The sequence below is a fragment of the Haladaptatus sp. SPP-AMP-3 genome (genome assembly GCF_049568665.1).
Classification (GTDB): domain Archaea; phylum Halobacteriota; class Halobacteria; order Halobacteriales; family Haladaptataceae; genus Haladaptatus; species Haladaptatus paucihalophilus.
In genome coordinates, this window is the sequence record NZ_CP145897.1 from 2,718,742 (window position 1) to 2,943,386 (window position 224,645).

228 protein-coding genes, 2 tRNA genes and 2 pseudogenes (2 of these 232 only partly in view) are annotated in these 224,645 nt (G+C 62.7%); 116 read left to right on the forward strand and 116 right to left on the reverse strand.

The annotated features are described in order from the left end of the window. Positions 1-311 carry the 3' portion of an uL15m family ribosomal protein gene (locus V5735_RS14890; RefSeq protein ID WP_069452842.1) on the forward strand. Its footprint begins 178 nt before the window's first position, so 311 of the gene's 489 nt are visible here — the last part of the coding sequence; its start codon lies off the left edge, out of view; the stop codon is at positions 309-311. Positions 312-546: 235 nt separating this feature from the next. Beyond that, positions 547-2,016 carry a preprotein translocase subunit SecY gene (gene secY / locus V5735_RS14895; RefSeq protein ID WP_423744220.1) on the forward strand — a complete coding sequence of 490 codons (1,470 nt, stop codon included), beginning with the start codon at positions 547-549 and terminating at the stop codon, positions 2,014-2,016. 309 nt (positions 2,017-2,325) lie between these two features. On the opposite strand, the gene V5735_RS14900 is transcribed toward secY, so the two are convergent. Both V5735_RS14900 and V5735_RS14905 read right to left on the reverse strand, forming a co-directional pair. Then, positions 2,326-2,469: a hypothetical protein gene (locus V5735_RS14900; RefSeq protein WP_423744221.1), complete on the reverse strand. Its 144-nt coding sequence runs from the start codon at positions 2,467-2,469 to the stop codon at positions 2,326-2,328. Positions 2,470-2,537: 68 nt separating this feature from the next. Beyond that, positions 2,538-3,224 carry a hypothetical protein gene (locus tag V5735_RS14905; protein WP_423744222.1) on the reverse strand — a complete coding sequence of 229 codons (687 nt, stop codon included), beginning with the start codon at positions 3,222-3,224 and terminating at the stop codon, positions 2,538-2,540. Positions 3,225-3,382: 158 nt separating this feature from the next. Here V5735_RS14905 and V5735_RS14910 point away from each other — a divergent pair, with 158 nt between their 5' ends. Continuing rightward, on the forward strand, positions 3,383-6,160 hold the full coding sequence (locus tag V5735_RS14910; RefSeq protein ID WP_423744223.1) for an HsdM family class I SAM-dependent methyltransferase: 2,778 nt from the start codon (positions 3,383-3,385) through the stop codon (positions 6,158-6,160). Between the two features lie 54 nt (positions 6,161-6,214). After that, positions 6,215-7,210 carry an AI-2E family transporter gene (locus V5735_RS14915; RefSeq protein WP_423744224.1) on the forward strand — a complete coding sequence of 332 codons (996 nt, stop codon included), beginning with the start codon at positions 6,215-6,217 and terminating at the stop codon, positions 7,208-7,210. A gap of 70 nt (positions 7,211-7,280) precedes the next feature. Here the strand turns inward: V5735_RS14915 and V5735_RS14920 are convergent, their stop codons facing one another. After that, positions 7,281-8,345: a right-handed parallel beta-helix repeat-containing protein gene (locus V5735_RS14920; protein ID WP_423744225.1), complete on the reverse strand. Its 1,065-nt coding sequence runs from the start codon at positions 8,343-8,345 to the stop codon at positions 7,281-7,283. 135 nt (positions 8,346-8,480) lie between these two features. After that, positions 8,481-9,185 carry a 5-formyltetrahydrofolate cyclo-ligase gene (locus V5735_RS14925; protein WP_423744226.1) on the reverse strand — a complete coding sequence of 235 codons (705 nt, stop codon included), beginning with the start codon at positions 9,183-9,185 and terminating at the stop codon, positions 8,481-8,483. A gap of 305 nt (positions 9,186-9,490) precedes the next feature. Between V5735_RS14925 and V5735_RS14930 the strand changes: the two genes are divergently transcribed. After that, positions 9,491-10,588 (forward strand): MBL fold metallo-hydrolase, encoded by a 1,098-nt coding sequence (locus V5735_RS14930; protein ID WP_423744227.1) that lies wholly within the window; start codon positions 9,491-9,493, stop codon positions 10,586-10,588. A gap of 68 nt (positions 10,589-10,656) precedes the next feature. On the opposite strand, the gene V5735_RS14935 is transcribed toward V5735_RS14930, so the two are convergent. From V5735_RS14935 to V5735_RS14950, 4 genes are all read right to left on the reverse strand, one after another. After that, entirely contained in the window at positions 10,657-11,463 is an 807-nt protein-coding gene (locus tag V5735_RS14935; protein ID WP_423744228.1) for a DsbA family protein, read from the reverse strand. Between the two features lie 217 nt (positions 11,464-11,680). Then, the gene (locus V5735_RS14940) at positions 11,681-12,457 is read right to left on the reverse strand and encodes a DsbA family protein (protein ID WP_423744229.1); all 777 of its coding nucleotides are present in this window, start codon (positions 12,455-12,457) and stop codon (positions 11,681-11,683) included. A gap of 111 nt (positions 12,458-12,568) precedes the next feature. Continuing rightward, positions 12,569-13,105: a hypothetical protein gene (locus V5735_RS14945; RefSeq protein ID WP_423744230.1), complete on the reverse strand. Its 537-nt coding sequence runs from the start codon at positions 13,103-13,105 to the stop codon at positions 12,569-12,571. Beyond that, on the reverse strand, positions 13,102-13,650 hold the full coding sequence (locus V5735_RS14950; RefSeq protein WP_423744231.1) for a DsbA family protein: 549 nt from the start codon (positions 13,648-13,650) through the stop codon (positions 13,102-13,104). Before V5735_RS14950 ends, V5735_RS14945 begins: the two co-directional genes overlap by 4 nt. A gap of 355 nt (positions 13,651-14,005) precedes the next feature. Between V5735_RS14950 and V5735_RS14955 the strand changes: the two genes are divergently transcribed. Together V5735_RS14955 and V5735_RS14960 are read left to right on the forward strand one after the other, a co-directional pair. Beyond that, on the forward strand, positions 14,006-14,356 hold the full coding sequence (locus tag V5735_RS14955; protein ID WP_423744232.1) for an ArsR/SmtB family transcription factor: 351 nt from the start codon (positions 14,006-14,008) through the stop codon (positions 14,354-14,356). A 35-nt stretch (positions 14,357-14,391) separates the two neighbouring features. After that, entirely contained in the window at positions 14,392-14,619 is a 228-nt protein-coding gene (locus V5735_RS14960) for a DUF7521 family protein (protein ID WP_423744233.1), read from the forward strand. Between the two features lie 65 nt (positions 14,620-14,684). On the opposite strand, the gene V5735_RS14965 is transcribed toward V5735_RS14960, so the two are convergent. Beyond that, positions 14,685-15,365, reverse strand: a complete 681-nt coding sequence (locus V5735_RS14965; RefSeq protein ID WP_423744234.1) for an integral membrane transporter — start codon at positions 15,363-15,365, stop codon at positions 14,685-14,687. 481 nt (positions 15,366-15,846) lie between these two features. Between V5735_RS14965 and V5735_RS14970 the strand changes: the two genes are divergently transcribed. Further along, positions 15,847-16,284, forward strand: coding sequence for a hypothetical protein (locus V5735_RS14970; protein ID WP_423744235.1), 438 nt, complete (start codon positions 15,847-15,849; stop codon positions 16,282-16,284). Between the two features lie 1,125 nt (positions 16,285-17,409). On the opposite strand, the gene V5735_RS14975 is transcribed toward V5735_RS14970, so the two are convergent. Next, positions 17,410-18,378, reverse strand: a complete 969-nt coding sequence (locus V5735_RS14975; protein WP_423744236.1) for a succinylglutamate desuccinylase/aspartoacylase family protein — start codon at positions 18,376-18,378, stop codon at positions 17,410-17,412. Between the two features lie 164 nt (positions 18,379-18,542). On the opposite strand from V5735_RS14975, the gene V5735_RS14980 reads away from it, so the two are divergent. From V5735_RS14980 to V5735_RS14990, 3 genes are all read left to right on the forward strand, one after another. Continuing rightward, positions 18,543-18,956, forward strand: a complete 414-nt coding sequence (locus V5735_RS14980) for a hypothetical protein (protein WP_423744237.1) — start codon at positions 18,543-18,545, stop codon at positions 18,954-18,956. Between the two features lie 121 nt (positions 18,957-19,077). Then, entirely contained in the window at positions 19,078-19,284 is a 207-nt protein-coding gene (locus V5735_RS14985; protein ID WP_423744238.1) for a hypothetical protein, read from the forward strand. 156 nt (positions 19,285-19,440) lie between these two features. Further along, on the forward strand, positions 19,441-21,855 hold the full coding sequence (locus tag V5735_RS14990; RefSeq protein WP_423744239.1) for an amino acid permease: 2,415 nt from the start codon (positions 19,441-19,443) through the stop codon (positions 21,853-21,855). A gap of 21 nt (positions 21,856-21,876) precedes the next feature. On the opposite strand, the gene V5735_RS14995 is transcribed toward V5735_RS14990, so the two are convergent. After that, complete coding sequence (locus V5735_RS14995; protein ID WP_423744240.1) at positions 21,877-22,905, reverse strand: DHH family phosphoesterase; 1,029 nt, start codon at positions 22,903-22,905, stop codon at positions 21,877-21,879. 287 nt (positions 22,906-23,192) lie between these two features. Here V5735_RS14995 and trkA point away from each other — a divergent pair, with 287 nt between their 5' ends. Continuing rightward, entirely contained in the window at positions 23,193-24,533 is a 1,341-nt protein-coding gene (gene trkA / locus V5735_RS15000) for a Trk system potassium transporter TrkA (RefSeq protein ID WP_423744241.1), read from the forward strand. Further along, positions 24,530-26,128 (forward strand): TrkH family potassium uptake protein, encoded by a 1,599-nt coding sequence (locus tag V5735_RS15005; RefSeq protein ID WP_423744242.1) that lies wholly within the window; start codon positions 24,530-24,532, stop codon positions 26,126-26,128. Before trkA ends, V5735_RS15005 begins: the two co-directional genes overlap by 4 nt. Before the next feature lie 34 nt (positions 26,129-26,162). Here V5735_RS15005 and V5735_RS15010 read toward each other — a convergent pair whose 3' ends face one another. From V5735_RS15010 to V5735_RS15020, 3 genes are all read right to left on the reverse strand, one after another. After that, a complete protein-coding gene (locus V5735_RS15010; RefSeq protein WP_423744243.1) occupies positions 26,163-28,388 on the reverse strand; it encodes an amino acid permease in 2,226 nt (741 codons plus the stop codon). Continuing rightward, complete coding sequence (locus V5735_RS15015) at positions 28,388-28,822, reverse strand: universal stress protein (RefSeq protein ID WP_423744244.1); 435 nt, start codon at positions 28,820-28,822, stop codon at positions 28,388-28,390. The genes V5735_RS15010 and V5735_RS15015 overlap by 1 nt, the downstream gene beginning before the upstream one ends. Before the next feature lie 158 nt (positions 28,823-28,980). Continuing rightward, the gene (locus V5735_RS15020; RefSeq protein ID WP_423744245.1) at positions 28,981-29,436 is read right to left on the reverse strand and encodes a hypothetical protein; all 456 of its coding nucleotides are present in this window, start codon (positions 29,434-29,436) and stop codon (positions 28,981-28,983) included. 86 nt (positions 29,437-29,522) lie between these two features. On the opposite strand from V5735_RS15020, the gene V5735_RS15025 reads away from it, so the two are divergent. Then, positions 29,523-30,140 (forward strand): adenylate kinase, encoded by a 618-nt coding sequence (locus tag V5735_RS15025; RefSeq protein ID WP_423744246.1) that lies wholly within the window; start codon positions 29,523-29,525, stop codon positions 30,138-30,140. A 6-nt stretch (positions 30,141-30,146) separates the two neighbouring features. Here the strand turns inward: V5735_RS15025 and V5735_RS15030 are convergent, their stop codons facing one another. Further along, positions 30,147-30,491 carry an SHOCT domain-containing protein gene (locus tag V5735_RS15030; RefSeq protein ID WP_423744247.1) on the reverse strand — a complete coding sequence of 115 codons (345 nt, stop codon included), beginning with the start codon at positions 30,489-30,491 and terminating at the stop codon, positions 30,147-30,149. A 149-nt stretch (positions 30,492-30,640) separates the two neighbouring features. On the opposite strand from V5735_RS15030, the gene V5735_RS15035 reads away from it, so the two are divergent. The 6 genes from V5735_RS15035 to V5735_RS15060 all read left to right on the forward strand — a co-directional run bounded on the left by V5735_RS15035 (position 30,641) and on the right by V5735_RS15060 (position 35,625). Next, positions 30,641-31,555, forward strand: a complete 915-nt coding sequence (locus V5735_RS15035) for a DUF106 domain-containing protein (RefSeq protein WP_423744248.1) — start codon at positions 30,641-30,643, stop codon at positions 31,553-31,555. A gap of 39 nt (positions 31,556-31,594) precedes the next feature. Then, on the forward strand, positions 31,595-32,173 hold the full coding sequence (gene cmk / locus V5735_RS15040; protein WP_423744249.1) for a (d)CMP kinase: 579 nt from the start codon (positions 31,595-31,597) through the stop codon (positions 32,171-32,173). Next, positions 32,173-33,045 (forward strand): RNA-guided pseudouridylation complex pseudouridine synthase subunit Cbf5, encoded by an 873-nt coding sequence (locus V5735_RS15045; protein ID WP_423744250.1) that lies wholly within the window; start codon positions 32,173-32,175, stop codon positions 33,043-33,045. Before cmk ends, V5735_RS15045 begins: the two co-directional genes overlap by 1 nt. Before the next feature lie 69 nt (positions 33,046-33,114). Next, positions 33,115-34,173 carry a succinylglutamate desuccinylase/aspartoacylase family protein gene (locus V5735_RS15050; protein ID WP_423744251.1) on the forward strand — a complete coding sequence of 353 codons (1,059 nt, stop codon included), beginning with the start codon at positions 33,115-33,117 and terminating at the stop codon, positions 34,171-34,173. Positions 34,174-34,217: 44 nt separating this feature from the next. Beyond that, a tRNA-Pro gene (locus tag V5735_RS15055) sits at positions 34,218-34,288 on the forward strand. 272 nt (positions 34,289-34,560) lie between these two features. Next, positions 34,561-35,625: a 3-keto-5-aminohexanoate cleavage protein gene (locus tag V5735_RS15060; RefSeq protein WP_423744252.1), complete on the forward strand. Its 1,065-nt coding sequence runs from the start codon at positions 34,561-34,563 to the stop codon at positions 35,623-35,625. Between the two features lie 13 nt (positions 35,626-35,638). On the opposite strand, the gene V5735_RS15065 is transcribed toward V5735_RS15060, so the two are convergent. After that, positions 35,639-36,190 (reverse strand): hypothetical protein, encoded by a 552-nt coding sequence (locus V5735_RS15065; protein WP_423744253.1) that lies wholly within the window; start codon positions 36,188-36,190, stop codon positions 35,639-35,641. Positions 36,191-36,277: 87 nt separating this feature from the next. After that, entirely contained in the window at positions 36,278-36,802 is a 525-nt protein-coding gene (locus tag V5735_RS15070; RefSeq protein WP_423744254.1) for a hypothetical protein, read from the reverse strand. 195 nt (positions 36,803-36,997) lie between these two features. On the opposite strand from V5735_RS15070, the gene V5735_RS15075 reads away from it, so the two are divergent. The 6 genes from V5735_RS15075 to V5735_RS15100 all read left to right on the forward strand — a co-directional run bounded on the left by V5735_RS15075 (position 36,998) and on the right by V5735_RS15100 (position 42,072). Continuing rightward, positions 36,998-37,729, forward strand: a complete 732-nt coding sequence (locus V5735_RS15075) for a hypothetical protein (RefSeq protein ID WP_423744255.1) — start codon at positions 36,998-37,000, stop codon at positions 37,727-37,729. Between the two features lie 58 nt (positions 37,730-37,787). Continuing rightward, positions 37,788-38,744 (forward strand): glycosyltransferase, encoded by a 957-nt coding sequence (locus V5735_RS15080; RefSeq protein WP_423744256.1) that lies wholly within the window; start codon positions 37,788-37,790, stop codon positions 38,742-38,744. An 81-nt stretch (positions 38,745-38,825) separates the two neighbouring features. Further along, positions 38,826-39,803, forward strand: a complete 978-nt coding sequence (locus V5735_RS15085; protein ID WP_423744257.1) for a beta-ribofuranosylaminobenzene 5'-phosphate synthase family protein — start codon at positions 38,826-38,828, stop codon at positions 39,801-39,803. Positions 39,804-39,814: 11 nt separating this feature from the next. Then, on the forward strand, positions 39,815-40,651 hold the full coding sequence (locus V5735_RS15090) for an RAD55 family ATPase (RefSeq protein ID WP_423744258.1): 837 nt from the start codon (positions 39,815-39,817) through the stop codon (positions 40,649-40,651). A 114-nt stretch (positions 40,652-40,765) separates the two neighbouring features. Further along, positions 40,766-41,674, forward strand: coding sequence for a hypothetical protein (locus V5735_RS15095; RefSeq protein WP_423744259.1), 909 nt, complete (start codon positions 40,766-40,768; stop codon positions 41,672-41,674). Beyond that, the gene (locus V5735_RS15100) at positions 41,671-42,072 is read left to right on the forward strand and encodes a hypothetical protein (RefSeq protein ID WP_423744260.1); all 402 of its coding nucleotides are present in this window, start codon (positions 41,671-41,673) and stop codon (positions 42,070-42,072) included. Before V5735_RS15095 ends, V5735_RS15100 begins: the two co-directional genes overlap by 4 nt. 12 nt (positions 42,073-42,084) lie before the next feature. Here V5735_RS15100 and V5735_RS15105 read toward each other — a convergent pair whose 3' ends face one another. Beyond that, on the reverse strand, positions 42,085-42,540 hold the full coding sequence (locus V5735_RS15105) for a hypothetical protein (RefSeq protein WP_423744261.1): 456 nt from the start codon (positions 42,538-42,540) through the stop codon (positions 42,085-42,087). An 84-nt stretch (positions 42,541-42,624) separates the two neighbouring features. Between V5735_RS15105 and V5735_RS15110 the strand changes: the two genes are divergently transcribed. Both V5735_RS15110 and ppc read left to right on the forward strand, forming a co-directional pair. Further along, positions 42,625-42,954 carry a transcription factor S gene (locus V5735_RS15110; RefSeq protein WP_423744262.1) on the forward strand — a complete coding sequence of 110 codons (330 nt, stop codon included), beginning with the start codon at positions 42,625-42,627 and terminating at the stop codon, positions 42,952-42,954. Positions 42,955-43,027: 73 nt separating this feature from the next. Beyond that, complete coding sequence (gene ppc, locus V5735_RS15115) at positions 43,028-45,703, forward strand: phosphoenolpyruvate carboxylase (RefSeq protein WP_423744263.1); 2,676 nt, start codon at positions 43,028-43,030, stop codon at positions 45,701-45,703. A 47-nt stretch (positions 45,704-45,750) separates the two neighbouring features. Here the strand turns inward: ppc and V5735_RS15120 are convergent, their stop codons facing one another. Continuing rightward, entirely contained in the window at positions 45,751-47,319 is a 1,569-nt protein-coding gene (locus tag V5735_RS15120; protein ID WP_423744264.1) for a globin-coupled sensor protein, read from the reverse strand. Positions 47,320-47,403: 84 nt separating this feature from the next. On the opposite strand from V5735_RS15120, the gene V5735_RS15125 reads away from it, so the two are divergent. Both V5735_RS15125 and V5735_RS15130 read left to right on the forward strand, forming a co-directional pair. After that, positions 47,404-47,586 (forward strand): hypothetical protein, encoded by a 183-nt coding sequence (locus tag V5735_RS15125; protein WP_423744265.1) that lies wholly within the window; start codon positions 47,404-47,406, stop codon positions 47,584-47,586. Between the two features lie 47 nt (positions 47,587-47,633). Then, the gene (locus tag V5735_RS15130; RefSeq protein ID WP_423744266.1) at positions 47,634-48,143 is read left to right on the forward strand and encodes a hypothetical protein; all 510 of its coding nucleotides are present in this window, start codon (positions 47,634-47,636) and stop codon (positions 48,141-48,143) included. A 28-nt stretch (positions 48,144-48,171) separates the two neighbouring features. Here V5735_RS15130 and V5735_RS15135 read toward each other — a convergent pair whose 3' ends face one another. Together V5735_RS15135 and V5735_RS15140 are read right to left on the reverse strand one after the other, a co-directional pair. Beyond that, positions 48,172-48,360, reverse strand: coding sequence for a hypothetical protein (locus V5735_RS15135; RefSeq protein WP_423744267.1), 189 nt, complete (start codon positions 48,358-48,360; stop codon positions 48,172-48,174). An 82-nt stretch (positions 48,361-48,442) separates the two neighbouring features. After that, a complete protein-coding gene (locus tag V5735_RS15140; protein WP_423744268.1) occupies positions 48,443-49,276 on the reverse strand; it encodes a ZIP family metal transporter in 834 nt (277 codons plus the stop codon). 94 nt (positions 49,277-49,370) lie between these two features. Between V5735_RS15140 and V5735_RS15145 the strand changes: the two genes are divergently transcribed. Then, positions 49,371-49,616, forward strand: a complete 246-nt coding sequence (locus V5735_RS15145) for a hypothetical protein (protein ID WP_423744269.1) — start codon at positions 49,371-49,373, stop codon at positions 49,614-49,616. Continuing rightward, a complete protein-coding gene (locus tag V5735_RS15150) occupies positions 49,613-50,296 on the forward strand; it encodes a YqjF family protein (protein WP_423744270.1) in 684 nt (227 codons plus the stop codon). Before V5735_RS15145 ends, V5735_RS15150 begins: the two co-directional genes overlap by 4 nt. 1 nt (position 50,297) lies before the next feature. Here the strand turns inward: V5735_RS15150 and V5735_RS15155 are convergent, their stop codons facing one another. After that, positions 50,298-50,990, reverse strand: a complete 693-nt coding sequence (locus tag V5735_RS15155; protein WP_423744271.1) for an SDR family NAD(P)-dependent oxidoreductase — start codon at positions 50,988-50,990, stop codon at positions 50,298-50,300. A gap of 89 nt (positions 50,991-51,079) precedes the next feature. Between V5735_RS15155 and V5735_RS15160 the strand changes: the two genes are divergently transcribed. After that, complete coding sequence (locus V5735_RS15160) at positions 51,080-51,550, forward strand: metal-dependent hydrolase (RefSeq protein ID WP_423744272.1); 471 nt, start codon at positions 51,080-51,082, stop codon at positions 51,548-51,550. On the opposite strand, the gene V5735_RS15165 is transcribed toward V5735_RS15160, so the two are convergent. The 3 genes from V5735_RS15165 to V5735_RS15175 all read right to left on the reverse strand — a co-directional run bounded on the left by V5735_RS15165 (position 51,547) and on the right by V5735_RS15175 (position 53,145). After that, the gene (locus V5735_RS15165) at positions 51,547-51,939 is read right to left on the reverse strand and encodes a DUF7344 domain-containing protein (RefSeq protein ID WP_423744273.1); all 393 of its coding nucleotides are present in this window, start codon (positions 51,937-51,939) and stop codon (positions 51,547-51,549) included. The two genes, V5735_RS15160 and V5735_RS15165, sit on opposite strands and share 4 nt — an antisense overlap. Before the next feature lie 76 nt (positions 51,940-52,015). Further along, entirely contained in the window at positions 52,016-52,933 is a 918-nt protein-coding gene (locus tag V5735_RS15170; RefSeq protein WP_423744274.1) for an alpha/beta hydrolase, read from the reverse strand. 38 nt (positions 52,934-52,971) lie between these two features. Beyond that, positions 52,972-53,145, reverse strand: coding sequence for a hypothetical protein (locus V5735_RS15175; protein ID WP_018128785.1), 174 nt, complete (start codon positions 53,143-53,145; stop codon positions 52,972-52,974). Between the two features lie 197 nt (positions 53,146-53,342). On the opposite strand from V5735_RS15175, the gene V5735_RS15180 reads away from it, so the two are divergent. Both V5735_RS15180 and V5735_RS15185 read left to right on the forward strand, forming a co-directional pair. Continuing rightward, entirely contained in the window at positions 53,343-54,086 is a 744-nt protein-coding gene (locus V5735_RS15180) for an ABC transporter ATP-binding protein (RefSeq protein WP_423744275.1), read from the forward strand. Beyond that, the gene (locus tag V5735_RS15185) at positions 54,083-55,330 is read left to right on the forward strand and encodes an ABC transporter permease (RefSeq protein ID WP_423744276.1); all 1,248 of its coding nucleotides are present in this window, start codon (positions 54,083-54,085) and stop codon (positions 55,328-55,330) included. The genes V5735_RS15180 and V5735_RS15185 overlap by 4 nt, the downstream gene beginning before the upstream one ends. A gap of 9 nt (positions 55,331-55,339) precedes the next feature. On the opposite strand, the gene V5735_RS15190 is transcribed toward V5735_RS15185, so the two are convergent. Continuing rightward, positions 55,340-55,939 carry a TetR family transcriptional regulator C-terminal domain-containing protein gene (locus tag V5735_RS15190; protein ID WP_423744277.1) on the reverse strand — a complete coding sequence of 200 codons (600 nt, stop codon included), beginning with the start codon at positions 55,937-55,939 and terminating at the stop codon, positions 55,340-55,342. Between the two features lie 163 nt (positions 55,940-56,102). On the opposite strand from V5735_RS15190, the gene V5735_RS15195 reads away from it, so the two are divergent. The 3 genes from V5735_RS15195 to V5735_RS15205 all read left to right on the forward strand — a co-directional run bounded on the left by V5735_RS15195 (position 56,103) and on the right by V5735_RS15205 (position 58,694). Further along, positions 56,103-56,711 (forward strand): TetR/AcrR family transcriptional regulator, encoded by a 609-nt coding sequence (locus V5735_RS15195; protein WP_423744278.1) that lies wholly within the window; start codon positions 56,103-56,105, stop codon positions 56,709-56,711. Continuing rightward, on the forward strand, positions 56,708-58,183 hold the full coding sequence (locus V5735_RS15200) for an MATE family efflux transporter (protein WP_423744279.1): 1,476 nt from the start codon (positions 56,708-56,710) through the stop codon (positions 58,181-58,183). The genes V5735_RS15195 and V5735_RS15200 overlap by 4 nt, the downstream gene beginning before the upstream one ends. A 76-nt stretch (positions 58,184-58,259) precedes the next feature. Then, positions 58,260-58,694: a universal stress protein gene (locus V5735_RS15205; RefSeq protein ID WP_423744280.1), complete on the forward strand. Its 435-nt coding sequence runs from the start codon at positions 58,260-58,262 to the stop codon at positions 58,692-58,694. A gap of 93 nt (positions 58,695-58,787) precedes the next feature. On the opposite strand, the gene V5735_RS15210 is transcribed toward V5735_RS15205, so the two are convergent. Together V5735_RS15210 and V5735_RS15215 are read right to left on the reverse strand one after the other, a co-directional pair. Beyond that, the gene (locus V5735_RS15210; protein WP_423744281.1) at positions 58,788-59,417 is read right to left on the reverse strand and encodes a TetR/AcrR family transcriptional regulator; all 630 of its coding nucleotides are present in this window, start codon (positions 59,415-59,417) and stop codon (positions 58,788-58,790) included. Beyond that, positions 59,414-59,536: a hypothetical protein gene (locus V5735_RS15215; RefSeq protein ID WP_423744282.1), complete on the reverse strand. Its 123-nt coding sequence runs from the start codon at positions 59,534-59,536 to the stop codon at positions 59,414-59,416. Before V5735_RS15215 ends, V5735_RS15210 begins: the two co-directional genes overlap by 4 nt. 248 nt (positions 59,537-59,784) lie before the next feature. Here V5735_RS15215 and V5735_RS15220 point away from each other — a divergent pair, with 248 nt between their 5' ends. Continuing rightward, complete coding sequence (locus V5735_RS15220; protein WP_423744283.1) at positions 59,785-61,365, forward strand: MDR family MFS transporter; 1,581 nt, start codon at positions 59,785-59,787, stop codon at positions 61,363-61,365. A 168-nt stretch (positions 61,366-61,533) separates the two neighbouring features. Here the strand turns inward: V5735_RS15220 and V5735_RS15225 are convergent. Further along, positions 61,534-62,373, reverse strand: a pseudogene (locus V5735_RS15225) (ABC transporter permease). A gap of 124 nt (positions 62,374-62,497) precedes the next feature. After that, positions 62,498-63,091: a DUF6663 family protein gene (locus tag V5735_RS15230; RefSeq protein WP_423744284.1), complete on the reverse strand. Its 594-nt coding sequence runs from the start codon at positions 63,089-63,091 to the stop codon at positions 62,498-62,500. A 113-nt stretch (positions 63,092-63,204) separates the two neighbouring features. Between V5735_RS15230 and V5735_RS15235 the strand changes: the two genes are divergently transcribed. The 3 genes from V5735_RS15235 (at position 63,205) to V5735_RS15245 (ending at position 64,422) form a co-directional block, all read left to right on the forward strand. After that, complete coding sequence (locus tag V5735_RS15235) at positions 63,205-63,627, forward strand: pyridoxamine 5'-phosphate oxidase family protein (RefSeq protein WP_007977967.1); 423 nt, start codon at positions 63,205-63,207, stop codon at positions 63,625-63,627. A gap of 115 nt (positions 63,628-63,742) precedes the next feature. After that, positions 63,743-64,054 (forward strand): nucleoside triphosphate pyrophosphohydrolase, encoded by a 312-nt coding sequence (locus V5735_RS15240; protein WP_423744285.1) that lies wholly within the window; start codon positions 63,743-63,745, stop codon positions 64,052-64,054. A gap of 56 nt (positions 64,055-64,110) precedes the next feature. Beyond that, the gene (locus tag V5735_RS15245) at positions 64,111-64,422 is read left to right on the forward strand and encodes a hypothetical protein (protein WP_423744286.1); all 312 of its coding nucleotides are present in this window, start codon (positions 64,111-64,113) and stop codon (positions 64,420-64,422) included. A 3-nt stretch (positions 64,423-64,425) separates the two neighbouring features. On the opposite strand, the gene V5735_RS15250 is transcribed toward V5735_RS15245, so the two are convergent. After that, positions 64,426-65,343, reverse strand: coding sequence for a sulfite exporter TauE/SafE family protein (locus V5735_RS15250; protein ID WP_423744287.1), 918 nt, complete (start codon positions 65,341-65,343; stop codon positions 64,426-64,428). A gap of 224 nt (positions 65,344-65,567) precedes the next feature. Then, positions 65,568-65,870, reverse strand: a complete 303-nt coding sequence (locus tag V5735_RS15255) for a hypothetical protein (RefSeq protein ID WP_018128781.1) — start codon at positions 65,868-65,870, stop codon at positions 65,568-65,570. 30 nt (positions 65,871-65,900) lie between these two features. Between V5735_RS15255 and V5735_RS15260 the strand changes: the two genes are divergently transcribed. Then, positions 65,901-66,551, forward strand: coding sequence for an HAD family hydrolase (locus tag V5735_RS15260; protein ID WP_423744288.1), 651 nt, complete (start codon positions 65,901-65,903; stop codon positions 66,549-66,551). A 38-nt stretch (positions 66,552-66,589) separates the two neighbouring features. Here V5735_RS15260 and V5735_RS15265 read toward each other — a convergent pair whose 3' ends face one another. The 4 genes from V5735_RS15265 to V5735_RS15280 form a co-directional block, all read right to left on the reverse strand. Then, entirely contained in the window at positions 66,590-67,429 is an 840-nt protein-coding gene (locus V5735_RS15265) for a fructosamine kinase family protein (protein WP_423744289.1), read from the reverse strand. A 77-nt stretch (positions 67,430-67,506) separates the two neighbouring features. Beyond that, the gene (locus V5735_RS15270; protein ID WP_423744290.1) at positions 67,507-67,827 is read right to left on the reverse strand and encodes a hypothetical protein; all 321 of its coding nucleotides are present in this window, start codon (positions 67,825-67,827) and stop codon (positions 67,507-67,509) included. Then, the gene (locus V5735_RS15275; protein WP_423744291.1) at positions 67,824-68,492 is read right to left on the reverse strand and encodes a signal peptidase I; all 669 of its coding nucleotides are present in this window, start codon (positions 68,490-68,492) and stop codon (positions 67,824-67,826) included. The genes V5735_RS15270 and V5735_RS15275 overlap by 4 nt, the downstream gene beginning before the upstream one ends. Then, a complete protein-coding gene (locus tag V5735_RS15280) occupies positions 68,489-69,079 on the reverse strand; it encodes a DUF7344 domain-containing protein (RefSeq protein WP_423744292.1) in 591 nt (196 codons plus the stop codon). Before V5735_RS15280 ends, V5735_RS15275 begins: the two co-directional genes overlap by 4 nt. 431 nt (positions 69,080-69,510) lie before the next feature. On the opposite strand from V5735_RS15280, the gene V5735_RS15285 reads away from it, so the two are divergent. After that, positions 69,511-70,458, forward strand: coding sequence for a SipW-dependent-type signal peptide-containing protein (locus V5735_RS15285; RefSeq protein ID WP_423744293.1), 948 nt, complete (start codon positions 69,511-69,513; stop codon positions 70,456-70,458). 123 nt (positions 70,459-70,581) lie between these two features. After that, positions 70,582-70,800: a hypothetical protein gene (locus V5735_RS15290; protein ID WP_423746036.1), complete on the forward strand. Its 219-nt coding sequence runs from the start codon at positions 70,582-70,584 to the stop codon at positions 70,798-70,800. A gap of 20 nt (positions 70,801-70,820) precedes the next feature. On the opposite strand, the gene V5735_RS15295 is transcribed toward V5735_RS15290, so the two are convergent. Further along, the gene (locus tag V5735_RS15295; protein ID WP_423744294.1) at positions 70,821-72,329 is read right to left on the reverse strand and encodes a phosphoenolpyruvate carboxykinase (ATP); all 1,509 of its coding nucleotides are present in this window, start codon (positions 72,327-72,329) and stop codon (positions 70,821-70,823) included. A gap of 256 nt (positions 72,330-72,585) precedes the next feature. Here V5735_RS15295 and eif1A point away from each other — a divergent pair, with 256 nt between their 5' ends. Both eif1A and V5735_RS15305 read left to right on the forward strand, forming a co-directional pair. Beyond that, the gene (gene eif1A / locus V5735_RS15300) at positions 72,586-72,870 is read left to right on the forward strand and encodes a translation initiation factor eIF-1A (protein ID WP_007977950.1); all 285 of its coding nucleotides are present in this window, start codon (positions 72,586-72,588) and stop codon (positions 72,868-72,870) included. Positions 72,871-73,049: 179 nt separating this feature from the next. Beyond that, on the forward strand, positions 73,050-73,418 hold the full coding sequence (locus V5735_RS15305) for a rhodanese-like domain-containing protein (protein WP_423744295.1): 369 nt from the start codon (positions 73,050-73,052) through the stop codon (positions 73,416-73,418). A gap of 136 nt (positions 73,419-73,554) precedes the next feature. On the opposite strand, the gene V5735_RS15310 is transcribed toward V5735_RS15305, so the two are convergent. From V5735_RS15310 to V5735_RS15325, 4 genes are all read right to left on the reverse strand, one after another. Beyond that, positions 73,555-73,749 carry a cold-shock protein gene (locus V5735_RS15310; RefSeq protein ID WP_069450332.1) on the reverse strand — a complete coding sequence of 65 codons (195 nt, stop codon included), beginning with the start codon at positions 73,747-73,749 and terminating at the stop codon, positions 73,555-73,557. A gap of 229 nt (positions 73,750-73,978) precedes the next feature. Then, the gene (locus V5735_RS15315; RefSeq protein WP_423744296.1) at positions 73,979-80,128 is read right to left on the reverse strand and encodes a PGF-pre-PGF domain-containing protein; all 6,150 of its coding nucleotides are present in this window, start codon (positions 80,126-80,128) and stop codon (positions 73,979-73,981) included. 480 nt (positions 80,129-80,608) lie between these two features. Then, positions 80,609-81,451: a potassium channel family protein gene (locus V5735_RS15320; protein WP_423744297.1), complete on the reverse strand. Its 843-nt coding sequence runs from the start codon at positions 81,449-81,451 to the stop codon at positions 80,609-80,611. Between the two features lie 459 nt (positions 81,452-81,910). After that, complete coding sequence (locus V5735_RS15325; RefSeq protein ID WP_423744298.1) at positions 81,911-82,696, reverse strand: helix-turn-helix transcriptional regulator; 786 nt, start codon at positions 82,694-82,696, stop codon at positions 81,911-81,913. Positions 82,697-82,866: 170 nt separating this feature from the next. Here V5735_RS15325 and V5735_RS15330 point away from each other — a divergent pair, with 170 nt between their 5' ends. Then, entirely contained in the window at positions 82,867-84,507 is a 1,641-nt protein-coding gene (locus V5735_RS15330) for an NAD(P)/FAD-dependent oxidoreductase (protein WP_423744299.1), read from the forward strand. Between the two features lie 66 nt (positions 84,508-84,573). Here the strand turns inward: V5735_RS15330 and V5735_RS15335 are convergent, their stop codons facing one another. Next, entirely contained in the window at positions 84,574-84,933 is a 360-nt protein-coding gene (locus V5735_RS15335; protein WP_423744300.1) for a hypothetical protein, read from the reverse strand. A 341-nt stretch (positions 84,934-85,274) separates the two neighbouring features. Between V5735_RS15335 and V5735_RS15340 the strand changes: the two genes are divergently transcribed. Together V5735_RS15340 and V5735_RS15345 are read left to right on the forward strand one after the other, a co-directional pair. Beyond that, positions 85,275-85,595, forward strand: coding sequence for a hypothetical protein (locus tag V5735_RS15340; RefSeq protein WP_423744301.1), 321 nt, complete (start codon positions 85,275-85,277; stop codon positions 85,593-85,595). Between the two features lie 78 nt (positions 85,596-85,673). After that, positions 85,674-86,063: a pyridoxamine 5'-phosphate oxidase family protein gene (locus V5735_RS15345; protein WP_423744302.1), complete on the forward strand. Its 390-nt coding sequence runs from the start codon at positions 85,674-85,676 to the stop codon at positions 86,061-86,063. A gap of 12 nt (positions 86,064-86,075) precedes the next feature. On the opposite strand, the gene V5735_RS15350 is transcribed toward V5735_RS15345, so the two are convergent. From V5735_RS15350 to V5735_RS15365, 4 genes are all read right to left on the reverse strand, one after another. Continuing rightward, positions 86,076-87,104, reverse strand: coding sequence for a deoxyhypusine synthase (locus V5735_RS15350; RefSeq protein ID WP_423744303.1), 1,029 nt, complete (start codon positions 87,102-87,104; stop codon positions 86,076-86,078). A gap of 385 nt (positions 87,105-87,489) precedes the next feature. Beyond that, positions 87,490-88,260, reverse strand: a complete 771-nt coding sequence (locus V5735_RS15355) for a Nif3-like dinuclear metal center hexameric protein (protein ID WP_423744304.1) — start codon at positions 88,258-88,260, stop codon at positions 87,490-87,492. A 335-nt stretch (positions 88,261-88,595) separates the two neighbouring features. Next, on the reverse strand, positions 88,596-89,405 hold the full coding sequence (gene speB / locus V5735_RS15360) for an agmatinase (RefSeq protein ID WP_423744305.1): 810 nt from the start codon (positions 89,403-89,405) through the stop codon (positions 88,596-88,598). After that, the gene (locus V5735_RS15365) at positions 89,406-89,786 is read right to left on the reverse strand and encodes a translation initiation factor IF-5A (protein ID WP_007977927.1); all 381 of its coding nucleotides are present in this window, start codon (positions 89,784-89,786) and stop codon (positions 89,406-89,408) included. 456 nt (positions 89,787-90,242) lie between these two features. On the opposite strand from V5735_RS15365, the gene V5735_RS15370 reads away from it, so the two are divergent. Both V5735_RS15370 and V5735_RS15375 read left to right on the forward strand, forming a co-directional pair. Continuing rightward, entirely contained in the window at positions 90,243-90,872 is a 630-nt protein-coding gene (locus V5735_RS15370; protein ID WP_423744306.1) for an RNA ligase partner protein, read from the forward strand. Positions 90,873-90,982: 110 nt separating this feature from the next. Continuing rightward, a complete protein-coding gene (locus V5735_RS15375) occupies positions 90,983-91,450 on the forward strand; it encodes a DUF5518 domain-containing protein (protein WP_423744307.1) in 468 nt (155 codons plus the stop codon). Between the two features lie 153 nt (positions 91,451-91,603). On the opposite strand, the gene V5735_RS15380 is transcribed toward V5735_RS15375, so the two are convergent. The 5 genes from V5735_RS15380 to V5735_RS15400 form a co-directional block, all read right to left on the reverse strand. After that, positions 91,604-92,674 (reverse strand): aminotransferase class I/II-fold pyridoxal phosphate-dependent enzyme, encoded by a 1,071-nt coding sequence (locus V5735_RS15380; protein WP_423744308.1) that lies wholly within the window; start codon positions 92,672-92,674, stop codon positions 91,604-91,606. Positions 92,675-92,740: 66 nt separating this feature from the next. Next, positions 92,741-93,115: a hypothetical protein gene (locus V5735_RS15385; RefSeq protein ID WP_423744309.1), complete on the reverse strand. Its 375-nt coding sequence runs from the start codon at positions 93,113-93,115 to the stop codon at positions 92,741-92,743. A gap of 100 nt (positions 93,116-93,215) precedes the next feature. Then, on the reverse strand, positions 93,216-94,886 hold the full coding sequence (locus V5735_RS15390) for an ABC1 kinase family protein (RefSeq protein ID WP_423744310.1): 1,671 nt from the start codon (positions 94,884-94,886) through the stop codon (positions 93,216-93,218). Between the two features lie 6 nt (positions 94,887-94,892). Then, positions 94,893-95,249, reverse strand: coding sequence for an Hsp20/alpha crystallin family protein (locus tag V5735_RS15395; protein WP_007977916.1), 357 nt, complete (start codon positions 95,247-95,249; stop codon positions 94,893-94,895). A gap of 52 nt (positions 95,250-95,301) precedes the next feature. Next, complete coding sequence (locus V5735_RS15400; RefSeq protein WP_423744311.1) at positions 95,302-96,075, reverse strand: GIDE domain-containing protein; 774 nt, start codon at positions 96,073-96,075, stop codon at positions 95,302-95,304. 73 nt (positions 96,076-96,148) lie between these two features. On the opposite strand from V5735_RS15400, the gene glp reads away from it, so the two are divergent. After that, positions 96,149-97,423: a gephyrin-like molybdotransferase Glp gene (glp, locus tag V5735_RS15405; RefSeq protein ID WP_423744312.1), complete on the forward strand. Its 1,275-nt coding sequence runs from the start codon at positions 96,149-96,151 to the stop codon at positions 97,421-97,423. Between the two features lie 55 nt (positions 97,424-97,478). Further along, the gene (locus V5735_RS15410; protein WP_423744313.1) at positions 97,479-99,431 is read left to right on the forward strand and encodes a molybdopterin biosynthesis protein; all 1,953 of its coding nucleotides are present in this window, start codon (positions 97,479-97,481) and stop codon (positions 99,429-99,431) included. Here V5735_RS15410 and V5735_RS15415 read toward each other — a convergent pair. The 6 genes from V5735_RS15415 to V5735_RS15440 form a co-directional block, all read right to left on the reverse strand. After that, entirely contained in the window at positions 99,390-100,052 is a 663-nt protein-coding gene (locus V5735_RS15415; protein WP_423744314.1) for an HAD family hydrolase, read from the reverse strand. The genes V5735_RS15410 and V5735_RS15415 overlap by 42 nt on opposite strands. A gap of 91 nt (positions 100,053-100,143) precedes the next feature. Next, the gene (locus tag V5735_RS15420) at positions 100,144-101,457 is read right to left on the reverse strand and encodes an ABC transporter ATP-binding protein (RefSeq protein ID WP_423744315.1); all 1,314 of its coding nucleotides are present in this window, start codon (positions 101,455-101,457) and stop codon (positions 100,144-100,146) included. Further along, positions 101,454-102,641 carry an ABC transporter ATP-binding protein gene (locus V5735_RS15425; protein ID WP_423744316.1) on the reverse strand — a complete coding sequence of 396 codons (1,188 nt, stop codon included), beginning with the start codon at positions 102,639-102,641 and terminating at the stop codon, positions 101,454-101,456. The genes V5735_RS15420 and V5735_RS15425 overlap by 4 nt, the downstream gene beginning before the upstream one ends. Next, positions 102,638-103,654, reverse strand: a complete 1,017-nt coding sequence (locus V5735_RS15430) for an ABC transporter permease (RefSeq protein WP_423744317.1) — start codon at positions 103,652-103,654, stop codon at positions 102,638-102,640. Before V5735_RS15430 ends, V5735_RS15425 begins: the two co-directional genes overlap by 4 nt. Next, the gene (locus V5735_RS15435; protein ID WP_423744318.1) at positions 103,651-104,637 is read right to left on the reverse strand and encodes an ABC transporter permease; all 987 of its coding nucleotides are present in this window, start codon (positions 104,635-104,637) and stop codon (positions 103,651-103,653) included. Before V5735_RS15435 ends, V5735_RS15430 begins: the two co-directional genes overlap by 4 nt. Positions 104,638-104,667: 30 nt before the next feature. Then, complete coding sequence (locus V5735_RS15440; RefSeq protein ID WP_423744319.1) at positions 104,668-106,284, reverse strand: ABC transporter substrate-binding protein; 1,617 nt, start codon at positions 106,282-106,284, stop codon at positions 104,668-104,670. Between the two features lie 130 nt (positions 106,285-106,414). Between V5735_RS15440 and V5735_RS15445 the strand changes: the two genes are divergently transcribed. The 3 genes from V5735_RS15445 (at position 106,415) to V5735_RS15455 (ending at position 108,551) form a co-directional block, all read left to right on the forward strand. Then, positions 106,415-107,050 (forward strand): reverse transcriptase-like protein, encoded by a 636-nt coding sequence (locus V5735_RS15445; protein ID WP_423744320.1) that lies wholly within the window; start codon positions 106,415-106,417, stop codon positions 107,048-107,050. 187 nt (positions 107,051-107,237) lie between these two features. After that, positions 107,238-108,002: a DUF3592 domain-containing protein gene (locus V5735_RS15450; protein WP_423744321.1), complete on the forward strand. Its 765-nt coding sequence runs from the start codon at positions 107,238-107,240 to the stop codon at positions 108,000-108,002. Between the two features lie 135 nt (positions 108,003-108,137). Next, a complete protein-coding gene (locus tag V5735_RS15455; protein ID WP_007977894.1) occupies positions 108,138-108,551 on the forward strand; it encodes a hypothetical protein in 414 nt (137 codons plus the stop codon). Positions 108,552-108,903: 352 nt separating this feature from the next. Here the strand turns inward: V5735_RS15455 and V5735_RS15460 are convergent, their stop codons facing one another. Together V5735_RS15460 and V5735_RS15465 are read right to left on the reverse strand one after the other, a co-directional pair. Continuing rightward, complete coding sequence (locus V5735_RS15460) at positions 108,904-111,159, reverse strand: NADP-dependent malic enzyme (protein ID WP_264781002.1); 2,256 nt, start codon at positions 111,157-111,159, stop codon at positions 108,904-108,906. A 72-nt stretch (positions 111,160-111,231) separates the two neighbouring features. After that, a complete protein-coding gene (locus V5735_RS15465; protein WP_423744322.1) occupies positions 111,232-112,311 on the reverse strand; it encodes a M24 family metallopeptidase in 1,080 nt (359 codons plus the stop codon). A gap of 398 nt (positions 112,312-112,709) precedes the next feature. Here V5735_RS15465 and V5735_RS15470 point away from each other — a divergent pair, with 398 nt between their 5' ends. The 6 genes from V5735_RS15470 to V5735_RS15495 all read left to right on the forward strand — a co-directional run bounded on the left by V5735_RS15470 (position 112,710) and on the right by V5735_RS15495 (position 118,126). Then, entirely contained in the window at positions 112,710-113,189 is a 480-nt protein-coding gene (locus V5735_RS15470; protein WP_423744323.1) for a COX15/CtaA family protein, read from the forward strand. 160 nt (positions 113,190-113,349) lie between these two features. Beyond that, positions 113,350-114,177: a transporter substrate-binding domain-containing protein gene (locus tag V5735_RS15475; protein WP_423744324.1), complete on the forward strand. Its 828-nt coding sequence runs from the start codon at positions 113,350-113,352 to the stop codon at positions 114,175-114,177. An 18-nt stretch (positions 114,178-114,195) separates the two neighbouring features. Then, complete coding sequence (locus V5735_RS15480; RefSeq protein ID WP_423744325.1) at positions 114,196-115,026, forward strand: amino acid ABC transporter permease; 831 nt, start codon at positions 114,196-114,198, stop codon at positions 115,024-115,026. Next, complete coding sequence (locus tag V5735_RS15485; RefSeq protein ID WP_423746037.1) at positions 115,023-115,766, forward strand: amino acid ABC transporter ATP-binding protein; 744 nt, start codon at positions 115,023-115,025, stop codon at positions 115,764-115,766. Before V5735_RS15480 ends, V5735_RS15485 begins: the two co-directional genes overlap by 4 nt. 78 nt (positions 115,767-115,844) lie before the next feature. Next, positions 115,845-117,512 (forward strand): Na+/H+ antiporter NhaC family protein, encoded by a 1,668-nt coding sequence (locus tag V5735_RS15490; RefSeq protein WP_423744326.1) that lies wholly within the window; start codon positions 115,845-115,847, stop codon positions 117,510-117,512. Between the two features lie 65 nt (positions 117,513-117,577). Continuing rightward, positions 117,578-118,126: a GNAT family N-acetyltransferase gene (locus tag V5735_RS15495; protein ID WP_423744327.1), complete on the forward strand. Its 549-nt coding sequence runs from the start codon at positions 117,578-117,580 to the stop codon at positions 118,124-118,126. Positions 118,127-118,142: 16 nt separating this feature from the next. On the opposite strand, the gene V5735_RS15500 is transcribed toward V5735_RS15495, so the two are convergent. From V5735_RS15500 to V5735_RS15515, 4 genes are all read right to left on the reverse strand, one after another. Next, on the reverse strand, positions 118,143-118,850 hold the full coding sequence (locus V5735_RS15500) for a hypothetical protein (protein WP_423744328.1): 708 nt from the start codon (positions 118,848-118,850) through the stop codon (positions 118,143-118,145). Positions 118,851-118,909: 59 nt separating this feature from the next. Then, complete coding sequence (locus V5735_RS15505) at positions 118,910-120,376, reverse strand: replication factor C large subunit (RefSeq protein ID WP_423744329.1); 1,467 nt, start codon at positions 120,374-120,376, stop codon at positions 118,910-118,912. Positions 120,377-120,470: 94 nt separating this feature from the next. After that, positions 120,471-121,346 (reverse strand): DNA-methyltransferase, encoded by an 876-nt coding sequence (locus V5735_RS15510; RefSeq protein WP_423744330.1) that lies wholly within the window; start codon positions 121,344-121,346, stop codon positions 120,471-120,473. Between the two features lie 56 nt (positions 121,347-121,402). After that, the gene (locus V5735_RS15515; protein WP_423744331.1) at positions 121,403-122,290 is read right to left on the reverse strand and encodes a PhzF family phenazine biosynthesis protein; all 888 of its coding nucleotides are present in this window, start codon (positions 122,288-122,290) and stop codon (positions 121,403-121,405) included. A gap of 126 nt (positions 122,291-122,416) precedes the next feature. On the opposite strand from V5735_RS15515, the gene V5735_RS15520 reads away from it, so the two are divergent. Then, on the forward strand, positions 122,417-122,866 hold the full coding sequence (locus V5735_RS15520) for a pyridoxamine 5'-phosphate oxidase family protein (RefSeq protein ID WP_423744332.1): 450 nt from the start codon (positions 122,417-122,419) through the stop codon (positions 122,864-122,866). Between the two features lie 213 nt (positions 122,867-123,079). Here V5735_RS15520 and V5735_RS15525 read toward each other — a convergent pair whose 3' ends face one another. Further along, on the reverse strand, positions 123,080-123,310 hold the full coding sequence (locus tag V5735_RS15525) for a HalOD1 output domain-containing protein (RefSeq protein ID WP_423744333.1): 231 nt from the start codon (positions 123,308-123,310) through the stop codon (positions 123,080-123,082). 133 nt (positions 123,311-123,443) lie between these two features. Next, positions 123,444-124,175, reverse strand: a complete 732-nt coding sequence (locus V5735_RS15530; protein WP_423744334.1) for a bacterio-opsin activator domain-containing protein — start codon at positions 124,173-124,175, stop codon at positions 123,444-123,446. Between the two features lie 187 nt (positions 124,176-124,362). Between V5735_RS15530 and V5735_RS15535 the strand changes: the two genes are divergently transcribed. From V5735_RS15535 to V5735_RS15550, 4 genes are all read left to right on the forward strand, one after another. Continuing rightward, positions 124,363-124,968, forward strand: a complete 606-nt coding sequence (locus V5735_RS15535; protein WP_423744335.1) for a GNAT family N-acetyltransferase — start codon at positions 124,363-124,365, stop codon at positions 124,966-124,968. After that, the gene (locus tag V5735_RS15540) at positions 124,935-125,564 is read left to right on the forward strand and encodes a GNAT family N-acetyltransferase (RefSeq protein ID WP_423744336.1); all 630 of its coding nucleotides are present in this window, start codon (positions 124,935-124,937) and stop codon (positions 125,562-125,564) included. The genes V5735_RS15535 and V5735_RS15540 overlap by 34 nt, the downstream gene beginning before the upstream one ends. Continuing rightward, on the forward strand, positions 125,561-125,788 hold the full coding sequence (locus V5735_RS15545) for a DUF7385 family protein (RefSeq protein ID WP_423744337.1): 228 nt from the start codon (positions 125,561-125,563) through the stop codon (positions 125,786-125,788). Before V5735_RS15540 ends, V5735_RS15545 begins: the two co-directional genes overlap by 4 nt. Positions 125,789-125,853: 65 nt before the next feature. After that, positions 125,854-126,408 carry a GNAT family N-acetyltransferase gene (locus V5735_RS15550; RefSeq protein ID WP_423744338.1) on the forward strand — a complete coding sequence of 185 codons (555 nt, stop codon included), beginning with the start codon at positions 125,854-125,856 and terminating at the stop codon, positions 126,406-126,408. 19 nt (positions 126,409-126,427) lie between these two features. Here the strand turns inward: V5735_RS15550 and V5735_RS15555 are convergent, their stop codons facing one another. Continuing rightward, positions 126,428-126,913 carry an N-acetyltransferase family protein gene (locus tag V5735_RS15555; RefSeq protein WP_423744339.1) on the reverse strand — a complete coding sequence of 162 codons (486 nt, stop codon included), beginning with the start codon at positions 126,911-126,913 and terminating at the stop codon, positions 126,428-126,430. A gap of 24 nt (positions 126,914-126,937) precedes the next feature. Next, positions 126,938-127,549, reverse strand: a complete 612-nt coding sequence (locus tag V5735_RS15560) for a metal-dependent hydrolase (RefSeq protein WP_423744340.1) — start codon at positions 127,547-127,549, stop codon at positions 126,938-126,940. Positions 127,550-127,828: 279 nt separating this feature from the next. Here V5735_RS15560 and V5735_RS15565 point away from each other — a divergent pair, with 279 nt between their 5' ends. From V5735_RS15565 to V5735_RS15580, 4 genes are all read left to right on the forward strand, one after another. Then, complete coding sequence (locus V5735_RS15565; protein ID WP_007977852.1) at positions 127,829-128,536, forward strand: helix-turn-helix domain-containing protein; 708 nt, start codon at positions 127,829-127,831, stop codon at positions 128,534-128,536. A gap of 141 nt (positions 128,537-128,677) precedes the next feature. Next, a complete protein-coding gene (locus V5735_RS15570; RefSeq protein WP_423744341.1) occupies positions 128,678-128,947 on the forward strand; it encodes a hypothetical protein in 270 nt (89 codons plus the stop codon). 48 nt (positions 128,948-128,995) lie between these two features. After that, the gene (locus V5735_RS15575; RefSeq protein ID WP_423744342.1) at positions 128,996-129,613 is read left to right on the forward strand and encodes a proteasome subunit beta; all 618 of its coding nucleotides are present in this window, start codon (positions 128,996-128,998) and stop codon (positions 129,611-129,613) included. After that, on the forward strand, positions 129,610-130,410 hold the full coding sequence (locus V5735_RS15580) for an archaeal proteasome endopeptidase complex subunit alpha (RefSeq protein WP_423744343.1): 801 nt from the start codon (positions 129,610-129,612) through the stop codon (positions 130,408-130,410). The genes V5735_RS15575 and V5735_RS15580 overlap by 4 nt, the downstream gene beginning before the upstream one ends. Positions 130,411-130,468: 58 nt before the next feature. On the opposite strand, the gene V5735_RS15585 is transcribed toward V5735_RS15580, so the two are convergent. From V5735_RS15585 to V5735_RS15610, 6 genes are all read right to left on the reverse strand, one after another. Beyond that, complete coding sequence (locus V5735_RS15585; protein ID WP_423744344.1) at positions 130,469-131,620, reverse strand: DUF7351 domain-containing protein; 1,152 nt, start codon at positions 131,618-131,620, stop codon at positions 130,469-130,471. 173 nt (positions 131,621-131,793) lie between these two features. Beyond that, on the reverse strand, positions 131,794-133,131 hold the full coding sequence (gene hmgB, locus V5735_RS15590; protein WP_423744345.1) for a hydroxymethylglutaryl-CoA synthase: 1,338 nt from the start codon (positions 133,129-133,131) through the stop codon (positions 131,794-131,796). Positions 133,132-133,202: 71 nt separating this feature from the next. After that, positions 133,203-135,692, reverse strand: coding sequence for a hypothetical protein (locus V5735_RS15595; RefSeq protein WP_423744346.1), 2,490 nt, complete (start codon positions 135,690-135,692; stop codon positions 133,203-133,205). A 44-nt stretch (positions 135,693-135,736) separates the two neighbouring features. Continuing rightward, entirely contained in the window at positions 135,737-136,318 is a 582-nt protein-coding gene (locus tag V5735_RS15600; protein WP_423744347.1) for a DUF2150 family protein, read from the reverse strand. A 207-nt stretch (positions 136,319-136,525) separates the two neighbouring features. Then, positions 136,526-137,374, reverse strand: a complete 849-nt coding sequence (locus V5735_RS15605; RefSeq protein ID WP_423744348.1) for a TatD family hydrolase — start codon at positions 137,372-137,374, stop codon at positions 136,526-136,528. A gap of 58 nt (positions 137,375-137,432) precedes the next feature. After that, positions 137,433-137,912, reverse strand: a complete 480-nt coding sequence (locus V5735_RS15610; RefSeq protein WP_423744349.1) for an NYN domain-containing protein — start codon at positions 137,910-137,912, stop codon at positions 137,433-137,435. Positions 137,913-138,126: 214 nt separating this feature from the next. Here V5735_RS15610 and V5735_RS15615 point away from each other — a divergent pair, with 214 nt between their 5' ends. Then, a complete protein-coding gene (locus V5735_RS15615) occupies positions 138,127-139,704 on the forward strand; it encodes a S8 family peptidase (RefSeq protein ID WP_423744350.1) in 1,578 nt (525 codons plus the stop codon). Between the two features lie 145 nt (positions 139,705-139,849). Further along, entirely contained in the window at positions 139,850-141,541 is a 1,692-nt protein-coding gene (locus tag V5735_RS15620; protein ID WP_423744351.1) for a Na+/H+ antiporter, read from the forward strand. 33 nt (positions 141,542-141,574) lie between these two features. On the opposite strand, the gene V5735_RS15625 is transcribed toward V5735_RS15620, so the two are convergent. Continuing rightward, positions 141,575-142,330 (reverse strand): plastocyanin/azurin family copper-binding protein, encoded by a 756-nt coding sequence (locus V5735_RS15625; protein ID WP_423744352.1) that lies wholly within the window; start codon positions 142,328-142,330, stop codon positions 141,575-141,577. A gap of 186 nt (positions 142,331-142,516) precedes the next feature. Here V5735_RS15625 and V5735_RS15630 point away from each other — a divergent pair, with 186 nt between their 5' ends. Beyond that, positions 142,517-142,711 (forward strand): hypothetical protein, encoded by a 195-nt coding sequence (locus V5735_RS15630; RefSeq protein WP_423744353.1) that lies wholly within the window; start codon positions 142,517-142,519, stop codon positions 142,709-142,711. Here the strand turns inward: V5735_RS15630 and V5735_RS15635 are convergent. Next, positions 142,687-143,130 carry a hypothetical protein gene (locus tag V5735_RS15635; RefSeq protein ID WP_423744354.1) on the reverse strand — a complete coding sequence of 148 codons (444 nt, stop codon included), beginning with the start codon at positions 143,128-143,130 and terminating at the stop codon, positions 142,687-142,689. The genes V5735_RS15630 and V5735_RS15635 overlap by 25 nt on opposite strands. Positions 143,131-143,203: 73 nt before the next feature. Here V5735_RS15635 and V5735_RS15640 point away from each other — a divergent pair, with 73 nt between their 5' ends. The 7 genes from V5735_RS15640 to V5735_RS15670 all read left to right on the forward strand — a co-directional run bounded on the left by V5735_RS15640 (position 143,204) and on the right by V5735_RS15670 (position 149,372). Further along, positions 143,204-143,371 (forward strand): hypothetical protein, encoded by a 168-nt coding sequence (locus V5735_RS15640; protein ID WP_423744355.1) that lies wholly within the window; start codon positions 143,204-143,206, stop codon positions 143,369-143,371. 88 nt (positions 143,372-143,459) lie between these two features. Continuing rightward, positions 143,460-144,557 carry a glycine cleavage system aminomethyltransferase GcvT gene (gcvT, locus tag V5735_RS15645; RefSeq protein ID WP_423744356.1) on the forward strand — a complete coding sequence of 366 codons (1,098 nt, stop codon included), beginning with the start codon at positions 143,460-143,462 and terminating at the stop codon, positions 144,555-144,557. Further along, on the forward strand, positions 144,554-144,937 hold the full coding sequence (gene gcvH / locus V5735_RS15650; protein ID WP_423744357.1) for a glycine cleavage system protein GcvH: 384 nt from the start codon (positions 144,554-144,556) through the stop codon (positions 144,935-144,937). The genes gcvT and gcvH overlap by 4 nt, the downstream gene beginning before the upstream one ends. 281 nt (positions 144,938-145,218) lie before the next feature. Continuing rightward, positions 145,219-146,607 carry an aminomethyl-transferring glycine dehydrogenase subunit GcvPA gene (gene gcvPA, locus V5735_RS15655; RefSeq protein WP_423744358.1) on the forward strand — a complete coding sequence of 463 codons (1,389 nt, stop codon included), beginning with the start codon at positions 145,219-145,221 and terminating at the stop codon, positions 146,605-146,607. Further along, on the forward strand, positions 146,607-148,028 hold the full coding sequence (gene gcvPB / locus V5735_RS15660; protein ID WP_423744359.1) for an aminomethyl-transferring glycine dehydrogenase subunit GcvPB: 1,422 nt from the start codon (positions 146,607-146,609) through the stop codon (positions 148,026-148,028). Before gcvPA ends, gcvPB begins: the two co-directional genes overlap by 1 nt. Before the next feature lie 86 nt (positions 148,029-148,114). After that, positions 148,115-148,588 (forward strand): hypothetical protein, encoded by a 474-nt coding sequence (locus V5735_RS15665; protein ID WP_423744360.1) that lies wholly within the window; start codon positions 148,115-148,117, stop codon positions 148,586-148,588. A 76-nt stretch (positions 148,589-148,664) separates the two neighbouring features. Then, positions 148,665-149,372 carry a class I SAM-dependent methyltransferase gene (locus V5735_RS15670; RefSeq protein WP_423744361.1) on the forward strand — a complete coding sequence of 236 codons (708 nt, stop codon included), beginning with the start codon at positions 148,665-148,667 and terminating at the stop codon, positions 149,370-149,372. A gap of 316 nt (positions 149,373-149,688) precedes the next feature. On the opposite strand, the gene V5735_RS15675 is transcribed toward V5735_RS15670, so the two are convergent. Beyond that, positions 149,689-149,856, reverse strand: coding sequence for a hypothetical protein (locus V5735_RS15675; RefSeq protein WP_007977818.1), 168 nt, complete (start codon positions 149,854-149,856; stop codon positions 149,689-149,691). Between the two features lie 48 nt (positions 149,857-149,904). Then, entirely contained in the window at positions 149,905-150,909 is a 1,005-nt protein-coding gene (locus V5735_RS15680; protein ID WP_423744362.1) for a DHH family phosphoesterase, read from the reverse strand. 158 nt (positions 150,910-151,067) lie between these two features. Here V5735_RS15680 and V5735_RS15685 point away from each other — a divergent pair. Then, positions 151,068-151,658, forward strand: a pseudogene (locus V5735_RS15685) (cytochrome P450); the annotation flags it as partial. Between the two features lie 117 nt (positions 151,659-151,775). Here V5735_RS15685 and V5735_RS15690 read toward each other — a convergent pair. Next, complete coding sequence (locus V5735_RS15690; protein WP_423744363.1) at positions 151,776-152,543, reverse strand: helix-turn-helix transcriptional regulator; 768 nt, start codon at positions 152,541-152,543, stop codon at positions 151,776-151,778. A gap of 553 nt (positions 152,544-153,096) precedes the next feature. Between V5735_RS15690 and V5735_RS15695 the strand changes: the two genes are divergently transcribed. Continuing rightward, positions 153,097-157,548: a PKD domain-containing protein gene (locus V5735_RS15695; protein ID WP_423744364.1), complete on the forward strand. Its 4,452-nt coding sequence runs from the start codon at positions 153,097-153,099 to the stop codon at positions 157,546-157,548. A gap of 36 nt (positions 157,549-157,584) precedes the next feature. Here the strand turns inward: V5735_RS15695 and V5735_RS15700 are convergent, their stop codons facing one another. Continuing rightward, positions 157,585-158,814, reverse strand: coding sequence for a Cdc6/Cdc18 family protein (locus V5735_RS15700; RefSeq protein ID WP_423744365.1), 1,230 nt, complete (start codon positions 158,812-158,814; stop codon positions 157,585-157,587). Positions 158,815-159,782: 968 nt separating this feature from the next. Beyond that, positions 159,783-160,268 carry a pyridoxamine 5'-phosphate oxidase family protein gene (locus V5735_RS15705; protein ID WP_264780971.1) on the reverse strand — a complete coding sequence of 162 codons (486 nt, stop codon included), beginning with the start codon at positions 160,266-160,268 and terminating at the stop codon, positions 159,783-159,785. A gap of 149 nt (positions 160,269-160,417) precedes the next feature. On the opposite strand from V5735_RS15705, the gene V5735_RS15710 reads away from it, so the two are divergent. Both V5735_RS15710 and V5735_RS15715 read left to right on the forward strand, forming a co-directional pair. Further along, positions 160,418-160,660, forward strand: coding sequence for a glutaredoxin family protein (locus V5735_RS15710; RefSeq protein ID WP_423744366.1), 243 nt, complete (start codon positions 160,418-160,420; stop codon positions 160,658-160,660). Then, positions 160,657-161,190: a cob(I)yrinic acid a,c-diamide adenosyltransferase gene (locus V5735_RS15715; protein ID WP_423744367.1), complete on the forward strand. Its 534-nt coding sequence runs from the start codon at positions 160,657-160,659 to the stop codon at positions 161,188-161,190. Before V5735_RS15710 ends, V5735_RS15715 begins: the two co-directional genes overlap by 4 nt. Before the next feature lie 173 nt (positions 161,191-161,363). Here V5735_RS15715 and V5735_RS15720 read toward each other — a convergent pair whose 3' ends face one another. Beyond that, entirely contained in the window at positions 161,364-162,506 is a 1,143-nt protein-coding gene (locus V5735_RS15720; RefSeq protein ID WP_423744368.1) for an acyl-CoA dehydrogenase family protein, read from the reverse strand. A gap of 402 nt (positions 162,507-162,908) precedes the next feature. Here V5735_RS15720 and V5735_RS15725 point away from each other — a divergent pair, with 402 nt between their 5' ends. From V5735_RS15725 to V5735_RS15740, 4 genes are all read left to right on the forward strand, one after another. After that, positions 162,909-163,736 (forward strand): RIO1 family regulatory kinase/ATPase, encoded by an 828-nt coding sequence (locus V5735_RS15725; protein WP_423744369.1) that lies wholly within the window; start codon positions 162,909-162,911, stop codon positions 163,734-163,736. Between the two features lie 45 nt (positions 163,737-163,781). Continuing rightward, on the forward strand, positions 163,782-164,285 hold the full coding sequence (locus V5735_RS15730; RefSeq protein ID WP_423744370.1) for a cupin domain-containing protein: 504 nt from the start codon (positions 163,782-163,784) through the stop codon (positions 164,283-164,285). Between the two features lie 229 nt (positions 164,286-164,514). Further along, positions 164,515-166,053, forward strand: coding sequence for an aldehyde dehydrogenase family protein (locus tag V5735_RS15735; RefSeq protein ID WP_423744371.1), 1,539 nt, complete (start codon positions 164,515-164,517; stop codon positions 166,051-166,053). A 518-nt stretch (positions 166,054-166,571) separates the two neighbouring features. Further along, entirely contained in the window at positions 166,572-167,072 is a 501-nt protein-coding gene (locus tag V5735_RS15740) for a ferritin-like domain-containing protein (protein ID WP_423744372.1), read from the forward strand. A 94-nt stretch (positions 167,073-167,166) separates the two neighbouring features. On the opposite strand, the gene V5735_RS15745 is transcribed toward V5735_RS15740, so the two are convergent. From V5735_RS15745 to V5735_RS15780, 8 genes are all read right to left on the reverse strand, one after another. Continuing rightward, complete coding sequence (locus V5735_RS15745; protein ID WP_423744373.1) at positions 167,167-168,828, reverse strand: tRNA uridine(34) 5-carboxymethylaminomethyl modification radical SAM/GNAT enzyme Elp3; 1,662 nt, start codon at positions 168,826-168,828, stop codon at positions 167,167-167,169. A gap of 141 nt (positions 168,829-168,969) precedes the next feature. Next, entirely contained in the window at positions 168,970-171,066 is a 2,097-nt protein-coding gene (locus V5735_RS15750) for a DHH family phosphoesterase (RefSeq protein WP_423744374.1), read from the reverse strand. A 270-nt stretch (positions 171,067-171,336) separates the two neighbouring features. Continuing rightward, positions 171,337-171,531: a hypothetical protein gene (locus V5735_RS15755; RefSeq protein WP_423744375.1), complete on the reverse strand. Its 195-nt coding sequence runs from the start codon at positions 171,529-171,531 to the stop codon at positions 171,337-171,339. Between the two features lie 66 nt (positions 171,532-171,597). Continuing rightward, a complete protein-coding gene (locus V5735_RS15760) occupies positions 171,598-171,834 on the reverse strand; it encodes a hypothetical protein (protein WP_069451760.1) in 237 nt (78 codons plus the stop codon). A 115-nt stretch (positions 171,835-171,949) separates the two neighbouring features. Further along, the gene (locus V5735_RS15765; protein ID WP_007977786.1) at positions 171,950-172,213 is read right to left on the reverse strand and encodes a hypothetical protein; all 264 of its coding nucleotides are present in this window, start codon (positions 172,211-172,213) and stop codon (positions 171,950-171,952) included. Between the two features lie 27 nt (positions 172,214-172,240). Further along, positions 172,241-172,852: a YIP1 family protein gene (locus tag V5735_RS15770; RefSeq protein WP_423744376.1), complete on the reverse strand. Its 612-nt coding sequence runs from the start codon at positions 172,850-172,852 to the stop codon at positions 172,241-172,243. 8 nt (positions 172,853-172,860) lie between these two features. Further along, positions 172,861-173,448, reverse strand: coding sequence for a thymidine kinase (locus tag V5735_RS15775; protein ID WP_423744377.1), 588 nt, complete (start codon positions 173,446-173,448; stop codon positions 172,861-172,863). 41 nt (positions 173,449-173,489) lie between these two features. Then, entirely contained in the window at positions 173,490-174,071 is a 582-nt protein-coding gene (locus V5735_RS15780; RefSeq protein WP_423744378.1) for an NADPH-dependent FMN reductase, read from the reverse strand. Positions 174,072-174,137: 66 nt separating this feature from the next. Here V5735_RS15780 and V5735_RS15785 point away from each other — a divergent pair, with 66 nt between their 5' ends. Continuing rightward, a complete protein-coding gene (locus tag V5735_RS15785) occupies positions 174,138-174,935 on the forward strand; it encodes a hypothetical protein (protein ID WP_423744379.1) in 798 nt (265 codons plus the stop codon). Here the strand turns inward: V5735_RS15785 and V5735_RS15790 are convergent. Beyond that, positions 174,925-175,830, reverse strand: coding sequence for an A/G-specific adenine glycosylase (locus tag V5735_RS15790; RefSeq protein ID WP_423744380.1), 906 nt, complete (start codon positions 175,828-175,830; stop codon positions 174,925-174,927). The genes V5735_RS15785 and V5735_RS15790 overlap by 11 nt on opposite strands. Before the next feature lie 149 nt (positions 175,831-175,979). Here V5735_RS15790 and V5735_RS15795 point away from each other — a divergent pair, with 149 nt between their 5' ends. Both V5735_RS15795 and V5735_RS15800 read left to right on the forward strand, forming a co-directional pair. Next, positions 175,980-176,255, forward strand: a complete 276-nt coding sequence (locus V5735_RS15795; RefSeq protein ID WP_007977771.1) for a hypothetical protein — start codon at positions 175,980-175,982, stop codon at positions 176,253-176,255. Between the two features lie 39 nt (positions 176,256-176,294). Next, on the forward strand, positions 176,295-176,618 hold the full coding sequence (locus V5735_RS15800) for a hypothetical protein (protein ID WP_007977769.1): 324 nt from the start codon (positions 176,295-176,297) through the stop codon (positions 176,616-176,618). On the opposite strand, the gene V5735_RS15805 is transcribed toward V5735_RS15800, so the two are convergent. From V5735_RS15805 to V5735_RS15820, 4 genes are all read right to left on the reverse strand, one after another. After that, positions 176,615-176,968: a DUF7344 domain-containing protein gene (locus V5735_RS15805; RefSeq protein ID WP_423744381.1), complete on the reverse strand. Its 354-nt coding sequence runs from the start codon at positions 176,966-176,968 to the stop codon at positions 176,615-176,617. The two genes, V5735_RS15800 and V5735_RS15805, sit on opposite strands and share 4 nt — an antisense overlap. Positions 176,969-177,038: 70 nt before the next feature. Next, on the reverse strand, positions 177,039-177,689 hold the full coding sequence (locus V5735_RS15810; protein WP_423744382.1) for a helix-turn-helix domain-containing protein: 651 nt from the start codon (positions 177,687-177,689) through the stop codon (positions 177,039-177,041). A gap of 30 nt (positions 177,690-177,719) precedes the next feature. Continuing rightward, a complete protein-coding gene (locus tag V5735_RS15815) occupies positions 177,720-179,051 on the reverse strand; it encodes an aminotransferase class III-fold pyridoxal phosphate-dependent enzyme (RefSeq protein WP_423744383.1) in 1,332 nt (443 codons plus the stop codon). Between the two features lie 46 nt (positions 179,052-179,097). Further along, a complete protein-coding gene (locus tag V5735_RS15820; protein ID WP_423744384.1) occupies positions 179,098-180,369 on the reverse strand; it encodes an MgtC/SapB family protein in 1,272 nt (423 codons plus the stop codon). A gap of 93 nt (positions 180,370-180,462) precedes the next feature. Between V5735_RS15820 and V5735_RS15825 the strand changes: the two genes are divergently transcribed. Further along, positions 180,463-181,707 carry an AI-2E family transporter gene (locus V5735_RS15825; protein ID WP_423744385.1) on the forward strand — a complete coding sequence of 415 codons (1,245 nt, stop codon included), beginning with the start codon at positions 180,463-180,465 and terminating at the stop codon, positions 181,705-181,707. Between the two features lie 11 nt (positions 181,708-181,718). On the opposite strand, the gene V5735_RS15830 is transcribed toward V5735_RS15825, so the two are convergent. Continuing rightward, on the reverse strand, positions 181,719-181,991 hold the full coding sequence (locus V5735_RS15830) for a PadR family transcriptional regulator (RefSeq protein WP_423744386.1): 273 nt from the start codon (positions 181,989-181,991) through the stop codon (positions 181,719-181,721). A gap of 96 nt (positions 181,992-182,087) precedes the next feature. On the opposite strand from V5735_RS15830, the gene V5735_RS15835 reads away from it, so the two are divergent. Beyond that, positions 182,088-182,366 (forward strand): amphi-Trp domain-containing protein, encoded by a 279-nt coding sequence (locus tag V5735_RS15835; protein WP_423744387.1) that lies wholly within the window; start codon positions 182,088-182,090, stop codon positions 182,364-182,366. 174 nt (positions 182,367-182,540) lie between these two features. After that, a complete protein-coding gene (locus V5735_RS15840) occupies positions 182,541-184,832 on the forward strand; it encodes a glycoside hydrolase family 3 N-terminal domain-containing protein (protein ID WP_423744388.1) in 2,292 nt (763 codons plus the stop codon). 312 nt (positions 184,833-185,144) lie between these two features. Here the strand turns inward: V5735_RS15840 and V5735_RS15845 are convergent, their stop codons facing one another. The 3 genes from V5735_RS15845 to V5735_RS15855 form a co-directional block, all read right to left on the reverse strand. Continuing rightward, entirely contained in the window at positions 185,145-185,291 is a 147-nt protein-coding gene (locus V5735_RS15845) for a hypothetical protein (RefSeq protein WP_171970517.1), read from the reverse strand. A gap of 86 nt (positions 185,292-185,377) precedes the next feature. Continuing rightward, complete coding sequence (locus V5735_RS15850) at positions 185,378-186,361, reverse strand: DUF1028 domain-containing protein (RefSeq protein WP_423744389.1); 984 nt, start codon at positions 186,359-186,361, stop codon at positions 185,378-185,380. 48 nt (positions 186,362-186,409) lie between these two features. Then, positions 186,410-186,826: a DUF7528 family protein gene (locus V5735_RS15855; protein WP_423744390.1), complete on the reverse strand. Its 417-nt coding sequence runs from the start codon at positions 186,824-186,826 to the stop codon at positions 186,410-186,412. 289 nt (positions 186,827-187,115) lie between these two features. On the opposite strand from V5735_RS15855, the gene V5735_RS15860 reads away from it, so the two are divergent. Beyond that, positions 187,116-187,832: a DUF7117 family protein gene (locus V5735_RS15860; RefSeq protein WP_423744391.1), complete on the forward strand. Its 717-nt coding sequence runs from the start codon at positions 187,116-187,118 to the stop codon at positions 187,830-187,832. Positions 187,833-187,853: 21 nt separating this feature from the next. Here V5735_RS15860 and V5735_RS15865 read toward each other — a convergent pair whose 3' ends face one another. The 4 genes from V5735_RS15865 to glyA form a co-directional block, all read right to left on the reverse strand. Next, positions 187,854-188,747, reverse strand: a complete 894-nt coding sequence (locus tag V5735_RS15865) for a bifunctional methylenetetrahydrofolate dehydrogenase/methenyltetrahydrofolate cyclohydrolase (RefSeq protein ID WP_423744392.1) — start codon at positions 188,745-188,747, stop codon at positions 187,854-187,856. 98 nt (positions 188,748-188,845) lie between these two features. Further along, entirely contained in the window at positions 188,846-189,304 is a 459-nt protein-coding gene (locus tag V5735_RS15870) for a hypothetical protein (protein WP_423744393.1), read from the reverse strand. A gap of 5 nt (positions 189,305-189,309) precedes the next feature. Then, positions 189,310-189,480 (reverse strand): hypothetical protein, encoded by a 171-nt coding sequence (locus V5735_RS15875; protein WP_423744394.1) that lies wholly within the window; start codon positions 189,478-189,480, stop codon positions 189,310-189,312. A 63-nt stretch (positions 189,481-189,543) separates the two neighbouring features. Beyond that, complete coding sequence (gene glyA, locus V5735_RS15880) at positions 189,544-190,791, reverse strand: serine hydroxymethyltransferase (RefSeq protein ID WP_423744395.1); 1,248 nt, start codon at positions 190,789-190,791, stop codon at positions 189,544-189,546. A 106-nt stretch (positions 190,792-190,897) separates the two neighbouring features. Between glyA and V5735_RS15885 the strand changes: the two genes are divergently transcribed. The 4 genes from V5735_RS15885 (at position 190,898) to V5735_RS15900 (ending at position 196,460) form a co-directional block, all read left to right on the forward strand. Beyond that, entirely contained in the window at positions 190,898-193,003 is a 2,106-nt protein-coding gene (locus V5735_RS15885) for a hypothetical protein (RefSeq protein ID WP_423744396.1), read from the forward strand. A 472-nt stretch (positions 193,004-193,475) separates the two neighbouring features. Continuing rightward, on the forward strand, positions 193,476-194,300 hold the full coding sequence (gene tbsP / locus V5735_RS15890) for a transcriptional regulator TbsP (protein ID WP_423744397.1): 825 nt from the start codon (positions 193,476-193,478) through the stop codon (positions 194,298-194,300). A gap of 81 nt (positions 194,301-194,381) precedes the next feature. Then, positions 194,382-196,109, forward strand: coding sequence for a YcaO-like family protein (locus tag V5735_RS15895; RefSeq protein ID WP_423744398.1), 1,728 nt, complete (start codon positions 194,382-194,384; stop codon positions 196,107-196,109). Between the two features lie 189 nt (positions 196,110-196,298). After that, complete coding sequence (locus V5735_RS15900) at positions 196,299-196,460, forward strand: DUF7479 domain-containing protein (protein WP_007977747.1); 162 nt, start codon at positions 196,299-196,301, stop codon at positions 196,458-196,460. On the opposite strand, the gene V5735_RS15905 is transcribed toward V5735_RS15900, so the two are convergent. The 3 genes from V5735_RS15905 to V5735_RS15915 all read right to left on the reverse strand — a co-directional run bounded on the left by V5735_RS15905 (position 196,457) and on the right by V5735_RS15915 (position 198,994). Continuing rightward, on the reverse strand, positions 196,457-197,590 hold the full coding sequence (locus V5735_RS15905) for a DUF63 family protein (RefSeq protein ID WP_423744399.1): 1,134 nt from the start codon (positions 197,588-197,590) through the stop codon (positions 196,457-196,459). The genes V5735_RS15900 and V5735_RS15905 overlap by 4 nt on opposite strands. Positions 197,591-197,633: 43 nt before the next feature. Continuing rightward, entirely contained in the window at positions 197,634-198,101 is a 468-nt protein-coding gene (locus V5735_RS15910) for an Lrp/AsnC family transcriptional regulator (protein WP_007977744.1), read from the reverse strand. A gap of 86 nt (positions 198,102-198,187) precedes the next feature. Beyond that, a complete protein-coding gene (locus V5735_RS15915) occupies positions 198,188-198,994 on the reverse strand; it encodes an inositol monophosphatase family protein (RefSeq protein WP_423744400.1) in 807 nt (268 codons plus the stop codon). Positions 198,995-199,082: 88 nt separating this feature from the next. On the opposite strand from V5735_RS15915, the gene V5735_RS15920 reads away from it, so the two are divergent. From V5735_RS15920 to V5735_RS15930, 3 genes are all read left to right on the forward strand, one after another. Then, positions 199,083-199,167: transfer RNA gene (locus tag V5735_RS15920), tRNA-Leu, on the forward strand. Positions 199,168-199,476: 309 nt separating this feature from the next. After that, positions 199,477-200,745: a histidinol dehydrogenase gene (gene hisD, locus V5735_RS15925; protein WP_423744401.1), complete on the forward strand. Its 1,269-nt coding sequence runs from the start codon at positions 199,477-199,479 to the stop codon at positions 200,743-200,745. 141 nt (positions 200,746-200,886) lie between these two features. After that, entirely contained in the window at positions 200,887-201,738 is an 852-nt protein-coding gene (locus tag V5735_RS15930) for a formate/nitrite transporter family protein (RefSeq protein ID WP_423744402.1), read from the forward strand. Between the two features lie 9 nt (positions 201,739-201,747). On the opposite strand, the gene V5735_RS15935 is transcribed toward V5735_RS15930, so the two are convergent. Beyond that, the gene (locus tag V5735_RS15935; RefSeq protein WP_423744403.1) at positions 201,748-202,920 is read right to left on the reverse strand and encodes an ABC transporter substrate-binding protein; all 1,173 of its coding nucleotides are present in this window, start codon (positions 202,918-202,920) and stop codon (positions 201,748-201,750) included. Positions 202,921-203,080: 160 nt separating this feature from the next. Here V5735_RS15935 and V5735_RS15940 point away from each other — a divergent pair, with 160 nt between their 5' ends. Further along, a complete protein-coding gene (locus V5735_RS15940) occupies positions 203,081-204,121 on the forward strand; it encodes a DUF4352 domain-containing protein (RefSeq protein ID WP_423744404.1) in 1,041 nt (346 codons plus the stop codon). A gap of 51 nt (positions 204,122-204,172) precedes the next feature. On the opposite strand, the gene V5735_RS15945 is transcribed toward V5735_RS15940, so the two are convergent. Continuing rightward, the gene (locus V5735_RS15945) at positions 204,173-205,357 is read right to left on the reverse strand and encodes a pyridoxal-phosphate-dependent aminotransferase family protein (RefSeq protein ID WP_423744405.1); all 1,185 of its coding nucleotides are present in this window, start codon (positions 205,355-205,357) and stop codon (positions 204,173-204,175) included. Between the two features lie 193 nt (positions 205,358-205,550). Between V5735_RS15945 and V5735_RS15950 the strand changes: the two genes are divergently transcribed. From V5735_RS15950 to V5735_RS15975, 6 genes are all read left to right on the forward strand, one after another. Then, positions 205,551-206,192 (forward strand): four-helix bundle copper-binding protein, encoded by a 642-nt coding sequence (locus V5735_RS15950; protein WP_423744406.1) that lies wholly within the window; start codon positions 205,551-205,553, stop codon positions 206,190-206,192. 174 nt (positions 206,193-206,366) lie between these two features. After that, positions 206,367-206,924, forward strand: a complete 558-nt coding sequence (locus V5735_RS15955; RefSeq protein WP_423744407.1) for a hypothetical protein — start codon at positions 206,367-206,369, stop codon at positions 206,922-206,924. Positions 206,925-207,040: 116 nt separating this feature from the next. Further along, positions 207,041-208,000, forward strand: coding sequence for a metal-dependent hydrolase (locus tag V5735_RS15960; RefSeq protein WP_423744408.1), 960 nt, complete (start codon positions 207,041-207,043; stop codon positions 207,998-208,000). Positions 208,001-208,106: 106 nt separating this feature from the next. Beyond that, the gene (locus V5735_RS15965; protein ID WP_423744409.1) at positions 208,107-208,718 is read left to right on the forward strand and encodes a hypothetical protein; all 612 of its coding nucleotides are present in this window, start codon (positions 208,107-208,109) and stop codon (positions 208,716-208,718) included. Further along, positions 208,715-209,362: a hypothetical protein gene (locus V5735_RS15970; protein ID WP_423744410.1), complete on the forward strand. Its 648-nt coding sequence runs from the start codon at positions 208,715-208,717 to the stop codon at positions 209,360-209,362. Before V5735_RS15965 ends, V5735_RS15970 begins: the two co-directional genes overlap by 4 nt. Before the next feature lie 99 nt (positions 209,363-209,461). Beyond that, the gene (locus V5735_RS15975) at positions 209,462-209,662 is read left to right on the forward strand and encodes a dodecin (RefSeq protein WP_007977727.1); all 201 of its coding nucleotides are present in this window, start codon (positions 209,462-209,464) and stop codon (positions 209,660-209,662) included. A 66-nt stretch (positions 209,663-209,728) separates the two neighbouring features. Here the strand turns inward: V5735_RS15975 and V5735_RS15980 are convergent, their stop codons facing one another. The 4 genes from V5735_RS15980 to V5735_RS15995 all read right to left on the reverse strand — a co-directional run bounded on the left by V5735_RS15980 (position 209,729) and on the right by V5735_RS15995 (position 213,927). After that, positions 209,729-210,097 (reverse strand): HesB/IscA family protein, encoded by a 369-nt coding sequence (locus V5735_RS15980; protein ID WP_007977725.1) that lies wholly within the window; start codon positions 210,095-210,097, stop codon positions 209,729-209,731. Positions 210,098-210,181: 84 nt separating this feature from the next. Continuing rightward, positions 210,182-211,645, reverse strand: coding sequence for a PHB depolymerase family esterase (locus tag V5735_RS15985; RefSeq protein WP_423744411.1), 1,464 nt, complete (start codon positions 211,643-211,645; stop codon positions 210,182-210,184). Continuing rightward, entirely contained in the window at positions 211,642-212,634 is a 993-nt protein-coding gene (locus tag V5735_RS15990; protein WP_423744412.1) for an alpha/beta hydrolase family esterase, read from the reverse strand. The genes V5735_RS15985 and V5735_RS15990 overlap by 4 nt, the downstream gene beginning before the upstream one ends. Positions 212,635-212,715: 81 nt before the next feature. Further along, complete coding sequence (locus V5735_RS15995) at positions 212,716-213,927, reverse strand: glycoside hydrolase family 18 protein (protein WP_423744413.1); 1,212 nt, start codon at positions 213,925-213,927, stop codon at positions 212,716-212,718. 206 nt (positions 213,928-214,133) lie between these two features. Here V5735_RS15995 and V5735_RS16000 point away from each other — a divergent pair, with 206 nt between their 5' ends. Then, complete coding sequence (locus V5735_RS16000) at positions 214,134-215,699, forward strand: lipopolysaccharide biosynthesis protein (protein ID WP_423746038.1); 1,566 nt, start codon at positions 214,134-214,136, stop codon at positions 215,697-215,699. Positions 215,700-216,964: 1,265 nt separating this feature from the next. On the opposite strand, the gene V5735_RS16005 is transcribed toward V5735_RS16000, so the two are convergent. Continuing rightward, positions 216,965-218,332: an NAD(P)/FAD-dependent oxidoreductase gene (locus tag V5735_RS16005; RefSeq protein WP_423744414.1), complete on the reverse strand. Its 1,368-nt coding sequence runs from the start codon at positions 218,330-218,332 to the stop codon at positions 216,965-216,967. A gap of 108 nt (positions 218,333-218,440) precedes the next feature. On the opposite strand from V5735_RS16005, the gene V5735_RS16010 reads away from it, so the two are divergent. The 3 genes from V5735_RS16010 (at position 218,441) to V5735_RS16020 (ending at position 219,989) form a co-directional block, all read left to right on the forward strand. Further along, on the forward strand, positions 218,441-219,220 hold the full coding sequence (locus V5735_RS16010; RefSeq protein WP_423744415.1) for an enoyl-CoA hydratase/isomerase family protein: 780 nt from the start codon (positions 218,441-218,443) through the stop codon (positions 219,218-219,220). 147 nt (positions 219,221-219,367) lie between these two features. After that, entirely contained in the window at positions 219,368-219,556 is a 189-nt protein-coding gene (locus tag V5735_RS16015) for a hypothetical protein (protein WP_423744416.1), read from the forward strand. A 136-nt stretch (positions 219,557-219,692) separates the two neighbouring features. After that, positions 219,693-219,989: a hypothetical protein gene (locus V5735_RS16020; RefSeq protein WP_423744417.1), complete on the forward strand. Its 297-nt coding sequence runs from the start codon at positions 219,693-219,695 to the stop codon at positions 219,987-219,989. A 364-nt stretch (positions 219,990-220,353) separates the two neighbouring features. Here V5735_RS16020 and V5735_RS16025 read toward each other — a convergent pair whose 3' ends face one another. Both V5735_RS16025 and msrB read right to left on the reverse strand, forming a co-directional pair. After that, positions 220,354-221,217, reverse strand: a complete 864-nt coding sequence (locus tag V5735_RS16025) for an MBL fold metallo-hydrolase (RefSeq protein ID WP_423744418.1) — start codon at positions 221,215-221,217, stop codon at positions 220,354-220,356. A 67-nt stretch (positions 221,218-221,284) separates the two neighbouring features. Next, complete coding sequence (gene msrB, locus V5735_RS16030; protein ID WP_007977705.1) at positions 221,285-221,686, reverse strand: peptide-methionine (R)-S-oxide reductase MsrB; 402 nt, start codon at positions 221,684-221,686, stop codon at positions 221,285-221,287. 97 nt (positions 221,687-221,783) lie between these two features. Between msrB and V5735_RS16035 the strand changes: the two genes are divergently transcribed. Next, positions 221,784-221,936, forward strand: coding sequence for an HVO_A0556 family zinc finger protein (locus tag V5735_RS16035; RefSeq protein WP_423744419.1), 153 nt, complete (start codon positions 221,784-221,786; stop codon positions 221,934-221,936). A gap of 88 nt (positions 221,937-222,024) precedes the next feature. Here V5735_RS16035 and V5735_RS16040 read toward each other — a convergent pair whose 3' ends face one another. Further along, the gene (locus V5735_RS16040) at positions 222,025-223,050 is read right to left on the reverse strand and encodes a D-2-hydroxyacid dehydrogenase (RefSeq protein WP_423744420.1); all 1,026 of its coding nucleotides are present in this window, start codon (positions 223,048-223,050) and stop codon (positions 222,025-222,027) included. Positions 223,051-223,158: 108 nt separating this feature from the next. Continuing rightward, positions 223,159-224,645, reverse strand: partial view of an SLC13 family permease gene (locus V5735_RS16045; protein ID WP_423744421.1) — the 3' portion only. The gene runs 304 nt beyond the window's last position; 1,487 of the gene's 1,791 nt are visible here — the last part of the coding sequence; its start codon lies beyond the right edge, outside the window — the gene reads right to left on this strand; it ends in the stop codon at positions 223,159-223,161.

Below are 224,645 nucleotides of genomic sequence, written 5' to 3' on the forward strand. Positions count from 1 at the left end.
AGACGGTGCTCACCGTGTCCGTGCAGAAACTCGACGAAGACGCCGCACTCTACGCGGCGGAGGGAGTCGCCGAGGAGACCGACGACGGCTACCAGCTCGACGCACGCGATGTCGTCGACGACGGCTGGGACGTCGACGCCGTGAAGGTGCTCGGCGACGGGCAGGTTCGCAACAGCCTCGACGTCACCGCGGACGCCTTCTCGGCGAGCGCGGTCGAACTCATCGAGGAAGCCGGCGGCGACGCCGTGCTGAGCGAACGAGCCGAAGAAGAGGAGTTCGGCGGCAGCGACGACGAAGACGACGCGGAATAATTCCGTTCGTCGGTCGTATTTTTTGCGACGTCGTTTCGGTCAGTGGCGACTCCGTGCGGTGTCTCGTTCGGGCATCGTCGGTGTGGACGACATGTCGAGCCACGCCGCTGACACGCCGACGAGCGAAAACGTGAGACCGGATTCTGTAGGCGTCTCCGTACTTTATGGTATCCATCTTCGTCGGTGACGCGAGTCGAAGGAGATACATGTAGGGAGCTTCGAATTGATGTTGAACATGGGTTGGAAAGAGACTGCTGAACCAGTCCTCACAAGAATGCCCGCCGTCCAGCGCCCGGAGGGACATATTCCCTTCAAGCGCAAGCTAATGTGGACGGGGGGCGTGTTGCTGCTGTATTTCTTCCTGACGAACGTCTACCTGTACGGAGCGGACCAAAGTGCTGATATCTTCGGCAACTTCCGGTCGCTCCTCGCCGGTGGACAGGGAACCGTCCTACACCTCGGTATCGGACCGATAGTCACTGCGAGCATCGTCTTGCAGTTGCTCGGCGGTGCCGACCTGTTGGGACTGGACACCAGCGACCCCCGCGACCAGGTGCTCTATCAGGGCCTCCAGAAGCTGCTGGTCGTCGTGATGATCTGTCTCACCGGTCTCCCGATGGTCTTCGTCGGCGGCTTCCTCCCGGCCAACGAAGCCGTCGCACAGAACCTCGGTATCGGTACGTTCGGCGTCCAGTGGCTCATCTTCGCCCAGATCTTCGTCGGCGCGATCCTCGTCCTGTTCATGGACGAAATCGTCAGCAAGTGGGGCGTCGGGAGCGGTATCGGGCTGTTCATCGTCGCCGGTGTCAGCCAGCGCCTCATCGGGGGTCTCATCTCGCCGCAGGGCATCGGCTCTTCCGTCGGTGTCATTCCGCAGTGGATCAGCATCATCACCGGAAGCGCACAAAACGTCCCGTCCCTGCTCACGTCGGGCGGGATTCAGTACATGCTGTTCGGCGGCGGCCAACTGCTTGCCCTCGCCACGACGGTGCTCATCTTCGTCATCGTCGTGTACGCCGAAAGCGTGCGGGTCGAGATTCCGCTGAGTCACGCACGAGTGAAAGGTGCCCGCGGTCGCTTCCCCGTGAAGCTCATCTACGCGAGCGTCCTGCCGATGATTCTCGTCCGCGCCCTCCAGGCGAACATCCAGTTCCTCGGGCGCATCCTGAACAGGCAGCTCGGGGGTCTACCGGCGTGGCTCGGTTCGTACAACCAGTACGGCAGTCCCACCGGTGGATTGTTCTACTACTTCGCGCCCATCCATAGTCCGAACGATTGGATGTGGTGGGCGGGCGGTGCGGGCGGGCACGCGGCGTGGGAGGTCCTGCTCCGCGTCGCCATCGACCTCGGCTTCATGGTTGTCGGCGGGGCCATCTTCGCCATCTTCTGGGTGGAGACGGCCGACATGGGTCCCGAAGCGACCGCGAAGCAGATTCAGAACTCCGGGATGCAGATTCCCGGTTTCCGCCAGAACACCGGCGTCATCGAGAAGGTGATGGAGCGCTACATCCCGCAAGTCACCGTCCTCGGCGGCGCGCTGGTCGGCCTGCTGGCCGTCATGGCGAACATGCTCGGCACCATCGGTGGCACCTCCGGGACGTCGCTGCTGCTCGCCGTCTCCATCACGTACAAGCTGTACGAGGAGATAGCGGAGGAGCAGCTGATGGAGATGCATCCGATGATGCGCGAGATGTTCGGCGGATAGAACGAACCTCCTTCTCAGCGTATTGTGTAACCGTGACGCGGTGTTTTACGTCGCGTCGGCAATTGGGCGAGCGAATGCGAATCGCTCGACGCCACTGACCCGTAGAACGGTCACATTCTTGCGGAACGTCTCCCGAGGTTTCGGTTCGTCTCCGCGGAGTCATCCGTTCCCTCGGTTCGCGTCACTCGTTTCCGCTCCGCTTTCGTCTTCGGGTTGTGGAAACGGGCGGGAAGCGTCGTCTCTCCGATTTGGGTGCGGAGACACTGCTCCCGGTACATCGATACCTGTTTCGAACGTCGGAGGACGAGATTAGCGGCGAAGACGTCGAATGAAACGGGAGAGCGACGGTGCAACCCACTCTCTGACGGTGTTCGACTGGACGTCGGCATCCTTCGTGTTCGCCTCGGTAGTCGTCACCTCGGCCGTCGAAGTCGATTGTTGAGTGGCTGCCATTACGATTGGTTACCTCTGCCACCATTATAAAGCTTTCAATCGGTCAGCCATTCGGGACGAACGCCGCGTCAGTCGTTCGCTCCGTTGGCTGCACGATCTCGAACGTGGTCGTAGACGACGTACGTGATGGCGACCATCACGCCCCCCATCAGTAGATGGTCCATCGTATCGAGGGTCGATATCTGGTTCGCTAAGACGGAGCCGACGACGAAATAGAGGAGGCTGAAAAATATGCACATCTTACAGTTGAACAGTCGCGTGTGGTCCAACTCGATTTCGTTGTCGTTGTTCCGAACCCACCCGGGAACTTTCTTGTTTATTTCACGCTTCGCGTCCTCTACGGACGTCTCTTCGCTAATCTCGTTTCTGAGGTACTCGGCGCTCGGACCGCTCGCGATACTCGTTCGGTGGTACGCGAGAACCGCATAGAGAAATGCGGCCGCCAGGAACGCGAGACAGAGAACCGTGTACTCGTTTACGAAGAGGCCGAGCTTTAGCCCGCTATTCGATGGTTTTGCGCTGATCCGCGCGACGACGAGGATCGCACCCGAGTAGAGCGTGAAGATGACGCCGAGTAATCGGATGAGATTGGCCGCTTTCTCGTTCTGTTGTTGGCTCTCCCGTTTGCGGCGTCCGAGGATATTCATGTTCTCGGTATAGACGAACTCGACGAGCGTCTCTTCGTCGGCGTCGCGTGCCCCCCTCGAATCGGGTGAGTCAGTGGTCGGTGCCGTTTCAACGGATTCTTCCGCCATCCTTCGTTCGAGAATCAGAGTGAATCATAAAAAAGAAGTCGGATTTGTGTCTCGATACTCGATTTCCGATTCCGTAGTCTCGTTTTCTCGGAGGTAGGACCCCCACCGGTGTTGGAAATCGCGGAACCTTCTTCATTCGTGGCCGAAATGCATGAAACATGGATTCGGAAGCCGCGTTTCGCGCACGTCTTCGCGCCGCGATAGCGGACGTCGTCTCGTCGCACGAAACGCGGTTCGAAACGCCGTGTGGGGAATTGGCCGACGGCGGACTCCTCGTTCCCGCTGCGGAACGCGACGGTATCGTCCTCGAAACCACCGCGGCGGACGTGGACCCGCATTCACCGACCGCCATCCGGCGCGGAAAGCGGCGCGCTCGGGAACACGGCACGTCCGCGTTCGTGACTGCCAACGAAACCGACGCGTTCCTGTTCTGCGGTGCCGAAACCGACGCTGACACCCCCGTTGCGAACTTCGACCGACGGTGGTACGACTTGCGGTCCTCGACGCTTGCGGAGTTCGGCGAGCGGGTCCTCGACGACGCGGTTGCGCTACGGGACGGCGACGAGTCGCCGACGCGATACGAGGAGTTCGTCGTCGGTCGGCTCCGGAGTTTTCACGCCAGTCTCTGCCCGCGGTACGAGTCGTCCGTCCGCGACGCGTTCGCGGAGGACGAGCGATTCCGCGATTCGTTGGTCTCGTGGGCGCGCGAGAACGGTTATCCGGTCGCGGAGCCGGACGTGGTGCGGACGATTCGTATCGCCGCTCGACTGTCCGCGTATCTGATGATGGCTCGAGTCGTGTTCGCCGAACGCTACCGGGAGAGCGATGCGGACGAAACGAGAGCAATCGGCGCGCTTCTCGCGGGACGAACAAACGTCGGACTGGACGGTACCGAACTCTTCGACGCGGTTCCGACCGACGCGGGGACGAAAGAGCGGGTGCGTGCGTTCGCGGACAGCATCGAGCGGGAACCGCTTTCGGAGGTCGATATCGACATCGCCGGGCGGGTGTACGAGCGACTCATCCCGGACGACGAACGGACGCGACTCGGCCAGTTCTACACGCCGGACGAAATCGGCCGCCTGCTCTCCCGGTGGGCCATTCGCTCCCCCGGCGACCGCGTTCTCGACCCGGCGAGCGGTACCGGGTCGCTCACCGTCCACGCCTACGACCGGTTGGACGAGTTGGGGGCGCGTTCGCACCGAGAACCGCTCGAACGTTTGACCGCGGTAGACGTGGACGGTTTCTCGCTCCGACTGTTGGCGTTGACCCTCGCGTTCCGGGACGGTCACGACCCGGCGGACGGTCCCTTCGCCGACGACCGTTTCGCGTACCACCGCGATTTCTTCGACCTCGACCCGGATACCGTCGGGAGATTCGACGCGACGGTTGCAAACCCGCCCTACGTTCGACAGGAGTGCCTCGCCGCTGACCGCGGGCACTTCCGCGAACACCTCACGGCCTTGGGTCCGGGGTCGGACGGCATCTACGCCGACGGCGAGAAGGAAATCGACGGGCGAAGCGACCTGTACTGTTACTTCCTGACACACGCCACGAGTTTCCTCCGAGAGGGCGCTCGACTGGCGTGGGTGGTCCCGACGAAATGGATGGTTGCGGATTACGGTCCCTCGCTGCAGCGGTTCCTCTACGACCACTACAAGGTCGAAGCCGTGGTCGGCTTTCGAAACCGGTTGTTCGACGACGCGCTCGTCGATACGGTGTTGTTGCTGTTGGAGCGGACGGACGACGAAGCGGTACGACGGGCGACGGAAACCAACTTCGTCCGCATCAACGAGCGGATGGACTCGGACGACATCCTCGACGTCATCGACCGAACGTACGACTTCGAGGACGGCGATCACCTGACGGTTCGGGGGGAGTCGAGCCATCGGGTGGTCGCCGTGCGCCAGTCGCACCTGTCGGACCACCTCGGCGAGAAACTCCACCGGTACATCACCGCACCAGCGCTTCACACCGCCGTCGTGGAACACGACGCGACCGTCCCGCTGTCCGAGGTCGCAACGATAACGCGCGGGAAGAAGACCGGTGCGAACCCGATTTTCGTCCTCGATGCGGACGACGTTCGGTCCCGAGAGGTCGAGGAGCGGTTTCTCCGCCCGGCTATCAAGAGCGTGCGGGAGATAGACGGCTACGAATACACGACGGACGACGCGGAGAAATGGATGCTCGACGTGGCCGACTACGCGGAGCGTGTCCTGTCGGACGCCGACGTCGCGGACGTGGGTGTTAACGGGAACACGGATTCGGACACCGACGCGGCCGACCGCGCGGCCTTCGTCACGTCGGCGCTCGATCGGGACGGTTACAGCGGCGTTTCGTCGTACCTCCGGTGGGCGGAAACGCACCCGTCTCGGACGAACGCGTCGCTCGCCAACAACGACCCGTGGTTCGACATGGGCTCGCTGGATTCGAAAACCGCGCCCATCGTCTGCCCGCAAGCGATGGATACGCGTCGGTTTTTCGCCCGTACCGACGGAGAGGTCGTCGCCAGCAACCGGTTTCTGCTCGTCCGGCCGCAGACCGTCGATTCGACGCTCCTACTCGGTCTGCTGAACGCCAGCCTCACGAAAATCGTCGTTGAGAGCCACGGCAGGGTCACCGGCGGCGGCGCGGTCAATCTCTCCAGTTCCGACCTTCGAACCCTGCGCGTCGTGGACCCGTCGTCACTGACGGACGAACAGCGGACGACGGTTCGGGACGGGTTCGAATCGTTGGTCGCGGGCGACGGAGACGGGCAAAACGCCATCGACGGCGCGGTTATCGACGCCCTTGACCTCGACCTCACTGTGGATGAACTGCAGGAGGTCGCCCGGACGCTGAAGCGAATCCGCCGGACGAAGGGACGCGAGGTCGAATCGCCCGTTCGGAAACTGGACGCGCTGGAGGACCACATCGAGATCGGTCTGGGAGAGTGACTGCTTTCGGATTCGGTCGTGCTGATTTATACGCCTCGGGTTCCATTTTCCGACATGAATCGGCAACGCGGGTTTCTACTGTTTCTCATCGCCGTTTTCGGCGTCCTCGCAACCCTCATCGTTAAGCCGTTTCTTCAGTACGTGTTGGCCGCGATTCTGTTGGGATACATCCTGCATCCGGTCCAAACGCGATTCGAATCTCGCATCAGCACCCGGGTTTCCGCGCTCTCGCTCATCAGCCTCACCACGCTCGTCGTCATCGTTCCGGTCGGAGCCATCGTAGTTATCGCGGCGCAACAGGCATTCACGCTCGTCAGGGGCATCGTCCAAGGGGATCCACAGCTCGCCGAATTGATCGCCCTCGTCGAACGGTATACTGGCGTCACAATCCACGGACGCACGTTACAGGAACTGCTACCCGCGGGGAGTTCCTCGCGGCTGATCGAAAACGCGCTCGGCATTTTCGGCGGCCTCTCGAACGCGCTCATCGGCCTCACGGTGATGGTGTTCATCCTCTACTACCTCCTCACGGACGGCGAGGAGTTCGTCGCGTGGATTCGCCGCTGTACGCCCCTTCCCGACGACGTGCAGGACGAACTCTACTCCGAGATGGACCGGGTGATGTGGGGCGTGTTGGTCGGAAACCTCCTCGTCGGCATCGTACAAGGGATTCTGACCGGCATCGGCTTCGTCATCGCTGGCGTTCCGGGCGTCGTGTTCTGGACCGTCGTGACGACGGTGCTCTCGTTGCTCCCGCTCATCGGTGCCTCCGTCGTCTGGCTTCCCGCCTCGCTCTACCTCTTCCTCGTCGACCGCCCGATTGCGGCGGCGTTTCTGTTCGTCTACGGTACCCTCGTCGTCAGCCTCTCGGACAACTACCTCCGCCCGCTGGTCAGCGGACACGAGGCGAAACTCAACCCCGGCATCCTCGTCGTCGGCATCTTCGGCGGCGTCTACGTGTTCGGCTTCATGGGGCTGTTCTTCGGTCCCGTCGTCCTCGGCATTCTCCGGTCGCTCCTCACCGTCTTCGCCCGCGAGTACGCCGAATAGTGCGAAAACACAATCTCGCCGTCACGCCTCACCGCTCCGCCACCGGTTTCATCTCGTGTATCGCGCATACTCACGCCTCCCCCACCGAGTTGTTCGAGCGGACGTTCCCCGACGAGGATTTCGAGACGACGATTCCCCGTCTGTTTTCCGCTCCGCGATTGCCGACGACGCGGTTGTCGTCGCTCGAAATGAGGAGGATGCCCGTGTCGCTGCTGTCCGTGACGCGGTTGCGGAGAACCGCGTTGCGGTCGCTCGCCCGCAACCGAACCCCGACCGAGTTGTTCACGGCGTCGTTCGCTTCGACCGTGTTGTTCTCCGCGCCGTCCGCGAGGTACACGCCGTAAAACCGGTTCGAGACGCGGTTCTCCCGGATTCGATTGTCGCTGGCCGCGGACAGCCAGAGCCCGGAGATGTGGTTTCCGCTCGCCACGCTGTCGCGGACGACGTTTCCGTTCGCGCCCAGCAGGGCGACGCCGAATTCGTTACCGCGTGCCTCCGTTCCGACGACGGTCGTTCCCGTTGCTTCGACGAGTTGCACGCCGACCAACGCGTTCTCGCTCGCGGTCGTGTTCCGGAGCGTATTGTTCGAACTGCTCCCGACGAGGAAGACGCCAGCGACCGCGTTCGAGCGGGCGACGTTGTTCACCGCTCTGCTATCGCGGAGCGACACGAGGGACAACCCGACCCGGTTGCGCGCCGTCGTCGTGTTCGCGGCGACGGCGCGGCGCGTGCCCGCGAATCGAACCCCGTCGTCCCAATCGGTCGCTTCCACGTTCCGTACCGTCACGTTCGACCCGCCCTCCACGCGGACGCCGGTGGTACCGAAATCCCCGAGTCCATCGACGAGATTGCCCCGCCCGTCGAGGGTTACGTCGCTCGCCGTGATGCGAAGGCACGTATCGACCGTCGCGTTCCGAACGTCCTCGGTGAGGACGTACCGACCGGACGACGAAATCGTCCGACAGGAGTCGATTTCGGTTCCGTTCGCCGGTTGGGACTGTCCCGCCGCAACACCGATGGTCGGGTCGTGGAGGGACATCGAGAGCGGCCCGCCGACCGCCGAAACGACGAGCAATCCGACGACCACCACGGCCGCGAGCGAAACTACAATCCGTATCGGACGTTCGACGCGCATGCCCGCATCTCGTTTCGCTCACAGTTCGTTATTTACCCGTCACTCTTCAGCAATCGTCCGTTGCGTTCGGGTTGTAGCGACAACCGACGCTCGAATCACTATTCCAGCGCTCGAATCCGGGGTCCGATACACGAATCACGGTCGTAATCGCTGGAGGAGCGGAATCTCCTCCATTTTCTCGTCGGACAGCGCGTCCCAGTCGATACCCATCGAGCGCTCGTAGGGGGATTCTGTCCTGACGACGCGTTCGGGAGTTACCGCCACGTCCATCGGCACGTCGTGTGCTTCGACCGCCGGTGCCTCCTCGACGACTTGCGCTTCGTGTACCGTCGTGACAATCGTCGTCTCGTCGTCCACCGCTCCCAGCGCCCGGAGAACGGCGAATTCGAGGTCGCTGTATCCCTCTCCTTTCCCGACGCGGGCACCGTCCTCCGTCACCGCGACGCTGCCCGAGACGACGAAATCCACGTCCGGCATTTCGTCCGGTGCGACCGGTTCGGCGTAGCGGTCCATCTTCGACACCGTTGCGGCGGCGTCCGTATCCTCGATCTCGGCCGGGTCGAGCTTCATGAACGGTTTTTCGTCCCGCAGCCGCGGTTGAGCCATGTAGACGACTTTCCCCTCGCTGAGCGCCCGCCGTCGAACCGGCAACTGGGGGGCGTCGGGGTTGGCCTTTATGACCGACGCATCCTTCCATTCGGGGAGTTCCGCGAGGCGGTCGGCCGCCTTCCCGGCGCCCGCGAAGTTCGGAATCCGTCCGTGGGGCGGGAACGGGAACCGAGCGATTCCCTCGTCCTCCAACCGCGACCAGATGCGGTCGCGGAGGTCGGCTTTGTCCATAGCGGGACTGGTGCGTCGTGATATAAAAAGCGATGGTGAAAGACGTGAATCGGGAGCACGCGATTGTCTGTAACTTCCGCTTTTAGTTTCGATCAATTGTGGACATATGCGCTACCGTGATCCAGAGCTATGGGATATATTTAGACAGCAAGTGTCTGACTCAGCAATGTGGCTGTAAGTTCTCCAATATATCCACACAAAGTCAAAAAATTCACGCTTTGTACTTATATATATATTGGAGTATTTTCTAAGTCTGAAACCGGTTGTAAGACTCATCTCATCTCGGTATCAACCCATGCAACGCAATGAGTTTAGAAAATCTCGCTCGTATCGGGACTGAACGACGGACGTTTCTCAAAACCGCAGGAGCGACAGGACTGACGGCTGCCGGTTTCAGTGGTACTGGAAGTGCAGACCAACCCGACGACTCATGCTCCGAGAGGCCCCAGCAAGACGCGGATATGTACGTGACTGTTCTTGGATCCGGGGCATCGGCGCTGAAAAATGGACGATCGTCGGTCGGCTATGTCGTACACATCGATGACGAACCGAAACTGCTGGTGGATGCTGGCGGCGGGACGGCATCGGCTATTAGTGAGGCAAAGATCGATATCACGAAATTAGACCTCACGCTGTTCACACACCTTCACATCGATCACACAGTTGCGTTCCCCGCGATTCTCAAGGCGGCCTATCAGCAAGGACGCGACAGTCGCCCATGGGAGATTTATGGTCCCTCGGGCAACGGAATCCGTCCCGGAACAAAAGAATGGGTCTCGAAAATGTTCGATGGGAGTAGCGGTACCTACAGCTATCTTCGGGAATTCGTCGGACAGTACCTTGGAACGAATGTACGTCTCAAGGCACACGACATCGACGCACCAACCGACAGCCCGGGTAAGATTCAGAGGGTATACTCCGAAGACGGGCTGACCGTTGAGGCGGCCCCGACAAAGCATGGTGCGATGCCGTCACTTGCATACCGTGTCTCGTACCAGGGTACTTCGTTCACCTTTACGGGTGATTATAGTTCCAAGCTCGGAAACGTCCCCACGTTGGCGAAGGGAACTGATGTGATGATTCAGAATCGACTGCTTGAACCGGAATCGAAAATGGGCAGCAGTGAACCAAAGCGCGTACTTCACTCGACTCCGCGCGAAATCGGGATGAACGCTCAAAAAGCGAAGGCGAATATGCTTGTCCTCTCGCATATCAGTCGCGATACAGTCACCGATCTCAGTGAGGAACTAAAGATTATCACTGACGAGTACGATGGCCCGATAGCTATCGCGAATGATCTCGTCGATGTGTACCCTGACGGGCGTATCCTTGAAACGAAGATGAATGGGGAAAGTGGGTCGTCCGGGACCAGCGGAGATGGTCTGATGTTTATCCCTCAGTAAAGCAATCCGAATAGGAACGAGTATAGACGAAGAAGGGATAAATACCACTCCTCATCGTTTTTTATTGATTATTTTTCGTCGGCAATCGCCTGCTCGAGCAGGTCTTCTGTATCGCCAGCATCTACGGTCGGCGCTGTGATGCTCTTACCAACCACAACTCGCGGCACGGCACCGAGCTCTAATTCATGCACCTTCTGCATTGTCGCCTTGATTTCTTGCTTATATGCACGATTCTTGATATCCTGGCGGATCTCGTTGCGGTTCGAGACGCCAGCAACTTTAGCGATTTGAATTAGTCGATCGGTCGTTGCCCACGACTCGGTCGTGCTTTGTTGGTTAGCGAACATACGGGCGAAGAACGACCAGTATGCGCTGGGTGAGCGATTCCAGACGGACAGTCCAGCGTGGGCAGCAGTGAGCTCATCAGGTCCATGAAATGGCTCACCCTCGTCATACGCGACTTCTCGAAAAGCAAGCCGAACGTCACCAGGACGAACGAATTTCTCGATTATTGTTTGCAAATATCCGTCTACGAATTCTTGTGTATAGGGACACTTCCAACTTCCATACACGGTCGCTGTCACTGATGCATCGTTTGCCCCCATATATGCGTACGTGAACTGGGCCGGTCGATCTGGGACAGATGCTTGGTTGACAATACCGGATGGTGCCTTGACTTCCCGTTCCGTTCTTGTTGTAGTGTTCGTTGGTGTAGTGGATGTTGTTTCTACGTCAGTCGTATGCTGGGTTTGCGTTGACTGGTTACCAGTTGTCGTCGATGTATTATTTCGGCCGAAGAGACTTGTGCAGCCACTCAACGATGCAACCGCCGTTAACCCTGTTAGTTGGACGAATTTCCGCCGTGATTTGTTCATGTTTGGAATGATATTTCGTCTCTGTATCTGTATGGGATGACCTACGTTTAATTCTTGATAAGAATCTAAATAAACCCGAATGGATAGTTTCTCGTCGAGAAATTAGTCGGTGTTTTTTAAACTAGAGGCCACAAATTCGTCATTCCCGCGTGCATGTTATTACAATAGGAAGAGAAGTTTCAGTAACGTGTCGACCATCGATTACGGACGGTTGATTTCATGCGTCACTGATCTTCTGAAAGGCCCTTTTAAAGAGTGAATACGGCTGTGCGCCAACGACTTTGCCTGCCTTCGTCGACTCCCGATCAAAGATAATGAAAGCGGGTGTTCCTCGAATACCGTGCTTTTCGGATGCCTTAATATCGGCATCGATACTTGCAATCACGGCATCTCTATTCTGTTTCATACAGGACTCGACCGCGGTAGCATCGACACCTCGAACGTTGTCCGTTATCTCCAACAAGTTCGACCGCCGGGCCCATCCCGAATTTTCTTTTCCCTGTTCGTCAAACATCGACGAATGCCATCGTTTGAACGCATCTGGTTTGTCGTCGCGTACCGTCCGCCACACGCATTTTGCCATCCGAGCCGCCGTTTCTGATGCTTGGCCAATGTAGGGTTTCTCTAGGACCACAATTCTGACCGTTCCCGGCTTCACGTAGTCGTCGAGGAGTTTGGGAAACGTGTTTTGCTCGAATTTTTGGCAAAATGGGCACTGATAGTCACTCCAATAGTACATATCGAGTGGTGCATCTGATGACCCGATAACTGGATTGGCCTGCAGATCGATACCGAATTTTGTTGTCTCCTCTGTCGCGTACAGTAGTGAGGTTCCGTTGTCGTTCGAACTGTGCCTTCTGGTGGTGTTCCTTCCAGTATCTGAATCGTTGCCGGACGACTGCAAAATGCTCGTGCAACCAGTTATCGCGGATAGGGATCCGGCCGCACTCCCGAGAAATAGGCGTCGGGACTTTGGCCCATTCGTATCACGCATTGTAATCCCTCTTTTCTAATCCTATTTCACTGTGCGGTTTGTTTGCTTTCTGGATTCGACACCAATTACCGACAATTCTTCCGCGCTTGATGTGGATCATGATCGGATCGTCTATATGTTGAGTCGACATTCGCGGGGGTCACCTGCACGGACAAGGAATCCAAGGAGGAGAAGAATACCACCGACCCGGAGTAAATCACCATGGAACGGCATTGCGGCCAGGGCACCAGCAAATCCAAGGAATCCGAGCAATCCAGCACCACAACTGGCACACCCCGATGCAACGAGACCTGGTAGTACACCGAGCAAGTCCGACAGGCTGGACACACCAGTCACACTCACTTGGGCGGTCACGTTGACGATGGCGACAGCGGTTAGCACCGCGTACGAGATAATGAGCGCAAGACCAAACCACCCATTCGTTGCCAGCACGTTTTCGGTCAGAAGTATCATCGTGTCGTCAAACCATTGTACTCCTGCCCCAAGCATCTGAATCGACATCTCGGGAAACGTCGAAAGGATGAGTAGGACGTAGGTTACGATCGCGATGAGAGTAGCACCGAGAATTCGAGATGCTGAACTCACGGGGTAGGCAAGCGCACTCTGTAGGTCCGTCCCCCATCGATGGACTCGTGTTTGCTTGCTCATTTTCTCACCTCTTCGATCGTCGCTTCAAACCGGGGGTACGGTTGGGCACCCTGAACCGTCGCCGTTGAATCACCCGACTTGGAGTTGTGGAAAATGAATGTCGGTGTTACGCTTACTCCTTTGTCGTTTCCGGCTTTTTTGTCATCGGCAACGCTCGCTGCCAAAGACTGTTCGTTCTCTTGTAAGCACGATGCGACTTCATCGGCGTCGACGCCCCGTACGCCTGCTGTGATGTCGAGCAGATTCTGTTTTTTCGCCCACCCCGAGTTCGGTTTCTTTTGTGCGTCGAATATCGACGCATGCCAGCGTTTGAATGCGTTCGGATCGTTCCCTTTGACCTGACGCCAAACACATTTCGCCATTCGACCCGCCGTCTTCGAGGCATCTCCGATGGTTACGTATTCGAGGATGACGAGTCGCACTTTCCCCGGTTTAATATGGTCTTCGAGGAGTTTCGGAAACGTATTTTGCTCGAATCGATTACAGAATGGGCACTGATAGTCGCTCCAATAATACAGATCCACCGGTGCATCAGGTGAACCCATCAAGGGATTATCTTCTAGGTTAATCCCGAATTCGGTTGTTTCAGAGCTCGCATACACCAACGATTGCAGTTTAGAGGTGGGCGTGGTTGTCCGACTAGTCTGCGTGCTCCTTGTGGCAGTACTTTGCTCTGTTGTGGTTAGATCGTCAGACCCGCCATTCGTATTCGTACATCCTGCTAACCCGGTGAGTAGTATTCCAGTTGTTCCGAGGAATGCTCGTCGGCCAGTTCTATCGGCACTGTCAGACATAATCGGTACCTCAAGCGAAACGCGGAGAGATGATAATCCACCCGCTCGTTTTCAGGATTAGAAGTACCTCACTACCTTTTAAACGAACTCCATTCCTACTTCAAGTGTGAGTGGGGACCCGAGTCCAGCCGACTTGTTCAGTTTGCTGGATGATGAGTACGCCCGTGCGATCCTCACGAAAACAAGTAACCAACCGATGTCAGCCCAGACTCTTAGCACCGAATGCGATGCGTCGCTCCCGACCATCTACCGTCGGTTAAATGATCTAGAGGAGGAGAATTTAGTCGAAAAACGGACACAGTTGGAGGCAGATGGTAATCACCGGGCAGTTTACGAAGCCGCCGTGGGGCACGTCGAGATTGACATCGCTGATGGGGATCTGACGGTACACGTCACCGAACGCGATACTGCCGACCGATTTACACAAGTGTGGGAAGAGATGAGAGGGAATCGATAATGCGTATTGAACTGTTTGTCGGAAAATTACTCGTGATGGGACTCGGGCTCCTTATTGCATACCAGGGGTTTCGTGGCTACCGTCGCAACCACAGTGAGCCGATGTTATTCGTCGCAATCGGCTTTATTTTCCTCACCATCGGGGGAACGATGGGTTGTTCACTTATACAGTCACTACAGATCTCGGCCACTACGTTCGGTGCTGTCCAAACTGTATTGGTTGCGATGGGGATGGGATGTGTCCTCTACTCGTTGTACGGATGACGGTTTTCGCACAACCGACTAAGTATAGTAACCCAATTTGAAAAGCAAACAATCAGTTGCTCAACCTAAACGTGACCGAACGATCGAAGCGTATACCACGTCATGTAAAGACCGATAAGTACGAACCCTGCACTACCGAGCATTTGAGCACGGGCGGCGTTCTGTCCGAGAGAAAGTGATCCCTTCGAGAGCCCTGCGACGACACTCAGTCCGATCATCAGTGTTCCCATCCCCGCGGAGAATGCCACAAAGACGGATAATCCGGAGAAGAAACCCGTTGTGAAAAACGACGATAGCACAATGCCGAGAAAGACGGGAAGGTTACGGGCGAGACTTCCGACGCCATAGAACACTCCGAATGTAAAAAACTCCGAGTTCGATACATCCCCGCGTTTCGGGAGTGTAACCGGTCGCAGCGGCGATACTCCACGATAATATCCGAACTCAAGTACAACCATGAGCGACCCAACGAGTAACTCAAGCGACGAGATATACGGCCGGATCCACTGTCCAACAGCAAGAACGACTCCACCGACGAGCAGGTATAGCAGAACGATGCCGAGAGTGGCGATTGAGCCGACACGAAACCCTCTCAGTGCGCCAGTTCGCCCACATCCGATAACGGATAGTGACGTTCCGACCAACACGGCGGTAACCGACGGGAGATAGCTTCCTGTCCCAAGTTTTGCAAGCGGGACGATAAATTGATAACCCGGTAACAGCAGCCGAATCCCAGCGGTTGCCATATAAAATAGCGGGACGGTTCCCAGTCAAAAGACGAGAGCTCCGTCGCGAGGAGCAATTGGCGGGCGAGATCCCGTGATTCGCCATTCACCGTCGTCTCCGATGCGGATTTCGTCGTGGTGGAAACAGAAGTACCAGCACCGGTTTTAGTCAAACGGTGGGTAAGATAGTAGTTCAGATACGCGGGCAGCAAACCGACACTACACGGTGTGAAAAACATCAATACTCCCGCGGCATAGGCCACGACCGGCAACGACGGTTGGACGGATGCAATCATCAGTCACTCATTTGACAATCTGACAGACCACTCGGATAGCCAAGTGAGAGTAACTCACGCGCACTGGTTATCGAGGAAATGGTCTGCAGCGTCGCCAACGTCATATCCCGGATTATGATAAGAAATCCTCTAGATACACGGGCGCGTTTGCAGAACCAGCAAATCGCCACTCGGTTTTATACCCACTTTACGAGTCGTTTGAGTCAATGTCGATACGGACAGCAATTGTGAGGGGAATGGCGGTCAGCATCGGATCGTTTCTCCTATTCGGTGTTGTAACGGGACTCCTTCCGAATCCACTCTACACTCGGATGGTTCCACGAACCCTATTCGATTACACATTTCTTATTCTCACGTCGCTATCTATTGGGATATATGTTGGCCAACAATCCATGACTAATCGCCCAGGCGACGACCGCTTGGCTATCGGTAGTACTGTCGTTGGCTTCCTCGCCTTCAGCTGTCCGATCTGTAATGTTTTCTTACTCGCGCTGTTCAGCAGCTCCATGTTGATGACGTATCTCGATCCGTACCGTCCCCTCCTAGGAGTAGTATCAGTGTTGCTCTTCACGGGACTACTTTACTACCGGTATCAGCGAAGTTGTGAATCGTGTGGATGCGCAGCCGAGTCGGGGACGACCTGAGATTTCACGCTATTTACTCCCTCATAAAATTAGTAACAAATTTGATAACTTATCACCGTAAATATTGACGTTCTTTACTACTATCGGCAGCCGTAGCGATCCCGCTGGGAAGAAATCACGAGTTGTACATAGATTGATTTGGGGTACCATGGGGTTCTCACTGCCGCTTGGTGGTAGGACGTACAAGAACTGCTTCGAGCCCACAAGTGGTCATCTGTAACTAGAACGATTTCCAACTGGAGCGACACCCCCGAACCCCGGGGGGTCGACGACTGCGTTAAACGGGTCGTGGTGATTCGGATGCATCTTCCACCGATTTACACCGTCGAAACGGCGTTCGGAATCCGTCGGCTGATGCATCCGAGTCTGACACTGGTGTTCGAAGCCGACCGACTTCGCAGCGGTAACGACGATTTGCCGTCCCGTTCCGTTGCCCTACTCCTATCACCCAGTGTACTTGTTCGCGGTATCGCCGTCACTTCCGTGCGGTCGCTCGTCCGCAAGCCGTCCGTTCCCGTGCGCAGGGAGGAGATAACAAAGCCCGTCCCTCGCGTCTCGCCGTGTCGTGTTCAGCCTCCGACGATTGCTCGCTAGCGTGGTCGCACTCCTTCTCGTCCTGAGCGTGCTCTTCGTCGCGACGTTGGGCGTCTGGCCGCCCGCGTACACCGTCATCAGCGGAAGCATGTCGCCGCACATCAACACGTCCGACGTGGTCGTGGTGATGGACAAACACCGCGTCACGCCGCCGGACAGCCGCGATGGGGTCGTCTCCGCACGGAACGGCAGACACGATGGGTTCCGGACGCTCGGCGGTCCCGGCAACGTCTTGGTCTATCGACCCTACGGGAACGAGTCGGCGATTCCGGTCCTTCATCGGGCGCGATTTTGGGTTTCATCGGGAGAAAACTGGTACGACGAAGGGGACCCTGCGTATCTCGCGGGTGCCGACAACTGCGCCGAACTCCGGAACTGTCCGGCACCGCACGCCGGATTCATCACGAAGGGGGACGCGAACGGCTACTACGACCAAGCGGTCGGTATCTCCTCGCCGGTTCGCCAGCGCTGGATTCTCGGGGTGGCGGTCGCTCGCGTCCCGAAGCTCGGGAAACTCTCGCCGTCGATGGCTCAGTCCTCGCGGAGCAACGCGACGCTCAACAACTTCCCGCCGCCGCAGACGGTCGATTCGCGGGTCAACGAGTACAGGATGCCGTCGCGGTCGGTTTCGACTTTCTGTCGAATCTCGTAGGTCGCCGGGTCGTACAGGGTTCCGACGCGCTCTCCCGCTTCGACGGAATCACCGATTTCGTGACCCGATTCAACGACGAACAGCCCGGAATCGGCCGCATCGACGCGTCCGAGGTGGTTGCGTGCGAGCACCGGGTCGCCGTTCTCGACGGGTGCCGCCGGGAGCATATCGAGCTGCCGACAGACGTTGACGACGCCCGTCAGTCCGGTTTCGACGGCACTCTCGACGATTTCCTTGTTGTGCGCGAGTTCCGGCGTGATGGACGGAATTCCTTCGCGCGTGGCCGCGACGCGGAATTTACCGCCGAAGTCCCGTTCCTCCCACTCGACGTCGGCGTCGTCGCCCGCTTGCTCGGAGAGCAGGAGGTCGGTACCGAACGCCTCGGCCAGCGCGCGTGACTCCCGGTCGCCTTCCATGAACACGACGTGGGTCAGCATGTCCCGGCTGCCGGTGTGGAGGTCCACGATTGCGTCCGCCTCGCTCGCGTGCTCCCAGAGCGCGGCCGCCATGCGCTCGTGGAGCGTTCCGTCCTCGTCGCCGGGCCAAACCCGGTTCATGTTCGGATTGATGCTGTCCAACTGTTCGGGCGTGGTGTAGGACACCCGGTCGAACGTGAGCGGGTCGGCGACGGGCACGGCGACGATTCGTCCGGCGAGGCGCTCGGTGTCGAGTTCCTCGTGGAACCGTCGGAGCACTTCGCTTCCGTTGATTTCGCGCCCGTGCTGGGCCGCCTGCACGTAGAGCGTCGGGCCGTCGTCCCCGCCGTCGTACGTGTGAACGGTCGTTTCGAGTTCGACGCCCGACGGCAGTCGAGCGAGCGTGATGCGTTCCGCGGTGTGTCCTTCCATCGAGTGCAGGACTGTGTGGGAGACACTATCAATCTAGCGAACCTCGATAGCGTGCCTTACGAGACCATTTCGCACGGACTCGCATAGTTATATAAATATCTACGCCAACTGGTGAAAGTGATGGACGCCATCTTTTAGCTCTCCCGCCGTGTCGGATTCGAGCGATGTACTCGCGGGAACACTTCCTCATCGGCGCGGTCGCGTCCGCGCTCCTCCTCGTTCCGCTTTCGGGTCGGTTCGGGACGCCGCTGCTCGTCGCCCTGTTCGTCTACGGCGTGCTGTTGAGCGTCTTCATCGACTTGGACCACTTCGTCCTCACGCGATTCGAAACGGGAAATTGGCGACATCTCCGGGCGTGTCTGGCGAACCCCACCGACGCCTTCGGTGATCAAGACTGGGTGTTCGAGGACGTGGACAGCGCGGAACTGGAACACATGCGCATCCTCTCGCACGTCGCAATCGGCGGCGTCCTCGTCGGCGTCACGGCCTTCCTGTGGCCGCCCGTCGCGGTTTTCACCGCGGTCGTGCTCTACTGTCACGTCCTCGCGGACCTCCTCCGGGACAACGGGGTTGCGTAATCCTCCCGGATGTTTTCGCCGCTAGAAGGTCTGAAACGACCGTTCTCAACGAATATTTCTACAGTTTTGGCAACAAATCTTTTGAACGTTCCCGATGTTGCTTGCGATGGAGAGATCGACGATGGCATCCACGTACCAGCGATTGGAAGACGGTTTGGAAGAAAAGGGAGAGATAATGGTGAAGCTCGCTGGCGGCGAGGAGCTCGAACTCCACACGCACAACGTCGAGTTCGAGGAGGAGCCGTACATCCGCATCGACGCGGACGACCAGGTTCACTGGGTCGATGCGTCTCAAATCGCTCACTACTGGATTCACGAGGAACTCTGACGACGTACTGACAGGGGGCTGAAACGACACGCTTCAACGCTCGAAACGCCTTCGTGCGGTTCCTCCGATGGACCCGACCCATACAATAATCATTCATGACAATGTTTGCTAACGATTGCGGTAGAACTTTCCTTACTGGAATACGATGTGAGAGCGATGGACCATAGTTCGAGCGAGGCGGAAGCGGAGGGCGGTTCGACGGGGGACGGCTCCGTCGAGACCGAACTCTCCCGCGACATGAGTCTGTTCGACATCACGTTTATCGGTGTCGGCGCGATGATAGGGGCGGGCGTGTTCGCCCTCACCGGGTTCGCGGCGGGTATCGCCGGTCCGGCCCTGACCATCGCGTTCATCATCAACGGATTCGTCGCGATGTTCACCGCCGTTTCGTATGCGGAACTCGGCGCGGCGTTCCCCGAGGCAGGTGGCGGTTACCTCTGGGTGAAAGAGGCACTCGTCGACCCGAACGGTTTCTACGCCGGGTGGATGAGCTGGTTCGCCCACGCGGTCGCGTGTGCGCTGTACGCCGTGACCTTCGGGACGTTCTTCGTCGAATTCCTGCGCATCGGTTTCGGCCTCCCGACCGAGTTCGCTCTGTTGGGCTTCATCACGCCCGTCATGGCCGAGAAGGGGCTGGCGGCGTTGGTCGTCGTCGCGTTCGCGTACATCAACTTCCGGGGCGCCGAAGAGACAGGAAAGGCCGGAGTCATCGTGACCGGTATCAAGGTCGTCATCCTCGGCATCTTCGTCGCTTTCGGGTTGACGACGACGTTCAACAACCCGAACTGGACGGCGAAGTTCCTCGACAGTCCGAGTTTCGCACCGAACGGCTTCATCGGCATCGTCGGCGCGATGGGATTCACCTACATCGCCTTCGAAGGATACGAAATCATCGTCCAGTCCGGTGAGGAGGTCGTCAACCCCGGAAAGAACGTCCCCAAGGCCGTGTTCTACTCGATGGCCATCGTCGTGCCGATATACGTGCTGGTCGCGTTCGCGGCCATCGGCGGCATCACGCCGACCGCCGACCTTATCGGCAAGGCGGCCGGTGTCAGCGGCTCGGCCGCGAGCGTCCCGACGTGGGAACTGCTCGGCGGTCTCGGCGAACTCGGCATCATCGAGGCGGCGGGGCAGTTCGTGCCGTACGGCGCGTTCCTCCTGCTGTTCGCCGGACTCGCGGCGACCATGAGCGCGCTGAACGCCACGGTGTACTCCTCCAGTCGCGTTTCGTTCGCGATGGGCCGCGACCGGGCGCTTCCCGCGTTCTTCGACCGGATTCACCCCGACAAGCGGACGCCCCACTGGGCGATTTTGCTCTCGGGTATCCTCATCATCCTGATGGCAATTTCCCTGCCGATAGAGAGCGTCGCCGCCTCCGCCGACCTGATGTTCATCCTACTGTTCGTGCAGGTGAACTGGACGGTCATCCGGATGCGCCAGACGCACCCCGACCTGCCGCGCACGTACAAGGTTCCGTACATGCCGTGGCCGCCGCTCATCGGCATCGGGTTGCAGTTCCTACTCACGCCGTTCCTCGTCTACGAACTCGGCCTGAAGCCGGGTATCGGCCCGGGGTCCGAAGGGTTCGTGGCCCTCGTCACGACCGCGGTCTGGATGATCATCGGGCTGGGTGTCTACTACGGTTACTCCAAGCAGAAGGAAGCCGAGCAGATGGAGGAGGAGACGCCGACCGTCGTCACCGAGCGTGTCCCCTCGGAAGCCGACAATCAGATCGTCGTCCCCATCGCCAACCCAGAGAGCGCGCCGCAGTTGATGCGGACCGCGACCGACATCGCGCGCGACCGGAACGGCGAAATCCTCGTCATGAGCATCGTCACGGTGCCACAACAGACGCCGCTGTCCGAGGGTCGGAAGTTCATCGACGACCAGCGTAACGTGTTGGACGAGGCGATGGCCATCGCGGAGGACGAGGACGTCCCCGTCAGCGGGACGATTCGTATCGGTCACGACGTGTCGAAGGCCATCCTCAACACCGTCGAACAGTACGACAGCGACACGGTGTTGATGGGTTGGAAGGGCCAGCACAAGAGCCAACGACGGGATATCGTCCTCGGCAGCAACGTGGACCAAGTGGTTCAGAACGCCGACTGTGACGTGTTGGTCGAGCGCATCGGACCGGACGAGGGTGCGGCCGAATCCATCCTCGTCCCGACGGCGGGTGGTCCGCACGCCGAACTCGCCGCCGAAGTGGCGGACAACATCGCCCGCTCGAACGACGCGACCGTGGAAGTCATCCACGTCGTCGGTCCCGACGCGACCGAGAGCGAGCGCGCGAACGCACAGACCGTGCTCGAGGAAGCGAAAGACGACTTCAGCGAGGGGACGACCGTCACGACCGAACTGCTGACCGGCGACGACGTTATCGACACCATCGTCGAACGCACCGGCGAGCACGACCTGACCATCATCGGCGCGACCCGCGAAGGACTGCTCCAGCAGTTCGTCTTCGGCGCGCTCCCCGAACAGGTCGGATGGCGCTCGAAGAGCACCATCATCATGGCGAAGCGCAACCTCGGTATCACCTCTCGCCTCTCGCGCTGGCTGCGATAGGCGACCGTCGATTTTTCGTCGTTACGGGTTTCCGGCTATCTGTTCGAAGAACCGTTCGGTCAGCACCTCGCTCACGAGTTCGACGAGCGCGTCGTCGCGGTCGTCGAGCGCACCGAACAGGCCGAGCGGAATCGCCCCGCCCGCCATCGCTCGGTGGCCGCCGACGCTTCCCATGTCGTCGAAGGCACCCACCAGAAGGTCGCCAGCGTGAATCCGAGGGTTACGGGTCCGCGCGCTCAGGTGCACCGTGTCGTCGATGATGCCGAAGACGAGGGTAGTCGAAACTCCTTCGAGGTTGAGCAGGTAGTCGGCCGCTTGCGGGAGCGTGTCCCGCTCGGTGGTTCGACCTGCGTGCGAGACGAGGTGCGACCCTCGAACGACGCGATTTTGAATCGTGTCGGCGATGGAGTCGAGCGTCTCGTGAGTGAACAGCGAGTCCGAGAGCCGACGAAGGAGGTCCACGTCCGCGTGCGGGTGGAGGTGCCGGGCGTTCGTGTACTCCGCCTCGGTCGCGTCCCGCGTGAATTCGAGCGTTTCGCGCCGGATGCCGAACAGCAGGGCGGTCGCCAGTCGAGTGTCGAGTTCGACGTCGAGTTCCACCAGATACTCCGTCAGCATGGAGGCCGTCGCGCCGACGTCTTCCCGGTGGTCAACGTGCACGCCTTCGACGTTCTCGTTCGGATGGTGGTCGATGACGATATCGGGGACGCATTCCGCGGGGACGCGGTTGTTCTGTCCCGGAATCGCGTGGTCCACGAATCCGACGATATCCGTCGAACCGAGACACTCCTCGGCGAACGGGTGTAACTCCACGTCCAGTAGGTTGACCATCGCCCTGTTTTGTTGGTGCGTTATCTCGCCGCCGTAGTAGAGGTCGGTTTCGGCGACGTTCGCGGACTCGGCGATGGCGGCGAGTGCGAGCGCGCTGCTGATGCTGTCCGGGTCCGGGTTGTCGTGACAGACGACCGCGAGCGAGTCGGCACCGCCGAGCACGGCGAGGAGCGAATCGCATCGGTCGGTCGGTCGATGGCGGGGCGTATCGAGGGACATCGTTCATCGGTGTCCCGACCGTTGCACCGCGGTCGAGAACGTGACCGACGCTATCGACGACGAGTATTGTAGTTGTTATTGATTATATTTTTGACACAGGTGGTTTCAGCATCGGCCTACCACGCGCCGACGAACGGGTAGCACTCCCCTTCTGACGGATGTGTCTCGGGATACCTCCCGATACGAGCCGTTTACCGGCTGTTCTTGCCATTCTCGTTTCGGATCGAGCCGTGCGACGAAGAACGATAGCTTCTCGGTGGAGAGGAACGCGAGGAACGAACGAACTCATGCGAATCGTCATCGTCGGCGCGGGTGAAGTCGGCTCGTCCATCGCGGCCAGTCTCTCCGATACGCACGAAGTCGTGGTCGTGGACCGGGACGGTGAACGAGTGGAATCGCTCACGTACTCGCTCGATGTGCTTCCGATACAGGGCGATGGAACCTCGCTCGACACGTTGCGTGACGCGGGCATCGAACGCGCCGACATGGTTATCGCCAGCACCGACGACGACGAGACGAACCTCGTCGTGTGCGGGACGGCGAAGACCGTGGACGACCCGTTTACCATCGCCCGAGTGAAGAAAGTGGATTACCTCCAGACGTGGGAAAATGCGGATCCCGGCGCGTTCGGCGTGGATTTTCTGGTGTGTACGAATCTGCTCACGGCGACGGACATCGTTCGCGTCATCGGCCTCCCCGCGGCGCGCGACGTGGACCCATTCGCCGGTGGGAAGGTCCAGATGGCGGAATTCGAGGTGCGAGGCGACAGTCCGCTGGCGGAACAGACGATTCGGCAGGCCGACCGCTTCGATTCGCTCACGTTCGCCGCCGTCATCCGCGACAGGGACGTCGATATCCCGCGCGGAGAAACGGTCATTCAGGCCGACGATAAGGTCGTCGTCATCGGCAGTCCCGAGAGCGTCCAGCAGTTCGCCAAGGAAGTCGCTCCCGACGAGACGCCGAGCACGGAGAAGGACGTCGTGGTAATCGGCGGCAGCGAAATCGGCTTTCACACCGCTCGACTGCTGGAGAACCGCAATCTCAGCCCCAGACTCATCGAACAGAACTCCACCCGCGCCCGCTCGCTGGCCGAAGCGCTGCCGGGAACCGTCGTCATGGCGAGCGACGCCACGGACACGGACTTCCTGATGCGCGAGCACGTCGACGAGGCCGACGTGGTCGTCGCGGCGCTGGAAAACGACGAGAAGAACCTCCTCGTCTCGCTGTTGGTTCGCCAACTCGGTGCCGAACGAGCCATCGCCATCGTCGAGAACACGGAGTACGTCTCGCTGTTCGAGACGGTCGGCATCGACGTGGTTATCAACCCGCGCGAGGTCACGGCCGAAGAGATAACGCGGTTTACCCGCGAGGAGCGCGCCGAGAACATCGCGCTCATCGAGAACGACCGCGCGGAAGTGCTCGAAATCGAAATCGACGCCGACAGCGTGCTCGTCGATAGACCCATCAGCGAAGGCGTCGCAAATCTCCCCGACGGCGTGGTTATCGGTGCGATAACCCGCGACGGCGAATTCATTGTCCCGCGGGGCGATACGACCGTGAAACAGGGGGACCACATCGTGGTGTTCGCCCATCGAAACGTGGTTTCGGAAGTGAGTGGCGCACTATGACCCTCCGCGTCGATTGGCGGGCGAGCGTGAGCCTCGTCGGAACGGTCGTCAAGTGGCTCTCCGTCCCGCTGGTGTTCCCGCTGCTCGTCGGACTCTACTACGGGGAGGGCATCGGCACGTTCGTCACGACGATGGTCGTCGCCGTCGTCGTCGGGTGGTCGCTCGAACGCGTCGAACCCGACCCCGATATGGGTGCGCGCGAGGGGTTCCTGATGGTCGCGCTGACGTGGTTCGCGGTGTCCATCGTCGGCGGTCTGCCCTACGTCATCGCCGGAAACGACGTCTCGTTGCTGAGCGGCTATCCCTACATCGTGGTCCAGTCGGGGCCGTCCACGCTCGCACATCCCGTCAACGCGCTGTTCGAGAGCATGAGCGGATTCACGACGACTGGCGCGACCGTGATGGGCGACATCTCCTTCGAGACGCACTCGCGCGCGCTGTTGATGTGGCGGCAGTTGACCCAGTGGCTCGGTGGAATGGGAATTGTCGTCCTCGCGGTGGCGATTCTGCCGGAACTGTCGGTCGGTGGTGCGCAGTTGATGGACGCGGAAGCGCCTGGTCCCGGCATCCAGAAACTCACCCCGCGAATCGCGGAGACGGCGCGGGCGCTCTGGAAGGCGTACCTCGGCATCACCGCGCTCGAAATCCTCCTGCTGTTCGGCCTCCACGTTCTGGGGAACGTGCTCGGGACGCCGCTCGCGCCGCAGATGACGTTCTACAACGCCGTCGCGCACGGATTCACGACGATGGCGACCGGGGGGTTCTCCCCCGAGGCGCGGAGCGTCGAGGCGTTCTCGGCGGTCGTTCAGTGGGTCATCGTTCCGTTCATGATAGCGGCGGGGACGAACTTCGCGTTGTTCTGGCACGTCCTGAACGGGAATCCGCGGCGACTGTTCGAGGACGTCGAGTTCCGCTTTTACGTCGGCATCTTGGCCGTCCTCTCCGCGGTTCTGTCCGTCCTGCTGTACACCCATCAGGGGTTGGTGTTCGTCCCGAACGGCCCGGCCGTCGCCGGGAACATCGAATCGTCGGTTCGACACGCCACCTTCCAACTCGTCTCCATCGTCACGACGACGGGTTACGCCAGCATGGACTTCAACACGTGGAACAGCTCCGCCCAATACCTCATGCTGGGCGCGATGCTCATCGGCGGCTGTGCGGGGTCGACCGGCGGTGCCATCAAAATCGTGCGGTGGCTCGTCATCCTGAAATCCTTCCGCCGGGAGCTGTTCACGAACGTCCACCCCGAAGCTGTTCGTCCGGTTCGACTCGGCGGTCGAGCGCTCGACGAACGTGCGGTTCGCGGTATCTACGCGTTCACGCTGCTCTACGTGGTCATCTTCCTCGTCGCCACGCTCCTCCTCTTCCTCGACATCGAGCGGACCGGCCCGAACATCAACACGCTCGAAGCCATGAGCGCCATCGCTTCGACGCTCGGGAACGTGGGGCCGGGATTCCAACTCGTCGGCCCGATGAACAACTATCTCCCCTTCTCGAACAGCGCGAAACTCCTCATGGTCGTCCTGATGTGGGTCGGACGCTTGGAAATATTCCCGGCGCTCGTCCTGCTGACGAGCGCGTACTGGCGGTCGTAGGGATTCCGAGAAATCAACGTCGAATTCGGGATGATTACCCGATGAGCCGCTCTCGCACCGACCGCTTTCGCTGCTTTTCCGCGAGGAGGACGGAACAGTCCACGTCGTCAACGATGTCGAGCGCGAGCGACCCTCGGACGAGACGGGAAAGGAGGCCTTCCTCGGTCGCGCCGATGACGAGCAGCGAGCAGTCGCCCGCCGCCCGTTCGATGGCCGCTTCGACGTCTTCGTCGTCCACCACGACGAGGTTCGCGTCCTCGATGCCGTGTTCCGTCGCCCAGTCGGCGAGGAACTCCTCGCCCGCGTCGCGCGACTCGTCGGTGACGTGGAGGAGCGAGAGTTCGGAGTCGTACTCCGCCTGCAGCATCCGCGCGATGGCCGCGCTGAGCGCGGAGTCCGGCCCACCGGCAGTGGGAACGAGCACGCGACCGGGGTCGAGTCCCCTATCTCGGAGAACCACCACGTCGCACGGAAGCCCGTTCGTCAGTTCGTCGATGGCGCTCTCGGCTCGGCCGGGGGAGCCGTGGCTGTCCTCGCCCCACCCCATGACCACGAGGTCCGCGGCGTGGGTTCGGGCGGCGTCGAAAATCTCCTCGAACGAGCGGTGCGAGAGGATGGTGTGCGTTTCGACGGGAACCCCGAACGTCTCGGCGTCCGTGCGCGCCCGTTCGAGGAGTTCGGCCGATTCGGCGTCGAGTTCCTCGACGTGCGCCGCGCCGCTGGCGAGCGGCGTCTGATCCGGAACCTGCACGATGTGCGTCGCGACGACCGTTCCGTCGCGCTGGCTCGCCACGGCGCTGGCGAGCGAGATGAGGTCCGTCTCGTGTTCGGGGTTGGCCAACGGCACCATCACGCGGTAGTCGCCGCCGTCCGGTTTCACGGTCGATACGGCGGAGACGGCCGATTCGGGCATCGTCTCCGGTTGGCTAAGGACGTGATCCGTGAGGACGCCCTGTTTTTCGGTCTTTCTGCGGGCGTAGAGGAAGTACCACCCGACCGAGCCGACGACGAAGGCGACGGCGAGCATCGGCGCGACGATGTCGGCGGACGCCATGAAGCCGATGAGGCCGAACGAGGTGAGAGCCCCCAGAATCGGCGTGTACGGGTACAGCGGCACGCGATAGTCGGGATGGTAATCATCGGTGTCGGCCTCCCGCATCACGATGAGCGCGACGTTGAGCAGGCCGTAGATGACGAGGTGGAGGACGCTCCCGGCCGTGGCGAGCACCTCCACGTCGCCGATGACGACGAACAGGAGGATGAGACCCCCCGTGACACCGATGGAGCGGTACGGGGTGGTGAACCGGTCGTGGATGTCGTTGAGCCAGTTGCTCACCAGTTTGTCCCGGCCCATGGCGAAATTGATGCGCGAGGACGCGAGAATCGAGGCGTTCGCGCTGGAGGCCGTTGCGAGTAGGCCGCCGAACGTGAGGGCGACCGCCCCGGCCGGACCCATCAGCATGCTCGCCACTTCGACCACCGCGGTGTCGTTGTTCGCCACGACGTCGAGTTCGACCACCGAGAGGAGGACCAGCAACACCAGCGCGTAGATAATCGTCACGATGACGACGCTCCCGATGACGGCGCGGGGAAGGTTCTTCCCGGGGTTCTGAATCTCCTCCCCGACGGACGTGATTTGGACGAAGCCGAGGTACGAGACGAAGATGAGTCCCGTCGTCGGCAACAGCGGCGTGATACCGTTTGGCGCGAACGGCCGAAGCGTTGAGAGGTCGGCGTGGAACGCGCCGACGACGGAAAAGACCGTCAGAATCCCGACGAGCGTCACGACGATGATGTTCTGCAGTCGCCCCGTCTCCTTCGCGCCGACGTAGTTGACGAGGACGAACAGCGACCCGGCCACCAGCGCGCCGAGCTGTGACGGCGAGAGGAAGCCGACCGACGGGACCGACAGGAATTCGGTGACGTACTGGCCGAAACCCAGCATGTAGAACGCCGAGGCGAACGCCAGTCCCATCCAGTTACCCCACCCCGCGATGGAGCCGAACAGCGGTCCGAGCGCGTGGTTGATGTAGTAGTACGCGCCGCCCGCTTTCGGCATCGCGGTGCCGAGTTCGCTCGCAGAAAAGGCGGTCAGCACCGCGACGAGGCCCCCGACGATGAACGAGAGGATGACGAGCGGCCCGGCTTCCGCGGCGGCGACGCCGGGAAGGACGAAGATGCCCGCGCCGATCATCGTCCCGACGCCGATGGTGAGCGCGGCGAGCGGTCCGAGGTCCTTTGCGAGTTCCTCGTCCGACATCAGTTCGCCTCCGTGTCGGGAAGGACGACTATCGGTCTGTCCGACTTCGTGACGAGCGAGTGCGCCACGTCCCCCGTGAGCAGTTGTATCCATCGGCTGCCGTGCCGCGGCGAGAACACGATCGCCGTCGCGTCCACGTCGTCCGCCACGTCGAAGATGGCGTCCGCGATGTCCGTGCCGTAGGTGAGTTTCGTCTCGACCGGAACCCCGGCGGCGTCACAGCGGTCCGTGACGACGGAAAATATCTCGTCCGCGCGTTCTTCGCGCTGTTCGACCGACGCCTTGTCGGGAATTCCGCCGCCCTTCTCGACGACGTGCACTGCGACCACGCGGCCGTCGGCGTCGGCAACGCGGTCGAGTGCCGCGTCGCACGTCGTTTCCGCGTCCTCCTCGGTCACGACCGGGAGGACGATTCGCTCGAACAGTCCCGTCATGTGACGTACCAACCCGTGTCGATTACCTGTCGGGTGTACCGTCGCGTCGCGTCGGTCCAGTGTTCTATATCGGGCGTATCTCGAATGGCGTGTCGATGTGTCATGCGTCCCCGTAATCTCCGAGCAGGGTGATAACGACTACGAAACCAGCCACGAACTCACACTTCGACGGCCCACACCGTCACCGACTCGGAACGGCCGTACACGTCGCGGAACGCCCGCTCTACGAACTGTGCGATGCGGTTCGCGTCGGCTTTCGCGCTGATGTGCACGTTCGTCCCCTCCGCGTCGTCCGGGCTCTCCAACCGCTCGATTTTGAACGCCGGGAACTCCCGGACCAACTCCTTGAGCGCGGCCAGTTCCTCGTCCGTGCAGTCCACGTTGAGCGTCCGGTCGCCGAACTGTATCCACGGCGGGAGTTCGGTTTCCACCTCGGTTTCGTCCGTTTCCTCGGTCTCGTCTCCCTCCGCCGCGGCCATCGGTTCCGCTTCGGAATCGATGTCCGGTTCGGCCACCAGCGTGCAGAAGGCGCTCCCGCGCTCGCGGTGTGCGGTGATGGCGTCCACGACGAGTTTCCGCCGCTCAGTCGGCGTCGAAGCGCTGAATCGAGTCATACCGGTCGTTCGCTCTCGGGCGACAAAAACCGGGTGCTCCGCTCGGTTTCCGTAAGCCTTTATGCGAGGACGGCGCAGGTGAGTGCATGAACCCGAACATCCTGATTTTGGGTGCTCCCGGTGCTGGGAAAGGGACACAGAGCGCACGAATCGCCGAGGAATTCGACGTGGAACACGTCACGACCGGCGACGCGCTCCGCGCGAACAAGCACATGGAGACGGAACACGGTACCCCCGCGAGCTTCATGGACGCGGGCGAACTCGTTCCCGACCCCGTGGTGAACGAAATCGTGAACGCCGCCCTGTCCGAGGCCGACGGCTACGTCCTCGACGGCTACCCGCGAAACCTCTCACAGGCGGAGTACCTGGACGACATCACCGACCTCGACGTCGTTCTGTACCTCGACGTGGCCGAGGACGAACTCGTCGGCCGTCTCACCGGCCGCCGTCTCGACCCCGAGACGGGCGACATCTACCACGTCGAATACAACCCCGCCGAGGACGAAGCGGTAAAGGAGCGACTCGTCCAGCGCGACGACGACACCGAGGAGACGGTGCGCGAGCGGCTCCGCGTCTACCGCGAGAACACCGAACCCGTCATCGAACACTACGAGGACACGGGCGAACTCGTCCGCATCGACGGCGAGCAGACGCCCGACGGGGTGTGGGACGACATCAAGGAAACGGTCGAAGAAGAGGCCTGAACGCGGCTACTCGAACGACAGTTCTTTTTCCCGCGACTCGCTCGGTTCCGCTTCGAGGAGCGTGTCGAGTCGCCGTTCGAACTCCGCCTCGTCGATGTCGCCGTTGGCGTACCGCGCCCTGAGCATCTCCACGGCGTCGAGCTCCGTTTCGTCCTCGTCGCCCTCGACGGCCGTTTCGTCGCCGTCGCGCAGGTACCACACGAGGAATCCGAGAACGGCGACGATTCCGAGGAGATAGGGTGCTTGCGTAGCGACAACCGTGATGATTCCCGTCAGAAAGATGGCGAACCCTCCCAATACCATCGCGCGCCAAAAATCGTGCTCCGGAAGGATTTCACTCAGTTCGCTCATGTCTCCGTGTTATCTGACAGCTGTAAAAAATTTATCTTCGGTCATGCCGTCGCGCCGGTCGTTTTTCCGCGTGTTCGTCGTCGGGACGCTTCGCGTCCGCTCGTGCCGATGGCGAAGGTTGATTAACGCCGAATTCCAAACGTGCTACAATGGCACGGACAGCGCAGAAGGTAGAATCGCTCATCGCCGAGGACCCGGCGATGGCCGACGCCCTCTCGGTCATCTACGAACGGACCGACGAAGGGTCGGATGAAGTTCAATGGCAGGACGTGAGCGACGACCTCACCAGCGGTCAGTGGGGTCGGCTGATAGAGAAGGGTATCCTCGTGGACGGTATCCACGGGTTCGAACTCGCGGACCCCGATGAAGTCGCGGACGCCCTCGACGACTCCGGGTCGGCGACGACCAGCACGGCTTCCTCGTCCAGCGACGTGGACGACATCGAGACCACCACGTGGTCGAAGTGGGACAAACTCGCGGCGGTGGCGAGCATCGGCCTGTTCTTGGGCTACTCCCAGAACGGCATCCGCGCCGCCGTCGGGCAGGTCGTCGACGTGGTGCTCGGCCCCATCGACGCCGCGCTCCCGTTCTACGTCGTCATCATGATCGTCGCCATGCTGACCGGACTGTACACCACGCTCCTGCAGGACAACCTGATGGACATGGAGAAGATGGGCATGTATCAGGAGCGGATGAAGGACATCCAGAAGCGCCAGAAGGAAGCGAAGGAGAAGGGCGACGAGCAGGCGATGGAGCGCATCCGACAGGAACAGATGGAAGCCATGGGCGACCAGACGGGCATGTTCAAAGAGCAGTTCCGCCCGATGGTCTGGACGATGTTCATCACCATCCCGGCCTTCCTCTGGATGTACTGGCGCATCGGCGACGGTACGCCGGCAGTCATTCCGCACAGGGTCGTACTCCCCCTCGTCGGCGGGCCTTATGGATGGACGCATGGCGCGATCGGCCCGATGCAGACGTGGATCGTCTGGTACTTCCTCTGCTCGATGGCGTTCACGCAACTCATCCGCAAGGCGCTGAACATCCAGACGACGCCGACGTAAGTTCAAAACCTCTTTCTTGGTGCCCGTTCGAGGGTACATATGTTATTGACCGTCTCAGGCCCACCGGGGAGTGGGAAGAGTACGACTGCGCACGGACTCGCGGACGCGTTCGGATTGGATCACGTGAGCGGCGGCGACATCTTCCGCGAACTCGCCGCTGAGCGCGACCTGACACCGCTCGAATTCAACAAGCTGGCCGAAGAGGACGAGGAGATAGACCTCGATTTGGACCGACGCCTCCGCGAAATCGCAACAGAGGAGGACGACATCGTGCTTGAATCCCGACTCGCCGGGTGGCTCGCCGGAGAGCACGCCGACTTCCGAATCTGGCTCGACGCGCCGCTCGACGTGCGCGCGGCCCGCATCGCGGACCGAGAGGACAAAACCGAAAAGCAGGCCGCGACCGAGACCCGCGCCCGTGCGGGCAGTGAGGCCCAACGCTACGACGAGTACTACGGCATCGACATCACCGACCTCACCATCTACGACCTGAGCATCAACACCGCGCGTTGGAATCCCGACGACGTTCTCGCCATGTTGACGACGGCCGTCGAGAACTACGAACCGGACTCCGACGAGGGCAAGTACCCGATCACCGGCGTCACCTACGACTTCTGATGACGCTTCGCGGCCCACCAACCGAGCGTTCGCCCGCGGAACTCCTCGAATTCGGAGTCGTCAACCTCGACAAACCGCCCGGCCCGTCGGCCCATCAGGTCGCGGCGTGGGTGCGGGACCTCTGCGAGGTCGAGCAGGCGGCCCACGCGGGCACCCTCGACCCAAAGGTCACCGGGTGTCTGCCGACGCTGACCGGCGCGGCTACCCGCCTCTCGCAGGTCTTCCTCGAAGGTTCGAAGGAGTACGTGTCGGTCCTCGAACTGCACGAGACGGCTCCGGCCGACATCGAGGCCATCGTCTCCGAGTTCGAGGCACCGCTGTATCAGAAGCCGCCGCGGAAGAGCGCCGTCTCGCGGAAGCTCCGCGTGCGCGAGATTTACGAGTTGGACGTGCTGGAAGTACAGGACAGAAAGGCGCTCCTCGGGATTCGGTGCGAGAGCGGAACCTACATCCGAAAGCTCTGTCACGACGTCGGCCTCGCGCTCGGAACCGGAGCGCATATGGGCCACCTCCGCCGGACGGCGACCGACCCGTTCGACGACACCGACCTCGTGACCCTCCACGACCTCTCGGACGCGCTGGCGCGCTGGCGGGAGGAGGGCGAGGACGATTGGCTTCGGGAAATCGTCCGTCCCGCGGAGGCCGCTTTGACCCACCTCCCGAGCGTGACCATCGCCCCGAGCGCCGCCGAGCAGGTCGCACACGGTGCACAAGTGTACGCGCCGGGCGTCATCGAGGCGGAGGAGGCAGACCGGGACCAACTCGTCGCCTGTCACACGCCGAACGGCGCGGCGGTCTGTCTCGGCCGAATGGTCGGCGACGTGGACGCCGACAAGGGGACCGTGGTCGAACTGGAGCGCGTGTTGGTTTAGGACTCAAATCCCGTTCTCCCTGCCTGCCGGTTCACGCTGCTTTTTGTCGCGTGCGAATCACCACCCGGTATGCAAGTCGGCACCGCGGAATCTATCCCCGGCGAACTCGTCACCGGATGGTTGGACGTCACCGACCTTCCGACAGGAACGCCCGAACGCCTCCCCGTCCTCATCGCGGAGGGGGAGGAAGACGGCCCGACGCTGTGGATTACGGCGTCGATTCACGGCGACGAGGTGACGGCCCTCGCCACCGCACAGGACGTTATGCATGAGGAGTTGGCGTCGAAGATTCGCGGGACGGTCGTCTGTCTCCCTAATTTGAATCCCGCCGGACTCCGCCGGACGACCCGCGCCTCCTACTACCACGGTGACGACCCGAACCGCTATTTCCCCGACCCGGACGCGGACGGGTCGCGTCCCCCGCGCGTGCAGGAACTCATCGACGGACGGGTGTTCGACGCGTTCGCCGACTCGGCGGACGCGCTCGTGGACCTCCACACCGCGCAGGTCGGGTCGATTCCGTTCGTGATTCGGGACCGGGTCCTATTTGGAACAGAGCGCGACGAGGAGGAAGCCAACGACCTCGCCGACGAACTCGAACGCCTCGTGGACGCCTACGACTTCCCGGTCATCAACGAGTACGTGGCCGAGGAGTACGTGGAGCAGAATCTTCAGCGCTCGACGGCGGGTGCGGCGCTGAACAACGCCGGAATTCCCGCGTTCACGGTCGAACTCGGCGGCTTCGAGGTCGTCGAGGAGAACACCCGCGAGAAGGGCGTCGTCGGCCTGTTGAACGTCATGCGCGAACTCGACATGCTACCCGGCGACGCGGAACCGACGGGACTCGCCGCGCCCGTCGACTTCCCGGTCAAGCGCGCGGTCCATCCGCACACCGAAACGGCCGGAATCGTTCGCCACCGCGTCGAGGCGGGGGACACCTTCGAAGAGGGGGACGTCATCGCGGACATCGTGACGCCGCACGGCGAACCGAAGGCGACGGTCGAAACGGACCACGACGGCTACGTCGTCGGGCGCTATCACGGCGTCGCGGCCTACGAGAACGACCCGCTCACGAGTCTGGCGGTGCGGGACGACGGCGACGTGGTAGTCCCGCGCTCGCAGGAGTGAAACGAAGGGCTTAACATAGGCACTCTCCTTTTGCAGAATGTAGCGGGACCGTGGGGTAGTGGTATCCTCTGCGGATGGGGTCCGTAGGACTCGAGTTCGACTCTCGGCGGTCCCACTCTTTGATTGGACTACGAACGGCGAGCGAAGCGGGTCTTTCCGTGGTCCCATGCTTCTGTTGGGAGCAGGAACGGCGAGCGAAGCGGGTCTTTCCGTGGTCGCTCATCCGTCAACGACGCTCGTACGCTTGCGGATCACTTTGGAGTTCGATGTACCGTTTTGTTCCGTGAAGGATGTGTGTGTCAGTTTATTACCAGTTCATCGCATCTTTGTTTTCAGATTTATAATCTTAAGAGAAGATTAAAATAATGGTGGGACAACCGATTAGATATGTCGAAAAAGGAACCCACCGGCACGGCCGGTAGGGACGACAGCCGCGACGCCCTCCATCGAAATCTCTACGACGATTTGTCGTTCGACGAACTCGAATCGTCGCCGACGTTCACTCCCGAGATGGCGAAGGAGTTCTTCCCGGTTCACCGCGAGGAGCCCATCGACACGATGGGCGGGCCGGTCGTCATCGAATGCGCCTATCCCGGATGGCAGGCCGGTGGCGAGCACTACCCCGCCGTCCCGGACACGCTCGAAGAACAGAGTCTGGGACTCATCGAGGGTATCGAGGCGGGTGCCGCCGCGGTGCACGTCCACCCGCGAAACGAGGAGCGGCGGCCCCAGTGGGAGAGTCCGGAACTGCTCGCCGAGGTGCTGGACCCCGTGTTCGAGGCGTGCGGAGAGGTGATTACGACGAGCCAGACGTGGATAACGGGCCCGCACGCCGATTACGTGACGGCGACGGAGAAACTGCTCCGCATGGGCGACGGGAACAAGTACTGCCAGGGGTCGGTCGTCCTCCCGATGGGATTGTTCGGCGCTGGTACCCACCACTCTCCGTCGGCCATCACGGAAGGCGTTCGGTTCTTCCAAGAAAACGGGGTCAAACCGGTGTTCCAGTTGTACGACACGCACGTCCTCTACGACTTAAAACATCGACTGTTCGAGAAGGGCGAGGTGGAGGGCGATTCGCACATGCTGAACCTCTATCTGGGCGCACACCACTCCCAGACGACGAACAACGACCCGTGGTCGTACCTCAACGTCATCTCCTCCATCTACAACGCCCGCGAGACCATCGACGACGCCATCGTCGGCGTCAACCCCGGCGGGCGAAACTGGCTTCCGACGCTCGTCCTCGGCCTGCTCGCGGGTGCGAACGTGGTCCGCGTCGGTATCGAGGACACCTACTGGCGATACCCGCACCGGGACGAAGTGATTCAGGACAACACCGAAATCATCGAACTCGCCGTGCAGTTCGCCGAGATGCTCGGCCGAGAGGTCATCACGAACCCCGACGAGGCCCGCGACTTCCTCGGCATGGAGTACACCTCGCCACGCTAATATCGTACGTCGGCTACTGCCACGAAACCACGTACGTCACTAGTTGCATCCCGTCTCTCGACCCCCGAAATACCGCCTCGACGTCGGCGTCCTCGTCACCCCACGTTTCGACGACGCCGGTGATGAGACCCCTGTTCAACTCCGGCGGATACGGATTCACGCACACCATTCGTCCCTCGGTTTCGCCCGTCTTCTCGAATTCGTAGTAGCCGACCTCCCCGTCGCGGTGGTTCATCTGGTACACATCGTCCACGCTCGAGAGGGCGCTCTCCACCGAATCGACCGTCGACGGCCACTCCACGACGTCGGGTATTTTCGTCCCGATTTTCGTCACCGTCTTCGGTCCGACCGTCTCGGCCAATTCGTCGAACGCGTCGAGATACGACTCCATCGGGTACCACTCGCCGGGTTGTGGTTTCGGGATTCCGTTCTCTTCGAGGATGGAAAGCGCCCGCCGCTCGTACGCATCGGAGAAGGACCCGACTCCGCTGACGATGGAAGAAACCGCTCGCCCTTCTACTTCGATGCCACTGATGTCCGTTCCGCGTCGTTCCGAAATATACACACAGGGATAGTTTCCATCTATAGGATATTTGTTTTATTATAAGATTCGGGACAATATAGGGCCGGTTGATAACTGGCGTGCGCTCGATTACCACGAAACGTCGAACGCCCGTTTGCTCGCCGTTTCGTCCCGCTCGACTTCGACGAATGCACCGCTATCGTTGAACTTCTTGACGATACCTTCGACGATTCCCTGGTCCATCGGCGACGGGTACGGAGTCTCACAGATCATTCGTCCCTCCGTTTCGCCGGTCTTCTCGAACTCGTAGTAGCCGACGTCTCCACCGCGGTGATACATCTGATACACGTCGTCGAGCCCGGTCAATCCGGCCTCTACGGAGTCGATTTGTGGTGGCCACTCTACGGTTTCGGGAATCTCCTTCCCGATGGTCTTGACGGTTCGCGGGCCGATACCGTCGACGAGTTCGTCGAGCGACTCTATCGCTGCCGGGAGAGAATACCATTCTCCCTCCCGTGGTTCGGGAACGCCGTTTTTCTCCAACACGTCGAGAACGCGCTTACGGTACGCTTCCGATAGCCGAGAGACAGCCTGTACGACGGATGTGAGAGAGTCTCCTTTTACTTGCGTGTTTGCCGCTGCCGTTTGAGGCATGAAAATTATTTCAGAAACGTATATTAAATAACTTACTATTACAAAATTAAATAACTGGAAAATATAAATGTTTTACAATTATATTGTGGAGCAAGCGGGTGGAGGAAGCCCCTGAGTTAATGCAATATATTTATTTTTAATATATTATATGTCTTCCCCCACAGATTTATTATTTCCAATATTATATATTGTAATATGAGTGCCGATGGCGACCCGTTTGAATCCTCGTCGGGCGATGAAGCGTACGAAATCGAGGACGTGGCGTTCATTGGACGAACGTTCGAGGAGTACGTTCGAATGTTCGATCTCGACCTCCAGCGACTCGACGGGGGGAGGATACTCGACTGTCCCTCCGGTGCGTGTGCGTTCGTCGCGGAGGCGACCCAGCGGGGACTCTCCGCGGTCGGCGCGGACGTCATGTATCGCGTCGATTACAGCGACCTCGATACGCGCGGGGAACTCGACATCGAGATGGCACTCGAGGGGTTCGACGACGCGGAGGAGTTGTTCGAGTGGGACTACTACGGCGACGTTGACGGCCTTCGAGACCACTGGACCGAGGCCTACGAGACGTTCCTGGACGACTACCCCGCCGGACGCGCCGCCGGTCGGTACGTCCCTGCTAAACTTCCCGACCTCCCCTTCGAGGACGACGCGTTCACGCACACGCTTTCGGCGCATTTGCTCTTCCTGTACGCCGACCGACTGAGCCACGAATTCCACGTCGAGTCGCTCCGCGAACTCGCTCGCGTCACCGCCGAAGAAGTTCGCGTCTACCCTCTCGCGGACTTCGAGGGGACGCCGTACCCGCGGCTGGACGACCTCCTCGATTCCCTTCGGTCAGACGGGTACGGCGTCGAGATTCGCTCCGTTCCGTTCGAGTTCCAACGCGGTGCGACGGAAATCCTCGTCGTCGACTGTGCCTGATTTTCTTCCGAAACGGGAAATCCAAATATACTTCCCACGGCAGGGAAGACAGTTGGCCATGAGCCGGACCGTTGCTGTCGCACATTATCCGGAAGGCGCGGGGCACGCGACCCGGATGCTTGCGGTGGCACAAGCATTGGAAGGGCCGGAGACGGATGTCGTCCTCGCAGGCGGTGGTCCGGGGTCCCAGTTCATCGAGCACAACGGCTACGAGGTCTACCGTCCAGCGACTGTCGATTACATCGGTGACTATCAGGGCGGGTCGATTCTCGACGTGGTGACCCGAAGCGTTCCGAACAGCGGTCGGCGGGTGTTCGACTTCGTTCGATGGCTCCGCCGCGAAGACCCCGCTGCTCTCGTGACGGACGACATGTTCGCCGCGATGGCGGCCCACTGCACCGATACGCCGCTGTACGTTCTCACCCACAACGCCGCATCCTACTACGACGCCGCCATCGAAGAGGTGTTCACGTGGATTCTCAACCGCTACCAGATTTCGGTGTCTCACGCGTTCTTCTATCCCGCCGTGTGGCCGCCGGACCGCGGCGACCCGCCGGGCGTCGTCCACATCCCTCCCATCGCCCTCGAACCCAACGGCGAGGAACCCCCTGATGACATCGACGTGCTCCTCGTTCCGAGCACCTACACGACCAATTTCGTGGAACTCGCCCGCGCCCTCGAAGACGACGGCAACGACGTGACCCTCGTCGGTCACGACGGCTGGGAGTCGGTGGCGTCGCTCCTCCCGTGGATTCAGGCCGCAAACGTCGTCGTCTGCTCGGGCTACTCCACAGTGATGGAGGCCGCCGTCGCCGGGACGCCCTGTATCATCTACCCGTTCACCGACGAGCAACACGGCGTTTCGCGGGTCATCGAACGCCGCGGCCTTCGCGGGTTCCAAATCGAGCACTCGATTCCGCACGTCACCCGCGCGGTACGCCATCCCCCCGAATCCCCCGAGTACGAAAACGGGGCGGATCGCGCGGCTGAGTACGTTCTGGACCACATGGGGTAGCTCGTTTTCGACGGCTCGTGTGATAGCACGGTAATTTGCCACTGCCGAAATCGCCATCCCGCTCTCGACTGACCGCTAGGTATGGTACAGGTGACGGTCGGGGGGCGACTCCACTTCGGCTTTCAGAACCTCTCGCTCGCCCACGAGCGACTGTACGGCGGGTTGGGAGTCGCTCTTTCCTCGCCGACCGTCTCCATCGAGGCGACACCGGCGGACGAGGTGCGCTGTGACGACCCGTGTGCACGCGAGTACGCGAGCAGGGCCACGGACTTGCTCTCCGTCCCCGGCGCGGACGTTCGAGTTCACCGGACGCTCCCGAGACACGTCGGGCTCGGGAGCGGGACGCAACTCGCGCTGGCCGTCTTCGCCGCCGTCGCCCACGCCTCCGGCGACGACCCGGCGGTCCGCGAGCACGCGCCCGCCCTCGACAGGGCGGGGAGGAGCGGCATCGGCGTCTCGACGTTCGAGCGCGGCGGCTTCGTCGTTGACGCCGGACATCCCACGGAACGCTTTACCACTGCTCGCCCCGCACGTGGCGACTGGTCGGTCCCCCCCGTCGTCGCGCGACACGACGTTCCCGACGACTGGCGGTTCGTGCTCGTCCTCCCGGACGCCGAACCCGGCCGGAGCGGTGACGACGAGGACGCGAGCATGCGCTCGGTCGTCGAACGCGCGGACCCGACAATCGCCGAGGACGTCTCGTCGATACTCCTCCGTCGGGTGCTTCCGGCGATTGCGGAAGGGGACCCGGACCGGTTCGGCAGTGCGGTCGCGGAGATCGGTCGCCGAAACGGCGCGTGGTACGCCGACGAACAGGGCGGCGTCTATCGGCCACCCGTCGGCGAACTCGTCACCGCCATGGAATCCTCCCCGGCGGTGTTCGGTGCCGGGCAGTCGTCGTGGGGACCCGCGGTGTACGGCGTGACCACGCGGACGTTGGCCGACGGAGCCGTCGAGGCGGCTCGAAACGCGCTCGATTCCGCGGGCGTCGCCGGAGACGTGTTGCTCACCTCGCCCCGGAACGCCGGAGCGAGCGTAAACGGTAAGCGTCAGGAATGAGAGGGGGGCGCATGGACCGCATCCCGTTCGGCGTCTCGCAGTTCGACTCGCTCATCGGTGGGGGGTCCCCGCCGGGGAGTGTCGTCTTGTTGGCTGGCGACGCCGGGGCAGGCGCACGCGAGTTCGCGTACACGAGCGCGACCATCAACGCCCTCGGTCACGTCGACTCGGACCTGTTCGAACTCCACTACGGGCCGATGGACTCGCACTCGGACCTCCCCGACGAGGTTCACTACGTCTCGTTTACCGCCAACGAACCCGAAATATTCGACGAACTCACGCACACCATCGACGAGACGCTCGTCGGTCCGGCGGCGGACGCCATCTCGTTCGAGGACCTCTCGGCCGAGTACTTCCAACTGAGTCCGATTCCGAACGACTGGTACGTCGAGAAGCGTCGCACCATCACCGACCTCGGAAGCAGCCACGACCGCCGCGGCGTCCTCGAAGCGCTCGGCGAGTACCTCTCCGAGAACGCGCCCGGCAACCTCGTCGTCGTCGATTCGCTGACCGACCTCTCGTCGCTTCCGGACGAGCAGGTGGATTGGAACCAGATGGTCATGCTCCTCAAGGGCATGAAGAAGGCGGCCAAGGCGTGGGGCGGCCTGATACTCGTCCTCGTCGCACAGGAGGGCCTGACGGAGCGCCAGATGGGCGCCCTGATGAGCGCGACGGACGGCACCATCACCTTCGAGTGGGAGAGCGGCGGCAACGAGCGCGCTCGGACCATGTTCGTCCGCGAGTACCGCGGCGTCCTCTCACGCATCGAGGAAGAGAGCATCATTCGCTTCGAAACGGAGATACAGAGCGACGGGTTGGACATCAGCAACGTTCGAAAGATTCGATAGCGTCCATACGCTCGCCTCGACCGTCGTTTCAAAATTCGCTCCTCTTTTCGGAAACTCCGCTCCCGTCGAGGCGAAACGTTAAGTCAGCGCTGTGAGAAATAGGCATTCACCCGAATGGAGAGCGAAGACGCGGGTCACGTCCCAGCGGAAGAGGTTCCGGCAGCGGTCGACCAGTGGCTAACCAACACGGCCGACGAACTCGGCGTCTCCCGCCAGCGCCTCCTCTCCGAACTGGTCGCGGGGCACGGTACGCTCCACGAGAGGAACGGTTCCGACGAGAGGCTCGTCGAACTCCGCGACGATTTTATGGAGAAGTTGACCGACGTGCGCGAGCGCGTCGTCCAGATAAAGCGCGAAACCGACGATAAGGCTCCGGAAGACCACGACCACCCCGAACTCCGCGGCGAACTCGCCGGTCTTCGCGACCAACTCGCCGACCTCCGTCGGACGGTGGACGACGGGGGCGGCGACGACCTCGAAACGGAAATCGACGCCCTCCGTGAACGAGTAGCCGAGAACCGAAAACGGCTGGACTCCGGATTCGAGAACTACGAGGAGGTGCTCGACTACCTCACCGAGACGACCGACGAACTGGACGAGCGACTCGACGTCCTCGCGCGTGCGCTCGTTTCCGTCCGCGACCAAGCGCGCACGCTCGCCGCGCAAAACGCGACGCGGGCGGCCACCGCCGAACTCGCCCGGACCGCCAACCGCCACGGCGTCACGAGCGCCAAGTGCGCCGAGTGCGAGTCGAGCGTGGCTGTCGCGCTGCTGACCGAACCCGCCTGCCCGCACTGTGGCGCGACGTTCGAGGACATCGACCCCAAGCGGGGCTTTTTCGGGTCGAACTGGCTCGTCGTGGGGCGTCCCCCCGCGCTGGAAGGAGACACAATCGACCCGGACTTCGAATCAAGGTTGAAATCCGACGCTGACCTAGGCCCCGACCTCGACATCGACGGCGGCCTCGACCCCGACTCCGACCTCGACGTTGACGACCTCTTGAACGAGGTGATGGGTGAGTGAGCGACCGACCGACCGAGGACGACCGGGACGAACCCCTCGCCGACCTCGCCGCCGACATCGAGGAGCGCAAGAAGCGAAAGTCCACGCCGGTCGATGACGCCTTTCGAGAGGTGGACGTCGGTGCCGTCGATACCGACGAACTCTGGGCGGACCTGTTGCGCGAGGACAGCGGCGAACTCGTCGCGAGCGCCCCCCGAGAGGCGGGGCGGGACGACCGCGACGTTCGCACGATTCCGAAAGCGACCTGCCACGGCTGTCCGCACGTCGGCGACCCGCCGTCCCTCAACTGTACCCACGAGGGAACGGACATCCTGTTGATGCCCGACACCGACCATTTCCGGGTGGCCGACTGCCCCATGGTCGCCGACGAGGACGACCTCGACACGGGGAGCGGATGACCGCGGGAGTCGCTACGATTCCGTCGCGTCGCTCGTGGTTTCCGGCGCGAAGGCGGAGTCCTCGTCCACCCAGCAGTTGAACTCCACGACGAGTTCGTCGGTTTCTTCGCCGTTTTTCATCGAGACGACCCGAAGTCGCCCGTGCTGTGGCCGTGGACCGATGGTCTGGAGATAGCTCCGTCGCTTCCCGGTCGGAATCTCGTATTCGAGGTCGCCCGACGAGTCGTACACCCGAAGTCGGTCGGTGGACGCTTGCTTGCCGTTCGAAAACGAAACGGAGAGGAGCACGCGCCCGTCTTCGGGGACGGTGGACACCGATTGCAGGATTTTTCCATCGCCGTGTACGACGGCGGTCGTTTCACAGTCGGCGCTCGACGAACTGTTCGCACCGGAACACCCCGCGAGTCCGGTGACCGCCAAACCCGCTCCCGAGGCGAGCAGCGTTCGTCTCGATAGGCCAGAGGGCATCTTCTCGGATTGACGTATCCCACGAAAATAATGCTTCCCGAATCGGTACGTGGCGCTTTTCACGCTCCGCGTCCAAGCCGGGGTATGCAATTTTGCGACGAATGCGGTTCCATGATGCGGTCGATGGGGTCGAAGATGATCTGTACGAACGACGACTGTCAGGCGACGGTGGCGAAGGACGAGGAGCGCGCTGCCGAGTTCGTATCCACCGAAGCGCAGGACGATTCCGACGTCATCGAAACCGAGGAGGGCGCGAATTTCGAGGGGAAGCCGACGGCGAACGACGTCACCTGTGAGGAGTGCGGCCACGGCGTCGCGTGGTACACCATCAAACAGACCGGTTCCGCCGACGAACCGCCGACGCGATTTTTCAAATGTAAGGAGTGCGGCTATCGCTGGCGCGAATACAATTAATTATCGTCCAAAATACTTCGCATATTTTACCCGCAGACCGACGTTTTACGTGGTGTGACCCCAACCCTCTGGTATGCGATTGCATACCCGGGACGTTCGACAGGACGTCCGCGAACTCGGCGGGTTGCTCGGCGACGTACTGTCGCGGCTGGCCTCTCGGGAGGCGTTCGAGTCCGTCGAGACGGTTCGAACCGGTTCCATCGACTACCGACGCGGGGACGCGGAGTCCCGCGCCGTCCTCCGCGACGAAGTGGCCGACTTATCGCCCGAACTGGCCGGTCACGTCGCACGAGCGTTCGCCACGTACTTCGAACTCATCAACCTCGCCGAAGAGCGACAGCGTGTGCGCGCCATCCGCGAGGGAACACAGGAGGGAACGCTCGAAGACGGCCTCCGAGCGACCGCTGAAACGCTCGCCGAAGCCGACGCCGACCCGGAAACGGTCGAGCGAGTGCTGGAGGACGTCAACGTCGTTCCGACCTTCACCGCACATCCGACCGAGGCGCGCAGGAAGACGGTCAAGGCGAAACTCCGCTCCGTCGAAACCCTGCTCTCGGAACTCGACGAGCGCAGGCTCACCGACCGCGAGCGGAATCAACTGGAACGCCGATTGGAGAGCGAAGTGACCGGCCTCTGGGAGACGCGGCAGGTCAGAAAGCGCCGCCCGGAGGTGGCGGACGAGGCGCGGAACGTCCTTTGGTACCTCGAAAACGTCCTCTTCGACATCGTGGGCGACGTGTACGACGAACTCGACCACACCGTCGGCGAGGAGTTCGACGTCGACGTGCCGAAGCTGTTCGGCTTCCGGTCGTGGGCCGGGAGCGACCGCGACGGCAACCCCCACGTCACGCCGGAGGTGACCGCCGAAACCCTCGACCGCCAGCGCGACGTCGTGTTGGAGCGCTACCGCGACGAACTGAAGCGACTGTCCGGCGTCCTCAGTCAGGACGGCGACCGAATCGAGACGAGCGCTCTGTTCGATTCGAGCCTCGACACCGACCGCGAACAACTCCCCACCATCGCGGAGCGCGTGACGGACCGCTACCCGGAGGAACCGTACCGCCAGAAGCTCGCGTTGATGCGCGAGCGGATCGACCGCGTTGGCGACGTTCGACCCGGCGGATACCACGACGCCGAGGAACTCCTCGCGGACGTGGACGCCATCGCCGACAGCCTCCGGAATGACGGCGCGGAGAGCGTCGTCGAAACGGAAGTCGAACCGCTTCGCCGCCGCGTCGAAACGTTCGGGTTCTCGCTCGCCGCGCTCGATTTGCGCGACCATCAGGAGAACCACACCACGGCAATCGCGGAGGCGCTGGCCCGCGAGGGCTTCGATTACGATTCGATGAGCGAGGACGAACGGGTCGAACTGCTGACCGACGCCATCCTTCAGGACGAACCCATCATCGACCTCAACACCGAAGGCCTCTCCGAGACCGCAAGCCGGGTTCTGACCCTCTTTTCGGAGACGGCCGACTGGCAACGCGAGTACAGCGCGGAGACCATCGACACGTACTGCATCAGCATGACCGAGGAGGCGAGCCACGTCCTCGAAGTGCTGTTCCTCGCGGATCAAGCCGGAATCGTCGACCTGCCGGGCTACTCCGGCCTCGACGTGGTTCCACTGCTCGAAACCGAGTACGCGCTCTCGGGCGCACGGCGCATCGTCGGCACCCTGTTCGAGAACGAGGCCTACGCCGCGGCGCTCGAAGCGCGCGGCGGGACGCAGGAAATCATGCTCGGGTACTCCGATTCGAACAAGGAGAACGGCTTTTTGGCCGCCAACTGGAGTCTCTATCGGAACCAGAAGCGACTCGCCGAAATCACCGAGGAGTACGACGTGACCCTGCGCCTGTTCCACGGTCGCGGCGGGTCGATTTCCCGCGGCGGCGGCCCGATGAACGAGGCGCTGCTGGCGCTCCCCCGCGAAACCGTCTCGGGACAGGTCAAGTTCACCGAACAGGGCGAGGCCATCGCGGAGAAGTACGCCAACCCCGTCATCGCGGAGCGGAACGTCGAACAGATGCTCGACGCTCAGATTCGGGCGCGATACGCCGCCTTGGAGGACGACGAGGAGACGATTCCCGACGAGTGGGTCGAAGCGATGGACGTCGCGGCCGACGCCGCCCGCGACGCCTACCGCGACCTGCTCGAATCGGACGGGTTCGTCTCGTACTTCGAGGAGACGACGCCGATAACCGTCATCGAGGACCTGAACCTCGGGTCGCGCCCCGCCTCCCGCTCCGGCGAGCGAACCGTGGAGGACCTCCGCGCGATTCCGTGGGTGTTCTCGTGGACTCAGAGCCGCTGTATCCTCCCCGGGTGGTACTCCCTCGCCAAGGGATTGGACGCGTACGGCGACGTCGAAACCCTCCGGGAGATGTACGAGGAGTGGCCGTTCTTCCGCACGACCATCGACAACGCCGCGATGGCGCTCGCCCGGACCGACCTCGAAATCACGGCGGAGTACGCCGACCTCGCGTCGCCCGACTTGCGCGAGCAGTTCTTCCCCGAACTGGAAGCGGAGTACGAGCGTTCCGCCGAACTCGTCTTGGAAATCACCGGTCGCGACCACCTCCTCTCGCGCGACTGGCTTCGCGAGAGTCTCGACCGGCGGAATCCCTACGTGGACCCGCTCAACCTCCTCCAAGTGCGTCTGCTTCGCCAGTCGCACCTTACCGAGACGGAGCGCCGGACCCTCCGGTTGACCGTCACGGGTGTCGCGGCGGGGATGAAAAACACCGGGTAGTCGGTCGGTTCGTTTCTTCTCACCCCGTCTTTCGGGGTCGTCCGCCCTCAGATTCGTCCGATATCGCTCTCTTCTTTCCCGAGATTGGCGACGATTTCGTCCAATTCCTCGATGGTCCGCGCCTGTTGCTCGTTCGTCTCCGCGATGGACGACACCTCCGTCGAGATTCGGGCGGACGTCTCCGCCGCCTCGTCGATCATGGTCGCCACCTCTTGGGTGCTCGACGCCTGCTCGTCCGTCGCGGCGGTAATCTGCTCCATGCCGACCGCGGTTTCGGTGGCCGAGTCCACGATGCGTTCGAGCTTTTCGCTGGTCCGCTGAACGGCGGTGACCGTCTCGGAGATGGACGCCTCGCTCTCGCCGAGGCTATCGAGCGTGCTCTCGGTCCGGTTCTCGATGCGCTCGCCCATCGCCTCGATTTCGGCGGCCCGAGCTTTCGACTCCTCAGCGAGCGATTTGACTTCCTCGGCGACGACGGCGAACCCGTCGCCCGCCTCCCCGGCGCGCGCCGCTTCGATGGAGGCGTTCAGCGCGAGGAGGTTCGTCTGGTCCGCGACGTCGTTTATCATCCGCACCGCGTCGCCGATTTCGCTGACCGCGTTCTGAAGCTCCTCCGCGTCGTCCACCATGCTCTCGCGGGCGTCCTCGGTGGATTCGGTCGCGCTGATAGCGCGCTGGCCGAGTTTCTTCCCCTCCTCGGCGAGTTCCTGGGATTCGCGGCTTTTCTGTTCCACTTCGTTCGCGCTGGCGGCGATTTCCTCGACCGTGGCGCTCTGGGTGGACACTTCGCTGGCGATTCGCTCCATGTTCTCCGACTGTTCCTCGGTGAGTTGGTTGATTTCGACGGAGCTCTCGGCGACGTCGGCGGCGGACTCGTGTGCGTCGAGAACGTGCTCTTCGGTCGATTCCCGAAGGGTGCGCGAGCGCTCTATCTCCTCTTTCATCTGCTGACTGTGCGAGTGGACGTAGGTGTCCGCCGCTATCTGCATGTCGAGGTTGAGCACGCGGAGCACCGAGAGCATGTCCTCGAAGCGCTCGTGTGCCGACTCCCGGACCTCGGAGACGAGTTCGTCCACGTCGGTCGTGGTCCCGGCGAGTTGTCCGCCGTCGGTCGTCGCGGGCGAGACGTGCTTTCGAATCGTCGCTTCGAGGTCATCCTCCAGTCGCTCTTTCAACAGACATCCGATGAGGTCGTAGTAGATGCTGTACTGGCCGACGTAGTGGTTCAACGGCATGTCCAGCATGTCGTGGAGCTTTCCGATTCGCGCCCGGTTTCGGACGTACTCCTCGTCGTAGGTCGCGTCGGCGAGAGTGACGAGGTACTCCCCCTGTGTCGATTTCAGCGACTCGATACTGCGCGTGGAGTTCGCGAGGATTTCGTGTGTCTCTTCCTGTTCCTGTAGATTCTCGTAAAAGTGGTCGGCGATCTCTCGGCGGTTGGCCTCGAACATCGGGCGGAGGGCGGACAGTCGGTTGGCGTCCTCTGCGTCGAAGCCGAGAAACAACTTCCGTCGCTCTATCTCCTCCATATCGAGACCCATCTCGTCGAGTTGCGCGTCGATATCGACCCGTTTCCCGAGTTCGGAGTTCCCGAACACGTCGCCTGTGCTGTCCATGGCGTGTACTGTGAACAAGTATTTAAATTATTACCGTTATCGGCGTCCGGGAATAGACTCCAAAATAAGCACCACGGCGGTCGTATGGGGTATATCCAAACGGGAAGGGCGACGAATTATCAAATAACACTCGTCTCTCGGAGTCGGTGTCTGTCCCCTCCAAAAGGACCTTCATTCGACGACCACATCATCGAAACGATGGGCGAGTACGTCGAGCGGCGCTTCGAACGAACCGATGTGGCGTACGAGGAGACGCTGACGGCATGACCGCCGAAATCGGATGACCTTTCAGCGAGCGCGACCGAAACGCGGACGTGAGCGCAGACACTCCGGTTCGCGTCGAAGTGTATCCGGGCCGCGAGGCGGTCGTGGAGTTCGACCCCGACCTCACCTTCGAGTGCGTCGATAGCTGTACGTGGTGTTGCCACCACGGCGTCATGCTGTACGACAGCGAGTTCTTCGAGTTGGGAGAACACGCAGACCTGAACGAAGCGACCACGGAGTTCCGCGGCGAGGATTTCGTGCGCCGCGAAGAGAAGGACCACGACGAAACCGCCGAGGACGGCTGTGCCTGTCACTTCCTCCGCGGGGACGGCCTCTGCGAGTTGCAGGCCGAAAACGGCTGGAAGCCCGCCCGCTGTTTCGTCTACCCGGTTTCCGTTCGCACGGAAAACGGCGAAATGCACGTCGATGTCCGCGAGTCGGCGTGGGACCACTGCGAGGGAATGAACGCCAGCGACCGGAGAATCATCGACCACTTGGATGCCTTTCTCCCCGAATATCTGTGGGACGTGGAGAACCCGGATTCGGCGAGGGAACTGTGAGTTCGTGGCCTGTGAGACTCTCCCCCTCTCACTCGGCCGCGTTTCCCTCGTAGAACATGTCCACCGCGAGAGCGAGCGAGAACCCGAGCGCCGCGAAAAAGAATAGTCGAGAGTTCGTGCCGAGGACGGCACCCGCGCGTATCGCGTTGGAAATACCGAGGTAGGAGAAGCCGACGGCGGCGGTGGCGAACGCGATACGCTCTTTCGGAACGTCCATATCGTCCGACACACTGTTCAAATTCATAACTCTTCCTTCGAGACGAACGTCTCGGAGACGCTGGTCCTCGCGTTCCGCGCGGCTATCCTGACCCGCTGATGACCACCCAGAGCGCGAACACCACTAGCCCGCCGAGGGCGGTGCTCGCCACGGCGTGCGTGCGGAGTTCGTCGAGGAGGTGGTGTGCGTTGTCGCTCAACTGTGCCACCTCGTACACTTCGCCGCCGAGTTCGCAACGCGGGAGGAAGTCCATGGCGACGTGGAGGAAGACGCCCGCGGCGAACCCGAAGACGAGGCCGTTGACCGCGGCGCTGGAGGGCAACTGGAGTAGCGCGGAACTGATGGCGGTGATGCCGATGCCCGCGGCGGGGAGGAGCAGGACGGACGGTGTGCTGCCGCCCTCCCGGAGCCGGTGGGCCGCGACGTACCCCGCGGGTCCCTTGTGCGAGACGATGGCGAGGCCGAGGAGCAACCCGAGTTCCGGCATGTTGCCGTAGACGAGGCCGATGATGGCACCCGCGGCGAGCGAGTGGGCGGTCAGTTCGACCGACGTGTGGTCGAGCGCCGTTTCGAGGTGGGTCGCCCGGTGACCGATGGTGTGGGCGCTGAAGCCGACCAGAATTCCGGCGGCGATACCAAAACCGCCGTACTCCGGGTGGTGGGAAATCGCGCTCGGGACGAGGAAGACGGCGGCGCTGGTTATCATCGCGCCGCTCGCCAGCCCGAAGGCCCAGACGAGCTTTTTCGCGTGCATGGAGTCGTCCGACCGACCTCCGAGCACGGCACCCGCGGCCATGGCCGCGAACGCGACCCACGCGATGACGAGGACTTTGGACAGCCCCGCCGCCACCCCCACTCCGGTGAGGACGACGAGGGCGACGAACCCGGCGAGGCCGAGCCGTGACAGTCGTGGCATGGTTATTAATTCCCAATGGGAAGTTATTAACCCGTCGGTTGGCCGCCGCGACCCACCACAAAGCTATTGCCGAGCGACGACACGTAAAGAGACCATGGAGACGAAGACGGTTCGCGGCGCGGGATTGCTCGTTCGGGCAGCGCAAACGCTGGTCGCGTACGTCCTGTTCCGGCTCACCGTCCCGTTCGCGGGTGACGCGGTGTACGGAACGCTCTCCGCTCTCGGACTGGACGTCTTCGTCACCGGGTCGCTCCGGTTCCTGCCGATACTCCCCGTCCTCGTCATCTCCGTCGGCGTCCCGTTCTGTTGTTTCACCTGCTGGTACTACCGGCGGTCGTGACCGTGCGCGTACTCCGATTCACGTGGCGCGATTGCCTGTTCGCCCACTGGTCGGTCGATACCGCGGCGCTCGAAGCCGCGATTCCCGATTCGCTGGCGCTCGATACGTACGACGGGCAGGCGTGGGTCAGCGTCCTCGCTTCGACCGTCGAAAACGCCCGTCCGCCGGGAACGCCGCACCTCCTCGGTGCGACGTTCCCACAGGTCAACGTCCGAACCTACGTCCGCCTCGGCGATGCCGTCGGCGTCTACTTTCTCAGCCTCGACACCGGCAGTCGGCTCGCGGTTCGCGTCGCACGGCGGCTCTATCGTCTGCCGTACTACGACGCCGACATAACCGTCGAAACGGACGGAACACACCGGATTCACGCCCGCCGACGCCATCCCGAAACGCTTCCCGTCGAGTTCGAGGCGACGTACCGTCCGAAAAACGGCGCGACCGTTCCCGAGACCGGCTCGCTCTCTTATTTCCTCTCGGAGCGCTATCGACTGTTCGTCCCGCAAGCCGGAATGACCGCCCGCGTCGAGCACGACCCGTGGCCGCTTCACCCCGTCGAGGCCGACGTGTGGGCCGACTCGCTGTTCGATGCCGTCGGACTGCCTCTCCCCGACGCGGAGCCGCGGGTCCGGTACTGTCCGGCGATGGTATTCCACGTCCACGCGCCGAAACGACTCGACTGACTCACTCCCGCGTCGCCTGTCGCCACCGCTTCAACCCGACGATTTCGCCGTTCACGTCCTCTGCGTCCGTGGCGGCCCAGACGAACAGACCGGCCACGTCCTCCGGGTCGCGTCCCTGCCCGCCCATCATCTCCGTTCCGACGACGCCGGGGTCGATGCCGACCACCGTCCCGTCGAGTTCGGCCGAAAACCCGCGAACCAGCCCCTCCGCGGCGGCTTTCGAGACGGCGTAGGAGCCGTATCCAGCGTGCGTTTCGTGGCCGATAGAACCGGTCGAAACGAGGATTCGAGCGTCCTCGTCGAGGTGCGGGAGCGATTCCCGAATCGCCGCGTACACCCCCCGGCAGTTCGTTCCGAGGGTGTCGTCGAAGGCGGCGTAGGATTCGCTCGTCAGGGGCGTTTCGCCCAGCGTCCCGTGGTAGACACCGGCGTTCGCCACCACCACGTCGATGCCGCCCTCGCCCGTTCTGGCGGCGGTTTCCATCAACCGCTCCACGTCGAACTCGTCGCGCACGTCGGCGCGCACGCCGACCGCGTTGCCTCCGGCGTCTTCGATGGTCTCGACGGTCGCATCGACCTCTTCCGCATCGCGTCCGCAGAGGGCGACGGTCGCGCCCTCGTCCGCGAACGACTCCGCGACCCGTCGTCCGATTCCTCGCGTCCCGCCGGTGATGACCGCCGTCAATCCGTCCATGGGAGAACGTCGGACGGGAGCGTGAAATCGGTTTTCGTCGTCGCCCGTTCCCCCGTTGCAGTTAACCGCTTGCGGTGTAAGTGAGAAGCATGTATCAGCCGGGTCACTGCGGCGTGGCGCTCGCGCTCTATGCACCCATCTGTTGCGTCCTCGTCGCGGCCGGGTCCCCGACGTTCGCGCTCCTCGGCGGCGGTGTCACCGTCGCGTTGACCATGATTCCCGACCTCGACACGCGGACGAACCGACTCCGCCATCGCGGAGCGACACATACCGTCGCCTTCGCCGGTGCCGTCGGCGTCCTCACCGCCCTCGTCGGCGGGATTTTCGGGGGGGCGACGGTCGCCGAATTCGGACTGCTGGTCGGTACGCTCTCCATCGTCTCCCATCTCCTCGCCGACGTCATCACGCCGATGGGAGTTCGTCCGTTCTGGCCCCTCTCGAAGCGGACGTTCACCCTCGACATCGTGCCCGCGAGCGACGTTCGTGCGAACGTCCTGCTGTTCGTCCTCGGCGTCGCGGTCGCGGGTGGCGCGTGGACGCTCGGCCACCTGCTCCGTTAAACGGTCGCGTCGATGGCTCGCGTGCGATGGTCGTCCTCGGCCGCGAATCGGAGGTACCGCTCGAACTGCCGCGGAATCCGGTCCAACTCGACGGTTTTCTCCGCTCGGTCGTAGGTGACGAGTTCGGCCTGCTGGAGTTTGGGGAGGTGGATGTGGTCCAACGCGATGGCGACCGCCCTCCGGTTCGCCGCCGTTACCTCCGCTTCGTTCGTCTCGCTCGTCGCCACCGTTTCAACCGCATCGACGGATGCGGCGAGGTCGGTCAGCGTCGTCGGTTCCGACCGTCCGTGGAGTTCGTACAACACCGCTCTCCGACGCGGAGCGGCCAGTACTTCGAATATTTCGCCGAGTGAGAGGGTGACAGGTGGTGTCTCGGATGTTTTCACCATTGCTCTATTTTGTTATATTGTACGGGGTCGAATAAAACTAGCTACATCCTTCCGCACACCATCGGTGCGGAGTGCATCACTCCCGAACTTCTCGGTCGAGGAACGCCGCTTCGTATCCGACCACCGCGTCGAACGCGTCGTCGTACACGTCGAAGTGACCGATTGGGAGTTCGATGTACGTCGCGTCGGCCCGTTCCGCCGCGGACCGAACCGACGGGACCGGAACGATGTCGTCGTCCCGGCCACCGATCAGGAGCAACGGACACGGAACGTCCTCCACGACCGAAATCGGGCGGTAGAATGGGATTTCGAGGAAGACGCGGGCCGGAACTTCGTTCTCCCAGACCGGCGGGTCGGGCACGATTGTTTCCATCCCTTCCATCGCTCCCGGTGCGTTGAGCACCGCGAACTCGTCGGGATACCCGGCGACGGGAACCGTGTGCGGACGGCGGAACGTGTACTTTCGTACGAGGTCACGGACGCCCGCGAACGTCCCCTTCAACACCTTCTTCGCGCCGGACGCGCGGGCGACCGTCCGTCCGTCGACGAACGGGACTTGGGCGACTACGGCGGCGATTCGATGGTCGTCCGCCGCCGCTTCGATGACGTGCCCGCCGCTGTAGGACGTTCCCCAGAGCGCTATTTTCCGGCGGTCGATGGCGTCCAACCCGCGAACGTGGTCGATGGCGGCCTCCCAGTCTTCGACGTGCCGACTCGCGCTCACGAGATTGCGCGGTTCGCCGTCGCTGTCGCCGAAATTCCGGTAGTCGAAGAGGAAGACGGCGAACTCGCGGCCGACGAACTCCTTCGCGATTTTCGGCAGTCCGAAGGTTCGTTCGGCCCCGAATCCGTGGGCCATCATCACCACGGGGGGGTCCGCGACGCCTTCCGGGGTGTACAGCCATCCCGCACAGCGCGTACCCTCGCTCTCGAAGTCGGCGTCGTTCTTCGCGTACCGCAACCGCGATAGCTCGCGTGCCCGTGTCTTCGTCATTATCCCTTACGAGGACGACGGGGAACATAAAAGTCGTCTCACGGGTTCATGAACGACAGTTCCTCCTTCTTTCCGGTGACGGCCCGCATCATGCACCCCCGGCACACCCACAACTCGCCGGTCCGTCCGACGAGATGCGTTCCGTTCGACTTGCGCTGTTCGCAGATGTCACAAACCCCCATACTGAAGCCGTCGACCCCCGTGAATGTCAAACCCGTGCCTCCTCACAGCGTGAGCGCCGTTTCGAACGAGCGAGTGGTACTAAATACCGAGGAACGCGTATCACCATTTGACTGAATATTCGGTCAGTACGATGCCGAGCGACGCCGAACCCGTCGGCGACTCGACGGAAACGTGACCGACCGCGAACACGGACCGGACCAGCTATCGAACACGCTATCACGACCTCATGCCTGATTCACGCCCACGAACCCGATCGAAATCGACCGCCGCGGTGACCCTGACCGACGTCCGCAAGACCTACCATCGCGGCGAACCCGTCCACGCCCTCGACGGCATCGACCTGTCCATCGAAACCGGGTCGTACACCGCCGTCATGGGGCCGAGCGGGTCGGGGAAGAGCACCCTGATGAACGTCGTCGGCTGTCTTGACACGCCGACGGACGGTTCGATAACCGTAAACGGAACCGAAGTCGCGACGCTTTCCGACGCCGAGCGGACGAGGCTTCGAGGTGACGAAATCGGTTTCGTCTTCCAGACGTTCAACCTGATGCCGAAACTCACCGCCGCGGAGAACGTCGCTCTGCCGATGCTGTTCCAGGGAGTCGGAACGAAACGACGGAACGAGCGGGCGAGCGACCTCCTCGAACGGGTCGGCTTGGGCGAGCGACGCGACCACCGTCCGAACGAACTGTCGGGCGGGCAACGCCAGCGCGTGGCCATCGCCCGCGCGTTGGCGAACTACCCCGCCATCATCCTCGCCGACGAACCGACCGGCAACCTCGACACCGAGACGGAACGCCGGATTTTGGCCCTGTTCGAGGAACTCAACGACGAGGGCAACACCATCTTCCTCGTCACCCACGAGCGTGCGGTCGCGGAACACGCGGATCGAATCGTCCACCTGCTGGACGGCGAAGTGGAGCGCATCGAACCCGTCGAGTCGCCGCGGCGCGTGGAGGCGAGGCCATGAACTTCCGCCAGAGTTTCCAGATGAGTTGGCGGTCCATCCGCGACCACAAACTCCGGTCGGTGCTGACGACGCTCGGTATCATCATCGGCGTCGGGTCGGTCATCACCTTCGTCACGCTCGGTGCGAGCCTTCAAGCCGCCATCGTCGGGCAAGTCTCGGCCGACTCCAACCCTTCCATCGTAGCGAGCGTCGGCCCGCCGAGTGCCAACGACGGACCGGGTGGACCGTCGAGTCAGGGCGGCTCGGTGCCGGTGTTCACCGAACACGACATCGAACGGTTGCAGGGCCTCTCGGACGTCGATTCCGTCGTCCCACAGGGCAGCGTGCAGGTGTCCTCGCTGGGTCACGACGGCCAAACCATCGGCTGGGAGAGCGTGACCGCGACGACGCCGGGAGCCTTCTCGTCGGATTCGTTCGAGTCGGGACGGTCGTTCTCGTCCGGTGCGGAGGAGGTCGTCCTCAACGAACCCGCCGCGACGCTGTTCTCGACGAACGTCACGACCGGCGACAGCCTCACGCTCCAGTTCGCAAACGGCACCCGGACGGTGACGGTCGTCGGCATCCTCAACGCCTCGGCAACGGCGAGCGCGTTCGGTACGTCACGGCCCCAAATCTACGTCCCGACCGACCCGTTCTACGGCACGACGGTGCGGAGTCCGACGACGGGCACGCAGCAACGCGCCTATCCGCAAGTCACGGTTCGGGCCGTCGATTACGACCACGTGGATAGCGTCCAACCCGCGGTCGAATCGTATCTGGCCAACGAATCCGACGCGAGCCAACTCAAACCCGCGTCCTACGAGGTGTCCCTCCAGACGAACCGGCAACTGGTCGAGCAGATTCAGGAGGTCATCGGGACGTTCACGAGTTTCATCACCGGTATCGCCGTCATCTCGCTCATCGTCGGGGCCATCGGCATCGCCAACATCATGCTGGTGAGCGTGACCGAGCGGACCCGCGAAATCGGCATCATGAAAGCCGTCGGCGGGCAGAAACGCGACATCATTCAACTGTTCATCGTCGAGGCGATAATCCTCGGCGTCATCGGGTCCATCGTCGGCACCGTCGTCGGCATCGCGGGCGGATACGTCGCCGCGCAGGCCATCGGCTTCGACCTCGCGTTCGCGCCGAAGTGGTTCGGCGTCGCCATCGTCGTCGGTATCGGTGTCGGCCTCGTCTCGGGTCTCTACCCGGCGTGGAACGCCGCACGCATCGACCCCATCGACGCGCTCCGACACGAATAGCGGCGCTGTTTATTCGGCCATCAGGACCGATTCGACGTACTCCCGGGCGGTCCGTCGCGCCTCTTCGAGCGCGTTTTCGTCACCCAGGGAGGCGTACCGCGTCCGAGCACCATCGACGATGAGCATGAGTGCATCGGCCGCGTGTTCCGGGTCCTCGGCGCTGAACACGCCCGAATCCGTACCGTCGGCGATAACCGTTTTGAGCAGATAGCGGGTGTACTCGTCGTTGCGCTGGAACTGCTCTCGAACCGCCTCGTTGTAGGGCGCTTGGGCGCGCATCTCCAGCATGGCGGTCATGAAATCACGGGACCCCTCACGGTGGGTCAACAGTCGGTCCAACAACAGGTCGAGTCGCTCCTTCGGGGCGGTCGTCTCGACTTCGTGAACTCGGTCGATGAACTTGTCCAACAGGAAGTTCAGAAACGCCGCGAGGAGGTCGTCTTTCGTGTCGTAGTAGTAGTGAATCGCGGCGGTCGATTTGCCGTACTCCTCCGCTATCGCCTGCATCGTCAGATTCGCGTAGCCGTGCTCACAGAGTGCCCGATAGGTGGCCCCCATTATCTTCAGTTCGGCTTCGGAACGCTCGTCACCATCGGAAGGCTCTGCCATTAACTAAACAACTAGTTATCCACCCAAAACGCTTGTGGTCGTCGCGCGCAATCTGGCTTTCGACCCGTCTGCCGCTCCCTTCCGTGATATTCTGTCTCTCCCACCGTCATTCTCGTCGGACAACACAACGCTTAACAGGGGTGACTAACTATTCAGTCAGTACATGGAAACACAGCGGTCGAACGGGCCCCCGCCCGAGACACACGAAGCCATCATGGACGCCACGTGTCGGGCGCTCTGTGAGCACGGCTACGCGAACCTCACGATGCAACGCATCAGCGACGAGCTCGACAAGAGCAAGTCGCTCCTCCACTACCACTACGACAGCAAAGAGGAGTTGCTCGTCTCGTTTCTCGAGTACCACCTCGACGAGTTCGCCACGAGGCTTTCGCTGGACGAGTACGACAGCGCGGCCGACGCGCTCGCGTTCACCGTCGATGCGCTCTTTCCCGACCCGGACGCTTCGAACGATTTCGAGGTCACGATGTTGGAGATGGGGATGCAAGCGCCCTACAACGACGCCTTCCGGGAACAGCTTCAAGAGAACAACGCCCGGCTCAAGGACCTGTTCACGCGCATCTTCGAGGACGGTATCGAACGCGGCGAGTTCGAGGACATCGACCCCGACCGAGCGGCCGAACACGTACTGATTCTGCTCGACGGCGTTCGAGGACGGAGCGTCGTCCTCGGCTCCGACGAGCCGAACGAAGTAGGTCGTGACGCTATCCGTGAATTCATCCAAGCCATCACCGTCGGAGACGAAGAACAATGAGTGCAGAAAAGCGCGACGTGAACCTCACCGAAGGGGACCTGTTCAAACCCCTGCTCGTGTTGTCGGCACCCATCGTCGCCAGCCAGTTGATGCAGGTCGTGTACAACCTCGCGGACACGTTCTGGGTCGGCCAGATCGGCCCCGGTGCCGTGAGCGCCGTCTCGTACGCGTTCCCGCTCGTCTTCCTCCTCATCAGCCTCGGGACCGGCTTTTCCATCGCCGGGACGGCGCTCGTCTCGCAGAACAAAGGGGCGGGCAACCACGACCGCGTTAACCACGTCGCCGGACAGACCATCTCGTTCACGCTGCTCGCGTCGTTGGTTTTCGCGGTCGTCGGCTACTTCACCGTGCCGACCCTCGTTTCGCTTATCGGGACGACGCCGGGTACGCAGATATATCACTGGACCGTCGAGTTCACGCGAACGACGTTCCTCGGCGTGTTCTTCATGTTCGGCTTCTTCATGTTTCAGGCGCTCCTCCGCGGCTGGGGAGATACGAGGACGCCGATGTATCTGATGGCGTTCGGCGTCTCGCTCAACATCCTCCTCGACCCGTTCTTCGTCTACGGGTTCACCGACAACCTGCTGTTGGAGTTCCTCGGCCTCGGCGGACTCCAGACGACACTGCTCAACCTCACCGGCTTCACCGGGTTCGGGGTACAGGGCGCGGCAATCGCCACCGTTCTCTCGCGCGGCATCGGCGCGATCATCGGACTCTTCATCCTGTTCAGCGGCCGCGTCGGCATTCACCTGTCGATAGACGACATCATCCCGGAACCGAAGACGGTGAAGAAGATCATCCGCATCGGCGGTCCGTCCAGCATCGACATGTCGACGCGGGCGCTCGGCGTCACGTTCCTGACCGCCATCGTCTCGATGGCCGGTGACCCAGCGGTCGCCGCTTTCGGTATCGGTAACCGGCTGAACTCGCTCGTCTTCCTGCCGAGCATCGGACTCGCACAGGGGACGACGACGGTGGTCGGGCAGAACCTCGGCGCGAACAAACCCGATCGCTCGGAGCGAGCGGTGTACTACGCGTCCGCCACGTTGGCGGTTGTACTCGCCGTCGTGAGCATCCTCGCGTGGCACTTCGCGGAACCCGTCGTCGGGATATTCGTCGGATCCAGCGACGAGTACAGTCGCGCGAAAGTCATCCATATCGGCGCGCAGTACCTCCGCACTATCGGCCCGACGTTCCTGTTCCTCGGCATCTTCCGAGTCGTCACCTCGGCGTTCCGCGGGGCAGGTGATACGACCACCGCGATGGCGTTCACCATCCTCTCGCTCTGGGTGTTCCGCATCCCTGTGGCGTACGGCCTGTTGACGTACACCGCGATGGGCGCGACGGGCGTCTGGTACGCCATCGCGTTCTCGAATACCGTGACCGCCATCCTCGCGTTCCTCTGGTTCCGCCGCGGAACGTGGAAGTCGAACGAACTCGACGACGTGAAACAGCCGTCTCCGGCGGACTGATACCGACGGACGGCTCGAACGTTTTCGCTCGTCGCCATCGAAACAACTGTTACTGTTCGGCATCGATACACGACGTATGTCCCGACGAATTCTCGTTCCCGTGGACAACGCACCGCAGTCGGACTCGGCGCTCGAACACGCCATCGAGGTCTATCCCGACTCGACCATCGTCCTGCTCCACGTTGTCGACCCCAGCGGGTGGATTTCCTCGGACGATTTCGGGGACATCCTCTACGACGATTCCGTCGAAAAGGCGGAGAAAGCGGCCGCGGACGAGTTGCTCTCGGACATGCAGGAGACGGCCGTGGAATCGGGTACCACGGCGGAGACCGTCCGGTTGATCGGTCGTCCGGCACACACGATAATCGACTATACGGCCGACGAGGACAACGACATCGACGCCATCGTCATGGGTAGCCACGGACGAACCGGCCTCAATAGAATTCTCCTCGGAAGCGTGGCAGAAACGGTGACGCGACGGTCTCCGGTTCCCGTCACCGTCGTTCACTGAGGTGGGACGGCAGTTCCGCGACCTTCGTCATACGCCCGAATCTCCCGTTACCCCTCGTCCGAATCGTCCATTATTACTCGCCTGAGTCGCCCATTATCGCTCAGTCGAATCGCCCGTTTCGCCCGCGAGCAGGCGAAGACGAACGTACTCGTCGAGTTCCTCACGGACGTCCTCGATGATGTCCCCGTTCGTCGTCACGCGCTGTGTCATCACGCCCGTGATGGTCGTCTGGAGGTACGCCGCCGTTCGTTCGGGGTTCACCTCGCGGAAGACGCCGTCGTCGATACCGGACCGGACGACGTTGGCGAACAGTTCTCGGAAGAACTCGTCGCTTCGCGTGAAGTGGTCCCGATACTTCTCGTCGTGGGCGGCCTGTGCGCGCAGTTCGACCATCGCCCGCCAGAAATCGCGGTAGTCGTCGGTCATCGGCGTGCGAAACACGCGCTTGAAGATGGCGTTCAGGTGGTCGTCCGCGCTGCTCGTCGGTTCGGCGGGAATCCGCTCTCGCTGCTGTTCGAGCATGAACTCCAGAAAGTCGAGCAGGAGGTCGTCCTTCCCGTCGTAGTGGTGGTAGAGCAGCGATTTGCTCTTCGGGAACTCGTCGGCGATACGCTGAATCGTGAGATCGGCGTAGCCGTGGTTGCAGAGGGCCAGATACGTCGCCCGCATGATGGCGTCCCGCGTGTCGGTCGGGTCTTCGAGGAACGTCGGCGTCTCCGTCATCGCTGCTCGACCCCGTCGTTCGTGGTCGTTCGTACCGCCGGTCGGAACGATACGGCGGGTGCACCCCGTTTCGTGCGTCGTTCTCCGAACGCGAGGGCCGTCCCGTCGAATCTGTGCATACACTCCCTACGAATTCGACATATAAAAAGTGAATGAACATTCAGTAGCTATCGTCGTGCTCCGGGAAGAGGGGAAACCGGAGCGAATCGGGGTGAGTCCAGTCAGCGCAATCGAAGCACGTTCGACTCCGGCGCTCGTGGCGATACTCTTCTCGGAAGGTTTATCACTAACTAATTGTTTAGTAAGCCATAGATGACTGAATGTTCATTCAACGTCGAGCTTCATCGCTCGCACGGAGGGTGCGGGCATGAGCACTGAAACGAGCGACGGAATCGGTCGTGAACGCCTCGTCATCCTCGGCGGACTGATGCTGGGGATGCTCCTCGGTTCCATCGACCAGTCCATCGTCTCGACGGCGCTCCCGACCATCGTCGGCGACTTGGGCGACGCGAGCAAGATGTCGTGGATCGTCACGGCCTACCTCGTGACCGTCACGGTGACGACGCCGCTCTACGGAAAGCTAAGTGACCTGTACGGACGCTCCGTCATTTTCGAGACATCCATCTCCATCTTCCTGCTCGGGTCCATCCTCTCCGGCCTCGCCGGGGAGTTCACCGCCATCAACGATGCCATTGGCCCGATGACCCAACTCGCGCTGTTCCGCGCGCTCCAAGGTATCGGCGCGGGCGGTCTCATCGCCATGGCGACGACCATCCTCGGCGACATCTTCTCGCCCCGCGAACGCGGGAAGTACATGAGCTACATGATGCTCATCTTCGGTGCCGCGACCATCGGTGGCCCGCTCCTCGGCGGCTACCTCACCGACCACTACAGCTGGCGCTGGATCTTCTACATCAACGTCCCCATCGGACTGGCGGCCATCACCATCACGCACTTCAAACTCGACCTCCCGACGCCGGAGGCCGACCACGACATCGACTACCTCGGGGCCGCGCTCCTCGTCTTCTCGGTCGGGGCGCTCATGCTCGTCACGACGTGGGGCGGCGACAAGTACGCGTGGGACTCCGTGGAAATCCTCTCGTTCGCCGCCGCGACGGTCGTCTTCGGCGTCCTGTTCGCCCTGCAGGAACTTCGGGTTGACGAACCCGTGTTCCCCATCCACCTGCTCGACAGGCACACCGTCGTCGGCGTCATGACGCTCAGCTTCTGTCTCGGTATCGGGATGTTCGGGGCGACCATCTACCTCCCCGTTTTCCTCCAGACCGTCTTGGGCGCGAGCGCGACGAACTCCGGATTGCTCCTCTTCCCGCTCGTCGGCGGAATGCTCGTCACGAGCGCGGTCACGGGGCAACTCATGACCCGCCTCGGACACTACAAGCTGTTCGCCGTCGTCGGTACCGTGGTCGGCACCGTGGGCTACTGGTTGCTTCACACCATGTCCCCGGCGACGACCTCCGCGGAATCGACCGCGTTCATGGTCGTCACCGGCATGGGACTCGGATTCGTCATGCCCGTCCTCACCGTCGCGGTGCAGAACGCCGTCGAGCGCGAGGATCTCGGCGTCGCGACGACCTCCGTCACGTTCAGCCGGAGCCTCGGTAGCTCCATCGGGGTCGCCGTCTTCGGCGCGCTCCTGACGAACCAGCTCACCCACCGCCTCTCCGACGCCTTCGGCGCAAAGGCCGGTTCGGGAAGCCTCACGGCGTCCGGAGGCAGCATCGACCCGAAGACCATCAGCGCGCTCCCGGCGGGGATACACGATGTCGTCGTCACGGCGCTGGCTAACAGCATCGACACGGTGTTCCTCGCCGGAACCGGCGTGCTCGCGCTCGCGTTCGTCGTGGCGCTCACGCTCCCCAACACGGAACTCAGCGAAGAGGCGCACGTCTCGATGGGCGAGGGTGCCGCCGAACCGATGGACGACTGACCGCCGAACTAGTCGTTTCAACGCGGTTGCGGCCGAGAGAGTTCGAATTTTCGGGATTCTGCTGTCCGCTCGTGCGGTCTGGGGCGATTTCGAACTCGGTGGAATCATGTCGTACATCGTCGCCCGCGGTTATTCCATCAAAGCAGTCGGCTTCCCTACCTCCGGTCGTCATTCGATATCCGCTTTCTCGAAGCGAACGTAGCCGATTCCGAGCGTCACAACGACCCAGAGCGCGAGAACGACGAACCCAACCCAGTCTTGAAGGTAGAACGCGTTCGACTCCGGGAATATCGTGATTTCGTAATACTGGGGTATCACGGCGCGCGTAGCGTACATGAACGACGTGGACGGGTTGAGGATACCGACGAACTGTATCCAGTCCGGGAGGCCGCTTTCTGGAACCGTGGGACCGATGGTCACCAACTGTAGGAGGAGGAGAAACGCGTCCCATCCCAGCATAAACAGGGCGTAGAGAAAAATCGCTCCCGAGAGAGCCACCGTTCTCGATTTCGTCACTGCCGACAGGCACGTTCCGATGGCGATGTAAATCCCACCGTATCCCAACGTCAACAGGGTGAAGAGTCCGAAGACAACGACGTCGAAGGCGTCGTACGAGACCAGAGCGACGATTCCGGCGGCGCTGTAGCCGACCAGTATGGCGATGCCGACGACGGCGGTTCTGCCGACGAATTTCCCGAGCAGAACGTCCCGCCGCGTGTTCGGCAATCCGAGCATGAGTTTGAGACTTCCCGTCTCTCACTCGCGGACTATCGCGCCGTACCCGATTCCGAGTCCGATCAGGGGGACGAGCATCACGGTCGGTTGTCGCATGCTGTTCAAGAGCACCAGCGTACTCGTCGTCGCGGTACTGTCCCGATACATGACCGGCAACCACTGAATAGCGGCGAGAAACGTCGCAAAGAGGAGAAAGAGGAGTGTGAGACCGAGCAGCACGTTCGACCGAATCGAATCGTCGAATTCTTTTTTGACGACAGCAGCGAGACTCATTAATCGAAGTTTGTCAAATCATCATCTTCAACGCTTCGGCTCAGTGTAACCGTTCCCTCCATCTGTTTCGCATTCCTCGTCGCAACAATTCAGGGAGAAATACCGCTTTTTGTCTCCTTCGTTCTTACTCGCCCTTCTCCACCGGCGACGGACAATCGTAAGTATCTCGAAGCGTCTCCGCGAACTGGCCGCCCTTCCGGAGCGCGATGGTGACGATGACGTACGTCCCGTCCGCGGGTCGGAGGACGAACACCTCCCGCGGCGCGTTCCCTTCCTCCTCGTTTACTCTCTCCACCAGCGGTTCGACCGGGCGGGTACCCTCGCGGAACGCCTCGAAGACGCTCCCCCTGTCGTCCTCGGCGAACACGTAGAGGACGCCGTTGACCTCGTTGTCGGTGTTGCGCGTCACGCGACTGTTCATCGAATCGCCAGCCGTCTGTGCCTCCGTCCACGTTTGCTGGGCGGCCTCAAACACGGGGTCGATTCCGTCGGCGAAGGCGTACAGCGTCCGTCGAACCACCGAGAACGACCGAAGCGTCGGTTCGCTCGTCGTCCAATCGAGGTCGGCGTCGATGCAGTAGCCGGGGTGCAGTTCGGCGACCGACGCGCCGTGGCCGTCGACGGCGGTGACGACGGGTTCGTACGTCTCTCGGTTCAGCAGGCGGAGCGGTCCCTCCTCCGGCGCGGCGAGGACGCGGAATCGCGTGTCTTCGCTCATGGTGGACGGTCCGCCCGGACGCGGGAAAAGACGCTCGCATCCGGGACCGGTTTTCGTCACGCGACGTCCGTCCGATGCGGCCGACCTATTAGGTCCCCCGTCGTACTACTCGTATGGAACACGTCGAGTTCGTCTACACCTTTGGCATGGACAAAACGGAGATCGAACGGAAGCTACGCGAGGCCGAAACCGGCGTCCTCTCGCTCGCCCGCGGCGACGACGCCTACTCCATCCCCGTCGCGTTCCACTACGACGGCGAGCGCATCCTGCTCCGGTTCGGCGTCGAGGAGGGGGGCGAAAAGCTGTCGTTCGTGGAGGGAACCGACACCGCCAGTTTCGTCGTCTACGAGTTCGCGGACGACGACTCGTGGAGCATCCTCGTAACGGGACGCCTCGTCCCGGCGTCGGATTCGCTCGACGATACGGCGATAAACGAACGGTTCATCCCGCTCAGAATCTTCGACGAGTCGATTTCGGACGTGGAACCCGAACTGTACGAACTCCGCATGGAATCGGTGACGGGACGGAAAACGTGACGAGCGGCGGGAGCGAACGAAGGTGGGTTGACAGCGATGTGACGTGCGTGGACAGACGATGGGCCGAAATTCCTCGAACGGTGTCCTTTTCAGTATCGTTTCTGTCACTGCCGGTATGGTTCGGACGTACGATAAGCTGGTTCGCGACGACATCCCCGACATCATTGAGGAAAACGACGAACGGCCGGTGACGCACGTCGCCGACTCGGACGAACACGAACGACGACTCGCCGAGAAGTTGGACGAGGAGGTCTCGGAGTTCCACGAGTCGGGCGAGATGATGGAACTGGCCGACGTGCTCGAAGTCGTCTACGCGCTGGCCAAGGGGAAGGGAATCTCGCGCGACGAACTGGAACGTCTCCGGGCAGAGAAGGCGGCCGAACGGGGCGGTTTCGATGACGGAATCGTCCTCGAACGGGTCGAGTAAAAGCCCCTGCGTGTGCAACCCCGGCGTGGATGGCCGACGGCGCCGAACGTCCGGCCATGTCACGCACGACGTACACGCTCGTCGTTCGAGAGGGAGAGGGCAACGAGGGAATCATCGGCGAGGTTCGCTCCGACGGAACCATCGAGGAGTCCACTCGTCTCACCTACGGGGATTTCGGCTTGACGGCCATCCGCGACGACTGGCTCCCGAACGAGCGACGGACCGAAGTCGAGGCCGACGTTCGGACGGTTCGACTCCAGACAGAGCGGAACGGCGAGGGCTTCTCGTTCCGCGTGCTGGGCGACGGCGAGACCATCGCGGAACAGCGAATCACGGACGACGAGTGGCGAGTCGCCGCGGTACGGTAATTCTCAGAAGAACAGCGCCGGAACCGTCTTCGAGAAGATTTTCAGCGAGATGACCAGCAGGATGGCGACGACCAGCCAGTTGAACTTTCGCTCGTCTATCTCGACGCGCCGGAGGTAGGTCCCGGCGAACAACCCGACGAGGGTGACGACGCCGAGCGTGGAACCCAGCCAGAGGTGATAGGAAGTCATGACGCCGGTTGCCAACATCTGGACGATTTTCGCGGTGAACACGAGGCCGAGCACCATCGAGAGGCCGCCGACGTACCGTTCCGTGTCGCGCTCGAACGTGTGGAGGTACGTCGGTAGGAGCGGGCCGAGGTTGGCCGCGCCGAGGAGAAATCCTTCGAGAAGGCCGACGACGCCGAGGGCGACGGAATTGTGCGTTCCCTCCACGGAGACAAACCCCTTGCCGAGTTGGAACAGGACGTAGCCGAACAGGACGAGTCCGATGAGGAACGTCACCAGCGCGCTGGTTTTGAACGCGGAGAAGAAGAAGACGCCCGCGATGCTCCCGACGAGCGCGAGGCCGATGAGCGACCACTCCCGGCGGACGAATTCGAGACCGGTGTCCGTCTCGCCCACCTGAAAGACGTTTATCATCCACGGCGGAATCGCAAGGACGACGACGGCGATTTCGACGTTCATCACGGACGCCGCGAGCGGCGTGGCGATGAGCGCGAAGCCGAACCCGACCATCCCCTTCACCATCGCGGCCAACACGATGAGGGCGACGAAGAGCGCGAGGTCCGTCGTCGTCGCGTTCGTCTTCAGCCCGTTCGTCACATTCTCCACGCCGGGAAAGAGACCGATTGCGGCGACGACGACGGCCACGGTCGCTATCGCCATCAGCAGTTCCCGGTACCTGAATCGACGCAAGTTCCTGACGAACTCCCCGGGGCGAATCGCTGGCTCGCTCGACATCAATACACACCCCGCGGTGGTCGCGCGTTCGTTCTCATTACCCGAGATTGTTCCCCCGCGTAGTTAGGTGGCAGATATCGGGAAACCGTCTCCGCGAGCGATGACGCCCCGTCTCGGGGGAGACACCCGCGGAGACGACGGAACCGGTGAAAACGGCGAATCAACCGCTCGTGGGGCGTCCCAGAAACCGGCAGTCTTTGCGAATCCACCCCGTCGAACCGGTTTCACACCGACAGCCGAACCGTCTCGTCGGTGATGGTGGCGATGAACTGCCGCCGCAACTCGTGAACCGACTGGTTGACGACGCCGCCCCACCCGAGTTCGTCGATGGTGTCCGGGTTCGGGTCCGCGCCGACCTCGACGTACAGCGTTCCGTTTCGAACCTCCTTTACGACGCCGAGTCCGGTTCCGTCGGCCGCGACGACGCGTTTTCCAGCCTGTTCGTCCGAGAAGTCGGAGTCCGGGTCCATCGCCCACACTTCGTGCTCGACGCCCAAACTCACTTCGGCCGCCGAAAATGGGAACACATACCCCCGCTCGCTGACGAGACTCAACAAATGTACGATGCGGTGTTGTTCGACAACGACGGCGTGCTCGTGAGACCGCCGAAACGCGAGTTGCTCCGCGACGCGACGGTTTCGGCGTTCGAAGAATTCGACGTAGACCCCGCGGAGGACCACCTCGACGCGGTGACGCACAGCGCCACCCCCGACGGGTTCCGGCGGGTCTGTGAGGAATACGGGTTCGACCCGGACGCGTTCTGGAAGGCCCGCGACAGCGCCGCCTCCGAGACGCAACGTCAGGAGATCAGAGCGGGACGGACCACGACCTACGACGACGTTGGAACGCTCTCGGATTTCGACCGACCGCTCGGCCTCGTCAGTTCCAACCAGCAGGCGACGGTGGAGTTCATGCTCGACTACTTCCAACTAGAACGTCACTTCGAGACCTACTACGGCAGACCGCCGACTATCGAGGGAATCCGCCGCAAGAAACCCGACCCGCACTTTCTCGAACTGGCGCTGTCCGACCTCGGGGTTGAAGATGCCCTCTTCGTCGGCGACAGCGAGAGCGACGTGGTCGCCGCACACAACGCCGGAGTGGACTCCGCGTTCATCCGCCGACCGCACCGCGCCGACTACGACCTCACCGTCGAACCGACGTACGAAATCGAAGGGCTTCCCGAGATTTTCGACGTACTGGACTGAGGGGTGGAGGACCGAGGGCCGGACGGCGGGGACGCCCGTCAGTAGCCCATCCGCGAAAGCGTCCGGTCGAGTTCCGGCAGGTACTCGTCCCCGAAGTGGTAGACGTGTGAGAGCAACGGATAGACCACATACACGTCGCGGCGCGATTCGAACCCGGAATCGATGCCGCGGATGTCGTCGTAGCGCTCGAAGAAGGCGTCGCCGACGGTGTTCGTCCAGTTCACGTACGCGAGTTCGATTTCCGCGTGGGCGTAGCACGCCGCCGGGTCGAGGAAGGCGCGGAGTTCTCCGTCGGCCGCGAGGAGGTTCGTCGTCCACACGTCGCCGTGAATCAGCGAGGGGGCCTCGGGTTCGACCAGCAGCGAGTCGAGGTCGGCGGCGAGCGCTTCGACCCGCTCGAACGCGGACTCCGGCAGTTCGCCGGTCTCGCGGGCGACGGACGCGGCGTGAACGAGTCGCTGGTCGCGGTAGAAATCGACCCACGAATCGGTCCACGGATTCGGCTGGCTGAGCGACCCCGTGAGCGTATCGCATTCGAAACCGTAGGCGGGCGCGGTTTCGTCGTGGAGGGCCGCGAGGTGCGCGGCGACGTCCCGTTCGATTTCGGGGGTGATGGTCGAGTCGCCTTCGACGTACTCCAGCACGAGGAGGTCGTCCGCCGCGTAGAAAACGTCGGGAACCGGAAGGCGGTGGTCGGCGAGGTGGGACAGCATGGTCGCTTCGACGGCGAGCGACGTCTCGCTCGTCTTGACGACGAGCGGCGCTCGGGAGTCGAACTCGACGCGATGGACGGTGCCGATTTCTCCCCCGTCGAGTTCGCGGATATCTGTCGGTCGTCCGTCGATGACCGTCGAGAGGCGGGACACGAGGTCGTCCATTGGTTCGGATAACCCCGACGCGCGATAAAACGGCGTTGTTTCGTCCCGCCGCGGACGACAGGGTGACGATACCCTCGTTAGCCGGACCCCGAACGCGTGGCGTCTGTCGTCGTTGTACTCGTGACGTCGGTCGTGGTCGCGCTTGTGGCGTCGGTCGTCGTTGTACCTGTAGACGTCGCCGTGAGAGCGGTCGCGTTCGCCGCCGTCTCCCCGATTGTCGTCGAATCCAGCGCGTTCGCATCCACGGTCGTCGTGGCGGGTGCGCCGACGACGTCGCTCGAACGAACCGACTCGCTATCGGCCAGTCGGCCGTTCGTGACGTGCGTATTTGCCGCGCTTACCAGACAGAGTGCGGCGAGCGCGAGGACGGCGACTCTGTGGTCGAACTCTCGAATCATCCGGGTTCCTCCGCGGTTTCCGTACCGTCGGGCGTCGATGCGGTCGATTCGGTAGGGTCGGTCGTCCCCTCACCTGAATCCTCCGACTCCCCATCAAGCGCCGTCTTCACGAGCGAATGCGCCTCCGTGACGACGAGGAGGAGACACGGAACGATGACCAGCGAGAGGAGACCCATCCGTGACCGGGCGAACAGCAGGAGACGCCCGACGTACGGTACGTGGAACCAGACGCGACCGAGCACGTCGTCGGCCGGAACGAGTTTCGCGTCGGCGTTCTCGTTCGCGTCCCCTTTCGTCCGGAAGAACACACCACCGTCGCGGTGAACCACGTTCACGACGCGGTGGGTCGTGCGGTCGGCAGAGACGGACCCATCTTGGAAGACGATGACGTCGCCAGACTGGACGCCAGTCTGGCTGCCCGCCGAGGTTTCCTCGGCGACGTCGCCCGCCTCTATTTCCGCCGTCTCGACGTGACGGGAGACGACGACATCCCCGGCGTGTATCGTCGGACTCATGCTCCCCGACAGCACGACGTAGCTCCCGCTCGCACCGACGATTTGAGGGAAGACGAGGACAGCCATCAGGACGAGGGCGAAGGCGAGGACGACTCCCCCACCGAGACGGGCGATTCGTCGCGGCTCTCGGACCACGGCGAACGATTTCATAGCGGTGGCTTCCCCTCCTGTCCGAGATGGTGGCGTTCGTCGTGTCGCTTGTGCGAGACCGCGGAGACGAAGAACAGCGCGGTGACGACGAACCCCCAACCGATACCGGGGATGAGATTGAACGGGAAGAGTTCGAGCAGCGCCGCCAAGAGAGCCCCGGTCGAGACGCCGCAGAGTCCGAGGTAGTAACTGCTCCACGGGAGTCCGTCGTGGGGAACGATATCCAGATACACTTCCAACTTCGTCGCGTCGTCGGTGAGCCGAATCGTCCCGCCGTTCGCATCGAATTGGACGATGCCGCCGTCGTCCATCTTCGGCAGGTGGGCCTGTCGAAGCGCGGTGTAGACGCGCATCCGCTGTTCGTACGTGACCGCTTCGGGTTGTATCTCGTTTTCCCACGCCGCGAGCTGTTTCGAGAGTTCGTGCAGCGAGGTCTGTTCACCCCGCTGAAGCAGGTAGTGGACGACGTGTCGCCGTCGCCGACAGCTCAGTATTTCGAATGCGGTTTCCTGCGTGAGCGCGTCCCTATTTCGTTCGCGTTCGGTCGTGTCTCCGGTTTGGGTCGGTACCGACGCAGCCGTACTCATACGCGAACCCAACCGTTCGTTTCCGTTCCATCACTGCCCCCCCTACTCATCGTTGTCATCACTTTGTCCGATGGATAGCTCTAACTGTTATCGTATTATTATGATGTTACTATGGCATCTTTCATAACAGTCCAGTGACCGTCCGATTCGCTCCAAGGTGCGTGAGACGGTTTCTCACCCCGTTGTATTTGATGAAATTCACGAGTAGCAACAGATTGTGGCCCGCATATACGCCGTATATGGCCGACCGAACTATCGACCCGAAACTCCCGTACACCACTATACGCCGTATATCGGACCGCTATACGGCATCTATGAAACCACTACCGAGCATATATATACGGGGTGATAGGTGGTCGCTTCGGTTGCGTCTTCGACCCGGCGACACGCCACAATCGGGCACTCTCGGTGTCGGAGAGCGGAGATATACAATGTCAGACAAAACGTTCGACTTGACGCGACGCAAAGCACTTCTCGGTCTCGGTGGCATCGGCGCTGGCGCTGTACTCGGCGGCGCGGGTACGATGGCGTTCCTGAGCGACGACGAACGAACCAGCGCGACGTTCACGGCCGGTAAACTCGACCTGAAGATCGGCTGGGAAGTCGACCACTACGGAAACGACGTCGACCCTAGAGTCGTCGAAGCCCAGGACACCGACAACACCGAACTCGGCATGGAACTCAGGGACGTCAAACCCGGCGACCAAGGGTGGATTCGGTTCGAGATTCTGAACGTGAACAACCCCGCGTGGGTTTGGTTCCGCGGCCGCCTCAGCCACTCCGAAGAGAACGGCCAGAACGATCCGGAACTGGACGCGGAAGGGCAGGACACCGACGGATTCGGCGAGATGGACGAGAACCTGGAGTTTCGTTCGTTCTACGACCAGAACGAGAACGCGACGGTCGGCGACGGTCCGCAGTCGGGTAACCTCTGGAACGACCGATACATCCAGAAGCCGCTCGACTTCAAAGGGACGCGGACGACGACGCCGCAGTACGGGTCCGTTCCCGTCCTCCTCGACGGCGTCCGCGACGGGGACTCCCCGGACGTGGTCGGCGGCGCGTACCCCGACGGTGAACCGATAAACCCGTTCGAAAACGGCACGTCCCAGTTCGTGACGGTTCGCTGGTCGCTCCCCGAAGACGTCGGCAACGAAATCCAGAGCGACAGCATTCGGGTCTGTTTCGACTTCTACGCGGAACAGTCGCGCCACAACCCCGAAGAGCGCTTCCGCGACCCTAACGACACGCCCGACGACAGATACCCGGAGAATCCGTGGGCGGACGAGTACGCATCGGGTGCCTTCGATACGCTCGCCGAACAGGACGTGCTCTTGGGGAGGACGCCGGACAACGGACAACCAGACAGTAGCGCGTAATCGCCGCCGTACGGCGGCCGCTACGCGACAGAACGGCGATTCCTTCTCCACCGTTTCGGTGTTCGCTCGATGGACGTTCCACCCGCCCCTAGTTATTCGGAGCTTCGAGCGCTACTTCGTAGCATGGCCTACACGTGGCAGTACTACGACCTCGTGCTGGGTGGCATCCTCGCCAGCATGGTCTTCGGCGTGAGTATCGGCTATCTGACCGCCGTTTCCCTGTCGCTGTCCGTCATCGGTGCCGGGTTCGTCGCCGTCGCCATAATCGGCCACGGACTGTTCGTGAACGGTCCGGTCGACGAACCGAGCGACTTGGCGAACGAAGTCGAGACGCTGAACTGAGGGAGAATGGAGTCAGTCCGTCAGTAGACGGCGTTTCGGATGTCCTCGTCCAAGTCGTCGAACGTCGAGAGGTGCACTCGACGCTCGGTCCGGAGTCGCTCCAGTTCGGACTCGTAGTCGGAAACGTTGTCCGCGACGGCGAACTCCTCGATGTCGATGCCGGGAACCGAACTCGGAACCGTGAGGCCCGTCGCTTCGTCGTCCGTCCACTCGACCGTCCCGCGGGCGATTTCGCGGAGGAGCGTCACCGACTCCGTGACGCCGATGTCCTTGCCGCAGAGGTGACCGGTGTTGAGGATGTAGCACTCGACGCCGAGGTCGTCGATGAGCTCGCGGAAGCGGTTGCCCTCCTCGCCTTTCGACCCGACGATGAAGGGGTTAGTGCCGACGACGCGGATGGACTCTCCGGCCTTCGACGGGTCGCCCGCGCTGGTTTCGATGGATTCGCCGAGCATGAACGCCACCGCGGCCTCCTCCGGGGAGAGCTTCGAAACCGGCGGCATCGTCGGATTGCGCGTGATGAAAAACAGTTGGTCGACCCTATCGAGGTCGATGTCGTCGCCCGACGATTCGAGCCGGTCGCGGCGGATGACGGCGCGTCCGTTGGACGTGTGGCAGTCGCTGTCGAAATCGACGGTCCCGTCCTCGTCCACGTCCACGTTTTCGAGGACCGCGGATTCGTGGGTCACGGCGTCGTACATCGCGGGCTGTTCCTCCTCGTCCAGTCCGATGGTTTTGACGTAGAGGCCGTTGCCCTCGCTTCCGGCGACGCTCCCGTCGGGGAGCAGCGCGCACACGTCGTCCTGTAGCATCGTCGCCGATTCGGGGTCGTCCAGCCAGAGACCGTGGGCGGTCAGCGTGGATTTTCCGGTCGCCGACAGGCCGAGGAACACCTGTCCGACGTCACGAAGCTCGTCGTCTTCGTCCTGCAACGTGACCCGTTTGCTTCCCGCGTGCAGTCCGAGTCCGCCCTTCTTCTTGGCGTGGAACATGAACAGCCGGAGGAAGGACTTCTTGGCCTCGCCGGTGTAGTCGCTGCCGAGTACGGCGGTCATCCCCTCCTCGGGCCGAATGCGGACGGCGATTTCGTCCCAGTCGGGTACCTGCACCGTGACGAAATCGGGGTCGCCCGGTCCATCGACCGGTTCGAAGAGGTTCGCCCACGCGAGAGCGATTCGACCGTACTTCGTCGGAACGTAGAGTCGGCATCGGTAGGAGTGGTCGGCGCGTCGGCCCATCATGCGGTCGACGCACAGCATCTCGTGTTCTCGGGCGTACGTCACCGCATCCTCGATATGCGCGAAGTCGTCCGCGTCGAACTCCTCGTCCACCGCGTTCTTCGTCTTATCGGCGTTGCGCGACCGCTCGCGGCTGACGTAGGACGCGGAGCCGAACTCGGCCGTCGTCTCCAGCTCCCGCGAGAATTCGCGGAGCTGTTCCAAGGACGGATTGTATCGTACGTTATCGGCCTCGGTCGGATCGGGGAGTGTCGACTTCAGGGATTGGACTGACTGCCCAGTGTCTGACATCGTGCTTGAACGCCCCATCCCGAGACGTATAATTATGCACGGTTTACGGCCGCCTTAGTGCCCTCATAACCCCGATATCGGCAGAATTGTGATTTCGGACGCGAGTAAATAATCCTCGTTTCGACGGGCGGACGACCCGGGGTGAGGTCAGGGGAAAGACGAGCCACGGACGCGATTCGTTCGGAATGATGTCTCCCGTGACACGCGGTATCGAGCGACACCTACCACTTAACCGTGTCCGCCACATATTCCACCTGTGAGTGAAGAAACAGGGCGTCGGAATCTCCGAATGCCAAACAACGACGAGATGTTCGCGGTCGTCACCCAGCACAACGGTGGCAACCACGTACAGCTCCGCTGTAACGACGGAAAGGAACGAATGGGCCGCATTCCCGGTCGCATGAAATACCGGACGTGGATCGAAGAGGGCGACATCGTGCTCATCGAGCCGTGGGACTGGCAGGACGAAAAGGCCAACATCGAGTGGCGCTACACGAGTCAGGACGCGGACCAACTCCGTCGCGAAGGCCACATTCAATGACGCCTTCGGCGAACTGAAACGGACTTCTCACCGTCAATTCCGGGACACAGGATTTTCCAGCGGTCGCTATTTTCGTGCGAAGGTGCGATTCTGCGCACATCGGGAACCCGCCGGACACGCTCGTCTCGGCCATGCCGATGACGTCAGGGCTTTAACGACTCGGTACGATTGTGGGCATGATGAGCAAGATTCGTCCCGACGAACTGGACGAGCGACTCGACGCCAGCGACGCGCCGTTCGTTCTCGATATTCGACCGCGAAAGGCGTTTCAGTCGGACCATATCGACGGAAGCCGCAACGTTCCAGTGTACGACGAACTCCGCGCGGGTAACGAGGACGCACTTCGCGGCCGTCTTGGTAAAATCCCACAAGACAGACCCGTCATCACGGTCTGTAAGATGGGCGTCGTCGCCACGCGCGCGACCAGCGTCCTCGACGACGAGGGGTACGACGCCACGACGCTCGCGGGCGGCATGAGCGGGTGGCGCGGCTATCGAAACGGGTCGCTCGGCTACCGACTCCGGTCGCTGCTCTGGCGACTGTTCTGACCGTCGAATCCGATTCGAGAATCCGTCTTCCTCTCCGCGAACGCACCGTCAGAGCCATCGCTCTCGGAGAGCGAGTCCGTCGAAAGAAATGAAAGTACGCCCTGTCGCCGTGTGGCGACGGTGCGAAAATTCGAGTTTACTGTCGAACGACGTTCTTCGCGCGCGGACCCTTGGGGGCCTGCTCGATGTCGAATTCGATTTCGGTACCTTCCGTGAGATCCTCGCCGCCAACGTCTTCCATGTGGAAGAAAACGTCCTCGTCCGCGTCGTCAGTCTCTATAAAGCCGTAACCGCCTGTGTCGTTGAAGAAATCAACTTTACCGGATGCCATTACGACTATACACAGTTCCACGACACGGTTAAGGGTTCCGCATTCGTTTTCAAAAACCACATTTTTTTAGACGAAAACATTTTCTAGCCACCGGTATCTGGTCATCCGGACACGCATGGTGGGTTATTCGTGGATATGGTGACCGATTCGTCACAAGGAGCGCCGACTTCCGTGGTATCCACATAATCGTCTCGTTCTCATGGATGGGTCGCGTCCTCTCGATAGCGACTCATCGTACGCGTCTCACGAGGAGCGCCACGAGAACGGCGACGACGGCGAGGCCCGCGAACAGCCAACCGTTGGGACCGCCGCCCGTCTGTCGCGTGGTGCCTCCGTCGAACGCCTTCTCGGTCGTTTCCGCTGTCGCCCGCGACGTCGCCGTCGCGGTTTCCCTCGTCGTCCCGACGTCGGTGGTCGTCGTTCGAGTCGTCTCCCGGTTCTCGTCGGCCGCCCTCGAGAAGGCGACGGTCCCGGCCGATACGTCGTCGATAGCGATGCCGTAGGTGCCGGGGCGGTCGCGCGTCACGTCGAACGTGACCGTGACCGTCTCCCCGGCCGGAATAGTGACGGTTCGAGCGGCCAGCGTCGTCCCGTTGGCCGTCACGGTGAGCGAGTCGTTCGCCAGCCAGTTCCCTCGGTTCGTGACCGTCGCCGACGCCGTGACGGGAGCGCCGACCGCGGCGGACGGTTTCGAGAGGCTCGCACCCGTCACCGAGAGCAGGTCCGCGTCCCGAAGTCCGACCGCGAACACCGACAGACCGGGAGAGTCGGCCCGCAAGACGTACTCGCCGCCGTCTCTGCCGACGACGCTGGTTTCGAGGGCGTTCCAACGGCCGCCGTGGTACCGGTAGACCACCGCCTCGGTGGCGTCCATACCGGTCTCTTCGAAGCGGCGGGCGTCGATTCGGAACGTGAGTCCCGCGCCGTCGATGTCGGCGTCGCGGACCGAGTGGTCGACCTCGACGAACCCGACGGCGTGGCCGCCGAAGTCGGACGCGCCTCCGAGCCGGGCGGCGGAGGCGTTGACGGTTAGACTGTAGTCCATCGGCCGTTCGACGGTGAGGTTCAACCGGCTGAGGTTCACGCCGTTCGAACCAGTCCCGTTGCCGAACGCCACGCCGACCCGCTGGTTCGCATCGGCGTTCCTCACCGAGACGTTCGTCGTCTCGTTCGTCCCGCGCGTGACATCCACGGAGAGTTTCGGGTCGTGCGTGTCGGCGTCGGTTCCCGTGGAATCGGACCCGGAATCGGTTCCGGGGTTACTGCCGTTTCCGCCGCCATCGTTTCCGCTTCCGCCGCTCCCATCACTTCCATTTCCGCCGTTCCCACCGCCGCCACCGGTTCCGTTTCCTCCCGTTCCGGTTCGTGTCGTGTTGATGGTGACGCTGGCGACTTCCCCCGACGACCCGTCGTTGCCCGCACCGTCGAGCGCCTGGTCCAGCGTCGCCGTGTAGGTTCCGTCCGCGCTGCCGTTGTAGGTCGCGGTGTACGACGTCCCGTTTTCGGTGAAGTCGGGCAACGTCAACGTCGCGGTCTCCGCGCCGCCGATGGTGACGGTGGCGGCCGAGAGGTGGTCGGAGCTATCGAAGCTGACGACCACCCGCCTGTCGGCCGGGTTGGTGGCCACGAAGTTCGAGATGGTCGGCGGGCGCGCCTGCAACGTCACGGCATCCGTCTGCCCCGCCGTTCCCTCGTTGTCCGCGGTATCCGCGAACCCGACGACCGTCACGTCGTACTGACCGTCCGAACTCCCGTTGTAGGACGCTGTGTACGTCGTGCCGTTCTCGGTGAAGTCGGCGAGCGTCAGGGTCTCGTTCTCCGCGCCGGAGATGGCGACGTCGAGGGACGAGAGTTGCTCCGAGCTCTCGATTCGAACTCGGATTTCGTTCCCGACGGGGTTCGTCGCGTTGACCTCCGAGACGTTCGGCGGTGCGGCGTCCACCGTGACGGTCCCCGACTCGCCGCTCGCGCCGTCGTTGCTCGCGTCGTCAAGCGCCTCGTCCAGCGTTGCCGTGTACGTCCCGTCCACGCCGCCGGTGTACGTGACGACGTAGCTCCCGCCGTCCGCCGACGGGTTGCTCCGGGTCAGCGTGGCCGTTTCGGCACCGGAGACGGTGACGCGGACGGCCGAGAGTCGTTCCGAGCTATCGAAGCGCAGGCGTATCTCTTGGCGCGTCGGGTTCGAGACGGAGACGTTCGAAATCGTTGGCGGCGTCGTGTCGATGCCGACGCCGTCCGTCTGGTCGGACGCACCGTCGTTGCCCGCCGCGTCCGCCGCCGCGTTCAGCGTGGCGGTGTAGTTCCCGTCGGCCCCCGCACGGTACGTCGCGGTGTACGTGGTGCCGGACCGCGAGAAGTCCGCGAGCGTCAGCGTCGCGTTCTCCGCGCCGGAGATGGCGACGTCGAGCGTCCCGAGGGGTTCGTCGCTGTCGAACGCGACCGTCAGGTTTCGCCCGTCGGGGTTGGTCAACCGGAAGTTGGACAACGACGGCGTGGTGGTATCGACGTCGGCGCTCTCGGACTGGCCGGTCGAACCGTCGTTGCCCGCCGCGTCCGCCGCCGCGTTCAGCGTGGCGGTGTAGTTCCCGTCGCTCGACCCCGCGTAGGTCGCCGCGTAGGTGTACGTCCCGCTTCCGTTGGCCGTCTCGGTGAAATCCGCCCTCGTCAGCGTCCCTGACTCGCTCCCCGAGACCGCCGCGGAGATAGTCATCAACCGCTCGTCGGCGTCGAAAGAGACGGTAACGTCCTGCCCGGCGGGGTTCGTTACGGTGTAGTTTCCGACCGTCGGTGCGGTCGAGTCGATGGCGAACGTCGCGTCGCTCGCGTCGCGACCGACGTTGCCGATCGTGTCGGTCGCGCTGACGCGAACCGATACGGACCCGGAATCGACGGCGGGTATCGTCCAGTCCTCGGTTCCGTCGTTCGACGTGTCGGACCTGATGGTCGTCCAGTTTCCGCCGCCGTCGGTGCTGTACGTGATGGAAACCGTGTCGATGCTCACGGAATCCGTCGCGGTCCACTCGATGGGTATCGTCTCCCCGCCGCGGACGGTCGCCCCCCCGTTTGGTGCCGAGACGGCCACCGCCGGTGCCGTGTCGTCGACGAGCACGGTTTCCGTTTGGCCCCTCGCACCGTCGGTCCGGCCGTCGTCCGCGGTGACCAGTTCGAACGCGTAGTTCCCGTCGGTCCCCCCGCTGTACGTCGCCACGTAGGTGTACCCCCCGTTCCCGTCCGCGGTCGCGGTGAAGTCCCCCGTCGCGAGCGTGTCGCTCTCTGCGCCGCTCACCGCGACCGTTACCGCGTCGAGTTGGTCCGTCGAATCGAACGACACGTCGACGTCCATGCCCCCGGCCTTCGTCGCCGCGAAACCGTTGACAGACGGAGGGACGTCCACGCCGAACGTGTACCCGGTCGCTCCCTCGTTCCCGACCGTATCGTTCGCCGAGACGCTCACGGTGACGGTGCCGTTCGGCAGCGTCGGAACCCCCGTTCCCGTCGGGTCGATGGTGAGCGTCCCGCCGCCGAAGGACACGCCGTCCGTTGCGGTTCCGCCGCCGAACAACTGTCCGCTCGCGTTGCTGAGCGTCACCCGGATGCTCCCCTCGTCCACGTTCGTCGTCGCGTCGGCGATGTCCACGTTAATCGCCGTCCGGTTGTCCGTCACCGTTCCGGTCGGAACGGGGTTGGCAAACGTCGGAGCCGTCGTATCGACGACGAACGAGAATTCGGTCGCGTTCCCGTTGCCCGCCGTGTCGTTCGCCGAGACGGTGACGTTCACGTCGCCGTCGGCCAACGTAATTCCGGCCGCCGTCGGGTCGACGGTGAGCGTCCCGCCGCCGAAGGACACGCCGCCGTGGGTCGTTCCGACGGCGGCGAGCTTCGTTCCGCTCGCGTCGTCCACCGTGACGCGAATCGAACCGCCATCGACGCTTCGGGTCGCGTCGGCGATATCGACGGAGAGCACGGATTCGTTGTCGGTGACGGTCGCGCCCTCGGGCGTCGCGTTCCCGAACGTCGGGGGCGTCGTGTCCACGGTCACGCCGTCCGACTGCCCCGTCGCCCCGTCGTTGCTCGCCGCGTCCCGCGCCGCGTTCAGCGTGGCCGTGTAGGACCCGTCGCCGCCGCTCGAATACGTCGCGGTGTACTCGTACGGACCGCTCCCGGATTCGGTGAACGACCCTAGCGTCGTCGTCCCCGACGGAGTATTGAGAGCGACGGACGCCGCGTCGAGGGATTCGCTGGCGTTGAACGACACCGCGACCGTCCCGCCACCGGTGTGCGTCACGCCGAACCCGGTTATCGTCGGCGTCTCCGTATCGACCGAGAACGGGTGGGTCGCCGCCACGAGTCCGTTGCCGATGCTGTCTTCCGCACCGGACACCGTGACGTTCCCCGTCGTCGTCTCGTCGTCGTCCGCGATTGTAACCGTCCCCGTCCACGTCGTGTCGCTGTCGAAGCCGCCTCCGACGGCGTACGTTCGATTGAGCCCCGTGACTTTCACCGTCGGTGAGACGCTCCGATTCATCGCCTCGTCGAACGTGACCGTCACCGTCCGTTCGGTTCCGGCGTCCGCGTCGGTGATTTCGCCGTCACCGATGGTTATCGACGACGCGCTCGGCCGTTTCGTGTCCTTCGTCACCGTCGTCGGGGCGGCGTACCCCTCCGTGTTGGCATACCCGCCGTCGAGCGCCAGCGCGGTCGCCGTAATCGCGCCGTCGTCCAGCGAAGACACGTCGATTCCGGTGACGGTCACCGTCTCGGTTCCGGGCGTGATGCTCCGGTTCGAAACGACCGTCGTCGTCCCGTCCGTCACCTCGACGCTCACTTCGTCGGCCTGTGAGTCGGCGACGAGGTTCACCGTGACGTTATAGTCGGTTCGGTTGCTCCGCGTGACGTTGCCCGCGGCGGTCGAATCGGGCTTCGCCGGTCCCGTGCTGTCGACCTGAAACGTGTTCGACCCGTCGGGGGTCATCGCGTTCCCCACCGTGTCGGTCGCGTTCGATACCGCGATGGTCGCCGTCCGCTGTTCGTCGTCGTCCGCGATTGTAACCGTCCCCGTCCACGTCGTGGCGTCGTCGAATCCCCCGGTGACGGCGTAGGTCCGGTTGAGGTTCGTGATTTCGACCGTCGGGGAGACGCTCTGGTTCAGGGCCTCGTCGAACGCGACGGTCACGGTCTGCTGGGTCCCGGTATCGTACGTCCCGATCGGGGCGTTCGAGATGCTGGCGCCGACCACTCCCGGGAGACCGATGTCCTTCGTCACGCTCGCCAGTCCCGGCGCGGCGTTCGAATTCCCGCCGTAGTCGGTGAACGTCGCACCTATCGAAATCGACCCTTCGGGGAGACCGGACGCGTCGAGATTGCCGAACGTGACCGTCTCGCCGCTCGAATCGGCGTCGGATTCGGCCGCGACCGTCGTGCTGTTCGTCACCGCCCCGCCGTCGAGCGACAGTTGCACCGTCCCGGCCTCGTGGTCGTCCGGCAGCGTCACCGAGACGGTGTAATCGCCCTGATTGCTCGCGTTGATGTCGGACGCCGACGCGCCGGTCGGCGCGTTCGGCCCCACCGTATCCCGAAACGATTTCGCCGCCGTCACCGCGGCGTTCCCGTACGGGTCGTACACCCGACTCGCATTCGGGGCGATGGTGTCGTTTCCGAGGTCGGTCGCCGAAACGGCGGCGTCGAACGTCACCGTCGCCGTGTCCGACCCGGCCGTGTGGCTCACGGAACTGATGCTCGCCGCGCCGCCCCCGTTGCCGTTCGTGAACTGCAGGTCGCCCGCGGTGAGCGCGTTGCCGCCCTCGTCGACGACGCTCTCGTTGAACGTGAGCACCGCGGTGGTGCTCCCGACTTCCGTCTCGATACTCCGTAGCCCCGGCGGGACGGTATCCACCGTCACCGTGTCCGTCAGTTCTGACGCCGACTGGTTGTTCGCGGCGTCGTTGCCGACCGTATCGTTGGCGAGCGTGACTTCTGCCGTGTAGTCACCGTCGCTCGACCCCGCGTAGGAGACGGTGTACGTGTAGGTTCCGCTGTTGTTGGTTTCGGTGAAATCGCTCTTCTGGAACGTCGTCGTCGGTTTCGGGCCGGTGAGCGAGACGGACGTTCCGTTCAACTGCTCGTTCGTCGTGAAGGAGAACTCGAGCGTTTGGCCCGACGGGTTCGTGAGGTTCACGTCGGCGACCCACGGCGCGCTGCCGTCGATGGTGATTTGAGCCGGTGTCCCACTCGTCAAATCGTCGCCAGCGTCGAGCGTTTTATCGGGGAAGGAATTGTCGCTAACCGCGTACACGTCGTACGTCCCATCCAAGCCAGCAGTCTTTCCGGCGGGAAAATGGTCGTTAAAGGAGTTATCGCTCGTGGAAACTGAGACGTTCATGTATTGCTCGGTAGCGTTGTAAAACCCGTCATCATTTTCGTCGAGGACGACGTAGATGTAGTGGTCTCCAGAGAGACCGACCGTATAATAGCCAAAGGACTCCGACGGAGCAATCACCTGATCTTCGTTATTTATATAGGTGGTTATATTGGTTGCACCTCTCACCGATGATGGGGCAGTCCCTATGACTACCACCAAAACGAGTATTGTCGTCAGAAAAACTTCACGAATACGGGCGTGATTTTGTATCATGAGTGTGGATGAGGTTGTGTGGTGCAATTATCAGATTTGATACTAAAGATTCGTTCATACGCTGAAGTCAGTACAGGTACAAATCAGTTGGGGTATGGAGTCGGTCGAATCGTCGCCACAGATATCAACATTGCATTGTGACTTGCGGGCGGTTTCGAACTGCTCCCGTTGCTGCCAGCGGGGTGGCCGAAAATATCGGGAACGTATGCGGTTTCTCTATCTTCTACCCTACTGCCGCGAGTCGTACTCCTGATAGATAACGTGCCCGCACGCTTTACAGTGCGACGCATCCGAGTCGTGGTAGGAGAGACCACACTGGGGACACGTGACGTTGACTTTCTCCCTGTGCGCCCATTCTCGTACTATCTTCCCGGCCTGCCACGGAACGAGGATGATAGCGGTGAGCACCCCAGCCACCGTCACCCATCGCCCCATCCAGGTGACCGGAATTATGTCGCCGAACCCGACGGTCGTGAGGGTTACGACCGTGTAGTAGAACGCGTCACCGAAGTTGTTCACGGCGGGGTTCGCCCGGTACTCGACGCTGAAGAACAGGCCCGCGGAGACGAAGAAGATGACCAGCACCGTCAGCAGGAGTTTCATAGTCCGGAGGGTGCCGACCGACACGGTTCCGAAGAAGAACTCCTCGTCCTGCGTGAATCGGTAGAATCGAAGCACCCGAACGACGCGAATGACTCGGAGGAACCCGATATTGACGATGACCAGCGGAATAGGCAGGAACAACACCGCCATCGTCGGGAGCACCGATAGCAAGTCGACCATCGTATACGGGTTCGTGAACTCCGCGAGGCGGTTCTGGGCACCGTACAGCCTGAGGACGTACTCCACTACGAACACGAGTGCGATGCCGACCTCGAATCGCCACAGCCACGCCTCCGTCGTCGCCGAAACGGAGTACGTTTGTGCGACGAAGACGCCGACGAACAGCAAGTTCAACACCAGTAGCCAGATATCGATCGCCTTCCCGAGCGGCGTTCGGTGGTCTACGAGGTAAAACTGCACCCGCTCTCGAAAATCGCGTGGTGCTCGTAGCGCTCCGTGACTCCCCATACGATGGAATACAGAGCGGGAGATAAAGAATAGCACCGACCACTCGCTCGGTTTCTGGGTGCAGGTGGGGAGTCGTGTGTGCGAGTCGGCGGACCGGTATGCGGGTTGGCGACTCGTATATGCGAGTCGGCGGACCGGTATGCGGGTTGGCGACTCGTATATGCGAGTCGGCGGGCGCTCTTCCGTTCCGCGGCATCCCCGTTGTGGCGCGAATTTGTGCCCGACTTCCGGGTCGTCTTCGTGTGATCTCGACAAAACCCCATATGCCGACCCGACAACGGTGCGGTATGGATACCGACGACGAACCCGTCGGTCGGGTACTCACTCGCGGACAGGAAACCGAACTCGGCGGTGTCCTTGCCCTGACACTTCCTTCGATCTAACAAGCTAGAAAGGCCAACGTGGAAGGTATCGCCATACTGTCGATTGGGTGTACTCCTGCTCGCTTCTCGGAATCGCCTATCCAGACTGCGCTGTAGAATCGAGTGTATCCGCCCGACGCCTGTATCGACGGTAGAGTCTATCGGCCCATGCACGGGCGTCGGGGCGATCCGTGATAGCGACGGCAGCCAGCGTTCCGCGGTCGCTGTCGAAGCCAGTGAGCACGAGCGTGTCGTCGTAGAGGGAGAAGTCGACCACCGCGTCCTCAACGACGTGCACAGTGGTATTCTGATGGGCTCGAACCGTTGTGTGCAAGTCGCCGTGCTGGTTTTCGAGGCGATCGAGTACCGCTCGTGGGAGGCCCCACTCGAACTCGACGCCAGCCTCGACTCGGTCGACCGTTCGGGTGAGGGTTATCGGTGAGCCGAAACTCGTCGAGACGCCGTAGATGCGCTCGTTGGTGTTGGCAATGATGGACTCTAGGTGCTGTTCGATGGCGTAGGGCGCCTCGGAGTCAGCCTCGATGACCGTCGCGTCCGCGAACAGATGGACGTTTGCACGCAACACCGGGGCGTCGATGTAGTCCAACACCGGCCGGAGCTGTCTGGCTCCATCTAGTGCCGCTCGGAACTGTTCGATGCGATCGAGCGTCGTCGTCCCGAAGCCAGTGAGTCGATAGCCGTCGTCGGCTTTTCCGAGTAGCCCCTCTTCGACGAGTTCGGTCGTCGCCCGGTACGCAGTTGTCCGCGAACAGTCCGCCCGCTCCGCGATAGTCGAGCGACTCACAGGATCATTACGACAGGCAGCCAGCATCGGTGCCCGTCGCAGCAACTGAATGTCGTCATCGAGTGCCGATTGATCCATACGTTCACATTTTCACTGTCCGATATAACGTTTCAGGAATCACCAGACTGTTCAGACGTGAAACATTGTCCTATCGGTGACTATAACCACTGAAATCAACCACCTGACAACATGAATAGTCTGGTGCTACACAGGACGACACCCGCTCCCACCGTGGCTACGGCGGCGATATGCAGAGGGGAACGATGACCACCGACTACGACGTAATCGTGGGCGGGTCCGGCATCGCCGGATCGACGACGGCGACGATCCTCGCCGACGCCGGGTTGGACGTGCTGCTAGTCGAGGCGGGCGCACATCCACGCTTCGTCATCGGTGAAGGGCTGTTGCCACAGAGTTCGATGTGGATGTGGATAGTCGGCGAATACTTCGATATCCCGGAGATACGGTATCTGAGCGACGCAAACGAGGTCGTGAACAACATCACATCGTCGTGCGGGATCAAACACTCGATTGCGTTCAGCTACCACCGAGAGGGCGAGTCGTTCGACGGCGACGACGCCCACCAACTCATCCCGCCGCAGTTACCGTTCTACAGCGAGAGTCACTTCCTGCGCGCCGATATCGACCACTACCTCGTCGAGACTGCCGAGGCGTATGGCGTCGAATACGTCGAAGAGACGCCCATCGTCGATGTCGATATCGATTCCGATGAGATAACCGTCACTACCGACGACGGGACGACGACAGCCGCCTTCTACGTCGACGCGACCGGTGGCAACTCGGTCCTCGCCGAGGAGCGCGGCTACCGCGAGGACGCGCCAGCGTTCGCCACCGACTCTCGGGCCATCTTCGCACACGTTGAGGGACTGGAGCCGTTCGACGACGTGATCGCCGAAGCCGACCGTCCCGGCCAGTCGAACCGTCTCCACGACGGCACACTCCACCACGTCTTCGACGGCGGTTGGATGTGGGTTATTCCGTTCGACAACTTCGAGCGCTCGGACGCGACGAAGGCGAGCGTCGGGTTGGTGCTCGACCGCGACACCTACCCGGTCGATGAGTCCGTGACTCCCGAGAGGGAATTCTTCGGCATCGTCGAGCAGTTTCCCGGTATCGCGCGTCACCTCGAGGGTGTCGAGCCGACGATGCCGTGGATTCGGACGGGACGCCTCCAACGCAGCGCCACTCGCTCGTCCGGCCATCGCCACTTCCTGACGGGGAGCACGTACGGCTTCGTTGACCCGCTGTACTCCCTCGGCCTGGTGCACACCTTCGAGTCGGTGTTCGTCTCGACGAACCTCCTATTGGACGCGTTCGAGGCCGAAGACTTCTCGGCCGAGCGCTTCGAGCGGCTCGACGAGCTCCACCGCGAGCAGACCGAGACGGTCGATGCCACCGTCAGCAACGCGTACAAGGCGCTCGGTGACTTCGCCGTCTGGAACGCGTGGGCACAGTTCGCGCTCGCACAGATGTTGTTCGAGGACCTCTACATCCAGCGCCACTGTTTCGACTACCTCGAATCGGGCGAGCGCGCGGTCTTCGACAGCCTGCTCACCGAACGCAGACCGGGCGTCGAAGCGCCGTTCGCCCCTGACGCGAGTGCGATATTCGAAACCACATCGGTCGCACTCGACGACTACGCAACCGGAGAAGTGTCGGCCGAGGCGGCCGCCGAGGTCATCCTCGGCGAACTGCGCGACGCCGAGTGGCTGCCGAACCACGTCTACGATTGGGGGAGTGAGGATGCTCGTCACGTCGATTTCAGCGATCCGGAACTCGTCGAGGCGTTCATCACGTGGGGGAAGACCGAATCACCGGACCATCTGCGCGAGCACCTCTTCGACTTCCAGCTTACAGAGATGGAGTAAGCCGCGTTCTCTCGTATTAGTAAAAAACGGATGTCGGTTCGGTTGCCGTTCGTTCGAGTTCCGTTTCTAGAGCGATCGGATTTCTGTCTCGATATCGGCCGGAACGTCGATGGGATTCACGTCGCCCGGGTTGCCGTCGAAGAGAATTCGATCCTGACCGCTACCGACGTATCCGTGGGCAATCGCAGTACCGTGACTTGTCACTTCGAGATGGTCTCGGTCGAGTAGCTCTTGGTCCTTGTATACCGCACCCGAATCCGGAACTTCGATATCAAATTGTCCGCTGCCGTTGCCGGGTGCCGTCACGATGAGTTCGTTTTCCTTTGCGGCGGCGGCCGTTCCGGTCGCCGCTATACCGCCGACGACCAACGACGCGGCGGCCTTTTTCACAAACGATCTTCTGCCTTCTGTGTTTCCATCCGACATGCATTAGATAAAATATAGTATACAAATATAAATCTTTTCTAGATTGAATTATGAGATAATATGTTCACGGAATTGATTCTTTCGTTGTGCTATCCGTGTCGATAATGACCCAATCGTCGACACGAGACGAGTAGATGCGGTGGCCTCGGCACTCATAGGGTTCGTCATAACCAGCCGCCACGCCGGTTCGGAACGCCGTTCTCGTCATCGGCCATCCGGCGATAGGGACACCGGGGAAAAGAGCGTTTCCGTCGCCCCTCGTCGTGGAGGGTACCCTGTCCGTTCTCAGGAGGTGGGAACTACTGTCAGTGTACAAGACCGCGGAGGTCGAATATAGCCGCATGCACGTAGACGAATCCGGGTCGGAACACGCCGTCTCCGGGTCGGGGCGGACCGAGCGGGTCTGGATGGTCGAACGGACGTTTTCGGCGGATTCGCCGCACATCTTGGTGACGGTCTACGCGACGCTGGACGGTACTCGCTACCTGCAGAAAGAGCGGGCGTTCAACCGGTTCGGAACCGCGCCGGGACCGGAAGTGACGGCGGCAATCACGGTCGAATCGGAGCGCCTGACGCCCGTCACCGACGCAGAAACCCGCGACCGATACGCGAACGAGGCAGAGCGCATGCGCGACCGCCACGACCCGGACGACGCAGTGTAACCGGCACTTCTCGGATAAAACTGTCAGGAACCGGGTTGCTACGAAATCACTTTTCTTCTCCCATCCCTCTCTTCAACTATGGCAGACGTTCTCCCCGACGACGCCGAAGCGTGCCTCGCGGAGGAATCCGTGATGGCGCACCTCGCAACGTGTTCCGACGACCGACCGCACGTCGCACCGGTCTGGTATCACTACGACGACGGGACGGTCTCGATTCTCACCGGCGGTCGAAAACTGGCGAACATCCGTGAAAACCCGCGCGTCGCGGTTTCGGTCCAGCGGGACACGGCGGGACGGGCGGAGTGGAAGATCACGATGCAGGGAACGGCGACGGTCGTCGATGACGAGGAGGAGACGCTCAAAGCCGCCGAGCGAATCAATCCGCGATACGGTGCGGACGCGGACGCCTACCCCGAGAACACGCTCGTGAAAATCGAAGTCGGGTCGGGGACGTTTACCCGCTACTGATTTTCGATTACTCTACTCGATTCGCTCCCGTGCGGCGGCGACGACCAGCGGAAGCGTGATGGTCGCGTCGGCGTAGACGGAGACGTTTCGAGCCGCCTTTTCGAGTTTGCCCCACGAGCGCGCTTCGTCCAGCGTGGCACCGGAGAGACCGCCGGTCTGTGGCGGGTCCATCGTCAACTGGACGGCGTAGTCGTATGCCTTGGGCGAGACGAGCATCGTCTGGAGGACGTAGTTCTTCGGGACGCCGCCGCCGACCACCATCGCGCCCGCCGTCTCCGCCTCGAACGCGAGGTCCGTGAGGTGGGTCATGTCTTTCAGCGCGTCCAACTGGAAATCGGAGGTCTGGGAGTACATCCACGCCTGCAGTCCGAGAACGGAGTCCTGCACGGCGGGGCAGTAGATGGGAACGTCGTTCTCGTAGGCCGCCGACGCGATTCCGGCGTCCTCCTCGATGCCTTCGCGTTCGTTCACTTCGCTGTTCGCGCGGCCGAGTTCCTCGACCATGCGCTGGATGGTGACGTTCTCCTCGATGTTCGGGAACACTTCAGAGCGGAGGTGAGACTCGAACAGCGCGAAGTGTTCTTGTGGCAGGTAGACGTTGTAAATCCGGTCCACTTCCTCGTCGCGCAGTTGCTCGTCGTGTTCGCGCATGGATTTGTCGTCCTGTTCATCCCTCCCGTGGTGGTGCTTTCCCCCGATGCCTTCGATGGCGTCGTGGGTGAGGTTCGCGCCGGTCGTCACCAGCGCGTCGATGTGCCCGTCGCGGATGAGGTCGGCGACGATTTTGCGCATGCCGGTCGGCACCATCGCGCCCGCGAGTCCGAAGAAGTTGGTCACGTCGTCGGAGAGCATGTCGGCGTAGATGTCCACGGCCTCGTGGAGGTTCGCGGCACCGACACCCGCGGCCCCGTACTCGTCGGCCAGTTCGCCGACGGTCATGCCGGCACGCACGTCCGCGTGGGCTATCGGGTCGTGGTGGAACTCCTCGCGGTGGACGTGCTGTTCGCCGTGGTCGTCTCCGTCGTCGTGGTCGTCGTTCATACCCCACGGTGTCGGCTACAGGCGATTCAATGTCCCGGTTAGAAACTGTGTTGCCGACTGCCACGAGGGCGCGCGTGGCGCGAGGTCAGCGGCCAGCGGCGCTTCGATTAGCCGCAACCGAAGTTCGGCTATCGGGGCCGGTCGGCGGCGGCCCGTGTCCGGCGAGACCGGAACGTGACCTCGATGGTTCCGGCGGTCCTCTCGGGCCGTAGAAACCCGCAGGACACGTCCGTTTTCTCGTCGCCGCCCCTTTTAATACCTCCTGTTTCGACGAAATCGTATGACGAACGACGAAAATTCAGCGACTGGACACGAGTAGTTGTACGTCAGTGAGGAAGTAGTTGTAGGGTATCGCCCGCGTAGTTGTAGGTCGACAAATGTGTAGTTACAGACCGGTCGGCGCGTCGATGAAGCTTGTCACCATGCCCCTGTTCTCGGCGAGCGATTCGAGCGACCGCACGCCGAACGTCTCCGTCGCGTAGTGACCCGCGAGGAAGACGTTCAGTTCGGCCTCCCGCGCCTCGTGGTAGACCTTCTGTTTGCCTTCGCCGGTAACGAGCGCGTCCGCACCGACGTCGACGGCCTCGTCCAACCAGTCCGCGCCGCTGCCGGTGACGATGGCGACGTGTTCGATTTCGTCGGGACCGAAATCGAACCCCCGTACGCCTTGTCCGCCGGTGTCGAGTTCCTCGGCCAACAGCTCGCCCAGTTCCTCCCTCGTGAATTCGCCGTGACCTTGTTGGCCGATGTGTTCCGATCCCATCCGACCGAACGGCTCGCGCGATTCGAGTCCGAGCAGGTCGGCGACGCCTGCCGCGTTGCCGAGTTCGGGATGGGAGTCGAGCGGGAGGTGGGACACGTACAGCGCCACGTCGTGTTCGATGAGCGGCGCGATTCGTCGGTAGTCGCGCCCCGTCACGCGCTCGATGCCGCCCCACGAGAGGCCGTGATGGACGACCAGCGCGTCCGCGTTCCACTCCACCGCTTTCTCGATGGTCTGCTCCGCGGCGTCCACGGCGAACGCGACGCGTTCCACGGCGACGGACTCGGGGTCGTTCGGCCCGACCTGTAGCCCGTTCGCGCTGGCGTCGATGTCGGCGAAGTCCTCGGTTCGAAGTCGGTCGTCGTATCGCTGGGTGAGTTCGGCGAGGTTCATGCGTGACACTCGTAGTCCCGGCGGCTTGTATGCCCCGGCTTTCACGCGGCCTGCCATCACGGTTAAGCGATTACCGGGACGATATTTAGGTCCCCATCAGGGGAAAGCGACAGACGAGGTGTTCGTTATGAGCAAGCTCCGTAAGGCCATGTCACGTGGCGATGTCTTCCACGACGGTTCAGGCGACGTATCATGCGCAAAGTGCGGCGCGCGCTCTAACCGCGCCTCTCCGCTTTTCGGGACGACCGTTTCGACTACAGAGCGGTGTCTCTGCAGTCCGGTCTCGTTCGCCGTCTTTCAAAAACGACTGCAAACTCCCGTTTCGGGTCCGCCGCTCAGTCCGTCGTTTCGGCGTGTGAAAACACGAACTCGCGCAACAGCTTTCCGGCGAGGGAGGCCGCTTGGCCGTCGTCTCGGTCGTTCACTTCGACGACGTCGAAGCCGACCACGCTCGTCGTTTCGGCGACGTCGCGCACGACGTCGCGCATCTCTCGCGGCGACAGGCCGAACGGTTCCATCGTGCCGGTGCCCGGCGCGAACGCGGGGTCGGCGCCGTCGATGTCCACGCTGAGATACGCGGTGCCGTCGAAATCGGGCTGCCAGTCGGCCACGTCTTCCGGCGACACGACGGTCACGTCCGATTTCGCGGCGCGCTCCCACTCTTCTTCGCTGCCGGTTCGAGCGCCCAGGATAATCGCTTCGTCGGCGACGTCGAGGACGTGGCGGGTGACGGTCGCGTGGCTCAACGGGTTGCCGTCGTACTCCTCGCGTAAGTCGAGGTGGGCGTCGAGGCAGACGAACACGTCGGGGTCGGTCGCGCGAACGGCCGCCCCCGTGACGGTGTGTTCGCCCCCGAGGAGGAGCGGGAGGGCGTCGTCCCAAATCACGTCGGTGACGACGCCTTCGAGGTACTCCACGTACTCCTCGGCGTCGTCCCACGCGTACACGTCACCGTGGTCGTGCACTGAACAGTCGGAAAAATACTGCCCGGTTCGGCGGTCGTAGTCGTCGAACGTCCGGGCGAACTTCCGGATTTCGTCGGGACCGAACCGTGTACCGGGCTGAAACGTGGTGGACACGTCGAGCGGCGCACCCACCACCACGAAGTCCGCATGTCCGCGGTCGGTAGACGCGCCGGGGAACATTTAACGTACGATTTTACGTTGTTCTTCCATCTCGAGGTACTCGATGGTGTCGTCGGGCGAGATGTCCATTCCCTCGGGCGTCTTGATGGTGATGGTCTCGTAGGTGTCGAGGTCCATGACCTGTGCGACGGTCTCGCTTTCGACGCTGACGACCTGTCCCTGTTTGCGGTTGATGATCGGGACCCATATCTTCGCGTCGACGGGTTGGCTCAGGCTTCGCTTCTTGCCGTCAAAAACGCCTTTGCCCTCGATTCGGGCCTTCGCGCTACCGTGTTTGCCGGGCTTTGCCGTGCTGTAGGAGTTGATGACGCACGCGGCGTCGTCCATCATCAGGTAGTTGCCTTCTTTAAGCTCGCGGACTTCCTTTTGCTCTTTCGCCATATCGCGGAATTGCCCTCCCGTCGGTATAAACCGTTTGGAAACGCTCCGCTGTCGCTCCATCGGTGTCGAGAGTGAAGAATACACAGAAACCCCGAATAGAACCCGGATGGGAAACGTTTTCCACGACGCCTACGACCGTGGCTGGCTTGCGCCAGTTTCACGAACGCCGTTTTCACGCCGTCCGTTACTTGGTCTTCACGACCGTCCTTGCGGACGATTATCGCGTCGATTCGGTTTTCCGTCGGAGCGTTGACCTCGTTGTCGTGTAACCGACGACTTGGTGTTTGCTCCGCGTTTCTGTCTAATCGACGGAAACCACCCGGTTTGTTCTCGGGGTTCCTGCTACAACTGAACATTAGTCATCGATAGTTATGAAGGTTTTTCAGGAGTTCTCACATGTAGGATGTGAACAAATGTCATGGAAGGGCTTTTGCTTCTCGGCTCGAATCGCCATATATGTCGGAACATCCGCTGAAACAGCGGTTCGTCCTCGATACGTCCGTCTTCCTCTCCGAGGAAATCCGCGTCGGAGACGAGGGATTGGAGGACGCCATCGAACGACTTCTCGACTCCATCGCCACCGCGAAACTCGCGCTCAACATCTCCTGTTACATCCCGCCCTCCGTTCACGACGAACTCACCGTCATCCTCGAAGAGCGCGGCGTCTCGGAGGTCGTCCTCTCGAAACTCGAAACGTGGGTCATCAAGAAAAACCCCGCCCGCTTCGAGGTGATGATTCCCGCCGATCTCGTCTACCGGTTCATCGACGAGATGAGCGGGCGCGTGGACAAGGGACTCCGCGTGTCCGAAAACGCCGTCAGGGAAGCGTCCGACAACGGACAGGCCGACGTGGGGACGGTCATCTCCGACCTCAGAAGCCAGTACCGTTCCACGCTTCGCCGCGGCGTCTTGGACTCCCGCGAGGACTTCGACCTGCTCATCCTCGCCCGCGAACTCGACGCGGGCGTCGTCACCGAGGACACCGGCATCATCAACTGGGCCGAGGACTTCGGCCTGCGCTACCTCCGCGGTCGCGACTTCCCGCCGCTCCTCGAATCGTATCTCGACGCGAGCGAAGAGATGTGATTTCGACGACGGCGTTCATCCTCGTTACGCCGAACGCACGCGAGAATACCGCTTCGACCGTCGGTCACTTCGACAGTGGATTTAAGATAAACTGCACGAACCGTTTACATATGCCCCTGATTCGGAATCTCGTCGCCGATGTAACCGGCGAGGAGTTTCGTCTCGCGGTCCTCCTCGGAGTCGCATCGATTCCGGTGACGGTGTGGCAGAACTGGCTACTCACGCCGAACGCCCTCCCTCGTAATAGTAACGCCTCGGCACTGTTCGTCGCATGCGTGATTGCCGGGTACTGCTATCAGCAACGGCCAGCGGCGAGTTCCCGTGCAGGTACGATAACGGGAGTGGTAGGCGGGACTCCTATAGTGCTCTGGCAGAGCGCCATCGGATTCAGCGACGCGTGGGGAGCGCCTATCGTCGGCGACTCCGCGTTGTTACCCGTTGTCGCGGGTGGACTCGTGCTCGTCCTCGCCGCGTTCCTGTTCGTCGTCGTCTCGTTCGTCGGCAGAGTGGGCGGTGGTATCGGCGGATGGCTCTCCGCGCGTCTTCACTCGCCGCGATTGCTCGGCTCGACCGGCTGACCGTCCTCTCCCTTTTTCCGCCACAACTTCCTCGTTCCTCTCCTATCGCAGCCTAGCGCTTCCCCGCTGCACTTTCTCTTCTCTCGCCGCAACTCGCTCTCTCCACCGCCCCCTCACGAAATAGACGGACGACGCCAGTACGCTCTGATTCGCTTATCGGTGCCGTTCGAGGAACGATTCGACGCGTCCTAATCCGTCTTCCAACTCCTCGGCGGGCAGTCCGAACCCGATGCGGAAGTACCGGTCGTAGCCGAACAGGGTCCCCGGCGCGAGGACGACGCTCTCCTCTTCGACGACGCCGCGACAGAACGCCTCGGCGTCCTCGAACCCGTCCGGAATCCGAACGAAACCGTTGACGCCCATCGGGTCGTACCACTCCAACCCGTACTCGTCCACGAACTCGCGCACCCGTTCGCGGTTGCTCGCCGCCAACTCGCGGTTTTCCGCGAGAATGTCGTCCTCGTGTTCGCCGAGCGCCTGCCGTGCGACGTGCTGGTCGATGATGCCCGGCGAGATGGTGGTGTAATCCTTCCACTCCCACGCACCTTCGACGACCTCTTCCGCCCCGACGAGCCAGCCGAACCGGAGTCCGGCGAGTCCGTAGGCCTTCGTGAGACTCGTCGTGCTGATGCCGTACTCTCCCATGCTGGCAACCGGGTCCACGGGGTCGGACGCGAGCAGTCGGTACACCTCGTCACAGAGCAGGTACGCCCCGGTGTCCTCCGCGAGGTCGTAGATGGCTTCGACTTTCTCCTGCGGATGGTACCGGCCGGTCGGATTGTTCGGGTTATTGAGGACGACGACGTTCGTATCCTCCCGAATCGCGTCGGCGACGGCATCCACGTCGAGTTCCCACTCCGGCGGTTCGAGCCACACCCTGCTCACCTCGCCCATCGACTCGGGGACAGCGTGGAGTGCTTGGTACGTCGGGGTAACTACTACGGCGTGTCCGTCGCCGTCCAACAGGCTGAGGAACGCGAGAAAGTTCGCCTCCTGCGTCCCGCAGGTGAACAGCACTTCGTCTTCGCTCCGACCGTAGCGCTCGCCGACCTCGGCGCGGAACTCGGGGTCCCCGTTTGTCGGAATAACGTAGCCCAGTTCGCCGGGGTTCAAATCGAAGCGGTCGGCGTCCAAACTTCGAATTCCGCTCTCGGCCAGCATGATGTCGGCCTCGTGTTCGTACTCGGCGAACCAGCGCTCCAAGCCGAAGGGTTCGATGTTCATACCCGGACTTGGGCGCGGTCGGTCGAAAAGCTACGGAATGGGGCAGTCGAGGAGTCGAGACGGAAATCAGGGTACGCCGACGTACTCGTGTCGGCGGTAGAGGTACAGCAGACCGAGCGGGATGCCGATACCGAACCACATGGCCATGCCGAGGAGGGTGTACTCGGATCGGGGTTCCCACTCTGACACCGACGCGATGTACCGCCGGTCGAAGTGAATTCCGACTGCGACGACGGCGGGGGCGGTGAAGTACGCGAGAGCGAGAACGAGTCCGACCAGCGGCGGGAGGTACGAGAGGGTACTCGACGGTTCGAGGCGGAAGGCAATCGCGGAAACCGACAGACCGAGCGCGGCGGAAATCGACAGCAGCAGACTCGGGAGGAGGAGTATCCACCAGTGGCTCTCGGTGCTGGTGGCGGAGGGATGGGCGGTTGTAGTCACAGTTGCAACCTGTCCCCGCCGTGGAAAAAGGATATTGGAATTTCGCTGACATTGGGTGACGGACGACGAACCGCAAGACGGCAACGGCGTCAACGAGGTCCTACTCCCCGCCTCGCTCCCGCAGGTTCTGGCGCGTGAACTGCGGCGTCGCCCGAATCCCGCGCCGCTTGCGGAACGAGCGGTAGAGCAGGAGGGTGATGAACAGCGAGATGACTCCGGCCACCGCGGCGGCGGGGAACTGCTCCGCGGCGTACAGCACCGCCGTCGTCAACCCGCCGAAGGCGAGGAGGATGCCGTAGATGAGGCGTTTGGCCAGCAGGTCGAACACGTCGTTGTTGTCCTCGATGCTGACGCGGGCGTAGAGGTCGTCGCGGTCGATGCGGTCCAGCGCCCGCTCCAGTTTCGGCGGCGTCCGAACGAGCGACTGGGCCGACGCTTGCAGTTGGTCGCCCGTCTCGGAGACGTATTTCTTGATGGACTCCTCGCGGTAGCCCTCCTCGGTGAGGTACTCCGTCGCCACCGCGATGAAGTCGAAGCCGGGGTCGAGCGTGACACAGACCCCCTCCACGACCGTCGCCACGCGGAGGACGAGCGCGAGGTTCGACGGCAACCGGAGCGGGAACTCGTAAATCGTGTCCTCGACTTGCGAGACGATTTGTTGGACGCGGTAGGTTTCGATGTCCTCGCCACGGGCGTCCTCGATGGCGAGTTCCATCACCTTCCCCATGGTCACCCGGTCGGCCTCCGGGCTGAGGGTCCCCATTTCGATGAGGGCGTCGAGGATGCCCTCTATGTCCTGGTTCGCCACCGCGATGTAGAAGTCCACGATTTTGCGCTGGATGAACTCGTCCACCCGGCCGCTCATGCCGAAGTCGTAGAAGATGATGCGGCCGTCGTCCGTGACGGCGAGGTTGCCGGGATGGGGGTCGGCGTGGAACACGCCGTCCTGAATTATCATCTGGAGGTACGCCCGCTGGAGCGTCTCGGCGAGTTCGTGACGGTCGAGTCCCTCCTCGTCGAGTTCGTCGACGCGGTTTATTTTCGTCCCGCCGAGGTACTCCATCGTGAGGACGCGGGACCCGGAGCGACTCGTGATGACGCGCGGAATTGCGATGTCCGGGTCGTCAGCGAAGTTCTCGCGGATTTCGGTCAGCATCGACGCCTCGCGGCCGTAGTCCATCTCCTCCCGAATCGTGCGGCCGAACTCGTCGGCGAGGTTTTCGAGCGAGAAGGCTCGCGCCTGTCCGATAAAGCGCATGAGGAGCGGGAGCGACCAGCGGATGACACGCAGGTCCGCCTCGACCAACTCCTCGATGCCGGGGCGTCTGACCTTCACGGCGACGCGCTCGCCGTCGATTTGCGCGGCGTACACCTGCCCGAGACTCGCGCCGCTTATCGCCTCGGTATCGAACTCGTCGAAGTGGTCCTCGACGGGGCCGAGTTCGGCCTCGATGACCTGTTCTGCGTCCGCCCACGGCGCTGGCGGCACTTCGTCCTGAAGCTTCGAGAGTTCGTCCACGTACTCCGGCGGGAGGATGTCGGGGCGCGTCGAGAGCAGTTGTCCGAGTTTGATGAACGTCGGGCCGAGGGTGAGCAGCGATTCGAGGAGCGTGTTCGCCCGCTCGATTCGCATCTCGCTGGTCACCCGTCGGGACGACCCGAAAAACAGGAATCGGTTCCGGTCGCGGGCGTAGCTCACCAGCAGCGGCAGGAAGTGCCATGCGACGACGACGAACCGACGGTATGCGCGGAGGAATGCCAGTGTGACCACCCGCGCTTAGCGGCTCGTGACCGGCACCGACTCGTCGGGAGCCGACGACTGTTTGGGGAGCGTGATTTCGAGGACGCCGCGGCCCACCGCGGCCTCCGCACCCGCGCCGGTCGCGTCCGGCGGCAACGGGAGTTCGGCGTCGAGGAACAGCGGCCGCTCCTCGCTCACGTAGTCGAACTCCATGGGGACGTTCTTCTCGCGCCGCGCTTCTATCTGGAGGCGGCCATTCGTCACGTCGATGTCGATAGTTTCCTCGGTGACGCCGGGCATATCGAGGACGAGGAGATACGCCTCATCGTTCTCCAACAGGTCCGCGAACACGGCGTCCGGGAGTTCTCGCAACGCATCGCGCAGCGCTGACATAGTTCCGTGTTAGGAGGCAGGACCGAAAAAGGGTACGGTATCGACGGTCGTGTTACCATCCGAGCACGAACGCGCCGATGGCGAAAAACAGGACTCCGGCGACCACGAACGGAAGTCCCTTCCACGCCACGCGCAACGTCGCGCCGCGTTCGTCCGTGTCGGAAACGAGGAACCGCGTATCCTCCCCGTGGCCGATGACGACGTTCACCTCGCCCGCGTCGTGTCCGGCGCTCGCGTCGTAGCTCGCCTCGCCGAGGATGTGAACCGACTCGCCGGGGTCGAGCCGCCGTTCGATGTATTTGCGGTCCTTTCCCGTGTTCAATTCGACCACCTTTAGGTCGAGGCTTCGTTCCTCGGAGTCCACGTCGTCGTTTCCTCGGATGAACTCCACGACCCGTTCGGGCGGCCGCGTTCCGCCGCGAACGTCGATGGAGCGTTCGGCGCTGAAGCGAAAGTCGGCCGCGCGCGGGTCGACGAGCGCGCTCGCCGTCTCGTCCTCGATGCGGAAGGGCGTGTGAGTCCGCCCCGAGTCGATGGTCTCCCAGTGGCGGCCGTTGTTCGAGTTGCGCTCCTCTTTCACGACGTACTCGTAGGCGAGACACTCCGTCCCGGTGAACGGCGACGTGACGGTCCCTCGTTCGGGCTGGGCGGTCCCTTCGACCTCGACCGGGCCGCCGTCTCCCAGCGACATCACGTCGCTCGGGTCGTTGGTGAGGATACGATACGCGAGCACGAGTTCGCGTCCGCCGTACCAGATCATCACACAGCCGAGAACGACGGCGACACCGGCGAGGGCGAGGGCGAACGGGTGGTTAAGGAGGGCCATGCGGGACGATGCTGTCTACGGAACGATAAGTGTTCCCCGCTTCCTTTTTGCCCATCGTCCCGAACGGGTTCATATGAGCGACCATCAACCGGACAGAAAACGATCCGGGTTCAAGGAAACGACGCGCGTGTCGGCGGCCCGCGACCGATTGCGCGAGGTCGTCGCCGGTCACGACCGAACCGATTCCGTCCCGCTCCGCGACGCGGACGGACGGGTCCTCGCGGAACCGGTCGACGCCCCGCGAAACGTCCCCCACTACTCGCGGGCGGCGATGGACGGCTACGCGGTCCGTGCGCGGGACACCTTCGGAGCCAGCGGCCGGTCGCCCGAACTCCTTCGCGCGGCGGAGGAAATGGCACCCGGCGCGGCGGTTCGAGTGCACACCGGGAGCGAGGTGCCGGAGGGCGCGGACGCCGTGGTGATGATAGAGCAAATCGACGAGTTCGGCGAGGAGGTCGAGGTGTTCGACGCCGTGGCGGAGGGCGAAAACGTCGCCCCCGTCGGCGAGGACGTGGAGGCGGGTCAATCGCTGTACGAGGCCGGACATCGGCTTCGCCCGTCGGACCTCGGCATGCTGAAATCCGTCGGCGTGAGCGAGGTCACGGTGTACGACCGGCCGCGCGTCGCCGTGATTCCGACCGGCGAGGAACTGGTGCAGGCCGACCCGGACCCGGGCGAAGTCATCGAGACGAACGGCCTCACCGTCTCCCGTCTGGTCGAGCGGTGGGGCGGCAGCGCGACCTACCACGACGTCGTGACCGACGACGAGGACCGACTCCGCGAGGCCATCGAGTCGAACCTCGACCACGATATCGTCGTCACGACCGGGGGGTCCTCCGTGGGCGCGCGCGACCTGCTCCCGGAAGTCGTTTCCTCCATCGGCGACGTCGTCGTCCACGGCGTCGCGCTGAAGCCGGGCCATCCCGTCGCGCTCGGCATCGTCGAGCACGGCCCGTCGGACGGCCAGAACTCGACGGGTTCCGGCGACGCAGTCGAAGGGACGCCGGTCGTGATGCTTCCCGGCTATCCCGTCGCCTGCATCATCAACGCGATGCAGTTCCTCCGTCCCGCGCTGAAGTGGGCCGGACACCTCCCGCTGGAGGACTCCCCGACGACCGCCGCCCGCCTCGGACGCAAGATTCGGAGCGAACCCGGCGTCCGGTCGTTCGTCCGGGTGACGCTGGACCGCGAGGGCGACGAACCGGTCGCGACCCCGACGCGAGCCAGCGGGTCCGGCGTCCTCTCCAGCGTCGCGCTGGCCGACGGCTGGGTCGAGGTTCCCGAAGGTCGCGAGGGGATTCCCGAGGGCGAGACGGTCGCCGTGGCGAACTGGGAGTGGTCCGCGTGACTTCGACCGGACGACTCGCATCCGATAGCGTCACGCTCACCGCGGGGGGATTCGCGTGAGTGAACGCAAGGAGTTCCGCGACCTCGCCGAACCGAGCAAAGCGCACGAGGCGATTGCATCGCTCGACCTCTCACCCGAACCGGAGTCGGTCGCGCTCACGGAGTCTCGCGGCCGCGTGCTGACCGAGCGGTTCGACGCGGAGCGCGACGTGCCGGGGTTCGACCGCGCGAGCATGGACGGCTTCGCGGTCAAAGCGCGGGACACCTTCGGAGCGGACGAGGCCGACCCCACCGTCCTCGACCTCGTCGGAGACGTTCACGCCGGGACTGAACCCGACGTGGAAGTGGGCGAGGGCGAAGCCGTCGAGATTTCCACCGGGGCCGTGATGCCGCCCGGCGCGGACGCGGTGGTGATGGTCGAGCGGACCGACTACGTGGACCGCGACGATGGGGCGGGCGTCGAAATCCGAACCGCCGTGGCACCCGGCGACCACACCATGCTAGCCGGGGCGGACATCGCGGCGGGCCAGCGCGCACTCGGTCCCGGAACGCAACTCACCGCCCGCGAAATCGGCCTGCTGTCGGCCCTCGGCGTGGACGAGGTGCTCGTCCGCGGAACGCCCCGCGTCGGCATCATTTCGACCGGCGACGAACTCGTTCGCCCCGGCAACCCGCTGTCGGACGAGGCGGGCCAAATCTACGACGTGAACAGCTACACCATCGCCGCCGCCGTCGAAGAGGCGGGCGGCGACCCCGTCCTGTACCCCCACGCTGGCGACGACTACGACGAGATGGAACGCCTGCTACTGGAGGCCTCTGAGGAGTGCGACCTCGTTCTCTCCTCCGGTTCGACCAGCGCGAGCGCGGTGGACGTCATCTACCGCGTCATCGAATCGCGCGGCGAACTCCTGCTCCACGGCGTCGCCGTCAAACCCGGCAAGCCGATGCTCATCGGGCGGTTCCCCGATTCCGCGTACGTCGGCCTGCCGGGGTACCCCGTCTCCGCGCTGACAATCTTCCGGACCTTCGTCGCGCCCGCCATCCGCGAGGCGGCCGGACTACCCGCCCCCGCCACCGCGACCGTCGACGCTCGGATGGCGACCGAGGAGCGCTACGGCGAGGGCCGAATGCGACTCATGCCGACCGGTCTGGTCGAGGACGAGCACGGCCGCACGCTCGCTTACCCGGTGGACAAGGGCAGCGGAGCCACGACCAGCCTCGTGGAGGCCGACGGCGTGGTGACGGTGCATCCCGACACGGCCTATCTCGCGGAGGGTGAGGAGGTCTCCGTGCGACTGTTCTCGCCGGACGTTCGCCCGCCGTCCGTCCTCGGCGTCGGCGAGGACGACCCCACCCTCTCCAGACTGCTCGATTCGCTCGACTCCCCGCGATACCTCCCGCTCGGCAGTCGGGAAGGGTTGCGTCGCCTCCGGAACGGCGTGCCCGACTTCGCGGTGGCGACCGGGGAGGCGGAACCACGGTCCGCCGAACGCGCGAGCGGCGACGACGCGAGCGATGCGGAGTCTCGGTCCGCGAGCACGGGCACCGAACTCGCCTCCTACGTCCGCGAGTGGGGACTCGTCGTTCTCGCCGACAACCCCAGCGACATCGAGGGATTGGCCGACCTCGTGGACCGCGACGTTCGGTTCATCAACCGCGGGACGAACTCAGGCCTTCGAACCACGCTCGGGAATGCCGTCGCCGACCTCGCCGAGGAGCGAGAAACGACGCGCCACGAACTCGTCGAATCCATCTCCGGGTTCGAACTCACGGTGAAGGCCCACGAAAGCCCGGCCAGAAAGGTCGCCGCCGGGAAGGCGGACGCCGGACTCGGGTTGCGCTCGACGGCGGACAAACTCGACCTCGATTTCGTCCCGCTCGGCGAGGAACGAGTTCGCATCCTCGTCAATCCGAACCGCAGGGAAAAGGCAGGCGTCGAGGAACTGGCGGCGGCGCTCGACTCGACGTTAGTCGGTGTTCTCGAAGGTCTGCCCGGCGTTCGGCCATAGCTCGTCGAAGCTGTTCACGCGGTAGTCGCCGAGGACGCACTGTTTCCGACGGGTCGGGTCGTGTCGCTCGACGTGGACCGCATCCAACCCCGCGTTCCACGCCGCGCCGATGTCGCTCGACCCGTCGCCCGCGAGGACGCCGCGGTCGGTGCCGTTGACGCCGAGTCGCCCCATCGCGTGTTCGACCGGTTCGGGATTGGGTTTCCAGCCCAGTTGTTCGTCACAGCAGACGACGGTATCGAACCAGTCGCGGATGTCGAGTCCGTCGAGCACCGGGTCGGTGAGGAACTGCTGACAGTGAGTCACCAGTCCGACCGGGCAGTCGAGGTCGGCGACGAACGCGGCGTCGTCGTAGAGGAAGGTGTTTTCGGCACGAACCTCCGGGTCCTCGATGGAGTGGAACGCCTCCCAGAACTCCACCGGGTCGAGGCCCCACCGTCGGAGTTGGGCGTCGCGCGACCCGCCGAGACCGTGCCAGATGATTTCGGATTCGTAGTCCGTAAACTCGTAGCCGAGGCGGTCACTCACCCGCTCGAACACCGAGCGAACGTACGACGGGTCGATGTCGATGAGTGTCCCGTCCAAATCGAGCAGCCAAAAATCGTACTCACGGGCGACCATTGGGGTTCATACAGTAGTGCTCCTTTGCTTATAAGTCTTCGTCTAGAGCCACTCGTCCGGCGCGCGAAAAATAGGCGTCGTGGCCGGTCGCTCAGTCCGCCGACGGCTCCACTTCCCGTCCCGCCTCCCGCTCCGACTCCGGCGGTTGGTCGTAGAGGTGGCAGGCCGCGGGGTGTTCGCGGTTCTGGAGCATCGGGGTCCGGCGCTCACAGATGCTCTCGAAGCGTTCCGCCATCACGGCGATGGCACCGTCACGGTCGCCCGCGACGAACCGGTCGAACGATTCGGAGACGGTCGCGCGGTTTTCGCCCTCCAGTTCGTCGTCGAACAGTTCGTCCCACAACTCGGCTTCGAGAGCCTCGTCGTCTACGTCTTCGGGGTTCTTCTCCGCACCGGCGGCCAACTCCCGAACGCCCTTCAGGGTGAGTTCGCCCGATTCGAGCCGTTCCCGGTAATCCATCACCTCGCGGTACGCGGATTGGGGAATCTCGATGTCGTCGGGGGGAATGACGTTCGGACACCGCGTTCGGAAGTGACACCCGGACGGCGGATTGCGCGGCGACGGTACGTCGCCCGAGAGCGTGTGGATGTCGCGCTCTTGCTCGCTCGTATCGGCGCGCGGCACGCTCTCCAGCAGGGCCTTCGTGTAAGGGTGTTGCGGGTCGGTGAATATCTCGTCCACCGGCCCGAGTTCGACGATTTCGCCGAGGTACATCACCGCCACGCGGTCGGAGATGTGCCGAACCACCGAGAGGTCGTGGGCGATGAACAAGTACGTCAGGCCGAGTTCGTTCTGGAGGTCCTGCAGGAGGTTCAACACCTGCGCCTGCACGGACACGTCCAGCGCCGAGACGGGTTCGTCCAGCACGATGAAGTCCGGTTCCAGCGCCAACGCGCGGGCGATGCCGATGCGCTGGCGCTGGCCCCCCGAGAACTCGTGGGGGTAGCGGTCTATCTGCTCCGCCGACAACCCGACGCGTTCCATGAGTTCTTCGACGCGCTCGCGGCGTTCCTCGCGCGACCCGACGCCGTGAACGTCCAGCGGTTCGCGGATGATTTCGCCCGCCGTCATCCGCGGGTCGAGGCTGGAGAACGGGTCCTGAAAGACGACTTGCGCCCGCTTTCTGAACTCCGTCAGGTCGTCCATGTCGTAGACGTCCCGACCGTCGAAGACGACCTTCCCGTCCGTCGCGTCGCGGAGGCTCAACAGGGTCTCCCCCGTCGTGGATTTGCCACACCCTGACTCGCCGACCAATCCGAGGGTTTCGCCCTCTTCGATGGCGAACGAGATTCCGTCGACGGCTTTCACGCTCTTCGGCTCACGACCGAGGATTCGGTCGGTCAGGGTGTTCTGTTCGAAGTAGTACTTCTGCAGTTCCTCGACGCGAACGAGATGGTCGGTCATCGTTTCTCCTCCGTTTGGGATTCTCCGAAGTGGTTCGACGAGAGCGCGCGCGACTCGTCGAACTCCGTTTCGGTGAGGACGCAGCGCGCTTCGTGTTCGGTGCTACCGCCCGCGTCGTGCATCGACGGATGGGAGAGACACTCCTCCATCGCCTTCGGACAGCGGTCGGCGAAGTAACAACGCTCGCCCATCTCCGAATCCAGCAGGTCGGGGACGTTCCCCTCGATGGGTTGGAGACGCGGTGCCGGGTCCTCCAAGTCGGGAAGCGACCCGAGCAATCCTTGCGTGTACGGATGGACCGGCGCGTCGAACACGTCTTCGAGGGTGCCGCGTTCGACCAGTTCACCGGCGTACATCACGCCGACGCGGTCACACATCCGCGCGACGACGCCGAGGTTGTGCGTGATGAGCATGATGCTCATGCCAGTGTCGGCCTGCAAGTCGCGGAGCAGGTCGAGGATTTGGGCCTGAATCGTCACGTCGAGCGCCGTCGTCGGCTCGTCCGCGATGAGCAGGTCCGGTTCACCGGCGAGCGCTTGGGCGATCATCGCCCGCTGGAGCATCCCGCCCGAGAACTGGTGGGGATACTCGTCGGCGCGGTCCGCCGGGTCTGGGATGCCGACCTGCTCCAGCAGTTCGATCGCCTTCGCGCGGCTCGGTTCGCTGACGTAGCTTTGGGAGGGGAGCACCGTGCCCGCGACGAGGCTCGCGAGTCCGTACCCTTGCGTCCGCGAGCGGGTCGAACGCGGGTTCGACCTCGCCCGCCGCTGCACCTCGACGGCTTCGGCTATCTGCTCGCCGACGGGTATCGACGGGTTCAGGCTGCTCATCGGGTCCTGAAATATCATGCTGAACGACGGTCCGCGCAAGGCGCGGCGCTCCCGCGTCGTCAGCCGACGGATGTCCACGAACTCGCCGTCGACCGCCTCGGGACGGTCGTCCCCGACTTCCTCGGCGAGCGTGGCGTTTCGGTACCACACCTCGCCCGACGTGATTTTGCCGGGCGACTCCACGAGGTCGATGATGGAGAGCGCGGCGACGCTCTTTCCCGACCCGGACTCGCCGACCACGCCGAACACTTCCTCCTCCCGCACGTCGAAGCTGATGGACTCACAGGCGTTGACCTGCCCCTTCTCCGTGAAGAAGCGGGTCGAGAGGTCGCGCACGCGAAGCAGGTCGCTCATACGCCACCCCCTTCGCCCTCGATACCGGGGTCGAGCGCGTCGCGCAACCAGTCACCGACGAGGTTGATGCCGATGACGGTGATGACGATGGCGAGCCCCGGAACCGTCGAAATCCACCACGACGTGGCGAGGTAGTCTTTCCCCTGTGCGATGTCGAATCCCCATGAGAGGTTCACCCCGGAGAATCCGAGGTACGAAAGCGAGCTTTCGAGGAGGATGATGGCCGCGATTTGGATGGTGGCGAGCACGATGATGGGCGTCACGCTGTTCGGCAGGATGTGCTTTCGAAGGATAAAGGAGTCCTTCGCGCCGACCGAGCGGGAGGCTTTGACGTACTCCTCGCCGACCACGGTTAGGGCCTCGCCGCGCGAGACGCGGGCGAACCAGACCCAGTTCACGAGCGCGACGACGATGACGACCGTCCCCGGAATCGCGATTTGACCGGGCATCCCCGAGACGAGTCCGGCCGCGACTACCGGGTCGGGTATCGTGAACACCGACCGTCTAAACATGCCGACCAGCGCTATCGCTAACACCAGCGACGGGAACGCCAGCATGATGTCCGCGCTCCGCATCAACGCGTCGTCCACGATTTCGCCGTAGTACCCCGCGACCAACCCGACGGTGACGCCGATGAGCATCGCCAGCACCGTCCCGAAGAGACCGACGAGGAGCGACGTTCTCGCGCCGTAAATCACCCGCGAAAGCATATCGCGCCCGAGTTGGTCCGTCCCGAGCGGATGCGACGGTTGTGCCTTGACGTACGTCGTGTTGTTGGTTATCTGTATCTCGCCGTCGACCATCTCCGAACTCGTTTGGGTCGTCTTCTTGCTGAACCCGAGCGGCGGCAGTTTCGAGTTATCGAGGTTCTGCCGGTTCGGATTGTGCGGTGCGATAACCGGGGCGAACACCGCGACGAGTACCACCGCGATGACGACGATGATGCCGATTTTCGCCAAGAGGCTCTGACGGAACTCCCGCTTGAGGTTTCGGAGCGTCCGCGGCGAAATCATTCGTAGACCACCTGCGGGTTGATGTACGCGTACAGGAAGTCCACGAAGATGTTCACGAGGACGAACCCGGTGCCGATGACGATGAGCGACCCCTGAATCAGCGGCCAGTCACGGGCGTTGATGGAGTTGATGACCAACGTCCCGAGTCCCGGCCACGCGAACACCGATTCGGTGATGACGGCACCGCCGATGAGCGTTCCCAACTGCAAGCCGAGGACGGTGATGACGGGAATGAGGGTGTTTCGGAGCGCGTGTTTGTACCGCACCAGCGTCTCCGGGAGTCCTTTGGCCCGCGATGCTCTGATGTAGGTCTTGCCCAGTTCGTCGAGCATGCCGCTCCGGGTGAGCCGCGTGATGAGCGCGGTGAAGTACGTTCCCAGCGTTATCGCTGGGAGGAAGATGTGTTTCGCCCAGGTCACGAGTCCGCTCACGCTTCCTTGCGAGAACAGCATCTCCACCGCGGGCACGAAACCGATACCGCGATGGCTCGTCGGGAACGGTCCCGCGACCGCGAGGAGCAACACCAGCATGATGCCGAGCCAGAAGTTCGGCGTGCTGATTCCCGCGAGCGAGAACGTCGTCGCGGCGTAGTCAACCGGGTCGTGTCGCCGCGTCGCGCTGATGACGCCCAGCGGAATCGAGAGCACGATTGCGACGATGCTCGACGCGACCGCCAACTCGACCGTCGCCGGGAGGCGAGCGAAGATGCGCGTGCTGGCTTGCGTCCCCGAGATGAACGAGTAGCCCATGTCCCCGTGGAGCAGGTTCCAGATGTACTCGCCGTACTGGACGTAGAGCGGTTGGTTCAGCCCGAGTTCGACCGCGATTCGATGTTTCAGCGCCGGACTGGCATCCAAAGGGGCGATGACCGTAATCGGATTCCCGGGCGTGACGAATCGGAGCAGAAACACCACGGTCACGACCCCCCAGATGACGAAGATTCCCTGGACGCTCCGTCGGAGCAGAAATCGTCCCATCGACATCTATAACCACCCCATCGATAGTGCGTTCATCTACTTTGGAGAGATAGCGTATGCGTCGATGCGTTCGTCCGTACGGGCCTTCCACTTGAGGCGTTGGCTGACGCCGTACACGCTGTACTGCTGGTTGAGGAATATCCACGGCGCTTGGTCGTGGAGAATCTTGTTCACCTCCTTCAGTTTCCCGTTGCGCTCGTCGCCGTCGGGCATGTTCTGCGCCTCCTTCATCAGCTTGTCCACCTTCTCGTTGCTGTAGGAGGTCAGCGCGCCGTCGGTCGTGAGCAGCGGAATGATGGTTTGGCTCGCGTCGAACGTCGCGTTCCCCCAACCGATGAGGTAGAAGTGCGGTCCCGTCTTTATCTTCCCGTCCGTCAGCTCTCCCGCGAGCGCGTTGAAGTCTCGCTGTTGAACCGAACAGTTGACGTTCTTGAGTTGGTCTATCTGCTGGGCCACCGCTTGCGCTATCTCTAGGTCCTTCAGGTACCGTCCGACTGGCGTGTGAAGGGTAATCGTCGCTCCGGCGTTGCCGCTCTCCTCGACCAGTCGTTCCGCCTTCTTCTTGTTCGCCGGGTACGGTTCGACACTAGAATTGTACCCCGTGAACTCCTTCAACGTGGGCTGACCGGTCTGGTCCGCGAAGCCCGAAAGCACGTTCTTGATGATGCTCTGGAGGTCGATGGCGTAGTTCATCGCCTGCCTGAACTTCGGACTGTCGAACGGTTTCACGTCGTAGCGCATCGCGTTGTAGATGATGCGCGTGCTCGGAACCGCCGCGAGGCGGGATTTCGAGTTCCCCTTCACGCGTCCCGCGTCCTGCGGCGGCACGTTGACGATGATGTCCGTCTCGCCGTTGACGAGTTGGTTCACCCGCGTGCTGGACTCCTTCGCCGCGTTGAACGTGAGTTCCGAAACCGAGGCCGGTTCCTGCCAGTAGTCCTCGTTGCGCTCGAAGACGACCTTCACGTCCTCCGTGTAGTCCTTGAGTTTGAACGGCCCCGTGCCGTTCATGTTCTTCGCGACGTAGTTCTTGTCGTGGCTTTCGACCCACGACTTCTGCATGATGTCACAGTAGGACGCGAAGAGGGCGAAGATGATGGGATTCACCCCGTCCGACGTGACTTCCACCGCGCCGTCCATGGCTTTCGCACCCGTCACGCCCGACAACTGGTCTTTCTGCGGGCTTTCGAGCCCGCCGACGCCGGACTTCACGATGCGGTTGACGCTGAAGGCCACGTCCTCCGCGGTCAGCGTGTCGCCGTTGTGGAACTTCACGCCGTCGCGGATGGTGAATTTGACCGTCTTGTCGCCGGTCCGCTCGTACTTCGTCGCCAGCTTCTTGATGATTTTCCCGTCCGCGTTGCGCGAGAGCAGGCCCTCGTAGGCCTGTAGGACGACGTTATCCGTGGTCGTCTCCCGGTGGTTCTGCGGGTCGAGCGTGGACGGCATCTGTCCTTGCGTGATGGTCGCGGGAAAGTCTCCTGTCGTGTTTCCGCCGCCGTTCCCTCCGCTGTCGGTACTGGACGTTTGACCGTCGGTTCCATCCTGATTCTGGTTGTCCCCACCGCCAGTACAGCCCGCCAGGGCCGCTGACGCCGCTGCGCCTCCTGCAAACTTCAAATACGTCCGCCGATTTAGTCGCTCATCGGGCATACCCTGACATGGCGGGTAATTGCATATATATCTGTGGTATGGGACAACATCGCCCGTGATTCATTATCTCATGACAGGTTCTGTCGAACCTAACCGCAGATTTATGTGACCCGATACCGAACCGGGAAATATGGCCGTTCACGGCCGTCATCCCTCATTACGTGATCTGTTCGATGAGTCGCCCACCCCACACATCGCCCACCCACCGCACACCCATCACCGTGATTTCTACGTCACGAGCGACGGGTCGTTCGACCGGGAATCCGGCGCCGGTGGACTCGGCGTAATCATCGAAACGCGCGACGGCAGGCGCGTCGCCCGTCTCTCCGTCCCCGACAGTGACGTGCCCGACAACAACGTCGCCGAGTACCGGGCGCTCCACCTCGGCCTCGACGTGTTGGCCGTCCGCGCGCCCAGAAACGCACGCGTCGGCGTGCTGGTGGACCACGACCAACTGGCCGCCAACGTCAACAACGCCGTCCTCGCCCACAACCGGACGGATTGCCGACCGCCGAAACCGTTCTCCGTCCCGCTCGCGGGCAAAAACCACTGGCGGGGAATCCGGGCCAGAATCGCCGGATTCGGCGAACTCCGTGCCGCACGGATTCGAAGCGAGCAGAACCCCGCCCATCCGCTGGCGAACGCACCCGAGCAGTACGCGCACGTCAACCGCGAACCCGAGCGATGTCTCCTTCCCGACGCGCCGGAGTCGAGCGAGCCGCAGATTCCGCCGCCGTCCCGCGCCGACAGACACGCGAGCGGGTGAGACGAACGGCGGGATTCGCGTTTCCGCACGTCGATTTCCGGCAGACGAACGCGGTCGAGTAGCCTGCTGACCAGGTTTCGGCCGACTCGGTTTCGAGTCACTAAAACCGATAGATAATTCAAACAAAGCGGATGATTTCAATCAGAGACGCATGCCGTCGAATCGAAGCCGGAGAGTCCTCGCTTTCGTGCTCGCGCTCGCACTGATCGGCTATGGTGGCTATTCGCTGTACAGCCAGCACCGAAAGATCACCACCTACGAGACGGCGGACGGAACCGTCGTTTCGACCGCCGTCCACTCGGAGCGGACGGGGAAACCCAGCATATTCGGCGATTCGAAGTCGTACTATCCCACCATCGACTACCGCTATTCGGTCGCCGGGACGACCTACCGGAACGATAACGTCTACTCGTCGAGCAAAATTCCCGGCGGGGAGCAGGCGGAGGCCACCGCGCTCGTGAATCGGTACGCGGAGGGCAAACGGGTCACCGTCCACTACGCGGCGGACGACCCCTCGGAGTCGTTCCTGTCCGGCAATTACACCTTCTTCCCGGCGTACCTCGTCCTGCTCGTCGGGTTGGTCCTCCTCCGCGACAGTCTGAACCCCGGTTCCGTTTGGGTTCGGAAGCTACTCCCGAACCGGGACACCGGACGTCAAAAGGGTAGCAAGTCGATGCTCGCCGACCCGCCGTCCCTCGACGCGGACGAGTGGGACGACGACTGGCCGACGCGCCGGTCGGACTCGACGGCGGCCGACGTGAACGCGAACACGGGCACACCGATAACCGACGATCGTCACCTGCTGGCGCTCTCTGCGGGGTTCTACGCCGCCGTCGTCGCCGTCTTCGCTCACTACTTCCTCGTTTCGGGCCGCCCCTACAGTTCCGTCGCGTACGTGAGCCTCCTCGTCGGCGGAGTCGGGTTCGCGTTCGAACTCCGTTCCGACTTCTGAGAGGTTCGGGTCCCGGTCCCGTTCAGCCGCCGATTCGCGTTCGGTCCGATACTAGAATTACTCACGAATCCGGGAGATACGGACAGCGAAACGCCTACTATCCCCGTTTGAGTGGGACATCACGGTGGCACGCGAATGGGCACGCGGATACTCGATTGGTTCTCGCGGTACTGGAAGCGCAAGACGGATCGGCCGGACTACAGACAGGCGTACGTCAAACTCCCCCTCGACACGGACCTGCCGTCGTTGGCGTCCGAGTTCGAACGCGTTTGCGAGGGAAGACTCGACCGCGTTCCGCGCCGGGATTCGTTGGTCGTCGATACCGATTTCATCCCCGAAGCGCGGTTCGACGGGGAGCGGTTCGCGGAGTTGGTCGCCGAACTGAAAGCCCGGTCTCCCGAGCGGTACGCCCTCCACGACTCCACGAAGTGGCGACGGCACGAGGGCGGCGTAGCGAAGATGCACACCGTCGTCCCGGTGAAACGGTTGTACTCGGTCGATGAGGAATCGACGGCCTACGAACCATCCGTCAGCGACCGACCGCGGTAGGGAGAAGTGGTTAGTATCATTTAGTAGAAAACAGTATCTTTCAGTTCGTTTTAGTAATACACTTCCAGCCGTCGTTTTCGACGGACAGGGATGGTTCTGGCGCGATGGCATTCGCGTCCCCGAAAAAGAGCCGCTCACGTCCGAGGCGCTCAGCGCCTCGTCGTTCGCGGAAATTATTCTTGCTGAGCGTCAACGACCGCAACGCCCGCCAGATTCACGATGTCGTTTGGACCTTTTTTCCGCTCGGGCGTCCTCACGCCTCCGGCGTTGCGGGTGCCACTCGCGCAAAAAACCTCCACGAAAAAAGAGCCGCTCACGTCCGAGGCGCTCCGCGCCTCGTCGTTCGCGGAAATTATTCTTGCTGAGCGTCAACGACCGCAACGCCCGCCAGATTCACGATGTCTTTAACCTCGTCGCCGCGCTGGAGGACGTGGACGGGTTTGTCCATGCCGACGAGCATCGGGCCGATGGCCTCCGCGCCGCCGAGTCGCTGGAGGAGTTTGTAGCCGATGTTGCCCGCTTCGAGGTTCGGGAAGACGAGCACGTTCGCGGGTTGGTCCAACTCCGAGAACTCGTAGGTGCCGTTGAGGATTTCCTCGACGACGGCCGTGTCGGCCTGCATCTCGCCGTCGACGGGGAAGTCGACTTCGGGGTCCTCGCGGAGCATCTTGGAGGCCTTGCGCGGCTTGCGCGTGCCCTCGTTATCGACGCTGCCGAAGTTGGAATACGAGAGGAGCGCGGCCCGCGGTTCGACGTTGAACCGCCGAGCGAGTTTGGCGGTCTGCTTGGTCACTTCGGTCAGCACGTCCTCGTCGGGTGCCTGATTGACCGTCGCGTCGGCGCAGAAGACGACGCGGTTCTTGAACGTGAGCATGTAGACACCGGCGGCGTAGTCCACGTCCGGCGCGGTGCTGATGACCTGGAGCGGCGGGCGGAGCGCCGACGGGTAGTGGTGGGTCAGCCCCGTCAGCATGGCGTCCGCGTCGCCCTGTTCGACCATCACGCTGCCGAAGTAGTTCGAATCTTTCTCGATGAGTTCGCCCGCCTCGTTTCGGGTGATACCCTTGCGTCCGCGCAGTTCGTAGAGTCGGTCGGCGTAGCCCTCGTGGTCGCCGTTCTTCGGGTCCACGACGTCGGGGTCGAAATCGAGACCGAGGTCGACGACGTTCGTCTCGATTTCGTCGCGGTCGCCGATGAGGACGGGGTTGGCGATACCCTCCTCGCGCATCTGGTAGGCCGCGCGAATCATCTTCCGGTCCGTCCCTTCGGAAAGCGCGACGCGCTTGGGGTCGCTTTTGGCCTTGTTCAGGACGACGCGCATCATTTCGCGGGACTTGCCCAGCCGCGCTTCGAGCGTCTCGACGTACTCGTCGGTGTCGAGTTCGCTCCGGGCCACGCCGGTTTCCATCGCCGCGTCGGCGACGGCGGGCGCGACCTCGAACAGCACGCGCGGGTCGAGCGGTTTCGGGATGATGTAATCCGGGCCGAACTGGAGCGGTTGGTCGCCGTAGGCCTTGACCACGGCGTCCGGCACGTCTTTCTTGGCGAGTTTCGCCAGCGCGCGCGCGGCGGCGACCTTCATCTCCTCGTTGATGTCGCTCGCACGAACGTCGAGCGCACCGCGGAAGATGAACGGGAATCCGAGGACGTTGTTGACCATGTTGGGGTAGTCCGAGCGCCCGGTCGCCACGATAACCGTGTCGTCGCGGGCCTCCTTCGCGTCCTCGTAGTCGATTTCCGGGTCCGGATTCGCCATGGCGAAGATGAACGGATTGTCGGCCATCGACCGCACCATGTCCTGACTGACGATGCCGCCGACGGAGAGGCCGACGAACACGTCCGCGCCTTCCATCGCGGCCGCGAGGTCGCCCTCGGGAACGTCGCGGGCGAACTCGGTCTTGAACTCGTTGACCTCGCCGTTTCGCACGCGCTGTTCGGTGATGATGCCCGAGGAGTCGCACATGGTGATGTTCTCCTTTCGCGCGCCGAGCGAGACGTAGAAGCGAGCGGTGGCGATGGCGCTCGCGCCAGCGCCGGAGAAGACGATTTCCAGATCGCTCAGGTCCTTCTCGGTGAGTTCCGCCGCGTTGAGGAGGGCGGCCCCGCTGATGATGGCGGTGCCGTGTTGGTCGTCGTGGAAGACGGGGATGTCCATCTCTTCACGCAGGCGCTCTTCGATTTCGAAGCACTCCGGCGCCTTGATGTCCTCTAAATTGACGCCGCCGAAGGTTGGCTCCATCGCGCTCACCGTTCGTACGATGTCGTCTGGGTCCTGTTGATCGAGTTCGATGTCGAACACGTCGATGTCGGCGAACCGCTTGAAGAGGACGCCTTTCCCCTCCATCACGGGTTTCGACGCCTGTGCGCCGATGTCCCCGAGGCCGAGGACGGCACTGCCGTTCGAAACGACGGCGACGAGGTTCCCCTTCGCGGTGTAGGAGTACGCCTTTCCGGCGTCGTCGGCGATTTCGTTACAGGGGGCGGCGACACCGGGGGAGTAGGCGAGACTCAGGTCGCGCTGCGTGTTCGTCGGCTTCGTCGTCGATATCTCTATCTTTCCCGGCGGGTCGCTCCGGTGGTAATCGAGTGAATCCTCGTCGAGTCCCATGCCGGGTACGTTTTCGCCCGCCTGTAAAAAGGTATCCCAATGCGTCGAATTTACCTTCGACGTTCGTCGAACTCAGAGTTCGAGCACCGCCGGGCGCGGGAGCGCGCCCTCGTAGTCGAACGCCATCACGGATTCATCGGGCCAGTCCCCCGTCTCGGTGAGGATTTCCATCCCGTCCTCGGCGATGAGCACGGTGTCCTCGCTCTTTGCCCCCTGCACGGTCGGGTTCCACGCGTAGGCCATCGGCAGCCGAATTTCGTCGTCCGTCGTTGGCGTTGCGATCCACTCGCGTCCGGCGTAGCCCGCCGCGCCGCCCTGATGGTGGTGTTTCCACTCGCCCGCGTAGCCGACGTGTTCGTAGGCCGCTCGAATCGCCTCGAACACGTCCTTGGCTTGCCCGTCGAAAGCCGCTACCTGCTGCGTTGCCGCGAGCGCTGTCGTCTCCACGATTGCGGCGGCCCGGTGTCGCTCCGCGAGCCAATCCGGAGCGTCGAACGCCACGGTTCGTGTACAACTCGCGTGCAACCCGTGCCGCTCGGCTGTCACGGAGACGTGCGCGTAGTCGCCCAGTTCCGCCTCGGTCGGCGTGTAGTGGCGGTACTGCTGTGCCCGTTCGCTCCCGCCGACGAGCGCCACGGGCGTTTCGATGCCGCGCGCGGAAAGCGCGCCGCGAACCGCCGACGCGATTTCCCGCTCGGTGTCAGTCGGGTCCAACTCCCGACAGATGGCCTCGACCGCGGCGGCCGTCTCCGCACCCAATTCCCGGTACGCGTCCACGTCCTCGTCCGTGAGGGGTTGCCGGAGCGGCGAGGCGTCCACCGACTCGAATCCCAGCACGTCGAAATCCGCGGCGGCGGGCGTCGTCGCGCGGTCGGCGACCGCTTCGGCCAACGACGATTCGTACCACTCGTACTCGGCGACCGGGATGTGGTCGGGCAGTTCCTCCTCGCGGAACCGCGCCGCCTCGATGGAGTCCGTGACGACGCGGAAGCCGTCGCCGTCGTAGCCGACCGCCGCGACGCCGATGTCGCCCTCGCGGTCCACGACGTTGTTTCCGCCCGTGAGCCACGCGAACGAGTTCGGGTGCGCGAACCAGACGGATTCGAGGTCACGGTCGGCGAGCAAGCCATCGAGACGGTCTCGTTTCGTCATACTCGCCGTATGGCGTCCGCACTCCTTTAAACGAGTGATTGGCTCCATTTTTGGTGTCGTCTCGCCTCGGACATTATTCTCCCGCAAAACCTATTATTCAATTACATAAACGCTCAGGAGCCGACCCAGTTTCGCCCGCTGGTGGTGTCACAGCACTGTACGGTCCCGGCTGAGACTTTCCGCCCTTTCCCCACCATCGAAACGGTCTTTCCCTCCCGATATTCCGACACCTCGTCTTTCCCGCACCCCGTCCCGTGCTTCGTCGCTCGTTCTCCCGTCGGTTTCTCCCTCCGCTCCCAGTCTCCGGGAAAGTCGGACAGACCTAAGTACACCGCTTTCTAACACCCGAGAAAGGGGATTACTGTGATAGGAGACGACCAATCCGAGGTGCGTAACTGATGGGGTCACGATTTCGACGCTTCGCCGCGTTCACGACGGCACTGACCTTTATCCTCATCCTGCTCGGCGTGTACACCGCCGCGATGGGTGCGGGACTCTCGTGCGGCCAACAGTGGCCGTTCTGTGACGGCGGGTTGATTCCGCAGACGGTTCCGAGCTTCATCGAGTGGTTCCACCGACTCGTCGCCATGGTGACCGGCTTCTTCATCCTCGGCACCACCATCGGCGCGTGGAAGTACTACGACAGCACGCGAATCCGCGCCGCGGCGACCCTCGCGCTGGTCGTCCTCCCGGTGCAGGTGTTGCTCGGCGGCGCGACGGTGCTCATCTACGGGCCGCTCGTGCAGACGGCCCACCACGCCGCCGCGATGGTGATCTTCTCGTCGCTCCTCGCGACGACGCTGTGGGCCTACGAGGAACCCCAGCAGGCGACGGCTCCCGCGACGGATTCGCCCGGCGGCTACCCGTCGGACGACTAACCGGCGGCTGGCAAACGACCAACGGTTCGCCGACGAACGACCAACGGTTCGCCGACGAACGACCAGCGGACGACCGCTGAAATTTTTATCGAAACGGTGTTAGTAACCGACAGTAGCCTTCTATAGGCTGTTTGACTATGTAGTATCGGGGAGAACTACAATGCACAGACGGAGCTTTCTCAGGGGGACCGGTGGAGCTATCGCCGCGCTGACGTTCGCCGGAAACGCGAGCGCACAGAACAACGGCACCATCAGAATCGGTTCTGACATCCCGTATCGCCCGTTCGAATACCGGACCAAGACCGGCGAGCTCGTCGGCTTCGACGTGGACATCGCCAACGCCGTCTTCGAGGGCCAGCTCGACCGCAACTACGAGTTCGTCCAGACGAGCTTCGACACCATCATCCCGAGTTTGAACAACGGGAACTTCCGCGTCATCATGAGCGCGATGACCATCACGCCGGAACGGTCGAAACAGGTCGATTTCTCCGACCCGTACTTCACGGCGTATCAGACCGTCCTCATCCTGAAAAACAGCGACATAACGTCGCTGCAGGATTTGAAGGGCGAAACGGTCGCCGTCCAGAAAGGGACGACGGGGGAGGCCGCCGCACAGGACCTGAAAAAGCAGTTCAACGGCGACCTCACAATCGACAGCTACGACCAGATTCCGGGCGCGTTCTCGGCGCTGGGGAACAACCAAGCCGCGGCCGTCATCAACGACAACACGGTCAACGCCGAGTTCGCCCAACAGAACGACAACGTAACGTTCCTGAAGGGGAAGGGTGCCGCCCAAGAACAGGGGAAAGAAAACGCGCCGCCGTATCTCACGCTCACCGTCGAGGAGTACGGCATCGCCTTCCGGAAGAACGACGACCAACTCAAAAAGCAGGTCAACGACGCGCTCTCGACCATCCGGGACAATGGTACGTACGACGAACTGTACAACAAGTACTTCCAGGCGCCGGGAGGCACGACCAGCGGCTAAGCGCCGCAGGAGTCCCTCATGGCCGAGACATACACCGAGCGGGGTATCGAGCGACCGACGGAGGGGGAAACGGGGTGGTTGAACGACCGGCGGGTCAGGTGGCTCGGTATCGCCATCGCGGGCGTCTTCTCGCTCGGCGTCGCGTTCTTCCTCCTGTTGATTCTCACGCAGTTCGTGGATTATCAACTGCTGGTGACCATCCTCCCGCAGTTCATCGACGCGCTGTTCCTCGTCCTCCAGATAATCCTCATCTCGGGCGTCCTGTCGCTCACCTTCGGCGTGATGGTCGGCTTGGGTCGCGTGTCACAAACCGGGTTCACCCAGCGGATAGCGACGCTGTACGTGGAGTTCTTCCGCGGAACCCCACTGCTGTTCCAGCTGTTCGTCGTCTACCTCGGCGTTCCGGCGTTCTGGCCGCCGGGGCAGTTCCCGCTCCAGAACTGGAGTTTCGCGGCGGCCATCATCGGGTTGACGCTGAACCACACCGCCTACATCGGCGAGGCGGTCAAGGGCGGCATCAACTCCGTCTCCGGCGGGCAGTCGGAGGCGGCGCGCTCGCTCGGGATGTCGTACATCGACTCGATGCGCTACGTCGTCCTGCCCCAAGCGTGGCGGAACGCGCTCGCGGCCATCGGCAACGACCTCGTTATCCTCGTCAAGGACACGTCGCTGCTGACGGTGCTGGCGATTCCCGAACTCATCAGCGTCTTCCGGAACGTGAACAGCGCCACGTTCGACGCGTGGACGCCCATCGTCGTGGTGTCCGTCGCCTACCTCGTCATTACGGTGCCGCTCGGCAAACTCGTCCGAACGATGGAGGAACGCTCCATGTGGGGGACGGAACGATGAGCGTCCCCGACGTTCCCGAAGTCGAGTACGACAGCGTTGACAAGTACTTCGGCGAGACGCACGTGCTGAAGGACGTCTCGCTCTCCGTCGAGGACGGAGAAGTGGTCGTCGTCGTCGGCCCGAGCGGGAGCGGCAAATCGACGCTGTTGCGGTGTACGAACCGCCTCGAAGAGATTCAAGGCGGCGAGATTCGCATCGAGGGCGAGTCGATAACCGACCCGGACGTGGACGTGAACAACCTGCGCCAGCACATCGGGATGGTGTTCCAGAGTTTCAACCTCTTCCCGCACAAGACCGCGGTCGAAAACGTCGCCCTCGGACCCCAAGTGGTCAAGGGGTTCGAGGAGTCGGAGGCGACGAAGTGGGCGACCGCGATGTTGGACCGCGTTGGTCTCTCGGACCAAGCCGATTCCTATCCCAACCAGCTTTCGGGCGGGCAACAACAGCGCGTGGCCATCGCCCGCGCGCTGGCCATGGACCCGAGCGTCATGCTGTTCGACGAGGTGACGAGCGCGCTCGACCCCGAACTCGTCGGCGAGGTGCTCGAAGTGATGCGCAACCTCGCCGAGGAGGGAATGACGATGCTCGTCGTCACCCACGAGATGGGATTCGCCCGCGAAGTCGGCGATAGGGTCGTCCTCATGTCCGAGGGTCGCATCGTGGAGTCGGGACCGCCAGCTGACTTCTTCGCCCATCCCGAAACCGAGCGTGCGAGGCAGTTCCTGGCGCGAGTTCACTGAATTGAACGTTTTTCTTCGATATTCGTTCGTCACGCAATCGCCCAAAACCCATTTGTTCGACTGCTCGGGAACAAGGGTATGGAAACGATTCATGCCGGAGTCTGGTCGGTGGTTCCGGCGCTGGTCGCCATCAGCCTCGCGTGGTATTCGCGCGACGCGATAATCGGTCTCTTCTGCGGTATCGCCAGCGCTGGCGTCGTCTACGGGGCGATAAAGCCCGCCTCCGCCGGTGTTCCGGGAAGTATGATAGGTAGTCCCGTGGGGACGGTCCTCGGCGGGGTCTTCGGCCTGAAACACGTCCCGACGATAATCGCCACCGCGCCGCTCTTTTCGGACTCGTGGTACGTCGAGAACGTCCTGCTCGCCATCTTCGCCATCGGCGGGATGATAGGACTGATGATTCGGTCCGGGGCGCTCCGAGGTGTCCTCGAAGCGCTCACGGCGCGAACCGACTCCGCGGCGGATGCCGAGAAGGCGGCGTTCCTCGCGGGCATCATCATCCACATCGACGACTACTTCAACTGCTTGGTGGTCGGGTCGATGATGCGCCCGCTGACGGACAAGTACGACGTCTCGCGGGCGAAACTCGCCTATTACGTCGATTCCGCCGGGAGCCCCGCCGCCCGACTCGCGTTCTACTCGACGTGGGGCGCGGCGCTCATCGGCTTCATCGGGAAGGCGCTCGTGCAGGCCCAACAGCAGGACAAACTCCCCGCCGACATGAGTCAGTACGTCGCCGGGCAGGGTGAGTCGGCCCACGCGGTGACCAACCAGATATGGCCGCTCTTTTTCAACAGCATCTTCTTCGGCTTCTACTCGTGGGTCGCGCTCATCGTCGCCGCGCTGGTCGCGTGGCAGGTCGTTCCCAACATCATGGGCATGGACCGCGAGGAGTCGCGGGCGCGCAACGGCGGCGGCGTCGTCGCCGACGACCACGACCCGATGATATCCCGCGAGATGGACGAGTACGAGATGGCCGAGACGGCCACGCCCGACTGGCGTAACTTCGCAATCCCCATCGCCACGATGATTCTCGTCGGCCTCGGCGCGATGTTCTGGCGGAGCAGTCCCGTCCTCACCGCGCCGTCGATGACCACGCTGTTCTCCGTCGGCGGCTATCGGCTCATGCTCCCGGACGGCGGGAAGTGGGCGTTCAACATCGGCGGAGTTCGCCTCGGCCTTGCGTCCTTCTCGGCGCTGGTCGTCGCGTTCGTCCTCTACCGTGCGAAGGGCGACATTCCGAGCAACAAGGACGCGACGGAGGCGATGACGCGCGGGTTCAAGGGCATCCTGCTCGCCGCGGTCATCCTCATGTTCGCCAGTTCCATCCAGAACGCCGTGACCATCCTCGACATCTCCTCGTTCGTCACGAACAACTTCTCCGGCGTGCCGCCGGAGTTCGTGCCCGTCTCGCTGTTCCTCATCACCAGCATGGTGAGCTTTTCCGACGGCAGTTCGTGGTCCACCTACGGCATCATGTTCCCCATCGCCATGCCCATCGCGTTCACCACCGGCGCGAACCTCCCGCTCGTCATGGGCGCGGTGTTCAGCGGCGGCATCTTCGGCGACCACAGTTCGCCCATCAGCGATACGACGGTTCTGGCGTCCTCGACCAGCGGGAGCGACCACCTCGTCCACGTCAGGACGCAGATTCCCTACGCCGTCATCTGCGCGACCATCGCGGCGACGTTGTTCTTCCTTCTCGGGTTCGTCCTCCCGCAGGGCTTCCGCATCTTCCCGTACTGAATCGTGTTGTTCCAAGCGTTTCCATTCGGGTATCTTGATATCTCTCGGAATCCAACGCTACCGCGATGCCCGGTCCCGTGTTCCTCGAAAACGACCCCGTAACGCTCCGCCCGGCCGACGAAGAAGATGTCCCATTCCTCCGCGAGAACGGCAACGAACCGCACGTCCGGGCGACGCGACACGCCTATCGGCCCGCCGACGAGGAGTGGGCCGAGCGACGACTCGGCGGAACGGTCGGGGAGAACGACGACTCCATCGGATTGCTCGTCTGTGCCGACGGCGAACCGGTCGGATACGTCCGTCTCATCCGCGACCACCCGTGGGTACACGTCACGCGGGACGCCGAACTCGGCTACTGGATTGCACCCGACGAGTGGCGAAACGGCTACGCCACGGCCGCCGCCGAGCGCATGGCCGAGTACGCGTTCGCCGAACTCGGACTCCACCGACTCACCGCGTCCGCGTTCGAGACGAACGAAGCCTCGAAGCGGGTGCTGAATCGGGTCGGGTTCGTCGAAGAAGGCGTCTCCAGACGCGCGGCCTACGTCGATGGGGAGTGGTGTGACGTGGTTCGGTACGGATTGCTCCGCGACGAGCGGGAGTCGAAAGGGTAGTTCCGAGCGTTCGCTGTCAGTCGCCGACCGCCGTCAGGACGTGAAGGGCGATGACCAGCGCCGTCACGACCGTCAGCCAGACGTGTATCGTCCGCCAGCGGCGGAACAGGACGCGGTTCGTCACGTCGAACACCGACCCGACGACGGCGGGCGCGGCATCGCCGCGTCCCATCCGAACGACGTGTCTGTGCAGATGGCGGCCGTAGAACCCGCTCGCGACTTCGACGGCGAGAAACAGCACGACGAGCGACCCGATGCCGCCTTCCTCCTCCGCCAGCAGAAAGTGCGGGACCGTGAGTGCGGCCCCGACGAGCATCGTCCCCTCGTGCAGTTTGAGCGACCGAAGTCGGTACTTCGGCGGAACGATACCGGTTCGTTTACCCACCGAGTAGCCGAGGACGCCGATGAGGAGGACGGTCACTCCGAGTTCGGCCAGCCCCACGTACGCCGCTTCCGCGGCCTCACCGCCGAACCCCCACCACTCGGGGACGATTCCGGCCCCCGCGCCGCCGTTCTCGCTCTCCGCCCCGTTCTCATCTTCTTCCTCCTCCTGCACTTCCTCTTGCGTCGCCAGCGACGGGGCATTCGTCCCGCCTACCCTGTCCATCCTGTTCATTCCAGCCACCCTGTTCGTCCCGTCCGCGACGGCAGCGGCGGTCGTCCCCCCGACCGTCCCGAACACGAGCGCGAGCACCACCACCCACCGAAGGACTCTCCGCTCCATACGTCCCCCTCGTCGCGGAGCCAATCATTCGTTTCGCCCGTGACGGGGTTCCCCTCTGCTCACGTGAAGTCGCCGAAACTAGCCTGCCCGTCGTCGGCTTTCGCCTCGTCGGGTTCCGAGTCCGCTGCTTCCGCCTCGGTGGATTCATCCCCCGAGTCGTCCGTTTCGTCCGCTTCGGCGTCGTCGGTCGGTTCGTCCCCGTCCGATTCCGACGCGAACCCCTCGAACGCGCCGCCGGAGTGTTCGACGGCCGCCTCCGCTTTCGACTCTTCCGCGTCCTCGACGATGCTCTGAACCTTGTTCGTGGTCTTTCCGCTTCCCGTGACGAAGGCGACGTGTTTCTCCTCCAAATCGTACTGGGCGGCCATCGCCACGGTCAGTTCGCGGTTCTTGCAGTGGTGGGTCATCGCCGAGAGGAACGGGATGACCTCGCGTCGGGCCGTGCTCATGCTGATGCCGCTCTCCTCGGCTATCTTCCGGGCGATGTAGTCGCGGGTGTCGCGCTTGCCCCGCGAACTGCCGAGTTTGCGCCAGTAGCTCGGCGGGCCGTAGCGCGTCCATCCCCCCTTCGTCCCCTGCCGGGCCGCGGCCACACCGGCGGTCATGTTGTCGCCCGCGTAGCGCCAGTACTTGTAGTTCTGCGTGGCGCGCACCCGTCCGAGCCAGCGGTCCGCGTTCGCCATGTAGCCGTAGGCGTCGGCGAGTTCCCGGCCCTCGTAGTCCTTCGGGAGGTTGTCCTCTATCCAGTTCAGCATGTTGTCGGGCGTCTCGTCCACGTCGTAGGAGGCCTTCAGCGCGCCCTCGGCGTCCTGTTTCTTGATGAGGTCGTCGAGGAAGTCGAAGATGCCGCTGGTCGTGTCGCGCTCGCCCGTCACCACGTCGTCGCGGGTCAGTTTCCCGTTCGTGGTGGCGACCGCTTGCAAGTCGTTGACCGCCGAGCGAAGGTCGCCGCTGTCGTTTTCGGCGATGGCTTCCAGCGCTTCGGATTCGTACTCGATGTTCTCCTGTCGGCAGATGTCGCGGAGCGCGGGGACGATGCTTCGCGCCGACACGTTCCGGAATTCGATGGTCTCACAGGCGTTCCGGAGCGAGTTCGACATGTCGTAGAACTCGTTGGCGATGAGGATGAGCGGCTGGTTTGCGGATTTCACCACGTCCGTGATGGCCCGCGAGCCGCCGCGGTCGGCGTTGTGCGTCAGGTTGTCCGCCTCGTCCATGATGACGACCCGTCGCCCCGCCGTCCCGCCGGTGAGGGTCCCGCTCTTCGCCGCCTCGCCCGCGACGCGCTTCACGACGTCGCCCGTGCGCTGGTCGCTGGCGTTCAACTCGATGGTCGGCCAGCCCATGTCGTTCGCCAGCGCGTGGGCCGCCGAGGTCTTTCCGACGCCGGGGCTGCCGTGGAGGATGACGGCATCCCCGTGGTCCTCCCACGTGTCGGCCCATTGTTTCAGTTTGTCTCGGGCCTTGTTGTTCCCCCGAACCTCCGACAGCGTGGTCGGGCGATATTTCTCCGTCCAGTCGGTCATTACTGACCGAAACTGGGGGGTCCCGAAACTTAACGATACGGTTGTCGTGCCGAACGACGACCCAAAATCCGTCAGCGTATCGACCGCGAATCCGTCAGCGAATTTTCCGTCGATGCTCGCGGCGGTCGAGGTCGTGTTTCATCCAGTAGTCCGGGTCGTCGCGGTGTTCGAGTTCCGTCAGCCGCTCTTCGATGATGGCGAGATACTCCTCGTTAGTTTCCGTTCCGACCCAGTTCCGCCCGAGCTGTTCCGCGACAGCGTACGTCGTCCCCGACCCGCCGAAGGGGTCGAGTACGAGGTCGTCCTTGTCCGACGTCGCCCAGACGATTTTCCGGAGGAGCTCCTCGGGCTTCTGCGTCGGATGGTCGGTCCGTTCATTGCTCGCGTTGTTCACGGTCGGCACGTCGATGACGTCCCGCGGTTTGGCCCCCTCCACGTTCGGGTCCCACTCGTAGCCAGCCTCGTTGCCGAAGAGCGATGTCTGCCCCTGTTCACGCATGGGATACTCCTTCGTGTGGCTGTTGTACGGTATTCGGACCCGGTCCATCCGAAACGTGTACTCCTCGCTCTTTCGGAGCCAGAGGATGCTCTCGTGCGAACGGGTCCATCCGCCGTTCCCCATCTGGGGTTTGTTTCGGTACGACCAAACCAGCCACTGGAGCGAGTCGTACCAGTCACACTCGCGCACGAGTCGATATTTGATGTCAGCCAACCCCTCCGTGAACCCCATGATGAACAACGACCCCTCGTCGGCCAGGATGTCCCCGGCCTTCCGAACCCACTCGACCACCCAATCGAGATACGCCGCCTCCGTTTCGAACCGGTCCCAGTCCGCCTTCCCGATGTTGTACGGCGGGTCCGAAAAGAGCGTCTGGACCCGCGCCTCGCTCTCGGCGAGCCGTTCGATGAGTTCGACGGCATCGATGTCGTACACTTCCCCGCGGTCCGTCTGGAAGTGGGGTTCTGTCATTGCTGTGAATTCCCAGCCATCACCCTTTGGTTCTATCGAAGGCGGGCAGAAATCGGCTACAACAGGGTTCCCTCGGCGACCGGAATCACGCGCCCGCCGACTCGCACGTCGATGCTACCGTCCGTTCTCGACGCGCGGAGGTGGAGGAGCGACGGTCGGTCCATCTCGTACCCCTGTTCGACCCGCACGTCGATGTCGTCCGAATCGAAGTAGCCGTGTTCGACCAGGTAGGCCGCCAAACAGCCGTTCGAGGACCCGGTCGCCGGATCCTCGGGTACCCCCGCGCAGTCGGCGAACACCCGGGCGTGAAGGTCGTTATCCGCCTCCGTTTCCGGCGCGAAGAGGACGATGTTCATGTTTCCGTGCGGTTCGATGAGGTCCTCGTAGTAGGGTTCGTGATTCGTCTCCGCCCGACGGACCGCATCGAGCGACCGAAGCGGCACGACGAGCGTCGGGAGGCCGGTCGAGACGAGTTGGACGGGAAACTCCGTATCGACGTCCCCCTCGTCGAGCGAGAGGACGCGGGCCGCAAGCGCGTGGTCGAGGGTCCGCTCGAACGTCGGCGGAATCTGGTGCATCCAGAAGGATTCGGTGCCGTCGTCGTCCCGTTCGACGTGGACGGGTATCTGGCCGACACCGAGGTTGAGCGTGAGTTCGTCGGGGCGGTCGTCGCGGACGAACTCTCGGATGACGAACGCCGTGCCGATGGTCGGGTGACCCGCGAACGGAATTTCCTCGGCTGGGTCGAAGATGCGGACGTCGTACCCGCCGTCCCGCGTCTCCGGGGAGTCGATGAACGTCGCCTCGGAGAAATTCGTCTCGCGGGTGATGTCCAGCATCTCCTCGTCGGTCAGCGCCGCCGCGTCGTGAACGACCGCGAGCTGGTTGCCAGCGTACCGTTCCCGTGCGAACACGTCTACGACGTGAAATGGGTTGTCGGTCATACGTAGCACGTATGTCACGACGTACATCAGTGTAATTGTCAAGGAGGGAGAGTGAACTCGGAGCCCGATAATTCGATTCAGACTACCACTCACCTTTTTCCACCAGCACGTCGTATATCGGTTGTCATGGGGGACATCGAATCCGTCCGAATGGACGACGAAGAGCGGGACGAGTTTCTCACGAGCGGCGGAACTGGCGTCATCTCGTTCCCGTCGGGAACCGACGAATCACCGTACTCGGTGCCGGTGTCGTACGGCTACGATGCGGCCGAGGCGCATTTTTACTTCCGTCTCGCGCTCGGTCCCGGAAGCGAGAAAACGGAGGTCGTTGACCGCCCGGTCACGTTCGTCACCTACGACCACACGGACGACGGGTGGAAGAGCGTGGTCGTCACCGGGGAGTTAGACGAGGTGGCGGAGGCGGACATCGACTCGGAGGTGACGCGGGGGATGCAACGGGTCGCTATCCCGATTGTAGACCTGTTCGAGCGCGATTCACGGGAAGTAACGTTCGACTTCTACCACCTCCATCCCGAGGAGATGACGAGTCGGAAGGAAGCCCACACCGAAACCTAACGATTCGAACCCGAGCACCGCAGCAGCGATATCGACCGCTTCGAACTCGACGTTTTTCACCGCTCGAGCGGCGACGAACGCCCGAACGACGAGCGAGCAAAAGCGATGGACGGCAGAGACGATGGATAGCCCACGCCGCGATTCGCGTCGCTCCGTGTGGTGGGACAACAACAAAAAGCGGGGAACGAAGAACGGCTTATTGGTGCGCTTCGGTCAGTCGTCTTCTCGGACCAGAACCGAGTCCTCGCCGTCGATCGTCACCCTGTATCCGGCGAACGAAAACGACAGTTCGAGGTCGTCGTTGCTGGCGACCACCGTATCGAGTGCGTCGGGGTCGATGGAATCGTACAACGGCGGGAGTTCGTTCGGTTGTACGTTCGCCTGCTCGGCCACCTCGAATACGACGTCTTGGCTGATCGATTCGCTCCCGTGCGGTCGGTTCATGGATTCTCGGTGTGAATTCGTAGCATGCATCGTTGAATCGACCGACTCGATACTCTTGGTTGAAGCGTCGGTCTTGCTAGTGTAGCTTGGGGAACGGAGCCACCTCACGGCGTCGCCTATGTCGAACGGTTCGCTATGTGGTATCGTTCACCAAGCCGTCGTCCGATACTTCCTCGTCGGTTTCGAACAGGGAGCGAAGTAATTTCTCCAGTCCCGTCCAGAGGTGTTGGCTGAAGGTCGGTTGGGAGACGCCCATCACCGTTGCACACTCGGCTGCGGTGCTCTCGCGGGGCCACGAAAAGTACCCTTCCCGCGTTGCGACCTCCACCGCCGCGAGTTGTTTGTCCGTCAAATCCGCCGTCAGGTGTGCGTTGTGCGACGTGTTCGAGAGGCCCGGAATGGTATCCCCGAGCGTTCGCTTGGACAGGAGTCGGGCACCATCGTGGCGTTCGAAAACCCGGTCTACAACCTTTCTGGCGTCGCCGTGTGGCGAAACGTCCGCGACGACTCGTGCGTTGCCGTCGTCGGCCCGCAAGTCGCGTATCACGGCGTCCGTATCCGCCAACGTCGCGGCCACGCACGGGCCGCTGACCACGAATTCCATCAACGTCGAGTCGGAGTGCTCGCTCACGACTCTGGCCTCCCGGACCATCGGAAGGTCGGCGGCGATGTCGAGCACGGTTGCGGGTCGCACACCCCGAACGGTGAAGAATTCGAGCATGTTCCCGTCCGCCCGATGAACCGCCCGCTCGCCGACGAACTCGCCACCCGTGCGCTCGGAGGCGGCGATGAAGAAACACCGCTCGTCGTGGAGTGAGAAGACCAATTCGACCGCACCCGACTGGGGCGGCTGTTGGCGGGTCATGTACATTCGTTACGAGTTGGAGACGATTAGGAACTCTGTGAGATGTGCGAACACACGACTCGAAACCCGTCCGTCGGTTTGCCTCCCGCCGCGTCGTACTTTCCGTACCATCTCCGACATCCGTCTCCGCGATAGACTACCGCATCCCCACCGAAACCTTTTCTCGGATTGTTGTTTCCTTCGAACTATGTTCCCGGAGCGCATCGAGACGGACCGCCTCGTGTTGGAGGCCGTCACCCACGAGAACGTGGACGTGTTCGAACTGTATCGACACACGGCACACGACGCGCCGCACATCGACGAGATAACGGAACACCTGTCGTGGGACCCCCACGCGACGCCGAAGCAGACCAAGGAGTTCATCGACTGGGCGGAAAAAAACAGAAACGAGGCGATCGGCGCGGAGTACGTCATCAAGCCCAAAGACGAAGAAGGCAGCGCGGGCGAAATCGCCGGGACGACCGGCTTGAACGTCGACTGGGAGAAACGAACCGGCGCGCTCGGTTTGTGGCTCCGCAAGCCGTTCTGGGGTCGTGGCTACTCCGGCGAACGCGCCGGTGCGCTCATGGAACTGGCGTTCGACCGCCTCGACCTGGAACTCGTCGCGATCGAACACCTCGCGGGCAACGAGAAGTCCCGCCGCGCCATCGAGAAGTACGTCGAAGCGCACGGCGGCCAGTACGACGGCATCCTCCGGAACCGGCGGCCGGACGGCGACGACGTGCGCGACTCCCACCGATTCACCGTAACGCGCGAACAGTGGGAGGCGAGTCGCGCGGAGGAGACGTCGTGACTGACCTCTTTCCCGAGCGCATCGGAACGGAGCGGTTGGTACTGGAACGGCTCTGTCCCGAGAACGCCACGCCGTACGAACTCTACGACCTGTTCTCCGGGCCGGGTGTGAGCGAGGTGTTCGAACACGTTCCACAGTCCCCCTATCGGACGGTGAACGAACCGCGGGAGCTGATAACGAACGCCGACGAACGATGGTCGGACGGAACGTCCGCCGCGTACGCGATTCGCCCGGACGGCGGGGAACCGCACGCGGGCGAACTAGCCGGAACGACGTTTCTGTTCCCCGAGTGGGAGCGCCGGACCGCTCGTTTCGGTCTCCTCCTCGGAAAGCGCTTCTGGGGTCGTGGCTACTCCGGCGAACGGGCGGCGGCGCTGCTGAAGGTGACCTTCGACCGCCTCGACCTCGAACTTGCCACGGTCGGCCACAACGTCGGGAACGAGAACTCCCGTCGCGCCATCGAGAAGTACGTCGAAGCGCACGGCGGCCGACACGATTGTCTGCTTCGGAATTGGGTTCCGATGGACGACGAAATAGCCGACATGCATCGCTACACCATCACGCGGGAGCAGTATCGGGAGGCGGTGAATGCGTGACGTTCGACGTGCACGCGGTTCGCCACCGCCTGAAATTGAAGACGGACGCCGGACACAGTTCCCTGTTCGAAAACCGCGGCGACGTCGCCTGTCCGGCGTGCGACGACGCGTTCGCCGAGGTGTTCACCACGGAAAAGCCCGCTCACAGCTTTCAACCGACCGGTTCGATGCGGTTCTGCGTCGTCCGGGAAGAGGGGAAAACGATGGTGTTCACGCACGACTGACGGTCGGTTTTTTCTCCGGTCCGGCGTTCACAAGCTATAGGTCCCGTTTCGTCGAAGCCATCGCCATGCCGGGAGCACGCGTCCGGAGCGGCGAGCGGGTCACGCTCAGGACTGTCGAAGAGGAGGATATTCCGTTCGTTCAACGCGCACTGGCGAACCGAGAGATTCGCCACCCGATGGGAAATCCCGTTCTGACTCGGCGGCGAGTCGCGGAGCTTCGAGAGGACGACGCCGACCGGTTTCTCGTCTGTCTCGACGGGGACGATGCCGGTTCGGGCGGTCCAGACGGAGACGAGGTGACGCGAATCGGACAGGTGAACGTGACGGACGCCGACTACAAACGCCCCGAACTCGGCTACTGGTTGGTTCCGTCGGTTCACGGCGAGGGGTACGGCACGGAAGCCGTCTCGCTCGTCATCGACTACGCCTTCCGAACGTACGACGCTCCCGCGGTGGGTGCGGAGGCGTACGACTTCAACGACGCCTCCCGCGGTCTGCTCGAATCCCTCGGGTTCAGGAAGGAAGGTCGCCGTCGAAAGTACATGTTCGTCGACGGTGCGCACCGCGATATGGTGCAGTACGGGCTGCTTCGTGAGGACTGGTGCGAGCGAACGGTGTGAGGAGGTAGCTGACGGTCGCCTACAGCTTTTTGGCGACCATTTCCCCCCAGTGCTCGAAGCCGTGGCGCTCGTAGAACGCCCCGGCGCGGTCGTTTTCGCGGTCCACGTCGAGGACGAGCCGGTCGAGCGGGAGGGTCTGGTCGGCCGCGAGCGAGACGGCGGCGTCCATCAACTCGTCGGCGACGCCCGTCCCGCGGTGGGCCGGGCGGACGTAAATCTCGTTGAGGACGGCGGCGTCCCAGATGAACGCCAGTTCCTCGGGGAGGACGAAGACGTAGCCCGCCAGTCCGTCGCCCGCGTCGGCGACGGTGACGCACCGCTCGTCGTCGCCGACGCATCGGTCCACCCAGTCGAGGTACCGCTCGCGGTACTCCTCGGTCAGTTTCCCCTCGTACACCTCGGCCTTGTCGTCGCCGCCGGTCCCCGCGCCGAGTCCGAGTTCGAAGGCGCGCTTTAGCTCCCAGAACTCGTCGGCGTCGCTCGTCTCGTAGGGTCGAATCTCCATACCCCCTGTCGGTGCGAGGGCGTCTTACTCTTTGCGCGATTCCCAGACCCGAAAGCCGAAGATTCCGAAACTCATCGCGCCGAGGAGCAGTTGTCGCCCGCTTCGCACGATGGGGAACACGCGCTCCTCGTTCCGCGGGTCGGGTCCCTGCGCGAGGTCGAACCCGGTATCGTAGTGGGTCGTGTGCGTCGTCCCTCGGGCGTGCGGTTCGAGGAACGTCTGGACGATTCCATGTTTGTTCGAGACGCTGAGCTTCCCGGAGACGCTGTAGAACTGGTCGTGAATCGGATAGAACACGTTCACGCCGTTCTTAACGAGGTCGAGACCGATTCCAGCGACGACGAAAGCGAGGAGGCTCACCCACGCGACGCGGACGCCGTAGGCCCCCCATCGTCGTCCGATTCGGTTCTTCCCCAGCAGGTCGGCGAGCAGGACGATTCCGATGACCGTCGGTATGAGTAGGTTGTGAAACACAGCCCGGTGTCCCCCCTGGACCCAGAATCCCACCAGTGTGTCGAGGTCGGGAAACGCGGCGGCGGCGAGCACGATGACCGCCGCCCGCGTGTCGAACTGTTCGGCGAGCAGTGACGTGGCGAGTAAGGCCCCCACCGCGACGTGTACCACCGTCGATGGCATCGAACGATGGACGGCAGCGTCCAAGAAAGTAGTTTGGTGGAAACCGTCGTCGTAGGCCGGGCGTACTTTCGGATAGCAATCGTTAGCAAGCGAGCGGGGCGTGACAGGTTCGGAGTTGTGTCCGATGAGGGTTCGCTTAGAGCGGTATTCCCTCATTGACGACCAGATTCGGGGCGACTGATGCGGTCCACGACGTCGGACGGTTCGTGACCTGTATTTCGACGCCCGTCGAAGGCCGGTTTCGATACGCTTTTCGGGACCTCTCCCACATGCGAAGACATGACAGATGCGCGCCGGACGCTCGCCGAGCAGATCGCGGGTGAAATCACGCTGAGCGACGACCCCGGAGCGACGCTCCGCAAGTGGCGCACCGACTTCGACGTGTCCCAGACCGCACTCGCCGACTACCTCGACGTGTCCTCGTCGGTCATCTCCGACTACGAGAGCGGCCGCCGCGAGAATCCGGGCATCGGCGTGGTCCGCCGGACCGTCACGGCGCTCCTCGACATCGACGAACAGCGCGGCGGCGACCGCATCCGCCAGTACGCCCGCGTCCTGTCGGCCGGGTTCGACAGCACCATCGTCAACGATTTGCGCGAGTATCCGACGAGCGTCCCGCTCCCCGAGTTCTACGACGCGATCGACGCGACGGAACTCGCACAGGGAACCTCGGCGGGCATCACCGGGCACACCGTCATCGACAGCATCGAGGCCATCACCCGCCTCTCCAGCGAGGAGTTCTACCGCCTCTACGGCCAGAGCACGAACCGCGCCCTCGTCTTCACGAACGTCACGCGCGGGGAATCGCCGCTGGTCGCCATGCGCGTCGTCACCCCGACGCCGAACGCGGTCGTCCTCCACGGTATCGACCGGGACGAACTCTGGGACTACGCGCCGAAGATGGCCCAACTGGACGGCTTTTCGCTCGCCGTCACGGACTGCGAAAAGGAGACCATGCTGGACGCCATGCGCGAACTCGCGCCGTGACTGTCGGGAATCATATCTTTCATCTGACTGTGACGGGTTCGTGACACCATAAAGGATGGCGTGGTGAAGGCCAGAGTTGAACCATTACAGATGTGTCTTTATGTGGTAATGAGTGCAGAGGAATCACGGGGTAGGAGCGATGTGAACCAGTCGATATGTCCGTGGTGTGCCGAAAATATTGACCATCCGACCGATTTCGTCAGAATCGCGCCGCCCGACCGTCGTCCCCCCGAGCACCGTCCGACCGTCAATCGCTGGTACCTCCACGCCGACTGCGCCGTCGAGTGGCGCGAGTTCGTCGGCCACCTCCGAACGCTCGCGGGACGGGGGGCGTTTCGAACGCTCGTCGAAGGGCCGCTGTCCGGCGACGTCAACGAGATGCTCGAATGGGAACTGGCCGACACGAGCTAAAATATATTTTAGCTAACACTTTTCCGTCGTCACCCCCTTGCTTTCTCCATGTCCGATACGATAGTGAAGACCGGAACGACGACGGTCGCGCTGACGACCGACGACGGAGTGCTCCTCGCCGCGGACCGTCGGGCCAGCCTCGGCGGTCGCTTCGTCACGAACAAGGCCGTTCAAAAGGTACAGGGAGTTCACCCGACCGCCGCGCTGACGATGGCCGGTGGCGTCGGCGACCTGCAGTCGTACATCCGCACGCTCCGCGCCGAATCCTCGCTCTACGAGACGCGACGGGGCGAACCCATCGACATGGCCGCGCTCTCGACGCTCGCCGGGACCCTCCTCCGCGAGGGACCGTACCGGGGTGCCCAGCCGACCCTCGGCGGCGTCGATAGAACCGGCCCGCACGTCTACGACCTCGACACGGCGGGCGGCGTCATGGAAACCGACTACCACGCCAGCGGTAGCGGGATGCAACTCGCCTACGGCGTCCTCGAACGCGAATTCGAACCGAACCTCCCGACGGACGTCGCCCGTCGCGTCGCGGCCAGCGCCATCGAGAGCGCCACCGAACGCGACACGGCCAGCGGCAACGGCCTGACCGTCGCAACCGTCTCCGCGGACGGCGTCGAAGTCCGTGGCTACGACTCGTTCTCGGAGGTGGCGGCATGAACGGGGGACAACAACAGGCCTACGACCGCGGAACGAACATCTTCTCGCCCGACGGGAGGCTGTATCAGGTGGAGTACGCCCGCGAGGCGGTGCGCCGCGGAAGCGTCAGCGTCGGCGTCCGCGCCCGCGACGGCGTCGTTCTGGCCGCGAGAAAACACGTCCGCTCGCCCCTCCTCGAAGCCGACGGCATCGAGAAACTCCACAAGATAGACGACCACATCGGCGTCGTCAGCGCGGGGCACGTCGCCGACGCCCGCCGACTCGTGGACTTCGGCCGCCGCCGCGCCCAGACCGACCGCCTGCGCTACGGCGAACCCATCGGCGTCGAACCGTTCACCAAGGCCGTCACCGACCACGTACAGGAGTTCACCCAACAGGGCGGCGCGCGACCATTCGGCGCGGCGCTGTTGGTGGGGGGCGTCGAACCACGTTCGACGGAACAAACGAGCGGGTCAACCCCGCGAGTCGGCGTCGAACCCACCACCGCCGACGAGGACCCGCAACCGCGGCTCTTCGAAACCGACCCGTCCGGCACGCCGCACGAGTGGCGGGCGACCGCCATCGGCGCGAACGACGACACGATTCGAGAGTACCTCGAAACGAACTACGACCCTCAAAGCTCGGTGCAGTCCGGAATCGAACTCGCCCTGTCGGCGCTCGCGGAAGCCGAGGACGGTCCGCTCGCGCCCGAGGGGATTTCCGTTGCGACCGTCGCACCCACGTACCGGGCGCTCGACGCCGACGCTCGGCGGGAAACGCTCGATTCGCTCGACCTGCTAGACGAGCAGGCGTCGTAGAACCGCGAGCGGACCTCGTAAAATCGCCGACGGACTTCGTAGAACCGTCGTCACGGCCTTACGAGGCCTGTTGCCCCGTCGATTCCCGAACCGTCACGACCTCCAGATTTTCCGCGACGAACAGCGCGAGCGCGTCGCCGCCGACCTCCGTCGAAACGCGCACGCACCACGGGTCCTCCGAGACGACGCGCTCGCGCCACTCGTCGCCCACGTTCCAGACGGGGCGCTCGCGCACGTCGATGCCGTGCCGGTGGTAGAACGCGATGACCGCCGGGTGTTCCAGCACCGCGAGCGTCACGGGCGAGCGGAGCCGACAGCCACAGCGCTCGCAGTCGAATCGGGCTTGCGGGCGGCGAACGCCTTCCGCTCGGTCCGCGGCTTCGTCACCGTCCCCGTCGGAGTCGTGATATCCGACGTGGGCGTTCGCCGGTGCGCTGCATTCGGGGCACACGCCGTCGGCCATGAGCGAGAGGCGATGTCGGTGGTGACGGTCGAACGCCGCCAGAAGCCCCTCGGGGTCGTGTGCGCGGTGGCTCTCGGTTTCGCCGGACTTCGTCCGGCTGACCGCCAAGCAAGGCTTGGCAATTTCGCCAGACTCCGTCTGGCTGACTGCCGAGCGTTGCTCGGCAATTTCACCGTCGTCTCGCGGCTCCGCCGCTCGACTGTCCGCGGAACGGTGTTCCGCGCTACTCGCTTGCGAGGTTTCCGCGAAACCTCGGTGGCCTCCGGGCGGGAACGGGAGCGTGAGCGTCGGTCGCTCGCACGCCCGGCATTCTACCACGACGTAGTTGTCCTCGCCGTGGGCCGCCAGTCGCTCCTCCCCGCAGAAGGGACACGGGTCGTCCACCGCGATGGGGTCGAAATCCACGCTGTCGGTGTACGTCCCGGCGCGAATCGCCCGCGCGATTTCCCGCCCGGCGTAGGTGAGGGTGTACCCTCCCTCCGTCTTCCGGACGAAATGCTCGGTCAGTTGCCGGAGATGGTAGGAGAAGCCCGCCGTGTTGTCCGCGGACGTCGCCTCGAATAACTCCGAGAAGGCGAGCGTCTCCTCTCCCTCCGCCTCGGCGTCCAGCAGGGCGCGGAGCGCGGTCATCCGGACTTCGTTTCCGAGGACCGCGAACGCGTCCGTCGGGTCCACGTCGTCCTCGGGTTCGGTTCCGATGGTCTCGGGCAGTTCGTCCGCCGCGCGTGTCGGCTCTGTTTCGGTCATTTCGATGGGGAAGGGGGAGCGTCGGCCTGTGGTTCGCCGTCGGGCGTGTTGTTCGTAGTCGCACGGACGAGTGCCACTCGGATAAGCCGTTTGCTGGCGGAGAGTTCCGAAAAAATAAAGCGGGACAAAACAGCGCGTCGTCGGCTTACTCGACGTACCGGCGTGTCGTCGTCTTATTCGACGTACTCGTACGTTCGCTCGTCCATGTCGCCGCGGCCGACGAAGACGAACTCGTTTTCGGGTTCCGTGAAGTCTTCGAGTTCGACGCGCTTGTCGTGGTTGTGACGGTCGTGGACCTGCTCGTACTCCTCGTAGGTGAGGTCGTGACGGTTTCGAATCTGCTCGTCGATGGAGAGTTGGGCGAGTTCCTCCTCCCAGCCCTCTTGGACTGTTTCGGCGTGGATTTCGGCCTGTGCGCCGCTGCCGTAGGACCCGACGAGGAGCTTCTTGCCCGTCATCTCCATGTCGTTTTCGGCGGCGTACTGGAGCGCCGAGGCTCGGGCGATGTGGACCGAGCCGGTGTACCAGTTGCCGACCTCGCGCGAGATGCGGAGCGTCGGGTCGATGGTGTTCGCGTACCACTCCTGATACTGGTCGGTCGCCTTGAGGTCGTCCATGTACCCGCGGATGGCCTCCTCGAACGCCTCGCGGTCGTCGTAGTCGTCCTCGCGGGGCTGGCGGCCGATTTCGGCGGCGAGTTCCTCCTCGATGTCCGTGTCACGGATGGTGTGACGGAAGGCGAACAGCCCCGCCTTGCGGACCATTCCGGGGAACGGCGTGTGGTACGGGCCGAAGACGTAATCGCCGGGGTGGGTCTCCCCACCGGCGCGCTCGAAGTCCTCCAGCGCCTCGCGCATGCGAGCGAGGTAGACCTGCATGGAGCGCTTGCCGTCCACGCTGGGGAACTGCTGGTTGGGCTTGAGGAAGTCGGTCTCGTCGGCCGACCCGTATCCCTGTTCGGTCGAGAGTTCGACGATGGACGGGTCCTCGCTGATGAGCATCGCCACGGCACCCGCACCCTGCGTCGCCTCGCCGGGGTCGCCGCGGGCGTACAGCGCGGTGTCGGTCGCGATGACGAGCGCCGAGCGCCCGCGGTTGCGACCCGCCTTGATCCAGTTGTAGGCGTCGTCCAGACTCTGGGTTCCGGCGATGCAGGCAAACTTGCGCTCGCCCTTGTTCGCGTGGTGGAAGTCACCGTCGTAGACCTGTTCGAGGCAGCCCGCGATGTACGTCGAGACGGGCTTGGAGTTGTCGAACGCGCTCTCGGTCGCCACGTCGATGCGGCCGATGTCGTCCGGCGTCAACCCCTTGCGTTCCATCAGTCGATGGGCCGCGTTCGCGCCCATCGTCACGATGTCCTCGTAGGAGTCGGGGAACGAACTGGCGTACAGTCCGAGCCCTTTCGTGTACTTCTTCGGGTCTTCGTCCTTGACCGGTGCGAACGTCTCGGGGAGGTCGAGTTTCAGCTTGCCCGTCCAAATTTCGATGGCGTCGATACCGACGGCTGTCATTCTTGCATCATTCTTGCATAACATGGTATAAGGGTTTGTCGATAGAACTATCGACAGGCGTCGAAACCGAGTCAGTCGTTGGAAGATTCGACCGAGAGGTAGTCGATTCGGAGTCGCTCGTCCTGATTGCTGTTGCGGTCCTCGAAGACCAGATGGAGCGTCCCGTTGTCGTTTACGTACTCGACGACCGCTTGCGGGAGGTCGATTCTCCGTGTCGTCGTGCTCGACTCGGACAGCGTATAGCTTCCGCCGAGGGGGTCACCGTTCTCGTCCACGGGTGTCACGGAAACCTCGTGGCTCCCACCTCCACTCGTCCGGTAATCGCCGAGAACGAGCGTGTGGTGATTCCGCGATTCGATACCCGAGACCGAAACGCCGATGCTCATCTCGAACCCGTTCGGATGTCGGTAGTATTCGCGGAGCGCGGCGACTTGGTTATCGTTCGAATCGACATCCAGGTTGCCAAACCCTTCGAGACCACCCTCGGGATTCGATGGCGGTATCGAGGGGTCCTCTCCGTATTCCAGCGCTCCGTCACCGTCGTTGAATGCACCCGGATACGCCGTCGTTTGCCCTCCGCCACCACCGCCGTTTCCGCCGTCGTTCGCATCCAGCGTGAACGATACGGGGTCGTGGTTCTCGAACGTCAGCGTGACGTCCACCGGTTCGTTCGTCATCTCCACCGGGGTGCCGTTGCGCTCGAACTGGTAGAGATGGAACGTCGCGGTTCCGTTGCTCCCGCCGATTATCGGGTTCTGTCCGAACGGCGGGCTCAAATTCTGCCCGTCGCCGTCGATGTCGATGGTCGTCGGGAGCGACACGCCGTTTCCGATGTCGGTCGCGCCGTCCCGCCGTGCGCTGACGTACAGTTCGCTCTCGTAGATTCCCGTCCCGTACGACGGGTCGCTCAGCGCGTCGATGGTGGCGTCGTGCGGTTCGACGTGAACGTCCGTGAGCGTCGCGTCCTCCGGACGTTCGTTCGTGACGCTGAAGACGACGCCCGATTTCGGCCCGCCGTTCCGGTAGCCCCTCGTCGCCGTCGCGTCCCCGTTGTAGACGATTTTCGGCATCGCTCCGGACTGGACGACGTGAACGACGACCGAATCCGCGTCCCCGCCGCTCGCGGCGAGGAGTTTCACGTCCCCCGTGGAACTGTCGTCGATAATCGTCTGGACCCGCCCGTCGCCGCCCGTCGTCGCTTCCTTCGCGGACGTGCTGACGACGCCCGTTCGGTTCAGGCCGAAATCCACGGTCGTATCCGTCACGGGGTCGCCGCCGTAGGTGACGTTCGCCGTCAGGGTGTGCGTCGAAGTCGCGCTTCGGTCCAGCGTACACACCGTCGGATAGCCGTTCGCGTCGTGCGTGCAGTCCAATCCGCCTGCATCGACCCACTCCACGTCGTAGGTACCGCCGCCACCGATTCCGTTGCCGCCGCTCGCCGTCTCGATGCGGAACGAAACTCGTTCGCGCTCCGCGCCGTTGTCGTCGATGGAGAGCGTCACCGTCTCCGTCCCGGGTTCGGTCGCCTCGTACTCGAAGCGCACCCGACCCTGTTCGTCCGTCGTCTCGGTTCGCCCCCCGTCGCTCGACGTCACCGTGACCCCGCTCACGGGGTTGTTGTACCGGTCGCGCACCTCCGCGACGAGCGTCGTCGTTCCGTTGACCGTCTCCGTTTTCGGACTGACGTTGGTGATGTAGGTCGCGTTCGTTTCCGTCGTGTTCGACCCGATGCCGACCGCGGCCATCCGAAGGTCGTAGGTGACGTTCGCGCCGTTCTCTCGACCCTTGAGCGTCACCGCGACCGTCCCGTCCGCCCCCGACCCGACGCTCTGTACGTATCGCTGGTCCGCGAGCAACCGCGTCCACTTCTCCACGCCGAGCGTCGTCGGAATTCGAATTACCGGGTCGTTTCCGTCCGACTGCACCGAAATCGTCCGCGTCGCCGTGGTCGATGGACTGAGCGCGTGCGGGTCGAGGCTCACCGTACCGGACTGGGAGCGAGAGAGGCTTCCGTTGACCGTGACGAGCGTTATCCGCGTGCCGTGGACGAGTTGCTGGTCGGTCAGCGTCGCGTTTCCGTCCCGACCCCGGTTGTAGACGACGGTGTTCTCGTACACCGTGTCGGGCGCGTTGGCGTACCGGTTGTAGTTCGGCGCGTAGACGAGCGCTCGCGTCGAAAACGAGCGCCCGCCGCCGTCGAAGTAATCGCGCGTCTCCGAATCGGTGGCGCTGAGGTGTTCGACGGTGGTGGTCCCCAGTTTCGGGGTTCGAAGCGACCCCGACGCCGGTGGCGGATTGACGAAGAGAACGTGTCCGGGGTACTGCGTTCCGAGCGTTACCGACGTCGGCTGTCCCGTTCCGGTCGCACCCGTTCGGACGATGGCGTTGCGCACGTCCTGCATCTGACCCTGTACCCGCTCGTTATGTCGGAACTCGACCGTCTGATTTTGGCTCGGGATGGCAGTCGCCTGATACAGCGACATGGCGACGACGAGCGTGGCGAACAGGAGAATCGTTCCCACCTGTACCGTCACGCCACGGTCGTCAGACCGGAACGTCATGGATGGGACAGATACGGGAAAAGGATAAAAAGCCTGTTACTCGATTACTCGTCGTCTTCCTCGACGAGTTCCGGGTCGCTCATCGCACTCTGAAGGCTGTCCAGGCCGTTTGCCCACTCCGTAACGAGTCCGTACTCCATCTCTTCCATCACCGATATGTCGAGTTCGTCACCGGCGAAAATGCGCGTTCCGCCCGCCGCGACGAGACCGAGCGCCGAGTCCAAGTCCTCGGCCGACTCGGCCTTTTCGGCTTCGCGGATGTACTCCTCCACAGGTGCCTCCTCGGCGGGGCCGTGCGCGACGTACTCCTCCGCGGCGTAAAACACGCAGAGGAGACTCGTTTGGACGCCGTCGATGAGCATCGCTTTCTCCTCGTCCTCGAAATCGACCTCGCCGAGGACGGTCTCGCGGATCTCCGTGAGTTCCGAGAGGGCCGTCTCCTCGTCGATGTCCTCGTCGTCGTACGCGGTGACGATTTTGGCGACGGCGATTGCCACGTCGTCCTGCAGGTTGAGCAGGAGGCGCGCGGAATCCTCGTTCTCGGGGTCGATGTCCTCGTCCCTGATTCTGTCCAGCCAGTTCTGCCAGCGTTCTTCGGAGTAGAACTCCTCTGGAGGAGCGCTCATACCTCTTCCGTGCGTAGCACGATTCATAAATCCTCCGAGGCGGCCTGAGGTGGGTGTGGGGGTTTGAGACGGCCGAAAAGCTGATATGAGCGTGTCGGTGCGGCCGGTAGTAGCCTTCATACGCCATCGCTCGGCCGGAACGGGACGAAGCGCCGATTTCTATTCGTTCGACACAAATATCGGCGAAAGAGACATTCGGGGGGAACCTCAGTCCGAGAGCGTCGCTTCGGTGTCCAGCCCGTACACGAGTTCCGGCGTCGAGACGTGCGCGGTTCGAATCGCCTCGTCGTACCCCTGTTCCTGCATCCACGAGACGCGACGCGGCACCGTCTTGGGTCCCATCACCGCGCCGGGGCGGTCGGGGTCGTCGATGAAGTCCGTCTCCATCAAGAACGGCTCGCCGCGCTCGACGGCGCGTTCGAGGCGGTCCTTGTCGCTCATCACGCTCGGCGTCACGCCCGCCAGTTCGCCGCCCGCGTAGTGTTTGACGACGCGTTCCGACGGCAATCCGACCGATTCCGCCCACTCCCCCACCTCCGTCAGGTCGTCCGTCGCCTCGGTGTGCAGTTGGACGGCACACTCCGTCTCGGCACCGAGTTCCAGCGCGCGCCGGAGGACGGCGTTCGAGGCCGACCACACCTCGTCGGTCACGTCGTAGTGCGGCCGTCCCGATTTCAGGGCGACTGCCCCCCCGTCGGCGACGTATTCGGCCGCGACTTCGAGTCCGGCCTGCATCAGGTCGCGCGCACCCGCGGGCGAGAAACCACGGTCGTCCACGAGCTTCGAGACCAATCCCGGATGAACGCCGAGGACGGGCCACGCCCGCCCGCGGAGGATGTCGTTCGCGCGCTCCACGACGTCGACCGTCGTGTCGAAGACGGTTCGGAAATCGTCGCCCGATTCGGCTTCGACGCCGAGCAGCCACGACGGTTTGTTGACGACGAGCAGATGCGTGCCGCCGCTCCGCGCGAAGTCCGTGACCGCTTCGATGCCGCGTCCGTGGTCGGGGTCCAGATGGAGGTGGTCGTCGAGTACCGGCGTCCCGAGGTCGTTCATACGTCGTCCTCGGGTTCCACGGAAAAAACGCCCGTGGTTCGCCGCCGCGCTCGGTTCGTCATTCGCCCGCGTTCGCTTCCTCGTCTTCGATGACGAACGCCTCGTGGGCCGCGTTCTGGAGGGCGTCGGACCGTCCGTACTCGCCGGGCGCGATGGCGACCGTGCGCACGCCGTTTCGCGCCGCCTTCTCGAGAACGGGTTTGAAATCCGTGTCTCTGGACGCGATGGCGAGGACGTCCACGCGCTCGTCGAGCGCGAGTTCGGTCGCGTCGATGGCGAGTTTCACGTCGACGTCGCCGCTCGTGATGACGACTTCGAACCCGCGCGCTTCCGCCGCCTGAATCAGCCCCGGTGTCGCGTGCTCGTCTAGATAGAGACGAGTCGTCGCGAGTTGACCAAGCTGCCGCCCGGCGGTTCGAACGTCGTCCAAATCGACGTCGAAGTCGTCCCGAAGGACGTTCGGACCGTCGACGAAAAGCGCCACCGTTCGGTCGTGTTCGTCGTCTTCCTCGTGGAGAGACCGCAAGCCGCCGCTCATGCTCCGAGATAAACGATAGCGGGACATAGCGGTGGCGATTCGTTCGTCGTCCTCGCCGCTTCCGGCGTTTTGTCTGTATTCCTATGTTGTATGAATCGTTATTATTTATTGGTTCTTATGAATTTTATATTCATTTATTGATTCGGGAGAGAAGATTTCAGCATTCTAAATGAATAAAATTTAAATACGTGTGCGAACTTCGTTAACCTGCCGTATGGCAGACGACAACACATCGCGGTTTGACAGACGAACATTCCTCAAAGCAACTGGTGCGGTCGGTGCCGCAGCGGCCCTGAGTGGCGTTACGGCGGCGACGCCGGGTCGCAATCCCGGACCGAAAGAAGACGAGATCCTGGTCGGTGTTTCGGCTGGTCACGGCGACATCGAGCAGGCCGTCATGCAGAACGCACCGATGGACGTCAACGTCGTCCACAAGAACGAACACCTTCGCTACGTTGCGGTCGAGCTCCCGAGCGCGATGCCCGACTCCGCGCGACAGAGTTTCATCGACGCTATCGAGCAGCGCGAAGGAATCAAATACGCGGAGGAGAACGCGACGCACGAAGCGCTTCTCACGCCGAACGACCCCAAGTTCGGCCAGCAGTACGCGCCGCAGATGGTCAACTCCGACTCCGCGTGGGACACGACGCTCGGCAGTTCGAACGTCACCATCGCCGTCATCGACACCGGCGCACAGTACGACCACCCCGACCTGGCGGCGAACTACAAATCCAACCCCGGCAAGGACTTCGCCGATAGCGACAGCGACCCGTACCCGGACGTGCCGCAGGACGAGTACCACGCGACCCACGTTTCCGGCATCGCGGCCGGTGTCATCGACAACGGTACCGGCGTCGCCGGACAGGGTAACTCCTCGCTCATCAACGGCCGCGCCCTCGACGAGGGCGGCAGCGGTTCCACGTCCGACATCGCGGACGCCATCCGCTGGGCCGCGGATCAGGGTGCCGACGTCATCAACATGTCCCTCGGTGGCGGTGGCTACACGAGCACCATGAAGAACGCGGTCACCTACGCGTCCAACAACGGCGTCTTCATCGCCTGTGCCGCGGGTAACGACGGCTCCGGCAGCGTCTCGTACCCGGCGGGGTACAGCGAATGTCTCGCCGTCTCGGCCATCGACTCGAACGGCAACCTCGCCTCCTTCTCGCAGTACGGCAGCAAGGTCGAACTCTGCGCGCCCGGTGTGGACATCCTCTCGACGACCACCGAGACGCGCGGTTCCTACGAGAAGCTCTCCGGTACCTCGATGGCGACGCCCGTCGTCTCCGGTGTCGCCGGACTGACGCTCTCGCAGTGGGACCTCACCAACTCGGAACTCCGAAGCCACCTCAAGAACACGGCCGTCGATATGGGCCTGTCCTCGGACGAACAGGGCAGCGGCCGCGTCGATGCCTACAACGCCGTCACTACCCAACCCGGTAGCGGCGGTGGCGGTGGTGGCGGCGGCAGCGACTCCACGACCGATTCGGTCAGCGGGTCGCTCTCGGATTACTCCGACTACGACGACTACACGTGGTCGTGGGAGTACAGCAGCCCGAGCCAAATCGTCGTGGAACTCGACGGCCCGAGCAGCGCCGACTTCGACCTCTACCTCAACACGGGGACGACGAGCGCCGCGAGCCCGAGCAACTACGACTACTCGTCCACCACCACCGACAGTCAGGAAACGGTCACCATCGACAGCCCCGACACGTCGACGGATCTCCAAATCGACGTCGACTCCTACAGCGGGTCGGGTAGCTACACCGTGACCATCACGGAATACCAGTAATTCCCACTTTCAATTGGTCCCCTCCTCTCGTGTGCACCTCGAACAGTGAGTGACGACGCTCGCCGAGTGTGAAGACGACGCCCTATGTAACTTCTCCCCGCGATTACACCACGCGGTTTATCCCTCGCTACGACAAATCCCTGCCATGGTCGCGCCGACTGGAATCACCGCCGGACTCATCAACCTCCTCGAAGTCTTCATCATCGCAGCGAGCGTGGGTATCTTCGTCGCCAAGGTCGGACGGTTTCCGTACACCATCGCCCTCCTTCTCGCCGGACTCGCCGTTTCGATACTCGGTATCAACATCGACATCACGCTGACGCACGACCTCATCCTCCTCGTACTCCTGCCGCCGCTCCTGTTCGAAGGCGCGGCGACGACCGACCTCGACAGCTTTCGTGAAAATCTCGTCCCGGTGCTCGTTCTCGCCGTCCCCGGACTCATCGTCTCGATTCTGGTCCTCGGCGTGCTGGGCCACTACGCGTTCGGCTATCCGCTCCTGCTCGCCACGCTGTTCGCCGCGATGATACTCCCGACCGACCCCGTATCGGTGCTCGCGCTCTTCGAAGAACTCGGCGCGCCCGAACGGCTGTCGGTGTTGGTCGAAGGTGAGAGCCTCCTCAACGACGGCGTGGGCGTCGTCGTCTTCTCCGCGCTGTTCGCGTTGATCAGCCAGACGCCCCCGAACACGGACCTCTCGGAACTCATCTCGACGGAGGTCATCGCCGAGACGGGGCTGGAAATTATCGTCGCCAGTCTCGGTGGGCTACTCGTCGGCCTCGCCGCGGGGTACCTCATCTACCGCGTCATGGTCAATCTGGACGAACACATGACCGAAATCGTCCTCACGCTCATCCTCGCCTACGGCAGTTTCCTCCTCGCGGAGCACTACTTCCACGTCAGCGGCGTCATCGCAACCGTCACCGCGGGACTGCTCATCGGCAACCGCGGCGCGGAGTACGCCATGAGCCCACAGACGAAAATCTCCGTCTTCAACACGTGGGACACCGCCGCGTTCCTCGTCAACACGCTCATCTTCGTGCTCATCGGTGCGAAGACGCCTATCCACCAGATGGTGGACAACTGGCAACTCATCGCCATCGCCATCGTCCTCGCCATCTTCGTCCGCGCGCTCACAGTCTATCCGTTCACCGCCGCCGTCAACCGGTTCAGTCGGCGCGACATCCCGTTCTCCTATCAGCACGTGATGGTCTGGGGCGGTCTGCACGCCTCCATTCCCATCGCGCTGGTGCTCGGACTTCCGGGCGACTTCCCGAACATCTCGGAACTCCGGTCAATGGTGTTCGGCGTCGCGGCGTTCAGCCTCGTCGTCCAAGGGCTGACGATGAGCAACCTCCTCGACAACCTCGATATCGTCACGCGAACCGAAACCGAGGAACTGTACGAACTCCTCCTCGGGCGCGCGCGCGCCGTCGATTCCGCGCTCGACGCCGCCGAACGCCTCCACGACCGCGGCGACCTCCCCACGGACGTGTACGAGGACTTCCGCGGCGAGTACGAACACGAGAAGGACGACCTGAACACGGCCATCTCTCGCCTGCTTCGGGAAAATCCCGAACTCCGGCGCGAGGAACTCCTCGTCGGCGAACGTCGGGTGCTCAAACAGGAGAAGAGCGCCATCATGGACGCCACCCACTCGGGCGTCATCAGCGACGACATCGGCGAACGACTCCTCGAAGAGGTGGACCTCAAACTCGACCGCGTTGACACCGGCCGGAGCACCGTCCGCGACGACCCCGAGAACGAGGCCTACGAGGAGTTCTGGCGCGCTCGTGCCTCCGAATACGGGTTGGACTCTTCCCCCAGCAACGACTGATGCCACGGGAAAACGACGGAAATCGTCGGGGGACTACTCCGTGACGTATATTTTACCGACCATCCCCGCGCTCTCGTGCGGCGCGCTGTGGAACTCGTAAATTCCGGGTACGTCGAAGGTGTGGCTGTACTCGTACCCCTCGTCGTAGAGACTGCTCGGCCCACCGGGCGTTCCCCGCCAGTTCGCGCCGTCGGGTTGCTCGTCGACGACGAGATTGTTGCCGTCCGACTTCCAGACGAAGGTGACTTCCGTTCCGACGGGGACGGCGAGCGGACGGTCCGTGCCGGGCGCGAATTCGAGGTTCCCGTCGGGACCGACTTCGACCGGAAGGTCGGCTTTCGTCGCGCGGTTTTCCGGCGGTTTCGCGTCGTCGTCCTTCGATTCGGCGACCGTGACCGTCCCGGTCGCCCCCGCCGCCTTGTGCGGGGCGCAGTAGTACTCGTACCTGCCGAGTACGTCGAAGGTGTGGGCGTAGCGATACCCGTCGTCGTACAGCTTCGATACTTTTCCGGGCGTCCCCTGCCAGTTCGCGCCCTCGGGTTGGTCGTCCACGTAGATGTTGTGGGTGTCCGAGTCCCACACCCACTCCACAGTCGTTCCGGGAAGGACCGTAACGTCTCGGGGTTCGAACCGGAGGTTGCCGTTCCTGCCGACGGTCACGGTGACATCCGCCTCGGCGTCGTCGTTCGAATCGGGTTGACCGAGCGCCAGACAGCCGCCGAAGGACGTCCCGAGGGCCAACGCGCCGGTCGTTTTCAGCACCGTCCGTCTATTGTGATTTTGGGTCATGCGAAAGTACAGGGTTACCTACACGTCCGTGGCAAAAAATACCGGTATCCGATTCCCAGTTGTTGAATATCGAATATCTTTCTCTCTTGCTTTTCCTCTTTCCCAGACGACCCGAACGTTCAAGTAGCGAAGCGGGACCACTCCGGGACGGCCGACAACGTGAATCCACCAGTCGGCTCGCTACCCATGAATTGCCAGAACTGTGGTCACTCCGATTCGTTCGTGTTGCTTCTCGACCTCGCCATCCGCGTCTCGGACGTGGAGACGACGCCGCTCGACTGGTCGTTTTGTCTCCAGTGTCCGGTGTGTGAGAGTACCGATATCGATGGCGACCCGTCGCAACTGTTCGACCGACTTCAGGACTCAACGGTGTCGTCGTAGACCGCATCGTTGGCGGTCGTCGTCGCGTCCGTCCACGTCACCAGTGTCGTCCCCGTATCCGCGGCGATGTCGGCCAGTCGTCTTTCGAGTGCGTTGACACGAACCGCGTGCAAACAATCCACGAGATGCGGATGCTGTCGAAGCCAGAGGCCGACGAACCCGTCGTCACGGAGCACCTCCGCTACGTGGTCGATGGCGTCCGGTAGGGTTCGCGTGTCGAACCGCTGTCTCGTTCGGCCGTCCGGGGCGGGCGTTGTGACGTACAGCGGGAGATACGGACAGTCGCCGCGGTACGTTGCGACGAATCCGGCATCGAACGTCACGACGGTATCGGGCGGTTCGAGCGGTGATTCCCACCCCCGGACGAGGATACTCCTCGCGTCTCGCTCGTGTATCTCGCGGACTCGATCTTGTGTCATTATCGTCATATGTGACTATATAGTCGAAATAGCTAAGAATCCATAACGGTACCGATTGCTTTGGGGGGAGTAGATGACGTCCGAACAGATACTCGGGACGACGACCGTGACGCAACGTTGGCGAATCAGCCTCATCAAGGCCGTTCGAGAGGAGTTCGAGGAAGCGGGCGATGAAGTAAAGGAGGGCGACCGACTCGTCTTCAAGAAGCGGGACGGCCAAATCGTCGTCGAACCGGCGTGAGAACGTCACCGAGTGCGGTCCTGAATCACCCCCGGCAGGCGCGGGGGAGAAAACAAAGCATTACTTACTACGCTTCGAGGGTTCTGGTATGCCCCTTCGGAAACCGCCGTTGCGCGACCGACACGACGAGCGGGGCGCGACGTTCACCGAGTTCGGCGGCTGGGACATGCCCGTCGAGTTCGATTCGATAAAGCAAGAACACGAGAGCGTCCGGCACTCCGTCGGCATCTTCGACGTCTCCCACATGGGGGAAATAGAGGTCAGCGGACCCGATGCCGAGCGCCTCATGCAACGACTGACGACGAACGACGTGACCCGATTGTCTCCCGGCGACTCCCAGTACGCGATGATCACCGACGAGGACGGCATCATCATCGACGACACCGTTGTCTACCGACTCCCGGAGGACGACGACGCGGAGTTCCTGTTCATCCCGAACGCGGGTCACGACGAGATGATGCACGACCGCTGGAAACGCTTCCGTAGCGAATGGGATATGGACGCGGAAATCCGCAACGCGACGGACGACTACGCGATGTACGCGGTCCAAGGCCCCGACGCCGCCGACGCCGTGAACGAGGCCGCGGACGAGTCCGTCGCCGACCTCTCGAAGTTCGAAGCGATGTACGCGAGCGTCGCGGGTGTTCGGTGCTGGGTCGCCCGCACCGGTTACACGGGCGAAGACGGATTCGAACTCATCCTGCCCTCGGACGAGGCGGAAACCGTTTGGAACGCGTTCGACTGCCAACCCTGTGGACTCGGCGCGCGCGACACCCTTCGAACCGAGATGGGCTATCTCCTGTCGGGACAGGATTTCGACCACGAGGACGACCCGCGGAACCCCTACGAGGCCAAAGTTGGTTTCACGGTGAAACTCGATACCGAATTCGTGGGCCGTGATGCGCTCGAACAGGCGAAAGAGGAGGGCGTCGAGGAGACGTTCGTCGGTTTCCGACTCGTGGACAGGGGCGTCCCCCGACACGGCTACGACATCACGAGCACCGAAGACACCATCATCGGGACGGTCACGAGCGGGACCATGAGTCCGACGCTCGGCGAACCCATCGGACTGGGGTACGTTCCGACGGACTACGCTGACCCCGGCACCGTCATCCGCGTGATGGTGCGCGGACAGTCGAAAAAGGCAAAGATTGAGAGCACACCGTTTCTGAAAGACAAACAATGAGCTTCGAAGTACCAGACGACCGGAACTATCTTGAATCGCACGAATGGGTGGCAGTGAACGACGGAACCGGAAAAATCGGCATTACCGACTTCGCACAGGACGAACTGGGCGACGTGGTGTTCGTCGAACTCCCGTCGGAGGGCGACGAACTCGAACAGGAAGGCGACCTCGGCGTCGTCGAAAGCATCAAAGCGGTTTCCGACCTCTACTCGCCCGTCTCGGGCACCGTCACGGCCGTCAACGACGAGTTGGAGAACACGCCGGAACTCGTCAACGAGGACCCGTTCGGCGACGGATGGATGCTCGAAGTCGAACTCGACGACGAGAGCGAACTGGATGACCTGCTCTCCGCGGACGAGTACCGCGAGCAGATAGAGTAGCGCTTCGGCGGCATCCGTTTCGATGTTTTTCTTCTGCACTACCTCACGACGAGAGCGGAGCGACCGCCGACGGTACTTCGAGCGACCGCCAACGGTGAATCAGGACGGCCGCCGACGGCAGAACCCGAATGACTAACCGGGAAAGATACCAAGTAGTTTGCGTTCCCGTGCATACTTTTCCGCCTCTCGTCGCGGCGACACCACAGATATGTACACGAATGTGCAACTCGCGCGAACGCTTTCCTCCCATATTAAAAGGGTGCGCTCCCTAGCCGAAGGCAATGACCGGAGGCAAAGCGAGTACGGGAAGCCCGTACGCACCGCACAAAGCCGAGGAGACGGCGGCGATGCTCGATGCGGTCGGCGTCGAGAGCGTCGAGGACTTATTCGACATCCCCGAACCGGTTCGCTTCGACGGCGAGTTCGGCATCGAAAAGCGCACCGAACAGGCGACCCGCCGCGAGTTACAGCGAACGCTCGGCGAGAACCGAGCCCTGACGGAGTTCCTGGGCCGCGGCCATTACAGCCACTACGTCCCCTCGCTGGTGGACCACCTGGCGGACCGCTCGGAGTTTCTGACCTCGTACACGCAGTATCAACCCGAAGTCACGCAGGGATTCCTGCAGGCGCTGTTCGAGTATCAGTCGATGCTGGTCGAGTTGACCGGCCTCGAAATCGCCAACGCTTCGATGTACGACCACGCGACCGCGCTGGCCGAGTCGGCGCTCCTCGCCGCGCGCGTCCGGCAGACCAGCGGTAACCGCGTCCTCGTCCCCGATTCTATCCTCCCCGAACGCCGGAGCGTCCTCGAAAACTACATCGACGGGCCGGGCCTCGTCGTGGACGAGTACGCGACGGACGACGCGAACGCCGATATCGACTCCCTCGCCGAAACCATCGACGAGGAGACCGTCCTCGTCTACGCCGAAAATCCGACGACGCGGGGGACCATCGAGGAGAACCTCGCCGAAATCGGCGACCTCGCACACGACAACGACGCGCTGTTCTGCCTCGGCACCGACCCCGTGGCGCTGGCGCTGCTGCAGGAACCCGCCGCGGTGGGCGCCGATATCGTCGTCGGCGACGCGGCCGCGCTCGGCCTCCCGACGAGTTACGGAATGGGCCTCGGACTGTTCGCCACGCGCGAGAAGTTCGTCCGACAGGTGCCGGGCCGACTCGTCGGCGTCAGTGAAGAGAGCGTTGCGCCGACGGCGCAACGGGACGAAGGCGGCGACGCCGCCGAAGCGCGCGGCAACCGGGCTTTCACGCTCACGCTCCAGACGCGTGAACAGCACATCCGCCGGGAGCGCGCGACCTCGAACATCTGTACGAATCAGGCGTGGGTCGCCCTCCGAACCGCCATCCACATCGCGTATCTCGGCGCGTCCGGGTTGGTCGAACTGGCCGAAAAGTGCGTCACGATGGCCGACGACCTCGCCCAGCGACTGGACGACATCAGCGGCGTGCAGGCACCGGTCAACGACAGACACCACTTCCGCGAGTTCGTCGCCCACACCGACCAGCCCGCACCGCCCATCGTCGCGGATCTGGAGGAACGCGGCTTCGCGGTGCACGAAGTCGGCGAACACGAGGTACAGGTCTGCGTGACCGACGTGAACGAACACGCCGTCGATGAGTTCGTCACGCTGTTTGCGGAGGTGGCCATCTGATGAGATACACCCAGGCGAAGTGGGAACACGACGAGGACGACCTGTACGAACCCCTCCTGTCCGAAAAGGACGGCGGTGAGGTCGAAATCGAGTCCTCGCTCCCCGACGAGTTGACCCGCGACAATCTTGACCTGCCCGAACTGTCCGAACCCGAACTGGCGCGCCACTACACCCGGTTGAGCCAGATGAACTACGGCATCGACAGCGGACCGTACCCGCTTGGTTCCTGCACGATGAAGTACAACCCGAAGTTCACCGAGGACGTGGCGGCGCTCCCCGGCGCGAGCGTCCACCCCGACCGCTCCGAGGGGAGCGTGCAGGGCACCCTCGAACTCCTCTACGGATTGCAGGACTACCTCGCCCGAATCGGCGGGATGGATGCGGTCAGCCTCCAACCCCCGGCGGGCGCGGCGGGCGAGTTCACCGGCATCCTCGTGGCGAAAGCCTTCCACGAGGCGAACGGCGAGGGCGACCAGCGGACGGAAATCATCGTCCCGGACAGCGCCCACGGAACCAATCCCGCGAGCGCGGCACTCGGCGGGTACGACGTGGTCGAACTGCCGAGCGGGGACGACGGCCGCGTCGATATCGAAGCCTTGGAAGCCGCGGTCGGTGACAGCACCGCGCTGTTCATGCTGACGAACCCGAACACGCTCGGGTTGTTCGAGCGTGATATCGAACGAATCGCCGAAATCGTCCACGAGGCGGGTGGCCTGCTCTACTACGACGGGGCGAACCTCAACGCCCTGCTCGGACGCGCCCGCCCCGGCGACATGGGCTTCGACATCATGCACTACAACGTCCACAAGACGTTCGCCACGCCGCACGGCGGCGGCGGTCCCGGTGCCGGACCCATCGGCGTCCGCGAGAAACTGGCCGAGTTCCTGCCCGCGCCGCGGGTCAAGAAGATGAACGGAACGTACGAGCGGTTCGACCCCGAGCGAACCATCGGGAAGGTCCACGGCTTCACGGGCAATTGGCTCGTGTTGATCAAGACCTACGCCTACATCGCCCGCCTCGGCGACGAAGGTCTCTCGGACGCCAGCGCGAAGGCGGTCCTCAACGCGAACTACCTCGCGTCCCAAATCGAGTACGACGTGCCGTTCTCGCCGTTCCACCACGAATTCGTCGCCAGCGCGGGCGACCAAGACGCGGCCGACGTGGCGAAACGGATGCTCGACTACGGCGTCCACCCGCCGACGACGAAGTGGCCCGAAATCGTCCCCGAGGCTCTGATGACCGAACCGACGGAGATAGAAAACCGCGAGACGCTGGACGAACTCGCGGACGCGTTCAACGCCGTCATCGCGGAGGACGACGAGACGCTCGAAGCCGCACCGCAAAAGACGACCGCGAAGCGCATCGACCAAGCGAGCGCCGCACGGAACCTCCGCCTCTCCTGGCACTCGCTGGACGACTGATCGCCTCGACTCGCTTCGTATCACGAGTCGTTCCGGCGTCGTTTCGTATCACAACGCGTATCGTTCGTTTCCACCTCTGTTGAGAGGTGAACGAAATCCTGAAACCGCTTTGTCTCGTCCTCCTCTTGCTTCTCGCTGGCTGTAACGGCACGACCACCGGCCCGTCTTCGACGACTCACGCTCCGACCAGTCGAACGACGGTCGACACCGTGGTTTCGAACCGTACTACTTCCACGACGACACTCCCGACGAAAACCTGTACCGTCGCGAACGAAACGAAGGACGGTAGCATCGTCGCCGTTCGACCGACGATGCACCGGGACAGGGAGGTCATCGTCATGACGCAGTGGAATGCGACCGCGAACGTCTCGAAACTCGACGTGACGCTGGACAGTAGCCGACTGTTCGAAGCCCGGTCGTCGGTATTGGACGGAGAGAATGTGAGTGGCTTCGGGCGACCCGTGGGAACCGCACCGCTTGCCGGACAATTGCAGGTCGAACTCTACGACCACGGAAGGCGGATTGGACAGTACAACGCGTCCATGGTCTGCGAACGGTAGCAAATCGTTTCTCGTGCAGTCGAATCTGTCAGATGGAAAACTGTACCCGCCGAGGAGAGAATTCCAAACGCGACGGATGAACCAAGCACTCTACCGAAACCCGCGCGCTTACGATATTCTCTACCAACACAAGGACTACGAGGGGGAAGTCGAGTTCGTCCTCGACCGCTTCCGGGAGCACGGAAACGACGGCGGTTCGGCACTCGTCGTCGGCTGTGGCACCGGCAATCACAGCCGACTGCTCCAGCGGTCCGGCTTCGACGTGCTTGGTATCGACCCGAACGCGGCGATGCTCGACCGTGCACGCGAGAAATCGTCGGCGACCTTTCGCGCGGGTGCGCTCCCCGACATCGAACTCAACCGGACGTTCGATTTGGTGTGGGTTCCGTACACTGTCGTCGACTATCTTGAACTCGATACCCTCCCGTCCGCGCTGGCGACGTTGACCGAACTCGTCGCCGCCGACGGTCTCCTCGTGGTCGACACCGGTGATTTCCACGAACTCGGTGCGCCCGGCTTTCAACTCCTTTCGTGCGACGAGGGGTCGTGCGCACGACTGTTCCAGTATCATCGGGTCGATGCCGACCACGTTCGAATGGACGCGCTGGTCTTCCTCGACGACGAGTGGTTCTTCGACCGGCACACCCTGCTCGACGTTCCCGACGAGTCGATAGCCGAGGCGTTCCGCGCCCGCGGGTTCACCGTCGAGACGGCCGACTGGTACGGAACGCCGACGGCCATGGACGACCCGACCGTGTTCGTCGCGTATCGTAGCTCCCACTGACGCGAATCGTATCGGCGGTGTTGGCGTGAAACGCCAATTTCGTATATCTGAATTCGGTTTATCGGTTGCGAGCCGAGCGACGTGAAACACCGTCGTTCGGCGGTGAGCTGTCGTTGAGCGGGAAATCGGGGGCTCGCTGGGATGGACGCCATCGCAAAGTGGAGCGGTTGGTCATCAGCGTGAGCCACCGCCGCGTGTGAAAATCGGATTTCCCTTCCACCGAGAGGAAATTCCCTTCGACCTTCCGCTTCGACCGATGAGGAGAGCCGCCGCTGAACGGGGTGCAATCGCCGCGAAAATCGAGATTCGGGCCGAATTATGCCGACGCGGAGTCGATGTCGCCGTCGATGCGGACGAGTCCGAAATCACATTCCGAGCAGCGCCACTTCGTCTTCTCGCCGAGGTGGAGGTTCGTGCTCGCGCTCCGCCAGAACGTCTGTTCGCTTCCGCACTCCGGGCAGTCGTGCTGCATTTCGAGGCTCATACGTGCCTCTCCGTGACTGACGAAGTTGAAGATACTGGTTTCACCCGGCTAGTCCTCCCCGCGTTCGAGATGCAGGGCGTCGAAAAACCGGTGTAACACCCGCCGGGACGCGAACTGGACGAGTTCCTCGTCGTCGGCATCCGAATCGGCGAACAGGCCGAGCGGAATCTGTGCCCCGGCCATGTCGGCGTGGCCACCCGCGCTTCCGACGTCGCCGAACGCCTGCCGGAGGACGTTGCCCGCGTGAACCCGGGGGTCGATGGACCGCGCACTCATCTCCACGGACCCGTTGACGACGCCGAACACGAGCACCGTATCCACTCCTTCGACGTTGAGGAGGTAGTCCGCGGCTTGAGCGAGCGCGTCGCGCTCGCTCGTTCGCCCGGCCGAAGTGGCGAGTGTCGCCCCCCGTTGGACGCGGTTACGAATCGCCTCTCCGATTGCGTCGACCGTCGCCGGGGAAAACGCCGCACCGTACAGCTCTTCGAGCAGGTCGAGGTCCGCATCCCGACAAACGTAGAGTGCGGCCTCGTACTCGTGGGGCGTCGGGTTGCGAATGAAGTCGATCCGCTCTCGATGGAGGGCGAACAACAGCGCCGACCCGAGTTGAACATTGACTCCGATGTCGAGATCGCGCAAATACTCGATGAGGATGGTCGCGGTCGCGCCGTAATCCTTGCGCACGTCGACGAAATCCGCGGTCGGGTTCTCCGTGGAGTGATGGTCGATGACGATATCCGGTTTCACCGAGTCGAGTTCCGTGTGCCCCGCCGGTGTCGAGTGGTCGACGAACGCAACGCGCTCGAATTCCTCGGGGTCGAACGTATCGAGGTGGTCCAACTCGACGTGAAGCAGGTTGACGAACGCCCGGTTTTGTTGGTGGGAAATCGCACCGCCGTAGAAGAGTTCTACGGTGTCGACACCGCTCGACTCGGCGATGACCGAGAGTGCGAGCGCACTGGCGATGCAGTCCGGGTCGGGGTTGTCGTGGCAGACGATCGCGAGCGAGTCGACCCCCGCGAGATACTCGACTAACTCCTGGGCGCGGGTCATGATAGCCGTTCGACGCGAGGTGGTATCAAACCGTGGCTGGGTATCCGGCACGCTCGCGAGAAATAAACTGGATACCACGATACAGAATTGGTTGGGGACGGACACGACCGGTCGCTGAAGTAACGCCTCAGGTATCGGTGTTCCGCGCGTATTCGGTCATCTCGAAGAAACAGATTCGCGACGAGGCGATTACGCTCCTCTTCGCAGGCCACGAAACGACGGCAGTCTCGTTGACGTACACGACGTATCCCCTCGCACAGCACCCGAAAGTCGAAGCGAAACTCGTTGCGGAACTCGACGAGGTGCTCGACGGCGAACGGCCGACGATGGCCGACCCCTCCAAACTCACGTACACCGAGCAGGTAGTCACGGAATCGATGCGACTCCTCCCGCCGGTACCGTTTATCACTCGCGAAGCGAAGGCTGCCGACGAAATCGGCGCCTGCCGGAATCCGGTAGTCGCAAGAGTGTTCCTGAGCCAATGGGTCGTTCACCGCGACTCGCGGTGGTACGACGACCCGCTCGCGTACTTCCCGTTCGCGGCGGGGCCGCGGCGCTGCATCGGTGACCGCTTTGCGATGCTCGAAGCACGACTCATCCTTGCGACGCTCTATCAGAGCTATCACCTCGAACCCGCCTCGGACCGGAACTTGGAGGTAATTCCAACGGTTACGTCACGACCGAAGGAGGACGTTCTGATGATGGTTCGCGAACGCTCAGCGGATGAAATGGTCGGATCGGAGGAGTAAGCTGTTCGCGGAGAATCCACAAACGCCGTTCCGGCCGATGCCGTAACGACCACCGGATTTGTTGCCCATCGTTATATTCGGCAGTCGGATAGAGACGGCGGAGATGACCGGATACCCTCAAACGATGCGTTCACCTCGTGCTCGATACTCGTCGACGAGGCGTCGCCCCCATTCGACGGCCGTCTCGTTCTCGGTCGTCACGATCGCGGCGATGACCCCCGTCCTGTCGTCGAACCCCGCAACGACGAGGGTATCGTCGTAGATGGCGAAATCGAGCGGAAGGTCATCGACGAAGTAGGTCGCTGTCGTGTCGAGTTCCCCGAGGGTGTCGTGGCCGTCGCGATGCTGGGCGCGAACGCCGTCGAACGCCGATGGCGTGATGATCCACTCGACATCGATGCCCCCGCGGATTATTTCGTAGGTGCTCTCCATCACCGTCGGTGAGCCGAAACTGCTCGTCGCGCCGACGAGTTCGCGGTTGGTATCTCTGATGATCGATTCCAAATGCTGTTCGATAGCGTAGGGTGCTGATGGGTCGGCTTCGATAACGGTCGCGTCCGTAAACAGGTGGACGTTCTCGACGAGTTCGGGCGCAGTTACGTGTTCTAACAACGGTTCGAGGTGTCTGCTCCCGTCGAGTCTCGTTTGAAACTGCTGGATCTGCTCGAGTATCGCCGTTCCACTTCTCGTGAGACGGTATCCGTCACTCGATTTCTCCACTAGTCCTTGCTCTTCGAGCTCGGTTGTCGCTCGATAGGCCGTCGCCCGTGAACATTCCGCCCGTTCGGTGATCGTTGTTCGGTCCGCTGGCCCATCTCGACAGGCATCCAAAATGGTGGCGCGTTGCAGAAGGGAAATCATCTCGTTGATATCCGATCTCTTCATGTGCGCGATAATACAAAGGCGATCGACATAACACTTCACAAACGTGTTCCATCTCACCGCTGAAACATCGTTTCACCGATGCCTATAACCCGAATTTGTTCGTTCGGTCGACAATGAACGCTGGAGGAAACCGGATCGATGATGCCCGTGTTTGGGTCACTCTCCGACGGGGGAGAATCGGATACCGATACGATGAACGGACGGTTTGTCGCCGGGTGGTGACGTGAACGAGGCGATGGAGAGCCGATTGCACGCATTAGTGCTATCGGCGATACTCCTCTGTTCGGTCGTTGTAGGCGTGACGCCGGTTTCTGGAACGGCCATGGGTGGGTCGGATACGGGTGGGCCGAGTATGGGTCGGTCGGGGGCGTCGGCGGTTACGGGCGTTCGAGGACTTTCTACGGGCGGTTCCAGTCAATCGAAGCTAACGGGAAGTGACTTGGTCGTCACGGGAGAACTATCTCAATCGGGCATTCGAGAACTCGAAGGGTCGATACGTCGAAATCCATTGCGGATAGGGTCGGACACCACCGCGTCGGCAGATAGTCCCACGTTGTCGACAACGACCTGTGACTATGCTCCACATGGTTGGACCGGTTGTGGATGGCCGAGCAGGCCGTACATCATCACGAACATCACGCAGTTACAGGCGGTGGACCAGGAGGGGTCGTACTTCGCGCTCGGCGCGGACATCGACGCTTCGGAAACGGCCAACTGGAACGGCGGGAAGGGATTCAAACCGCTGCGTTCCTCGTGGTCGTTCAGCGGAACGTTCGACGGCCGCGGGCACGCGATTTCGAACTTGACCATCGACCGGCCGGGCGAGAAATACGTCGGTCTGTTTTCGAACGTTCGTGACGGCACTATCGAGAACGTTCAGTTGAAGAACGCGAGCATCCGTGGTGACCGCGTCGTCGGGGGCCTCGTTGCAAAGAGCCACGGAATCGTCGAAAATTCGTCCGTGACGGGGTTCGTCTCGGGAACGGACGATGTCGCGGGACTCGTCGCGGACAATCGAAACGACGGTTGGGCGGATACAGTCGGAACCGTCCGCAACTCGTACTCGGCGGCCACGCTCAGTTCGTCCGCTCCCTCCTCCTTTCCGGGGGGATTGACCGGTTGGAATTCCAACGGCGACGTAATCGATTCGTATTGGGATGTGGATGCGAGCGAGACAAGCAAATCCAATGGTGGTACGGGACTATCGACGGCGGAGATGCAGGGACCGCGTGCCTATCTGAACATGAACGGGTTCGGATTCGGGCGAAACTGGACGCTCACCGATGGCTACCCGCGGCTTTCCAGTTCGGATCTCGTCGGACTTCCGGTTCACGTCATCGACGATTTCTCCGCACCCAACCACGTCAAGGCGGGCAAGACGCTGACAGTGACCACGACGGTACGGAACCTCGTGGACGATACCGACGGCCGTTCGGTCCGTCTCACCATCGACGGCACCCCGGTGAACCAGACGATACTCTCGCTCGACGAGGGTGAAACCAAGCGGGTCGGACTCCAGTACATCGTCCCGTCGAACGACGTGGGAACACATCGCGTCGGAATCACGACGAATGCGGATACGACGACGACAAACGTCGATACCGTCGCAACGCTTTCGGGAACGGTCACGGACCCGAGCGGTAACGTCGGAAGTGCAATTGTTTCGCTCGTCGGCACGGGCACCCAAACGACGACGAGTTGGGACGGTTCGTACACGCTCCCGAACATCAACCGCAAATCGGCGACTGTGCACGTCGCGTGGAACACTCCCAGCGGGACGACGGTGACGAAGAACGTGACGGTGACGATGGCCGGCAACACCGTCAAGGACGTTTCGCTCGTGCCCTCGCTCGCTACCCTTCCGGGCGACGGGTCCGCGAGCCATCCGTACGTGATTTCGTCGGTTCGTGGCCTCGTTGCGATTCGTCACAGTCACGATGCTCACTACGTTCTCGGGTCGGATATCGACGCGTCGGGGACATTTCTGTGGCAACGTGGAAATGGGTTCGACCCGCTCGGAAACTACTCGGACCCGTTCACCGGCACGTTCGACGGCGACGGCCACACCATTTCGGGTCTGACCATCGACCGGTCGAGCGAAAAGCGAGTCGGTCTGTTCGGGAAAATCGGTTCGGGCGGTATCGTCACGAACGTCAGTTCGGTGGGTGTGGACATCACCGGCGACACCTTCGTCGGCGGACTCGTCGGGACGAACGAGGGGAAAGTAGCGAAGGCGTTCGTGCGAGGGCGCGTTACCAGCGGCGGGACCACCGGTGGTCTCGTCGGGAGGGTTCGCGCGGGCGGACGCGTCGTGAAGTCGTCCGCGCAGAGTACCGTTACCGGAATCGACAACACTGGCGGATTGGTCGGCGAACTGGATGATGGGACGGTATCGGAATCGGACGCGACTGGGGACGTGAGCGGTAGGCAATTCGTCGGCGGACTCGTCGGTTTGGATTTCAACGGCACGATAACGAACACGTACGCGACGGGAGACGTCTCCGGTCAGATGTTCATCGGCGGTCTCGTCGGCAACCACGCGAGTGACTCCGGCCTGTCGAACTCGTACGCGACTGGATCCGTCTCAGGGAAGTACAAAGTCGGTGGTGTCGTCGGGACGGGGACTGCCGGGTCGGCTACGTACTGGAATACGGGAACGAGCGGTCAGTCCGCTTCCGCCGGTTCAACTGGCCTCACGACAAATGAGATGACTGGCCAATCGGCGGGGACGAAACTCGGTGGATTCGATTTCGGCACGATGTGGTTGCTCACCGATGGCTATCCGCGGTTGCGGTGGTCGGTGTCGTCGGTGTCGCTTTTGACGCGCAACCATCCCATCGCCACGGGAAAGACGACGCGAGCGAGCGTCAACATTCAGTTCGTGCACGGGTCGGGCGAGACGGGAACATCTATCGCCACCTACGGCAGCAACGACACGGGCGTCGCCACCGTCTCGACGGACGGCGTGGTATCGGGGGTCGGTGTCGGTACCGCGACCATTGCCGCGGATTTCGCGGGGCGACACGCGACTACCGTTCTGACGGTAACCGACGGCCAGCCACCAGTCGCGGTGGCCGGAACGGACCGGACGGTGGACGAGGGAACGGCGGTCACGTTCGATGCTTCGACATCGACGGACAACATCGGCGTTACGTCCTACGCGTGGGACTTTGGCGACGGCTCGACGGCAACCGGCGCGAACGTCTCGCATGCGTATGTCAGCGCCGGGAACTACACCATCACGCTGACGGTCGGGGATGGGGCCGGTAACACCGACACCGATACGCTGGTAGTGACGGTGAACGACGTGACTCCGCCGACCGCAGATGCGGGCAGTAACCGGACAGTCGAGCAGGATGCTCCGGTGTCGTTCGACGCATCGGGGTCCACGGATAACGACGGAATTGTCTCCTACGAGTGGACGTTCGGCGACGACACGACTGCGACGGGAACGAACGTCTCGCACGTCTATCCGGACCCCGGAAAGTACACCGTCACCCTCACTGTCGCGGACGAGGCTGGGAACCTCGATACCGACTCGATGAGGGTGACGGTGACGGACGTAACGCCGCCGACCGCGGATGTGGGTACCAACCGGACGGTCGATGAAGACTCGATGGTCGTCTTCAACACCTCGGGGTCGGTCGATAACGTGGGCATCAACTCCGTCAAGTGGGCGTTCGGCGACGGGACGAACGCAACGGGGGCGAACGTTACGCACGTCTATGCTGCTCCCGGAAAGTACACCGTGACACTCACCGCTTCCGACGCTGCGGGGAACGAAGGCACGGACGCGGTGACCGTGACCGTGTCGGACGTGACGCCACCGAATGCGGATGCAGGTACCAACCAACCCGTGAACGAGGATTCGTCGGTAACGTTCGACGGGTCGCTCTCGACGGACAATTCCGGGATTGCATCTTACAACTGGCGGTTCGGCGATGGAACGAACGCGACGGGGATGAACGTCTCACACGTCTATGCGGACCCCGGAAAGTACAGCGTGATACTGACGGTCATGGATGGTACGGGGAACACCGACACGGACTCGGTAACGGTGACTGTTAAGGACGTAACAAAGCCTGTCGCGGAGGCCGGTTCGAACCGAACGGTGAACGAGGATGCCAGGGTTGCATTCGATGCGAGTGATTCAACCGACAACGGCGTCATCGAAGGCTATCATTGGCGGTTCGGCGACGGCACGAACGCGACGGGGATGAACGTCTCACACGCCTTCATTGACCCTGGGAATTACACCGTGATTCTCACCGTCACGGATTCCGATGGAAACTGTGGAACCGATGTTCTCTCCGTGGTGGTCAACGACACGACCACACCAGTCGCCGATGCTGGCGGGAATCGGAGCGTGTACAGCGGTAACCGTGTTCGCTTCACGGCGAGCAATTCGACGGATAACGGTAACGTCGTGCGCTACCGGTGGAATTTCAGCGACGGGACGAACGCAACCGGCGCAACTGTCGTCCACACCTTTTCGACATCCGGGACGTACACCGTCACGTTGACCGTTACGGACGCAGATGGAAATGTCGACAGCGATACAGTGCGTGTCGGGGTACGGACTCGTCCGCCGAGCGGTGGAAATGGTGGAAGCGGAAACGGCGGAGATAGTGGTGGAAACGGAAACGGCGGAGATAGTAGTGGAAACGAAAACGGCGGGAACGGACAGGACGGCAGTGGAAATCGTGATGGTGATAACGGGTCAGGAACCACGACGACTACCACGGCGACCACAACGACGACCGAAACTACTGCGACGACGGGAACTGTTGTGACGACATCTTCGACAACGGAAGGCGCCGGAACGACTGCGACGAATACGTCGACAGGGAGCGTCGCGACGACGACCAGCCGCGGTCGAACGACCGGGACGACTGGGACCGCGACTTCGAGTAACGGTCAACCGGGCTTCGGAATCGTGGTCGCGTTGCTGTCCTTGTTCGTCTTGCTTTCGGTAATTGCTGAGAAACGACGGTTACGGGAGTAGATATCACATGTGCTCTGGCGGGAGAATGGTGATTTCTCAAAAATCGTTTTGACACGCTTGGATGACCAGTTTTGGCTCGTCGTACAGGCTGTTAACCGTGTGTTTGCCCTTCCCCCTCCCGCGCCCTCGCTGATCCTGTTTGATGAGGTCGAGGAACTCCAACTCGGTGAGCAAATCCCTAATGCGTCGTTCCTTCAGGGGTTCGGAGTCCATCTGTTCGCAGATTTGGCGGTAGGAGTGCTGGACGACTTTGTTCGGAATCTCGGGGTCCTCCTCGTTCGATTGTTGGACCCGCGAGGCGAGCGCGAGCAGCACGTAGCGCGCGTGCGGTGGCTGCTTGGAGATGAGTTCCGAGATGCGGTTCGCTCCTTCGCGGTCCTGTGCGACGTCGACGTGTTCGTCCCGGACCACCGATTCGCGTTCCTCTTCCGCGACTTCGCCAGCGAACCGGAGCACGTCTATCGCTTTGCGGGCGTCGCCGTGTTCCCGTGCCGCCAGCGCGGCGACCTTCGGAATCACGTCGGTTTCGAGGACGCCATCGACGAAGGCGTCTCGCCGCGATTCGAGGATTTCCCGGAGTTGCGTGGCGTCGTACGGCGGAAAGACGTAATCGCGTTCACAGAGGCTGCTTTTCACGCGCTCGTTCAGTTCGTCCTTGTACCGAATCTTGTTCGAAATGCCGATGACGCCGAGGTTACAGTCGTCGATCTTCCCGGCCTCGTTCGCGCGGGAGAGATTCATCAGGAGATTGTCCCCGGCGGTGTCGCCGCTCTTGTCGCCGATTCCTTCGAGTTTGTCAACCTCGTCGAGGATGATGATGGCGACGTCGTACATGCTTTCGAGGACGGTCCACAGTCGGTTGTAGTACATCGAGGTGCTGATTCCCTGCTCGGGAATGGTCGTCCCGCTCCGTTCCTCGTCGTTGAGTTGCGCGGCGATGGACTGGACGACTTGCGTCTCGGTCGAATCCTGCAGGCAGTCGATGTAGGCGAATCCCGCGTTGACGTCGTTTCGACCGGCGCGTTGCATCATCTGGCGGCTGATGAACTTCGTGCAGAGGGATTTTCCTGTACCGGTCTTCCCGTAGAGAAAGATGTTGTTGGGGGTGTTCCCGTTCAGCGCGGGACGGAGCGCGGTACCGAGCCGTCGCAGTTCGTCTTCACGGCCGATGATTCGGTCGCCGTCGGGGAGGTGTGAGACTTGCAGAAGCTCCTTGTCGTTGAAGATCGCCGTGTCGTCTCCGAAATAGTCCACTGACTCGGACATCTATAGAACCGTATGGCGGATGAGGTTATATAAACGTACCTCCTCATTGCCGCTGTAAATTTAGTATAACAACAGTAGAACGGTTCTATGACTGATTCCTAACCCCTCATTGCCGTTGTAACGACACCGAATTGCCGTTGTAACGACCGTCCAACAGCGGCGAGAGGACACCGCATTGCCGTTGTAAAGTCCGGCTTTGTTTAAATATGTGTGGATTTGGGTTGTCACTGAGACACCCCGTGTTGCCGCTGTAAGTTGGGGTGGTATGCGGTGGACGGGAAGGAGGGGTGTATTCGTGCGCCCATAAACGAAAAATGGGGGAGTAGAGTGATTGAAAGGGCGAACAACCCCTTTTTCTCGTTCCGAGTCTCACAGCCATTCGCTCCGAGTGACGTGGGATTTCCGCTGGAGTCAAAATGCGACCGAGCCGCTACTGATAGTTTGCGACTCTTCTGCGGTGTGGTTAGTAGATTGGCTATTTAGTTCTATTGTTCTCACTGTCGCAGGAATCGCGTCCATCGAGCAGTACGGTGCTCGTCGAACTGTGCTCATTGGTCTCGTCACCGTTCATCGGTGACGCCATCCCACCGACGTCACACCATCGCATCTCCATTGTCATCGCATTTCCATCGTCACATCATCCTCCCGGTCGCAACTACATCATCCTCCCGGGTTGTCATGTCGCAACTGGTTGTCATCGTTATTATCTCATCAGCAATCCATCCATCAATATTCTATCCATTCGTCCAACATTCGAATCGATATTTTCCGACGATTCCCGACAATTCACACCATATTCTCCCTCTACCTCCCTCTTACAGCGGCAACGTGGGGTGCCGGACGACCATCTCTGAAATCAACAACTCCTCCCGACGACTCACCTCGATATTCTCCCACCCGTTTCACATTCCGTTTCACAACTATCTCTGGAAATATGACAGCCTCCGAACTCACGACTGTTTCCGAAGCTAGCCGAACTGCCACTTCGTGGCGTCGTTCGGGTAGTCGCTCCACGCGTAGACGGTCTCCGGTTGTACCGTGAAGAACGGCGCTCCGTGGTGAATCCCGTACTTTCCTTGATAGGCCGAATCGAGTCGGTCTTCGAGGTCCGTATCGGTGACGCGCTCCGCGGTGCCTTCGATGATGACGACGGCTTCGCCACTCTCCCGATGGACGACGATTCTGGAATCCAGCTGGAGATTCCGAACCCAGCGCGTTCGCTCTCCGCCACCGCAATGGACGGTGTCATCGACCCAGACGCCCCACACGGGACGCGCGTGGGGGTGGCCGTCGGGTCGATTCGTGCAAATCCAGTAGTACTCGTCGTTCGCCATCTGCTCGCGCACGAACGTCCACGAGAGCATCCCCGCCTCCTCGTCGGGAATGCCGTAGCTCTGTTCGGTCCGTGGCCGACTCCGATGGGAGTCGAACTCCTCGACGTCGTTTCCCACCATCGACGGACGTACGACACGGATAGGCAAAGAGGTATCCGCCACTTTTCCACGACGATAGTGCACTCCGCAACGGTAGTCCACTCCGCAACGATATGGTCGTTCACTCCGCGACGATAGCTTACTTTATGCTCGCGTTCCATTACTCGCGTATGAGTTCGATAACCCTGTACTCGCTCGACGGCTGTCCGTTCTGTGAGAAGGTTCACGATGCGCTCGACGACGCCGATATCGCGTACGAAACCGAGTGGGTCGAGCCGCTCCATTCGGATCGAAACGAGGTCAAACGCGTCAGCGGCCAGCGCGCCGTTCCCGTCCTCGTGAACGAGGGTTCGGGCGTTACGATGGCCGAAAGCGACAAAATCGTCCAGTACGTGGAGCAGTCGCTCGCATGAAGATATACACCGGACGCGGCGATGCGGGCCAGACGGACCTGCAAGACATGTCCCGCGTCTCGAAAACCGACCCGCGAATCGAAGCCTACGGCACGGTGGACGAACTGAACGCCCTCGTCGGTCGCTGCCGACCGACGGGCCACGACGACGTGGACGACCACCTCCGCGAAATTCAGAATCACCTCCACATCGTGCAGGCCGACTTCGCCAACCCGGACCCCGACGAGGACGACCCACAGGTGAAAAGCGAGCACGCCGATCTCCTCGAATCGTGGATGGACGGCTACGACGAAGAACTGGACCCGCTCACCTCGTTCATCCTCCCCGGCGGGGGCGAATCCGGGGCGAACCTCCACCACGCCCGCGCCGTCTGTCGCCGCGCCGAGCGCCGGGCCGTCGCGCTGGCGAGCGAACAGGACATCAACGACGTTGCCGTCACCTACCTGAACCGTCTGTCTGACGCGCTGTTCGTCCTCGCTCGCGTCGTGAACAAACGCGACGGGGAGCGCGAAGAGAGTCCGTCGTACTGACTTTCCTTCCGCTACTCGGAACTACACTGTCAGCTCACCCTTCGGAATTTCGTGATTCGTGATGATTCTGACGAGGGGGAATTCTAACGAGTGACGAGGTGAGATTCTGATGGTGGATGAAAGCTTCCGACGAGCGATAAAACAGACTTCGACGGATGCTTCCGTTCTCCGACTTACAGTCCCAGTTCCCGCCCGATAACGAGGTGCTGAATCTCGCTTGTCCCTTCGCCGATTTCCATCAGCTTTGCGTCGCGGAGGAACCGCTGCGGGGCGAAATCCTCGGTGTAGCCGTAGCCGCCGAGAACCTGTACGGCGTCTTCTGAGACCTTCCGTGCGGACTCGCTGGCGTCGAGTTTCGCCAGCGCGCTCTCGTGGGAGACGGAGTGGCCTTCGTCGTACTTGCACGCCGCTTTGTGGGTCAGCAGGCGCGAGCGCTCGATTTTGCGGTCCATGTCCACGATTTTGTTGCGGATGGCGTCGAACTTCGAGATGGGCTTGCCGAACTGCTCGCGCTCCTGACTGTACTCGTGGGCCGCCTCGTAGGCCCCCTGCGCGATGCCGGTCGAGAGCGCAGCGATGCTGATTCGACCGCCGTCGAGGGTCTTCTTCGTCTGCTCCCAGCCGTCGCCCTCCTCGCCGAGCAGTCGGTCCTCGGGAACGCGGCAGTCGGTGAACTGGATTTCACAGGTGGGCGAGGCGTTCAGTCCCATCTTGTCCCAGACGGTCGTGACCTCGAAGCCGTCGTCCTCTTCGGGGTCCACGATGAACGTCGAGATGCCGCCGTAGCCCGCGTCGGAGTCCGTGACGGCCTTCACGAGGACGCTCCCCGCGACGTTGGCATTCGTGATGAACTGCTTCGTGCCGTTGATGACCCACTCGTCGCCGTCTTTCTCCGCGGTGGTGTCCATGTCGCTGGCGTCGGAACCGGAGCCGGGTTCGGTGAGCGCCCACGAGCCGAGGTACTCGCCCTCCGCGAGCGGCGTCAGCCACCTCTCTTTCTGTTCTTCGGTGCCGAACATCTCGATGGGTTTCGACGCCAGCGAGATGTGCGCAGCATACGAGAGGCCGATGGACCCGGACACCCGTCCCAGTTCCTCCGCGACGAGGGCGTACATCAACTGGTCGCCGCCCAGTCCGCCGTACTCCTCGCTGACGGGAACGCCCATCATGTCGAGAGCGGCGAGTTCGTCGAAAATCTCCGCGGGGAACCGGTGTTCGGTCTCTATCTCCTGTGCAATCGGCTCGATCTCCTCGTCACAGAACTCCCGAACGGTGTCCCGCACCATCTTGTGTTCGCCGGGAAGATTGAAATCCATGCGCAATTTTTGCGCGGGTTTGGCTATAAAGACACCGCCATGTCTTCGACATGGCGAGCCTTCAGTCGCTCCGCTCCTGAAGACACCGAAGCAGGGAAGCCTGCTTCGAGCCTCCACTCGCGGAGACACCGCAACAACTCTGTTGCTGCGAGCCTTCGGTCACTTCGTTCCCGAAGACACCGCTACAGCGTAGCTGTAGCGAGCTCTCATTCGCTTCGCTCACGAGACCACCGCAACGGCGTTGCCGTTGCGAGCCCCCACTCACTCCGTTCGTGGGGACACCGAAGCAACATACGTTGCTTCGAGGTCTCGTTCATTCCATTCACGAGACCACCGAAGCACAACGAAGGGGTCTCGTGACAGCGAGTGACTTTATCAATAGGGGGGACTAACCAACCTCCGATGGGTATTCGGCGACTGGTTCGTGGCACGATAGAGTGGCCGCGCATCGAGGCGGTCATTCGGGAGATTGCGGAGCGGTACGACCGCGAAGAGGTTCGCGTCGAGTTCATCGACGCGGATAACTGGCTTTCGACGCCGTGCGTCGTGGACGACGAGTGGTTCGTCAAGATAACGACGGGGCAGAACTCTCTCGTCCACGCGCTGTTCACCAGCGCCCGAAACCTCGGCGCGTTCACCAGCGGCACCGAGGGGTTCTTCGAGCACTTCGCCGGGCCGGAGGAGATGGCCGAACACGAACTGGAAGCCACGCGGAAGATGCGCGAAATCGGGCTGAACGTCCCGGCACCGATAGAGTCGTTCGAATACGACGACCTCGGCGTGTTAGTGATGGAGTACCTGCCGGACTTCGAGACGTTCGAGCAGATGCCCGAGACGGAAGTGCGCGCGTACGCTCCGAACCTGTTCGCGGCGCTGTCGCGCATGCACGAGAACAACCTCGCGCACGGCGACCTGCGCGGCGAAAACGTCCTCGTTGCGAAAGGGGAAATATACTTCATCGACGCGACCAGCGTGAACGGAGAGCGAATCGACGAGGCGCGGTCGTACGACCTCGCGTGTGCGCTCGCCTCGCTCACGCCGCTCATCGGCGCTCGCGACGCGGTGGTCGCCGCCCGGGAGCATTACACGGCCGAAGAACTCCTCGCCGCCCGCGAGTTCCTCGACTTCGTGAACATCCGCCCCGACCACGATTTCGACGCCGCCAGCGCGAAGGGGGAGATCGAAAAGCTCGCCGAAACGGAAGACAGGGAAGAACGGGAAACAAGCTGATCGCTCGCCGGTGCTTTCTTGTTCGCACTCCGCGAGCGGACGGATATGACCGACGAGCGACCGCGAATCGTTAACGAGTCGAACCTCGATTGGGAGGAAGAATCACACGGACGGGATTTTCACGCGCGCCGAAAACGACTCGGAGCGATGGCTGGCGGCGAACAGTTGGGGTGTAGCCTCTACGAACTCCCGTCGGGCAAGAAATCGTGGCCGTATCACTACCACACCGGCAACGAGGAGGCGATTTTCGTCCTCGACGGGACTGGGACGCTCCGAACGGAGGACGGGGGGACGACCCTCGAAGCGGGGGATTACGTCGCATTTCCGGTCGGCGAAGAGTATGCCCGTCGGGTCGTCAACGATTCGGACGACGAACTTCGCTACCTCTGTTTTTCGACCATGCGCGAACCCGACGTTTCGGTGTATCCCGACTCGGGGAAGTTCGGCGTGTTCGCGGGGTCGGCACCGGGGAACCGCGAGGGTCGAACGTTAGCCGGGTACTTCCCGCTCGATGCCGAAGTCGGATACTGGGACGGCGAAGACGAGTAGCGGAACGAGAAACAAATCGGAAGGGACGAAGAAGGCGAACGGGAGGGTGAGAACGAGTCGGAAGGGCTGAAGAAGACGCGCCAGAAGGTGAGAACGAAGCCGGAAGGAAGAGAGAAAAATACGATGTGGTGGTCGCCACCGGTCATCACATCGGGGCGATAAAACCCGCTTCGTTCGTTAGGAATTGGGAGTCTTTTTTAGCGTACCCGTCCGAGTTCTTCTCGAAGATATGAGTCAACAAGCCAGCGAGCAGGTTTACAGCCACTACATCGGCGGCGAGTGGCACGACGGCGCGGGCGATGAGACGTTCGAGAGCGTCAACCCGGCGACGAAGGAGTCGCTCGGCGAGTTCCAGCGCGGAACACCCGAAGACGTCCAGACCGCCCTCGACGCCGCGGAGGAGGCAGAAGAGGAGTGGCGCGACCTTTCGTACATCAACCGCGCGGAGTACCTCTGGGACATCTACCACGAACTCCGAGAGCGAACGGACGAACTGGGCGAAGTCATCACGAAGGAATGTGGGAAGGAGATTTCCGAAGGGAAGGCCGACGTCGTTGAAGCCGCGCACATGGTCGAGTGGGCCGCGGGCAACGCCCGTCACCCGCACGGTGATCTCGTGCCGAGCGAGATTCCGAGCAAGGACGCCTACATGCGCCGCAAGCCGCGCGGCATCATCGGTTGCATCACCCCGTGGAACTTCCCGGTCGCCATCCCCTTCTGGCACATGGCCCTCGCGTTGGTCGAAGGGAACACCGTCGTCTGGAAACCGGCCGAGCAGACGCCGTGGTGTGGGCAGATAATCGCCGAGATGTTCGAGGACGCGGGCATCCCGGACGGCGTGTTCAACATGGTCCAAGGCTTCGGCGACGCCGGAAACGCCATCGTCGAGGACGAGCGCGTGGACACCGTGCTGTTCACCGGCTCCTCGGAAGTCGGTCACAAAATCGCGGGCAAGGTCGGCGGCGAACCCGGCAAACTCGCGGCCTGCGAGATGGGTGGCAAGAACGGCATCGTCGTCACCGAGAACGCGGACCTCGATGTCGCCGTTCACAGCGCCATCATGTCCTCGTTCAAGACGACGGGCCAGCGCTGTGTCTCCTCCGAGCGCCTCATCGTCCACGAGGACGTCTACGACGAGTTCAAGGAGCGCTACGTCGCGACCGCGAAGGAAGTCTCCGTCGGCGACCCGCTCGACGAGAACACCTTCATGGGACCGATGGTCAACGAGGAGCAGGTCGAGAAGTTCGGCAAGTACAACCAACTCGCCAAGGACGAGGGCGCGAACGTGCTCGTCGACCGCGAGGAACTCGACGACGACGAAATCCCGGACGACCACGAGAAGGGATTCTGGGTCGGTCCGTTCGTTTACGAGGTCGATTACAGCCCCGACCTGCGCTGCATCCACGAGGAAGTGTTCGGTCCGCACGTCGCCCTGATGAGCTACTCGGGTGGCATCGAAGAGGCAGTCGAAATCCACAACGACACGCCCTACGGACTTGCCGGAGCCATCATCAGCGAGGACTACCGACAGGTCAACTACTTCCGCGACAACGCGGAGATCGGCCTCGCCTACGGCAACCTCCCGTGCATCGGCGCGGAGGTCCAGTTGCCGTTCGGCGGCGTGAAGAAGTCCGGCAACGGCTACCCGAGCGCCCGCGAAGCCATCGAGGCGGTTACCGAGCGTACGGCGTGGACGCTCAACAACTCGAAGGACATCGAGATGGCACAGGGCCTCTCGGCGGACATTAAGACTGAAGACGAAAACTAACCGGGATAAGTCGAGCGGTGCGAGACGATTCCCCGTAGTTCTCGTCTTCACAGAGGCGAGTAAACAAACCCAAATTCCCGATTTTTCTTCGAAACCGAGCGCTGTCGCTGACGTTCGAGTTACGACGGGGAACGAGACCACTCTCGAAGAAGATAGCGTTTCGATAGGAGACGACGTTTCGGTTTTGACTTGCGAAGATGGAAGACGGCGAGAGGCGAGACGGGTGGGTGGTGGCTTCCGGAAGCCAATGTGGGTCCGACCAGTTCCCACGCGACGAAGCGCACAGTCCCAGTTGTTGCCAACACACGACGAGAAAAGCGTCGTATACTGGCGTTTATCCCTTTTCCCTTCTCGGTTATAAATCTGTGCAACTCGCTTCGCTCTTTCGGCGGTCGCCATCGACGGATGGTGCGGTGACGGCGCGGCAACGGCGAGTCGTGACGCTTCGATAAATCCGTTGCATAGGCAACAATCTCGCTTAGGGAAACGCGGACGGTCCGTTTGTACGCTGATTCATCATGACTGGGAACTCACTAAACGATCTGTTCCACGACGGACTGAAAGAGATGTACTACGTCGAAAACGAACTCCTCGACGCGCTCTCGGAGCTGTCAAGCGAGGTGAACCACGACGACCTGCAGAACGCCTTCGACGAACATCGAAGCGAGACGGAGAACCACATCGACCGCCTCGAAGACGTGTTCGAGCACATCGGCGAATCGCCCGAACAAAAGCAGGTGCACGCACTCGACGGCCTCGTCGAGGACCATCAGGAATTCTCGAACGAGGACCCCGACCAGGAGGTACTCAACATGTTCGACAAGGCCGCGGCCGAGAAGTCGGAACACCTCGAAATCGCCGCCTACGGGAACCTCACGTTCATGGCCGACAAACTCGGTCACGACGGCGAGATTGCGGACCTCCTCGAAGCGAACCTCCGCGAAGAACAGGACGCGCTGGACGAACTGAAGACCATCAGCGAGCAGTACGACGGGGAATCGGTGCCGATGCAGGGCTGAAGGACGACCGGTTTTCGACACGGAGAATCGATTTCCATCCTATTTTTCGCGTACCGGGATGCGAGCGAGGTACAAAGCGGCCCGCTCGCGGCGACTACAGCCGCTTGCTGACGTACGGACCGTCCTGGTGGTAGCCCAACTTGTTCCGGTAGTACTCCCGCGCGCCGATGCCGGAGATGACGCTCACCTTGTCGTAGCTCGCGTCGGCGGCGATTTCCTCGGCCTTCGCCATCAGTTTCCTCCCGTAGCCGCGGTGTTGGTGTTGGGTGTCCTCGCTCGTTGCCCCCACCCCCACCTCGGTGCCGTAGACGTGGAGTTCGCGGACGACGGCGGCGTTGTCGAGTTCGCGCCGCACGGGGTCGCCGGGGAAGCGAAGCCGACAGAAGCCGAGGAGGAGGTCCTTCCTCCTATCTTCGAAGCTGATGAAGTGCTCCGTGCCGCCCGCGGCCTCGTAGGTCATCACGTCGAGTTCGACGTTCTCGGGTTCCTCGTCGTTCATGCCGACTTCGCGGCAGCGGATGCAGTCGCACGTCCACCCGTGTTCTTCCATCCGCTGACGGGCCAGTTGTCGGAGGTTGGACTTCCACACGCCGCCGTCGATGAAGTCCGCCGGGATGTCGCGCTGGACGCGCTGGAGGCGGACGTACTTCGGAATCATCGACTTGATTTCGGCGACGAGTTCCGCGGCCTCCTCGTTGCGGAGCGGTTCGTACTCGCCCTTGTACCACCAGTCGTAGGTCGCGGTGCCGCGGACGACCAGCGTGGGGTAGATTTTGAGGTAGTCCGGTTTCCACTTCTCGTCCTCGAAGATGCGGCGGAAGTCCTCCACGCACATCTCCTTCGACATGCCGGGTTGGCCGGGCATCATGTGGAAGCCGACCTTGAACGCCGAGTCTCGGAGGCGCTGATTGGCTTCGATGGATGCTTGTGCGCCGTGGCCGCGGTGCATCTCGCGGTTGATGCGCTCGAAGGTGGTCTGGACGCCGACTTCGACCTTCGTGCCGCCCAAATCGAGCATCCGATTTATCTGCTCGGGGTCACACCAGTCGGGTTTCGTCTCGAACGTCGTCCCGATGTTGCGGATGTCGCCCGTCTCGTTCTCCGCGATAACGTCTTCCAAATACTCGAACTCGTGTTCGTCGGGACTCTGTGCGAAGCTCTCGCCTTCCGCCGGTTCGGGTTCCTTGTTCACGTCGTAGTCGTTCATCGCCTCCAGCGCGCGCTTGACGAACCACTCCTGATAGTCGTGGCTGCGGGCGGTCATCGTCCCGCCCATCAGGATGAGTTCGACCTTATCGACGGGGTGGCCGATTTGTCGCAGTTGCTCCAAGCGGAGCGTCACCTGCCCGTACGGGTCGTAATCGTTCTGCACGCCCCGCGCCGCCGCGGGTTCGTGGCCCGTGTAACTCTGCGAGGAGGAGAATTCCGAGGACGGACCGCCGGGGCAGTAGAGACATTTCCCGTGCGGGCACTGCTCGGGGCTGGTCATGATGGCGATGGGTGAGACGCCCGACGCGGTTCTGACGGGTTTGCGCCGCAACACGGCTTCCAGTTCCTCGCGGCGCTCGTCCGGCGCGTAGTCGAGAATCTCGGAGTTCTTCGGCACTTTCGGCGACGAGTACTCCGAACAGGCGTCGAGTTTGGCGCTCTCCACGTCGTCGCGCTCCACGTCGCCCGCGAGGATGCGGTCTATCAGTTCCTCGCAAACCTGCTCGAACGCCTCCGTCTCCGTGGCGTCCGGCGTCTCGGTACTCATTGCTACGTAATCGTCGATTCCGCCGGATAAGCGTGTCGTCTACGACCGATTCCGTGATGGACGAAGGGAACGGTGGTAATCGAGGAGGCGAGGACGGAAAGAGAAAGATGAAGAAATGAAAGTCCGCGAACCAGCAGTTCCTTAGTTCAGCTGTTCGCTGACGGCTTCGATGACCGCATCCAGCGCCTCGTCGCGCTCGCCGCGGAGGAATTCGAACTTCCCGTCGCGGGTGCCGACGGGGACGATTCCGGCTTCCGGCGCGCGGTCGCGCACCGAGTCCGCGATGTCGCGGACGTTGATGACACCGTCGCTTCGGATGTGAACTTCGTCGTCCGCCAGTCCGAGGGTGACGTTCTGGCTGCCGGGCTGGCCGGTCATGTCGCGGCGGTGGAGCGCGTCGAGGAGGACCGACGACGACGGGAAGTCGAAGCGGTGGGTGTAGGCGTCCGTGTCGAGGACGGTGAAGGTGACGCCGTTCGCGCCGCGGACCGTGAGGTTCGGCTCCGCGGTGTCGAGTTCGTTTTCGAGTTTCTTGCGGAACTGCTCGCTGACGTGTTCGGCGAGGTCGCGCTTCGCGTGCTCGAAGAGGAGGTCGGTGATGAGTTCGCGCTTGTCCTCGTAGGACTGGTAGTAGGCTTCCAGCGCGACCGCCTCGCGGAGCGCGGTGACGTGGGCCTCGTCGTAGCCCACGTCCGTTGCGAGTTCGACGTACTCGCTCGGGGTGTCCTCCCAGTAGCTGACCGCCGGGAGGTGGGACACGTCGTCGCGCACGTCGGTGTTAACGTGGGCCGCGACGTTCGCGCCGAGGACGCCCGCCGTCACGCTCTCGCCCGACTCACCGAGGTACGGATTGACGACGCTATCCGCGGTTTCGGCGACGTCGTTGTCCGGGTAGTGCGTGTCGATGACGACGTGGGGCGCGCCGTAGATGTCGAGGAGCGAGAGTCCGTCGCTCGACTCGACGGTGCTTCCGGCGTCTACGAGGACGAAGAGGGGGAGTTTCTCGTCGTGGCGCTCGCGGTTGTCGAGCATCATGGTCGCGTCCTTCGTCGCGTCCTGCATGTCGTAGAAGCCGTCTTCGAGCGGTCGGCGGTCGAAGTAGTGGTACTGGGCGTCGCTTCGTGCGTGTTCGTCGCGCACGAGCGGGAGGACGGCGCGTTCGATGGCCGCACCGGCGACGTAGCCTTCCGCGCTCGCGTTGTGCCGGACGATGACGGGGCGGGACTCGATGACCGCGCGGCGAATCGTACTTGCGGCGTCACGGATGTCCTCGTGAATCGCCTCGACTGCGGCGTCGTCGGCGAGCGGTTCGACGTCGGCGGGGCGGGCTTCGTCTTCGAGCGCCTTCGCCAGTCGGTCTTCGACGGCGGCTCTCTCGTCCTCGGTGAGCGCGTCGAGCTGTTCGGTCTCGACTTGGAGTTCGTTGTTCCGGAGTTCGACCTCGCCGGTCAGTCGGGCGATGTCGCCCGTATCGACTTCGGGGTAGGCGCGAACGCCAGCCTCTTTGAAGGCCGCACAATCGACGACGGCGGTCTCGTCGCGGAGTTCGAATACCGTCGGGCCGCTCGTCTGGCTCGTGCTGACGATTTCGCCTTCGATTCGAACGCGGTCGCCAACGCGGTCGCCCAGCGTTTCGATGGCGACGCGTTCGGGAACCTCCATCTGGGAGGACACCGTGGCGCTTCCGACCGCGTTCCCGGAGCCGTCGGTCGTCGCCGACGGGTCCGACGAGCGTTCGGGCGTGGGTTCGGATTTCGGTTCGGCGTTCGATTCAGGTTTCGACTCGGTGTTCGAATCGGAGCCGGATTCGTCAGCGGCGGGCGAGTCGTCGGTTCGCTCCGCGTCGTCGTCCGCGTCCTCGTTCGGGAGGTGAACGTCGGTCCCGTCTTGGACGAGTTTGCCGCGGAACTCGCGTTCCGATTGGCGGATCGACCAGCTGAGGTCGACGTTGCCGTTGTCGCGCACGCCGATGACCTCGACGTACACGGTGTCGCCTTGGTCCCAATCCAGACTCTCCAGTCTGCGGTCGAGCTCGCTCTTGTGAAGCAATCCGGTTACGTGGTTGCCGATGTCGATGAAGACGCCGAAATCGGCGAAACCGTCTACGGTACCTTTGTAAAATCGTCCTGAAGTGAGCTGTTCCGGGCTGCTACCTTCGAATTCAAAGAGAACGTCCTGCTCGTGGCTCGAACAAATCGGGCCGTCAGCAGGCGTCCCGCAAATGACGCAGTTACCCATTTATACTGGCAAAGAATAGTCCCGGCCTAAAACGGTTGTCGAATTCCCGACGCCGTTCTCGGCCCGTCACGCCGGGCCGACCGACCCGACGGCACCCGCAATGGGATGGCCAAATTAACATAATCCAAACTAATTGATTAGATATAAAATCAACTCGCGGGTCCGAGGACGAACACGCTGTAACGAATGGGGCGTTCGTTGTCCGCAATTATTATTCATAGTGTTTGGAACGCCGAACGCGACGCGACCGACCGTGTGCCACCTGTCGGCTTAGTAGTAATAGAACGAAAAGTCGTCGCCGCAGTGATGGCAGTGAACGAGTTTCCCCTTCAACTGGTCGTCGTCGGACGACGCTTCGACGCGTCTTCGACGGCCGAGGTCCACGTTCGCTGCCGAGCCACAGTGCGGACAACCAATGCGCATGGCTGACTGGGACATGGCCACGACTTCGACGAGGAAAGCCATAGTTATACTCCGTCTAATCACGTGACACTGCGTATTGCTACCATGCAACAGTATCCTACGGGTCCGTCAGTCCCGTTCGCGGTGTCGGTGGCCGAAGACGAGCGCCACCACGTTCGACAGCAGCAGCAGGAAAAATGTCTGCTGTTGACCGGCCGTGTCGAGACCATTGACGAGGAGCGGAACGTAGAGGAACGGCAGCATGACCGCCGCCCAGAAGCCGATAAAGCGTATCGAGGAGACGAACGAGTGGGGGGACGATAGGTGCGTCTCGTCACCGTCCACGTCGTTCGAATCGGTAATCATGGACATGTGCGTCGAATCGTGCTACTATCTACCACGATATTATTATTGGTCCCCTAACGAGCCGAAAAGATAGTACACGGTGAGCCGGTCGGTCGGATGGCCGTCCGTTCCGTCGCTATTCGAAGACGGGACTGTCGTCTTCCAGTCGCTCGATGTCCGCCGCTATCTTTCTAACGTCCTCGGGGAACAGCGAGACTTGAACCTCGTTTCCGTCCTCGTCCTCGAACACCAATTTCACGCGCTTGTCGCCGAACTCCCGTGCTTCCGCCGATTCCACGTCGAACAGCTTCGCCGTCGCTTTCTTGTTCGTCGGACCGACGTTCTTCAGCGAACCGTCCTTCAGTTCGACCATAAAATCGTCCAGCCGTAGGTTGAGCATACCGTCGATACGACTTCCGTCCCTTAATTACCACGGGACGGCGCTCGCCAATCCGGGAACCGTGACCACGAGGGCGCGGAACCCGCCGAAACCGTAGCCGAACACGACCGCGGCCGGGAGCGCGCCCACGACCGCCGCGCGGAGATAGGACGTGTTGTGAACTTCGCACATCCCGATGACGAGCAGGGCGGCCCCGTAGACCGTACAGGCTGCACGTAGCTCCGGGATGGGAAGTCCGGCCAACAGGCAGGGTGCGACCGCGTACCCGAGGACCTGTACCGTCTCGCTGATGCCGCCGCGTTCGGGAACGAACAGCATCAGGATGACCGTCTGTAACGCCGCCGTCAGGTGGAGGACGGCGGGCGCGATGAACAACCCGACCAACGCCAGCGCGAGGAGTTTCGTGAGGAGCGGTCCCCCCGCGATGGTGCCGACGGTCAACTCGCCGGTCGCCATCCGCGTTGCGACCTCTATCAGCGTTACGAGGACGCCGAACACCATCCCCGGGGCTTGGTCACCCGGCGCGACGCCGGTTCGGAAAAAGCGGCGCGGCCGCACGAGAACCTCTATCCACGCGCGGACGATAGCCTGCGGTCCGCGGTCGCGTCCACCGGTCGGATTTTCGACCCACTGCGTCACGGTTCCCTCTACTCGCTCCGAAGGGTATGACAGTTCCGACACCGCGCTTCGTAGGACTCCTGCGCTCCGACCAGAATCGTCGGGTCGTCTACGTGCGCCGGTTCGCCGTCGATGAGGCGCTGATTTCGCGTCGCGGGTTCGCCGCACGTCGCGCAGATTGCCTGTAGCTTCTCGACGTACTCCGCCAGCGCGATGAGTTGCGGAACCGGGTCGAACGGTTCGCCGCGGAACGTCTGGTCGGTCCCGCTGACGACGACGCGTCGCCCGTCCTCCGCGAGAAATTCACAGACCGAGACGAGTTCCTCGGAGAAGAAGTTGGCCTCGTCGACGGCGACGACCTGTTCGCCGTTCAACCCGTCGGGAATCGACCACACGCCGTCGTCGTTGGGTTCGACGACGGTCGCCTCCCACGAACTGCCGTCGTGCGAGCCGACGGTATCCTCGCCGTAGCGGTCGTCCAGCGCGGGCTTGAACACCGCGACCTCTTGGCCCGCGATTTCCGCGCGACGAAGCCGCCGAAGTAGCTCCTCCGTCTTCCCGGAGAACATACAGCCGGTGATGACCTCGACCCACCCGCTGTTCGTGATTTTGTGCATGCTCGAATGGCGCTCAATCCGACGTCAAAAGGGTTGCTCATTCAATCGACTGCGCCGATATTTTCCCCGCTCTCGAAACTCTTCGGGCAGGGTTCGATGTTCGCGTACAGGACGGTTTGTCGCCCGAGCGCGACGACACGGCTTTCCAACTCTCCCTCGGTGAACGCGCCGTTCACCACCGCACTGTGCGAACGCGGTACCGCGGCCTCGTAGGGGAGCACCCACGCGTCCAGCGCCCGACAGACCGACCGGAGGTGGTCCATCGCCGTGACCGGAAATCGGCCACCAGCCACCGCGAGCAAGCCGACCGTCTTGTCCTCGAACTCGTCGAACCCGCAGTAGTCGAGCGCGGTCTTCAGCGGCGAGGAGTACGACCCGTGGTACACCGGCGTCCCGAGGATGACCGCATCCGCCTCGCGCACGCGACGTTTCAGTTCCGCGGCGTCGCCAGCGTCCCGGTCCGCGGGGTCGAACAGCGGCAGGTCGAACTCGCGCAAGTCGAGCAGTTCACCGGTCCCGCCCTCCGATTTCACCCCGACGAGCGCGTTTTGCAGCGCGACCCGGGTGGTGCTCTTCTCGTTGAGACTACCGCAGATGGCCACGACGCGGGGTTGGTTCGTCATACCATGACGTGAGTGCGCCAGAGCGAAATACGTTGTCGGCGAACGTCCGTGTCGAGGTTCCGAACGATGGCCACGAATCCTCCTGACACGACGACCTTCGAACCCTCCCACACGCTGATGGCTGCAGACTTCCACGGGTCGGCGGGCGCGATTTTCGAACTCGCGCTCGACCGCGCCACCGACGGCTACGTCGGCATCGACCACGACGAACTGGAGATGGACCTCCCGGACGCGCCGCGCTGTCGAACGACGTGGAACGCGGTGCGCGACTCGCTCTCGTGGGTCGACGACGAGCATCCGGACGCGTGGTATCACGCTTCCCTCCCGGACGCCAGCGCCGAACTCCGCGACCTGTGGTCGCTCGAGGACGGCGACAGCGGCGCCTTCTTCCTCCATACCGCGGTGCTCACCATCGACGACGAGTGGCTCTTTTTGGCCGTGCCACACCACTCGCTCTGCTGGCTGAATGCGCCCGACGAGTCGTTCGTCGATGCGGCGGACGATGCGCTGGCGACTCACCGGGCTTGCGTCCTGCCGGAGAAAACGCGCGTCGAGTGGTCCGGCGATGGTCGAAACTATTCCATCTCCGGTACGTCCCTCTGTGTGGAAGGCGGACGCCTTCGGACCCGCGGCTGCTACGGCCTGTCGAACCTCGAAGCCGTGCGCGCGAACGAGGACGAACGAACGCTCTCGCTCACGTGGCGATCGGACCCGATTCCGGGGGCGGTCGGACGGGCGCTGATGAGCGCGATGTCGCTGGTCTACGACCCGCCGGAGCGGTTGCAATTCGAGGACGAAGCGACGTTTCGAGACGCCGAGTCTATCCTCCGAGAAATCATCGAGAAGCGCGACCCTACCGTCTGAGCCGCGCGACCCACTCGTCACGCTCCTCGACCGCCACCAACCCGTCGTCTTCCAAATCCGAACACAAGTCTCGGAGCCACTCCTCGCCGTAGTCGCCGCCGTAATCGATGCGGACTCGCGGGCCGAGTTTCGAGAGCGGGAGTTCGTCGTACTCCTTCAGAATCGAGACGACGCGGCCGCGCATCTGCCGCCGCGAGCCTTCGAATTTGGGTTGCGTGGGAACGTCCGGGGCGGTGAAGTCACCCGTCTCGTAGGCGTGACACCACTCGCGCCACGGGCATCCCGCGGTGTCACAGGAGGGCGTCTTCTCGCAAGCCACCCCGCCGAGTTCCATGACGGCGTTGTTCCAGACGCGCGATTCCCCGTCGGGCATGAGTTCGCTCGCGGCCTCCTCGAAGGCGGCGTCGTCGTCCGGTACGTCGAAGGCCCGATAGAGGACGCGCTTGACGTTGGTATCGACCACGGCGTCACCGTTGTTGAACGCGAACGAGGCGACGGCGTTCGCGGTGTACGGTCCGACGCCCTGCAGGTTCTGGAGTTCGTCAGGCGTCTCGGGAAACGCGCCGTCGTACTCGGAGACGACTTGGTTCGCCGCCTCGTGGAGGTACTTCGCGCGGTTGTTGTAGCCTAGGCTGTGAGTCGTCCAGAATCCCACGACAGCGGAGCGGTCCGCGTCCGCGAGGTCGGCGGCGGTCGGCCAGCGGTCGAGGAACGCCTCCCACGCCGTGACCACGCGGCCGAGTTGCGTCTGTTGGCTCATCACCTCGGAGACGAGGATGGCGTAGGGGTCGTCCGTCTCGCGCCACGGGAACGTCCGATGGTCGGACTCGTACCACGAAACGAGGGCGTCGCGCACCGCGTCGATGTCGGGAATCGACCACGCCGTGTCGGTCATCAGTGGCGGTTTCGGACGGAGGCGTTTTACGCTAGCGGTTTTCGGAACGCGAACTATCCTCCCGCCGTCATCGTGCGGTTCACGACAATATTTAGCACAGCGGAGTGTAATCTGAAGGCTTATTGCACGGTCGTCGTAATCTCCGCAAGATGCACGTACGGCCCTCCACACTCTTCCTCATCGGTGTCGCCATCATCGTCGTTCCGGTGGCACCGCTCGTGTTCGCCCGCGGTCCGTCCGTGTGGGTCGCCATGGGTGGGACGTTCATGCTCGCCGGGATGGGAATGTCGCTCCAAGAGAGTCGGGGGAAACGGTCGGCGCGCGAGTCGAGTCCCCAGTCGTATCACTACATCATCTGTCCGAACTGTGACGCCCGCAATTTCGCCAGCAGGGACGTCTGTCGGCTCTGTGAGGAGCGCTTCTAGAACGAAAGCCGTATCCGACTCCCGACCAACCTCACGGCAATGAGTCTGGACGACCTGACGGACGACGTGCAAACCGCCTATTCGTCGCTCGACGAGGAATTTTCCGTCTCGCTCGACCGCGAAACGCGCAACGAACTCGCCATGCTCGGGACCGCGTTCGACACCGACGACCCCGAGGAGATCGTCCGCCGTGCGATACACATGCTGTTTCAGACGACGGTGGAGACGGGGAACCTCGATTTCCACCTCCGGAGCGCGTACGACGTCACTTACGACGAGTATCTCTCGGGGATGACGTTCGAAGAAATGACGGGCGCAGATCAGTTCCCCCAGCGAGACGACGAGCGCCGCTATCAGTTCTAACGGACGAGCCGTACCGTCCCGCTCTCCCGGTTCCACCGAATAAATTCGGCCGCGTCGAGTTTCGGGAGGTGCGTGTGATAGAGGTTCGTTTTCACGCGCTGACGGTCGAACTCGCTATCGGCCGCGGCGAGGTAGTCGGCCAGTTCCCCGATGGCCACTTCCCGTTCGATTCGGTACAGGTACCCGACGATTTCCTGTCGCGGTTCGGCCGCCAACACGTCGTGTATCTCCGGTGGGATGTGAAGGAGGACTCTCAGTCCGAGGGACTCCACCGTATCACTGACGGTCGTCGGACGATTTACTGACGCTGTGGCCTCGGTCCGTCGTCGGTCGTTTGGCGCTTCTACCATCGTCTGGTCGAAAGTGTGGGGTGACAAATAGAGAATTGCCTGTTATTACAGCCCTCTTTTACGTGGTTCGTTATCGATTCCCGTCCGCTTCGAGGAGCACCGCTTCGAGGACGGTTCCGGTTCCGCGCCGAACGCGTTCCGAGACCGACTGCTGTGTGACTCCGAGTTCCGCGGCGAGTTCGGTCAGCGTCACGCCGCGGGGGACGTCGAAGTATCCCTCTTCGATGGCCAACACGAGCGTCTCGCGTTGCTCCGGCGTCAGCCCGAACTCTTCCCGTTCGACCGTGACATCCGTCGCGACCCGGTCCAGCGTGTAGCGGATGTCGTGGGCCACGCAGTAGTCGTGGAACTCCGACAGCGCGGCGTGGTCGTGGAACCGAAGTCGGAACCGCCAGACTCGGTCGCCGGTGGCTTCGAGGATGGTCGCACCGACCGCCGCGATGCCGTGGATGAAACTCTCTACTTCCTCGCTCCACTCGGCCCGGTAGAGGACGCGCTCATCTACCCTGTCCAACGCCACGAGCGATTGAACGTTCGGGTTGCCACGCACGTCTCGTTCGAACGTCTCGAAGTCGGTCCCGATAGCCCAGAAAAACGGGAGTACCTGTTGAGAGGACGGGACGACGCGCTCCAGTTCGACGTGAACGTCGGCGTGGGTATGCAGGGCGGTTCCGAGGACGAACTCCTCACCGGAGATCGACAGGTCTGCCATGACGCTCATGCGGGAGAGACGCCACGGACGGATATAGTGTTACGCGACGTCCTCGATGGCGTCGAGCAGGATGTTGACGCCGAGGTCGATTTCGCGCTCGGTCACGTCGAGCGGCGGCAGGAGACGGAGCGTTTTGTAGCCACAGCCGAGCGTGAGGAGCCCGCGCGAGAGCGCGGCGTCGACGACTGCTTCGCGTCGGTCCTTCGTGTCGAACTCGACGGCGAGCATCAGGCCTCGGCCGCGCACGTCGACCACGGATTCCGGCGCGGCGTCGGCAATGAGTTCGCGCGTTTGTCGGCCGCGCTCCTCGGCGTTGGCGAGCAGGTCGTGTTCGTGAATCGCGTCGATGGTGAGCGCTCCTTGGAGCGACGAGAGCACGTCGCCAGCACCCCACGTGGAGGAGAGTCGGCCCTTCTCCTCGGGGAACACGTCCGAGCGCGAGATGGTCGCGCCGACGCGGAGCGCCTTCGCGCTGGTGATGACGTCGGGTTCGAGGTCGAGGTGGTCGACCGCCCACATCTCGCCCGTTCGGCCCATGCCGGACTGAATCTCGTCGGCGATGACGTTGATGTCGTAGGTATCCTGGATCTCGGCGATGTCGCGGATAAAATCGTCGTTCGGGACGCGGTAGCCGCCCTCTCCCTGCACGGGTTCGAGGATGATGTAGGAGACCTCTTCGGGGTCGATGACGCCTTGGCCGGGGTCGAGTTTGTCGGCGACGACGTTGCCGCCCGGTCCGTTCGTCTTCCACCCACACTCACACTCTCCCTCACAGGAACAGTACGGAACGCTCACGATGCCCGGAATCTCGGGGTAGCCCTTGCGGTGGGCGACTTTCGAGCGGTTGAGCGAGAGCGCGCCGAGCGTCCGCCCGTGGAACGCGCCGTCGAAGTTGAACGCGCGGTGGCCGCCGCGGTTGTAGCTGATTTTGATGGCGTTCTCGACGGCTTCCGCGCCGGAGTTCGACAGGAACACGGTGTCCATGTCGTAGTGACTCGTCACGTCGACGAGTCGCTCCATCAGTTGCGTCGGCCCGGGGAACTCGGGGTCCTCCGGCGGCCACCCGCCCGCGGCGTAGAAGTCCTGCCCGGCGATTTTCGTCGGGTCGGGGAGCGGGAACTCGTCGAGCTTGTTCATGATTTTGGGGTTGTTGTACCCCAGCGGCGCGGCAGCGACGTGGCTAGTAAAATCGAGGAGAACGTTTCCGTCCACGTCGGTGCAGAACGGTCCTTCGGCGTCTTCGGTCAAGTCCCAGACGAAATCGTAGACGTACGTCGTCGGGGCGGCGAACTGGTGATGGTAGTCTGCCCATTCTCGTGCTTTTTGGCCCGGCATGTCCCGAACCTGTGGCTCGGCCGTTTCTCGGTCCATGTAGCGGGTACGGATAGCCCCATTTTAAAAAGTTCGTTGTGTGCCCTCACACGACAGCGGCGATAGCGGCGACCCCCGCCCCGGCGAGCAGTACCGTACTCCAGACGGCGATTCGGTAGGCGAACGTCCGGTTCGGTGCGGAGATGGTCAGCGCCGCCTTGACGAGGATGCTTGATGCGGTCGCGAGCAGGATGCCGAAGACGGCGGTCTGCTGGCTCAGGTTCCCGCCGCTGTAGAGCGTCACCGCGGAGGCGGTCACGCCCGCGCTCGACACGAGTCCGGAGAGGAGTGCGGTGAGGTAGAATCCGGCCTGTCCGAACTGGCTTTTCGCCACCGCGCCGCCGACCACGACGAGCAGGAAGATGGCGCCGAACCCGAGCGCGTTTCCGAGCGAGAACGGGCTTTCCAAGTCGATGTCCATCTCCTGCGACCAGTCGGCCGTGTAGGCGGCGATGGCGACGCTGCCGACGATGATGGTTCCGAGCGGGATGATGGCACCGTAAAGCGTCTTGTCGGGATTGCCGAGGGTGAACGCCAGCGCGATGACGAGGTTTCGGAGCGCCATCGCGGCGTCGGCGAGGAGGATGGCGGCCACGCCGTAGGTGGCCGCTTCGGGTCGCTGGCGAACGTGGTCGAGCATGGTGCCGACCACCGCGGTCGAGGACGCCAACCCGCCGAAAAAGCCGGTGACCGCGATTCCTCGACCGCCGTACGTCTCGACGACTGCGTAGTTCGCGATGCCGATACCGGCGACGGTGACGACCATCAACCAGATGAGACGGGGACTCAACGTGACGCCGCCGAACCCGACTTCGCCGGGCGGGAGGAGCGGGTAGATGACGAACGCGAGGATGGCGAACTCCGCGGCGGAGCGGAGCTCCTCGCGAGACATCCCCCACGCGAACGAGTGGAGTTCGCGCTTCAACACGAGCAGGAGCGACGAGACGACGGCGACAGTGACGCCGACGAGGATGTAGCCTTCAGCGACCAGCACGCCGACGCCGAACGTCACGAGCATCGAGACCGATGTGGTGAGCGACAGGCCGGTGTCCTCGTCGTCGTTCAGCAGACCCTGTACCGCGAGCAGAATCCCTTGGACGATGACGAGCAGGCCACCGAGCGCGAGCAACACGTCTTTATTAATGATGGTGAACGCCGCACCGAGGAGGCTGATGAGCGTGAACGTCCGAATCCCGGCGGACTTCTGGGACCATTCGCGTTCCAATCCGAGGAAGAGACCGAGCGCTCCGGCGAGCGCGATACGGACGACATCGCTGTCCAACGTGGCAGACGCGAGCAGGGTTTCGAATCCGGACACTCCCCGTACTACGCCGGTAGTCGGTTAAAAGGGTTGTTGCTATCTCCGTTTCGGGCGCGAAATCTTTAAGCCCGGCCCGCAAACTTCTGTTGTATGGTCTCCGGATGGAACATTGACAAATCCCGTGTGGCGTGGTGGGCCGGTGGTGGGATGCTCGGCCTCGCGGCGCTGTTCGTCATCTACTCGTTCATCGGGACGTTTGTCTTCGGTCTGTTTCTCTACTACGCGACGCGGCCGGTGTATCGGCGGCTCCAGCGGCGGATTCGCCCGCGGAGCCTCGCCGCCGCTATCGCGTTACTCGTGCTCGCCCTTCCCGCGATTTTGCTCGTCGCGTACACGCTCATCATCGCGTTTCACGAACTGACGACGGTCGCGCGGACGGCCAATCTCGGCGCGCTCCCCCAACCGGTACAGCAGTACGGGGACATCTCCAGGCTCGCCCAGAATCCCGAACAGCTCCTCGAAAACGCGGATAACACGAAGCTCATCGAGCAGGCGTTCGGTTCGACGTACAAATACCTCGCCTTCGTCGGGAACGCCGCCCTGCATCTGTTCGTGATGATCGCCATCGCGTTCTACCTGCTTCGTGACGACCACAAACTCTCGCGGTGGTTTCACCGGACCTTCGCGGACACCGGCGGCGTCCTCGAAGCGTACGTCCACCGCGTCGATTCTGACTTCAACAGCATCTTCTTCGGCAACATCCTCAACGCCTTCATGACGGGGACCATCGGGGCCATCTCCTACAACCTCCTCGATATGGCGGCCCCGCCCGGAATAGGAATTCCGTACCCGACCGTCGTCGGATTGTTGACGGGCGTCGCCAGCCTGATTCCGGTCGTCGGGATGAAACTCGTCTACTTCCCGGTGACCGGCGTCATCGGCGCGGAGGCGTTGATGGCCCGCGACCCGGGTCTTCTCTGGTTCCCGGCCGTGTTCGCGCTCGTCTCGTTCGTCATCGTGGACACCATCCCTGACCTCGTGTTGCGACCGTACGTTTCGGGGCGGAACCTGCACGTGGGGATGGTGATGCTCGCGTACATCTTCGGCCCCCTCCTGTTCGGGTGGTACGGCATCTTCCTCGGACCGATGATACTCGTGCTCGTCGTCCACTTCGTGAAAATCGTCCTCCCGGAACTCATCACCGGAAGCCCCATTCAGCCGTGGGCGGTGGACCCGACGTATCTCCGTGACGGGGAGGAGTTTCCGGAACCGCCGCACGATTCTGCGGAGTCGAAAGAAACGGATTCACCGACGGACCCCGACTCGTCAGTGACCGCCGACGGGATGGCCGTCCAACCGCCGACACCGGGTGAGAGCGACGACGCCGACTGGTAGACCGGCGGTGCTTAGTCGATGAACCGCGCTTCCCACTTGCGGCGCGTTTCGATGTGTTCCCGGCCGCGCTCGGTCAGGGCGTAGTAGTTCGTTCGCTCGTCGCGTTTTCCTTTCTCGACGAATCCGTCCTCGACGAGCGTGTCGAGGTTCGGGTAGAGACGTCCGTGGTGTACCTCCGTCTCGTAGTACTCTTCGAGGTCCTCCTGAATCGCAAGCCCGTGCGGTTCGCCGTGTCCGGCGATTACGTACAGTATGTCCCGCTGAAATCCCGTCAACTCGTGCATCGTCAATATCGCCGATGTGTCTGTTCGCCATAAGGATATCGGTTCCGACAGTTTTGGGGGCTTGGACTTATCACCGTCCGCGTCGTTCCTAGTACCATGCCAGAAGAAATTCTGTTCGAAACCGAGGGGACACAGAGCCGGAGCGACATCGCCGATTACCTCCGAACCGTCGCCGATAAACTCGACAACGGGGGGGCCATCACGTTGACCGCGGGCGGTCAGTCGGTGACGCTCGATCCGCCGAGTCGCCCGTCGTTCGAAGTGAAGGCCGAACGCGAGAGTTCGGCCACCGGCCGAGACGAACTCAGCGTCGAGTTCGAACTCGAATGGAAGGAAGGCCAAGACGACACGGACGGCACGCTCGAAATCGAGTAATCCGAGTCTACCACAACCACCCCGCTGGCGATTTTCGGGCGGTAGCGGTGATATCTATTTTTACCAGAGGAAATGGTTATTAGTCCGTATTATCCAAAATCAAATTCAATCATCGGGGATTAATATACTGCGGAGAAAAAATTTTATCCACTCGCCTTTCTCAGGTTTCGGAGCATGCGAAAGGATACCACAAACGATTCGTCGCGGCGGGATTTCATGCAGCATTCCGGGGGAATCGCATTGGCCGCGGCCCTCGCGGGGTACATCGGTGAATCGGCGGTTGCCACCGGTCGGACCGCGCCCAGCGACCGGGTGACGAACCTCGTCGACGAGATGACGCTCGAGGAGAAGGTCGGACAGATGACGCAGATGGCTGCCAGCGAGATTCCGTCGGAGAATCCGGCGGAAGCGCTCCGCAAATACAAGCCCGGGTCGTTGATGTACCTGCCGTCGTTCGACCCGAAGGAGGTGGCGCGTGAAAGCAACGTGCGCCAGAAGGCGATGGTCGAGGACACCCGTCTCGGCGTCCCCTTCGTCTACGGCATCGATTCGGTTCACGGCAACAACAACATTCAGGGCGCGACCATCTTCCCGCACAACCACGGCGTCGGCGCGGCGTGGGACGCGGACGCCGCCGAGGAGATGGCGTCGATAACGAGTCGGGCGATGCGCGTCACGGGCACGCACTGGAACTTCTCGCCCGTCGCCGACCTCCAGCGCGACCCGCGCTGGGGGCGATTCTACGAGGGATTCAGCGAGGACCCGTACCTCGCGTCCCAGTTGGTCGCCGCCAAGGTCCGGGGCTACGAGGAGCGGACGAACGGCTACAAGCGAACCGGTGCCAGCGTCAAACACTTCGCCGGATACTCGGAACCGGCGAACGGGAACGACCGCACGTCCGCCCTGTTGCCCTATCGAACCTTCGCGAATACCTTCCTCCCGCCCTACGCCGCGGGAATCACCGCCGGAGCGGAGACGGTGATGGTCAACAGCGGGTCGTTGAACGGCGTCCCCGCGCACGCCTCGAAGGAACTTCTCACCGACATCCTCCGCGACCAACTCGGCTTCGAGGGGATGGTCGTCTCCGACTGGCACGACTTCTTCCGGATGATAAAGGTTCACGGCTTCGCCGAGGACCTGAAGGAGGCGACCCGGTTGGGCATCAACGCCGGTATCGACATGTACATGGTTCCGGCGGCGGGCATCGAGGGCGACGACGCCGAGGGCTACCAGCGACGGCTCATCGAACTCGTCGACGAGGGAAGCGTCTCGATGGAGCGCATCGACGAGGCGGTGACGAACGTCCTCGCGTTCAAGGAGAACGTCGGGTTGTTCGACGACCCGTACGCCGAACCCGAGAAAGTATCGGGCGTCGTCTCCGAGGGCCGTGACCTCGCACGGGAGGTTGCGACGGAATCGATGACCATGCTCATCAACGACGGGACGCTACCGCTCGGGTCCGACGCGAAGTCGATACTCGTCACCGGACCGAGCGCCGACAGCGTGGCGAATCAGATGGGCGGCTGGTCGCTTGGCTGGCAGGGCGTCGGCGACACCGAGCCACCCGCGACCACCGTTCTCGGCGGCATCTCCGAGGCGGCACCCGGTTCCACGTCCGTCACGCACGTCCCCACCGGACTGCACGAGTTCTCGAACGAGAACGATGTCCGCACGGCGGCGGAATGCGCCGATGTGGTCGTCGCCGTCCTCGGCGAGGGACCGTACGCGGAAGAACAGGGAGACACGGACACGCTCGCCCTTCCGGACGCACAACGGCGACTGGTCGAGACGGTGGCGGAGACGGGAACGCCGACGGTGGGCGTCATCATAGCCGGTCGGCCGCGCGGCACGTCGGTGTTCGACCACCTCTCGGCGTCGCTGATGGCGTATCTGCCCGGAACCGCGGCGGGACCGGCGGTCGCCGCCACCCTGTTCGGTGACGCCAATCCGAGCGGCCGATTGCCGTTCACGTGGCCGACGGGAACCGGTCAACTTCCCAACGTTCACAACAACTTCCCGCCGGACGAGTTCAACGAGGAGGGCAATACGGAACCGCCGCAATCACACGAGACGCCGCTGTTCCCGTTCGGGCACGGCATGAGCTACACCGAGTTCGAGTACAGTGACCTCGAAATCCGCCCGCCGAAGCTTCCGCAAAAAGCGGCAACGGACGAGGTAACCGTCTCCGTCTCGGTGCACAACACGGGCGATAGGGCGGGCGAGACCGTCGTCCCGGTCTACGGCACCCGCGAGCACGGCGAGGTGCTCTACCCGCAGCAGGTCGTCGTCGGCTTCGAGCGCGTCTCCCTCGACGCGGGCGAGACGACTCGCGTCGATATTCGCTCGACGGTGCTCCCGCTCGCAACCGTCCTCGGCGACGTGTTCTCCCGCGGCGAACTGGTCGTCGATACGGGCGAGTATCAGCTTTCGGTCAGCGACATGACCGAAACGCTGACCGTCGTCTGAGCGCCGCGATTCGGCGTTCGTTTTTGTCCGCCCGCGGCGCGCGCGGTTCGGTGTCGGTCTCTTTTCCGGTCGAACGAGAGAAGTGACTGGTCGTTGGTATCTGAGGTATGTACGAAACAGTCGCTTGCGAGTTTGTTTTCGAAAGGAAAGCGGAACACGCGGGGGCGAAAAGACCCCGCGTACCGCTTGCCGCCCTGAATTGGTCCCCGCTGACGCTTCGGCCCTCCAAAGCGAAGCGTCAACTGCAACAATACGGCGTAATGACTTAAAGGTAACGATTTCGATAACTGCCGTCAGCTGGATGAAAAAAAGTTAGATGTACTCCTCTTCGAGCGTCCACCCCAACGCCCGCTTGTAGTGCGTGAACATCTCTCGGATACCTTGGTGGTTCATATCGTCGCTTTCGAGCTGTTCTTTGAGGAATTCGTACTGCTCGCGGATCTCTTCTTCGTCGCGCATATCGCGTCGTTTCGTGGTTCTGTCGGTTATGCGTGTCGGCGCGAGAACGGTCGCCGGTCGAGACGCCGCCATCAGGTTTCGCCGCGCTATTTTCGGTCGAGTCGGGACAGGCCGTGCCAGATGGCATCGACCATCCGCTCCTCGCCGTCCTCGTCGGCGTCGTCCCACCCTCGGGCGAGCGCGTCCTCCAGCACGGGAATCGAGTGATTCTCGAAGTTGTTCATGCCCCGGAAGTCTTCGAGGGCGTCGCGTTCGCCGTCGTCGAACGTCCCCGAGGGGGTGCCGTCGAAGAAGCCGAGGTCGGCGAGGGTTTCGGACACCTGTTCCGCCGTGCCGTCGCTCAAATCCCGCGTTTCGTCGGGTTCCTCGCGCTCCAGCAGGGTCACGTCGTAGATTTTGAACACGCGCTCCAGTTCGTCGATGGGCGTCTCGTGGTCGTCCACGCGCACGTCCACCCAACGGTCGTTGCGTCCCTCGTACCCGCCTTGGGGTTTGGCGATGTACAGCGCGGCGCTCTGCTCGCCGCGTTTGTCGCCACCGGCGTCGTTGCCCGCGTGGAGCGCGGCGATGAGCCGTTCGGGGAGGCCGCCCTCGGTTTCCTCGAAGGCGTCCGCCATCGCTTCGAGCGTCTCGGGGTTTTCGAGGATGTTCCCTTGGACGGTGTAGTGCTCGCCTTGGATGTCGCCCGCGTAATCGAAGCAGTCCGCACCCGTGAACGCCGCGACGGTTTCACCCTCCTCGCCCGCTCCGTCGATACCTTGGTCCCGCATGGCGAGCGGCGATTTCACGACGCCGAGTTGCCGCGACTCGAACTCCGGGTCCGCGCCGGTGAGTTCCATCACGACCTCCTTCGCGGACTTCCCCCGTCGGAGGAGGTCGTGTCCGTCCGGGCCGTACGCGACGTTGGCGAAGCTTTGGGTGGCGACGGCACCCGCGTCCGCGCTGACGAACGGGACGACGCTCCCGACGCTGATGAACTTCGATTGGACGGCGACGCCGACGGCGTCCTGTTCCGGGTCGCGTGCGACGATGGAGAACGTGGATGGTCGCGGCGCTGATTGTCGTGACATACGCGGGACGAAGCAGTCCACACCGAAAAGCGTTCACCACCCGGTAACTCAGCTCTCGGCTCCGCTTCCCTCCGTAGAATCCGCCGTTCCTTCGCCCTCCTTTCGCGCCGTGAGCGGTTGCCGGGAGACGAGTTCGCAGTCGAACTCGGGGTGTTCGGCGAGGTGATGAACGAGTATGTGTCGTCGTCCGCCGGTCAATCCGCGTTCGCCCACCGTCTCGGCCGTGAACGTCCCCGGAAGTCGCTCGTACAGGTCCACCAGCGCGTCGAACCGCTCGAACACCTTTCGGTGCCCGGCGGAGTTGGCACCCCGACGCGAGACGACGTAGCTCCCGTCGTCGCGGTACTCTCCCGCCGTCCGGAAGAACTCGCGGCGCTCGGTCAGCGCCTGACCGAGCGCCTCGCGCAACTGGTCGGCCTCGCGTCTGGAGAGGTCGTGTTTCTCCCCGAGAACGGTCAGCGACACGCCGCCGTCCGTGCTCTCGACAGAGACGGTCGTCTCCCCGGAAACGGGCGACTCGTTCGACCTGGAACACTCCGCAGAATCAGCAGTACGTGCGGCCGAGAATTTCTCGACCAGCCGCGACGGGGCGACTTACTCTATCCTCCGAGCGTGTTTCACTCGACATGGTGATTGCATGTAGTTCGTGGCCACTGATAAATCCACGGGGTGTCGAAGTCGGCGGGAGCCGAAGCGGGTGGGTTGCGATGGGACGCGCGTGAGAGTTTTCACCCCGGAAGCGCAATCGGTGGACATGAAAGTCCGCGGAACCCGCGAGTGTAAAAACTGCGGGACCCAGTGGTCGTACTACGAGACGGGGAGCGTCGCCTGTCCGAACTGCGAGAGCATGCAGAGCGTCGGATTGGACGAAAACAGGATGCAACACACCGACAGTCCGGCGACCCTCGAACTGGCCGAGATACGCGACGCGCTGGACCGGGAACCGGCGCGCGAGGCCGCAAACAGGGCGGCCGACGAGGCGGGCGAGTACGTCAGAAAGCGCGGGTTCATCAGCGGCGGCGATCTCCTCCCGCTCGACGACACCTACCTCGCGGCGAACGAACTCCGACACGCCGGGCAACTGTTCAGCCGGTCGATGCGGATGACCGACGACGAGGAGATATACTTCTTCTCGCTCCTCCGCGGTGCCGACGAGGGCGAACGCCCGGACGCCCGCGACCTCCCGGAGTCGATTTACGAGGTGCGAGGGCTGGCGGACGCGGAATCGCTCAAGGAATACCACGGTGAGATGGGCGAGTGGGTAAGAGAACACGACGTGGACCGCGAGGGACGGAACACGCTCGAAACCTTGGGAGAACACGTCCGTCGCGCACAGGCGCTCGAAGGCGGAGTCGATATCGACACCGCCGAGGCGCTCGTCTCGGCGGCGCGCGACTTGGCGCGGTATTTCGACGAGGACGATATGGACGCCCTCGCGAGCAGTCGGGACACGCTGTCTCGATTGGCGTAGTCGGGTCGGGAGGGTCCGTGCCTAGGGAAGGTCGACTTCGACGTTCTCCCGTTCCCCGGCGGCTTTCACCGTGTTGTAGAGCAACATCGCACGCGTCATCGGGCCGACGCCGCCCGGGACGGGCGTTATCGCGCTCGCCTTCTCCTTCGCGCTGTCGAAGTCCACGTCGCCGACGAGTTCGTAGCCCTTCTCGTTGTCCGCATCCACGCGGTTGACGCCCACGTCGATGACGGTCACGCCGTCGGAGAGCATCGACCCGTCGATGAGTTCGGGGACGCCGCAGGCCGCGACGACGACATCCGCATCACGGGTCTTCGCGGCGAGGTCGGCGGTGCGCGAGTGACAGACGGTCACCGTCGCGTTGCCACCGTCGGCCTTCTGGATGAGGAGATTTGCGAGCGGTTTGCCGACGATGTTCGACCGGCCGACGATGACGACGTCTTTTCCTTCGGGGTCCACGTCCGCCGATTCGAGGAGCTTCTGGACGCCGTGTGGCGTGCAGGGTTTGAATCGCGGGTGGCCCGCTACGAGCATGCCGACGTTCTCCGGGTGGAAGCCGTCCGCGTCCTTCTCGGCGTCGATAGCGCGGAGCACTTTCTGCGAGTCGATGTGGTCGGGAACGGGCATCTGGACGAGAATCCCGTGAACGTCCGGGTCCGCATTCAGGTCGTCGATGGTGTCGTACAACTCCTCGGCCGGTGCCTCGGGGTCGATTTCGATGTGAATCCCGTTGATGCCGACCTCCTCGCAGTCGCGCTGTTTCATCGAGACGTACGTCTCGCTCGCGGGGTCGTCGCTCATGAGCACCGTCGCCAAACCGGGCGTCACGCCCTCGTCCTGCAGCGTCTCGATGCTCTCGCCGAGGTCCGTTCGGATCCGCTCTGCGACCGCGCGTCCGTCGATGATGTCCGTCATTGTCGATGGATGCGACTCGAAGCCCCTTAAACATCCGGATTCGTGCGTATTTTTGAGATTGAAAATACGAATATATGCATGATTGTGTCCATTCTCGGTCAGAGGAACTCCGCTACCACGCTGTCCAGTTCGACGGGAACCGAACACGAATACGTTTCGTCGCGGTATTTCGCGGTTACGTCGATTTTCTCCGGCGTGAGTTCTTTCAACCGGTCGAACGAAACCGACGGTCCCGTAACGGTGCCGTCGGTGTTCCGCCATCGTTGGTGGTACGTTTTCACGGCCGTCGTAGCGCCGTCATCGGTAGAACCGACCCCGATAGCGACTCCGGAAATCTTCCCATTCACTCGCTTCTCCAGTTCCTCCCTGACGGCATCCTTCGCGGCCTCAGCGGCCCGGAATCCGACCCATCTTTCGACTGGCATCGTGCCGTACTCCAGTATTTCACCGCCGGTGCGAACACGCGGAAAGCGAACTACGTCATCACGTTCGACGTATTCGACGCTCTCGTCTTCCACGCGTACGGTCACCCGAGGAACGTCCGAATCGTCGGTCATCGGTATCACCGAGTCGATTGAACCCGGTCCACCTGCTCGCGCGGATGGAACTGGTTCGCCGATTCGGTCTGGATTCGAATCCAACCGGGGTAGATGGCGACGGTCACGTCGGCGAGGGAGGTCCCGTCGGTGAACACGATGTCGGCACTTTTGAAGCCTGCAAGTTGTTCCGGCATGGTCGAACCTCACGGCGTGCCGAATTAGATGTGTCGCTCGGGAAAAAGAAACGTTGAGACGACTTATTCGTAGAGCGGGTTCTCGTCGCAGAGCGCCTGCACTTCTTCGGCGACTTCCGCTTTCACGTCATCGTCGTCTATATGGTTGATTGTGCGCGCGATGAGGTCGCCGACGCGTTCGATGTCGTCGGCGTCGAAGCCGCGGGTCGTCAGCGCGGGCGTCCCGGCGCGGATGCCGCTGGCGACGAAGGGCGAGCGCGTCTCGCCCGGAACCGTGTTGGCGTTGAGGACGATGCCGACGTCTTCGAGCGCTTCCTCGGCGTCCTTCCCCGTCACGTCCTCGTGGGATTCGCGCAGGTCCACGAGCACGAGGTGGGTATCCGTGCCGCCGGAGACGAGGCCGAAGCCGTGGTCCTGAAACGTCTCGGCCAGTACCTTCGCGTTCTCGACGGTCCGGGCGGCGTACTCCTCGAACTCGGGTTCGAGCGCCTCCTTGAATCCGACCGCCTTGCCCGCGATGTTGTGCATGAGCGGACCGCCCTGCATCCCGGGGATGACCGCCGAATCGACGGCATCCGCGTACTCCTCGTCGCACATGATGATGCCGCCGCGACCCGAGCGGATGGTCTTGTGCGTCGACCCGGTGACGAAATCGGCCACGCCGACCGGGGACGGGTGTTCGCCCGCCGCGACGAGACCGGTGATGTGGGCGATGTCCGCGAGGTGGTACGCGTCCGCCGCGTCCGCGGCCACCTGAATCCGCTCCCATTCGACCTGCCGCGGGTACGCGGAGTACCCGGAGACGATGATGTCGGGTTCGAACTCGACCGCGTGCTCGTATATCTCGTCGTAGTCGAGGTAGCCCGTTTCCGGGTCCACTTTGTACTGTTCGACCTCGTAGAGTTTTCCGGCGAAGTTCACCTTGTGACCGTGGCTCAGGTGCCCTCCGTGGGTCAGGTCGAGCGAGAGAATCTTGTCGCCCGGTTCGAGGACGGCGAGGTAGACGCCCATGTTCGCTTGCGACCCGCTGTGCGGTTGGACGTTGACGTGTTCCGCCCCCCAGAGTTCCTTCGCACGCTCGATGGCGAGGCTCTCGACCGTATCGATGTGCTCACAGCCACCGTAGTAGCGCTCGCCGGGATAGCCTTCCGCGTACTTGTTTGTCAGGGTGCTCCCCTGTGCTTCGAGCACCGCCTCGCTGACGAAGTTTTCGCTAGCGATCATCTCTAATGTGTCGCGTTCGCGCTCGACTTCCGCTTCGAGGGCGTCCGCGACGTCCGGGTCGACCGCCCGGATGTGGTCGTACTCCATGTGAAATACCCGGTCACGACGGAGTATAAGTGTACCTTTCGCACGGTACGGATACATCCCCGACAGAAATATAAACTAACAGTGAGATAACGATTCTATTACCGGTATGATCGAATGGGAGGAGACGGAAACAGGGGTTCGTGCGTTCGACCGGACGAAAACCGGCGTTACCATCGGTGCGCCCGATTGGGAATCCGGTGACGGAGCCAAAACCATCGACCGCCCGATAGACGAATCGGTCTCCGGTCGTGCGTCCCGACTCTCGTTTCCTCCGAGTTTGGTAAACATCACGGACGTCGAGACAGGGAAGCAGTACAAACACGGTAACGACACCGAGCCCCTCGAACTTTCCACGGGAGAGTACCTCGCAAATATTCACGGGAACGTCAAGACGTATCTCCGATTTTCTGGCCCGGCAAAGATCTACAAAACGGATGATTTCGAGACGTTAATCGTCGATTTCCACGAACGGGTTCCGATTACGTTCGGCTTTCGGAGCCATCACGAAGTTCCCGTCGATACGATAACCGTCCCGCCGACCGTCGAGGGGGTAGCGACCGCGATTTCGTACGCCGCTTCGTCGCACAAGACGACCGGCCCGGACAGGTCGTATCCGACCCTCCGCGGACATCCGCCGCGGTTCGAAGTGGGCGAGGAGTTGCACATCCCTGACCCGGTGCGCGAGGAAAAGAAGGACAGCGGTATCGAAATGCGAATTCCCGACGACTTGGCGTCGGCGTTCGTCACCGCGCCGCTCGCCTACTATCTGCAAGCGGACGTTCACGTCGAGGAGCGCGATTCACCGATGCTCTCGGTGCCGGAAGCCAACTTCACGTATCACTTCAGTTCGCTTCCGTCGTATCAAACCGAAGTCGCGGACATGTTTCGACGGGTATTCTTTTTGGATTGTCTCGTTCGGAACGCCGGGCCGCACAGTTGGGACCTCACGGAGCTATCCCTGCTGGACGAACTCGACATCGACGCGACGGCGACCTACGAGGCCACCCCGGGTGAGCAGTTCGTCGAGTACGACCTCCTCAATTTCGAGCGAATCGACGACGAACTTCCCGAGTGGCATCTGGCAATGTACGTCGAACCCTCGGTGGAGAACATCTCGGCGCTCCCGTACCTGCTCGCCAACTTGAGCGCCGTCTACCTCCCGAAATCGACCCCGTTGGAGCGCGACGAACTGCTCGACGTCTCCCTCGGTGACTTCTATCGCGATGGCCCCTATCGCGATGGCCCACGCGTACCGAAAGCGGCCGCCGGTGGTTCGTATCGAGCGTCGGAGACCGTCTCCTCGGTCGAACGGGTTAAACCGGAGTTACAACAGGGACAGGTTCACGGTTGGTTGGCGGACGGCGTTCCCATCGACGTGTTCAAGACCGACGTGACCGCCTACGAAAATCGCTTCAAGTACTTCGACCGGTCGAACGGCGACATCGACGTGACGCTGATACTGAACGACGAGATGATGGGAGACGAACACGAGGACGTGGCGGAGATATACATGGAGCGGTCCGAGGAGTTGCCTATCGACGTAACGGTCCGTGAACATCTTTCGCGCGCCGAACTCGCCGAGACGCTCGAAAGCCCGTGCGATTTCGTCCACTACATCGGTCACTGCGAGGAGTCGGGACTGCGCTGTACGGACGGCAATCTCTCGGTTTCGAGCATCGAGGAGAGTAACGTCCAGACCTTCTTCCTGAACGCCTGTGGCTCCTACCACGAGGGGATGGAGTTGGTCAGAAAGGGGAGCGTCGCGGGCGCGGTGACATTCAACAAGGTGCTGAACAAACAGGCCGGAAAAGTCGGCGTTTCCTTTGCACGGCTGTTGATAAATGGGTTCAGTATTCAACGAGCGCTTCAAATAGCTCGTCGGCGGATTATGATGAACAAGGATTATGCCGTCGTCGGCGATGGAACACACCAGTTGGCCCAGTGTGACAATTTCTTCCCGGTGGTTGGGAAGTTAACACGGATGGAAGACGCTACATTCCGGTTATCGTGTAATTCGATGACTGAACGATTACCCGGTGGTTATTATCAACCATACTTAAAAAATGACAATCTCGGATATCTCGCTGGGAATGACGCAGTATTCTCTCTAGACCCTGATGAACTCATATCCCATCTTCGTCACGCAGAAATTCCTATTGTCTTCGATGGAGAATTGTACTGGTCGGCTGAACTAGTATCGTTTCTTGATTAAGGACCCGCACTGCCTCCACTGTGTAATAGCGGCGAAAAGATTCCTCCGGAATAAATCGTCGTCACGAACATCAGGCCGAATGCCGCGTTGATCATCCGTGGATGTTCCGTCAGCCACTGTCGAATTTTAGACCGCATGATGCATGTTGATACTTCACATTCTCACTTCATTCTTTCGGACTGTTCACGCAATATGGAATTGGTAATTAGGACTTACTCGACGGAATTATGCCGTTATCGTCGTTCGGCAACGCTTGACGGACGGAAAAGAGGCCGATATTGTGCGTTCTGAACACTCTCGCGGCGAAGCTCCGAAATTCACGTTCATTGAAGAGATTTCGGACTTCAGGGTGGTATTATACAAAATAGCCGGTTATAATTACGACGTTGACTAATTGTTCATGCTACATAACCTATGATTTCCGTTGATTTCGAACGTTAAAATTAAATAGATGAATCTCGTCCGTCCCACTATGGAAACAAAATCGAACCTCTTGAACCAAAGCGTCCACGAGATCCTTCAGACGGTGATCGATCAAGCCCCCGACGTCATGCTCGTCGTGAATCCATCCGCGAGCGCGATTGAAGACCTTATCGATGCCGCGACGGAGTACGAAGGCGACCTCCCCGAGATGCGCATGCTCGCGGACGAGGGTACCCTCAAAGACGTCATGGAAGACTTCATCATCGCCAGCAACGCCGCCGACCTCATCGACGAGGGCGCGCTCACGCTGCGCACGACGGAGGATTCCTCCGGCAACTCGCTCCTCGTCACCGAGGACGTCGTCATCGCACTCGTCACCGCGGGCGACCGCGTTGGCGGCCTGACCTCCGACGACGACGAGTTCGTGGACGCCGCTTACGGCACGTACACTGACTTCTGGGACGATGCGAGCGACTTCTCGCTCCGTACGCCCCCGATTACGCGCGTCCGCGAGACGCTCGGCGAAGAGATCAGCCCCGAGGCGGAAGACGACTTCAACAGCGTCCTCTCCTCGCTCGAAACCGCTCGCGGTGACGGCGACGGTCTCGACGAAGTGACCATCAGCCTCCTCGTCGCGGCCAAAAACGAGGCGCTGCTCTACGACATCAGCAAGTGGGGCGAGGACGTCGGCATCGCAAGCAAAGCGACGTTCTCCCGCACGAAGACCAAGCTCGAGGACATGGGCCTCATCGGTACCGAGAAGGTCCCCATCGACGTCGGTCGCCCGCGTCTCCGCCTGAAGCTCGCCAACGACGACCTTCAGAACGCGGACACCGACCAGCTCGCTGGCGTCGCACAGAGCATCCTCAACTAAGCGCAGTTCTTCCCGTTTTTTCTCATCTCCGAGCGGCGGCTATCCGCCGTACTTTTGCCATCTGCACGTCTCGTCCCGTGCATGAACACCGTGCTGGGCGTTGTCGGTCGAGGTCCCGGTGCCGATGCGGTCACGTCGGCGCTTTCGGACGCGGACGGAACCGTCACCGAACTCGACGTCGATTCCATCGGCGATGCCGATTTCGCCGTCGTCATCGACGAGGTGGGGGCATCCGTCTTCGAACGCGCGAATCGGGCAGAAATTCCGTGGATTGCGGTCGAACTCGGCGGCGTGGGTGGCCGACCGCGTTCCGACGTGGACGCCGCCGTTTCGGGCTTTGCCCCGGAAACCGCCTGTTTCGATTGTTTGCGTGCGCGTGTCGCGGCCAACGCGGAGGAAGCCAACGGTGCGGGAGGAGACGCTCCCGAAACCGCCGAGTACGATGCCGTCACCGAACGGTTCGCCGGTGCGGTCGCCGGGAGGGAGGCAGCGACGCTCGCGGCGGGTGGCGAGTCGGCGATACTCGGCCGCGTCACGGAACTCCCGCACGCGGAACGACGGCTGCTTCCGGTGCCGAACTGCCCGACGTGTGGGGAACCGCGGGACCGAACGCTCGGCATCGAGTACGAGGAGCGGACGCTGGACGAGGCGGTTTCCCACGCCGAACTGGCGCTGGACGAGCGCCTCGGCGTCATCCGGTCGCTCGGTGAGGTGTCGTCGTTTCCCGTTCCGTACTATCTGGCGACCGTTACGGACACGAGCGGGTTCAGCGACGCGAGCGCACCGGGACAGTCGGCGGGGGTCGCCGACGGGTGGGACGAAGCGCTGATGAAGGCGTTGGGCGAGGGAATGGAACGCTATTGTGCGGGCGTCTACCGCGAGGACGAGTTCGCGGTGGCGCGACCGTCCGATCTCGGCAACGCGGTGTCGCCCGCCGAGTTCGTGCGGCCCGCCGGATGGCCCGACGCGAACGACGACGAACTCGCGTGGGTGTCGGGGCGAAATCTGGCGACCGGCGAACTCGTCCACCTTCCGGCCGAGTTCGTCCACTTCCCGCCGCCGTCGGTGCGGTTCAAGCCCGCCATAACCACCGGTTTGGGGTTGGGTAACTCGACTGGCGAGGCGATTCTATCAGGGTTGTACGAGGTCATCGAACGCGACGCGACGATGCTCGCGTGGTACTCCTCGTTCGAACCGCTGGGACTGCACGTCGAGGACGACGGGTTCGAGACGTTGGTAAAGCGAGCACGCGCGGAGGAGTTGGACGTAACTGCCCTGCTCGTCACGCAGGACATCGACGTTCCCGTGGTCGCCGTCGCCGTTCACCGGGACGGGGAGTGGCCGAAGTTCGCGGTGGGGTCGGGCGCGGATTTGGACCCGGACGCGGCGGCCCGCTCCGCGCTCGCGGAGGCGCTCCAGAACTGGACGGAACTGAAGTTGATGGGGAAAGAAGACGCCGCGGAGGCGGAGGGGTCCATCGCCCGGTACGCGTCGTTCCCCGAGTCGGCGCGGAGCTTCGTCACGCCCGAGACGACGATTCCGAGTTCCAGCGTCGGTTCGCCGGTGTCGGACGGAACGGCGGAGTTGGAAGCGGTCGTCGCACGGGCGAGCGAGGCCCTTTCGGTGTACAGTGCCAGGGTGACGACGCGCGACGTGGCGTCGCTCGGGTTCGAAGCGGTTCGCGTGCTCGCTCCCGAGGGACAACCGCTGTTCACCGGGGAAGCGTTCTTCGGGAAGCGCGCGCGGTCGGTCCCCGACGAACTCGGCTTCGACGCGCGTCTCGACCGGGAACCCCATCCGTATCCCTGACTTCGAACGGACGACGAGAAACGGGAACCGAGCGACGAACGGCGAACGAAATCGGACGCGAACGGCCGAACGTCGCTAGACTCGTGCTACCGAGACGCAAGGGTTTTATATTGGTTCTACTCGTAACTCACGACATAGAGGGTGATTAATAGTGCATAATTCCACTTACACGTTCAGCGAGGTGACGGTATGACGACCGAGTTCGACCTCTCGTGTGCGACGTGCGGGTCGTCACTGTCGAAACAAAGCGTCTCCGTGGACCATCTGAACGCGCAGCGCGTCGAAGCGGCGGTGTGCCGGAACTGTGGGGACCGGTACTTCCCGGAATCGACGTTGGAACGACTCGACTAAATTCCGAACGTCGCCCGGAGCATGTCGCGGGTTCCCGGCCCGAGTCCGACCGCGACGATTGCGATGAGGAGCAGGATGGCGTAGCGCGGGCTCTCCTCGAATATCTGCTCGTCGAACACCCAGACGACGGCGAGCGCGGCGGCGATTTTGACGAAGAGGAACGGCCACGCCGTCCCGATGACGTCCGTCACCGACGCCGGGAACACGTTCGTCGTGATGTCGATGATGGCTCGGTTGACGGGGTGTTTCGCGCCGTACTGCCCGGCGAGGCCGAGCGCGCCCGCCCAGTCGAGCACCGCGACGTTTGCGACGCCATCCACGGCGTGCCCCCAGATGACGACCGCGCCCATGGCGGCCGTTCCGGCGTTGATTTCGGGTGCGTATCGGTTCACCGCCCACCAGACGACGGCGGTGACGAGCGTCGCGCCCCCGAGGACGACGACGAGCATCTGCGGGTAGAAACTGACTGTTTGGGTCGTCATCGCCAACATCACCAGATAGCCGACCGTCGCGGCGAGGACGACCGTGCCGATTCCGGCGAGCGGATATTCGTAGTCCTCGACCACACCGCGGCGGGCGAGGGCGACGCTCACGACGAGGGCGGCGAGCGTGATGGCGAAGACGGTGAAGTAGATGATGGGGCTGATGATGAGCGTGTTCCACGGGAAGGGAATCGCGCTCTGGCCAGCCTGTCCGAGCGCGTCGTTCGCGTCCTCAACGACGCGCAGCGCGCCGCCGAAGAGCATGAACGGGAAGAGCGCGTAAAAGAGGCGTCGCTCCTGTCCGACGTTCAGTCGGCGGAGGAGATAGACGACGCCCATCAGCGCGACGATGAGCGTGACCGCGTAGCCGACCTCCGAGACGAGGGTGTAGCCGGGTTCCGCGACCGGACCCGGCGCCGTCGCGCACGTCGCCGCGTCGTAGATGTACTTCGTCGTGCCGCCGTCACGGACGGCACAGGAGGCGTTGTTCGCGTCGGCCAGTACCGGACCCCAGAAGTAGTGCCAAATGAAGCCGTCGTACACCTGTTTCGGGAACGCGAGCGCGCCGCCGACCAGCGCCACGATGGCGGCGGCGACGGCCCCCATCCACAGGCGCTCGTTGTCGGCTTCCTCGCTTGCTGTGTCCATATCGCACGAACCGAAGCGAGCGGGTTTTAGGGTTCCGGTCTTGTCACTCCTCGAGACCCATTTCGAGGGGGAGTTCCTCGCTCTCGTAGGGCGACCCGAGGACGACCATCGTCTGTGAGCGGGCGAATCCGTCCATCTGGGCGATGTTGTCGAACATCAACTCGCGGAGGCTGTCGGCGTCTTCGGCGTACACCCGCGCCATCACGTCCCACGACCCGGTCGTCAGGTGAACTTCCTGAATCCCGTCGATTCCTTCGAGGCGTTTGAGCGTGTCCTTCTCGCGCCCCTGCTCCACGCGGAGACCGACGAACGCGGAGATACCGAGCGAGACCTCTTTCGGGTTCACGGTGGCGTGATAGCCGGTGATGACGCCCGCTTCTTCCATGCGATTAACGCGGTCGTGCACCGTCGCGCTGGACATGTCTATCTGTCGCGCGATTTCGCTGAACGGTGTCCGGGCGTTCGCTTGGAGGGCTTTCAGAATGGCACGGTCCGTGTCATCCAGTTTCATATCGCTACGGTGAATCCCCACCGCTAAATAATTGTACACACCGCGGTCGGTCTACTTGCAATATATAGATTATAAAATTCGTTCGTTTAATTTCCGTAGTATGGTTCGGCATCGCGGGCCGCCGCGAGCACTTCCTCGTGCGCTTCGCCGTTGGAAGCGACCAGTCCGCGACTCTCCGTCGTCCACGGTTCGCCGTGGATGTCCGTCACCGTGCCGCCCGCCTGTCGAACCATGAACGCGCCCGCAACGGTGTCCCACGGGTTCGGAACGATGTTCGTCACGGTTCCGTCCAGCGCGCTGCTGGCGACCATCCCGAGGACGATTTGCGCACAGCCGAAGCGACGCATGTCGCCGAATCGCTCCACGATGCCCTTCGCCGTTGCGGCGTACTCCTCGCGGCGGTCGAAGTCCCACCAGACGGTCGGGCAGACCGTGAACGTTTCGGGGTCGGTGCGGTCGCTGACCGTGATTCGCTCGCCGTTCAGGTACGCCCCGTCCGCGTCCGCCGCGTACACGTCGTCGAGCGCCGGGCAGACGTTCGCGGCGGCGACGGCTTCCCCGTCCCGCACCGCGGCGACGCTGGTCGTCCACAGCGGAATCCCGCGCACGAAGTTGTTCGTCCCGTCGATGGGGTCGATGACCCACACGTCGCCCTCCGGCGGGACCTCCTTCAGCGCGTCCTCCTCCTCGCCGACGATGGCGTCCTCGGGGAACTCGTTCCGGATAACTTCGATGACGCGGCGCTGGCTGTTCCGGTCGGCTTCGGTCACCACGTCGGTCTTGTTCGATTTCGTCTCGACCGCCAGACCGTTTCGAAAGCCGTCCGCGGCGATTTCGCTCCCCGCTGTCGCGGCGCGCTCCGCCAGTTCGAGGCGGGATTCGACGTTCGTCATGGTTCGAGAGGCGGGGCGACATGGAAAAGGAGTGTCGTTTCTCGATTCGCAACGTTTTAACACCCGCACGATGCAATACAAACTGCGTGCGAGGGTAGCCAAGCCCGGCCAACGGCGGCGGACTCAAGATCCGCTCCTGTAGAGGTCCAAGGGTTCAACTCCCTTCCCTCGCATGTCCGCGCGCAAGCAACGAAGCGCGCGACTGCGAACGAAGGGCGTTGAATGAGACTAGGCGTTTCGTCTGGACGTAGTTCAACTCCCTTCCCTCGCACTCACACGAGTGCAGGAAGACCGCACAGAGCGTTCTTCCCTCGCAAACTGCAGGCCTACACAGGCTCTCGCAACACTTCTGACGACGACCGATTCGATAGTGGCCACTTCGTCGGGGTCGAGGTTTCGTTGAGGTATTCGGAGAATGGTCCCAACGTCTTTCGCCGTCCGAGAGCGCAACGTGTTTTTCCGCCCGCTTCGAAACCCCGTCCATGAAACCGAAGCCGATAGCCGACCTCGGGCCGGACGAGCGGCGGGCGCTGTTCGACCGCGACGCCGGAATCGAGGGCGTGCGGAGCGACGTGCGCGACATCATCGACAAGGTGCGTGAGGAAGGCGACGTTGCGGTCAGGAATTTCTGCCGCGAGTTCGACGGCGTGGAGGTGGGCAACATCGACATCACGGACGACGCCGGGCGCGCCTACGAGGAAATCGACGACGAGGTGCGCGACGCCATCGAGGACGCGGCGGCGAACATCCGCGAGTTCCACGAGGCGCAACTGCCCGAGGACTGGCGGACGGACTTCGGCGGGCGGGAACTCGGACGCCGATTCCGCCCCATCGAGCGCGTCGGGGTGTACGCACCCGGCGGCACCGCGGCGTACCCCTCCAGCGCGCTGATGGGCGTCATCCCGGCGAAGGTGGCCGGTGTGGAGCAGGTGGCCGTCGCCACGCCGCCCGGCGAGCCGCAGAACGACATCACGCTCGCCGCGATTCACGCCGCGGGAGCGGACCGCGTGTACCGCGTCGGGGGCGCGCAGGCCATCGCGGCGATGGCCTACGGAACCGAGCAGATAGACCGCGTGCAGAAGGTCGTCGGTCCCGGCAACAAGTGGGTCACGGCGGCGAAGGCCGAAGTGCAGGGCGACGTGGCTATCGACTTCCTCGCCGGACCGAGCGAACTCCTCGTGCTGGCCGACGACTCGGCGGACCCGGCGTTCGTCGCCAGCGACGTGGTTGCGCAGGCGGAACACGACGAAAACGCCTCGTCCGTCGCGGTGACGGACGACGCCGATTTCGCCGAGGCAGTCGCGGAAGAGGTCGAGAAGCAGGCGGGCGAACGCGAACGCGAGGACGTGATTCGAGCGGCGCTCGACAACGACGCCAGCGGGGTGTTCGTCGCGCGCTCCATGAGCGAGGCGCTCCTCTTCGCCGAGGAGTACGCCGCGGAACACCTGTCGATTCAGGCCGAAAACGACGAAGACCTCCTCTCGCGCATCGACAGCGCCGGAAGCGTCTTCCTCGGACCCTACACGCCCGTCGCGGCGGGCGATTACGCCTCGGGGACGAACCACGTCCTACCGACGACCGGCGTGGCGAAAATCACGGGTGGCCTGTCGGTCGATACCTTCCTCCGCTCGACGACGGTTCAGCGGTTGGACGAGGACGCGCTCGATACCCTCTCGGAGACCATTACGACGCTAGCGGAGTCGGAAGGGCTGGACGCCCACGCCGAGAGCGTCCGGAAGCGATTCGAGTAGTCGGTACTCGGGTCGGACGCCATCCGGTCACCGCGGGACGGGAGGAGAACCCCACCGACGGCGCTCTGTCGGGTACGTGCGGGCCACAACTGCTTTTGCCGTCTGCTTCTACTGGCAGACACACGACGGACACGTTCTCCTATGGCATCGTCCTCATCCTCCACCGACCAAGCCGACGGACTGAAATCGTACGAGAACATCCTCGTCGAGCAGATAAACATCGGTCTCGCGGAGCTACAGCGCCCGGCGAGCGGTCTCTTCCTGTCCGGTCTCTCGGCGGGGTTGGACATCGGCTTTGGACCGTTGCTCATGGCGGTGATGACCGGGTTGATGAGCGGGTCCCTCCCGAAACCGGTCACGGAACTACTCATGGCGAACATGTACTCCATCGGGTTCATCTTCGTCATCCTCGGCCGGTCCGAACTGTTCACCGAACACACGACGCTCGCGGTGCTTCCCGTCCTCGACAGACGGGCATCCCTCGTGTCGCTCGGCCGGTTGTGGCTCGTCGTGTTCGTGGCGAACATCCTCGGCGGTGCGGTCTTCGCCGCGTTCGCCGTCGCAATCGCGCCCAAACTCGGCATCGCCCACGCGGCGGCGTTCGCCGAAATCGCGGGGGCGTTGGTCAAACACGACTTCTGGGTCCTCGTCGGGAGCGGCGTCTTCGCGGGGTGGCTCATGGGACTGCTGTCGTGGCTCGTCACCGCCGCGCGGGACACGGTCAGCAGGGTGCTGATAATCTGGATAGTCACGACGGCCATCGGCCTCGCCCATCTGCCACACTCCATCGCCGGAAACGTGGAAGTGCTGATGGGATTGTTCCTCTCTCCCGAAATCACCGCGTTCGACTACGGTCGCTTCCTCCTCGCCGCGACCCTCGGAAACGCGGTCGGCGGCGTGTTCTTCGTCGCGCTCCTGAAGTACGGCCACGTCACGCGGAACACGGATTCGGAGGAGATGGAAACGGCGCCGAAACCGGCCGACTCGGAGTAGCGGAGGGTATCAGAAGTCGCCGTTGACGATATTCACGACGCGCTGGGAGTCGTAAAGCGGATTTTTGACGCCGTACAGCAGTTTGGCGGTTCGTTGGGTGAGGACGAGGTTCGTGATGGGGCCTTGGTACAGGCCGCCGGCACGGTAGACGTCCCCGTTCTCGACGGCGGTGAGTTTGCTCGCCGTCTTGTCGTTTTCGAGGAACTCGATAACGGTGTTCTCGAACTCCTTTCGGCTCTTGCCTTCGTACGCGCGAAGCAGGAGGACTTCCGGGTCCACTTTCAGGAGCGTTTCGAGGTCGATGGAACCGCGGCTTCCGTGGAAGTCTTTCACGTCCGTTTTCGCCAGCGCGTCGCTGACGCCGAGGTCGTTCAGGTGTTTGAACCCGGTCCCCTCCCCGATGATGTAGGGGTAGAACTTCGTCGGTTGGTCGCCGACGCCCCAGACGACGGCCGCCGACGGGCGCTCGCTTTTCTTCGGAACGACGTCGGAGATGTTGGATTGGAAGTCGGCGTGGAGCTTCTCGAACGCCTCGTAGCGGTCGTGTCGCTTGAACACCTTCGACAGCTTTTCGAAGCCCTCCATGAGGGTGTAGTACCGGTAGTCTTCGTGCCACGGATAGTGCTGGGCGTAGATGCAGTTGCCGAACAGCGGCGCGATGTTCTGCTTGATTTCGTCCACGTCCTTCTGTTCCCATCCCTTGAACCGGTTCATCAGGAAGTTGGGGTCCATCACGTGCACCTCGGCGTCGAGTTGGTAGAACAGCTCCTTGTTGACGCCATCTTGATACAGCGACTTGATGCCGCTTTTGTCCACCGAGAGGCCGTCGATGGCGTCGTAGTACTGCGTGTGGTATCGGTTCGCCATCCAGACGGCTTTCGGCGGTTCGAGGCCGAGCGCGATGCCCATGTCCGCCCAGCTGCCGTTGTTGGCGACCCACGTCTTCGGGACGCTTTCGAACTCCACCTCGCCGACTGGGGCCATCGAGACGGAGTACGGTCCGTCCGTCGTGGTCGTCTCCTCCGTCGCGGTCGTGGATTCGCCCTCGCTTCCCGTCGTCGTGTCCGTCGGTGACGACCCGGAGTCGCCGTCGCTGGTACAGCCAGCGAGGAGACCGCCTCCCAGGACCGCTCCAGTTCCTTTGATAACCGTTCGCCGTGTCCGTCCTTCGTTTCGCTTCATGGTTTTAGGCTCGCCTAAATCATTATAGTCGTTTCGGAGTTTAGGTGGGCCTAAATACGGTAGGGGTCACATCCGGAAGTCCGACGGGCGCTCGTGTCGCTTCGGAACGTGTCGTCCCGATAGCGCGTACTTTTAACGGGCGAGACGCGGGTTCACTCTCATGGAGAAACGAAGTCTCGTCGGGCGACGGTCGTTCATCGCGTCGAGCGCCGCCATGGCGCTCGCTGGCTGTGCTAGCGAAGGACGCGACAAAACGGATACGACCACTTCGTCGCGCGACGGGACCGACCGGTCGAAGACGGGGGCGTCCACGGGTGCCGAAACGGAGTCGGCAGATGGGACGGAGGAGCCCACAAAGACGACGACCGTTCCGGTCGGAACGGTCGTGGAGGACGACTCCCTTGCGATGGTCGTCCGCGGAGTGAAACGGGAGGGGAAACGAAGCGAGTTCCGCGAGGCGCGGAACGGTCACACGTTCGTCATCGTCCGGATGGCGGTCAAAAATACGAGCGGCACGTACGTGGACCTCGACGACTTCCTCCACGCAACCCTCGAGAGCGGGTCGAACGAGAGTTACGACCCCTCGTTCAGTTCCCCCCGACATCCGATGAAGACCGGCGTCCTCGCGCCCGGTGAAGTCGTCCGTGGCGATGTCGTCTTCGAAGTGCCGAAAAGCGCGTCGGGGTTGTCGCTTCGGTTCGACTTCGAGTCGTTCAGCCGCTTCGAGTTCGAACGAATCACCGTCTCGCTCGCGGAAACGGCGGACTCGGTCGCAGATTTGAAACAGTCGCTCGGCGACGCCGTGCTGTCGCAGGGAACGGAAGCGTCACGCGACGGCGTTTCCGTCGTCGTTCACGGCGTCCGAACGACGAAGAAACTGGACGAGTTCATCGAGGCCGACGACGGGTACGAGTTCGTGGTCCCGGACATCGAGATAACGAACGACGGGGACGAACGGCTGTTCGTCTCGACGCTCCTCCAGATGCGCGCGAAGTCCGGGACCGGCCTCGCGTACACGGCCGACATCAGCGCGAGTTCGGCGCTGAAACGTCCGGTCAACGAGAACTCCGACATCGAAGCCGGGGCTTCTCATCGCGGCGAACTCGCCTATCAGGTCGAGACGGGGACCGCACCGCTCCGGTGGGTGTTCAACTTCCTCGACGCCGAGACCGCGTACAAGGCGTTTTGGAAACTTCGCTAAGCGGCGGCTGGTCGTCCCGTCCGGGCGCGATAAAAAGCGATTTCGTCGGCCCTACCGTCCGAGCGCTTCGCTGGTCGCCGCCAGTCCGGCTTCCACGTCCACGTCCGCACCGTGTTCCCGGAGCGCGTCACCGAGCGCGCTCACGAGATACGAGACGGTTTCGGGGCGGGCGGAGTAGCCCATACAGCCGATACGGAAGATTTCGCCGTCCAAATCGCCCAGTCCGGTGGCGATTTCGAGGTCGTACTGGTCGAGCAGATAGCTCGTGATGTCGGTGTCCGTGATGCCCTCGGGGACGCGAACGGCGTTGAGGCTGGGGAGCCAGTACTCCTCGGGCGCGTTCATTTCGAGTCCCATCGCCTCGACGCCCGCCTTGAGCGCGCCCGCGATTTCGCGGTGACGCTCCCAGCGCGCTTCGATGCCCTCCTCGCTGACGAGGCGGAGCGCCTCGCGGAGCGCGTAGACGTTCGTGATGGGTGCCGTGTGGTGATACGCCCGGTCGTCGCCCCAGTAGCCTTCGAGGAGCGAGAGGTCGAGGTACCACGAACGCGGGGCTTCCTCGCGGGAGAGCACCTTCTCCATCGCGCGGTCGTTGAGCGTCAGCGGACTCGCTCCCGGCGGGCAGGAGAGACACTTCTGTGGCCCGGAGTAGGCCACGTCGATGTCCCACTCGTCCACCTTCAATTCGACGCCGCCGAGCGACGTGACTGAATCGGCGATGACGTACGCGTCGTGGCCGTGAGCGATGCTCGTCAGTTCGGAAACGTCGGGTTGAACCACCCCGGTGCTCGTCTCGGCGTGGACGAAGCCGAAGATATCGGGTTGGTGTTCCTCGAACGCCAGTTGCACGTCGGCGGGGTCGAGGGGTTCGCCCCACGGCGCATCGACGTGGACGACCTCCCCGCCCGCTCGCTTCGCCATCGACTCCATCCGTCCGCCGAAGTAGCCGTTAGTCGGAACCAACATCGTGTCGCCGGGTTCGACCAGATTGCCGATAGCGGCCTCCATGGAGGCGGAACCGGTCCCCGACACGGGAATGGTCCATTGATTCTCCGTTCTGAAGGTGTATCGAAGGAGGTCTTGAACCTCGTTCATGATGTCGATGAACGACGGGTCTAAATGGCCGACCAACGGCGTGCTCATCGCCCGGAGCACGCGGGGGTGTACTTCGCTCGGGCCGGGACCCATCAGCGTTCTGTCCGGCGGTGTCAACTCGCCTACCGTGGGGTTCTCCATGTCGCCCCGTAGCACTCGGGGTGACAAAAATCCCGCCTTCGCGGCATCCCGTACCCAACGACCCGTTGATTCGCGCAACGGGGCGTTTCTCGCAACAAATACTTCTCGAACGGTCGAAACGGTCGCCTCTGTTTATTCGGTCTATCGCTGTATGCGGGGATAGCCCAGTTCGTTGCTGGGCGGAGGAATACATATGACACAAGAGGGACCCATGGAGCACTCGCAAGCGGGGATCAGTGGCGGTCGGTACGGACAATCACAGGAATACGGACGAATGGGCGCCCGCCAGCGAGGCGGGATTCCACCGCAACGCGGCCAGCAGACTGCCCCACAGGAGTATGGCCAACGGGGAATCTCCCAGCAGGGAGTCGGCCAGCAGATGGGGCAGGGGACGAGCACGAGCGGCGGCCAGCAAATGACACAACCTGGCGGCCAGTTCGACGATCAGTTGCCGGGCGAGATGCGCGTCGCACTCGAAGACTTCGAGAAGGCCGCGAAAGTCTGTGATTGGTGTGCCGACCAGTGTATCGACGAGGGACCGCAGATGGCCGAGTGTATTCGGCTCTGTCGGGACGTTGCCGACCTCGGAACGCTGAACACGAAGCTCATCGCCCGCGATTCCGTCTTCGGACCGGAACTCGCGGAAGTGTTCGCGACCGCGGCCGAGGAGTGTGCGAGCGAGTGTATGCGACACCAGAACGCGCACTGTCAAGAGTGTGCGTCCGTTCTTTCCCGAGCCGTCGATTCTACCTACCGATTGCTCGACAAACTCCAGACGACGGAGGGGGGAGTCTCGACCCAGCAGGGGATTCCCACGCAGCAATCGCAGTTCTAACTCGCACTTTTCGGTCGTCGCAAGGGTGCGTTCCCGAGCCGAAACGGACCATACCCGGCACCAATTCCATCTTTCTACTCGAACGGTCGGCCGCGGTCGCCTTCGAACGGTCGGTCCGGTTTATCCCGACCACGAGTGAAGGGCAACCGCTCCGACGAGGAGCGGAGAACGACCATGACACAACGGTATCGACGACCACGAGAGGAATCGTTCGAACGAGGACCGCAACCGACCGGGGGACCCCCCGTCCGACGACAGCCAACGCCACGGTCGCACGGGACGATGGGCCAGCAACCGCGGACCCGACAGGGGACGAGTCAACGGTCCGAACGCCGCGGAATGGGAGGGGAAGCCGGTCCGAAGCCGAAGTTCGAGGACCACCTCACGAGCGAAGTTCAGATGGTGCTCCACGACTTCCAGAAACTCGAAACGACCGCTGAGTGGTGCGCCAACGAGTGCATCGAGCGCGGACCGGAGTTGGCGACGTGCGCGCGGACCTGTCGGGATATCGCCGACATCGCGCACCTCGGCGTCCAACTGCTGTCGCGGAACCAGTATCGACGCATCGACGTCGGGACCGTGATGCTGAACGCCTTCCTCGACGCGCGTGATGAGCTACGACGGTATCGTTATCCCCCCGTGATGGACACCGTTCAGGTCCTCGACCGGGCGATAGAGTCCCTCTCGAAGGGTATCGAAACCGTCCAACGACGAGGCGCGGGACCCCAGTGAGGCGACGCTCGCCGTCCGGAAGGACCGATGGGTCGGGGATTCATGATATAGGTTAACATCAGCCATTATCGCGGTCGGGAAGAAGCTTATGAGGACTGAACGCGAAGTTGCGTTCGATGATGGTCGGCCACGCGCTGCTCGCCTTCGGGCTCGCGGCGCTCGTCGCCCAGCGATTTTGGTCCACGGAGCGCGCGCTGGCGTTCGGGGTCATCGCGGGCGTCTTCGCTACGGTTCCGGACGTCGATATGACCTACGCGGTCATCGGCCTCGCACAGGCGGGGTTCGGCGGCGTCTGGGAGATGACCGCCGCGTTCTGGGGTAGTTCACACCTCGTCCATCGCGCCGTGACTCACTCGCTCGTCGTCGCCGCTATCGCCGGTCCCGCGTTCGTCCTGGCGACGCGGAACTGGTGGCAAAAGTCGCTTTCCGCGGGCCTGCTTTCGGCGCTCGTCTGGGTCGCCTTCGTAACGAGCGGCCTCCTCGGCGCGGGCGTCATGCTCGTCTTCGTCGTCGTCGGGACGGTCGCCGCGCTCGTCGCCGACTCGCGCACCGACCTCGGTCCGGGTGCGTTGTTGCTCGCCGTCGTCTTCGGACTCGCGTCCCATCCCTTCGGCGACGTGTTCACGGGGGCGCCGCCGCAGTTCTTCTATCCGCTCGACGTGACGCTGCTTCACTCCCGAATCACGCTGCTCCCCGACCCGACGCTGAACCTGCTCGCCATCTTCGGGTTGGAACTGGTGCTGGCGTGGTTCGCCGTTTCGGTGTACTTCCACCTTCGCGTCGGAGACGTTCGAAAGCAGTTGCGCGAACACGTCCATCCCCGCGCCGCGCTGGGTGCCGGATACGCGCTTGCCGCGCTGGTGATTCCCGCACCGACGCTCTCAGTGTCCTACCAGTTCGTGTTCTCGGTGCTCGCGGTCGGTGCCGTCGGCGTCGGCCCGCAACTCCACCCCGAACGACCGTTTCCCCCCGTGCGCTTCCGTCCCGTTCGCACCCCCGCCGCGTGGCTGTGTACCGGCATGGCCGCGGTGACGCTCGGGGTCATCGCGTACGCCGGAATGTATCTCTTCGCCTAATTGCTCTTCATCTTCGCCTAATTGTTCTTCACCTGACTGTCGCGTTCCGCAACCAGAGTCCTTCGTTACCTATCCATTCTTACGGCCCCCGACCGTACCCCCTCGCATGGCACAGCGGGTCAGTCAGTTGGACGCGCTCGTCGAGGACAAGCGAGTCAACGCCGGACTGGCGTGGCTACTCGTCGGGTTCCTGCTCATCGTCGCGGCCGGAAGTCTGTTGCAGGACGACCTGCTGTGGGCGCTGTTCGCCGGGGCCGTCGCGGCGCTCGCGCTCGTCCCGCCCGTGTCCTACCGGAACACCGAGGCGATGCTTCCGTGGGAGGTGCTCGTGCTCGCCGCCCTCCCCGTCCTCGGACGGGAACTCGCAACCCTCGCGCTCACGACGCGAGTCGCGACCTATCTGTCGGTGGCCGCGCTGGCGCTCATCGTCGCCGTCGAGTTGCACGTCTTCACGCCCGTTCGGATGACACACTGGTTCGCCGTCCTCTTCGTCGTCATCGCCACGATAGCGACGGCGGGCGTCTGGGCGGTCGTTCAGTGGCTTTCGGACGTGTACCTCGGGACTCAGTTCCTCGGCAGCGAGTACCGACTGATGTGGGATTTCGTCTACGCGACGGTTGTCGGCGCGTTCGCCGGAATCGTTTTCGAGTTGTACTTCCGACGGGTCATCCCGGCGGAGGAGCGCTTGCCCGTCGACATCCGGGAGCAACTCCGATGAAACTACGCGAACGACTCGGCATCTCCGAGCACAGCCAACGGCAGTTGACCCGACTGATGGAGTTGAGCCTCGTCGGCATCTTCTTCGTCGGTATGGACCGAGGGAACCTCGGAATCATGATAAATAGCGCGCTGGCGTTCGCAATCACGCTCGTCCCCGCCGTACTCAAACGCGACTACCAGATTCCGATGGACGCGGGACTGACGCTGTGGATCACCACCGCCGTCTTCCTACATGCGGTCGGAACCCTCGGCCCCTACCAGAACGTCTGGTGGTGGGACCACGTGACCCACATGCTCTCCGCGTCCCTCGTCGCCGGGGTCGGCTACGCGACCGTCCGCGCGCTCGACGCGCACAATCCCGACGTGTACCTTCCGCCCCGCTTCATGTTCGTCTTCATCCTCATGTTCGTCGTCGCGTTCGGCGTCATCTGGGAAGTAACGGAGTTCGCGGTGAGCGGATTGGGAAGTATTCTCGGCGGGAGAGCCGTCCTCACACAGTACGGCCTCGAAGACACGATGCTCGACCTGTTGTTCGACACCGCTGGCGGCCTCGTCACCGCGGTGTGGGGAACCGCGTATCTCACCGACGTCACCGGTGCGCTCGCAGACCGACTCGACACCCGTATGCAAGGCTCGGAGTAGACCGGTCGAAATCGCCGCGGCGACGACCGCGCGAAACGGCAGAAACCACCGCGACGGCCGATGCGATTTTTACCGGTGACGGGGTATCACACAGACGTCATGGTGTTCAAGAAGATCACCCTCATCGGAACGAGCGACGAGAGTTTCGACGCGGCCACCGAAAACGCGATCGACCGGGCCGAGGAAACCATCGATAACGTCAAATGGGTCGAAGTGGACACCCTCGGCGTCGAAGTCGCCTCGGTCGAAGGACGCGAATATCAGGCCGAAGTAACCGTCGCGTTCGAACTCGAAGAGTAACGGGAAGCGAAAAGAAGCGAGACCGCCGGAAGACGGACGAAAAACGAATTTTCTTTCTTCCTCGAATCAGGTTCGGAAGCTCTCGCCACAGCCACATTCGGACACCACGTTGGGGTTCTCGACGTGGAAGCCCGCACCCTGCAGGCCGGTCTCGTAATCCACGACGCTTCCCTCGATGTAGTTCATGCTCGCCGGGTCCACGAACACGCGCAAGCCGTAGTGCGTGAAAATCGTGTCGTCGGATTCCGGTTCGTCGTCGAATCGCATGCCGTACGAAAGTCCCGCACAGCCCCCCTGCTGAACGAATAGGCGAAGTCCGGCGACCGAACTGTCGAGTCCCTCGCTGTCCAACAGGGACAGCGCTTGCTCGGCCGCGTCCTCCGTCACCTCGATCTGCGGGCCGTCCTTCCCGTTCGGTGCGGCATCAGTACTCATGCGTATCGGTTGTCGTCCGAGCCTCATTAACGTTGGCCCGCCCGAAAAAGACGGGGTCGGGTTTTCCGGCCGTACGGAACCGCGTCAACACGAACTGACGGTCTCGTAGTACCCCTCCGAGGTCTCCTTTAGCGTGCTGGTATAGGCCGGGAAGCCGAGGTAGTCGTCGGAGCCGACGGCGTAGTAGGCCCCCGTCGAGGTGTCCTGATACGCCCGCCCTGCGTCCCCGTGCTCGTAGTTATACGCCGCGCCACAGTACCCGGAGAAGCCGGACCCGACCGTGACGGTCACCGAGTCGGTCGCCGTCGCCCCGTCGTCGTCGGTGACGGTTACCGTGGCCCTATACTCGCCCGACGACCCGTAACTGTGGGTTACCGTCGCGCCGCTCGCGCTCGCGCCGTCCCCGAAGGCCCAGTCGTAGCTCGCAATCGAGCCGTCCGAATCGCTCGACTGGCTCGCGTCGAACGTGACCGTCTCGCCGACGGCTGGCGAACTCGGCGTCGCACCGGCGGCGGCGGTCGGTGCGGTGTTTCCGTCACCACCGCCGCCACCGCCGTCGCGCGGATGGTCCGCGAAGAAGTTCCAGATGATTTGGCTGGCGTCCGGTCCGCCGGGAGCGGTGTACGAACCGCCCTGTGCGCCGCCCGACCACGCGTGGCCCATGCTATCGACCATCCACTTTTCGACGACGGTGGTCCCGTTTTCGTCGTGATATTCCGAAACGGTGTAGCTCAGGCTCTCGGCCTGCCCGTCGCGCGTGGCGTCGGCGGTGTGGTCGATGCCGTCGTCGTCCGTCCCGTCGGCGGCGAGGTCGTTGGTCTGGGTGGCCTGCTCCGCGGCCTGCTCCCCGTTCTCGGGGTAGACGGTGTAGTCGCTGGTGCCGTGGAAGACGATGGTCGGAATCGCGTCGGTGACGCCGTTCGATTCCATGGCCTGATACGCCGCGGTCCCCTGTTGCTGCGGGTCCGGCCCGCCCTGCGTCATGGCGGTCGTTCCGCCGGTCACGCTGTCGGCGGCGTCGTACTCCAACCCGGAGTGGACCGCACCCGCGGCGTACACGTCGGGATAGGCGGCGAGCAAGTTGGGGACCATGCCCGCTCCGGCGGAGAACCCTGCGAGGAAGACCCTGCTCTCGTCCACCGCGTTCGTCGCCATCACGTCCCGTGCCATCCCGGTGATGAGTGCGGCTTCGCCGTTGCCCCGCGTCGTGTTCGCGTCCTCGAACCAGTTCCAACACTCGTTGGCGTTCGCGCTCGTCGTCTGGTCGGGGTAGATGGCGATGAACGTCTCGCTTTCGGCCACCTCGTTCATCTTCGTCTCGTCCTTGAACTGGTCGGGACTCTGGGTACAGCCGTGGAGCATGACGACGAGCGGAATCGCCGACCCGTCCGCGCCCGTCGGGACGTACTTCGTGTAGGTTCGCCCGCCGTACGTTTCCGACGTGTACGACCCCGCGGCCGCGCTGCTCGCACCCGAGAGTAGCGCACCCCCGCCGACCGTCGCGCCGACGGATTTCAGGAGCGTGCGCCGTTTCATCGTCACGCTCACTCACCCCTCGTGTACCCCGAGACGAAATCCCAGATGATCTGGCTGGCGTCCGGACCGCCGGGGGCGGTGAACTCGCCGCCCGAAACGCCGCCGGACCACGCGTGGTCCATCCCGTCCACGGTCCAGTGCTCGACGAGCGAGTTTCCGTTTTCGTCGTGGTACTCCGAGACGGAGTAGTCCAAATTCGGTCCCTGCCCGCTGTACGTGCGGTCAGCGGTCGCGTCCACGTTGTCGTCGTTCGACCCGTCCGAAGCGAGGTCGTTGGTCTGAATCGCCTGTATCGTGGCTTGCTCGCCGTTTATCGGATAGACGGTGGTGTCGGCCGTGCCGTGAAAGACGATGGTCGGCAGTTCGCTCGTGATGCCGTAGGACTCCATCGCGTCGTAGGCGTCGATTCCCTTCTCGTAGGGGTCGGGGCCGCCGTACGTCATGGCCGTCGTTCCACCCGTCGCGGTGTCGGCGGCGTCGTACTCCAACCCGGAGTGGACTCCGCCCGCCGCGTACACGTCGGCGTACTCCGCGAGTAGGTTCGGGACCATCGCGGCACCCGCCGAAAGCCCGGCGACGTAGACGCGCTCGGGATCACAACCCTCGGCGTCGATTGTCGTTTGGGTCATTCCGGCGATGACGGCCGCTTCGCCGTAGCCCCGCATCGTGTTCGCGTCGTAAAACCAGTTCCAACACTCGGCCGCGTTCCGCGCGTTGTACTGGTCGGGGTAGATGACGACGAACCCCTCGCGGTCCGCCACGTCGTTCATCCGCGTCTCCTCGCGGAACTGGTCCGCGTTCTGTGAACAGCCGTGGAGCATCACCACGAGCGGGGGGTTCGACCCCGCGGAGTCCGGGACGTACTTCCAGTAGTCGAAGCCGTCGTAGTAGTGATTCGTGTAGCTACCCGTCGCCGCCGCGGTTCCCGCGCTTCCCAGTCCGCCCGCCGTCGCAACCGTTCCACCCACGGAACGCAGGAGCGTTCGCCTGTCAAGTTTCATGCTATGACGTGTCGTACCAATGCCTTCGAACAAAATCTAACAGAGGGTTAATATATAAATATATTCTGTAGAAGATAGAAATTATCGACGGTGCGAGCAGCCGAGTACGGCGTGAATCGAACCGATGAGCGTGTTGCTGGGGTCGTGGGAGAGTTCCCAACACATCATCCCGCCGAAGTCGTTGTCTCGGACGTACCGCGACTTCTCCATGACCGAGTGGCTGTCGTCGTAGGTGACGAAGACGTCGTCCGATTCGGAGTACAGCCACGGGACGCGCGCCTCGTGATGCCAGTGGTACTGGTAGTGCGGTTCGGTCTTGAGCTGCCGGATGTCGTCGTACGATTTGGTGTCCGCGCCGTCGAACGGTTGAAAGAGGCCTCGATTCTCGTTCTCGACGTTTTCGAAGGCGAAGCCGTAAAACGGCGTTCCGAGGACGAGTTTGTCCCGCGAAATCGGCTGGTCGGCCCAGTACCGCATCGCGTTGTCCACCGTCAGGAGTTGTTGCCAGTACGTCGGGTCCTCGTAGGGGGCGTACAGCGGCGCGTTGAAGTTCGTTGCGGAACTCCAACTCCCGTAGAAGTTGTAGTTCATCACGTTGACGAAGTCCAGATAGTCGGCGATTTTCTCCACTTCCAGCGGGTCGATGTTCGACGGAATCGGCGCCGCCGCCATGCTGAGTTCGTAGTACCGGCCGTCCGCCGCCCCCGCTTCGTCCAGTTTTCCACGGAGCTCCTCCAACAGCAACGTGAAGTTCTCCGGGTCGTCCTCGCGGACCGACCCGTCGGGGTACTCCCAGTCGATGTCGATGCCGTCGAAGTTGTACCGTCGGAGCCGTTCGACGGCGGTTCGCGCGAACCGTTCGCGGGCGTCGGCGCTCGCGGCGACGGCGGACATATTGCTCCCGAAGTCCGCGATGGAGAGCATGAACGACGTGTGATGTCGTTCGTGGGTTATCGCCTCGAACTCCGCGAGTACTTCGGGGGCCGAGTCCCCGGTGACGGCGAGTTTGACCTCGCCGTTCGCCTCCGTTTCCAGGAACGCGTAGTTCAGGTGGGTCAGCTTGTGGTACGGCACGTCGTGAGGCGCGTAGTCGCCCGCCCACGAGGGATAGTAACCGACGATTCGCTTGTCGGGTCGCCGTCCGTGGTGGTCGTCCCCTCGTCCGTGCCGGTGATGTCCGCGATGGTCCCGCTCGCCCGCTTCGGCCGGGCTTCCGAGCAACGCCACCGTCGTCAGTGCGCCCGCACCTCGAAGGTATCGCCGCCGTCCCACGCCGCTATTTTTGGATTTCATCACCGTAGCAATAACTAGTATGATAAATAAATACATACTCTAGTTTTGTAATTCGAGCGTATTACCGGCGGAACGAATCCTGCCACACCGTCGATACCCCACGGATTTTAGCCACGAAACCAACCACACGGACCTCACGGTCGCGGCCATCGACGGGAGGAATCAGGCGACTTATCGGCGTGCAACGAGCAGACAGTGACGCGACGATGGCCACCGAGACATCCGACGACGGGATTCCCGAAGACGAACGCAAGGCGTTGTTGACCATCGGTCACGGTGCGGTCGTCACTTCCGGCGGACAGTCCCTCCAGCAGGTGCTGAAGGCGGCGACCGAGTACGCGCTCGCACAGGGGCTCGGCCCGGTCGTCTACGGCGTCTACGCCTTCGCGTGGCGAATCACCCAGTTGTTGTTTCGGCTTGTGAACTTCGGGTCGGTTCAGACGCTCCAACGGTACCTTTCCGCCTACAGTGACGATTCGGACCGGCAGGGCCGAGTGGTTGGACTGGCGTACCTGACGACGCTCGTCGTCGGCCTCGGACTCGCCGGTGGGCTGATCCTCGGCAGCGAGTGGCTCAACGGCGCGACGGTCTCGCATCCCGACTTCCCGCCGACGATACGGCTGTTCGCGGCCCTGATCGTCCTCGTCGGACTGGTCAGGGTTCACGCCGGGGTCCTCAGGGCGGTGCAGTCGGCCCAAGGGGAGGTGCTGTTCAATCGCGTGCTCCGCCCGGTCGTTACGCTGGCAGGTGCCGTGGGCGCGATGGCGCTGGGATACTCGGTGGTCGGCGTCGCCGGCGCGTTCGTCGTCGGGATGGCCGGACTCGTGCTCGTGGGGGTCCCGATTGTCGTCTCGACGACCGGTATCCGACCCCGCTTGGGCGGCGTCCGCTCGGAGGCCCGGCGCTTCTACAACCACTCGGGTCCCATCGCGCTGAGCAGCCTCGGCAAGGTGTTCCAGAACCGCGTGGACGTGATGCTCGTTGGGTTCCTGCTAACCGCGAGCGCGGCGGGGGTCTACAACGTCGTGCTCGTTTTGGTGGCGCTGGCGTGGATTCCGCTCCTCTCGTTCAACATGCTCCTGCCGCCGGTCGCGTCGGGACTGTACGCCGACGACGAGATGGAGACGCTCAACGCGGTGTACACGGCGGTGACGCGACTCATCGTCACCTGCGTCGTCCCGATTCTCGCCGTGCTGGTCGTCTACGGACGGGCGATTCTGTCCGCTTTCGGCCCGAACTTCACGGCGGGCTACGTTCCGCTCGTGGTCTATCTCGGCGGCGTCCTGGTCGGCAGCGCCGTCGGCGCGACTGGCTGGCTACTCATGATGACCGACCACCAGTACGCCCGGATGGCGCTGGACTGGTTGCTGGCCGTGCTGAACACGCTGCTCACGTTCGCGTTCATCCGAGCGTTCGGCCTGCCCGGGGCGGCACTCGGCACGGCCGTCGCCATCGCCGTCCAGAACTCCATCCAAGTCGTCCTCCTCCGGCACTTCGAGGGATTGTGGCCCTTCGACGCGACGTTTCTCAAACCGCTCGGGGCTGGCACCGCGACGATAGGTGTCATGGTTCTCGTCCGCGAGACGCTCACCGGGGTCGATGTGGTCGCAGTCGGCCTCGCGCTGGGCGCTGTGACGTACGTCGGCACCCTCGTTTCGCTCGGCGTCAACGACCGCGACCGCCTCGTGGTGACGACGCTGGCCGCCCGATACCGCCGCGGTATAACCGCGACTATCGACGAACGTCGCTCCGAACGGTCCGGAGACGGGTAGGGTGCGTTGAGGGCCGCTTTCGAGGTCGTTCGGATGGAGTACATCGTCGGCACGCCGAAGACATCGATAAGTCCGCACTACGAACGCATTAGCAGCGTCGATTTTACTCGCAGTGAACCTTAGTGAAGGAAAATTGACCATCGCGGTTGATGTTGAGGATGGCTCTCAGACACGACGAATCTTGATACGGTTTGTACCTACGTGATCGAGGTGGTTGGTCGTCTACCTTCACGGATATGACGTACCGTCCCTGCCCGACTGGATTAGTCCACACCTTGTTCTTCGAATCGATTGCGTACTCGCCGTCGACGGCGGCGTGAATGTGTACCGAGCGGGCAAACTTTGCTTTCTCGTTTTCGGTCACGACGATGATGAGGTCGTGGGGTTCGTTGTGGCTGTTCACCACTTGCAATTGCTTGATGCTATATTTCTGAGAGGGAGACTGGTTCCCGGTCAATTGCGAACAACCGCTAAAGGGAAGGAAAGCCGCTGTACCGGTTGCTGCGAGCAGCGAGCGTCTTGTACGGGGACGAGACATAATCCTTAAAAGTGACCGCTTTATTTTTATGTTTTCGAATACGTCGAAGGATCCGGTAGGTCGCCGATTCACTCACGCAACCGAACGTGAGCGAGGCCGACGACTTCGCGGAACGAAGTTCTCGTGAGTGACGAAGGAGTTCTCGTGAACGAAGTGAACGAGAACAAGCAAGAACATCGCTCTTACCCTGCGAACGAGAGCACGAAAGACTCGTCGCGTCTTTCGGAGTGAAGCGAAGGAGGAGTGCTTTTGGCCGAGCTTTTGCAAGCGAGCGTAGCGACCGCTGTAAAAGGTCGATGTACGCCCGGAACACTAACATCCAGCCTCATTCCGTGGCGGCGTGCCGAGTCGGCTGGCAAACCCTCGTGCCGGGCGGGCGAGTAAATCGCCGACTTGTGACGGCCGAACCGTCGAAGCGGGTCGCGTCAGTAACCGCAACCGACTTCGGAGCCAGTGGTCCCTGACTCGGGGCGGTGATTTTGGAGTTCACCAACTCGTACTGTCGCACACCCGGGTTCTCCGCGCGGTCATCGCTCCCGAAGTGGGATTACTCCGGCGGGGACTAAGGTGTGCACGAAAACGTAGACGGACGCCGGATAAGGGCCTTCCGGGTTCGCGGGGAGATACCACGAGGGCGAAGAAACGAGACGAACGATACGAAACGGGACGAGAAGAGCCGAAGCGAGAGGGGAGACAAAACGAACGAGAAGCGTCGAAACGGGAGAAATCAGTAGACGTAATCGGATTCGGCGACCTGCACGTAGTCCTTCCGGTAGCCGAACTTCGCCTTCTTGTAGCGCGCGACGAGTTTCGCGCCGCGGACGCCGGAGGAGAAACTCGACTTGTTCAGGCCCTTGCCGTCCTCGCCGAGGAGGTTATCGACCATGGCGAAGGTCTTGTCCCAGTCGTCCGGGCCGTACTCCGCTACGATGTCGGCGAACGCGATGTTGCGGAGGAGTTCGTCGCCGATTGCGGCCTTCCACTCGTCGTTGTACGATTCGATGTCGTCGGTCGCGGCGAGTTTCCCGGCGATTTTGCCCGACCGAACCGCGACGTGGTAGCCCCCCTCGTGGAACGCGCTGGTCGTTCCCATCGCGCCGCCAGCGACCGCGATGCCCGCTTCGACGGGCGAGTCGATGGGTCGCGTCGAAGAGATGGGGTACGTCTCGGTGCCCTTCGATTTGCCGCGGTCTTCCACGAGCGGGAAGTCCGTCTCGATGTCGTACTCGTCGCCGTACTCGCGTTCGAGGAGGCGGCGGATGTACTCCCCGGCGCGGGGGATGCCGTCGTCGTCCGACCGGAGGAGGGCGTAGGAGTCGGGGTCGTCCACGTCGTCCAACGTCATCCCGATGGGCATCGTGAGGCCGACGCGGGCCACCGTGCCGTCGTTCGGGAAGACCCACGGGTAGGCCGTCTCACCGGGGATGATGCCCCACCAGAACTTGAGCGAGGATTTCTCGAAGACCTCCTCGGGGAACTCGCGGTACTCCTGATACGCGATGTGATTCGCCGTCGGCGGGCTGAGGGAGTCGCTGACCGAACTGCCTTCGGGCATGAACTGGTCGAGTGTGCCGAGCGTGACGCGGCGCTGTGGCCCGTCGGCGAGCACGAGGTATTTCGCCTCGACGTCCTCGCCGTCGGCGAGTCGAAGGGTGTGGCGGTACTCGACGTCGAGGTCGGTTTCGGCGCGCCTGACGCCGACGCCGACGCGGTACTCCGTCCCCGCGTCCTCGACGCGCTCTCGGAACCAGTCGTCCATCCGCGCGCGGTTGAAGGTAAAGCCCATCTCGGGGTACGACGAGTCGATGCCGGTGCCGCGGAGGGTCGCGGCCTCGTTCGGGCCAAGGAAGTCCACCGCATCGAGTTCCTGCAGGACCACGTGATCCGGGATATCCCGATAGTCCTCGTCCATGATGTCTACCCAGTAGTCGAGCATTCCGGCGGCGTCGGTCGAATCCGGGCCGAGGAACTCTCGGTCTTCGCGTGGGACGCCCTGTTCGAGGACGACGGCGCTCGCGCCGTGTGTCCCGGCCTGTTCTCCGGCCGCCATCCCCGCGGGGCCCCCGCCCACGATAGCAACGTCGAATCGCTCCATGTTCCTACGCTACTCAAGGAGGGATACTAAATTCTTAACCTTCCGATATGGGAATCGTTTTCCGAAACGTCGCGGTATCGTTTTCACGATTCCGCTCGGATAAATCGTATGGCAGAGTTCGATCACTTGACCCTCAAACGGACCGACGACGTGGCGCGCGTGACGATGCACCGGCCGGAGACGCACAACGCGATGAACCCCGCGATGGCGTCCGAACTGCGCACGGTCACGGCCGACCTGTACGAGGACGATTCGCGGTGTATCGTCCTCACCGGGTCCGACGGCGCGTTCAATACGGGCGCGGACCTGTCCGTGCTCTCGGGCGACGCGAGCGACGGCAGAACGCTCAGGAGCATCGCCTCCTCGCTTCACCGCGCCATCGAAAATCTCTCACGGGCACCGAAACCCGTCATCACCGGCATCAACGGCGTCGCGGCGGGCGGCGGGTTCGGCCTCGCGCTGGCGGGCGACATCGTTCTGCTCGCCGAGGACGCGCGGTTGGAGTTCGCTTACCCGCGCGTCGGATTGACGGGCGACGCCGGTTCGACGTTCTTCCTCCCGAAACTCGTCGGCTTGCGCCGGGCGAAGGAGATTGCGCTGCTGGACGAGCCGATTTCACCCGAACGGGCGGTCGAGATGGGACTCGCCACGGAAGTCGCCTCGGAGTTCGACGACCGATTGGCCGAACTCGCCGCGAGACTCGCGGACGGTCCGACCCGCGCTCACGGCGCGACGAAGCGCCTGTTCAACCGAAGTGCGGGCCGCGACCTCTCGGCCCAGATGGCCGCCGAAACCGACACCATCGCGCGGATGACCGCGACCGACGATTACCGGCGCGGACTGGACGCGTTCTTCGGCGACGAGGAATCCTCGTTCGAAGGAGAGTAGACCGGTTTTCGTCCTCTCTCACGATCCACCGAACCAATAGAATTAACTAGTTAGAATTTGATATGTCGGACGAAGCAAACCGGGGTGTCCGCCGAAAGGCCAGTGTAGTAGCACTGACCCCGTTTGCTTCAGGCAGCTACCCAAAGCATGTCGAACAACGAACCTTCTTCGGAAAAACGTATCGCCACCGAACAGACGCTCCTCCGCCTCGGCGCGGTGTCCCCCGAGGACGTGAGCGAAGAGTTGCTACTCGACATTCACGATTTGTTCGAAGAGCACGACATCCCCATGCACAGCGTTTCGGTCGAGCACTGGCGCACCGGCTACGTCTGTTAGTCGGATAGTGGAATTCGGGATTTTTTGAGCGGATTCGCCACGAACAAGGCAGTCTCCGTTCGACATCACCGAGAATGTTATAGAACAGACCTCGAACGCTCCCGTCGGTTCGCTACATCGTGATTTTGGCCTCGCTGTGAGTGCAACGACAGACGTCACTGAAACCGCACCCGCACCGCAAGAGCCACTCCCTCCCCAGCCGATTCACTCCACTTCGTTTCGCTCATCCCTCGCGCGACTGCACCGAGACGACGCGGCCGAGGATGGCCGCGTCGTCCCGCCAGCGCGCGCCACGATGGAACATCCGAGTTGCGTGACGTTGAATCGATTCTTCGGGCGCGTGCGCCAGCAGTCCCGAAGCCAGCGGTCGGCTGAGGGCCTGCTGGTTATCACGCGAGGGATGAGGCTTGCGAGACGGGTCGCGTCTCGCTGACCTGCGGCCGCGGCCCGCAGGTATCGGAGGCCGGAGTTCCCCGAGTGAGTGAAACGAGCGAGGGCAGGGAAGACGCGGTTTGTCTTCCCGTGCGAGCGAGGGGGGAGCACGAAAGAGCTCTGCTCTTTCGGGGGCCGAGAAACGCAATCGGCTGGGGAGGGTGTGGCCGTTGCGGTGCTGTGCTGGGTGGGATTTCTGAAAGGCTCCGCCGTTCACCTCCCCGCTCGTTCCTCGCGGAGCGGCCAGAATATCCAGCACATAGACCGCGAGCGTGGCGGGGGCTTTCGGGGACTACCTCGTAGCGAGCACAGTCACAGCAAAGTCATCGTTTTCTTGTGGCGAGCGGACGGGGGGCGTTCGCATCTCAAACGGAGAGGCCCATTCCGTCGTAGCCGAAGCGGAGGTTGAGGTCCTCGTACTCGGCCTCCAGTTCGCGGAGGTCGTCGTGGCTTCGCTGGAACAGTTCCTCGATTTCGGCGAGCACCGTCCGTTCTGCACCCACCTCCTGGACCTGTTCGACGGTCTCCTCGAACGTGATTTCGAGGTTCGTCTCTTCTTCCCAGAGGTCGTCGGTGAGAATCGGGTTCCCACGCGGGTCGGTTCGGAACAGGCCGCACTCCCGAATCCAGAGGTCGATATCGTCCGGCAGGCGGGCGGTGTCGAGGAACTTCGTCTCGTCCGGCGTGACGAGGGTTTTCGACGCGCCGTCGTCGAACAGGAAGCCGAAGATGAGGGTCCCCTCGCCGGGTTCGATTTCCCATCCGAAGCAGGTGACTTCGACGTCGCCGAGGGCGAGCGTCTCGCCGTCGTTCAGCGTTTCGAATTCCGCGAATCCCCAGTTTTCGTACTCGGCGAGGATACCGTGTGCCTGCCCGAACAGTTCGTACGTGTTCTCGCTCAGGACGATGGTCGGCGGGTCGGCGTTCTCCCAGTCGGCCACCGGGAACCCGCCACGGCCGAGCGCTTGCACGACCCGGAGTCCGCGAACGTGGTCGCTGTGGTGGTGCGAGACGAAGATGTACTTCACGTCGGAAATCGCCTCGCGGTTCAGCATGCGCCAGATGGATTCCGGAGCGTCCACGAGCGCGTTGACGTCGTGGACGAACGTGGCGTTGCCTGCCCGCGAGTACGGCACACCCTTCTCCCGCGCTTCGCAACACACCTGACAGTCGCACGTCGGCATCGGCATCGGGAAGTTCCCGCCCGACCCGAGCAGCGTGAGGTCCATGGCTATACGTCAGCGAACGGAACGAAAAGATGCGCGATTCGGCAGATTCCTCTGTCGATGTCGTCGTCTACTCGTCCTCGAAGTCGAGCGAGACACTGTTGATGCAGTAGCGCTTTCCGGTCGGTTCCGGGCCGTCGTCGAAGACGTGGCCGAGGTGGCCGCCGCAGTTCGCGCAGACGACTTCGGTTCGGACCATGCCGTGGCTGGTGTCCTGTCGCGTCTCGACGTTCTCCGTCGGCACGTCGTAGAAACTCGGCCAGCCGCAGTGGGAGTCGTACTTCGTATCCGAATCGAACAGTTCCGCGCCGCACCCGGCACAGACGTAGGTGCCGTCGTCCGTTCGGTCCAGATGCTCGCCGGTGTGGGGCCGTTCCGTTCCCTGCTCGCGGAGGACGCGGTACTCTTCGTCCGTCAATCGCTCGCGCCACTCCTCGTCGCTCTCCGGGGTGTCGGATGGCTGTTCGCTCATGGTCACACCTAGCGACTGCTGGGGGATAAACTACCTGTACGACGAACCGGTGGGGCCAGCAAATTCATAGCACGGCGGGGGGAATATGGGAAACGGAATGAGTTTGACGATCGAGCAGGGCGTCATCGGACGCCTCGAAGGAGAAGAATGCCACTGGTGTCCCGACGGCGAGTTGGTTCGAGACACCTACAAAGGAAACGAGGCGGTCGTCTGTGACACCTGCGAGACGCCCGCCGCCCAAATCTGGTAGTTCCGCACGCACCGAACGCGATTGCGGACCCCGCTTTTGCTATCCATCTATTTCCACGGTTGACGGGTAGAAACTTCCGAACCAGCCGTTATCGAACCCGATTCCGGAGGTCGTCGTACGACCCCGCCTGGGTCGCGTGTGCGACGTTTTCGGCCACGATATCCGCCAAGCGGGAGTAGTATTCGGGCGTGTGTCCCGCCATGTGCGGCGTGATGAGGACGTTCTCGAAGGTCCACAGCGGGTGGTCCTCCGGCAGGGGTTCGGGGTCGGTCACGTCCAGCGCCGCCCCGCGGATGTGGTTCCCTCGGAGCGCGGAGACCAGCGCGTCCGTCTCGACCACCTTGCCGCGGGCGATGTTCACCAGCACGGCGTGGGACGGCAGGGTGTCGAACGCCGCAACGTCGAGCAGGCCGCGCGTGTCGTCCGTCAGCGGGCAGGCCAGCACGAGGTAGTCCGTTCGGGCGAGCGCGTCGTGCAGGTCGTCGAAGCCGACCACCTCGTCGGTCGGGCCGCCCTTTTCGGGCGAGTAGCGGACGCCGACGGTTTCGACGCCGAAGCCGTCCAACCGCTCCACGATGGCCTGCCCGATTGCACCCAACCCCACCACTGTCACGGTACTGCCCTGCAGTTCGTGGGCCTGAAAGTGCCGCCACTCGCGGCGCGACTGCTGTCGCCCGGCGCGGAGGAACTTCCGCGTGAAGGTCAACATCGCGCCGACGACGTGCTCCGCGATGTTCGGGCCGTGGACCCCCGAGGCGTTCGTCACCGCGACACCCCGCGATTCGAGGGCGTCGAGCGGCAGGTGTCCCGTTCCGGCGTAGGCGCACGCGAACAGTTCCATGTTTTCGGCGTGGGCGAGGAGGGATTCGTCGATGGTCATCCCGGTCACGATTTCGGCGTCGGCGATATATTCGCGCTCCTCGTCGGGCGTGCTCGCGTGCAGGATTTCGTGGTTCGGCAGGCGCTCGCGGAGTTCGTCGGCGTAGTCCGATACCGGCATGCCGTGTGTCCCCCGGCGGAGGACGAGCACCGTCGGGGAGTCGTTCGTCCGCGCGTCGTTCGAAGCGGTTTCCGAGTCGACATCGGATGACGAGTCGGTCGCGTGGTCGGTCATACGCCGGGGTTCTCGTCGGAGGGAAATAGAGGTGGCCGTTCAGGCAGTCCGCGGGGTCCTCCCACGACCCCGACGACAGTGCCCCGTCAGAGACCGAAGTAGACTCCATCAGAGGCCGAAATAAACAGCGATTGCGAGCGGCGTGACGACGGCGAGTATCAACTGGAGCAGGATGCCGACGCGGGCGAAGTCGGTGAAGCGGTAGCCGCCCGGTCGGTAGACGAACAGGTTGGTCTGATACCCCACGGGACTCATGAACGCCGCGCTGGCGGCGAACATCACGGCGAGCAGGAAGGCGAGCGGGTTCGTCCCGATTTCGCGGGCGGCGTTGATGGCGACGGGGACCATGAGCGCGACGGTGGCGTTGTTGCTGACGATGTTGGTGAGGACGACCGTCGCCGCGTAGAACACGCCGAGGACGGCGACCGTCGGGAGGTACTGCGCCGTCGTGGCGACGAGCGCGCCGAGGAACGCGGCGGTGCCCGTGTTCTCCATGGCGATGCCGAGCGGAATCACCCCCGCGAGGAGAAAGATGACGGTCCAGTCCACGCCCTCGTAAAGTTCGGTCGGCGCGAGGGTGCCGGAGAGGACCATCCCCACGACGCCCGCCAAGGCGGCGACCTGAATCTCCAACAGTCCGAGCGCCGCCGACCCAACGACGGCCGCGAGGATGGCGACGGCGACGGGAATCTTGTCGTACCGGTAGTCCTCGCGGGGGATTTCCCGGGCGACGATGAGGTCGCGCGTCTCGGCCACGCGTTCCAGTTCGTCGGCGGGGAGTTGCAGCAACAGCAGGTCGCCGACGGTGAACTCGGTCTCGCGGACGCGCGGCAGTCGAACGTCACCGCGCTGGAGGGCGACGAGCGTCGCGTCGTACCGCTGGAGTATCGTGCTCGTCTCGATGGTCTCACCGATGAGCGCCGAATCGGTCGGGATGACGACTTCGATGAGGACGCTTTCCGTGTCGTCGCTCCGCGCCGGTTCCTCCGTGACCGCCGGTTCGCGGCCGACCGTGGGGAGCGGGTTCAACGCCTCCTCCTCGATGAGCGAGGTGAGGTCGGGCCGACTCGCCGAGATGAGAAAGCGGTCGTTCGGCTCCACCAACTCGTCCGAAAACGGCGACAGCACGGCGTCCTCGCGGAGAACTTCCTTCACCTCGCCGCCGAATCCCGCTTCGGCCGGAATGTCGGAGATGGGCGTCCCCACGAGTGGCGACGTTTCGGGCGCGACGAGTTCGGCGAGATACTCCTCGACCTCGTACTCTTCGAGGAGCGTCTCGCGCGGCCTGACGCGCTCGGGAAGCAACCGCGGCGCGACGAAGACGAGGTAGAGCACGCCGGTGACGAGGACGACGATGCCCACGGGCGTGAACTGGAAAATGCCGAGCGAGCGCCCGAGCAGTTGCTGTGCGAGCCCGCTCGCCAGTAGGTTCGTGGACGTGCCGATGAGCGTGAGCGTCCCGCCGAGCATGGCCGCGTATGAGAGCGGAATCATCAGCTTCGACGGCGACGTGTTGCCGCGGTGGGCGAGGTCGGACGCGAAGGGGACCAACAACGCGACGACGGGCGTGTCGTTGATGAACCCGGAGACCGACC

Excerpts from the sequence above, each read along its gene's own strand:
- V5735_RS15350 (WP_423744303.1), bottom strand. The coding sequence starts at position 87,104 with ATGAACGACGACCACGACGACGGAGACGACCACGGCGAACAGCACGTC.
- V5735_RS15620 (WP_423744351.1), top strand. The coding sequence starts at position 139,850 with ATGGTCGCGCCGACTGGAATCACCGCCGGACTCATCAACCTCCTCGAA.
- V5735_RS15030 (WP_423744247.1), bottom strand. The coding sequence starts at position 30,491 with ATGAGCGAACTGAGTGAAATCCTTCCGGAGCACGATTTTTGGCGCGCG.
- V5735_RS15975 (WP_007977727.1), top strand. The coding sequence starts at position 209,462 with ATGGTGTTCAAGAAGATCACCCTCATCGGAACGAGCGACGAGAGTTTC.
- V5735_RS15875 (WP_423744394.1), bottom strand. The coding sequence starts at position 189,480 with ATGCCGGAACAACTTGCAGGCTTCAAAAGTGCCGACATCGTGTTCACC.
- V5735_RS15690 (WP_423744363.1), bottom strand. The coding sequence starts at position 152,543 with ATGAAGAGATCGGATATCAACGAGATGATTTCCCTTCTGCAACGCGCC.
- V5735_RS15480 (WP_423744325.1), top strand. The coding sequence starts at position 114,196 with ATGGCCGAGACATACACCGAGCGGGGTATCGAGCGACCGACGGAGGGG.
- V5735_RS15080 (WP_423744256.1), top strand. The coding sequence starts at position 37,788 with ATGAGCCGGACCGTTGCTGTCGCACATTATCCGGAAGGCGCGGGGCAC.
- V5735_RS15455 (WP_007977894.1), top strand. The coding sequence starts at position 108,138 with ATGGGCACGCGGATACTCGATTGGTTCTCGCGGTACTGGAAGCGCAAG.
- V5735_RS15885 (WP_423744396.1), top strand. The coding sequence starts at position 190,898 with ATGATCGAATGGGAGGAGACGGAAACAGGGGTTCGTGCGTTCGACCGG.
- V5735_RS15535 (WP_423744335.1), top strand. The coding sequence starts at position 124,363 with ATGTTCCCGGAGCGCATCGAGACGGACCGCCTCGTGTTGGAGGCCGTC.
- V5735_RS15245 (WP_423744286.1), top strand. The coding sequence starts at position 64,111 with ATGTCACGCACGACGTACACGCTCGTCGTTCGAGAGGGAGAGGGCAAC.
- V5735_RS15045 (WP_423744250.1), top strand. The coding sequence starts at position 32,173 with ATGACGCTTCGCGGCCCACCAACCGAGCGTTCGCCCGCGGAACTCCTC.
- V5735_RS14945 (WP_423744230.1), bottom strand. The coding sequence starts at position 13,105 with ATGAGCAAGCAAACACGAGTCCATCGATGGGGGACGGACCTACAGAGT.
- V5735_RS15265 (WP_423744289.1), bottom strand. The coding sequence starts at position 67,429 with ATGGACGACCTCGTGTCCCGCCTCTCGACGGTCATCGACGGACGACCG.
- V5735_RS14935 (WP_423744228.1), bottom strand. The coding sequence starts at position 11,463 with ATGAACAAATCACGGCGGAAATTCGTCCAACTAACAGGGTTAACGGCG.
- V5735_RS15750 (WP_423744374.1), bottom strand. The coding sequence starts at position 171,066 with ATGGGTAACTGCGTCATTTGCGGGACGCCTGCTGACGGCCCGATTTGT.
- V5735_RS15895 (WP_423744398.1), top strand. The coding sequence starts at position 194,382 with ATGAACACCGTGCTGGGCGTTGTCGGTCGAGGTCCCGGTGCCGATGCG.
- V5735_RS15270 (WP_423744290.1), bottom strand. The coding sequence starts at position 67,827 with ATGATTCGAGAGTTCGACCACAGAGTCGCCGTCCTCGCGCTCGCCGCA.
- V5735_RS16000 (WP_423746038.1), top strand. The coding sequence starts at position 214,134 with ATGGCCACCGAGACATCCGACGACGGGATTCCCGAAGACGAACGCAAG.
- V5735_RS15210 (WP_423744281.1), bottom strand. The coding sequence starts at position 59,417 with ATGACGGAGACGCCGACGTTCCTCGAAGACCCGACCGACACGCGGGAC.
- V5735_RS15585 (WP_423744344.1), bottom strand. The coding sequence starts at position 131,620 with ATGACCGAAACAGAGCCGACACGCGCGGCGGACGAACTGCCCGAGACC.
- V5735_RS15870 (WP_423744393.1), bottom strand. The coding sequence starts at position 189,304 with ATGACCGACGATTCGGACGTTCCTCGGGTGACCGTACGCGTGGAAGAC.
- V5735_RS15180 (WP_423744275.1), top strand. The coding sequence starts at position 53,343 with ATGCCTGATTCACGCCCACGAACCCGATCGAAATCGACCGCCGCGGTG.
- V5735_RS15320 (WP_423744297.1), bottom strand. The coding sequence starts at position 81,451 with ATGGGGAGTCACGGAGCGCTACGAGCACCACGCGATTTTCGAGAGCGG.
- V5735_RS15035 (WP_423744248.1), top strand. The coding sequence starts at position 30,641 with ATGGCACGGACAGCGCAGAAGGTAGAATCGCTCATCGCCGAGGACCCG.
- V5735_RS15335 (WP_423744300.1), bottom strand. The coding sequence starts at position 84,933 with ATGTCGGATGGAAACACAGAAGGCAGAAGATCGTTTGTGAAAAAGGCC.
- V5735_RS15120 (WP_423744264.1), bottom strand. The coding sequence starts at position 47,319 with ATGGACAGCACAGGCGACGTGTTCGGGAACTCCGAACTCGGGAAACGG.
- V5735_RS15900 (WP_007977747.1), top strand. The coding sequence starts at position 196,299 with ATGACGACCGAGTTCGACCTCTCGTGTGCGACGTGCGGGTCGTCACTG.
- V5735_RS15110 (WP_423744262.1), top strand. The coding sequence starts at position 42,625 with ATGCAATTTTGCGACGAATGCGGTTCCATGATGCGGTCGATGGGGTCG.
- gcvT (WP_423744356.1), top strand. The coding sequence starts at position 143,460 with ATGCCCCTTCGGAAACCGCCGTTGCGCGACCGACACGACGAGCGGGGC.
- V5735_RS15295 (WP_423744294.1), bottom strand. The coding sequence starts at position 72,329 with ATGTCAGACACTGGGCAGTCAGTCCAATCCCTGAAGTCGACACTCCCC.
- V5735_RS15500 (WP_423744328.1), bottom strand. The coding sequence starts at position 118,850 with ATGGAGCGGAGAGTCCTTCGGTGGGTGGTGGTGCTCGCGCTCGTGTTC.
- V5735_RS15345 (WP_423744302.1), top strand. The coding sequence starts at position 85,674 with ATGGCAGACGTTCTCCCCGACGACGCCGAAGCGTGCCTCGCGGAGGAA.
- V5735_RS15865 (WP_423744392.1), bottom strand. The coding sequence starts at position 188,747 with ATGACGGACATCATCGACGGACGCGCGGTCGCAGAGCGGATCCGAACG.
- V5735_RS14970 (WP_423744235.1), top strand. The coding sequence starts at position 15,847 with ATGTCGATACGGACAGCAATTGTGAGGGGAATGGCGGTCAGCATCGGA.
- V5735_RS15485 (WP_423746037.1), top strand. The coding sequence starts at position 115,023 with ATGAGCGTCCCCGACGTTCCCGAAGTCGAGTACGACAGCGTTGACAAG.
- V5735_RS15720 (WP_423744368.1), bottom strand. The coding sequence starts at position 162,506 with ATGGATTTCAATCTTCCCGGCGAACACAAGATGGTGCGGGACACCGTT.
- V5735_RS15510 (WP_423744330.1), bottom strand. The coding sequence starts at position 121,346 with ATGACAGAACCCCACTTCCAGACGGACCGCGGGGAAGTGTACGACATC.
- V5735_RS15310 (WP_069450332.1), bottom strand. The coding sequence starts at position 73,749 with ATGGCATCCGGTAAAGTTGATTTCTTCAACGACACAGGCGGTTACGGC.
- V5735_RS15780 (WP_423744378.1), bottom strand. The coding sequence starts at position 174,071 with ATGACGAACCAACCCCGCGTCGTGGCCATCTGCGGTAGTCTCAACGAG.
- V5735_RS15940 (WP_423744404.1), top strand. The coding sequence starts at position 203,081 with ATGGAGAAACGAAGTCTCGTCGGGCGACGGTCGTTCATCGCGTCGAGC.
- V5735_RS15530 (WP_423744334.1), bottom strand. The coding sequence starts at position 124,175 with ATGACCCGCCAACAGCCGCCCCAGTCGGGTGCGGTCGAATTGGTCTTC.
- V5735_RS15735 (WP_423744371.1), top strand. The coding sequence starts at position 164,515 with ATGAGTCAACAAGCCAGCGAGCAGGTTTACAGCCACTACATCGGCGGC.
- V5735_RS15605 (WP_423744348.1), bottom strand. The coding sequence starts at position 137,374 with ATGAACGACCTCGGGACGCCGGTACTCGACGACCACCTCCATCTGGAC.
- V5735_RS15420 (WP_423744315.1), bottom strand. The coding sequence starts at position 101,457 with ATGACCGACCATCTCGTTCGCGTCGAGGAACTGCAGAAGTACTACTTC.
- V5735_RS15095 (WP_423744259.1), top strand. The coding sequence starts at position 40,766 with ATGGAGAGCGAAGACGCGGGTCACGTCCCAGCGGAAGAGGTTCCGGCA.
- V5735_RS14910 (WP_423744223.1), top strand. The coding sequence starts at position 3,383 with ATGGATTCGGAAGCCGCGTTTCGCGCACGTCTTCGCGCCGCGATAGCG.
- V5735_RS15140 (WP_423744268.1), bottom strand. The coding sequence starts at position 49,276 with ATGCCACGACTGTCACGGCTCGGCCTCGCCGGGTTCGTCGCCCTCGTC.
- V5735_RS15800 (WP_007977769.1), top strand. The coding sequence starts at position 176,295 with ATGAGTCTGGACGACCTGACGGACGACGTGCAAACCGCCTATTCGTCG.
- V5735_RS15755 (WP_423744375.1), bottom strand. The coding sequence starts at position 171,531 with ATGGCTTTCCTCGTCGAAGTCGTGGCCATGTCCCAGTCAGCCATGCGC.
- V5735_RS15840 (WP_423744388.1), top strand. The coding sequence starts at position 182,541 with ATGCGAAAGGATACCACAAACGATTCGTCGCGGCGGGATTTCATGCAG.
- V5735_RS15445 (WP_423744320.1), top strand. The coding sequence starts at position 106,415 with ATGGCCGTTCACGGCCGTCATCCCTCATTACGTGATCTGTTCGATGAG.
- V5735_RS16040 (WP_423744420.1), bottom strand. The coding sequence starts at position 223,050 with ATGACCGACCACGCGACCGACTCGTCATCCGATGTCGACTCGGAAACC.
- V5735_RS15950 (WP_423744406.1), top strand. The coding sequence starts at position 205,551 with ATGACACAAGAGGGACCCATGGAGCACTCGCAAGCGGGGATCAGTGGC.
- V5735_RS15220 (WP_423744283.1), top strand. The coding sequence starts at position 59,785 with ATGAGCACTGAAACGAGCGACGGAATCGGTCGTGAACGCCTCGTCATC.
- V5735_RS15145 (WP_423744269.1), top strand. The coding sequence starts at position 49,371 with ATGGAGACGAAGACGGTTCGCGGCGCGGGATTGCTCGTTCGGGCAGCG.
- V5735_RS14905 (WP_423744222.1), bottom strand. The coding sequence starts at position 3,224 with ATGGCGGAAGAATCCGTTGAAACGGCACCGACCACTGACTCACCCGAT.
- hmgB (WP_423744345.1), bottom strand. The coding sequence starts at position 133,131 with ATGACAGCCGTCGGTATCGACGCCATCGAAATTTGGACGGGCAAGCTG.
- V5735_RS15070 (WP_423744254.1), bottom strand. The coding sequence starts at position 36,802 with ATGCCTCAAACGGCAGCGGCAAACACGCAAGTAAAAGGAGACTCTCTC.
- V5735_RS15215 (WP_423744282.1), bottom strand. The coding sequence starts at position 59,536 with ATGCACAGATTCGACGGGACGGCCCTCGCGTTCGGAGAACGACGCACG.
- tbsP (WP_423744397.1), top strand. The coding sequence starts at position 193,476 with ATGGAAACAAAATCGAACCTCTTGAACCAAAGCGTCCACGAGATCCTT.
- V5735_RS15235 (WP_007977967.1), top strand. The coding sequence starts at position 63,205 with ATGGAACACGTCGAGTTCGTCTACACCTTTGGCATGGACAAAACGGAG.
- V5735_RS14995 (WP_423744240.1), bottom strand. The coding sequence starts at position 22,905 with ATGTCCCTCGATACGCCCCGCCATCGACCGACCGACCGATGCGATTCG.
- V5735_RS15185 (WP_423744276.1), top strand. The coding sequence starts at position 54,083 with ATGAACTTCCGCCAGAGTTTCCAGATGAGTTGGCGGTCCATCCGCGAC.
- V5735_RS16025 (WP_423744418.1), bottom strand. The coding sequence starts at position 221,217 with ATGGACCTCACGCTGCTCGGGTCGGGCGGGAACTTCCCGATGCCGATG.
- V5735_RS15305 (WP_423744295.1), top strand. The coding sequence starts at position 73,050 with ATGAGCAAGATTCGTCCCGACGAACTGGACGAGCGACTCGACGCCAGC.
- V5735_RS15790 (WP_423744380.1), bottom strand. The coding sequence starts at position 175,830 with ATGACCGACACGGCGTGGTCGATTCCCGACATCGACGCGGTGCGCGAC.
- V5735_RS15990 (WP_423744412.1), bottom strand. The coding sequence starts at position 212,634 with ATGAAACTTGACAGGCGAACGCTCCTGCGTTCCGTGGGTGGAACGGTT.
- V5735_RS14980 (WP_423744237.1), top strand. The coding sequence starts at position 18,543 with ATGTACTCGCGGGAACACTTCCTCATCGGCGCGGTCGCGTCCGCGCTC.
- secY (WP_423744220.1), top strand. The coding sequence starts at position 547 with ATGGGTTGGAAAGAGACTGCTGAACCAGTCCTCACAAGAATGCCCGCC.
- V5735_RS15860 (WP_423744391.1), top strand. The coding sequence starts at position 187,116 with ATGAAAGTCCGCGGAACCCGCGAGTGTAAAAACTGCGGGACCCAGTGG.
- glp (WP_423744312.1), top strand. The coding sequence starts at position 96,149 with ATGAGCGACCATCAACCGGACAGAAAACGATCCGGGTTCAAGGAAACG.
- V5735_RS15495 (WP_423744327.1), top strand. The coding sequence starts at position 117,578 with ATGCCCGGTCCCGTGTTCCTCGAAAACGACCCCGTAACGCTCCGCCCG.
- V5735_RS15675 (WP_007977818.1), bottom strand. The coding sequence starts at position 149,856 with ATGAGCCTCGAAATGCAGCACGACTGCCCGGAGTGCGGAAGCGAACAG.
- V5735_RS15845 (WP_171970517.1), bottom strand. The coding sequence starts at position 185,291 with ATGCGCGACGAAGAAGAGATCCGCGAGCAGTACGAATTCCTCAAAGAA.
- gcvH (WP_423744357.1), top strand. The coding sequence starts at position 144,554 with ATGAGCTTCGAAGTACCAGACGACCGGAACTATCTTGAATCGCACGAA.
- V5735_RS16035 (WP_423744419.1), top strand. The coding sequence starts at position 221,784 with ATGAGTTTGACGATCGAGCAGGGCGTCATCGGACGCCTCGAAGGAGAA.
- V5735_RS15715 (WP_423744367.1), top strand. The coding sequence starts at position 160,657 with ATGAAGATATACACCGGACGCGGCGATGCGGGCCAGACGGACCTGCAA.
- V5735_RS15970 (WP_423744410.1), top strand. The coding sequence starts at position 208,715 with ATGAAACTACGCGAACGACTCGGCATCTCCGAGCACAGCCAACGGCAG.
- V5735_RS14975 (WP_423744236.1), bottom strand. The coding sequence starts at position 18,378 with ATGGAAGGACACACCGCGGAACGCATCACGCTCGCTCGACTGCCGTCG.
- V5735_RS15630 (WP_423744353.1), top strand. The coding sequence starts at position 142,517 with ATGAATTGCCAGAACTGTGGTCACTCCGATTCGTTCGTGTTGCTTCTC.
- V5735_RS15085 (WP_423744257.1), top strand. The coding sequence starts at position 38,826 with ATGGTACAGGTGACGGTCGGGGGGCGACTCCACTTCGGCTTTCAGAAC.
- V5735_RS15595 (WP_423744346.1), bottom strand. The coding sequence starts at position 135,692 with ATGACGTTCCGGTCTGACGACCGTGGCGTGACGGTACAGGTGGGAACG.
- V5735_RS15205 (WP_423744280.1), top strand. The coding sequence starts at position 58,260 with ATGTCCCGACGAATTCTCGTTCCCGTGGACAACGCACCGCAGTCGGAC.
- V5735_RS15670 (WP_423744361.1), top strand. The coding sequence starts at position 148,665 with ATGAACCAAGCACTCTACCGAAACCCGCGCGCTTACGATATTCTCTAC.
- V5735_RS15400 (WP_423744311.1), bottom strand. The coding sequence starts at position 96,075 with ATGGCCCTCCTTAACCACCCGTTCGCCCTCGCCCTCGCCGGTGTCGCC.
- V5735_RS15785 (WP_423744379.1), top strand. The coding sequence starts at position 174,138 with ATGGCCACGAATCCTCCTGACACGACGACCTTCGAACCCTCCCACACG.
- V5735_RS15355 (WP_423744304.1), bottom strand. The coding sequence starts at position 88,260 with ATGAACCTCGCCGAACTCACCCAGCGATACGACGACCGACTTCGAACC.
- V5735_RS15025 (WP_423744246.1), top strand. The coding sequence starts at position 29,523 with ATGAACCCGAACATCCTGATTTTGGGTGCTCCCGGTGCTGGGAAAGGG.
- hisD (WP_423744401.1), top strand. The coding sequence starts at position 199,477 with ATGAAACCGAAGCCGATAGCCGACCTCGGGCCGGACGAGCGGCGGGCG.
- V5735_RS15260 (WP_423744288.1), top strand. The coding sequence starts at position 65,901 with ATGTACGATGCGGTGTTGTTCGACAACGACGGCGTGCTCGTGAGACCG.
- V5735_RS15160 (WP_423744272.1), top strand. The coding sequence starts at position 51,080 with ATGTATCAGCCGGGTCACTGCGGCGTGGCGCTCGCGCTCTATGCACCC.
- V5735_RS15700 (WP_423744365.1), bottom strand. The coding sequence starts at position 158,814 with ATGTCCGAGTCAGTGGACTATTTCGGAGACGACACGGCGATCTTCAAC.
- gcvPB (WP_423744359.1), top strand. The coding sequence starts at position 146,607 with ATGAGATACACCCAGGCGAAGTGGGAACACGACGAGGACGACCTGTAC.
- V5735_RS15955 (WP_423744407.1), top strand. The coding sequence starts at position 206,367 with ATGACACAACGGTATCGACGACCACGAGAGGAATCGTTCGAACGAGGA.
- V5735_RS15075 (WP_423744255.1), top strand. The coding sequence starts at position 36,998 with ATGAGTGCCGATGGCGACCCGTTTGAATCCTCGTCGGGCGATGAAGCG.
- V5735_RS15465 (WP_423744322.1), bottom strand. The coding sequence starts at position 112,311 with ATGACGAAACGAGACCGTCTCGATGGCTTGCTCGCCGACCGTGACCTC.
- V5735_RS15945 (WP_423744405.1), bottom strand. The coding sequence starts at position 205,357 with ATGGAGAACCCCACGGTAGGCGAGTTGACACCGCCGGACAGAACGCTG.
- V5735_RS15365 (WP_007977927.1), bottom strand. The coding sequence starts at position 89,786 with ATGGCGAAAGAGCAAAAGGAAGTCCGCGAGCTTAAAGAAGGCAACTAC.
- V5735_RS15850 (WP_423744389.1), bottom strand. The coding sequence starts at position 186,361 with ATGTCACGACAATCAGCGCCGCGACCATCCACGTTCTCCATCGTCGCA.
- V5735_RS15375 (WP_423744307.1), top strand. The coding sequence starts at position 90,983 with ATGCCCCTGATTCGGAATCTCGTCGCCGATGTAACCGGCGAGGAGTTT.
- V5735_RS15980 (WP_007977725.1), bottom strand. The coding sequence starts at position 210,097 with ATGAGTACTGATGCCGCACCGAACGGGAAGGACGGCCCGCAGATCGAG.
- ppc (WP_423744263.1), top strand. The coding sequence starts at position 43,028 with ATGCGATTGCATACCCGGGACGTTCGACAGGACGTCCGCGAACTCGGC.
- V5735_RS15740 (WP_423744372.1), top strand. The coding sequence starts at position 166,572 with ATGACTGGGAACTCACTAAACGATCTGTTCCACGACGGACTGAAAGAG.
- V5735_RS14900 (WP_423744221.1), bottom strand. The coding sequence starts at position 2,469 with ATGGCAGCCACTCAACAATCGACTTCGACGGCCGAGGTGACGACTACC.
- V5735_RS15230 (WP_423744284.1), bottom strand. The coding sequence starts at position 63,091 with ATGAGCGAAGACACGCGATTCCGCGTCCTCGCCGCGCCGGAGGAGGGA.
- V5735_RS15380 (WP_423744308.1), bottom strand. The coding sequence starts at position 92,674 with ATGAACATCGAACCCTTCGGCTTGGAGCGCTGGTTCGCCGAGTACGAA.
- V5735_RS15825 (WP_423744385.1), top strand. The coding sequence starts at position 180,463 with ATGGTCTCCGGATGGAACATTGACAAATCCCGTGTGGCGTGGTGGGCC.
- V5735_RS15440 (WP_423744319.1), bottom strand. The coding sequence starts at position 106,284 with ATGCCCGATGAGCGACTAAATCGGCGGACGTATTTGAAGTTTGCAGGA.
- V5735_RS15550 (WP_423744338.1), top strand. The coding sequence starts at position 125,854 with ATGCCGGGAGCACGCGTCCGGAGCGGCGAGCGGGTCACGCTCAGGACT.
- V5735_RS15935 (WP_423744403.1), bottom strand. The coding sequence starts at position 202,920 with ATGAAGCGAAACGAAGGACGGACACGGCGAACGGTTATCAAAGGAACT.
- V5735_RS15640 (WP_423744355.1), top strand. The coding sequence starts at position 143,204 with ATGACGTCCGAACAGATACTCGGGACGACGACCGTGACGCAACGTTGG.
- V5735_RS15250 (WP_423744287.1), bottom strand. The coding sequence starts at position 65,343 with ATGTCGAGCGAGCCAGCGATTCGCCCCGGGGAGTTCGTCAGGAACTTG.
- V5735_RS15915 (WP_423744400.1), bottom strand. The coding sequence starts at position 198,994 with ATGACGAACGTCGAATCCCGCCTCGAACTGGCGGAGCGCGCCGCGACA.
- V5735_RS15460 (WP_264781002.1), bottom strand. The coding sequence starts at position 111,159 with ATGGGACTCGACGAGGATTCACTCGATTACCACCGGAGCGACCCGCCG.
- V5735_RS15280 (WP_423744292.1), bottom strand. The coding sequence starts at position 69,079 with ATGAGTACGGCTGCGTCGGTACCGACCCAAACCGGAGACACGACCGAA.
- V5735_RS15060 (WP_423744252.1), top strand. The coding sequence starts at position 34,561 with ATGTCGAAAAAGGAACCCACCGGCACGGCCGGTAGGGACGACAGCCGC.
- V5735_RS16015 (WP_423744416.1), top strand. The coding sequence starts at position 219,368 with ATGTCGAACAACGAACCTTCTTCGGAAAAACGTATCGCCACCGAACAG.
- V5735_RS14930 (WP_423744227.1), top strand. The coding sequence starts at position 9,491 with ATGAGTTTAGAAAATCTCGCTCGTATCGGGACTGAACGACGGACGTTT.
- V5735_RS15165 (WP_423744273.1), bottom strand. The coding sequence starts at position 51,939 with ATGGTGAAAACATCCGAGACACCACCTGTCACCCTCTCACTCGGCGAA.
- V5735_RS15170 (WP_423744274.1), bottom strand. The coding sequence starts at position 52,933 with ATGACGAAGACACGGGCACGCGAGCTATCGCGGTTGCGGTACGCGAAG.
- speB (WP_423744305.1), bottom strand. The coding sequence starts at position 89,405 with ATGTTCCCCGGCGCGTCTACCGACCGCGGACATGCGGACTTCGTGGTG.
- V5735_RS14965 (WP_423744234.1), bottom strand. The coding sequence starts at position 15,365 with ATGGCAACCGCTGGGATTCGGCTGCTGTTACCGGGTTATCAATTTATC.
- V5735_RS15745 (WP_423744373.1), bottom strand. The coding sequence starts at position 168,828 with ATGAGTACCGAGACGCCGGACGCCACGGAGACGGAGGCGTTCGAGCAG.
- V5735_RS14950 (WP_423744231.1), bottom strand. The coding sequence starts at position 13,650 with ATGGGTTCACCTGATGCACCGGTGGATCTGTATTATTGGAGCGACTAT.
- V5735_RS15105 (WP_423744261.1), bottom strand. The coding sequence starts at position 42,540 with ATGCCCTCTGGCCTATCGAGACGAACGCTGCTCGCCTCGGGAGCGGGT.
- V5735_RS15760 (WP_069451760.1), bottom strand. The coding sequence starts at position 171,834 with ATGATTACCGATTCGAACGACGTGGACGGTGACGAGACGCACCTATCG.
- V5735_RS15710 (WP_423744366.1), top strand. The coding sequence starts at position 160,418 with ATGAGTTCGATAACCCTGTACTCGCTCGACGGCTGTCCGTTCTGTGAG.
- V5735_RS16005 (WP_423744414.1), bottom strand. The coding sequence starts at position 218,332 with ATGGAGCGATTCGACGTTGCTATCGTGGGCGGGGGCCCCGCGGGGATG.
- V5735_RS15315 (WP_423744296.1), bottom strand. The coding sequence starts at position 80,128 with ATGAACGTCTCAGTTTCCACGAGCGATAACTCCTTTAACGACCATTTT.
- V5735_RS15835 (WP_423744387.1), top strand. The coding sequence starts at position 182,088 with ATGCCAGAAGAAATTCTGTTCGAAACCGAGGGGACACAGAGCCGGAGC.
- V5735_RS15960 (WP_423744408.1), top strand. The coding sequence starts at position 207,041 with ATGATGGTCGGCCACGCGCTGCTCGCCTTCGGGCTCGCGGCGCTCGTC.
- V5735_RS15195 (WP_423744278.1), top strand. The coding sequence starts at position 56,103 with ATGGAAACACAGCGGTCGAACGGGCCCCCGCCCGAGACACACGAAGCC.
- V5735_RS15795 (WP_007977771.1), top strand. The coding sequence starts at position 175,980 with ATGCACGTACGGCCCTCCACACTCTTCCTCATCGGTGTCGCCATCATC.
- V5735_RS15600 (WP_423744347.1), bottom strand. The coding sequence starts at position 136,318 with ATGAGCGCTCCTCCAGAGGAGTTCTACTCCGAAGAACGCTGGCAGAAC.
- V5735_RS14960 (WP_423744233.1), top strand. The coding sequence starts at position 14,392 with ATGGGACTCGGGCTCCTTATTGCATACCAGGGGTTTCGTGGCTACCGT.
- V5735_RS15560 (WP_423744340.1), bottom strand. The coding sequence starts at position 127,549 with ATGCCATCGACGGTGGTACACGTCGCGGTGGGGGCCTTACTCGCCACG.
- V5735_RS15395 (WP_007977916.1), bottom strand. The coding sequence starts at position 95,249 with ATGTCAGCGCTGCGCGATGCGTTGCGAGAACTCCCGGACGCCGTGTTC.
- V5735_RS15930 (WP_423744402.1), top strand. The coding sequence starts at position 200,887 with ATGGCATCGTCCTCATCCTCCACCGACCAAGCCGACGGACTGAAATCG.
- V5735_RS15325 (WP_423744298.1), bottom strand. The coding sequence starts at position 82,696 with ATGGATCAATCGGCACTCGATGACGACATTCAGTTGCTGCGACGGGCA.
- V5735_RS15905 (WP_423744399.1), bottom strand. The coding sequence starts at position 197,590 with ATGGACACAGCAAGCGAGGAAGCCGACAACGAGCGCCTGTGGATGGGG.
- cmk (WP_423744249.1), top strand. The coding sequence starts at position 31,595 with ATGTTATTGACCGTCTCAGGCCCACCGGGGAGTGGGAAGAGTACGACT.
- V5735_RS14915 (WP_423744224.1), top strand. The coding sequence starts at position 6,215 with ATGAATCGGCAACGCGGGTTTCTACTGTTTCTCATCGCCGTTTTCGGC.
- V5735_RS14985 (WP_423744238.1), top strand. The coding sequence starts at position 19,078 with ATGGCATCCACGTACCAGCGATTGGAAGACGGTTTGGAAGAAAAGGGA.
- V5735_RS15135 (WP_423744267.1), bottom strand. The coding sequence starts at position 48,360 with ATGGACGTTCCGAAAGAGCGTATCGCGTTCGCCACCGCCGCCGTCGGC.
- V5735_RS15725 (WP_423744369.1), top strand. The coding sequence starts at position 162,909 with ATGGGTATTCGGCGACTGGTTCGTGGCACGATAGAGTGGCCGCGCATC.
- V5735_RS15815 (WP_423744383.1), bottom strand. The coding sequence starts at position 179,051 with ATGGACCGAGAAACGGCCGAGCCACAGGTTCGGGACATGCCGGGCCAA.
- V5735_RS15965 (WP_423744409.1), top strand. The coding sequence starts at position 208,107 with ATGGCACAGCGGGTCAGTCAGTTGGACGCGCTCGTCGAGGACAAGCGA.
- V5735_RS15240 (WP_423744285.1), top strand. The coding sequence starts at position 63,743 with ATGGTTCGGACGTACGATAAGCTGGTTCGCGACGACATCCCCGACATC.
- V5735_RS15200 (WP_423744279.1), top strand. The coding sequence starts at position 56,708 with ATGAGTGCAGAAAAGCGCGACGTGAACCTCACCGAAGGGGACCTGTTC.
- V5735_RS15090 (WP_423744258.1), top strand. The coding sequence starts at position 39,815 with ATGGACCGCATCCCGTTCGGCGTCTCGCAGTTCGACTCGCTCATCGGT.
- V5735_RS15775 (WP_423744377.1), bottom strand. The coding sequence starts at position 173,448 with ATGCACAAAATCACGAACAGCGGGTGGGTCGAGGTCATCACCGGCTGT.
- V5735_RS15470 (WP_423744323.1), top strand. The coding sequence starts at position 112,710 with ATGGGGTCACGATTTCGACGCTTCGCCGCGTTCACGACGGCACTGACC.
- V5735_RS15680 (WP_423744362.1), bottom strand. The coding sequence starts at position 150,909 with ATGACCCGCGCCCAGGAGTTAGTCGAGTATCTCGCGGGGGTCGACTCG.
- msrB (WP_007977705.1), bottom strand. The coding sequence starts at position 221,686 with ATGAGCGAACAGCCATCCGACACCCCGGAGAGCGACGAGGAGTGGCGC.
- V5735_RS15995 (WP_423744413.1), bottom strand. The coding sequence starts at position 213,927 with ATGAAATCCAAAAATAGCGGCGTGGGACGGCGGCGATACCTTCGAGGT.
- V5735_RS15830 (WP_423744386.1), bottom strand. The coding sequence starts at position 181,991 with ATGCACGAGTTGACGGGATTTCAGCGGGACATACTGTACGTAATCGCC.
- V5735_RS15635 (WP_423744354.1), bottom strand. The coding sequence starts at position 143,130 with ATGACACAAGATCGAGTCCGCGAGATACACGAGCGAGACGCGAGGAGT.
- V5735_RS15125 (WP_423744265.1), top strand. The coding sequence starts at position 47,404 with ATGGGGTATATCCAAACGGGAAGGGCGACGAATTATCAAATAACACTC.
- V5735_RS15910 (WP_007977744.1), bottom strand. The coding sequence starts at position 198,101 with ATGAAACTGGATGACACGGACCGTGCCATTCTGAAAGCCCTCCAAGCG.
- V5735_RS15275 (WP_423744291.1), bottom strand. The coding sequence starts at position 68,492 with ATGAAATCGTTCGCCGTGGTCCGAGAGCCGCGACGAATCGCCCGTCTC.
- V5735_RS15015 (WP_423744244.1), bottom strand. The coding sequence starts at position 28,822 with ATGACGGGACTGTTCGAGCGAATCGTCCTCCCGGTCGTGACCGAGGAG.
- V5735_RS15565 (WP_007977852.1), top strand. The coding sequence starts at position 127,829 with ATGACAGATGCGCGCCGGACGCTCGCCGAGCAGATCGCGGGTGAAATC.
- V5735_RS14920 (WP_423744225.1), bottom strand. The coding sequence starts at position 8,345 with ATGCGCGTCGAACGTCCGATACGGATTGTAGTTTCGCTCGCGGCCGTG.
- V5735_RS15705 (WP_264780971.1), bottom strand. The coding sequence starts at position 160,268 with ATGGTGGGAAACGACGTCGAGGAGTTCGACTCCCATCGGAGTCGGCCA.
- V5735_RS15575 (WP_423744342.1), top strand. The coding sequence starts at position 128,996 with ATGTCCGATACGATAGTGAAGACCGGAACGACGACGGTCGCGCTGACG.
- V5735_RS15525 (WP_423744333.1), bottom strand. The coding sequence starts at position 123,310 with ATGAACCGACCGCACGGGAGCGAATCGATCAGCCAAGACGTCGTATTC.
- V5735_RS15555 (WP_423744339.1), bottom strand. The coding sequence starts at position 126,913 with ATGGAGATTCGACCCTACGAGACGAGCGACGCCGACGAGTTCTGGGAG.
- V5735_RS15515 (WP_423744331.1), bottom strand. The coding sequence starts at position 122,290 with ATGACCGACAACCCATTTCACGTCGTAGACGTGTTCGCACGGGAACGG.
- V5735_RS15020 (WP_423744245.1), bottom strand. The coding sequence starts at position 29,436 with ATGACTCGATTCAGCGCTTCGACGCCGACTGAGCGGCGGAAACTCGTC.
- V5735_RS15425 (WP_423744316.1), bottom strand. The coding sequence starts at position 102,641 with ATGAGCGACCTGCTTCGCGTGCGCGACCTCTCGACCCGCTTCTTCACG.
- V5735_RS15580 (WP_423744343.1), top strand. The coding sequence starts at position 129,610 with ATGAACGGGGGACAACAACAGGCCTACGACCGCGGAACGAACATCTTC.
- V5735_RS15625 (WP_423744352.1), bottom strand. The coding sequence starts at position 142,330 with ATGACCCAAAATCACAATAGACGGACGGTGCTGAAAACGACCGGCGCG.
- V5735_RS15805 (WP_423744381.1), bottom strand. The coding sequence starts at position 176,968 with ATGGTAGAAGCGCCAAACGACCGACGACGGACCGAGGCCACAGCGTCA.
- V5735_RS14940 (WP_423744229.1), bottom strand. The coding sequence starts at position 12,457 with ATGCGTGATACGAATGGGCCAAAGTCCCGACGCCTATTTCTCGGGAGT.
- V5735_RS15520 (WP_423744332.1), top strand. The coding sequence starts at position 122,417 with ATGGGGGACATCGAATCCGTCCGAATGGACGACGAAGAGCGGGACGAG.
- V5735_RS15050 (WP_423744251.1), top strand. The coding sequence starts at position 33,115 with ATGCAAGTCGGCACCGCGGAATCTATCCCCGGCGAACTCGTCACCGGA.
- V5735_RS15615 (WP_423744350.1), top strand. The coding sequence starts at position 138,127 with ATGGCAGACGACAACACATCGCGGTTTGACAGACGAACATTCCTCAAA.
- V5735_RS14990 (WP_423744239.1), top strand. The coding sequence starts at position 19,441 with ATGGACCATAGTTCGAGCGAGGCGGAAGCGGAGGGCGGTTCGACGGGG.
- V5735_RS15505 (WP_423744329.1), bottom strand. The coding sequence starts at position 120,376 with ATGACCGACTGGACGGAGAAATATCGCCCGACCACGCTGTCGGAGGTT.
- V5735_RS15730 (WP_423744370.1), top strand. The coding sequence starts at position 163,782 with ATGACCGACGAGCGACCGCGAATCGTTAACGAGTCGAACCTCGATTGG.
- V5735_RS15490 (WP_423744326.1), top strand. The coding sequence starts at position 115,845 with ATGGAAACGATTCATGCCGGAGTCTGGTCGGTGGTTCCGGCGCTGGTC.
- V5735_RS15475 (WP_423744324.1), top strand. The coding sequence starts at position 113,350 with ATGCACAGACGGAGCTTTCTCAGGGGGACCGGTGGAGCTATCGCCGCG.
- V5735_RS15010 (WP_423744243.1), bottom strand. The coding sequence starts at position 28,388 with ATGTCGGACGAGGAACTCGCAAAGGACCTCGGACCGCTCGCCGCGCTC.
- trkA (WP_423744241.1), top strand. The coding sequence starts at position 23,193 with ATGCGAATCGTCATCGTCGGCGCGGGTGAAGTCGGCTCGTCCATCGCG.
- gcvPA (WP_423744358.1), top strand. The coding sequence starts at position 145,219 with ATGACCGGAGGCAAAGCGAGTACGGGAAGCCCGTACGCACCGCACAAA.
- V5735_RS15370 (WP_423744306.1), top strand. The coding sequence starts at position 90,243 with ATGTCGGAACATCCGCTGAAACAGCGGTTCGTCCTCGATACGTCCGTC.
- V5735_RS15610 (WP_423744349.1), bottom strand. The coding sequence starts at position 137,912 with ATGAGCGGCGGCTTGCGGTCTCTCCACGAGGAAGACGACGAACACGAC.
- V5735_RS15430 (WP_423744317.1), bottom strand. The coding sequence starts at position 103,654 with ATGATTTCGCCGCGGACGCTCCGAAACCTCAAGCGGGAGTTCCGTCAG.
- V5735_RS14925 (WP_423744226.1), bottom strand. The coding sequence starts at position 9,185 with ATGGACAAAGCCGACCTCCGCGACCGCATCTGGTCGCGGTTGGAGGAC.
- glyA (WP_423744395.1), bottom strand. The coding sequence starts at position 190,791 with ATGGAGTACGACCACATCCGGGCGGTCGACCCGGACGTCGCGGACGCC.
- V5735_RS16010 (WP_423744415.1), top strand. The coding sequence starts at position 218,441 with ATGGCAGAGTTCGATCACTTGACCCTCAAACGGACCGACGACGTGGCG.
- V5735_RS15435 (WP_423744318.1), bottom strand. The coding sequence starts at position 104,637 with ATGTCGATGGGACGATTTCTGCTCCGACGGAGCGTCCAGGGAATCTTC.
- V5735_RS15290 (WP_423746036.1), top strand. The coding sequence starts at position 70,582 with ATGGCCTACACGTGGCAGTACTACGACCTCGTGCTGGGTGGCATCCTC.
- V5735_RS15810 (WP_423744382.1), bottom strand. The coding sequence starts at position 177,689 with ATGAGCGTCATGGCAGACCTGTCGATCTCCGGTGAGGAGTTCGTCCTC.
- V5735_RS15190 (WP_423744277.1), bottom strand. The coding sequence starts at position 55,939 with ATGGCAGAGCCTTCCGATGGTGACGAGCGTTCCGAAGCCGAACTGAAG.
- V5735_RS15340 (WP_423744301.1), top strand. The coding sequence starts at position 85,275 with ATGCACGTAGACGAATCCGGGTCGGAACACGCCGTCTCCGGGTCGGGG.
- V5735_RS15285 (WP_423744293.1), top strand. The coding sequence starts at position 69,511 with ATGTCAGACAAAACGTTCGACTTGACGCGACGCAAAGCACTTCTCGGT.
- V5735_RS15415 (WP_423744314.1), bottom strand. The coding sequence starts at position 100,052 with ATGGTCGCCCGTGAGTACGATTTTTGGCTGCTCGATTTGGACGGGACA.
- V5735_RS15155 (WP_423744271.1), bottom strand. The coding sequence starts at position 50,990 with ATGGACGGATTGACGGCGGTCATCACCGGCGGGACGCGAGGAATCGGA.
- V5735_RS15765 (WP_007977786.1), bottom strand. The coding sequence starts at position 172,213 with ATGCTCAACCTACGGCTGGACGATTTTATGGTCGAACTGAAGGACGGT.
- V5735_RS15005 (WP_423744242.1), top strand. The coding sequence starts at position 24,530 with ATGACCCTCCGCGTCGATTGGCGGGCGAGCGTGAGCCTCGTCGGAACG.
- V5735_RS15330 (WP_423744299.1), top strand. The coding sequence starts at position 82,867 with ATGCAGAGGGGAACGATGACCACCGACTACGACGTAATCGTGGGCGGG.